The sequence below is a fragment of the Bacteroides uniformis genome (assembly GCF_025147485.1).
In the GTDB taxonomy this organism is placed as follows: domain Bacteria; phylum Bacteroidota; class Bacteroidia; order Bacteroidales; family Bacteroidaceae; genus Bacteroides; species Bacteroides uniformis.
In genome coordinates, this window is the sequence record NZ_CP102263.1 from 735,858 (window position 1) to 966,543 (window position 230,686).

The 230,686-nt window shown below is 47.7% G+C and carries 157 protein-coding genes, 3 tRNA genes and 4 pseudogenes (2 of these 164 only partly in view); 82 read left to right on the forward strand and 82 right to left on the reverse strand.

Going from position 1 to position 230,686, the window contains the following annotated elements; translation table 11 throughout:
- The 11 genes from NQ510_RS02870 to NQ510_RS02920 form a co-directional block, all read left to right on the forward strand.
- On the forward strand, positions 1–25 hold the end of the coding sequence (locus NQ510_RS02870; protein WP_005830320.1) for a helix-turn-helix and ligand-binding sensor domain-containing protein. 2,840 nt of this gene lie to the left of the window's left edge; the window shows 25 of its 2,865 coding nt (coding positions 2,841–2,865); its start codon lies beyond the left edge, outside the window; it ends in the stop codon at positions 23–25.
- A gap of 178 nt (positions 26–203) precedes the next feature.
- Entirely contained in the window at positions 204–3,227 is a 3,024-nt protein-coding gene (locus NQ510_RS02875) for a SusC/RagA family TonB-linked outer membrane protein (RefSeq protein WP_005830322.1), read from the forward strand.
- 18 nt (positions 3,228–3,245) lie between these two features.
- Positions 3,246–4,796, forward strand: coding sequence for a RagB/SusD family nutrient uptake outer membrane protein (locus NQ510_RS02880; RefSeq protein ID WP_005830324.1), 1,551 nt, complete (start codon positions 3,246–3,248; stop codon positions 4,794–4,796).
- A 12-nt stretch (positions 4,797–4,808) separates the two neighbouring features.
- Positions 4,809–6,908, forward strand: coding sequence for a family 43 glycosylhydrolase (locus NQ510_RS02885; RefSeq protein ID WP_005830326.1), 2,100 nt, complete (start codon positions 4,809–4,811; stop codon positions 6,906–6,908).
- A 17-nt stretch (positions 6,909–6,925) separates the two neighbouring features.
- On the forward strand, positions 6,926–8,317 hold the full coding sequence (locus tag NQ510_RS02890) for a glucoamylase family protein (protein WP_034525906.1): 1,392 nt from the start codon (positions 6,926–6,928) through the stop codon (positions 8,315–8,317).
- A 119-nt stretch (positions 8,318–8,436) separates the two neighbouring features.
- The gene (bglX, locus tag NQ510_RS02895; RefSeq protein ID WP_005830329.1) at positions 8,437–10,728 is read left to right on the forward strand and encodes a beta-glucosidase BglX; all 2,292 of its coding nucleotides are present in this window, start codon (positions 8,437–8,439) and stop codon (positions 10,726–10,728) included.
- A 137-nt stretch (positions 10,729–10,865) separates the two neighbouring features.
- Positions 10,866–13,901: a SusC/RagA family TonB-linked outer membrane protein gene (locus tag NQ510_RS02900; protein WP_005830331.1), complete on the forward strand. Its 3,036-nt coding sequence runs from the start codon at positions 10,866–10,868 to the stop codon at positions 13,899–13,901.
- A gap of 80 nt (positions 13,902–13,981) precedes the next feature.
- A complete protein-coding gene (locus NQ510_RS02905) occupies positions 13,982–15,502 on the forward strand; it encodes a RagB/SusD family nutrient uptake outer membrane protein (RefSeq protein ID WP_005830332.1) in 1,521 nt (506 codons plus the stop codon).
- Positions 15,503–15,817: 315 nt separating this feature from the next.
- Entirely contained in the window at positions 15,818–18,154 is a 2,337-nt protein-coding gene (bglX, locus tag NQ510_RS02910) for a beta-glucosidase BglX (protein WP_034525957.1), read from the forward strand.
- Positions 18,155–18,193: 39 nt separating this feature from the next.
- Positions 18,194–19,057, forward strand: coding sequence for an endonuclease/exonuclease/phosphatase family protein (locus tag NQ510_RS02915; RefSeq protein WP_008662722.1), 864 nt, complete (start codon positions 18,194–18,196; stop codon positions 19,055–19,057).
- 44 nt (positions 19,058–19,101) lie between these two features.
- A complete protein-coding gene (locus tag NQ510_RS02920; protein WP_034525907.1) occupies positions 19,102–20,436 on the forward strand; it encodes a glucoamylase family protein in 1,335 nt (444 codons plus the stop codon).
- A gap of 87 nt (positions 20,437–20,523) precedes the next feature.
- Here NQ510_RS02920 and NQ510_RS02925 read toward each other — a convergent pair whose 3' ends face one another.
- From NQ510_RS02925 to NQ510_RS02985, 13 genes are all read right to left on the reverse strand, one after another.
- Positions 20,524–23,055, reverse strand: a complete 2,532-nt coding sequence (locus NQ510_RS02925; RefSeq protein WP_005830342.1) for a TonB-dependent receptor domain-containing protein — start codon at positions 23,053–23,055, stop codon at positions 20,524–20,526.
- 150 nt (positions 23,056–23,205) lie between these two features.
- Entirely contained in the window at positions 23,206–24,501 is a 1,296-nt protein-coding gene (locus tag NQ510_RS02930; RefSeq protein ID WP_005830344.1) for an MgtC/SapB family protein, read from the reverse strand.
- A gap of 34 nt (positions 24,502–24,535) precedes the next feature.
- Positions 24,536–25,003 (reverse strand): CYTH domain-containing protein, encoded by a 468-nt coding sequence (locus NQ510_RS02935; protein WP_005830347.1) that lies wholly within the window; start codon positions 25,001–25,003, stop codon positions 24,536–24,538.
- Between the two features lie 19 nt (positions 25,004–25,022).
- On the reverse strand, positions 25,023–25,157 hold the full coding sequence (locus NQ510_RS02940; RefSeq protein WP_005830349.1) for a hypothetical protein: 135 nt from the start codon (positions 25,155–25,157) through the stop codon (positions 25,023–25,025).
- 80 nt (positions 25,158–25,237) lie between these two features.
- Complete coding sequence (gene prfB / locus NQ510_RS02945) at positions 25,238–26,353, reverse strand: peptide chain release factor 2 (protein WP_005830350.1); 1,116 nt, start codon at positions 26,351–26,353, stop codon at positions 25,238–25,240.
- A gap of 114 nt (positions 26,354–26,467) precedes the next feature.
- Positions 26,468–27,220 carry a carbohydrate-binding family 9-like protein gene (locus tag NQ510_RS02950; protein WP_005830351.1) on the reverse strand — a complete coding sequence of 251 codons (753 nt, stop codon included), beginning with the start codon at positions 27,218–27,220 and terminating at the stop codon, positions 26,468–26,470.
- A complete protein-coding gene (locus NQ510_RS02955; RefSeq protein WP_005830352.1) occupies positions 27,217–28,620 on the reverse strand; it encodes a family 10 glycosylhydrolase in 1,404 nt (467 codons plus the stop codon). The genes NQ510_RS02950 and NQ510_RS02955 overlap by 4 nt, the downstream gene beginning before the upstream one ends.
- A 5-nt stretch (positions 28,621–28,625) precedes the next feature.
- Positions 28,626–29,852, reverse strand: coding sequence for a DUF5009 domain-containing protein (locus tag NQ510_RS02960; protein WP_034525909.1), 1,227 nt, complete (start codon positions 29,850–29,852; stop codon positions 28,626–28,628).
- An 11-nt stretch (positions 29,853–29,863) separates the two neighbouring features.
- Positions 29,864–32,314, reverse strand: coding sequence for a glycoside hydrolase family 9 protein (locus tag NQ510_RS02965; RefSeq protein ID WP_034525961.1), 2,451 nt, complete (start codon positions 32,312–32,314; stop codon positions 29,864–29,866).
- An 85-nt stretch (positions 32,315–32,399) separates the two neighbouring features.
- On the reverse strand, positions 32,400–33,485 hold the full coding sequence (locus NQ510_RS02970; protein WP_008662714.1) for a M57 family metalloprotease: 1,086 nt from the start codon (positions 33,483–33,485) through the stop codon (positions 32,400–32,402).
- 128 nt (positions 33,486–33,613) lie between these two features.
- Positions 33,614–35,215 (reverse strand): SusD/RagB family nutrient-binding outer membrane lipoprotein, encoded by a 1,602-nt coding sequence (locus NQ510_RS02975; RefSeq protein ID WP_005834583.1) that lies wholly within the window; start codon positions 35,213–35,215, stop codon positions 33,614–33,616.
- A gap of 15 nt (positions 35,216–35,230) precedes the next feature.
- Positions 35,231–38,320 (reverse strand): SusC/RagA family TonB-linked outer membrane protein, encoded by a 3,090-nt coding sequence (locus tag NQ510_RS02980; RefSeq protein WP_005830357.1) that lies wholly within the window; start codon positions 38,318–38,320, stop codon positions 35,231–35,233.
- A gap of 717 nt (positions 38,321–39,037) precedes the next feature.
- Positions 39,038–40,843 carry an AMP-dependent synthetase/ligase gene (locus NQ510_RS02985; RefSeq protein WP_005830361.1) on the reverse strand — a complete coding sequence of 602 codons (1,806 nt, stop codon included), beginning with the start codon at positions 40,841–40,843 and terminating at the stop codon, positions 39,038–39,040.
- 217 nt (positions 40,844–41,060) lie between these two features.
- Here NQ510_RS02985 and NQ510_RS02990 point away from each other — a divergent pair, with 217 nt between their 5' ends.
- Together NQ510_RS02990 and NQ510_RS02995 are read left to right on the forward strand one after the other, a co-directional pair.
- Entirely contained in the window at positions 41,061–41,678 is a 618-nt protein-coding gene (locus NQ510_RS02990; protein WP_005834577.1) for a porin family protein, read from the forward strand.
- A gap of 90 nt (positions 41,679–41,768) precedes the next feature.
- Positions 41,769–42,839, forward strand: coding sequence for a M20 family metallo-hydrolase (locus NQ510_RS02995; RefSeq protein WP_005830364.1), 1,071 nt, complete (start codon positions 41,769–41,771; stop codon positions 42,837–42,839).
- A 7-nt stretch (positions 42,840–42,846) separates the two neighbouring features.
- On the opposite strand, the gene NQ510_RS03000 is transcribed toward NQ510_RS02995, so the two are convergent.
- Genes NQ510_RS03000 through dut form a run of 4 tightly spaced genes read right to left on the reverse strand, consistent with a single transcriptional unit; the run spans position 42,847 to position 47,094 of the window.
- Entirely contained in the window at positions 42,847–44,148 is a 1,302-nt protein-coding gene (locus NQ510_RS03000; RefSeq protein ID WP_005830365.1) for a murein hydrolase activator EnvC family protein, read from the reverse strand.
- 49 nt (positions 44,149–44,197) lie between these two features.
- Positions 44,198–44,785, reverse strand: a complete 588-nt coding sequence (locus NQ510_RS03005) for a DUF4292 domain-containing protein (RefSeq protein WP_005830366.1) — start codon at positions 44,783–44,785, stop codon at positions 44,198–44,200.
- Positions 44,763–46,613, reverse strand: coding sequence for a tetratricopeptide repeat protein (locus tag NQ510_RS03010; RefSeq protein ID WP_005830367.1), 1,851 nt, complete (start codon positions 46,611–46,613; stop codon positions 44,763–44,765). The genes NQ510_RS03005 and NQ510_RS03010 overlap by 23 nt, the downstream gene beginning before the upstream one ends.
- Before the next feature lie 46 nt (positions 46,614–46,659).
- Complete coding sequence (gene dut, locus NQ510_RS03015; RefSeq protein ID WP_025831605.1) at positions 46,660–47,094, reverse strand: dUTP diphosphatase; 435 nt, start codon at positions 47,092–47,094, stop codon at positions 46,660–46,662.
- A gap of 212 nt (positions 47,095–47,306) precedes the next feature.
- Here dut and NQ510_RS03020 point away from each other — a divergent pair, with 212 nt between their 5' ends.
- Complete coding sequence (locus NQ510_RS03020; RefSeq protein ID WP_005830369.1) at positions 47,307–48,635, forward strand: deoxyguanosinetriphosphate triphosphohydrolase; 1,329 nt, start codon at positions 47,307–47,309, stop codon at positions 48,633–48,635.
- 28 nt (positions 48,636–48,663) lie between these two features.
- On the opposite strand, the gene NQ510_RS03025 is transcribed toward NQ510_RS03020, so the two are convergent.
- A complete protein-coding gene (locus NQ510_RS03025; RefSeq protein WP_005830370.1) occupies positions 48,664–49,641 on the reverse strand; it encodes a GNAT family N-acetyltransferase in 978 nt (325 codons plus the stop codon).
- A 43-nt stretch (positions 49,642–49,684) separates the two neighbouring features.
- Positions 49,685–50,503: a 1-acyl-sn-glycerol-3-phosphate acyltransferase gene (locus tag NQ510_RS03030; protein ID WP_005830371.1), complete on the reverse strand. Its 819-nt coding sequence runs from the start codon at positions 50,501–50,503 to the stop codon at positions 49,685–49,687.
- 215 nt (positions 50,504–50,718) lie between these two features.
- On the opposite strand from NQ510_RS03030, the gene NQ510_RS03035 reads away from it, so the two are divergent.
- The 17 genes from NQ510_RS03035 (at position 50,719) to NQ510_RS03115 (ending at position 70,881) form a co-directional block, all read left to right on the forward strand.
- Entirely contained in the window at positions 50,719–51,222 is a 504-nt protein-coding gene (locus NQ510_RS03035; RefSeq protein WP_008662699.1) for an RNA polymerase sigma factor, read from the forward strand.
- A gap of 376 nt (positions 51,223–51,598) precedes the next feature.
- Positions 51,599–52,102 (forward strand): RNA polymerase sigma factor, encoded by a 504-nt coding sequence (locus NQ510_RS03040; protein ID WP_005830374.1) that lies wholly within the window; start codon positions 51,599–51,601, stop codon positions 52,100–52,102.
- 168 nt (positions 52,103–52,270) lie between these two features.
- Entirely contained in the window at positions 52,271–53,692 is a 1,422-nt protein-coding gene (locus NQ510_RS03045) for a glycoside hydrolase family 125 protein (protein ID WP_085931089.1), read from the forward strand.
- A gap of 521 nt (positions 53,693–54,213) precedes the next feature.
- Positions 54,214–54,690, forward strand: coding sequence for a division/cell wall cluster transcriptional repressor MraZ (mraZ, locus tag NQ510_RS03050; RefSeq protein ID WP_005830382.1), 477 nt, complete (start codon positions 54,214–54,216; stop codon positions 54,688–54,690).
- A 10-nt stretch (positions 54,691–54,700) separates the two neighbouring features.
- A complete protein-coding gene (gene rsmH / locus NQ510_RS03055) occupies positions 54,701–55,621 on the forward strand; it encodes a 16S rRNA (cytosine(1402)-N(4))-methyltransferase RsmH (protein ID WP_008662693.1) in 921 nt (306 codons plus the stop codon).
- Between the two features lie 9 nt (positions 55,622–55,630).
- Complete coding sequence (locus NQ510_RS03060) at positions 55,631–55,981, forward strand: FtsL-like putative cell division protein (protein WP_005830386.1); 351 nt, start codon at positions 55,631–55,633, stop codon at positions 55,979–55,981.
- 87 nt (positions 55,982–56,068) lie between these two features.
- Complete coding sequence (locus tag NQ510_RS03065; RefSeq protein WP_005830388.1) at positions 56,069–58,207, forward strand: penicillin-binding protein; 2,139 nt, start codon at positions 56,069–56,071, stop codon at positions 58,205–58,207.
- A 45-nt stretch (positions 58,208–58,252) separates the two neighbouring features.
- Positions 58,253–59,701: a UDP-N-acetylmuramoyl-L-alanyl-D-glutamate--2,6-diaminopimelate ligase gene (locus NQ510_RS03070; RefSeq protein ID WP_016272445.1), complete on the forward strand. Its 1,449-nt coding sequence runs from the start codon at positions 58,253–58,255 to the stop codon at positions 59,699–59,701.
- A 122-nt stretch (positions 59,702–59,823) separates the two neighbouring features.
- Positions 59,824–61,092 (forward strand): phospho-N-acetylmuramoyl-pentapeptide-transferase, encoded by a 1,269-nt coding sequence (gene mraY / locus NQ510_RS03075; RefSeq protein ID WP_005830392.1) that lies wholly within the window; start codon positions 59,824–59,826, stop codon positions 61,090–61,092.
- A 95-nt stretch (positions 61,093–61,187) separates the two neighbouring features.
- Positions 61,188–62,522, forward strand: coding sequence for a UDP-N-acetylmuramoyl-L-alanine--D-glutamate ligase (murD, locus tag NQ510_RS03080; protein ID WP_034525910.1), 1,335 nt, complete (start codon positions 61,188–61,190; stop codon positions 62,520–62,522).
- A gap of 91 nt (positions 62,523–62,613) precedes the next feature.
- Positions 62,614–63,930, forward strand: coding sequence for an FtsW/RodA/SpoVE family cell cycle protein (locus tag NQ510_RS03085; protein ID WP_005830397.1), 1,317 nt, complete (start codon positions 62,614–62,616; stop codon positions 63,928–63,930).
- A 99-nt stretch (positions 63,931–64,029) separates the two neighbouring features.
- Complete coding sequence (murG, locus tag NQ510_RS03090; RefSeq protein WP_008662690.1) at positions 64,030–65,253, forward strand: undecaprenyldiphospho-muramoylpentapeptide beta-N-acetylglucosaminyltransferase; 1,224 nt, start codon at positions 64,030–64,032, stop codon at positions 65,251–65,253.
- A gap of 69 nt (positions 65,254–65,322) precedes the next feature.
- Positions 65,323–66,768 carry a UDP-N-acetylmuramate--L-alanine ligase gene (gene murC, locus NQ510_RS03095; RefSeq protein ID WP_005830401.1) on the forward strand — a complete coding sequence of 482 codons (1,446 nt, stop codon included), beginning with the start codon at positions 65,323–65,325 and terminating at the stop codon, positions 66,766–66,768.
- Positions 66,761–67,498, forward strand: coding sequence for a cell division protein FtsQ/DivIB (locus NQ510_RS03100; RefSeq protein ID WP_005830403.1), 738 nt, complete (start codon positions 66,761–66,763; stop codon positions 67,496–67,498). The genes murC and NQ510_RS03100 overlap by 8 nt, the downstream gene beginning before the upstream one ends.
- 83 nt (positions 67,499–67,581) lie before the next feature.
- Entirely contained in the window at positions 67,582–69,015 is a 1,434-nt protein-coding gene (gene ftsA / locus NQ510_RS03105; protein ID WP_005830405.1) for a cell division protein FtsA, read from the forward strand.
- Positions 69,016–69,048: 33 nt separating this feature from the next.
- Positions 69,049–70,362 (forward strand): cell division protein FtsZ, encoded by a 1,314-nt coding sequence (gene ftsZ / locus NQ510_RS03110; RefSeq protein ID WP_005830408.1) that lies wholly within the window; start codon positions 69,049–69,051, stop codon positions 70,360–70,362.
- A 69-nt stretch (positions 70,363–70,431) separates the two neighbouring features.
- The gene (locus NQ510_RS03115) at positions 70,432–70,881 is read left to right on the forward strand and encodes a GatB/YqeY domain-containing protein (protein WP_005830410.1); all 450 of its coding nucleotides are present in this window, start codon (positions 70,432–70,434) and stop codon (positions 70,879–70,881) included.
- Between the two features lie 337 nt (positions 70,882–71,218).
- Here NQ510_RS03115 and recO read toward each other — a convergent pair whose 3' ends face one another.
- Entirely contained in the window at positions 71,219–71,947 is a 729-nt protein-coding gene (gene recO / locus NQ510_RS03120) for a DNA repair protein RecO (protein ID WP_005830412.1), read from the reverse strand.
- Positions 71,948–72,236: 289 nt separating this feature from the next.
- On the opposite strand from recO, the gene NQ510_RS03125 reads away from it, so the two are divergent.
- From NQ510_RS03125 to gyrB, 3 genes are all read left to right on the forward strand, one after another.
- Positions 72,237–72,308, forward strand: a tRNA-Glu gene (locus NQ510_RS03125).
- 40 nt (positions 72,309–72,348) lie between these two features.
- On the forward strand, positions 72,349–72,603 hold the full coding sequence (gene rpsT, locus NQ510_RS03130) for a 30S ribosomal protein S20 (protein WP_005830420.1): 255 nt from the start codon (positions 72,349–72,351) through the stop codon (positions 72,601–72,603).
- Positions 72,604–72,808: 205 nt separating this feature from the next.
- Positions 72,809–74,770, forward strand: a complete 1,962-nt coding sequence (gene gyrB / locus NQ510_RS03135) for a DNA topoisomerase (ATP-hydrolyzing) subunit B (protein ID WP_005830422.1) — start codon at positions 72,809–72,811, stop codon at positions 74,768–74,770.
- Positions 74,771–74,894: 124 nt separating this feature from the next.
- On the opposite strand, the gene NQ510_RS03140 is transcribed toward gyrB, so the two are convergent.
- A complete protein-coding gene (locus tag NQ510_RS03140; RefSeq protein WP_005830425.1) occupies positions 74,895–75,476 on the reverse strand; it encodes a DUF3109 family protein in 582 nt (193 codons plus the stop codon).
- A gap of 112 nt (positions 75,477–75,588) precedes the next feature.
- Entirely contained in the window at positions 75,589–77,103 is a 1,515-nt protein-coding gene (gene gpmI, locus NQ510_RS03145) for a 2,3-bisphosphoglycerate-independent phosphoglycerate mutase (protein WP_005830427.1), read from the reverse strand.
- A 211-nt stretch (positions 77,104–77,314) separates the two neighbouring features.
- On the opposite strand from gpmI, the gene NQ510_RS03150 reads away from it, so the two are divergent.
- Positions 77,315–78,241: a magnesium transporter CorA family protein gene (locus tag NQ510_RS03150; protein WP_005834540.1), complete on the forward strand. Its 927-nt coding sequence runs from the start codon at positions 77,315–77,317 to the stop codon at positions 78,239–78,241.
- Positions 78,242–78,350: 109 nt separating this feature from the next.
- Here NQ510_RS03150 and NQ510_RS03155 read toward each other — a convergent pair whose 3' ends face one another.
- From NQ510_RS03155 to NQ510_RS03190, 8 genes are all read right to left on the reverse strand, one after another.
- Positions 78,351–78,716 carry a transposase gene (locus NQ510_RS03155; RefSeq protein ID WP_005830433.1) on the reverse strand — a complete coding sequence of 122 codons (366 nt, stop codon included), beginning with the start codon at positions 78,714–78,716 and terminating at the stop codon, positions 78,351–78,353.
- On the reverse strand, positions 78,713–79,045 hold the full coding sequence (locus NQ510_RS03160) for a DUF4372 domain-containing protein (RefSeq protein ID WP_005830435.1): 333 nt from the start codon (positions 79,043–79,045) through the stop codon (positions 78,713–78,715). The genes NQ510_RS03155 and NQ510_RS03160 overlap by 4 nt, the downstream gene beginning before the upstream one ends.
- Before the next feature lie 442 nt (positions 79,046–79,487).
- On the reverse strand, positions 79,488–83,207 hold the full coding sequence (locus tag NQ510_RS03165) for a glycosyl hydrolase 2 galactose-binding domain-containing protein (RefSeq protein WP_005830440.1): 3,720 nt from the start codon (positions 83,205–83,207) through the stop codon (positions 79,488–79,490).
- A gap of 12 nt (positions 83,208–83,219) precedes the next feature.
- The gene (locus NQ510_RS03170; protein ID WP_229031906.1) at positions 83,220–84,398 is read right to left on the reverse strand and encodes a glycoside hydrolase family 26 protein; all 1,179 of its coding nucleotides are present in this window, start codon (positions 84,396–84,398) and stop codon (positions 83,220–83,222) included.
- Between the two features lie 24 nt (positions 84,399–84,422).
- Positions 84,423–84,803 carry an IPT/TIG domain-containing protein gene (locus NQ510_RS03175; protein WP_005830444.1) on the reverse strand — a complete coding sequence of 127 codons (381 nt, stop codon included), beginning with the start codon at positions 84,801–84,803 and terminating at the stop codon, positions 84,423–84,425.
- A gap of 16 nt (positions 84,804–84,819) precedes the next feature.
- The gene (locus NQ510_RS03180; protein ID WP_005830446.1) at positions 84,820–86,565 is read right to left on the reverse strand and encodes a RagB/SusD family nutrient uptake outer membrane protein; all 1,746 of its coding nucleotides are present in this window, start codon (positions 86,563–86,565) and stop codon (positions 84,820–84,822) included.
- Between the two features lie 18 nt (positions 86,566–86,583).
- Entirely contained in the window at positions 86,584–89,625 is a 3,042-nt protein-coding gene (locus NQ510_RS03185; RefSeq protein ID WP_229031907.1) for a SusC/RagA family TonB-linked outer membrane protein, read from the reverse strand.
- 159 nt (positions 89,626–89,784) lie between these two features.
- A complete protein-coding gene (locus NQ510_RS03190) occupies positions 89,785–91,005 on the reverse strand; it encodes an AGE family epimerase/isomerase (protein ID WP_005830450.1) in 1,221 nt (406 codons plus the stop codon).
- A 1,246-nt stretch (positions 91,006–92,251) separates the two neighbouring features.
- On the opposite strand from NQ510_RS03190, the pseudogene NQ510_RS03195 reads away from it, so the two are divergent.
- Positions 92,252–93,614, forward strand: a pseudogene (locus NQ510_RS03195) (transposase).
- Positions 93,615–94,041: 427 nt separating this feature from the next.
- Here NQ510_RS03195 and NQ510_RS03200 read toward each other — a convergent pair.
- Positions 94,042–94,252, reverse strand: a pseudogene (locus NQ510_RS03200) (glucuronate isomerase); the annotation flags it as partial.
- A gap of 6 nt (positions 94,253–94,258) precedes the next feature.
- Between NQ510_RS03200 and NQ510_RS03205 the strand changes: the two are divergent.
- Positions 94,259–94,501 (forward strand): annotated as a pseudogene (locus NQ510_RS03205) (AAA family ATPase); the annotation flags it as partial.
- A 2-nt stretch (positions 94,502–94,503) separates the two neighbouring features.
- On the opposite strand, the gene NQ510_RS03210 reads toward NQ510_RS03205, so the two are convergent.
- Entirely contained in the window at positions 94,504–95,112 is a 609-nt protein-coding gene (locus tag NQ510_RS03210; protein ID WP_005830470.1) for a ribonuclease HII, read from the reverse strand.
- A 97-nt stretch (positions 95,113–95,209) separates the two neighbouring features.
- On the opposite strand from NQ510_RS03210, the gene NQ510_RS03215 reads away from it, so the two are divergent.
- From NQ510_RS03215 to NQ510_RS03255, 9 genes are all read left to right on the forward strand, one after another.
- Positions 95,210–96,832, forward strand: coding sequence for a tetratricopeptide repeat protein (locus NQ510_RS03215; protein ID WP_034525970.1), 1,623 nt, complete (start codon positions 95,210–95,212; stop codon positions 96,830–96,832).
- Positions 96,833–97,869: 1,037 nt separating this feature from the next.
- Entirely contained in the window at positions 97,870–100,947 is a 3,078-nt protein-coding gene (locus tag NQ510_RS03220; RefSeq protein ID WP_005830477.1) for a SusC/RagA family TonB-linked outer membrane protein, read from the forward strand.
- A 28-nt stretch (positions 100,948–100,975) separates the two neighbouring features.
- Complete coding sequence (locus NQ510_RS03225; protein WP_005834532.1) at positions 100,976–102,511, forward strand: RagB/SusD family nutrient uptake outer membrane protein; 1,536 nt, start codon at positions 100,976–100,978, stop codon at positions 102,509–102,511.
- Between the two features lie 126 nt (positions 102,512–102,637).
- On the forward strand, positions 102,638–104,647 hold the full coding sequence (locus NQ510_RS03230; protein WP_005830479.1) for an MGH1-like glycoside hydrolase domain-containing protein: 2,010 nt from the start codon (positions 102,638–102,640) through the stop codon (positions 104,645–104,647).
- 69 nt (positions 104,648–104,716) lie between these two features.
- Positions 104,717–107,953: a glycoside hydrolase family 2 TIM barrel-domain containing protein gene (locus NQ510_RS03235; RefSeq protein WP_005830482.1), complete on the forward strand. Its 3,237-nt coding sequence runs from the start codon at positions 104,717–104,719 to the stop codon at positions 107,951–107,953.
- A 101-nt stretch (positions 107,954–108,054) separates the two neighbouring features.
- Positions 108,055–108,333 (forward strand): LysO family transporter, encoded by a 279-nt coding sequence (locus NQ510_RS03240; protein WP_005830484.1) that lies wholly within the window; start codon positions 108,055–108,057, stop codon positions 108,331–108,333.
- Positions 108,330–108,932: a lysine exporter LysO family protein gene (locus NQ510_RS03245; protein WP_005830487.1), complete on the forward strand. Its 603-nt coding sequence runs from the start codon at positions 108,330–108,332 to the stop codon at positions 108,930–108,932. The genes NQ510_RS03240 and NQ510_RS03245 overlap by 4 nt, the downstream gene beginning before the upstream one ends.
- 72 nt (positions 108,933–109,004) lie before the next feature.
- Positions 109,005–112,148 carry a glycoside hydrolase family 2 TIM barrel-domain containing protein gene (locus tag NQ510_RS03250; RefSeq protein ID WP_005830490.1) on the forward strand — a complete coding sequence of 1,048 codons (3,144 nt, stop codon included), beginning with the start codon at positions 109,005–109,007 and terminating at the stop codon, positions 112,146–112,148.
- Positions 112,149–112,168: 20 nt separating this feature from the next.
- On the forward strand, positions 112,169–114,097 hold the full coding sequence (locus NQ510_RS03255) for an MGH1-like glycoside hydrolase domain-containing protein (protein ID WP_034525911.1): 1,929 nt from the start codon (positions 112,169–112,171) through the stop codon (positions 114,095–114,097).
- Positions 114,098–114,251: 154 nt separating this feature from the next.
- On the opposite strand, the gene buk is transcribed toward NQ510_RS03255, so the two are convergent.
- Positions 114,252–115,334 (reverse strand): butyrate kinase, encoded by a 1,083-nt coding sequence (gene buk, locus NQ510_RS03260; protein WP_005830498.1) that lies wholly within the window; start codon positions 115,332–115,334, stop codon positions 114,252–114,254.
- Between the two features lie 44 nt (positions 115,335–115,378).
- Positions 115,379–116,299, reverse strand: a complete 921-nt coding sequence (locus NQ510_RS03265; RefSeq protein ID WP_005830501.1) for a phosphate acyltransferase — start codon at positions 116,297–116,299, stop codon at positions 115,379–115,381.
- Positions 116,300–116,556: 257 nt separating this feature from the next.
- Here NQ510_RS03265 and NQ510_RS03270 point away from each other — a divergent pair, with 257 nt between their 5' ends.
- The 5 genes from NQ510_RS03270 (at position 116,557) to NQ510_RS03290 (ending at position 120,464) form a co-directional block, all read left to right on the forward strand.
- Positions 116,557–117,495: a S66 peptidase family protein gene (locus NQ510_RS03270; RefSeq protein WP_005830507.1), complete on the forward strand. Its 939-nt coding sequence runs from the start codon at positions 116,557–116,559 to the stop codon at positions 117,493–117,495.
- On the forward strand, positions 117,492–118,505 hold the full coding sequence (locus tag NQ510_RS03275) for a M20 family metallopeptidase (RefSeq protein ID WP_005830510.1): 1,014 nt from the start codon (positions 117,492–117,494) through the stop codon (positions 118,503–118,505). The genes NQ510_RS03270 and NQ510_RS03275 overlap by 4 nt, the downstream gene beginning before the upstream one ends.
- A 37-nt stretch (positions 118,506–118,542) precedes the next feature.
- The gene (locus tag NQ510_RS03280; RefSeq protein WP_034525971.1) at positions 118,543–118,965 is read left to right on the forward strand and encodes a SufE family protein; all 423 of its coding nucleotides are present in this window, start codon (positions 118,543–118,545) and stop codon (positions 118,963–118,965) included.
- A gap of 135 nt (positions 118,966–119,100) precedes the next feature.
- Positions 119,101–119,481, forward strand: a complete 381-nt coding sequence (locus NQ510_RS03285; protein ID WP_005828537.1) for a transposase — start codon at positions 119,101–119,103, stop codon at positions 119,479–119,481.
- A gap of 23 nt (positions 119,482–119,504) precedes the next feature.
- A complete protein-coding gene (locus NQ510_RS03290) occupies positions 119,505–120,464 on the forward strand; it encodes an IS3 family transposase (RefSeq protein ID WP_225990577.1) in 960 nt (319 codons plus the stop codon).
- A 395-nt stretch (positions 120,465–120,859) separates the two neighbouring features.
- Here NQ510_RS03290 and NQ510_RS03295 read toward each other — a convergent pair whose 3' ends face one another.
- From NQ510_RS03295 to NQ510_RS03350, 12 genes are all read right to left on the reverse strand, one after another.
- Positions 120,860–121,063 carry a helix-turn-helix domain-containing protein gene (locus NQ510_RS03295; protein WP_005830522.1) on the reverse strand — a complete coding sequence of 68 codons (204 nt, stop codon included), beginning with the start codon at positions 121,061–121,063 and terminating at the stop codon, positions 120,860–120,862.
- Positions 121,064–121,081: 18 nt separating this feature from the next.
- Complete coding sequence (locus NQ510_RS03300) at positions 121,082–121,300, reverse strand: hypothetical protein (protein WP_005830523.1); 219 nt, start codon at positions 121,298–121,300, stop codon at positions 121,082–121,084.
- A 20-nt stretch (positions 121,301–121,320) separates the two neighbouring features.
- Positions 121,321–121,785, reverse strand: a complete 465-nt coding sequence (locus NQ510_RS03305; RefSeq protein WP_034525973.1) for a DUF2975 domain-containing protein — start codon at positions 121,783–121,785, stop codon at positions 121,321–121,323.
- 35 nt (positions 121,786–121,820) lie between these two features.
- Positions 121,821–122,462 (reverse strand): DUF2975 domain-containing protein, encoded by a 642-nt coding sequence (locus tag NQ510_RS03310; RefSeq protein ID WP_005830526.1) that lies wholly within the window; start codon positions 122,460–122,462, stop codon positions 121,821–121,823.
- Between the two features lie 15 nt (positions 122,463–122,477).
- A complete protein-coding gene (locus tag NQ510_RS03315; protein WP_005830530.1) occupies positions 122,478–123,083 on the reverse strand; it encodes a DUF2975 domain-containing protein in 606 nt (201 codons plus the stop codon).
- 23 nt (positions 123,084–123,106) lie between these two features.
- On the reverse strand, positions 123,107–123,775 hold the full coding sequence (locus NQ510_RS03320) for a DUF2975 domain-containing protein (RefSeq protein ID WP_005830532.1): 669 nt from the start codon (positions 123,773–123,775) through the stop codon (positions 123,107–123,109).
- Positions 123,772–124,563 carry a CPBP family intramembrane glutamic endopeptidase gene (locus NQ510_RS03325; protein ID WP_005830534.1) on the reverse strand — a complete coding sequence of 264 codons (792 nt, stop codon included), beginning with the start codon at positions 124,561–124,563 and terminating at the stop codon, positions 123,772–123,774. The genes NQ510_RS03320 and NQ510_RS03325 overlap by 4 nt, the downstream gene beginning before the upstream one ends.
- Before the next feature lie 180 nt (positions 124,564–124,743).
- Positions 124,744–125,229 carry a DUF3836 domain-containing protein gene (locus NQ510_RS03330; RefSeq protein ID WP_005830538.1) on the reverse strand — a complete coding sequence of 162 codons (486 nt, stop codon included), beginning with the start codon at positions 125,227–125,229 and terminating at the stop codon, positions 124,744–124,746.
- Between the two features lie 222 nt (positions 125,230–125,451).
- A complete protein-coding gene (locus tag NQ510_RS03335) occupies positions 125,452–126,393 on the reverse strand; it encodes a bifunctional riboflavin kinase/FAD synthetase (RefSeq protein WP_005830540.1) in 942 nt (313 codons plus the stop codon).
- Positions 126,377–126,997, reverse strand: a complete 621-nt coding sequence (locus tag NQ510_RS03340; protein WP_005830542.1) for an HAD family hydrolase — start codon at positions 126,995–126,997, stop codon at positions 126,377–126,379. Before NQ510_RS03340 ends, NQ510_RS03335 begins: the two co-directional genes overlap by 17 nt.
- 2 nt (positions 126,998–126,999) lie before the next feature.
- Positions 127,000–129,684: a calcium-translocating P-type ATPase, PMCA-type gene (locus NQ510_RS03345; RefSeq protein ID WP_005830544.1), complete on the reverse strand. Its 2,685-nt coding sequence runs from the start codon at positions 129,682–129,684 to the stop codon at positions 127,000–127,002.
- 90 nt (positions 129,685–129,774) lie between these two features.
- Complete coding sequence (locus NQ510_RS03350; RefSeq protein WP_005830546.1) at positions 129,775–130,941, reverse strand: sensor histidine kinase; 1,167 nt, start codon at positions 130,939–130,941, stop codon at positions 129,775–129,777.
- A 107-nt stretch (positions 130,942–131,048) separates the two neighbouring features.
- On the opposite strand from NQ510_RS03350, the gene rd reads away from it, so the two are divergent.
- Positions 131,049–131,210 carry a rubredoxin gene (rd, locus tag NQ510_RS03355; RefSeq protein ID WP_005830549.1) on the forward strand — a complete coding sequence of 54 codons (162 nt, stop codon included), beginning with the start codon at positions 131,049–131,051 and terminating at the stop codon, positions 131,208–131,210.
- On the opposite strand, the gene NQ510_RS03360 is transcribed toward rd, so the two are convergent.
- The gene (locus NQ510_RS03360; protein ID WP_005830551.1) at positions 131,207–132,904 is read right to left on the reverse strand and encodes a Na/Pi cotransporter family protein; all 1,698 of its coding nucleotides are present in this window, start codon (positions 132,902–132,904) and stop codon (positions 131,207–131,209) included. The two genes, rd and NQ510_RS03360, sit on opposite strands and share 4 nt — an antisense overlap.
- A gap of 83 nt (positions 132,905–132,987) precedes the next feature.
- Here NQ510_RS03360 and NQ510_RS03365 point away from each other — a divergent pair, with 83 nt between their 5' ends.
- Positions 132,988–134,661: a nucleoside kinase gene (locus tag NQ510_RS03365; protein WP_005830553.1), complete on the forward strand. Its 1,674-nt coding sequence runs from the start codon at positions 132,988–132,990 to the stop codon at positions 134,659–134,661.
- A 42-nt stretch (positions 134,662–134,703) separates the two neighbouring features.
- Complete coding sequence (locus NQ510_RS03370) at positions 134,704–136,209, forward strand: sensor histidine kinase (protein WP_005830555.1); 1,506 nt, start codon at positions 134,704–134,706, stop codon at positions 136,207–136,209.
- A 101-nt stretch (positions 136,210–136,310) separates the two neighbouring features.
- Here the strand turns inward: NQ510_RS03370 and NQ510_RS03375 are convergent, their stop codons facing one another.
- Complete coding sequence (locus NQ510_RS03375; protein ID WP_005830557.1) at positions 136,311–137,684, reverse strand: aminopeptidase P family protein; 1,374 nt, start codon at positions 137,682–137,684, stop codon at positions 136,311–136,313.
- A gap of 327 nt (positions 137,685–138,011) precedes the next feature.
- On the opposite strand from NQ510_RS03375, the gene rpoN reads away from it, so the two are divergent.
- From rpoN to NQ510_RS03400, 5 genes are all read left to right on the forward strand, one after another.
- Positions 138,012–139,502, forward strand: a complete 1,491-nt coding sequence (gene rpoN, locus NQ510_RS03380) for an RNA polymerase factor sigma-54 (protein ID WP_005830563.1) — start codon at positions 138,012–138,014, stop codon at positions 139,500–139,502.
- Between the two features lie 93 nt (positions 139,503–139,595).
- Positions 139,596–140,258, forward strand: a complete 663-nt coding sequence (locus tag NQ510_RS03385; protein WP_005830565.1) for a membrane protein — start codon at positions 139,596–139,598, stop codon at positions 140,256–140,258.
- Positions 140,259–140,326: 68 nt separating this feature from the next.
- On the forward strand, positions 140,327–140,707 hold the full coding sequence (gene gcvH / locus NQ510_RS03390) for a glycine cleavage system protein GcvH (RefSeq protein ID WP_034525976.1): 381 nt from the start codon (positions 140,327–140,329) through the stop codon (positions 140,705–140,707).
- 116 nt (positions 140,708–140,823) lie between these two features.
- Positions 140,824–141,333 carry a 5-(carboxyamino)imidazole ribonucleotide mutase gene (gene purE, locus NQ510_RS03395; protein ID WP_005830568.1) on the forward strand — a complete coding sequence of 170 codons (510 nt, stop codon included), beginning with the start codon at positions 140,824–140,826 and terminating at the stop codon, positions 141,331–141,333.
- Positions 141,334–141,431: 98 nt separating this feature from the next.
- Positions 141,432–143,300 (forward strand): 4-hydroxy-3-methylbut-2-en-1-yl diphosphate synthase, encoded by a 1,869-nt coding sequence (locus NQ510_RS03400; RefSeq protein ID WP_074668604.1) that lies wholly within the window; start codon positions 141,432–141,434, stop codon positions 143,298–143,300.
- A 3-nt stretch (positions 143,301–143,303) separates the two neighbouring features.
- Here the strand turns inward: NQ510_RS03400 and NQ510_RS03405 are convergent, their stop codons facing one another.
- From NQ510_RS03405 to NQ510_RS03510, 22 genes are all read right to left on the reverse strand, one after another.
- On the reverse strand, positions 143,304–144,305 hold the full coding sequence (locus tag NQ510_RS03405; protein WP_005830571.1) for a metallophosphoesterase: 1,002 nt from the start codon (positions 144,303–144,305) through the stop codon (positions 143,304–143,306).
- Positions 144,302–145,045 (reverse strand): carboxylesterase family protein, encoded by a 744-nt coding sequence (locus NQ510_RS03410; protein WP_369738710.1) that lies wholly within the window; start codon positions 145,043–145,045, stop codon positions 144,302–144,304. Before NQ510_RS03410 ends, NQ510_RS03405 begins: the two co-directional genes overlap by 4 nt.
- A 190-nt stretch (positions 145,046–145,235) precedes the next feature.
- Positions 145,236–146,753, reverse strand: a complete 1,518-nt coding sequence (locus tag NQ510_RS03415) for a sulfatase family protein (RefSeq protein ID WP_005830577.1) — start codon at positions 146,751–146,753, stop codon at positions 145,236–145,238.
- Positions 146,754–146,772: 19 nt separating this feature from the next.
- Positions 146,773–148,509 (reverse strand): family 43 glycosylhydrolase, encoded by a 1,737-nt coding sequence (locus tag NQ510_RS03420; RefSeq protein ID WP_005830579.1) that lies wholly within the window; start codon positions 148,507–148,509, stop codon positions 146,773–146,775.
- 84 nt (positions 148,510–148,593) lie between these two features.
- The gene (locus NQ510_RS03425; protein ID WP_005830581.1) at positions 148,594–150,327 is read right to left on the reverse strand and encodes a family 43 glycosylhydrolase; all 1,734 of its coding nucleotides are present in this window, start codon (positions 150,325–150,327) and stop codon (positions 148,594–148,596) included.
- Between the two features lie 56 nt (positions 150,328–150,383).
- On the reverse strand, positions 150,384–151,949 hold the full coding sequence (locus NQ510_RS03430; protein WP_034525981.1) for a sulfatase family protein: 1,566 nt from the start codon (positions 151,947–151,949) through the stop codon (positions 150,384–150,386).
- A gap of 33 nt (positions 151,950–151,982) precedes the next feature.
- Complete coding sequence (locus NQ510_RS03435; RefSeq protein ID WP_005830586.1) at positions 151,983–154,253, reverse strand: glycoside hydrolase family 3 N-terminal domain-containing protein; 2,271 nt, start codon at positions 154,251–154,253, stop codon at positions 151,983–151,985.
- A gap of 11 nt (positions 154,254–154,264) precedes the next feature.
- The gene (locus NQ510_RS03440) at positions 154,265–155,116 is read right to left on the reverse strand and encodes an endonuclease/exonuclease/phosphatase family protein (RefSeq protein WP_005830588.1); all 852 of its coding nucleotides are present in this window, start codon (positions 155,114–155,116) and stop codon (positions 154,265–154,267) included.
- A 62-nt stretch (positions 155,117–155,178) separates the two neighbouring features.
- Positions 155,179–156,510 carry a glucoamylase family protein gene (locus tag NQ510_RS03445; protein ID WP_034525916.1) on the reverse strand — a complete coding sequence of 444 codons (1,332 nt, stop codon included), beginning with the start codon at positions 156,508–156,510 and terminating at the stop codon, positions 155,179–155,181.
- 67 nt (positions 156,511–156,577) lie between these two features.
- Complete coding sequence (locus NQ510_RS03450) at positions 156,578–158,086, reverse strand: RagB/SusD family nutrient uptake outer membrane protein (RefSeq protein ID WP_227239046.1); 1,509 nt, start codon at positions 158,084–158,086, stop codon at positions 156,578–156,580.
- A gap of 25 nt (positions 158,087–158,111) precedes the next feature.
- Positions 158,112–161,117, reverse strand: a complete 3,006-nt coding sequence (locus NQ510_RS03455; RefSeq protein ID WP_005830593.1) for a SusC/RagA family TonB-linked outer membrane protein — start codon at positions 161,115–161,117, stop codon at positions 158,112–158,114.
- A gap of 174 nt (positions 161,118–161,291) precedes the next feature.
- On the reverse strand, positions 161,292–162,443 hold the full coding sequence (locus NQ510_RS03460; protein ID WP_005830596.1) for a glycoside hydrolase family 172 protein: 1,152 nt from the start codon (positions 162,441–162,443) through the stop codon (positions 161,292–161,294).
- Positions 162,444–162,467: 24 nt separating this feature from the next.
- Positions 162,468–164,045 (reverse strand): sulfatase-like hydrolase/transferase, encoded by a 1,578-nt coding sequence (locus tag NQ510_RS03465; RefSeq protein ID WP_005830598.1) that lies wholly within the window; start codon positions 164,043–164,045, stop codon positions 162,468–162,470.
- A gap of 12 nt (positions 164,046–164,057) precedes the next feature.
- Positions 164,058–165,404 carry a sulfatase family protein gene (locus NQ510_RS03470; protein ID WP_005830600.1) on the reverse strand — a complete coding sequence of 449 codons (1,347 nt, stop codon included), beginning with the start codon at positions 165,402–165,404 and terminating at the stop codon, positions 164,058–164,060.
- An 18-nt stretch (positions 165,405–165,422) separates the two neighbouring features.
- On the reverse strand, positions 165,423–166,619 hold the full coding sequence (locus NQ510_RS03475) for a glycoside hydrolase family 172 protein (protein WP_005830602.1): 1,197 nt from the start codon (positions 166,617–166,619) through the stop codon (positions 165,423–165,425).
- Positions 166,620–166,654: 35 nt separating this feature from the next.
- Positions 166,655–168,220 (reverse strand): sulfatase family protein, encoded by a 1,566-nt coding sequence (locus tag NQ510_RS03480; RefSeq protein WP_005830603.1) that lies wholly within the window; start codon positions 168,218–168,220, stop codon positions 166,655–166,657.
- A 47-nt stretch (positions 168,221–168,267) separates the two neighbouring features.
- The gene (locus NQ510_RS03485; protein WP_005830604.1) at positions 168,268–170,919 is read right to left on the reverse strand and encodes a glycoside hydrolase family 2 TIM barrel-domain containing protein; all 2,652 of its coding nucleotides are present in this window, start codon (positions 170,917–170,919) and stop codon (positions 168,268–168,270) included.
- 152 nt (positions 170,920–171,071) lie between these two features.
- The gene (gene bglX, locus NQ510_RS03490; RefSeq protein ID WP_008662605.1) at positions 171,072–173,363 is read right to left on the reverse strand and encodes a beta-glucosidase BglX; all 2,292 of its coding nucleotides are present in this window, start codon (positions 173,361–173,363) and stop codon (positions 171,072–171,074) included.
- Positions 173,364–173,530: 167 nt separating this feature from the next.
- On the reverse strand, positions 173,531–176,368 hold the full coding sequence (locus NQ510_RS03495; protein ID WP_080545844.1) for a hypothetical protein: 2,838 nt from the start codon (positions 176,366–176,368) through the stop codon (positions 173,531–173,533).
- A gap of 121 nt (positions 176,369–176,489) precedes the next feature.
- The gene (locus NQ510_RS03500; RefSeq protein WP_057254077.1) at positions 176,490–177,887 is read right to left on the reverse strand and encodes a DUF5723 family protein; all 1,398 of its coding nucleotides are present in this window, start codon (positions 177,885–177,887) and stop codon (positions 176,490–176,492) included.
- Between the two features lie 154 nt (positions 177,888–178,041).
- Complete coding sequence (locus NQ510_RS03505) at positions 178,042–179,808, reverse strand: S41 family peptidase (protein WP_005830610.1); 1,767 nt, start codon at positions 179,806–179,808, stop codon at positions 178,042–178,044.
- 108 nt (positions 179,809–179,916) lie between these two features.
- Positions 179,917–180,900, reverse strand: coding sequence for an adenosine kinase (locus NQ510_RS03510; RefSeq protein ID WP_005834458.1), 984 nt, complete (start codon positions 180,898–180,900; stop codon positions 179,917–179,919).
- 81 nt (positions 180,901–180,981) lie between these two features.
- Between NQ510_RS03510 and NQ510_RS03515 the strand changes: the two genes are divergently transcribed.
- The 3 genes from NQ510_RS03515 to NQ510_RS03525 all read left to right on the forward strand — a co-directional run bounded on the left by NQ510_RS03515 (position 180,982) and on the right by NQ510_RS03525 (position 181,942).
- Positions 180,982–181,055, forward strand: a tRNA-Asn gene (locus NQ510_RS03515).
- 21 nt (positions 181,056–181,076) lie between these two features.
- Positions 181,077–181,150 (forward strand) — tRNA-Asn (locus NQ510_RS03520).
- Between the two features lie 186 nt (positions 181,151–181,336).
- Positions 181,337–181,942 carry an outer membrane beta-barrel protein gene (locus tag NQ510_RS03525; RefSeq protein ID WP_005830614.1) on the forward strand — a complete coding sequence of 202 codons (606 nt, stop codon included), beginning with the start codon at positions 181,337–181,339 and terminating at the stop codon, positions 181,940–181,942.
- 1 nt (position 181,943) lies between these two features.
- Here NQ510_RS03525 and NQ510_RS03530 read toward each other — a convergent pair whose 3' ends face one another.
- The 4 genes from NQ510_RS03530 to NQ510_RS03545 form a co-directional block, all read right to left on the reverse strand.
- The gene (locus NQ510_RS03530) at positions 181,944–182,648 is read right to left on the reverse strand and encodes a ComF family protein (protein WP_005830616.1); all 705 of its coding nucleotides are present in this window, start codon (positions 182,646–182,648) and stop codon (positions 181,944–181,946) included.
- 31 nt (positions 182,649–182,679) lie between these two features.
- Complete coding sequence (locus NQ510_RS03535) at positions 182,680–183,477, reverse strand: inositol monophosphatase family protein (protein ID WP_005830618.1); 798 nt, start codon at positions 183,475–183,477, stop codon at positions 182,680–182,682.
- A 9-nt stretch (positions 183,478–183,486) separates the two neighbouring features.
- Positions 183,487–183,954: a hypothetical protein gene (locus tag NQ510_RS03540; RefSeq protein WP_005830620.1), complete on the reverse strand. Its 468-nt coding sequence runs from the start codon at positions 183,952–183,954 to the stop codon at positions 183,487–183,489.
- Positions 183,955–184,195: 241 nt separating this feature from the next.
- Positions 184,196–184,798 (reverse strand): HU family DNA-binding protein, encoded by a 603-nt coding sequence (locus tag NQ510_RS03545; protein WP_005830624.1) that lies wholly within the window; start codon positions 184,796–184,798, stop codon positions 184,196–184,198.
- A 304-nt stretch (positions 184,799–185,102) separates the two neighbouring features.
- Here NQ510_RS03545 and NQ510_RS03550 point away from each other — a divergent pair, with 304 nt between their 5' ends.
- The 3 genes from NQ510_RS03550 (at position 185,103) to NQ510_RS03560 (ending at position 188,994) form a co-directional block, all read left to right on the forward strand.
- Positions 185,103–186,215, forward strand: a complete 1,113-nt coding sequence (locus NQ510_RS03550; protein ID WP_005834454.1) for a CHAT domain-containing protein — start codon at positions 185,103–185,105, stop codon at positions 186,213–186,215.
- Positions 186,216–186,225: 10 nt separating this feature from the next.
- Entirely contained in the window at positions 186,226–188,295 is a 2,070-nt protein-coding gene (locus tag NQ510_RS03555; protein WP_005830630.1) for a tetratricopeptide repeat protein, read from the forward strand.
- Between the two features lie 219 nt (positions 188,296–188,514).
- Positions 188,515–188,994, forward strand: a complete 480-nt coding sequence (locus tag NQ510_RS03560) for an HU family DNA-binding protein (RefSeq protein WP_005830632.1) — start codon at positions 188,515–188,517, stop codon at positions 188,992–188,994.
- Between the two features lie 71 nt (positions 188,995–189,065).
- On the opposite strand, the gene NQ510_RS03565 is transcribed toward NQ510_RS03560, so the two are convergent.
- Complete coding sequence (locus tag NQ510_RS03565; RefSeq protein ID WP_005830635.1) at positions 189,066–189,557, reverse strand: 3'-5' exonuclease; 492 nt, start codon at positions 189,555–189,557, stop codon at positions 189,066–189,068.
- Between the two features lie 106 nt (positions 189,558–189,663).
- Between NQ510_RS03565 and NQ510_RS03570 the strand changes: the two genes are divergently transcribed.
- From NQ510_RS03570 to topA, 4 genes are all read left to right on the forward strand, one after another.
- Complete coding sequence (locus NQ510_RS03570; RefSeq protein WP_005830636.1) at positions 189,664–190,203, forward strand: NUDIX domain-containing protein; 540 nt, start codon at positions 189,664–189,666, stop codon at positions 190,201–190,203.
- A gap of 104 nt (positions 190,204–190,307) precedes the next feature.
- Entirely contained in the window at positions 190,308–193,352 is a 3,045-nt protein-coding gene (locus NQ510_RS03575; protein WP_005830637.1) for a tetratricopeptide repeat protein, read from the forward strand.
- A gap of 15 nt (positions 193,353–193,367) precedes the next feature.
- Positions 193,368–194,999, forward strand: coding sequence for a TonB-dependent receptor (locus NQ510_RS03580; RefSeq protein ID WP_005830638.1), 1,632 nt, complete (start codon positions 193,368–193,370; stop codon positions 194,997–194,999).
- 145 nt (positions 195,000–195,144) lie between these two features.
- Positions 195,145–197,547, forward strand: a complete 2,403-nt coding sequence (gene topA / locus NQ510_RS03585) for a type I DNA topoisomerase (RefSeq protein ID WP_034525921.1) — start codon at positions 195,145–195,147, stop codon at positions 197,545–197,547.
- 141 nt (positions 197,548–197,688) lie between these two features.
- On the opposite strand, the gene argS is transcribed toward topA, so the two are convergent.
- Both argS and NQ510_RS03595 read right to left on the reverse strand, forming a co-directional pair.
- On the reverse strand, positions 197,689–199,506 hold the full coding sequence (argS, locus tag NQ510_RS03590) for an arginine--tRNA ligase (protein ID WP_005830641.1): 1,818 nt from the start codon (positions 199,504–199,506) through the stop codon (positions 197,689–197,691).
- 155 nt (positions 199,507–199,661) lie between these two features.
- Positions 199,662–199,928, reverse strand: a complete 267-nt coding sequence (locus NQ510_RS03595) for an HU family DNA-binding protein (RefSeq protein WP_005830643.1) — start codon at positions 199,926–199,928, stop codon at positions 199,662–199,664.
- Between the two features lie 246 nt (positions 199,929–200,174).
- Here NQ510_RS03595 and NQ510_RS03600 point away from each other — a divergent pair, with 246 nt between their 5' ends.
- The 6 genes and pseudogenes from NQ510_RS03600 to NQ510_RS03625 form a co-directional block, all read left to right on the forward strand.
- On the forward strand, positions 200,175–200,858 hold the full coding sequence (locus NQ510_RS03600; RefSeq protein ID WP_005830648.1) for a rhomboid family intramembrane serine protease: 684 nt from the start codon (positions 200,175–200,177) through the stop codon (positions 200,856–200,858).
- Positions 200,839–201,729 carry a rhomboid family intramembrane serine protease gene (locus NQ510_RS03605; RefSeq protein ID WP_005830650.1) on the forward strand — a complete coding sequence of 297 codons (891 nt, stop codon included), beginning with the start codon at positions 200,839–200,841 and terminating at the stop codon, positions 201,727–201,729. Before NQ510_RS03600 ends, NQ510_RS03605 begins: the two co-directional genes overlap by 20 nt.
- 92 nt (positions 201,730–201,821) lie before the next feature.
- On the forward strand, positions 201,822–202,922 hold the full coding sequence (locus NQ510_RS03610) for an endonuclease/exonuclease/phosphatase family protein (RefSeq protein ID WP_005830652.1): 1,101 nt from the start codon (positions 201,822–201,824) through the stop codon (positions 202,920–202,922).
- A 35-nt stretch (positions 202,923–202,957) separates the two neighbouring features.
- Positions 202,958–205,042, forward strand: coding sequence for a M3 family metallopeptidase (locus tag NQ510_RS03615; protein WP_005830654.1), 2,085 nt, complete (start codon positions 202,958–202,960; stop codon positions 205,040–205,042).
- Positions 205,043–205,125: 83 nt separating this feature from the next.
- Positions 205,126–208,125 carry a protein translocase subunit SecDF gene (gene secDF, locus NQ510_RS03620; protein ID WP_005830657.1) on the forward strand — a complete coding sequence of 1,000 codons (3,000 nt, stop codon included), beginning with the start codon at positions 205,126–205,128 and terminating at the stop codon, positions 208,123–208,125.
- Between the two features lie 111 nt (positions 208,126–208,236).
- A pseudogene (locus NQ510_RS03625) lies at positions 208,237–208,417 on the forward strand (DDE transposase); the annotation flags it as partial.
- 166 nt (positions 208,418–208,583) lie between these two features.
- On the opposite strand, the gene NQ510_RS03630 reads toward NQ510_RS03625, so the two are convergent.
- From NQ510_RS03630 to NQ510_RS03645, 4 genes are read right to left on the reverse strand one after another with little or no spacing between them, the layout of a single operon-like run.
- A complete protein-coding gene (locus NQ510_RS03630) occupies positions 208,584–209,846 on the reverse strand; it encodes a TolC family protein (protein WP_034525923.1) in 1,263 nt (420 codons plus the stop codon).
- A 40-nt stretch (positions 209,847–209,886) separates the two neighbouring features.
- Positions 209,887–211,305 (reverse strand): DUF1593 domain-containing protein, encoded by a 1,419-nt coding sequence (locus NQ510_RS03635; protein ID WP_005830666.1) that lies wholly within the window; start codon positions 211,303–211,305, stop codon positions 209,887–209,889.
- Complete coding sequence (locus NQ510_RS03640; RefSeq protein ID WP_005830668.1) at positions 211,302–214,457, reverse strand: efflux RND transporter permease subunit; 3,156 nt, start codon at positions 214,455–214,457, stop codon at positions 211,302–211,304. Before NQ510_RS03640 ends, NQ510_RS03635 begins: the two co-directional genes overlap by 4 nt.
- Positions 214,457–215,518 (reverse strand): efflux RND transporter periplasmic adaptor subunit, encoded by a 1,062-nt coding sequence (locus NQ510_RS03645; RefSeq protein WP_158560251.1) that lies wholly within the window; start codon positions 215,516–215,518, stop codon positions 214,457–214,459. Before NQ510_RS03645 ends, NQ510_RS03640 begins: the two co-directional genes overlap by 1 nt.
- A gap of 148 nt (positions 215,519–215,666) precedes the next feature.
- Here NQ510_RS03645 and NQ510_RS03650 point away from each other — a divergent pair, with 148 nt between their 5' ends.
- Positions 215,667–216,548 (forward strand): helix-turn-helix domain-containing protein, encoded by an 882-nt coding sequence (locus NQ510_RS03650; RefSeq protein ID WP_005830672.1) that lies wholly within the window; start codon positions 215,667–215,669, stop codon positions 216,546–216,548.
- An 18-nt stretch (positions 216,549–216,566) separates the two neighbouring features.
- Here NQ510_RS03650 and NQ510_RS03655 read toward each other — a convergent pair whose 3' ends face one another.
- On the reverse strand, positions 216,567–218,279 hold the full coding sequence (locus NQ510_RS03655) for a DUF6377 domain-containing protein (RefSeq protein WP_034525926.1): 1,713 nt from the start codon (positions 218,277–218,279) through the stop codon (positions 216,567–216,569).
- Between the two features lie 777 nt (positions 218,280–219,056).
- Here NQ510_RS03655 and NQ510_RS03660 point away from each other — a divergent pair.
- The 6 genes from NQ510_RS03660 to NQ510_RS03685 all read left to right on the forward strand — a co-directional run.
- Entirely contained in the window at positions 219,057–222,284 is a 3,228-nt protein-coding gene (locus NQ510_RS03660) for a SusC/RagA family TonB-linked outer membrane protein (protein ID WP_005830680.1), read from the forward strand.
- A gap of 31 nt (positions 222,285–222,315) precedes the next feature.
- Complete coding sequence (locus NQ510_RS03665; protein WP_005830682.1) at positions 222,316–224,088, forward strand: RagB/SusD family nutrient uptake outer membrane protein; 1,773 nt, start codon at positions 222,316–222,318, stop codon at positions 224,086–224,088.
- Positions 224,089–224,123: 35 nt separating this feature from the next.
- Complete coding sequence (locus tag NQ510_RS03670; RefSeq protein WP_005830684.1) at positions 224,124–225,278, forward strand: hypothetical protein; 1,155 nt, start codon at positions 224,124–224,126, stop codon at positions 225,276–225,278.
- A gap of 199 nt (positions 225,279–225,477) precedes the next feature.
- Positions 225,478–227,868 (forward strand): glycoside hydrolase family 3 N-terminal domain-containing protein, encoded by a 2,391-nt coding sequence (locus tag NQ510_RS03675; protein WP_005830686.1) that lies wholly within the window; start codon positions 225,478–225,480, stop codon positions 227,866–227,868.
- 86 nt (positions 227,869–227,954) lie between these two features.
- Positions 227,955–230,276 carry a beta-glucosidase BglX gene (gene bglX / locus NQ510_RS03680; protein WP_005830688.1) on the forward strand — a complete coding sequence of 774 codons (2,322 nt, stop codon included), beginning with the start codon at positions 227,955–227,957 and terminating at the stop codon, positions 230,274–230,276.
- Between the two features lie 25 nt (positions 230,277–230,301).
- On the forward strand, positions 230,302–230,686 hold the 5' portion of the coding sequence (locus NQ510_RS03685) for a glycoside hydrolase family 5 protein (RefSeq protein ID WP_005830690.1). 1,028 nt of this gene lie beyond the right edge of the window; only the first 385 of its 1,413 coding nucleotides appear in the window; its start codon is at positions 230,302–230,304; the stop codon falls past the right edge of the window.

Genomic DNA, 230,686 nt, shown 5'->3' on the forward strand with positions numbered 1-230,686 from the left:
GGATTTTCTCATCGACTTGAAATAAAGCGGCTACAAATCATTCAATCATAATAAACTGATTATTAGAAACAAGTAACACGAAAACGTAGTAAAACGGTACCCATTTTTACCCTAAACGTATTATCGTGGTAGTGATTTTTTTTGCCTTACTTACCGTAATTACTTCCTTTGCCGGCAGAATTATTAACTCTTAAATTTAGTTTATGAGAAGGCAAACTTTATTTCTTCTATTCATGATTTTGTTCTCATTGCCACTGACAGTTTTGGCACAAGGAACAAAGACAGTTAAAGGAACTGTTGTTGATCAGAACAACGAACCGATTATTGGAGCCACGGTTGTAGTAAAAGGCTCTACTATTGGAGCAGCTACCGACCTCGACGGTAACTATGTACTGAACGGCGTCCCTGAAGACGCAACTCTCGTATTCAACTATTTGGGCATGTTGCCGCAGGAAATAAGCGCTGCGGGACAATCCGTCATTAATGTAAAGCTACGTGAAGATGCACAACTACTGGAAGAAGTTGTTGTTATCGGTTACGGTTCGGCCAAGGCGAAAGACCTGACGGCCCCGATTGACGTTGTCAAAGAGAAAGAACTTATCAATGTTCCTACCTCCTCCCCGATGGCAGCATTGCAGGGAAAGGTACCGGGTGTTAACATCATCAATTCGGGAACGCCGGGCGAAGGTCCTAAAGTGACCATCCGTGGTATGGGTTCCTTCGGTGACACCTCTCCTCTCTATGTAGTGGACGGAATGTTCTACGACAACATCAACTTCCTGAACAATTCCGACATTCAGGACATGACCATCTTGAAAGACGCATCCGCATCTGCCATCTACGGTGTACGCGCCGCCAACGGTGTTGTAATCATCACCACCAAGAAAGGAAGCCGCAACCAGGATGCCAAGATTACCTATAACGGTTATGTAGGTATTCAGAAAGCCACCAACCTGCTGGAGATGTGTAACTCTCACGAGTATGCCACCATGATGTTGGAAGCCAACCCGGAAGCTTACCGGTCGATTTTCGAAAAGTCAGTAGCCGAATTCGGAGGCAATATGGAAAACCTGCAATTCAATGCCGATACCAACTGGTATGACGAACTGTTGCGCACAGCCATGATGACCAATCACAGCTTGAATATCTCCGGTGGTACGGAAAAAGCGACCTACTCTGCCGGCATGAGCTATCTGGCACAAGACGGTATCATGGACGTGGAAAACTACTACCGCCGCTTGAACTTCCGTGCCGCCCTTGACTACGAAGCCCGCAAATGGCTGAAAGTAGGCTTCAACGGCGTATTCAGCAACTCGCAGCAGCAGCTTCCCAAGAATGCCGCATGGCAACAGGCATACAACACACCGTCTATCATCCCGGTGTATGATGACCGCCGCGACGATGCCGTGTTCCCTAAGAAGTACACATCGCCCGAGCAGGTGGGCTTGACCAACAACTTCAACAATCCGGTAGCCACTGCCAACTATTACGACAACCGGAACGAGACCTACCAAGTGCTGACCAACTTCTATGCACAGCTCAACCTCATCCCCGACAAGCTGAATATACGCAGTAGCTACAGCTACGACTACTCAATGATTCGCGGTTCTGAGTTCACTCCTACCTACTATGTAGGCACCAACCAGAAGAAAGAGGTTACCGAACTCACTAAAAAGAACACTAACTACTACAAATATATATGGGACAACGTGGCCACTTATACTGACAAGTGGGGCAAACACTCCTTTACCGGTATGCTGGGTGCATCCATGCGTCAAGAGCAATACCGCCTGCTCGAAGGTACCGCCACCAACGTGCCCGAAGGTGAGGACGTGTGGAAATACATCGCACTGGGCAACAAGGAAGGCGCTACGGTGAAAGACGACGGCTGGAAATACCGCGGTCTCTCCTATTTCACCCGACTGAATTACAACTACAACGACAAGTACATGTTGATGTTCACCTTCCGTGCCGACGGCTCGTCCAAGTACAACGACAAATGGGGCTACTTCCCCTCCATCGGTGCCGCATGGGTCATCTCCCAAGAACCGTTTATGAAGAACCAGAATATCTTCGACTACATGAAGCTGCGTGCCAGCTGGGGTAAGCTGGGTAACGACAAGATTGCTGCCAGTGCAGGCTTCGCAAGCATACAGAACGTACAGTCCGTATTCGGTCCCAATACCGCCATCGACGGATTCATCAACACCACCAACTTCAGCTGGCTGGGTTGGGAAGTAGTGAACGAAACCAACGTGGGCGTCAACTTCAGTACACTGAAGAACCGCTTGAACGCCGACATCGACTGGTACTACCGTCTGACTGACAACGCCGTGATTTCACCCAAGCTCCCGATGAGTGGCGAGCTGCTGGCCGGCAACAACGGACAGATTCTGAATACCGGTATCGACCTCTCCTTGAACTGGAACGACAAGATTGGCCAGGACTTCAATTACAACATCGGCGTCAATCTCTCTTATCTGCATAACGAAGTGAAAAGCCTAAAAGGAAACATGAAAATCATCAAAGGCGGAAAGACCGTGAATATGGTGGGCGAGACGATGAACTCATTCTATGGCTACAAGGTCATCGGCATCTACCAGACTCCTGAACAATGTGCTGCCGACCCCATCGCCGTGGCCAACGGACTGGAACCCGGCGACTTCATCTACGAGGACGTGAACGGCGACCATGTGATAGACGGAAACGACAAGCAGGTGTTGGGCTCATACGTGCCCAGCTTTACTTATGGCTTCAATGCCGGATTCTCTTATAAGAACTTCGACTTCAGCCTCACTACCTACGGACAAGCAGGCGGCGAACTGTGGAACCGTAAGCGTGCCCTGCGCTATGCAGCCGACTACTATAACTTTGACCGTGCACAGTATGAGAACCGCTGGACGGGTGCAGGCTCTACCAACGAACATCCGTCGGCCAAGGCTCTTCTCAAAACCTGGAACAAATCAGACAGTAACAACGCTTCCTATTTCGTAGAAAGCTCCGATTACTTCCGCATCCAGAACATCACGCTGGGCTACTCGTTCAAGAACTTGAAGATAGGCAGCTACGTGATGCCGGGACTCCGCCTCTCATTGACGGCCGACCGCCCCTTCACTACCTTCAAGGCCAACAGCTTCACACCTGAAGTGTCGGATGCCGAAGGTTGGGATACCGAAGTATACCCTCTGACTTCAACCTATACTTTCGGAGTGCAAATAGATTTCTAAACCCTAAAACGTAAAACAATGAAATTCTTAAAGAAAACATTCGCATATATACTTCCGGCCATGATGGTACTGGGAGGAGCTACCGCTTGCACCGATTTCATAGAAATCGATCCGGAGAACAAAGTTCCCGAACAAGGCGTGGACTTTACCAACAAGAACAATATGTACCAACCCGTAGTGGGTGCCTACTCCAAAGTACGCACACAGGGCATGCACTGGTGCAACGCGCTATTGATGTTCACCCGCGACGGTGACGTGTGGTCGGGCCGTACCGATGACCAGGGCGATGCCGTGGCCTTCGGACGCAAGTTCAACTACAACAACTCATTCTGGGCACTGAACCAGGTATGGATGAACTTCTACGACATCATCCGCATCACCAATGCCGCCCTGCAAAGCCTCGACGGTTATGCCGAATATCTTGCTGCAGGAAGCGAAGATTACAAAACCTACGAATCCTATTGCGGCGAAGTACGTACCATCCGTGCATGGGCCTACTATTGTCTGGTGACCAATTTCGGTCCCACCGTCATCTACCGTGACAACCTGCAGACCGATTTTCGCCGTTCTACCGTAGAGGCCGTATATAATTATATGCTGGAAGATTTGAACTACGCCATCGACAAACTGCCCCGCATGCGTCCCAACCAGATGGAACACAAGGGAGCCGTGACAGCCTTCACCGCCCAAGCATTGGCCGCCCGCATCTATCTGCTGAAAGGAGACTATGCACAAGTGGAGACACTGACCGATGACATCATCAAGAACGGTGGATTCCGTCTCTACGACGACTTCTACCAGCTGTTCAAAATTCCCGGAAAGTTGTGTGACGAATCTTTGTTCGAATGCCAGGTAACAGACTACGGCAATGGTTCCGGCGATTACCTGGGCGTAGACCAATGGTTCAATTTCCAGGGTCCGAACATGGCAGAGAGGTATGATGAAGTAGTGAACGCAGACGGTACCATCAGCTACAAGCAAGCCGAAGGCACCAAGTCCATAGGCGGCTGGAATTTCATAGGCTATGAACCCGAGTTCGTGGCATGGGCCGAAGCCCGTGGCGAAGGTGTGCGTGCCGAAACTTCTTTCCTGAAAGCCCTGAGCAAGACGCGCGAGGGTTGGCAGGTAGGTCCCACATCGGCCACCAAGACCGACTGTTGGAACGGCAAAGGTTACCTTCCCTACAATCAGATGACTCTTCCACGTACAACCTACGGAGCCAACAATAATGTGCGTATCATCCGCTATGCCGAAGTACTGCTGATGAACTCCGAAGCCAAAGTCAGACTGGGCAAGGATGGAGACGCAGGCTACAACGAAGTGCGCCGGCGTGCAGGCATGAGCACCAAAACCGGTGTTACCCTGAAAGACGTGATGGACGAACGCCGGATGGAACTTTGCGGCGAATGGTGTGCCCGTTATGTGGACTTGGTGCGTACCGGCGATGCCGCCACCGTACTCGGTCCCAAAGGATGGACAGCAGAAAAGACTTATTGGCCCATACCGGCCAACCAGTTGGACGACCTTCCTGATTTGAAGCTGGAACCCATTGACGGAATTGCCGAATAAATCCGTTCCAATATGGTAAAAAGATTCCTAATCAGTTGTGGAATAGCCTTTGCCGCTCTGGCGGCAAAGGCAACCCCTGACGATTCCATCAAAGTGGTGAAGGGGCAAGTCAGTGACTATTACATCACTGTAACCCAAGACCGTATCGTAAAAGGACACGTACTGGACACCAACCGCCAGCCACTCGCAGGCGCCACAGTCATGTTCTTCGCAAGTCCCATGCACAATACCACTGCCCACGACGGCAGCTTTGCCATCAAAGGAGCGAAGAACGACGTGCACCTGTATGTCTACTATCCCGGGAAAAAGATAGTGAACAGAATCCTGGCACTGGATGAAACCGATATTGAGGTAGTGATGGAAAAAGAGGTACACAAGGCAACCGCAATCTGCCGCCCCGCCCAGGCGACCCGGTGGTATGACCCACAGGCGCCTCTGTCGCGCACCTTCTGCAATCCGATGAACATCAGTTACAACTTCGAGCCTTTCAACAACAATGTGCGTCCCAACGGTTCGTTCCGTTCCTCTGCCGACCCGATGGCTGTGGAATACAAAGGAGAATATTTTCTGTTCTCCACCAACCAGGGCGGTTTTCATTATTCCAAGAACCTGGTGGATTGGGATTTCGTTCCTGCCAGCTTCCAGCGCAAGCCTACGGACGATGACCAGTGTGCGCCGGCCGCCTATGTAAGCGGCGACACGCTGTTCTATACCGGCTCCACCTACGAAGGTCTGGCCGTGTGGTACAGCACGCATCCCAAAACGGGACGTTTCAAACGTGCCATCGAAAAGAACGTACTTCCTTCATGGGATCCTTGTCTGTTTCTGGACGACGACGGCAGATTGTATCTGTACTATGGCTCCAGCAATGAATATCCCTTGAAAGCGGTAGAACTGGACCGGAATGATTTCTACCCCATCAGCAAGATTCACGATGTCATGATGCTCCGCCCCGAAGAACACGGCTGGGAACGTTTCGGCATGAACAATGACGATGAAGTGACACTCCGCCCATTCACAGAGGGCGCTTACATGACCAAACACAATGACAAATATTATTTCCAATATGGTGCTCCGGGCACTGAATTCAAAGTCTATGCCGATGGCGTATATGTTTCGGATTCCCCGCTGGGCCCGTTTGTCTACCAGAAGCATAACCCGATGTGCTACAAGCCGGGCGGTTATGTGCAAGGTGCCGGTCATGGAGGCACGTTCTGCGACGTGAAAGGCAATTACTGGCACGTGGCCACCTGCATGCTCTCCCTGAAGTACAAGTTCGAACGCCGCATCGGTCTTTATCCGGTGGCTTTCGACAAGGATGGTGTCATGTATTCGTCCACTGCCTTCGGCGATTATCCCAACTGGGCAGAACCGATGGACGTAAAGAACCCTGCAGAGCGTTTCACGGGATGGATGCTTCTGTCCTACGGCAAACCGGTGGAGGTATCATCTACGGATAGCATCCATGCAGCTTCCAACCTGACGGACGAAAGTATGCGCACCTACTGGGCAGCCCGTTCCGGCAACCCCGGCGAATGGGCCGGGATAGACCTGGGCAGTACAAAGAATGTACGTGCCGTGCAGTTGAACTTCTACGACCATAAAGCGGTTCAATACAACCGTGCCATGGATATTTATCACCAATACCGTATTTTTGCTTCCGAAGACGGAAAAGAATGGACATTGGTCATAGACAAGAGCGACAGTGACAAGGATTGTCCGCACGACTACATCGAGCTCAACGAGCCGTTGCGTGCCCGTTATCTGAAATACGAGAATGTGCACATGCCTACGGGAAATGTCGCCTTGTCCGGCTTCCGCGTCTTCGGGAACGGTGACGGCGATGTCCCGCAAGCCGTGAAAGGACTGACTGTGAAACGTGACAGGAAAGACCGCCGGAATGCCCTTATCTCCTGGCAACCCGAAGCAAGCGCCTATGGCTACAACATCTACTACGGCACCGCCGAAGGCAAGATGTACAATGCCATCACGGTACTGGGACAGACGGAATATGACTTCCGCGGACTGGATGCGGACACGGACTATTACTTCACTATCGAGGCGCTGAACGAAAACGGCCGCTCGCCATTGTGCAAGACGACAAAAAATTAAACACAAGAAATAAAGATATGAAAAAACCAATAATGATACATGTGCTGGCTTTGTTCCTGATTTCCACATTGGCGGGCTGTGCATCCTGCTCTTCCGACTTGAAGGAAAACGGGAAAGAGAACGGAAAAGAGGAAAAGCCCGACACAGAGGAAGTACGTCCCGAATCATTCGCTTCGGATGACGAAATGCTTGATTACATCCAGAAGGTACATTTGAACTACATGTGGGACGGTGCGGAACCGACCTCCGGACTGGCACGCGAACGCATCCACCTGGATGGGGATTATCCCGAAAAGGACCAGAATGTTGTCACCACCGGCGGCAGCGGATTTGGTATAGCCGGACTGCTGGTAGGCATCGAACGCGGCTTCATCCCCAGGGAAGAAGGCGTGAAGCGCCTGACCAAGATTGCCGATTACCTGAAACGCGCCGACCGCTTCCACGGCGTATGGCCCCATTGGTTGTACGGCCCTACCGGCAAGGTGAAACCTTTCGGACAAAAAGATAACGGCGGAGACTTGGTGGAAAGCTGCTTCCTGATGCAAAGCTTGCTTTGCGTACGCCAATACTTCCGCGACGGCAACGAGCAGGAAAAGGCGCTGGCAGAGAAGATTGACCAATTGTGGAAAGAGATGGAGTTCAGCTGGTATCAGAATGGCAAGGATGTCATCTACTGGCACTGGTCTCCCGAATACAACTGGGAAATGAACTTCCCGCTGGAAGGCTACAACGAAGCATTGATTGTGTATGTGCTCGCAGCCTCCTCCCCCACTTATCCCGTTCCGGCTTCAGCCTACCACAACGGCTGGGCACGCGGCGGCGGCATCAAGTCCGACTCTGCCCCCTACGGCCTGCCTTTGGAATTGAAACACAACGGAGCCGAGAAACTGGGCGGTCCCTTGTTCTGGGCACAATACTCGCACATCGGTCTGGACCCGCGCAACCTGAGCGACCGCTATGCCAACTACTGGAACGTGGTGCGCAACCATGCCCTCTCCAACTACCGCTACTGCGTGGAGAATCCCAAACAATACAAAGGTTACGGCGAGGACTGCTGGGGACTGACCGCCAGCTACTCTACCAAAGGCTATGCAGCCCACTGCCCGGGCGACAACGACCATGGTGTCATCACACCGACAGCAGCCTTGTCCAGTTTTCCCTACACACCGGAGGAATCCATGCGTGCACTGAAGTATTTCTATTCCAAAGGCGACTGGATTTGGGGCAAGTACGGATTCTACGATGCCTTCTCCGAGGGAAGTGACTGGACGGTGCCCCGCTATCTTGCCATCGACCAATGCACCATTGCCCCGATGATTGAGAACTATCGTTCCGGCTTGTTGTGGAAACTCTTCATGAGCTGTCCCGAGGTTCAGGAAGGATTGCAGAAGCTGGGATTTAAGGCTTAGGGATTTACGATTGAAGTTAGTATGCGACATGATGGAGCAGCTAAGCTTAAGTTGAATTTCTATATCACTATTCCCCTCCCCCTTCAGGGGGCCGGAGGGGATAATCAAAATTATATCATATGAAGAAATACACATTATTAGCAGCCTTGGCTTTCTCTGCCCTCACCGTGACGGCAACGCCCAAAGAAAACACATCCCAAGGCAATCCGCAGGAGATGGATAAATTCATTACGGAGCTGATGGGCAAAATGACGCTGCACGAGAAAATCGGTCAGCTCAACCTGCCGGTAACGGGAAACATCGTCACCGGACAAGCCAAGAGCAGCGACGTTGCCGGTAAAATCCGCAACGGTGAAGTCGGAGGTCTGTTCAACCTGAAAGGCGTGAAGAACATCCGCGAAGTGCAGAAACTTGCCGTAGAGAACAGCCGCCTGGGCATCCCCTTGCTGTTCGGTATGGACGTGATTCACGGTTACGAAACGGTATTCCCCATCCCCTTGGCACTCTCGTGCAGTTGGGACATGGAGGCTATAGAGAAATCGGCCCGTATCGCCGCCATTGAGTCGAGTGCAGACGGTATCTGCTGGACGTTCAGCCCGATGGTGGACATCTGCCGCGATGCCCGTTGGGGACGTGTATCAGAAGGCAACGGTGAAGACCCCTTCCTGGGTTCAGCCATTGCACAAGCCATGATTCGCGGTTATCAGGGCAAGGATATGAGTGCCAACAACGAGATAATGGCTTGCGTAAAGCACTTCGCACTGTATGGCGCCGGAGAAGCCGGCCGCGACTACAACACGGTGGATATGAGCCGCAACCGTATGTTCAACGAATACTTCCCTCCCTACAAGGCTGCCGTAGAAGCCGGTGTGGGTAGCGCAATGACCTCCTTCAATGAAATTGACGGCGTACCCGCCACTGCCAACCACTGGCTACTGACCGACGTTCTGCGCAACCAATGGGGCTTTGATGGCTTCGTGGTGACAGACTATACAGCCATCTCCGAAATGATAGACCACGGAATCGGTGACCTGCAGGAAGTATCCGCACGTGCCCTGACCGCCGGAACAGACATGGATATGGTAGCCGACGGATTTATCGGCACACTGGAAAAGTCTCTGAAAGAAGGCAAAGTGACCGAGGCCGACATTGACAAAGCCTGCCGACGCATCCTAGAAGCCAAATACAAGCTGGGACTGTTTGCCAATCCGTATAAATACTGCGACGTGAAGCGTGCCGAAAAAGAAGTGTTCACTCCCGAACACCGTTCCATCGCCCGCCAGATTGCCACAGAGACATTCGTACTGCTGAAGAACCAGGACAATCTGCTGCCCTTGCAACGCAAAGGCAATATCGCCTTGATTGGCCCGCTTGCCAACACCCGTGCCAACATGCCGGGCACTTGGAGTGTGGCAGCCACAGCAGACAAATACAGCACCCTGCTGGAAGGTTTCAAGAATTCTGTCGGCTCCAAGGCCAACATTCTCTATGCACAAGGCAGCAACCTGATGTACGATGCCGACTACCAGACACGCGCCACGATGTTCGGCCGTGAACTGCCCCGTGGCAATGACCAAGAACTGCTGGACGAAGCCCTGAAAGTAGCCGCACAAGCCGATGTCATTGTAGCCGCCCTCGGCGAGTCCTCCGAGATGAGTGGTGAGAGCAGTAGCCGTTCCGAACTGGAAATGCCGGACGCACAGCGCCACCTGCTGGAAGCATTGCTGAAAACGGGCAAACCCGTAGTATTGGTATTGTTCTCCGGACGTCCCGTAGTGCTGACTTGGGAGAATGAAAATGTTCCTGCCATCCTGAATGTATGGTTCGGAGGTAGTGAAGCTGCAGACGCCATTGCCGACGTAGTGTTCGGAGACGTTTGCCCCAGCGGTAAGCTGACCACCACTTTCCCGCAGAATGTGGGCCAGTTGCCTATGGCATACAACCACAAGAATACCGGCCGTCCTCTGAAAGAAGGCAAATGGTTCGAGAAGTTCCGCAGCAACTACCTGGATGTGAGCAACGACCCGCTGTATCCTTTCGGCTATGGCTTGAGCTACACCACCTTCCAGTACAGTGACATCACGCTCAGCTCCAAGCAACTGAATGCGGACGGCAAGCTGACCGCTTCCGTAACCGTAACCAATACGGGTAACTACGATGCAGATGAAATCGTACAGCTCTATATCCGCGACTTGGTGGGCAGCATTACCCGCCCCGTGAAAGAGCTGAAAGGCTTCGAGCGCATCCACCTGAAAAAAGGCGAAAGCAAGCAGGTGACCTTCACCATTACCCCCGAATTGCTGAAGTTCTACAACTACGACATACAGTATGTATACGAACCCGGCGAGTTCCATGTAATGATTGGACCCAACAGCCGCGATGTAAAGACTACGAGTTTTGAGTTGAAATAGGTATAGTTTTGCTTTTAGGTAAGAGGGCAGTCCGCGAAAACCGGGCTGCCCTTTTTTAACACCGTCACCAAATCTTTTTTGCATTTTGATTGTTCAGAGGAGAAACTGAATGATTTATCCACTAAAAAATCAATGTAATGAAGAAGAACCTAAACCTTCCCAAGAAGAAAACCGGAAGACTGAGAAACCTATTTCTGACGGTGTGCCTGCTGGCAAGTGTCGCCGCATCGGCGCAGGAGAAAACAGTAACCGGTACCGTGACCGATGCCCTGGGTGACCCGCTGATTGGTGCCACCGTATTGGTGCAGGGAACCTCCAATGGCGTGATTACCGACATAGACGGCCGGTACTCCATCCAGGCCACCCCGGAGAACACATTGGATTTTTCCTATGTAGGCATGGTGAAGCAAGCTGTCAAGGTAGGCAGCCAGTCGGTAATCAACGTCCAGATGAAAGACGACTCGCAGATGCTGGCCGAAACCGTTGTCATCGGTTATGGCAGCGCCAAGAAGCGAGACCTTACGGGCTCCATCACCAACATTAAAGGCGACGAAATCGCCAACAAGCCGGTGGTCAACCCCGTATCCGCACTGCAAGGAAAGATTGCCGGCGTGCAGGTGATAAACTCCGGCAAGGCAGGCTCCGACCCGGAAATCCGTGTACGCGGAACAAACTCCATCAACGGCTACAAGCCACTCTATGTGGTGGACGGACTGTTCAACGACAACATCAACTTCCTGAATCCGCAGGACATCGAATCCATGGAGATACTGAAAGACCCGTCGTCGCTCGCCATCTTCGGTGTGCGCGGTGCCAACGGCGTGATTATCATCACCACCAAGAAGGCGAAAGAGGGACAGACACGCGTCAATATCAACGGCTCGTTCGGTTTCAAGTCCATCACCGACAAAATTGCACTGACGGATGCCGAAGGCTTCAAACTGCTGTACAACGAACAGTTGAGGAATGAAGGCAACCCGGAATACAACTTCTCGGACTGGACGGGAAACACCAACTGGCAGGATGAAATCTTCCAGACTGGGTTCATCACCAACAACAACATCAGCATCACGGGTGCCTCGGACAAGAACAGCTTCTATCTCGGTGCGGGCTATGCTTACGAGCAAGGCAACATCAAGCACGAGAAGTACAGCAAAATCACGCTGAACATCAGCAACGACTATAAAATGACGGACAACCTCAAGGTAGGTTTCCAATTCAACGGGGCACGCATGCTGCCCGCCGACACGAAGAGTGTGGCTACAGCCCTGCGCGCAGCTCCGGTGGCGCATGTATTCAACTCCGAGTACGGCCTCTACACCTCACTGCCCGGATTCCAGAAGGCACAGATGAACAACCCGATGGTGGACGTAGACCTGAAGGCGAATACCACGAAAGCCGAGAACTACCGTGGCTCGGGCAACGTGTACGGGCAATGGGATTTCCTGAAACACTTCCAGTTCAAGGCCATGTTCTCCCTGGACTATGCCTCGAACAGCACACGGACATACACCCCGGTTATCCAGGTATATGACGCAAGCGTCGAGGGAGACATAGCCACGCTGGGCAACGGCAAGACCGGAGTGTCCCAAGCCAAAGAAACGGAAATGAAGGTACAGAGCGACTATCTGCTGACCTACACCAACTCCTGGGGAGACCACAGCGTGACGGCCACAGCCGGTTTCACCACCTACTACAACAAGCTCGAGAATCTGAACGGCGCCCGTACCCAAGGGGTAGGCCTGGTCATTCCGGACAATCCCGACAAATGGTACGTAAGTATCGGCGACGCAGCCACCGCCACCAACGGCAGTACGCAGTGGGAGCGCTCCACCGTGTCCGTGCTGGCACGCGTGCTCTACAACTACAAGGGCAAGTACCTGTTCAACGGCTCCTACCGCCGCGACGGTTCTTCCGCCTTCTCCTACACCGGCAACCAGTGGCAGAACTTCTACTCCGTCGGCCTGGGCTGGCTGATGAGCGAGGAAGCATGGATGAAGGACATCACCTGGCTGGATATGCTGAAACTGAAAGGCTCATGGGGCACACTGGGCAACCAGAACCTGGACCGCGCCTATCCCGCCGAACCGTTGCTGACGAATGCCTACTCCGCCGTGTTCGGCACCCCGTCTGCCATCTATCCGGGCTACCAGCTTGCCTACCTGCCCAACCCCAAACTGCGCTGGGAGAAGGTGGAAGCCTGGGAAGCCGGTGCAGAAGCCAACTTCCTCCGCAACCGCCTGCACTTTGAAGGGGTGTACTACAAGAAGAAAACCAAAGACCTGCTGGCCGAAGTGCCGGGCATCTCGGGCACCGTACCGGGTATCGGAAACCTTGGCTCCATCGAGAATTCGGGCGTAGAGCTTGCCTTGAGCTGGCGCGACCGGATAGGCGACTGGAACTACAACATCGGAATGAACCTTGCCACCATCAAGAACAAGGTACTGAGCCTCGTGCAGGAAGGCTACTCCATCATAGCCGGAGACAAGCAGCAGAGCTACACAATGGCAGGATACCCCATCGGCTACTTCTACGGCTACAAGGTGGAAGGCGTCTACCAGACCCAGGAGGAGATTGAGCACTCTCCCAAGAACACACTGGCAACCGTCACCCCGGGCGACCTGAAATTCCGCGACGTGAACGGTGACGGTGAAATCACCACGGCAGACCGTACGATGATTGGTAATCCTACACCCGATGTCACCTACGGCTTCACGCTCGGCCTGGGCTACAAGAACTGGGAGCTTGCCGTTGACATGATGGGACAAGGCGGCAATCAGATTTACCGTACCTGGGACAACTACAACTGGAGCCAGTTCAACTTTATGGAGCAACGCATGGACCGCTGGCACGGTGAAGGGACCAGCAACACCCAGCCGCTGCTGAACACCAAGCATACCATCAACAATCTGAACTCCGAGTATTACATAGAGGACGGCTCGTTCTTCCGCATCCGTAACGTGTCGCTGGCATACAACTTCGACAAGGCGCTGATTTCGAAGATAGGCATGCAGGCGCTGAAGCTCTACGTGAACATACAGAACCTGAAGACGTGGAAGCACAACACCGGATATACCCCGGAACTGGGCGGAAGTGCCATCGCCTTCGGGGTGGACGACGGCAGTTATCCGATGCCGGCGATTTATACGTTCGGATTTAATCTGACGTTCTAAAAGCCTCTCCCCTAAAAAAGAGTAACTTCAAACCTCCCCCGACTCCTTCAAAGGGAACGGGGAATGAAAAATATAAATTTATGAAACTGATAAAATACATATTTACATTGCTGGTGGGTGCAACAGCCCTCTCACTGACATCCTGCAACGACTTCCTGGACCGCGATCCGCTGGGGCAGTTCACGGAAGATGACTCTCCCAACGCCCTTGTAGGCGGGAAGATATTCAACGTCTACTACCTGATGCGCTCGTACGACATCACTGCCGGTATTCCTGCTTTTATGGTGCACATGGTGCGCAGCGAGGACTCCGAGAAAGGCAGTGACGCCGGCGACGGCAGCAACGAGGCCGCCATGTGGGACGACTTCGAATACACTGCCTCCAACGGGCCGCTCAGCGCCTATTGGGGACAGAACTACAAAATCATCTACCAGTGCAACGAAATCCTGGACGACATTGAGAAGAGCGGACACAAGGACGACACCGAAGCCATCCGCAACCGCGGCGAAGCGCTCTTCTTCCGTGCCTGGTGCTACTTCAACCTGGTACGCGCCTTTGGCGAAGTGCCGCTGGTCACCATCAAGGTAGTGGAAGCCTCCGATGCCAACGTGCCCAAGACCACGGCGGAAAAGATATACGAACAGATTGACAAAGACCTGACCGAAGCCGAAGAATGCCTGCCCCTGCGGTGGGACAGCGACTATACGGGACGGCTGACCTGGGGCGCCGCACGCTCCCTGCACGCACGCACCTATATGATGCGGAACGATTGGGACAATATGTACACAGCCTCCACCGAAGTGATAAAGTCGGGCATCTACAACCTGAATACACCGGTCGACAAAGTCTTCACCGTAGAAGGGGAAAACTGCGGCGAGAGCATCTTCGAACTGCAATGCGAAGCCACCGATGCCATGAAAGAGGATGCCAGCATCGGCAGCCAGTTCTGCCAGGTGCAAGGGGTGCGCGGAGCCGGCGAGTGGGACCTGGGATGGGGCTGGCACATGGCCACCAAACTGATGGGAGAAGCCTTTGAGCCGGGCGACCCGCGCCGGAACGCCACATTGCTCTACTTCCGCCGCAGCACGGACGAGCCCATCACACCGGAGAATACCAACCAGCCTTATGGCGAGTCACCCGTATCCACCGCCATGGGTGCCTACTTCAACAAGAAGGCCTACACGGACCCGACACTGCGCCGCAAGTACAGCCGTATGGGTTTCTGGGTAAACATCCGCCTCATCCGCTATCCGGACGTGCTGCTGATGGCTGCCGAAGCCGCCAACGAGAAAGGGCTGACGGGCGAAGCCGCCGGGTATCTGGAACAAGTACGCGCCCATGCCCGCGGCACACTGGCAGACGTGCTTCCGAAGGTAGAATCTGCCAGCCAGTCTGTGCTGCGTGACGCCATTCGCCACGAACGCCGCGTAGAGCTGGCACTGGAACCCGACCGCTTCTACGACCTCGTGCGCTGGGGCATTGCCAAAGAAGTGCTGCAAGCTGCCGGAAAGAATTACCAGGACAAGAATGCGCTGCTGCCTCTGCCCCAGACAGAGATAGACAAATCGAACGGAGTACTGGTACAGAACCCCGACTATTGATACCCGGCCAAAGGAAACAGCCGACCCAATCAATGGCAAAAGGTCTGTTTTATAACTTGCTATCAATCAAAGCATTGCTACTGCAAAGAGCTGCAAACTTTTTGCAGTGGCACTGCAAAAGTGTTGCAGTAGCACTGCACAACAGTTGCAGTGTCGCTGCAAAGCAGTTGCAGTAGCGCTGCAAATCGTTTGCAGTATCACTGCAGAGAAATTGCAGCACCGTTGCAAAGAAGTCATAGCGCCACTGCAATAGAGTGACGGCAATCTAAAAACAATGAAGGGAACATACTTACAAACAATTAATTCAATATGAATATGAAGAAAATTTTCAAGAGAACAAGTCTGCTGCTCGCGACCGCTTTAATAGGTGTCACCGCCACCGTGCAGGCGCAGAAATCTCCGCAGGACATGGACCGCTTCATCGACGCACTGATGCGCCGGATGACTGTGGAAGAGAAAATCGGCCAGCTCAACCTGCCCGTGACCGGAGAGATCACTACCGGTCAGGCAAAGAGCAGCGACGTGGCCAAGAAGATTGAGCAGGGGCTCGTGGGAGGGCTTTTCAATCTGAAAGGAGTGGCCAAGATACGCGACGTACAGAAACTGGCCGTAGAGAATTCCCGCCTGGGCATCCCCCTACTGTTCGGCATGGATGTGATACATGGCTATGAGACCATCTTCCCCATCCCCCTCGGCCTCTCCTGCACGTGGGATATGGCAGCCATCGAGCAGTCTGCCCGCATAGCCGCTACAGAAGCCAGTGCCGACGGTATCTCATGGACATTCAGTCCGATGGTAGACATCAGCCGTGACCCACGCTGGGGACGTGTATCCGAAGGGTCGGGAGAAGACCCGTTCCTCGGAGGTGCCATCGCCCGCGCCATGGTGTTGGGGTATCAGGGAAAAGACCCGGACGACCAACTGAAACGGAACGACGAAATCATGGCATGCGTCAAGCACTTCGCACTGTACGGTGCCGGAGAAGCCGGACGCGACTACAACACGGTAGACATGAGCCGCAACCGCATGTTCAACGAATACATGTACCCCTATGAAGCAGCCGTCCGCGCCGGAGTGGGTAGTGCGATGGCCTCCTTCAACGAAGTGGACGGCGTGCCCGCCACCGCCAACCACTGGCTGATGACAGATGTACTGCGCAAACAATGGGGCTTCAACGGTTTTGTGGTGACCGACTTTACCGGTATCTCCGAAATGGTGGAACACGGAATCGGCAACCTGCAGACCGTTTCCACCCGTGCGCTCAACGCCGGTGTGGACATGGATATGGTGAGCGAAGGTTTCGTAGGCACGTTGAAAAAGTCGCTCACCGAAGGCAAAATAACCATGAAGACGCTGGATGCAGCCTGCCGCCGCATCCTTGAAGCGAAATACAAGTTAGGGCTGTTCGATGACCCTTACAAATACTGCGACCTCAGCCGTCCCGCACGCGACATCTTCACCCGCGAGCACCGCGCCGCTGCCCGCCGGATTGCCGCCGAAAGCTTTGTGCTGCTGAAAAACGAACCTTTTGAGGGACAAGGCAAGAAGTCTTCTCGTCCCGTCCTTCCCTTAGAGAAGCAAGGCACCGTCGCCGTCATCGGCCCCCTGGGCAATACCCGCAGCAACATGCCCGGTACCTGGAGTGTTGCCGCACGCCTGGACGACTATCCCTCTCTGTACGAAGGATTGAAGGAGATGACAGCCAGCCGGGTGAACATCACCTACGCCAAAGGTAGCAACCTCATCAGTGATGCAGCCTACGAGGAACGCGCCACCCTATTCGGCCGTTCGCTGAACCGGGACAACCGTACGGATAAGAAACTGTTGGACGAAGCTTTGAAGGTGGCCTCCGGTGCCGACGTGATTGTAGCCGCCCTGGGCGAGTCTTCCGAAATGAGCGGTGAAAGCTCGAGCCGTACCGACCTCGGCATCCCCGACGTGCAACGCACCCTGCTGGAGGCCTTGCTGAAGACCGGCAAGCCCGTTGTACTAACCCTCTTCACCGGCCGGCCGCTGACGCTCACCTGGGAGCAGGAACATGTGCCCGCCATCTTGAACGTATGGTTCGGTGGCAGCGAAGCGGCCTATGCCATTGGCGACGTGCTGTTCGGCGACGTGAACCCAAGCGGTAAGCTGACCATGACTTTCCCGAAAAACGTGGGGCAGATACCCTTGTTCTACAACCATAAGAATACCGGACGACCGCTGGCAGAAGGCAAATGGTTCGAGAAGTTTCGCAGCAACTATCTGGATGTGGACAATGAGCCGCTGTATCCCTTCGGCTACGGTCTCTCGTACACCACTTTCCGGTACAGCGACATCGCCCTCAGTACCCCGGTCATGGGACAAAATGGCTCCACCACTGCCGTAGTCACCGTGACCAATACCGGCAAGCGTGACGGCGCAGAAGTCGTGCAGCTCTATATCCGCGACCTCGTAGGCAGCATTACCCGCCCCGTACGCGAGCTGAAAGGCTTTGAAAAGGTGTTCCTGAAAGCGGGCGAAAGCAAGACCGTATCCTTCAAGATTACCCCTGAGCTGCTCCGCTTCTACGACTACGACCTCAACCACGTGGCCGAGCCGGGAGATTTCGATGTGATGATAGGTGGCAGCAGCCAGGCAGAAAAGACAGCCCGACTGACACTGAAATAAAATAAAATATTTAATATTGCACTCTAAAAACAAGAAAACATGAGATATACTACTTTACTCCTTTGTTTTTGCAGCATTCTGCTCCTTGGCAGCTGCAAGAGCCAGCCCTCCGCACAGAACGGACAGCCGCTGGAAGTGATGACGTTCAATGTCCGCCTGGATATTCCTTCGGACAGTGTAAACAACTGGAATTACCGCAAGGGTGACGCCTGCCGTATGATAGCCTACTACAGCCCCGACTTGCTGGGCATGCAGGAAGTGCTTCACAACCAAATGGAAGACCTAAAACGCGGGCTGCCGCAATACACAGCACTCGGTGTGGGGCGCGACGACGGCAAGGAAGCAGGCGAATACTGCCCGATATTCTTCCGGACCGACCGGTTTACACTGGTGGAATACGGCAATTTCTCCCTCAGCGAGCAACCCGAAACTATCGGCATCAAGGGCTGGGACGCTTCCTACAACCGTGTCACCACCTGGGCGATACTGCAGGAAAAGAACAACGGACAAAAGTTTGTATATTTCAACACCCATCTGGACAACGACGGAAAGACAGCCCGCAAAGAGGGCGTGCAACTCATTCTCGACAAAATCAAGGAGATAGCACCGGACATGCCCGCCATCATCACCGGTGACTTTAACTGTACGCCCGGTGAAGAACCTCTGCAAACGCTGGAAAAGGGAGGAATGGAAAATGCCGCAAAGACAGCTGCCGTCACCTACGGTCCGTCCTGGTCTTTCCATGACTTCGGCCGTCTGCCGGTGGAGGAACGCGTACTGCTGGACTATGTCTTCGTGACCAAAGGCGCAAAGATAGACCGCTACCGCGTTATCCAAGACAAACCGGAGAACAGCTACCTTTCCGACCACTGTCCTATACTTGTTGAATTGACCGTGCAATGAATATAGATAAGTAAATGATAAAAAAACAAGTAAGCATTGGTACAATGAAAATACAATACAGTTTATTATTGTTCCTGCTGTTGCTCGGTTTCACGCAATGCAAAAGCCCCGCCGCCAAAGAAGACCGGCTGAGCGACGATGCCCTGATGGACACCGTACAGCGCCGTACCTTCAACTACTTCTGGGAAGGTGCCGAGCCCAACAGCGGACTGGCACGCGAACGCATCCACATGGACGGTGTCTATCCGGAGAACGACCAGAACGTAATCACGTCCGGTGGAAGCGGCTTCGGCATCATGGCTATACTTGCCGGTATAGACCGCGGCTATGTCACCCGCCAGGAAGGGCTGGAACGAATGGAGAAAATCGTCTCCTTCCTCGAAACCGCTGACCGTTTCCACGGTGCCTACCCACACTGGTGGTATGGCGATACGGGCAAGGTGAAACCCTTCGGGCAGAAAGACAATGGCGGCGACCTGGTAGAAACAGCCTTCATCATGCAGGCGCTGCTCTCCGTCCACCAGTACTACATCGACGGTTCGCCCGCCGAGCAAGCCCTCGCCGCCCGCATCGACAAGCTGTGGCGCGAAGTGGACTGGAACTTCTACCGCCAGAACGGCCAGAACGTGCTCTATTGGCACTGGAGTTCGGAATACGGTTGGGAAATGAACTTTCCCGTACACGGTTACAACGAATGCCTCATCATGTATATCCTTGCCGCCGCCTCGCCTACCCACGGCGTGCCTGCAGCAGTCTATCACGAGGGCTGGGCGCAGAACGGGGCCATTGTAGACCCTCATAAAGTGGAGAATATCGAGTTGCATCTGCGCTATCAAGGCACAGAAGCCGGACCGCTCTTCTGGGCACAATACTCGTTTCTCGGCCTCGACCCCATCGGGCTGAAGGATGAATACTGCGCCAACTACTTCGACGAGATGCGTAACCTGACGCTTGTGAACCGTGCCTACTGTGTCCGCAACCCCAAGCACTACAAAGGTTTCGGGCCCGACTGCTGGGGACTGACAGCCAGCTACTCCGTCAACGGATATGCCGCCCACGCTCCCAACGAACGCGACGACCAGGGAGTCATCTCTCCAACTGCCGCCTTGTCATCCATCGTCTATACCCCGGAACAGTCGTTGCAAGTGATGCGCCACCTCTACGAGATGGGAGATAAGGTCTTCGGCCCCTATGGCTTCTACGATGCTTTCAGCGAAACGGACAACTGGTATCCGCAGCGCTACCTCGCCATTGACCAGGGCCCGATAGCCGTCATGCTCGAGAATTATCGGTCGGGACTGCTGTGGAAGCTCTTCATGAGTCATCCGGATGTGCAGAAAGGGTTGAAGGAGTTGGGGTTCTCAACAGTCAGCAAGTAACTTACTATCATAAAAAATCCCCTTCTGAAACTTGTATTCTCTGATGAATAGCGAGGTACAAGTTTCAGAAGGGGATGTATTTACAACCTATTCACCGCCGCCACCGGAACCACTGCCACCGCTCTTCACATCATCATTGCTGATAGTGCGCGCAGCCTTTTTCACGCTTGCCTTCAACTCACCGATACGGTAGCTGACGCTTATGCCAAAGCGTTGGCGGCTGTACTTATAATTGCTTTCCCGTATAAAACCGCTGCCTTCGGTGGTGGAGCTTTGGTCCATATACTTCTTGAAGAAGTTGCTGGCAAAGGCAGACAAGGTGAGGCGCTTGTCCAAGAAGGACTTGTTGACGCTCAAGCCATAATCAAAGAAGCTGCTGCCCTTACCTTGCAGCATAATCCACGGCGTCTGTCCGAAGACATTCAGACTGATGCGCCAGTCATGGGGCAGCGTCTGCTGTGCACCGCCGTAGGCAAAGAGGCTCCAGCCATCGTTACGCATGCCTTCACTGCCCTCCAGATAAGAGTAATTGCCGCTCATGTTCATGTAGATACGTGTACGTGGAGTGGCATTCCAGTTGACGTAACCGTTCACACTGGCATAACGGGTCTTGCCGATGTTGGCATAGGTAGAATAAAGCACATCCTTGCCCGTGGGGTTCTTCAATCCCTCAATCTCCGTATCGGGCATGAGCCTTGTCACATTCTCAATACTGTTGTTGGTAAACGAGTAGCGGGCCGAGATATTGATATTGAACTTCTGTGTGAAGTTACTGTAACTCAAGTTGAAAGCATGGCTCTTCTCACTGTCCAGCTTCGGATTACCCTGGCTGATATAGGAGGGGTCCGTATCATTCAGATAAGGATTCAGAGACCAGATTCCCGGACGATAGATACGCATGTTGTACCCCAAACGCAGATTGGACATATCCGTCAGCTTGTAGCCGATAGAAGCGGAAGGCACTACGTCGTCGAAGTTCTTTGTGAAATCCTCACCGCGGCCCACCAGATACTTCACATCTTGGATGGTATGCTCGTAGCGTAATCCCAAACGGCCCGAAAGTCTCTTCACCTTCAGTCCATATCCCAGATAGGCGGCGATAATATCGTTCAAATGCTTGTAGTGTGAGCTCTGGTCCTTGTTGTATTCATACTTTCCGGTATCGTCCGCATCAAAACGGTCGTCTTCGGAGGAGTTGTTGCGCAGAATGTACTTGGCACCTGCCTCCAATGTATGCAGCTTGCCGATAGGCGTGGTATAGTCGGCCTGGAACGTATGCTCCGTGGTATTCTGCTCACCGTCGTTATGCTGGTTCTTCAAACGGTTCAGATAGTCTGCCCAATCGGGGTTATAGCCATTGTCTATTTCATATTCCGTATAGGAATCCGACGTTTGCGGACGGGTGTTTATCTTGTAGGAGAACGTCAGCATGCGGTCCTTGACCTTGAACAGACGCTGGTAGTCGATACCTCCGTCGATGGAATACCAGGAAGACTTGCTGCGGTTGAAGGCAGAGTAGCTGTAAATGGGAGCAGCGTTTATGTTCTCCGGAAAAGTAGCGATGTAGTCCGTAGAGCCGTTACTCTTGTTCCCGCCGCCCCAAAGTCCGAAAGACATGGTGACCAGGCGTAATGTATCTATTTCGTAGCTGGCCTCCATGCTGCCCGACTGGAAAGAACCGTGTCCCTTGTTGCTGCCGTCATAGTCCAGATTGGAAGAATTCTCCGTAACAGCTTCCGGTGTCACATGCTGGCTACCACTGCTGTAGTTGCGGGGCTGGTCGTTGTAATTGTAATTGTAGCGGGCGCCGACGGTCAGCTTTCCGCTCTTTATGGTACCGAATGCCCCGCCGCCTGCACCGCGGTTGCTGACGTTGGCACTGAACGTAGCCGTATAGCCTTCGAGTCCGCTGCCCACGGTGACGATGTTCAGAATACCGCCCACACCCTCGGCGTCATACTTGGGGCCGGGATTGGTTATCACTTCAATATGCTTGATACTGTTTGCAGGCATACTTTTCAGCACTTCCGTCGGGTTGTTGCTCATCATGTTGTTGGGCTTTCCGTTGACATATACCTTAAAGCTGCTACTCCCGTTCACCTGAATATTGTCCTCGCCATCCACCGTTACCAACGGTACCTTGCGAAGCATTTCCAGCACGGAGTTCGACTGGGCGTCAGGGTCATCCTGCACATTGTACTCTATCTTGTCGATATCTGCCTTCACCAGAGGCTTCTGTGCCACTATTTCCACCTGCCCCAGCTCATTGGAGGCATCTACGATATACAGCGTGCCGAAGTCCACCAGCTTCTCCCCTGCCTTCACAGAAAAGTCCTTCACGATGGGAGTACGTCCCACGGAAGTGATGGTCATCACGAAGTTGCCCGTACCGGGTACTTTCTCCTGGAACTGGCCTTTCATGTCCGTTACCAGCATTTTCAGCGCCTTTGCAGGGGCCTCTTTCTTCACGATTTTAATGGTAGCATAAGGTTCACCCTCCTGGGTGAGTGAGTCGAGCAAAATTCCTTTAACCTGGAAAGAAGTGTTTGCCGTGTTTTGCGCTGCAAGCAGTCCCGAAATCATCAGCATCCATAGCAGCACAGTCCATTTTGTTCTCATTGCGTTTTTATATTTAGTGACTATTCATGTTTATTGTCTTGGTATTAGACGTTTCCCGTTCGAGTTTTGTCACAATGAATTCGGCAAAAATAGCCCCTTTTTCATGCATTTACGAGACTTTCGGAGTTAAAAAAGCAAAAAGAAAGCAATTTAGAGAAAATAGAAGAAAAGTAACAGACAGATATTTGCGGCAATAACAGAGCCGAATCCCCCCAATATCCACGGCCGCAAAGGGCTTTTTCCACCGGCAAAGAATAACGCGTAGCACATGTTTACCGCTATATTGCTGACAATAGCCTGCATGCTGCAAGCCGTAATCACCAGCACCGCCACACTGCCCGTTCCTTGAAGCAGGTTCAGGATGAAAGGAGTAATGTCACTGAACCCCGAAATGAAAGAGAGCAAGTTCAGTCCACCCGTGCCGGCATACACCAGCGTATAGTGGGTCAAGATAGTGAACACCACAAACAGCATGGCAAAAATCAGCGCTACCTTGAACTCCAACGGATTACTGCTGTCCTCGTCCTCCGTGGTCTGCGTGCCGTCGTCCACCCGTTTCCGCTTGGAATGCAGATACCATGCCACGGCTGCCGTTACCACCGACATTATCAGCAGGTAGGGATAAATGGCCAGTAGCGTCTCCCGGCTGAAAATACCTATCAATATCAAGAAACGGAGGAACATCATGCTGACCGCCAACAACATGGCTGCCACATATTCGGGAGCATCCTGCACAGAAGCCTTACGGCTCTTTCGCGCCAGTACGGAAATGGTAGCCGTGCTGCTGTACAAGCCTCCCACGATGCCCGAAACCAGAATGCCCGACTCATGGAAGACGTAGCGCTTCAACAGATAAGAAAGGTAGGAAATGCCCGATACAACCACCGTGGCCAGCCAAATACTGTATGGCGTCAGGTTGATGCCGGGAATAAGGTTCTCATTGGGCAGCATCGGCAGGATAATGCCGCTGATGGCAAGGAACTTGGCAAGCGTAATCATCTCGTCGTTCTTCATGCGCTGGGCCAGTTCCGTGAAGGTGTGTTTCAGCTCGGTGAAGAGCAGGACGGTCACTATGACCATGACGTAGAACCACGACGGCTGCGTGGCCACAATGGGAGCAATGCAGTAGGTGATGAGTGCAATAATGATGGTGGTTACTCCGAACACATGGTACTGTGACTGCTTCACATAATAGTTCAGTCCGAGCAGCAGTCCCAGAATGGCTCCTCCTCCCATGAACAGACGATAGCCCGTAGGGTCGAGGATATAGAGCAGATAGCCCAGAATGCCTATAAAAGTGAAGGTGCGGTCGGTACCGAAAAGCGTAGTTTCCCCTTCGCGCTTCAAGCTGATTTTACGCTGTGAAAGCCCGATGAGTAAAGAGAATACAGTGACCAAAAGGAAGGTGACCAGTTCTCTTGGCAGGTAGTCGTAAAGTTTCTCCATGACGATTAAACAAGTACGGCATACAATTGGTTTGCTACCATGTGGTGAAAGGGTGTTTCATCAGTTGCGAGTTATAGTAGCGGACATCTCCCGTCACCTCCCGTCCGATGAATGCAGGTTTCACGAAAGGCTCGTCTTCCGAGGAGAGTTCCACCTCGGCCACAGTCAGTCCCTCATTCTCGCCATAGAATTCATCCACCTCAAAGACGTGCTGTCCGCTGCGCACCAGGTAACGGGTCTTGTCGATGACACCCGGTTCGCACAGCTTCAGCAATTCCCGCGCTTCGCACAGCGGAATTTCCTTTTCCCACTCGTAGCGGCTGGTTCCCGATTCATTGGATGCACCCTTGATGGTGAGAAATCCCCGTTCATCGCGGATGCGCACCCGTACTGTCCGTCCACGTACACTGCTGATGTATCCTTGTACGATACGGCTGTGTGCATACGCTTGTGGCTTGTATTCTCCCGTCACGAGGAATTTCCGTTCTATCTCCTGCGGCATGTCGTTTCCAGTGATTTTATCAGCCCCAGTAAGAGTAAGCCACAAACATGGCGATGACCAATACAATGGCTATTACTCCCATCGTCATCATCACTTTCTTGGCTTGTTGCTCTTCCTTCTGGCTGTGCATTGCTTTCTTTTTACTTTTTCCCATGGTGTGTTTTATAGTTTAAAGTTCAACGATGAACAAAGTAAGAAGAAATTCGGGAAGAATGCAAATGAAAGGGAGAAAATTTATTCGCCACTTCCTGCAAACTCCATCAGGTAAGCTTTGATAAAGCCGTCTATCTTTCCATCCATCACACCATTCACATCACTGGTCTGGAAGTTGGTACGGTGGTCCTTCACGCGGCGGTCGTCGAAGACGTAGCTACGAATCTGGCTACCCCATTCGATTTTCTTCTTACCGGCTTCCACCTTTGCCTGCTCGGCCATGCGGTGTTGGAGTTCCTTGTCGTAAAGCATGGAACGGAGAAGACGGAGAGCGTTCTCGCGGTTCTTGGGCTGGTCTCGTGTCTCGGTATTTTCAATCAGGATTTCTTCCTCTTCGCCCGTATATGGATCCTTATACTGATAGCGCAGACGGACACCGGACTCTACCTTATTGACGTTCTGTCCACCGGCGCCACCACTTCGGAAGGTATCCCATGACATGCGGGCAGGTTCGATGTTCACCTCGATGGTATCATCTACCAAGGGAGTGACAAACACGGATGCAAAAGAAGTCATACGCTTGCCCTGGGCATTGTAGGGCGAAACACGCACCAAGCGGTGTACACCGTTCTCACCTTTCAAGTAGCCGTAGGCATAATCACCGGAAATCTCGATGGTACAAGTCTTGATACCTGCCTCGTCTCCTTCCTGCAGGTTGGCGATGGTGGCCTTATAGCCGTGAGTCTCGGCATAGCGCAGATACATACGCATCAGCATGCTTGCCCAGTCCTGGCTCTCCGTACCACCGGCACCAGAGTTAATTTTCAGCACACAGTCCATCTGATCGGCTTCCTCGCGAAGCATATTCTTGAGTTCGAGGGCCTCGACAGCAGTGATTGCCTTGGCATAGGCATCGTCCACTTCCTCTTCAGTCACCAGTTCGTCTTTGTAAAAGTCGAAAGCCAGTTGTACCTCGTCAGTCAAGGTCTTTACCTCATTGTAGCCGGAAATCCATTGCTGCAAGCCTTTCACTTTCTTCATCTGAGCCTCGGCAGCCTTCTGGTCGTCCCAGAAACCGGGAGCCTGGGTGCGGAGCTGCTCTTCTTCCACCTGTATCTTCTTTCCTTCAATGTCCAGATAGCGGTTCAACGCCTCGGTACGTTCTTTGATATCTTTCAGTTGTTCTGCGGTAATCATATATGCATTTACAATTTAGGAAGTGCAAAGGTATAAAAAAACACATAATTCCGCAATTGTCAATCCAATAAGTAATGCTAACGGCAAATGATTCCACCAGAACACCCTAAAGATTTATTCAAAAGACAAGGTGCCGAAAAAGGCCGGACAGTGGAACATGGGGCGTTCCAGCCCGATAGGACTCCAAGAAAGGAAGTGGGGAGTCTGGAGTTTGTCACCACACTTGTAGAAATTCCCTTTCATTGTTTTTCCGTCCAGAGAACCGACGGAATGCTGGAAGAAAGCGGAAACGGGAATAACCATGACCAGTTCCCAGCTGCACTCGCCCAAACGTTCCTCGAAAGGTTCGCCGGCCAACGAGCTCCAACGTTTCACCATGCCCAGCACCTCCTGACTCGCCGTAGGACGGCGCTCATTGACTGCACCTCCCTGAATCAGCAGCCTGCCGGCGCAGTTACATTCGAAATTGTAATAGCGGTCGTCACCTTCGGGAGATACGAAGAATTCCACACAAGCATCTTCCCATACCCGGCCATTGTCTCCGGAGGCCACTGCACGCACACTGGCTTCCTTCACTTTGTAGTGAAGCAGGATTTCGCGCCCCGTATGGGCTATGCGGAAACTCACTTCCGGCTTGTAGGGATAATCTTTCCAGTTGACCACATCAAGGGGCTGAAACTCTATCCCGTTCCCGTCCAGCAAGGACGGCACAGCCTCACCTTCCGGTGAAGCCGTACACATTACTTTCTTTACGGACAAGCTCTTTCCACTCTGGGCATTGCAACAAACCATGCCTACCATTGAAAACACCAAGAGCAGAAGGAGTTTGCTCCCGTAATCTCTCACTATCATAAAACGTCCTTTCATTTCTTATTAGTAGAAGCCTTGTCTGCTACTGCTACATCCCAACCGGAAACAACGTCGCCGTAAAGATAGAATGTCACGTCAAAAGTAGTCTTGCTATTCTCATCCACCACTTGGTAGCAGCGTGTCGCGTCATAGGAATCCACCTCCTTGTACTCGCCCAATGCCAGCGGAGCCGGCTCTTCCTTGCCGGCAGCCTTGGCTATGATTTGCTGCATGCGTTCCTGCATCAGCTTCATAATGCCTTCATGCTTGAAGGGGTCGGGATCCGCCACTTCGGGATGGGTAGCCTTTATCACCCCGCCATTGGCGGCACGCACGGCTCTGACACTGTCCGTATAAGCCTTGAACTGCCTCTTCACCTCCGGAGAACGCAGTCCATGAATGGTAAATACGGCAATTCCCTGGGCGCCGTTGTTGAGAGCGGCATCCATGCATTCGAACATCATCGGGCCGTCGGTGGCGGTCATGCCGCAGTACAGTGTAGTCATATCGTTCTTGTCGCGTACATTCTCAACCGTACAGTCGGAAATGAAGCTGGCATCGCCCGTATAGAAGGTATGGTAAACCATCGGGAACACGATGTCGAGATTCCATTTGCCCCAGTCCTGGCGCACCATGCGTGAAGCCATCTTCGGGGTGGGGAACGGGGAGGCAGCCATTGTCTTGCCGTAGGAGTGCACCACTTCGGCAATCATATTGGCCACTTCGGTTATCTGGTCGCAACGGAACTGGCGCCACTTCACATCGAGGGAAGGGTCTTCCTGCTCGCGGGGGTCATAACCGTACTGCTCCTTGAACAACCTGAGCATTTCCGGATGGTAACCGTAATCCCACGCAGCGTATTCACGGTCCTGCACAATGCCATAATGGGGCCACAAGGTGGTGGGAAGCACCACATCCACAAAACGATGATAGTCGATGGCAATGCCATTCAAGCCTTCCACTTCGCAGTAGGCCTTGATTTTTTCCTTGATGAACTCGCGGACTTCGGGCAATGCCGGGCAGAGAAACTTGTAATAGCCTACATAGGCGGTAGTGTCTGCCAGGCTCTTGCCGTTACGATTCACGCTGAACCATTCGGGATGCTCCTTCAATATCTTGTCACGGTCGTGTTCCAGATTCATGGTCCATAACCAGGCATACACTTCGATTCCGTGTTTATGGGCAACCGGTATGGCAGCCCGGTAATCGTCGGGAGTCGGCGCATTCAGCATAATTCCATCCATGCCGATGTCGTTCATCACTTGGCAGATGGAGTCGAAGTTCATGCCGGGACGATAGTCCAGCCACGTCCAGAACATGGGATATTCCTTGGTTGTTTCCTTAGCTCCCTGCTGGCACGAGAACATGCCCAGCGCAAGGAACAGCAGCAAGAATGCAGGTAAAAAGCTCTTTTTCATTCTATCTAAATTTTAAGTTTAACATGCAGTTTTTCCATCACCCACGTAACGCCGATTACCACAAAGGCAAAACAAAGGCAGTTGACCAGCCCCATGAATCCATGTGTGAACCAGTCCGGCAGGACAACACCGGTCACATCAGCAAAGCCATAGAAGACATAAGGCACCAGATAAGTGGTCAGCGTAGCCGTTCCGGCAGGGCGTATCAGGTTGAACCAACCTGTGACCTGATGGCTGACCAGATAGCTGAGCAGTGTGTAGAGCCCCACGGAAATGGCAGTCACATAGAACACCCAGGGAGGAGTGCCACCCATCTTGGCCACAATCCAGAAATGGTGTGTCCCAATTCCGACCAGCAGAAGCAGAACGGCAACCGTCAGCCCATTGCGGAGTTTCCAGCCGTCACCCTTGCCGGCATAGCGGGCGCTGAGAATGGAAAGGATGACACCTCCCATTGTAAATGCGGGCAAAGCCCCGTTGCCGATATGCAGGATGGACAACATGCCCTGATAGAAGTTGCGTTCGGGAAAGGCAAGGATAGCCTCACCGCCAAAGCCCTCGCGCAAAGGCGTACCCAGCAGGCATATCAGGATAAAGGCACCCCAGGCAGGCAGCAGATACTGCAACCGGTCACGGCTGAAGATATAGATTACGGCACATACCAGATAGGTCCAGCCGATGGAGCCCAATATTCCCCAATAGGCACCGAATACACCTCCCTGCGGATTGCGGAACGTGAAGGCAAGGTAAAGGAGAACCAATACTCCGATTATTTTAAAAGCACGGAAAAGGTTCTTCTGAGTGCCGGAAGCCGGTTTCGGATATTGGTTCCACACACCGATAAAGCCTATGGCCATCAGGAACCAGTATACTCCTATCGGATAGGGAGCTTCCGGTAAAAGCCGGAACTCCGAGTTCGTTATAAACGCCCCCATCACCAGCAAGGCAAAGGTGCGGGAAAGGATATGTCCTAAGGTGGATTCTGCCGAAAAGCCTTTGGCATATCTGCGTTCGATGGCGTATGGTATGGACATTCCCACTGCAAACAAGAAGCAGGGGAATACAATATCCGCCAGTCCCATAAAGTCTTCACCATAAACGGCATGTTCCAGCCAATGGGGTACGTCATGCACTTTCCAGAAGTCATTGACGAAAATCATGGTGAACATGGTCAACGCCCTCAGCATGTCAATGGCCGGATTGCGCCGTGAATAAACAGTCTTGTCACTCATATCATCTTGCTTTAGAATTCGGAAACCAACATCAGCCATCTGGCAGCCGAAGAGCCCCAGACTTCCTTATAAGTAGCCGTATTGAACTGCGGCCAGTAGGGAGCATCTTCATTGAAATAAGACTGCATACCTACGGGTATCTCTCCTACCGTTTCTCCGGGCAGTGCCGTATAGAGCTGCGGATAGTTGCTGCCCTCCCCATAAATCATGGACTGTCCGAAAGGATTCCTGCCTACAACCCAGAAGAGCTGCTGTTCGGCAATGTCTTTCAGTTCCTTGTCCTTCAACACTCTGGCGCAAATGGCTGCGGCTTTTCCGGTAGACAAATGTACGGCAATATTTCCTTTGAACGAGAACCAGACGGGGAATATACGCAAGTAATGCTCCTTATCCAGACGGATACCGTTCTCGAGCTGTTCTTTGAAATCCTTCGCAGCACCACTGCGAATGCCTACCTGGACGGCGTAGAAGTTGACGGAGTCCTTCACTTCATCCTTGTGATAGATGCCGCTGGGCACCATTCCATAAGGATATACATACTTCATGATGTTCTTCAGATAACCGCCATAGAGTTTCATGGCACGAATCCACTGCTCATACTCGGCATGACGGGGCTGCGTTTCGCAGAGGGCGGCAAGGGCTTCCATGTAGGCATAATCGCGAGACTGATGAGTATAGTGTACAATGGACTTCTTTGCCAAATCGCGATAGAAGAAGCCGCAGGTCTTGTCTTTGTCTTTCAACGGTTCGGTGCGCTGGCACTGCAAGGTGTAGCGGATGGCTTTTACAGCCTCATCGGCATACTGCTGTTCGCCGGTCAGCTTATAGAGCATGCTGGCCGCCCATGAGATGTTGGCGTGATACTGGCTCTCGGATGCCATGGCGGCATGTCCCCCACCCTTCTTTATCAGCTCGGCAAAGCCAAGTTCGTTGAAGCGCTTCATGGCATAGCCGAAGTCTTCCTTTGCAATCTTCTTCAGATTACCCTTAAGCGACTCGTCATTTTCAATCCTCATGGAGGCATACGCTTCAATTCCTGCAAGCAGGAAATTCTCCAAAGCTCCGTTATGGACAAGCAGTTCGCGGCGACCGGCATCATCGTCGGTGCCCACCTTACCGTCGGTCCATAGGTTGGTGCCCCATGTCTGTGCACGGTAGCCATCGCCCAGACGGGTCTTCATCACATAGTCCATTCCCCACAAAGCCTCTTCCATCAGGCGGTTGTACAAGTCTATATTGCCTTTTTCTTTGGCACGTTCGGCCATCAAGAGCAAGGAATAGGCTATCTCTCCCGTCTGTAAGGTCTGTTGGGACATATCGGCGGCATCGTGCCATCCTCCGTTTATATGAATGATATGTCCGTTGTAAGTGGCATGCAGGTCATTATGACAAGCCCCGTGCTTTCCGGGAACGGGATAACCGCAACGCTCGCAGAACAGGAAGTTCACCATACGCCAGGCAGAATCATCCCACACATCCTGATGGATATAGAAAGGCAAGGTGGTGACATCCCCTACCTGAATGACGTAACGGCCTTGTGTCTTGAAGTCCGAGAAGTCTATTGTCTCGAACTCTCCCAGGCCGGTCTTTTCCTTACGAACGGGACCGGTATAAACAATGGCCTGCGTAGCGGCATCCTTCAACTGGAACTGTCCGCCGTACTTTTCCACATTGACAATGGCGCTTTTGGGGCTCTCTATACTATAACCGGTAGTAGAGAAGATGATGCGATTCTGTGCAGGCATCCAGCCTTTCACGGTTTCCGGGTTCTCCACCTTCTGAAGTTCCACGGCATCTACATCGAAGCGAAGGAAGTCGCCCATAGTACGTTCTTTGCCGAACACTTCGATGGCAAATGAAATCTTGGTTACCTTGTCGCGCGCCAGTCCGGACATCTCGACGAAGCATTCGTTCCATTGGTTATTTTTCAGATTGATTTCGTGGTAGCCTTCCCGACCGTAAATGTCGGGTACTTTTATTTCTCCGTCATTCTCCACATAAAGGTTGAGGTAGATGCTGCGTGCTCCTTCGCACGTGGGATAGATATAGAACTTCAGGCGGTTGTAACCTTCCCAGTTCACACCTCCTATATCATAAGAGGCCATGCAAGTGCCGCGTCCCAAACCCCAGCCAAGAATCTTCTCCGGATGGGCGGGAGCTTCCAGACGCAGACTGTGCTTGCCGGACTTGCTCCGTTCGTCAGTCAAACCAATCTTACCGATGCCCTTATGCGACCATTTGGAGAAATCCTCCATATCACACAGCATCACGGTTTCCAACACTTTCTTTTTCAAGCCGAATGTTTCGAAAGCCTTTGTCTCGTCGAGCGGTAACGGACTGTGCACGTAGCCCGTGCTGACGATGTCGGCTTTCAACTTTTCATCTACCTGGGCATGAAGCAAAACGCAGCAACCGATAACTAAATCAAAAAGCAAAAAGATAAGTTTTATTACATTCTTCATCATATTATAATTATTAAGTTATAAGGTGATTAAAGCATAAAGGAGAAGAAAATTAGTACAAATATATGAGGAACTATGCCTAATCTCAATTTTCAACAAGTCTTTGAATAGTTGTTTGAGTGGCATACTCTCTACTAATACAATAAGTTTCTCCATATACAGTAGTAACATATGCCCTAAGTTCAGAAGTTACAGGACTACCAAAAATAACTTTAGCAGCATCTCCTTCGGAAGCAAGCAAAAACATGCCTGTAGTCCCCCATTCATATTTCAGAATAGGGTGATTGCCGACAACACGTACCATATACACGTCAACTCCAAAGCGCTTTACCTCTGTTGGGTAATTAACAAAATCTCCTTCAAAAAATCGAGGATACAAATAACTTATCGCTGATTTATCTCCCTCACTAAACCCAGACCATTGATATTCGGCAGTTCCTCCATTCATCACAGAATAGGGATCTGAATCAAAAGTTCCAGTAATACCATTGGCCACAGATTCACCCAATGATTTCCAATTTGTATGCCTTAGTCCGAAGCAATGTCCCAACTCATGTACCATATTATATATCTTCTGAAGTCTTGGAATGGTTTTGTTATAATCATAATCCAAATTTATCCAAATAGAGGAACCTGGTTTTCCATTCATAGGCCAAGAGCCTGCCGCAATAGTATTGTTCGGTAAAGGAGCGCTAGCATCACTACGGATGAGTATATCCGGATTGGCAGCTGTAGTATAAGTCATTTTAAGGTTACTAAGAGGATTCCACAGATTGATGGCTTCCTGTATTTCATCTCGCCAATCATCCACACCTGATGCAGGTATCGAGCTATCAACACCAACGGTAATTGCTCTTTGTTTGGGGTGACCAATTAAACCGGTAGTATGATAAGCCTGCCTTGTTTGTGGTTGACTATAAGTGACAAGTTTACTTTTTTCAAGGTATATATCACCTTGAATAAGATAACCTGACTTCAACTCTACCACATCTAAAGTATCGAATCCAAGTGATTGGATTATACACATACCATCTTCTATTGAAACGCTTTGCTGTTCTTCTTGTTCTTCAAAGTCAACAGTTTCCAACTCATTATAACAAGCGCTCATAAACATTAAAAACATAGAATAGCATAATATAAACAAGCCATTCACGAGATATTTTGAATTCATAATAATCAATTATTATATTAAACAAAAAATACATAAAGGGAAATATGAAATATGTTTTTCATACTTCCCCTTAAAAAAACATGCTTCAAAAAGTCCTCATCACTTAATCTCTATGATAATAATGCGGATTAGAAGTTCGGTTTATCTACATCCCAGAAGATGCGAGTACCGCCATTGTCCGGTCCGCCCAACATTTCGACGGCTTTGGCATAACCGGTAGGATTATTGCCTTTTTCATTGATGGTGAAGGGTAAACGGCGTGGGCCAAGATCTGTATCAATCTCACCTTGACTGTAGTTCACCATTACCGGGAATAATTTGGGATAACCAGTGCGACGTATCTCAGCCCAGCCATTCATACCTTCAGGATAAATAGCAATCCAGCGTTGTGTGGCAATCTTAGCAAATTTTTCCTCGTTACTCAAAGACTCGTCCCATTTAGCAGTCACCTTGCTCTGGCCTTCAATGCTGGCAGCGGGAATAACGGGGTCTACATACGCTGCAGCAGTAGTCGTACTGCTTAAATAATCGCCCACAGCGGCTCCCCATTGTTCGAACGATGTCCGTATACCCTTTTCATACAAGCTCTGAGCGGTGCCCTTACCATTTACATCCCAACCACGCAAAGCAGCTTCGGCTTCCAACAAAATGGTTTCGGCAGCAGTTGCCAAAATAGCAGGAGAGGTTTCTGTCAAGTTGGGTCGACTTACAATCGCCTTATAGGCATCCGAAAACCCTTCTTCTTCCAGTCCTTTAATACCAAGACGAATACCAAAATATTCACTCTTGCTGTTCTGTGTAGCATACTTATCAAGACGCGCATCGCCCATACCAGACAAGATAGAAGGAATATTAGCACCTAAAACACCATCTCCATAGTTGAATGCAATACCGTAAAGCGGATTGACATAACCGTTTCCTGCAATGCCGAAATTAGCATCATTGGTTTCAATCAATCCATTACTATCGTTCATGGCAGCTTCCGCCTCACTTTTTGCCCAAGCAGCATCATACTTCACAATACGCATGGCCAAACGCAAACGAATGGTGTTACACAACTGCGCCCATTTGTTCAAGTTACCTCCATAGGCATAATCAAACATCATAAACGAAGCCACATCCTTTTCTTTAGCAGTACGCAGCACGTCTGCAGCTTCTTTCAATTCTTCAAAGAATTTTTTATAAGCATCCTGTCCTGAATCATACTCACCACCAGTAGCCGATTCGCCATAGTGAGAATAGATAATACATCCGTATTGGTCGGCAAGACGCGACATAGCTATTACGCGGCAGATGGTATTGATAGCCTCGAAATGGGCATACGTCTCCATATCGTCTTTGCACTTGTTGGTGATTTTCAAGCTTTCCACCATTACGTTTCTATAAGCATAATCCCAACAGTTGTCATTCCATCCTGCATTCATGGCATAGGTCACATTACTTACATTGCCGGCAAATGCAGTAGCCGTACTGATATAGCCTGACCACAAATCGGCATTCAAATTTTGAATAAGCTGATATTCCCATACATTGACACCTGCATTTTTATTATAATAGATAGACTGCATCATGGGAATGAAGTGCATACCAATGTAGTTGTTATCTTGTTTTAGTTCTTCATCGCTCACTCCCTTCGGATTAGTGTTCATATCCTCGAACGCTCCCGTACATGCCGAGAATAAGGTAGCTGCCAGCAGCGCTACAGCTGTAAGTCTAAATATATTTTTCATAATCATATCTACTGTTTAAAAATTAACTTTCAAGTTGAACCCAATCGAACGGTTGGTAGGCATACCAAACACATCAACTCCTTGCAGACGGTTGCTGGTAGAAAGCATGCCATCAGGATCATATGGAGCATTGTTCTTGAAGAAGAACAGGTTGCGGCCTACAAGTGAAACCTGTGCGTTCTTAATGACACCAGTCTTTGCCAACCAAGCCTGAGGCAGACTATAGCCAATGGAAAGTTCGCGCAAACGTATGTTGGTAGCACTGTACATATAATGCTCGGTCACACCCGCACGGCCACCAACCTGATTATAGAAGCCTTCCACATCTGTAATTTGACGGCCTTCCAGCATCACGTAACCACGGTCACGAGCATCACCCGTTGCCTTGCTTACTCCCTGCTGATCGAGGTCGGCTTCCGTCAAAGACATCACTTCACCTCCAAAACGTCCATCAATCAAGAAGTAAAGAGAGAAGTCCTTCCACGTGATTGTATTGCTCCACCCCAAGTTAAAATCAGGAGTAGAATTACCCAGTTTCACCGGATTTGTCTTGTCCACCAATGGAAGTCTATCACTATCTTTTTGTCCTTCTTTTGCAGGTTCATACTGAATATTGCCTTTTTCGTCACGTACAAAAGTAGTACCGTAAATGTCACCAAACGAACCACCTACTTCTAAACGACTCCATACATTGTTACTTTCGCCACCGCTAAATGTAAAATAACCAAAGTCATCACCAGCCAGTGCCTTTGCTTCGTTCTTATTGGTTGCAAAGTTAACACCGGTTTTCCAGCGGAAATCCTTAGTCATGACAGGAGTTCCATTCAACATAACTTCGACACCGGTATTCTGAATATCACCGGCATTGATGTAATATCGGGCGTATTGTGAACCTGACGGAGCATCCAACGTAAAGAGTTGATTCTTTGTATTAGTCTTATAATAAGTGAAGTCGAACTCCAAGCGGCTATTGAAAAAGCGCCACTCAGTACCAAACTCAATGGAAGTAGTCATTTCCGGTTTCAGTTCTGCAAACGGAGCTGTACTGTTGAAATTGATGCTACCACTCTTTGTAATGGAGTTGAGAGGATTTGAAGTATAAGTATTCAAACCGTTACCCACCTTTGACCATGCACCGCGAATCTTACCTAAATCAATCCAAGAAGGTAATTTCAATGTTTCGTTCAGCAACCATGTCACACCTACTGACGGATAGAAAAAGCCTTTGTTTTTGTATTTGGTAAATGCCAATGTTGAAGTCCAGTCGTTACGTGCTGTCACGTCCACATAAATCTGATCTTTGAAGCCTACCTGACCGGTGAAGAACACACTCTGGCTTTGAGTATGGGTTTTCCAATCGGTCAATGAGCCCTTGTTCAAGGAGCAGTTCTGCATAGTGAATACGTTGGGCACAGAGAGTATACCCGGATAGGAATCGAAACCTGTACCGTTTCCTGTATAATCGTTGATGCTGGCACCTACCGAAGCATTGACACTGAAGTTAGTGAATTGCTGTTGATAAGTAAACAAAACATCCCCATAAGAAGAAAGGCTACTTGATTCACCGTAGATGTAACGACCGTTAGTTCCTGTTCCAGCCGGATTCATACCACACAACACCGGGCTGGTACCTGCATACATACGTGTATTGTTCTTGTCTACAACATAGTCGGCACTACCACGAGCCTGTATACTGAACAGGTCATTGAACTTATACTTCACACTCAGATTCAACAATGTACGATAACGGGTATCCTCATTCGGAACCTTATTAATCAACCAATAGGGATTCTGCTCCATATCAGTACCTTGAGATTTATACCAGTTCTGGTCCATTATGTTACGACCGGCATTAAGAATCTGATAATTATCTTTGTAGTAGTTAAAGTCCTTTCCACCTTCAACACCACCACGCGGGAAGTGATAAAGACCTACCAAAGGATTCATGTAATAACCTCCCGAAGTAGTACGGTTGTTCCCCCTTTGATACATCGCATTGATATTGGCATCAACAGTCAGTTTGTTATTGAGGAAGTTGGCAGTTTCGCGAAAATTGAAATTATGCTTCACCAAGCTATTACCTTCCACCACGCCCTTGCCGTAAGTATTAGCATAGGAAAAGTAAGTTTGCATAGCTTGCGAACCCATGCTCAACGAGAGCGAGTTGATAGTAGTGACACCTGTTTTGAAGAAATCGTCTGTATAGTCGGGACTACCTTTGATATCACTGCCCCAACTGGTTGACACACCCGTATAGTGATTCTGGAATTCGGGAATACCGTATGCAGCTATATCGAAAGTGGTGCTGGTATTGAAACTGATACTGGCGCGTCCTTCCTTGCCCTTCTTAGTGGTAATAATCACCACACCATTGGCAGCCGAACTACCGTAAAGTGCAGCAGCGGCAGGGCCTTTCAATATGTTCATGCTCTCAATATCATCGGGATTCAGATTGGAAATACCGTCGCCACGGTCGTAGTTACCACTGTCGTTGTCTCCGCCGATAGTAGTTGAGGTATTTTCGTTGGTAGATGAACCGAACGGTACACCGTCTATTACATACAACGGCTGGTTACTTCCGCTTACCGAACGGTTACCACGGATAATCACTTTGGAAGAACCTCCCAAACCGGAAGAACTCTTATTAATCTGCACACCTGCCGTCTTACCGGCCAATGCATTCATCATATTGGGGTCTTTCACACGTGCCAGTTCATCACCGTTTACCACCTGGGTAGAGTACGTCAGTGATTTTTCTTTCTTTGCGATACCCAATGCCGTTACCACCACTTCATCCAGCAGCTTGGCATCATTCTTTAATGTGACTCTTATCGTCCCCGGAGTGATGGGAACTTCTTGTGTTATCATACCTACGAAAGACACTTGCAGGATTTTCGCACCTGCGGGCGCATCTGTAATAGTGAATTTGCCGTCTAAGTCTGTTACGGCTCCGGTAGTGCTTCCTTTTACCAATACGGAAGCTCCGATAATCGGTTCATTGTCCTCAGCTGAAATAACGATACCGGTAATGGGGGAATTTTGGGCTGCTACCCAACCGATGGCTGCCAGCAGGCAAACCAAGGTCAGCATAATTCTTTTTTTCATAAGCTGTTTTTCGGAAAATAAATATTAGATTAAATATGTGTTAAGTTAATAAACAGATTCTCGGAAATCTGTTATCCCGATCGGCCAGTTTGATTGGCTGTTCCTCTCATTTCTTCTTTGTATGCTTCATAGGCTATTAGTATGTTACGGTTAATATTTAAGCTTATCCAAATGTCTTTATTCTGCAGATTTCTTTCAAGCTCTCGTATATAAAACCGGGGGCACAACCGCAACCCTATCGGAAAAGGATGATTTATTTGCTAATAAAAGTTAATGAAGAAAAGCTGCTGGCAGAACCGGTGCTTTATTGCATGGTTTTAAGCAGATTACGGCATCACCCTTCTCTCCCTCGCCTAAGAGTGAGGCTTTCATTATCTACAAGAGAACTCTCCCCCGGCACCGCGACAAATTAACCTCTCCACTGCGACAAACTAACTATTTTCTCGCATCTCATTATTCTTATCACAGTCATGTTAGTTTCTTACAACAGCTGTATTCTTTTCTTATAACAGCTGTGTTCTTTTCTTACAACAGCTGTTGTAAGAATAATAAGAAGCATAAAAACTGCCAGTCAGCAGTATACAGATGATTAGTTTCTCGCAGTGCAGGGGGTAGTTTCTTTCTGTTCAGAAGAAGGAGATAAAAAAACAGACCGTCCGGCCCGGAATGAAAAAGATTCACCCCAGGTCGGACGGTTATAAACAAAAAAACAAAGTTTTATTCTTCGTACATCTTATCAATCAGCTCCTTGTAGTTCTTTGCCACAACAGAACGTTTCAGCTTCAGCGTATTCGTCAGTTCCCCACGCTCCATGCTGAATGGTTCCGGCAGAAGCGTGAAACGCTTCACTTGCTCATAATGGGCAAATTGCTGCTGCAAGGTATCGATACGGGCACGGAACAACGCCTGTATCTTGGGATGTTGCAGTAACTCATCCATATTGCTGTATGCAATGCCTTTCTCCTTGGCATAATCCTTCACAAAGCCATAAACGGGAACTATCAAAGCGGAAACAAACTTACGCTCATCAGCAATGACAGCAATCTGGTCAATGTAACGGTCAATAGCCAGCTTCGTTTCCAATGCCTGCGGCGAAATATATTTTCCGTTGGAGGTCTTGAACAAGTCTTTGATACGCTCCGTCAGATACAGATGGCTATCCTTCAAATAACCGGCATCACCCGTGTGGAACCAACCGTCACGGTCAATGGCAGCAGCCGTTGCCTCCGGTTTCTTGTAGTAGCCGGTAGTGATAGTCTTACCACGAAGAAGTATCTCGTTGTTCTCGCCAATCTTCACCTCCACATCAGGCATCACCGTACCTACGGAACCAATCTCATAGCCTTCGTTGAGGAAGCAGGAAACGGTAGCCGTAGATTCCGTCAGACCATAGCCCACCACCATGTTTATACCTACAGAATGCACAAACTCGCAGATTTCATCGGGCACAGCAGCACCTGCCGTAGGAAAGAAATTACCGTTCTCAATACCTATCGTCTTCTTCAGCAGAGCATAAATGGTCTTTTCGTAGAACTTGTATTTCAGATGAAGCATCATCGGAGGAGTCTTTCCTTGGCGCAAATAATCAATGTTATGCGTCCTGCCCACCTTGATGGCATCCAACATCATCGCCTTACGCAGACCGGTTTCCTGGGAAATCTTCTCCTGCACACCGGCATAGACTTTCTCCCAAAAACGGGGTACACTGCACATCAGTGTAGGGCGTATCTCTTTAATAGTAGTTTGGATATCTTGTGGACGGAGATTGATGCAGACCTGCACTCCCCGATGTATACAAAGGTAGGTCCATGCCTTTTCGAATACATGGGTCAGCGGAAGGAAGTTCATGGAAACATCCTGGTCTGTCATGAAAGGCAATCGGATATCATGAATGCGGAAAGCCTCTCTATAATTGAAATGATGGAGCATGACACCTTTCGGCTCACCGGTAGTACCGGAAGTATAAAGGATATTGGCGAGGTCATCATCTGAGGCAGCTGCTGTACGTTCTTCTACAATGGCATTGTGCTGCAACTCTTCATCCATTGCCATAAATTCATCAAAATAGATGGAAGTCATGTCGCGCGGATCTTTCACCACAGCACGGTCGAAGATGATGAGCTGCTGCAGAGACTGGCAAAATCCGAACACGCTGAAAGCGGCATCGTACTGGAACTGCTCGCCTACAAACAGATAACGTATCTGTGCATCGTTGATGATATACTGTGCCTGGGCCGGTGAGCTGGTAGCATACAAAGGTATAGTCACCGCCCGGTTGGCGAATGCACCGAAATCAGTAAAGAGACATTCGGGTTTATTCTGCGAGAAGATACCGATATTCTCTTGTGGCTCTATTCCCAAAGCCACCATTGCATTGGCAGTCCGGCGTACAGTCTGTGAGAACTCTTTCCAAGAGATGGGTATCCATTGTGCAGTTTCATAGTCCCTGTATTTCAGGGCTATTTTGTCTCCATACTTCTCTGCCTGGCGATGCACCAGGACAGATAAATGATGATAAGTCATAACTTTTGATATTGGTAAATACGGTACAAAGGTAGTGGTTTCATTTGAAACTAATTTGATATTAGCGGGTAATTATTCAAACTTTACCTTTAAAGTATCCGACCATCCGTTAGCAAATTATCCACAAAAGATACTTTCTTTACCATTAAAACAATAGAAACATATTAAATATCTATATATTTGTGGTGATATACAAACTAAATCAAATTCAATGAACATGAAAAAAGTATTGCTTTTAATGGCTATGCTGACCATAGGTTTAGCAAGCATCAATGCTCAAGACAACCTCAGATGGGGAGCAACAGTCGGCATGAACTCCAGTAACTTCTCCATTACCGGTTTCGACAGTAAAATAGGCTTTCATGCTGGGGTAAAGGCTGAAGTAGGATTGCCTCAAATTTCAGAAGGAGTCTACCTCGATATGGGTGCATTACTTACGCTGAAAGGAGCCAAAATAGACGGAGGCTCTGCTGCTTCTATCAAGTTCAATCCCTACTACCTGGAAATTCCTGTACACATTGGCTATAAATATGCAGTGAATGAGAACTTTGCCATATTCGGCAATGCCGGTCCTTATTTAGCCATCGGTCTTTTTGGCAAAGCCAAGGCAGAAGGAGATATTCTTGACGAATATGAGTTTGATGATAACTCCACCAATGTATTCGGGGATGATGCCATGAAGCGTTTTGATTTCGGTCTCGGATTAAAAGCCGGAGTCGAATTCAGTCAGAAATATCAGATTTCCATCGGTTATGACTGGGGACTGGTAGAGAACATTAAAGATTCAGGCAACAAAAACCGCAACTTGATGATATCACTCAGTTGCTTCTTCTAAACAATATTGAAAAAACAGAAAGGACGTCGGTTTGGCGTCCTTTTCATTTTTTATCCGTAAGTTTGCGGCCAGATTATTTATTTACCGAATATGATTTACGATATACCGACTTTAACTTCCGAAGCAATCGGATTGCTCAAATCACTGATAGCCATTCCTTCCTTGAGCCGCGACGAGGAGAAGGCGGCAGATTATCTGCAGAACTATATCGAAATGCAAGGCATGGCAACAGGACGTAAAGGCAACAATGTATGGTGCCTCAGCCCGATGTTCGACTTAAAGAAACCGACCTTGCTGCTGAATTCCCATATCGACACCGTAAAACCCGTCAACGGGTGGCGGAAAGATCCTTTCAAACCAACGCTGGAAAGTAATGGAAAGCTCTACGGGCTGGGCAGCAACGATGCCGGAGCCAGTGTAGTCAGCCTGCTGCAAGTATTCCTGACATTGTGCCGCACCACTCAGGCCTACAATCTGATATATCTTGCCTCGTGTGAGGAGGAAGTATCAGGCAAGGGGGGAATAGAATGCGTATTGCCGGAACTCCCTCCCATACAGTTTGCCATTGTAGGCGAGCCGACAGAGATGCAACCTGCCATTGCAGAAAAAGGATTGATGGTGCTGGACGTAACTGCTACCGGAAAATCGGGACATGCTGCCCGAAACGAGGGAGATAATGCTATATATAAGGTATTGGATGATATTGCCTGGTTTCGTGATTACCGTTTCCCAAAAGAATCTTCCCTGCTGGGTCCCGTGAAGATGAGCGTAACCATGGTAAACGCCGGTACACAGCATAACGTCATTCCCGACCGTTGTACTTTTGTCGTAGACATTCGCAGCAACGAGTGTTATAGCAATCAGGAGCTATTCGATGAAATACAGAAACACATCACGTGTGAAGCCAAAGCCCGCTCCTTCCGGCTAAGCTCTTCACACGTAGCTCCGGAGCATCCGGTAGTGCAAAAGGCTATTGCCATGAAACGTACTCCTTTCGGCTCACCGACCTTGTCCGACCAGGCACTGATGCCATTCCCTTCTCTGAAGATGGGACCGGGGAAAAGTGCCCGTTCACACACTGCCGATGAATTTATCTTTGTCAAGGAGATAGAGGAGGCGATAGGGATGTATCTGGAGCTGCTGGAAGGAGTAAAAATTTAAATTATCATTATCTGTTCAGCCACGGCTCCGGATTCAGTTTTTCCTTCTCTTTCCTCAATTGGAAGTGTAGCACCGTACGACCATTGTCGGCCCCATCCGAGAAGATTTGTCCGAGAGTCTGTTTGGTGGCAACATCATCGCCCTGCTTCACCGAGGCCGATGACAAGTTGCAATAGACTGATATATAATTCCCGTGACGGACAAGGATATTGAACAGTCCGTTCAGTTTAAAGACAGCCGCCACTTTACCATTGAAGATGGCACGGGCTTGGGCACCCGGTTTCCCTTGTATATCAATGCCCTTATTGTCCAGCTTGACATTGCGCAAACCTTCCACAGAATACTGGCCGTAATGGCTGGTAATGATATACGCTCCGGTGATGGGCATCGGCAACTTACCGCGATTATTAGCAAAGTTCCCTGATAATTCACGGTCTGCCTTACTCATGGAGTAAGTTTCCAAAGGCTGTGCCTTCGGCTTTGCGGGCGTAGAGGCAGTTGCCGTTTTTTCGGTTTTCTCACCAGCCTTTTTACGTGCGGCTGCCTCACGGCGCGCTTCTTCTGCCGCACGCTTACGCGCTTTCTCTATTTCTTCCGCTATCAGACGGTCAATGCGTGCATTGAGCTGATTGGCTTCACGGCGTTTCTTATTCAGTTCGTTCTGCAATCCCCGCTGTTTCTTTTTCAGATTGGCTACCAACAACTTTTGTTCCTTCTCCTGCGCTTCCAGCTTGACTTTCTCCTCTTCACGTTCTTTCAACAATCCTTCCTTGGCAACCTTCACTTGCTGAAGCTCAGTCTTCTTACGGTTCACCTGCTCCTGCTTTTTCAACACTTCCTCGCCTTGCAGGCGCTGATAAGTAGCATATTCACGTACATAGCGCATGCGTCGATAGGTCTGTGCCAGGCTCTTGGCAGAGAAAATGAACATCAGCTTCTCTTCAATGGAGCGGTTCTTATACAAATATTGAACGGACGATTCGTATTTCTTCTTCTTGTCCCTTAGGTCACGTTGCAGGCGGGTCAACTGACGTTCTAATGAAGACAACTCGCGCTCTATGGATTCCACATCATTATTGATAGTCAGAATATAGCGTTTGCGCTCTTCTATCTGTCCGGTCAGTGCAGCAAGACCGTTCAACTGGCTTCCCACATCCTTCTTGGTGGTTATCAACAGCGTTTCCGACTCTGCTATCTGTTTCTGTAAGGCACCACGCTTGCTTTCCAGTTCCTTAATCAGCTTGTTGGACTGGGCAAGGAGCGGAGAAACCGGCAAAAGGAGGAGAAAGAAGAGAAGGAGAAGCTTCATAAGTTATGAGTTATAAGTTATGAGGGATTATCTGACAATTATCAACTAATCAAAGGTCCATCAGCATTTCCAGCAGTTCTTCCAGCTCCACCTCTTTATATTTCTGTGAGAGCTGGGTAGGAGTCAGTGCAAAAGGCTTATCCGAGAAGTTGGAAAGTTCAATCTTTCCCTTTTCCAGAGAGGGTATCCCGAGTTCCTTGCCGGTAAGCACCTTCTTGCCATTGGGTTTGGAAGCAGCATAAAGCAGTTTCTCCAAATGGGCAAAATCCGCCTTCTTGGGCAGCACATCCTTCAGTTCCTTACGTGTTGCACGGACATAACGTTTTCCCATACGGTCTACCAACAGAATCTCATCCGGGGTGACTTCCATACGTGCCACCTCCGTACGAAGTATCGGCATCAGAAAGGAAATCTGCATGCATTCTTCCTTCTTCAACTTCATCGTACCGTTCACAGTAAGGGTGGCATCTTTATGGGGTACCGTCAGCTGCACTTTGGAGGAAAGGCAGGCAGATTCTCCGGACAGAGAACTTGAGTGACGCGAAGTCTTGCAACCGGCAAGCCCCACAGCCAGCAACAACAGCAAGGACAATAGGCGGCACGTCCTTGCCATATCATTCAGCAGGTTTAGTTTCATCTGATATATATTTCTTTTTTTGTATTTTCTGTTTCAACGTATCAGAGCGATTGCCCTTATCCCAGGCTTGTTTCCAGTATTTCAAGGCACCTTCCGCATCGCCAGTCATGTAATAGATATCTCCGCAATGTTCCAAGACCACGTCACTGCTATCTTTATCATTCTTTATCGCCTCATCTATGTAGAGACGCGCCTCGGCATAATTACCTTTAACAAACAATATCCATGCATATGTATCGAGATAGGTGGAATTGTTCGGCTCGGCTTTCACTGTCTTGTAGCTCATCTCTTCCGCCTTGTCCAAGTCGCGGCGCTCCACGGAAAGATAATATGCGTAGTTATTCAAGGCACCGATGTTTGAAGGATTGTACACCAAAGCGGAATCATAAGCCGCATAAGCTTCCGCATGCAGATTCTTGGTGTGATAAGCATCACCGATAATGGCATAAAAATCTGATACGACCTCCTTCTTGCTGTCGTCCTTGACGTGCGACAAAGCCTTTTGACAGATGGCAAGGGCATCATCCGTCCGTTCCGCCTGGTTGTAGGCAATGGCCAGATAGAAATAGAACTCCAACATATCGGGATTGGACTCCACACCGGCTTCGCACAAATTCATTATTTCCTTGTAATCCTCCTGGCGCACAGCTTCCCCCAGCAATGTCATACGAGCCGCTGTGTTGGTAGGGTCTATCGCCAGAACCTGGCGCAGAACCGGTCCAGCCTCCTTGTTCATTCCTTTGGAAAGAAGATATTGGGCATACAGCAAAGGTAATTGTGCCTCATCGGGCTCCTGCTCCATGATACGGTTGAAGAGCGTAATGACACGTGTGCTGTCCTTGCCTGCCTGCTCGTTCTGCACGATGAACTGCCGCATCACATTCAGTTTGGTGTCCGAAGCCACTTTCTTGTTCAGCAACAGCGTGTCCAATTGCTGTTCATACAGCTCCTTCTGTCCGGTCTCTTCGTAGTAAGAAGCCAATGAGTACATGGCCATTGCATTGTCCGGCTCTTCGGCCAGCACCTTCTTGTAAATCTCATAAGCTTCCTGCTTTTTCCCGTTCTGCATATAGACATCCCCCAGCACAACTTGATAGCGCATATCGTTGGGATACTCTTCTACCAGACTTTCTATTTCATGAAAGGCGCTCTTGTCGTCCTTCTTTTGCAGATAGATGCGGAACTTCTCCATACTGAGCTGTTCATTCTTGCCCATCCGTTCCTCGAGCTTGTTCAGTATACCGATAACTTTGTCATACTCTTCCTGGCGGTTGTAAATCTCCAGCAAGTTGTATAGCGGGTCCAGCTTATCCGAGAAACGTACCGCCATATTTTCCAACAAGGCAGCGGCTTTCTCCGTTTCGTTTTGCTGCATATACAGATTGGCAAGCCCCTGGGCATACCAGTAATTATCGGGAGCATTCTCCACCGCCTTTTCCAAGGCGGCTTGTCCCAACGGTACCTGCTTGAGGTACATATAATACTGGGCCATCTCATACAAAGCCGATGATGCGTTCGGGTTTATCGTCAGGCAATGTTGCAGGACATCGAAAGCCGCATCATAGTCTTTCTGGACTTTCAGACGGGCGGCTTCAAGAAAGAAGTAGTCGTAACGGCGCTGCTGTTCGGGGGTAAGCTCCTTTACGGGCGAAACGTCGGCTTTCTTCGACTTCTTCCGTTTCTTCAATTCCTTCCGTGCCTTTTCAGACCGACCATACCCGCTCATTTTCTCCTTAGAAGCTTGAACGTTGGCAGCCTGCACTCCGTACGTAGTAAAGCAGAAGGTACCTATCAACAACGCAAGTATTATTTTTACTCTGATTCTCATCTATTTAATTATAAATTCTTAACCCGTAAAACGGAACAATATCCATTCATTTTTTACCCGTATGCCCGAAGCCACCGGCACCGCGCTCCGTCTCATCCAGCACTTCCACTTCCTGCCAAAGAGCTTGTTCGTGACGCGCTATCACCATTTGTGCAATCCTCTCCCCATCTTCGATGACGAAGGTTTCTGCAGAAAGGTTGACGAGAATAATACAAACTTCACCACGGTAATCGGCATCAATCGTTCCAGGGGAGTTCAGCACGGTAATCCCCTTCTTAATGGCCAATCCGCTACGCGGACGCACTTGCGCCTCAAATCCTTCAGGAAGAGCGATATAAAGGCCAGTAGGCACCAGACACCGCTGCATCGGAGCCAGCGAAATAGGTTCATTAAGGTTTGCACGGATATCCATTCCTGCAGACAGCTCAGTGGCATAAGCCGGAAGCGGATGCTTTGATTTATTGATGATTTGTACGTTCAACATGATGTTATTTACGATTTGACGATTTACTATTTACGATTGGGGCTACTTCTATTCTTACAATTCGAGTAATTCAAGTTTCGCAATTCATCTTCCTTTTACTATAAACTTGGGCGAAAATACGGCTTTTTATACAAAATAGTGATACATTTGCAGTTAAATAATAGTAACTTCAATCGTAAATAGTAAATCGTCAAATCTCAAATAACATCATGATGAATTGGAATACGCTCATATCTGCCAAACGCTTCGGACTGGAAGAGTTTCACCAGGAACGCCATGAAAACCGCTCGGAATTCCAACGTGACTATGACCGCCTTATCTTCTCTGCCCCCTTCCGCCGTCTGCAGAACAAAACCCAGGTATTCCCTCTTCCCGGTAGTGTATTCGTCCACAACCGATTGACACACAGCTTGGAAGTATCATGCGTAGGCCGCTCATTAGGCAACGATGTATCGAAAGTTCTCATTGCCCGCCACCCGGAACTGCAAGGCAGCTACCTCACCGAAATAGGCTCCATCGTTTCGGCCGCCTGCCTGGCACACGACTTGGGAAATCCTCCTTTCGGACATTCGGGAGAACGAGCTATTTCCACCTTTTTTTCTGAAGGAAAAGGAATGTCCCTGAAGGGCCAACTGACACCTTCCCAATGGGAGGACCTTACCCACTTTGAAGGGAATGCAAATGCGTTCCGCCTGCTTACCCACCAGTTTGAGGGAAGGCGACAGGGAGGATTTGTACTCACCTACTCCACCTTGGCAAGCATCGTGAAATATCCCTTTTCATCGAGTCTTGCAGGCAAAAAGTCAAAATTCGGTTTCTTCATCACAGAGGAAGAAAGTTTTCGCCGCATAGCAGAAGAGTTGGGTATGGAGAAGCAGAACGATGCCCCGTTGAAATATGCCCGCCACCCGCTGGTCTATCTGGTGGAAGCCGCCGATGACATCTGCTACCAGATGATGGATATTGAGGATGCTCACAAACTGAAAATTCTGACTACACAAGAAACCAAAGAGTTGCTTCTTTCTTATTTCTCGAAAGAGCGCCAAGCACACCGGCTCAAAACGATGGAGATAGTAAGTGACACCAATGAACAAATAGCCTATCTGCGTTCCAGCGTTATCGGACTGCTTATCGGCGAATGCGTGCAAGCCTTTGTAGACAATGAAGAAAAGATTCTGAAAGGAGAATTTGAAGGAAGCCTCATCAACCATATATCCGAGGTACCAGCCAATGCCTACAAGCACTGTGCAGACATCTCCCTGAAGAGGATTTACCGTTCACGCGATGTACTGGACATTGAACTTGCCGGTTTCCGCATCATCAGTACCCTGCTCGAACTGATGATTGACGCCGTGCGTTCTCCGGAAAAGGCATATTCGCAACTGCTCATCAATCGCGTATCGGGCCAGTACAACATAAAAGCGCCTGCACTCTACGAAAGAATACAGGCGGTATTGGATTACATCTCCGGAATGACGGATGTATTTGCACTCGATTTATATAGGAAAATAAACGGGAATAGCTTGCCAGCGGTATAACAGACGACAAACATTCCTCCGGATAGTCCTATGATACAACCTTATTTGCTCCCGACGTAAGCTTGCACGCCTCCGGTTCGCTCGCTATGAACGACTCGATGTGGCGAATGCGCTTTTCTGCCAAAATCTCGTCCACGGCAATTAGGATACCCGTTTCCTCCACATCTCCGAAACCGTAATTGATGGCTGTACCGAACATACGCATGGTAGGGCTGAGACTCATATAGGCATTCACCAGCGGGGGAATATTATACCCCGCCTTACGGATTTCACAATTCAAAATCTTATAGTCTTCCTTAAAAGAGTCTTTACAGAAGAGAGCCGCCAATTCATTCTCGTCCGATTCCAGAAGCAACGGCTTCATCGGAGTAATCAGGTTGTCCTTATCCGCAAAGTGTTTCCGAAGAAAATAAAGAATCTTATCACGACTCTGACGATGATAGCTGGGATACATAGTCACCTTTCCGAAGAAATACTTCACATTGGGCATGACTACGGTCAGTGCGCCCAAACCATCCCACAGATTATCCAACGCAAACAGACCTTTACTGTCTGCACGCGTAGACTGATACTCCAACGTAACGAACGAACGTCCTAACTCGATGGTCGTAGGAAGATAGTCCTTCAAAAACTTATCCGAAAAGTTAAACATATGGGCAGTTGCCAGAATAGGGGCACCATGTTCATCAAAACGCACATCCGTACCTAAGATATAACGGTATCCACCCAAAATTTCTTCTGCTTCCGGATTCCAGACAATCAACTGCTTGTACGGGTTGTCCATGATGTCATATTCATCAATATCCATAGACTTGCCCGTTCCTCCTCCCGCAGCACGGAATGCAATCTCGCGCAAACGGCCGATCTCCTTCATTGTATTCGGAGAGTCTTGGGCAGTAATGATATATATCTGATTATGACTTCTATTGGTCATGCGCAGACGCTTTTCCTCAGTCAACTCCGCTTTCAACAGCTCCTTGCTTATCGGTGCAATAACATCTTCCATATTTTTCTGTTAGTAGTTCTTCTTTAATATAAATACGGTCTCTCTACAATTTATATACAATATCCTTCACATATTGCGCCCATCCGGCCGGGCTTTTCGATTTGTCGAAAGTTTGCCAGGGGATAGGCTTCCCTATGGTGATGGTAAATGTTTTATGGCGATTCTTCAGCATTTCATCTGCCAGGTAAAGCATGGCGATATTGAACTTGATGCCCAACATCTTACAAAAATTGGCAAGATTATAAAAGAAGTTGGAGTTCCGCCCCTCGAAGTGGATGGGAACTACATCACGGTGGGCTTCGACACTCTTCACGATAAAGGTCTTTTTCCAATCCAAGTCACGGATGACCCCATTCTGCCTACGCGAACAAAGCCCTGCGGGAAACATGATGAGCTGATTGTCCGAAGCAAATCCCGCCTCCACCATTCTGGGGAAGTCTTTGGCCTGCTTTCCCGTCTTGTTGATGGGGATGCAAAGCGGCGCCAGTCCGTGCAGGTTCATCAGCAGGTCGTTGACCATATATTTCACCTTGCCACCATAAAAGGAGCCCAGGACATAACCCAGTGCCACTCCATCCTGCCCACCCAGGGGATGGTTGGACACAAAAGTATAAAGCCCTTCTTTAGGCAGATTTTCCTCCCCCTTTACCACAATATTGGCATCAAGGAACTCCAGACAAGCTTTCAGGAAATCTACACCGACTTTATCTTTCGACTCCCGCAAAAAGACATTCAATTCCTCTTGATGAACGATGTGCTTCAAATAAGAAACCACGAACTTGGGGATATACTTAGACTGCTTCGGAGCCTTTTCCCGAAGTATCTTGTCTATGTCAATCAAAAATAAAGAGTCGTCAGCCATTCTTCTTTTGATGAAATGAATGCGCAAAATTAACTCATCTTTTTAATTAATCGCAAAAAAATGACAGAAAACTGCACCCGAAATCTATCAAATAGCACCTAAAAACTGTCAATTGATAGTTTTTCCCCTAAAGTGTGTTTGAAATCCGTCTGCCTGAAAGAGAAAACTTCCGTAAACTTGCAATATCAAGATTAACGAAAAAAAACATAGCACATATGAACAATATAACATTTAAAAAAGACCTGCTCGGAGTTCAAGACGATTTATTGCGTTTTGCATACAAACTTACTTCCGACCGTGAAGAAGCCAACGACCTCTTGCAGGAAACATCCCTGAAAGCTCTGGATAACGAAGAGAAGTATACGCCCGATACTAATTTCAAAGGATGGATATACACCATCATGCGCAATATCTTCATCAACAATTACCGCAAAGTGGTGCGTGACCAGACTTTCGTGGATACCACGGACAATCTCTATCACCTGAACCTGCCGCGCGACGCCGCTTTTGAAAGCACAGAAAGCGCATATGACCTGAAAGAGATGCACCGCATTGTCAACGCCCTTCCACGGGAGTACAAGATTCCCTTCTCCATGCATGTCTCCGGCTTCAAATACCGCGAAATTGCAGAGAAGCTAGGGTTGCCCTTAGGCACGGTAAAGAGCCGCATTTACTTCACCCGCCAAAAACTACAACAAGACTTGAAGGATTTTGTTTAAGAACTCAGCATATAAAACCAGTGATTTCCATAAATTAAGAAGAGTACAGATTTTAGTTGTATCAAAAGAGAGAAAGGCAGGCCGGGACAATCCCGCATCTGCCTTTCATGGTCTCGCCCCTTGTATTTCGTACACAAACTCATTCAAGCCGTTACGCTTTGCGATAATATTATTTACAAAAATCAGGATAGCAATCTCTGGCTACATCCCACTTTTCCACCTATCCGAGGCACTGAAAGCTAACCAAAGCCACCCGAAAACTGCCAATTGTTAGATTTTACCCCAAAGAGAGTTTGATTTCCGTCTATCAAAAAGAGAAATCATCCGTAGCTTTGCATCATCAATAAAACGAACAATAATTTAAAAAACATCCATTATGAATAATAGAACATTTACCCAAGACCTACTCGGAGTTCAAAACGACTTATTACGCTTTGCATATAAATTAACCTCCGACCGCGAAGAGGCCAACGACCTGCTTCAAGAGACATCCCTGAAAGCTCTGGACAATGAAGAGAAGTACACACCTGATACCAACTTTAAAGGATGGATATATACCATCATGCGTAATATTTTCATCAACAATTACCGTAAAGTGGTACGTGACCAGACATTTGTAGATACCACAGACAATCTCTATCATCTGAACACGCCGCACGACCTCACACTCGACAGCACAGAAGGCGCCTACGACCTGAAGGAAATGCACCGCATTGTCAATGCCTTGCCACGTGAGTACAAGATACCTTTCTCCATGCATGTCTCCGGTTTCAAGTACCGTGAAATCGCAGAAAAGCTGAACCTCCCACTTGGAACAGTAAAGAGCCGCATCTTCTTTACCCGCCAGAAACTGCAACAGGAACTGAAAGATTTCAGATAAGAGAATACGGCAACCTAAGAATTGTTTATTAATTGGCCGGATAAAAAAGTAAATATGCTTATCTTTGGGCAATCATGGGACACAAACCAAGATACCTAAAGAAAAACCGAGTAATTAATAAACAACATGAAGAAACAGACAATCATTACAGCCTGCACATTTGCAGCAATGACAATGGCTACTCCTGCCATTTTTGCCGTACAGCCGGCCATGAGTAACCACGTATGCGCCTCCGACGCTATCAAGAAAGACAACCGACCGGTAGAATCAAAACGACTGTTCTGTTCCAAAGCCGTAGAAGAACAAATTCAACGGATACAGCAGCTGCTGAAAAATCAGAAGCTGTCATGGATGTTCACTAACTGCTTTCCCAACACGCTGGACACCACCGTCCATTTCCGCAAGGACAAGAAAGACGGGAAGCCCGACACATTTGTCTACACCGGAGATATCCATGCCATGTGGCTCCGCGACTCAGGTGCGCAGGTGTGGCCCTACGTACAGCTGGCCAATGAAGACAAGGAACTGAAGACGATGCTTGCAGGAGTCATCAACCGCCAATTCAAGCTGATTAATGTAGACCCGTTTGCCAACGCCTTCAACGACGGCCCCATCCCCGACGGACACTGGAAAACCGACCTTACCGACATGAACGACGAGGTGCACGAGCGTAAATGGGAAATCGATTCACTGTGTTATCCGCTACGCCTTGCCTACCATTACTGGAAAACGACCGGTGATACAAGCATCTTCGATGCCGAGTGGATAAAAGCAATCCAAAACATCCTGACCACCTTCCGCGACCAACAGCGCCGTGACGGACGCGGTTCCTACCATTTCCAGCGGGTAACTGAACGCGCACTGGACACGATGACCAACGACGGCTGGGGCAATCCGGTGAAACCGGTCGGACTGATTGCATCTTCTTTCCGCCCTTCCGATGACGCCACCACCTTCCAATTCCTGATACCCTCCAACTTCTTCGCCGTATCTTCGCTGCGTAAGGCAGCCGAGATTCTGACTGAAGTCAATAACCGCCCGGAGCTTGCAAAAGAATGTACCGACCTGGCCGGAGAAGTAGAAACCGCCCTACGAAAATACGCTACCTACAACCATCCCAAATACGGCACCATCTATGCCTTCGAGGTAGACGGTTTCGGCAACCACCTTCTGATGGACGACGCCAATGTACCGAGCCTTATCGCACTGCCCTATCTGGGCGATGTGGACATCAACGATCCTATTTACCAGAACACCCGTCGTTTCGTATGGAGCGAGGATAACCCATACTTCTTCAAAGGTACGGCAGGCGAAGGCATTGGAGGTCCGCACATCGGCTACGACATGATTTGGCCGATGAGCATCATGATGAAAGCCTTCACAAGCCAGAACGATGAAGAGATTAAAACTTGCGTGAAGATGTTGATGGATACAGAAGCCGGAACCGGCTTTATGCACGAGTCTTTCCACAAAGACAATCCCGCCAAGTTCACCCGCGCCTGGTTTGCATGGCAAAACACATTGTTTGGCGAACTCATTCTAAAACTGGTGAACGAGGGCAAGCTAGACTTGCTGAACAGCATACAGTAAAAAAACATTTATCCCCCCTGGATTCTGTGGATGAATGTAATAATCAACCACTCCAGGGGGAATATTATCACTCCTCCCTCCCATCATCTTCCGGTAAGTAGTAACGTTCACAAAATAGACGGGAAGTTAACAAAAAAAGTTTCAGAAGTTAATACTAAAACAAGAAAGAGTTAAGAAAGAGCTTTATCCCAAACTTTGGTTTTTCCAAACCAAGCCTGGGGATAGAGAAACCAAGTCTTGGTTTAGATATCCGCAAAGCTGGGAAAGAAGTTTCCCACCCAAGACACCATTCCACCAACAAGCGACTTTCAAACCAAAGACCGTCATCCTCAACCGAATCTTTTCAAAAGAGACTACACGAATCCCCCACCAGCAAAGCGTTTCAAAAGCAGCTTCATTATCAAATGAATAAGCTATCAACAAGGTGTTGAAAACTTCTTCCTAAGATTTTAGTTAAAAGATTGTGGGGAATTGTGGGGAAATGTGTATTTTTACCGTCGCTTATTATAATAAGGTGAGAAATGATACAATTTTTAGGTAATATCGAGGCTAAGGCGGATGCAAAAGGAAGAGTTTTCATCCCGGCCACCTTCCGGAAACAGCTGCAAGCCGCTTCTGAAGAAAGACTCGTGTTGCGTAAGGACGTGTATCAGGATTGCCTGGTGCTCTACCCGGAAAGTGTATGGTTTGCCACTCAAAACCAACTTCGCTGCCGACTGAATAAATGGAACGCCAAACAACAAATGATTTTCCGCCAGTTCGTAAGTGACGCGGAAGTCATGACCCCTGACGGGAACGGACGCATCCTGCTCCCAAAACGTTACCTGCAAATGGCGGGTATACAAAGTGATGTCCGCTTCATTGGTGTGGACAACACAATAGAAATCTGGGCTAAGGAACGTGCCGACCAACCATTCATGAACCCCGACGAGTTCAGCGAGGCTCTTGAAGAACTGCTGGGAGACGAAAATATTTGTTGTAACGAAAATAAGCTATAAACAACAGATGATGAAAGAAGAAACAACATATCACATCCCCGTATTGCTGATGCCGAGCGTAGATGCAATGAACATCCGTCCGGACGGCACGTATGTAGACGTAACGTTTGGTGGAGGAGGACATTCGCGCGAGATACTGTCCCGCCTGGAAGACGGCGGCCGGCTGCTGAGCTTCGACCAGGACGAGGATGCGGAACGTAACATTGTGAACAACCCGCATTTTACATTCGTACGCAGCAACTTCCGCTACCTGCACAACTTCCTACGCTATCACGGCATCGAAAAAGTGGATGCCATACTTGCCGACCTCGGCGTATCTTCCCATCACTTTGATGACAGCGAACGGGGATTCTCCTTCCGCTTCGACGGGGCACTGGATATGCGTATGAACAAGCGTGCCGGCCTAACCGCTGCCGACATCGTGAATACCTACGAAGAAGAAAAGCTGGCCGATATTTTTTATCTGTACGGCGAGCTGAAGAACAGCCGGAAACTGGCATCTGTCATCGTTAAGGCACGGGCTACGCAGAGAATTGCCACCATCGGCGAATTTCTGGAAATCGTCAAACCACTCTTCGGCCGCGAACGCGAGAAGAAAGAACTGGCAAAAGTATTCCAGGCATTGCGCATTGAGGTAAACCAGGAAATGGAAGCACTGAAAGAAATGCTGTATGCGGCAACAGAAGCGCTAAAGCCGGGAGGCCGCCTGGTGGTGATAACCTATCACTCCCTGGAAGACCGTATGGTGAAGAATATCATGAAAACCGGCAACGTGGAAGGCAAGGCCGAAAAAGATTTTTTCGGGAACGTATTGACCCCGTTCCGGCTAGTCAACAACAAAGTGATTGTACCGGACGAGGAAGAGATAGAGCGCAATCCGCGTTCGCGCAGCGCCAAGCTGAGAATTGCAGAAAGAGTAATGAATGATTAGTGACTAGCAATGGAAAAGAAGCAAGAAGAAAAGAATACGGAAAAGGTGAAAAAACGCACCTCACTGAAGAACATCATCGGAGGCGACATTCTGGCCACAGACTTCTTCCGCCGCCAAGCCGGATTGTTGTTCCTTATCATGGTGCTTATCATTATTTACATCAACAACCGTTACGAATGCCAACTGCAACTGATAGAGATAGACAATCTTAAAAAAGAGCTGATAGACATCAAGTACGATGCCCTGACACGCAGTTCGGAATTGATGGAGCGGAGCCGCCAATCACGCATCGAGGAATACATCGCCACCAAAGAAAGCGATTTGCAGACTTCCACTAATCCACCGTACTTACTAAAATAATGGAGAATTGAGGATTAAAGTAATTTCAATAGTACATCGTAAATCGTTAAATCGTAAATAACATTGGCTGTAAATAAAAAAAACATAATGACCCGTTACTTCTTCGTCGTCCTACTCATGGGGCTGGTGGGGATAGCTATTGTTGTAAAAGGTGCCATGATTATGTTTGCCGAGCGACAGTACTGGCACGATGTAGCCGACCGCTTCGTAAAAGAGAATGTAACGGTGAAGCCCAACCGGGGAAATATCCTGTCCTCGGATGGCAAACTGATGGCAAGTTCGCTGCCAGAATATAAAATATATATGGACTTCATGTCCGGCGAAAGGGACGAGAAACGCCGCAAAAAGGACCAGCAGCGCAAGGATTCTATCTGGAAAGCCAATTTCGATTCTATCTGTATCGGGCTTCATCAGATTTTTCCGGACATCAGTGCCGCCACCTTCAAAAGCCATCTGCGCAAGGGGCGGGAGATGAAGAGCCGGAACTACAACATTCTTCCCAACCGCAACCGGCGCATCTCTTACATTCAGTATAAGGAAGCCAAACGGTTACCCGTATTCAAGATGAACAAATACCGAGGCGGTTTCCACGAACAGATATACAACCAGCGTAAAAAGCCGTTCGGTTCTTTGGCAGCCCAAACCCTGGGCCGTCTCTATGCCGATACAGCCATGGGAGCCCGTAACGGCATTGAACTGGCCTTCGACACCCTGCTGAAAGGACGGAACGGTATTACCCACCGTCAGAAGGTGATGAATAAATACCTGAATATCGTAGACCTTCCCCCGGTAGACGGTTGTGACATCATATCCACCCTCGACGTAGGCATGCAGGACATCTGCGAAAAAGCCCTGGTAGACAAGTTGAAGGAAATCAATGCCAATGTCGGGGTAGCCGTACTGATGGAAGTGGCTACCGGAGAAGTAAAGGCCATTGTCAACATGATGAAAGCCGGAGACGGCAATTACTACGAAATGAACAGTAATGCCATCAGCGATATGTTGGAACCGGGCTCCACCTTCAAGACAGCCTCCATTATGGTGGCACTGGAAGATGGCAAGATAACCCCGGATACCGAGGTAGACACGGGCAACGGTATTATGAATATGTACGGCAGCAAGATGAGAGACCACAACTGGCACCGGGGAGGTTATGGAAAGATAGATGTGACACGTATTCTGGAAGTTTCTTCCAATGTGGGCGTCTCCTACCTCATCGACAAGCACTACAAGGATAATCCGCAGAAGTTCGTGGACGGTTTGAAGCGCATGAGCATCGACCAGCCGCTTCATCTGCAAATACCCGGTGAAGGGAAGCCCAACATCAAAGGACCCAAAGAGCGTTATTTTGCCAAAACGACTTTGCCGTGGATGAGTATCGGCTACGAGACTCAGGTACCTCCTATGAACATACTGACCTTCTACAATGCCATAGCCAACAACGGGGTCATGGTACGCCCCAAGTTTGTGAAAGCAGCGGTAAAGGACGGTGAGGTAGTGAAAGAATATCCTACGGAAGTAATCAATCCCAAGATATGTTCCGACCATACCCTGACACAGATCCGCGAAATCCTTCGGAAAGTGGTATCGCAAGGTCTGGCAAAACCCGCCGGCAGCAAGCAATTCTCCGTATCGGGCAAGACGGGTACGGCACAGATTTCACAAGGAGCCGCCGGATATAAGTCGGGACGGGTGAATTACCTTGTAAGTTTCTGCGGATATTTCCCCTCGGAAGCACCCAAATACAGTTGCATCGTTTCCATTCAGAAGCCTGGGTTACCAGCTTCAGGCGGTCTGATGGCAGGTAGTGTCTTTGGGAAAATAGCAGAAAGAGTTTATGCCAAAGACCTGCGTTTTGACATACGCAGTGCCATAGACAGTACCACCAATGTGATTCCTCCCGTGAAAGCCGGAGAGATGAACGAAGCACTCCTTGTACTGAATGATTTGAAAGTGCCCGTTCAGAAACAGTTCGCCGGACAAAAGAAAAAGGAACAGTGGGGGCATACACAAGCTGCTCCGTCGGCAGTCATCCTGCAAGACCAGGAACCGGCCTCGGGCACCGTGCCCAGCGTGGTAGGTATGGGAGCGAAAGATGCTGTCTACCTTTTAGAGAGTAAAGGACTGAAAGTAAGGCTAAACGGCGTAGGACGGGTGAGGAACCAGTCCATAGCAAGCGGTAGCCGGATAGTGAAAGGACAAACCATAGCCCTGACACTACGTTAACATGAGAATAAACAAGATTTGGATATACACTATATATAATAAGGTATGAGATTAAGTGATTTGTTGCAAACAATACAGCCGGTCCGGATTACCGGAAGTACAAGCATGGAGATAACGGGGGTGAATATAGATTCCCGCCTGATAGGAACCGGACATCTGTTCATGGCCATGCGTGGTACGCAGACCGACGGGCATGCCTATATTCCGGCTGCCATCGATAAAGGGGCTGTTGCAGTATTGTGTGAAGAATTGCCGGAAGAGCTTAAGGCCGGCATCACCTACATTCAGGTGAAAGACAGTGAAGATGCCGTAGGGAAAGTGGCTACCACTTTCTATGGCGACCCTACATCCAAGATGGAACTCATCGGCGTGACCGGAACCAACGGAAAAACAACCGTTGCCACCTTATTATATAATACTTTCCGCTATTTCGGCTACAAGGTCGGACTGGTTTCCACTGTATGCAATTACATCGACGACCAGCCCGTACCGACCGAACACACCACCCCGGACCCGATAACCCTGAACCGCCTGCTCGGAGAAATGGCAGATTCCGGCTGCAAGTATGCCTTCATGGAAGTCAGTTCCCATTCCATTGCCCAAAAGCGCATCAGCGGTCTGAAGTTTGCCGGCGGTATTTTCACTAATCTGACCCGCGACCATCTGGATTATCATAAAACGGTGGAGAACTACCTCAAAGCCAAGAAAAAGTTCTTCGACGAACTGCCAAAAGGAGCTTTCAGCCTGACCAACCTGGATGACAAGAACGGACTTGTGATGACGCAGAATACCCGTTCGAAGGTATACACCTACTCTTTGCGTAGTCTTAGCGACTTCAAAGGCAAAGTCTTGGAGTCTCATTTCGAGGGAATGTTGCTCGACTTCAACAATCACGAACTGGCAGTACGTTTCATCGGAAAGTTCAATGCCTACAACCTGCTGGCGGTATTCGGTACTGCCGTATTGCTTGGCAAGAAAGAAGAGGATGTACTGGTTGCCCTCAGCACGCTGCATCCGGTAACCGGCCGCTTCGATGCCATCCGTTCACCGAAAGGCTACACCGCCATTGTGGACTATGCGCATACTCCAGACGCCCTGGTCAATGTATTGAACGCCATTCACGGAGTGCTGGAAGGAAAAGGGAAAGTGATTACCGTTGTGGGCGCCGGCGGCAACCGCGACAAAGGCAAGCGTCCCATCATGGCCAAAGAATCCGCCCGCTTGAGCGACCGGGTCATCATCACCTCCGATAACCCGCGCTTTGAAGAGCCGCAGGACATCATCAACGACATGCTGGCGGGACTGGATAAAGACGACATGCAGAAAACCATCAGCATCACCGACCGCCGCGAAGCCATCAAGACAGCCTGCATGCTGGCACAGCCGGGAGACGTGATTCTCGTTGCAGGCAAGGGGCATGAGAATTATCAGGAGATTAAAGGCGTGAAACACCATTTTGACGACAAAGAGATATTAAATGAGATAATGTGCTAATATGCCAATGTGCTAATCGCCATGCGTCATGTAGGATATTCATTCCTTTACCAGCAGATATACCAGACTATCAATTAGCATATTGGCACATTAGCACATTAAACAATTAAATAATTAACATCATGTTATACTATTTATTTCAATGGTTAGACAAATATGACTTCCCCGGTGCGGGCATGTTTGGCTATACATCCTTCCGTTCGTTGATGGCAATCATTCTGGCATTGCTCATTTCGAGTATCTGGGGAGATAAGTTCATCAATCTACTGAAACGCAAGCAGATTACTGAAACGCAACGTGATGCCAGCATCGACCCGTTCGGCGTAAACAAGGTGGGAGTACCCAGCATGGGCGGTGTCATCATTATTTTTGCCATACTCATTCCTTGCCTACTACTGGGCAAATTGAGCAATATTTATATGATATTGATGCTGATTACCACAATCTGGCTGGGGTCGCTGGGCTTTGCCGACGACTACATCAAGATATTCAAGAAGGACAAGGAAGGCCTGCACGGTAAGTTCAAAATCATCGGTCAGGTAGGCTTGGGACTTATCGTCGGACTGACTCTCTACCTCAGTCCGCAGGTGGTTATCCGCGAGAACATAGAAATAGAGAAACCGGACGGACAGATAGAAGTGGTGCATGCCGCCAAGGAAATCAAGGCAACACAGACCACCATCCCATTCTTCAAGAGCAACAACTTCGACTATGCCGACCTAGTGGGCTTCATGGGTGAACATGCCCAGACAGCAGGTTGGATACTGTTTGTGATTATCACGATTTTCGTAGTTACCGCCGTCAGCAACGGAGCCAACCTAAATGACGGAATGGACGGAATGGCGGCAGGGAACTCTGCCATTATCGGACTGACCTTGGGAATACTCGCCTACGTATCGAGCCACATTGAATATGCCGGCTACCTGAATATCATGTACATTCCCGGCTCGGAAGAACTGGTAATCTTTATCTGTGCCTTCATCGGTGCACTTATCGGCTTCTTGTGGTACAATGCCTATCCGGCCCAGGTATTCATGGGCGATACGGGCAGTCTGACCATTGGAGGAATCATCGCAGTATACGCCATCATTATTCACAAGGAACTGCTGATACCCATCCTTTGCGGTATCTTCCTGGTGGAGAACCTTTCGGTCATCCTGCAACGCCTCTACTACAAGGCAGGCAAGCGGAAAGGCGTGAAACAACGTCTCTTCAAAAGAACACCGATACACGACCACTTCCGCACTTCCATGAGCCTGATAGAGCCGGGATGCAGCGTAGTATTCACCAAACCGGACAAGCTGTTCCACGAATCCAAAATCACCATCCGCTTCTGGATTGTGACGATTGTATTGGCAGCGATAACGATTATAACATTAAAGATTAGATAATAATTATTCAATATGCTAATGTGCCAATGTGCTAATTGCCATGCGGCACGACAGCGCAGCTCATTAGCACATTGGCACATTAATCATATTAGTACATTATGAGAATTGTAGTATTAGGAGCTGGCGAAAGCGGCGCAGGCGCTGCCGTACTGGCCAAAGTGAAAGGATTCGACACGTTCGTCTCCGACATGTCCGCCATCAAAGACAAATACAAGGAACTGCTGGATAAATACGGCATTGCCTGGGAAGAGGGACACCACACAGAAGAGTTGATTCTGAATGCTGACGAAGTGGTGAAAAGTCCCGGTATCCCCAACGACGCACCGCTCATTATGAAATTAAAGGAAAAAGGTACGCCCATCATCTCTGAGATAGAGTTTGCGGGACGGTACACTGACGCAAAGATGGTCTGTATCACCGGCTCGAACGGAAAGACTACAACCACCTCGCTCATTTATCACATCTTCAAGAGCGCAGGCCTGAACGTCGGCCTCGCCGGCAACATCGGCAACAGTCTGGCCTTGCAGGTAGCCACGGAGCAGCATGATTACTATGTCATTGAGCTGAGTTCCTTCCAGCTGGACAATATGTATAACTTCCGTGCCAACATTGCCGTACTGATGAACATCACACCAGACCACTTGGACCGTTACGACCACTGTATGCAGAAATATGTGGACGCCAAATTCCGCATCACCCAAAACCAGACACCGGAAGACGCTTTTATCTTCTGGAACGACGACCCCATCATCAAGCGCGAATTAGACAAGCATGGCCTGCGCGCCCATCTCTACCCGTTCGCTGCCGTGAAGGAAGACGGGGCCATCGCATACGTGGAAGACGGTGAAGTGGAAATCAACGAACCGATAGCCTTCAATATGGAGCAAGAGGAGCTGGCGCTGCACGGCACACACAACCTATACAATTCGTTAGCCGCCGGCATCTCGGCCAATTTGGCCGGCATCCGGAAAGAATATATCCGCAAAGCCTTGTCCGACTTCAAGGGAGTGGAACACCGGTTGGAGAAAGTAGCCACCGTACGCGGCGTGAGCTTCATCAACGATTCCAAGGCTACGAACGTAAACTCCTGCTGGTATGCCCTACAAAGCATGACCGGCAAAACCGTACTTATCCTCGGCGGTAAAGACAAAGGAAACGATTACACGGAAATCGAAGACCTCGTACGCGAAAAGTGCTCTGCCCTGGTCTATTTGGGTTTGCACAACGAAAAGTTGCACGCCTTCTTCGACCGTCTGGGACTGCCCGTAGCCGACGTGCAGACCGGCATGCAGGATGCCGTAGAAGCAGCCTTCAAGCTGGCAAAGAAAGGTGAAACCGTGTTGCTCAGTCCTTGCTGTGCCTCCTTCGACCTCTTCAAGAGCTATGAGGACCGCGGCAATCAGTTCAAAGCATGTGTCAGAACACTATAAGATACGGATGCCGCAACAGTCCTATTACGCATCCCGTAACAAGAATGGCAACTTTTAATTCTTTAATTATTAATTTTTAATTTGCGAAGCATTGGATTTATTAAAGAGCATATTCAAAGGCGATAAAGTGATTTGGATTATTTTCCTTTTCCTTTGCCTCATCTCCATCACAGAGGTATTCAGTGCTGCCAGTACGCTGACCTACAAGAGTGGCGACCACTGGGGACCGATTACGCAGCACAGCATCCTCCTGATGGTAGGCGCCGTCATTGTAGTACTGGTACACAACATCCCCTATAAATGGTTTCAGGTGTTCCCGGTATTCCTGCTTCCGATATCCATCGGACTGCTGGCTTTTGTGATGCTGATGGGATTCATTACCGGCGACCGCGTAAACGGCGCAGCCCGCTGGATGACCTTCATGGGCATTCAGTTCCAGCCGTCGGAAATAGCGAAGATGGCCGTTGTCATCGTTACCGCCTTTATCCTCTCGAAAGGGCAGGATGAAGACGGTGCAAGTCCGAAAGCCTTTAAGCGCATCATGATTATTACCTGCATTGTCTGTGGCCTTATCCTGCCAGAAAACTACTCGACGGGAATGCTGCTCTTCGGAACGGTCTACCTGATGATGTTCATCGGACGGGTATCTGCCAGGAAACTGCTGATACTGGGAGGAGGAATTGTGGCATTCGTAACAGTCTTTGTCGCCTTCCTGCTGGCCACGCCAGACAAGACATTGGAAAATATACCGATGGGGCACCGCTTCACCACTGTAAAATCCCGTATTGCAGACTTTACCAACAAGGAGGAAGTTCCTGCCGCCAAATTCGACATCGACGGCGACGGGCAAGTGGCACATGCCCGTATTGCCGTAGCTACGAGCAACGTTGTAGGCAAGGGTCCGGGAAACTCCGTACAGCGTGACTTTCTGAGCCAGGCATTCTCCGATTTCATCTATGCCATCATCATCGAGGAACTGGGACTGGTAGGCGGAATAGTCGTTGTGTTCCTTTATGTCTGCCTATTGGTGCGAGTGGGCCGTATCGCCAAAAAATGCGACCGCACTTTCCCCGCTTTCCTCATTACCGGAATAGCCTTGCTGCTCGTCACGCAGGCGCTGTTCAACATGATGGTTGCCGTAGGTCTGGCACCCGTCACGGGACAACCGCTTCCACTCATCAGCAAGGGTGGTACATCCACTTTCATCAACTGTGCCTACATCGGCATGATACTGAGTGTCAGCCGCTATACAGCCAAGCTGGAGGAACAGCGGATGCATGATGCGCAAGTGCCGATGCTGATAGATGCCGGAAATGCCGAGCACCCGGAACAACCTGCCGACAGCGAAGCACAGACAGCCGCTGAGCCGACAGCAAAGGTACTGAACAGTGATGCGGAGTTTGAATAACAGCCTCTCCCCCAACCCCTCCCCCGTAGGGAGGGGAGAAAAGAATAATTGAGTAATGGAGGGCATGCCAATAATACAAAAATAAAAAAGAACAAGAATATGAGTAAAGAGGCGAACAACTATACAACCAAAAGTAACTCTACCCCTCTCCCTACGGGGAAGGGGGTGAGGCTTATCATCAGCGGCGGCGGTACCGGAGGACATATCTTTCCGGCCATCTCCATCGCTAACGCCATAAAAGAGTTGTGTCCCGACGCGGAGATTCTCTTCGTAGGTGCCGAAGGAAGAATGGAAATGCAGCGTGTTCCAGATGCCGGTTACCGGATTATAGGTTTACCCGTTGCCGGATTCGACCGCAAACATCTGTGGAAGAACTTCTCCGTACTGCTGAAACTGATACGAAGCCAGTGGAAAGCACGGAGCATCATCAAGGAGTTCCGCCCGCAAGTAGCCGTCGGTGTAGGTGGCTATGCCAGTGGTCCTACGCTGAAAATGGCGGGCATGATGGGTATTCCCACGCTGATACAGGAACAGAATTCCTACGCCGGTGTCACCAACAAGCTGCTGGCACAGAAGGCATGCAAGATTTGCGTGGCCTACGAAGGCATGGAAAAGTTCTTCCCGGCAGAAAAGATAATCATGACAGGTAATCCGGTGCGCCAGAACCTGCTCGGACATTCCATCCTGCACGCAGACGCCGTAAAGTACTTCGGATTGAACCCGGAAAAGAAGACTATCCTCATTCTGGGCGGTAGTCTTGGAGCGCGTACCATCAACCAGACACTGACCGCCGGCCTGGATATCATTCGTACCCACCCCGACGTACAGTTTATCTGGCAGACTGGCAAGATATACATTGACCAAGTCAGAGAAGCCATTACAGCCACTACGGGAGAAGCCGTACGTAACCCGCATATCAGTGCCATTCCGAATCTGTATGTGACGGACTTCATTAAGGATATGGCAAACGCCTATGCCGCTGCCGATCTGGTGATTTCACGTGCCGGAGCCGGTTCCATCTCCGAGTTCTGCCTGCTGCACAAGCCGGTCATCCTGGTTCCCTCACCCAATGTGGCCGAAGACCATCAGACCAAGAATGCGCTGGCGCTGGTGGATAAGGATGCAGCTATCTATGTGAAGGATGTGGAAGCGAAAGAGAAGCTGCTGCCGGTGGCGTTGGAGACAATCGCTAACCCCGAGAAGCTGCAAGACTTGAGCAAGAATATCGCCAAGCTAGCGTTGCCGGACTCGGCGACAATTATTGCGAAGGAGGTATTGAAGAGCCTCTCCCCTTGTCCCTCCCCCGTAGGGAGGGGGGAATAGATAGTACTGCTATCGTTCTTTTTATAATATCATACTTTTGGAAGAAGAGTTTGAAGAAAAAATTTGAATATGAATAAAAATATAAGCAATAGTAACTCATCTCCCCTCCCTACGGGGGAGGGGCAGGGGGTGAGGCTTGAAGCCATTCGCTCCGTTTATTTCGTCGGTGCCGGCGGCATCGGCATGAGCGCTCTGATACGCTATTTCCTCTCTAAAGGAAAGACAGTAGCGGGCTACGACCGTACGTCGAGCGAACTGACAGAACGTCTGATTACGGAAGGAGCACAGATACACTACGAAGAGGATATCAACCTTATTCCGGAGGAGTGCAAAGACAAGGCAAGCACGCTCGTGGTCTATACCCCCGCCGTGCCGCAAGAGCATGCAGAACTGACCTATTTCCGTGAAAACGGTTTCGACATACATAAGCGCTCCCAAGTATTGGGCATCATCACCCGCAGCAGTAAAGGTCTGTGCGTGGCAGGTACGCATGGCAAGACTACCACCAGCACCATGGCTGCCCACCTGCTGCACCAGTCACACGTGGGCTGCACCGCCTTCCTCGGAGGCATTTCGAAGAACTACGGTACGAATCTGCTGCTTTCCGCCACCAGCCCTTATACCGTTATCGAAGCGGATGAGTTCGACCGCTCCTTCCACTGGCTATCGCCCTGGATGAGTGTCATTACTGCCACCGACCCCGACCACCTGGATATATACGGCACCAAAGAAGCCTATCTCGAAAGCTTCCGCCACTACACCACGCTTATCCAGCCGGGCGGCGCCTTGATTCTGCACAAAGGACTGGAAATGCAAGCCGACGTACAACCGGGCGTCACCACCTATACCTACTCGCGCAACGAAGGCGACTTCCATGCCGAGAATATCCGCATCGGAAACGGTGAAATCTTCATCGACTTCGTGGCGCCTGACACCCGCATCAACGATATTCAGTTGGGTGTTCCCGTCAGCATCAACATCGAGAATGGTGTTGCCGCCATGGCACTCGCCCATCTCAGCGGTGCCACCGACGAAGAAATCAAGCAAGGCATGGCAAGCTTCCGCGGAGTGGACCGCCGTTTCGACTTCAAGCTGAAGAATGACCGGATTGTATTTCTCAGCGACTATGCCCACCATCCGGCGGAAATAGCCCAAAGCGTGAAGTCCGTCCGCGAGTTGTACCAAGACAAGAAGATAACCGTCATCTTCCAGCCCCACTTGTACACCCGTACTCGCGACTTCTACCGTGACTTTGCAGACAGCCTTTCCCTATCCGACGAGGTGATTCTGACAGAGATATACCCTGCCCGCGAGCAACCGATTCCCGGCGTGACGAGTCAGCTGATTTATGACAACCTCCGCCCCGGCATCGAGAAATGCATCTGTAGGAAAGAAGACGTCCTCAGCCTCCTCGCCCAAAAGCACACCGAAGTATTGGTAGTGCTGGGAGCCGGAGACCTGGACAACTATGCGCCCCAAATCACCCAACTATTATCAGAAAAATATCATGGTTAAAAGGATTCTACTTTCTATCGTTCTGTTGCTTGTCATTGCTTACCTGGTAGTGGCTGTCACAGCTTTCAACCGCAAGCCCACCTCGCAGGTGTGCCAAGACGTGGAACTGGTGATAAAAGACACGGTATATGCCGGCTTCATCACGAAGAAGGAAGTAGCTACCCTGCTGGAAAAGAAAGGCATCAGCCCCATTGGGAAAGACCTGGAACGCGTGCGTACCAAGACCTTGGAGCGCGAACTTGCCAAGCATCCCCTCATCGACCAGGTGGAGTGCTACAAAACCCCGAGCGGCAAGCTCTGCATCGAAGTGACCCAGCGCACCCCCATCCTGCGCGTGATGAGCGCCAACGGCGAAAACTACTATCTGGACAACAAAGGTACCGTGATGCCCCCCGATGCAAAGTGCGTTGCACACCTCGCCGTTGTAACCGGAAATGTAGAAAAGTCGTTTGCCATGAGGGATTTATATAAGTTTGGTGTATTTTTGCAAAAGAATTCTTTTTGGAATGCACAGATAGAGCAAATTCACGTATTGCCCGGCAAGAACATCGAGTTAGTGCCCCGTGTCGGCGACCATCTTATCTATTTAGGCAAGATTGCCGGATTCGAGAAGAAGCTGAAACGTGTAAAGGCATTCTACGAAAGAGGATTGAACCAGGTGGGTTGGAACAAATACTCCCGTATCAGCGTTGAATTTGATAATCAAATCATCTGCACAAAGAGAGAGTAGAGAAAGGGATTTACTAATAGTCCTTCTTTATCAAAGCGCAGCAAATAGTAAATTGTAAATAGTAAAATAGTAAATAAATAGATATGGCAACAACAGATTTCATCGCCGCTATCGAGTTGAGTTCTTCCAAGATTTCCGGTATCGCAGGAAAGAAGAGCAGTGACGGAAGTATCCAGGTGTTGGCTTATGCACGCGAAGATGCATCCCCGTTTATACACAAAGGGGCCATCTACAACATTGACAAGGCCGCACAAGCGCTGACTTCCATCATCAACAAGCTGGAAGGCCAGTTGAACAACTCCATCGCCAAAGTATATGTAGGCATCGGCGGACAATCATTGCGCACGGTGAGGAATGCGGTAAGCCGTACGCTGGAGGAAGAGAGCATCATTTCGCAAGAACTGGTAGACGAGATTTGCGACGAGAACCGTGATGTACCCTTGGTAGACATGAGTGTGCTGGATGTAGCCCCGCAAGAATACAAGATAGACAACACGCTGCATGTGGAGCCCGTAGGAGTTGCCGGAAGATACATCACCGGGCAGTTCCTCAACATCGTGGCGCGTGCCTCGCTGAAGAAGAACCTCGAACACAGCTTCGAGCAAGCCAAAGTGGAAATTGCCGACGACCTGCTCGTGGCTCCCACTGCGTTGGCCAAAGCCGTGCTGACCGAAAACGAGATGCGTTCAGGCTGTGCACTGGTGGACTTCGGTGCCGACACCACCACCGTGCTGGTCTATAAGAACAATATCCTGCGCTACCTCAGCGTACTGCCGCTGGGTGGAAACAACATTACCCACGACATCACTTCCCTGCAAATGGAAGAGGAAGATGCCGAGAAGCTGAAACTGCAATACGGTGATGCCCTCTACGAGGAGGAAGAAGACGCCGAGACCCCTGCCGTATGCACGTCGGAAGACGGCCGTACCTTCGAACTGGCCCTGCTGAACAATATTATCGGAGCACGTGCAGAAGAAATTCTTGCCAACGTATGGAACCAGTTGCAACTTTCCGGCTACGAGGACAAACTTTTCTCCGGTGTTGTATTCACCGGTGGAGGAGCCAATCTGAAGAATCTTGAGAAAGCCTTCCATAGAGTAAGCAAGATTGAAAAGGTAAAGACCGCCAAGTTCGTACAGACCACCGTCCACACACGCAGCGACGAGCCCAAGAAGGACGGCATGCACAACACACTGCTGGGCCTGCTGGCTGCCGGCAACGAGAATTGCTGCCTGCAAGAGGTGAAGCCGGTGCAGCAGCCTGCCTCCAATGTTCCTCCCAAACCGGTCGACATATTCGTTGACGACGAAGCGCTGAAAGAGCAGGAAGCCGCCGCACGCGCCGCCAAGGCACAGCGCAAGAAGGAAGAGAAAGAACGCAAGGAGCGTGAGCGCAAAGAAAGGGAACTGCGCGAAAAGGAAGAAAAGAAGAAGAAAAAGAAAGAAGGCCCCAGCTGGTTCGAAAAGACTTTCAACAAGCTTTCCAACGAAATCTTCTCGGACGACGATATGAAGTAATAATGTGATAATGTGCCAGAAAATTAAGTTATTATGGAAGATATAGTACAATTCGATTTCCCGACCGATTCACCGAAAATCATTAAAGTAATCGGTGTAGGTGGAGGTGGCGGCAATGCCGTGAACCATATGTACCGGGAAGGTATACACGACGTGACGTTCGTACTGTGCAACACAGACAACCAAGCGTTGAAGGACTCTCCCGTGCCCGTGAAGTTACAGCTTGGAAAAGAAGGCCTGGGAGCCGGAAACCGCCCTGCCCGTGCCCGCAAGGCAGCAGAAGAGAGCATCGAAGACATCAAGAATATGCTGAACGACGGCACCAAGATGGTATTCATCACTGCCGGAATGGGCGGTGGTACCGGTACGGGTGCCGCACCCATCATTGCACAAACCGCCAAGGAAATGGACATCCTGACCATCGGCATCGTCACCATCCCTTTCCGCTGGGAGGGCGACAAGAAGATAGACCAGGCACTGGATGGCGTAGAGGAAATCAGCAAGCACGTAGATGCCCTGCTGGTCATCAACAATGAAAAGCTGAGCGAGATATACAGCGAGCTATCCGTAGACGACGCGTTTGACAAGGCCGACGACACCCTTTCGGTAGCCGCCAAGAGTATTGCCGAAATCATCACCCTGCATGGAAAGGTGAACCTCGACTTCAACGACGTGAAAACAGTGCTGAAGGACGGCGGCGTAGCCATCATGAGTACCGGCTACGGCGAAGGTGACAACCGTGTCAGCGAAGCCATCAAGAACGCGCAGCACTCGCCGTTGCTGAACAACAACGACATCTTCAACTCCAAGAAAGTACTCCTCAACATCTCTTACAGTGCACAATACAAGCTGATGATGAGCGAGATGGACGAGGTGAAGGAGTTCATGAACCGTTTCAGCCGCGACTTCGAAACCAAATTCGGTATGGCCATTGACGACAAGCTGGAACAGAAAGTGAAAATCACCCTGCTTGCCACCGGTTTCGGTATCCAGGACATCCACATGAAGGAGATGGACGACCGCATCACCCAGCGTACCGCCGAAGAACAGCAACGCCTTGCCGAGCTGGAGGAGGAAGAGGAACAGAGACGAAACCGCCGCGAAGTGTACTATGGCAAGGATGCCAATGCCCGTTCCCAGCGCAGCCGCCGTCGCCATATCTATCTCTTCAATCCCGAAGACATGGACAACGCCGACATCATCAGCATGGTAGAGAATTCTCCGACCTATCTGCGTGACAAAAGCACGCTGAACAGCATCAAGATGAAGGCAGAGCAGGAAGGGCAGCTCGCCACCGAAGCCGCGCAAGAGGCAGAAGGCGGTGCAGGGGGAGTCATCACCTTCTGATTTTTCCGTTCCCGATATGTAAAACCATCCTCCTCCCCTTCGGGGGAACAGGAGTAAACCTATAACAATATGGATTTATTTGAAAAAGTCAGCGAAGACATTAAAACAGCCATGAAAGCCAAAGACAAAGTGGCTCTCGAAACATTGAGAAACGTAAAGAAAGTATTCCTTGAAGCCAAAACCGCTCCCGGAGCCAACGATACCCTGAGCGATGCAGATGCTTTGAAGATTATCCAAAAACTGACCAAGCAAGGCAAAGACGCCGCTGAAATCTATGTACAGCAAGGTCGCCAGGACTTGGCAGACGATGAGCTGGCACAAGTAAAGGTGCTTGAAACCTATCTGCCCAAGCAGATGAGCGCCGAAGAACTGGAGGCAGCCTTGAAGGAAATCATAGCCGAAGTCGGCGCCACCAGCGGCAAGGACATGGGCAAGGTGATGGGTGTAGCCAGCAAGAAACTTGCCGGACTTGCCGAAGGCCGCGCCATCTCAGCCAAAGTAAAAGAGTTGCTGGGATAAAGAAATACACTTCCCCTATCATATAAGCCGTGCTTCAACAGAGGGACTCAGCGTCCAAAGTCTGTTGAACACGGCTTTTTACATACCAATCCATATCCTCCCCCACAAGAGATTATACGCTATCTATCAACGCATTATATTTACCGACCGTTTACCATAAGATGTAAAAGCCGTTACCTAATGATGTAACGAAGGTTACCCTATATTGAAACGGTCGTTACCCTATATTGTAACGACCGTTACAGCTTATCGTAACGACCCTTACAGCAGTAAGTAAAACTCCCTACTCCTATAATAAAGGCAGCGCACACTTATTGGGCCGTTACATCGACGATAATCAATCAAAAAGCTCCTTCAATACCTCAAGTGATTTCAATACCGGGAAATCCGGCAGATGCAGACGATAATATTCATTCACAATGTTCAGGCAGCGGGTACGCTCCAACCGGTTCATGGTGAAAAGATGCATCGTTTCATAATTCATGCGCATCAGCTGTGTCAGGCGGGCCGCCTCCTCGGGAGCGATGTAATTGGAATGGAGCTGCGGACGCAAGGGAGTGAAACAAGCATTCTGCAAATCGAAGTAATCTCCGGCATGATAATCCTCCAGGTTGGGATACAAACCGAGAAAACGGGAAAGGCGCATCAGGAAGACCAGATGGAAATTGGCAAACCCCTCCCTGCATTCATCCAGCCAGATGACGGAATGATACAGATAAGCAAACAGCGGACGGTTCTCTGCCTCCTCCCGGACGGCGCGATAAAGGAATTCCGAAAGAAACAAAGCGATGGCAGATTTGTAGGGATCGTAGGGAAGCGTGGCGAAAGGATAAAGAGACTTCGCCTCCTTCACCTTATATATAGTGGCATTAGGACGGAAATCGGCTTCAAGTTCCACCAATGCCAGCGGCTGGAAGAGTACCGGCTTCACCGCCGCCTTGCGCGAACGGGGTATGGACACCATGAAGGAAGCCCTGCCAGCCACCTCCGTATAGATGTCTGCAATGAGAGATGTATCCTTATATTTCAAGGTATGCAGCACAATTCCCAGTGTTTTCTGTAACATTCCCGATTTCTTTATCTGGTTTCAATCTGATAACAAAGCTACAAAAAAAAGCCCGAAAGAAGAGAAACAAAAGGAGAAGAATAAAAAAACAAGGTAAGGAGTGTAAAAAAGCAAAAGCACGTATCGCACTGATTTTCAATAAACAAAACGTTAACCTAGGACAAAAAGCAACAAAAAGCTATATTTTTTTCTTGCGAATGTTTTGGTAATTCAAAAATAGTTTCTACCTTTGCATCCGCAAACGAGAAATAAAGGCTCTTTGCAAGAGCGGAAACGCTCACCAAAGGATGGCCCGTTCGTCTATCGGTTAGGACGCAAGATTTTCATTCTTGAAAGGGGGGTTCGATTCCCCCACGGGCTACAAAATAAAAAAATAAACGAATTAAAAAAGATTAGTCGAGATGGCAAATCATAAATCATCACTGAAGAGAATCAGACAAGAAGAAACAAGAAGACTTCACAACAGATATTATGGCAAGACCATGAGAAACGCTGTTCGTAAGCTTCGTGCTACTACAGACAAGGCTGCAGCAACAGCAATGTATCCGGGTATCACAAAACTGTTGGATAAATTGGCTAAGACTAATGTAATCCACAAGAACAAGGCTAACAACCTGAAGTCAAAATTGGCTATCTATATCAACAAGCTGGCTTAAGTTGACTGTTACACAAAAGATATTACAAGGCTGGACTTTTTAGTCCGGCCTTTCTCATTTATACCTCTCTATTTACCTGCTTCCACACAAGTTTCTTTTCTGTGCTAAAAAGCTGTAAACTACCCGAATTTATCCGTTTGTTTAGCACCATATCCCGAGGATTTTCACTATATTTGCTCTGTTATTACAATAAGGAAAAAAGATTATGACTGAAGAACAGATTCACTCCAATAACGGGAGCTATTCTGCCGAAAACATCCAGGTACTGGAAGGTTTGGAAGCAGTGAGAAAGCGTCCCGCGATGTATATTGGCGACATTAGCAGCAAAGGACTTCACCACCTAGTGTACGAGGTTGTGGACAACTCCATCGACGAGGCACTTGCCGGCTATTGCGACCACATCGAAGTCACCATTAACGAGGACAACTCCATCACCGTACAAGACAACGGACGTGGTATCCCGGTAGACTATCACGAAAAGGAAAAGAAATCCGCACTGGAAGTTGTAATGACCGTACTGCATGCCGGAGGTAAGTTCGACAAAGGTTCCTACAAGGTATCGGGAGGTCTGCATGGTGTAGGTGTATCTTGCGTAAACGCCTTGTCTACACATATGACTACCCAGGTTTTCCGTAACGGAAAAATCTATCAGCAGGAATATTCCTGCGGACATCCGCTCTACTCCGTCAAGGAAGTGGGCACAACAGACATTACCGGTACACGCCAGCAGTTCTGGCCGGACGATACCATCTTTACGGAAACAGTCTACAACTATGATATTCTTGCCACCCGCATGCGCGAGTTGGCTTACCTGAACGCAGGCATCAAGATTTCACTGACCGACCTTCGCGTAAAGGACGAAGAGGGAAATGCCAAGAAGGAAATCTTCTACTCGGAAGAAGGCCTGAAGGAATTTGTGCGCTACGTAGACTCCTCACGCGAGCACTTCATGAACGATGTAATCTACATCAACACCGAGAAGCAAGGCACACCGGTGGAAGTAGCCATCATGTACAACACTTCTTATAACGAAAATGTACACTCTTACGTAAACAACATCAATACCATTGAAGGGGGTACCCACTTGGCAGGTTTCCGCCGTGCACTGACCCGTACATTGAAAAAATACGCCGAAGACAACAAGATGCTGGAGAAAGCCAAGGTAGAGATTGCAGGCGACGACTTCCGCGAAGGATTGACTGCCGTTATCTCCATCAAGGTGGCAGAGCCTCAGTTCGAAGGACAGACCAAGACAAAGCTGGGTAACAACGAAGTGATGGGTGCCGTAGACCAGGCTGTGGGCGAGGCCCTCACCTACTACTTGGAGGAACACCCGAAGGAAGCCAAGCTGATTGTAGACAAGGTGATTCTTGCCGCCCAGGCACGTATCGCCGCACGTAAGGCACGCGAATCCGTACAACGCAAATCGCCGATGTCCGGCGGTGGCATGCCCGGTAAGTTGGCCGACTGCTCCAGCAAGGACCCGGAAGAATGCGAATTGTTCCTCGTCGAGGGTGACTCGGCAGGCGGTTCAGCAAAGCAAGGCCGTAACCGTGCGTTCCAAGCTATCCTGCCGCTTCGCGGTAAGATTCTGAATGTGGAAAAGGCCATGTGGCACAAGGCATTCGAGAGCGACGAAGTAAACAATATCATCCAGGCGCTGGGCATCCGTTTCGGCGTGGACGGTGAAGACAGCAAAGAAGCGAACATTGACAAGCTGCGCTACAAGAAGATTATCATCATGACCGATGCCGACGTCGATGGTTCTCACATCGACACGCTGATTATGACGCTTTTCTTCCGCTACTTCCCGCAAGTCATCCAGCAGGGTTGCTTGTACATCGCCACTCCTCCCCTTTACCTTTGCACCAAAGGCAAGGCGAAAGAGTATTGCTGGACAGACCAGCAGCGCCAGAAGTTCATCGACACTTACGGCGGCGGTTCGGAAAACGCAGTACACACCCAACGCTACAAAGGTTTGGGTGAAATGAACCCGGAACAGTTGTGGGAAACCACCATGAATCCGGAAAACCGCATGCTGAAGCAGGTGCATCTTGAAAATGCAGCCGAAGCCGACTATATCTTCTCCATGCTGATGGGTGAAGACGTGGGCCCGCGCCGCGATTTCATCGAAAAGAATGCAACGTATGCAAATATTGACGCTTAATAAATAACCAACCTCACATCTTACAACGAGGAAGCCCCGGACGGGCAGGATAATCCTGCTGACCGGGGCTTTTCCTTTATCCCTCTTCTCCTCCAAAGAAGAGGTTCGTCTCCGCACGGAAGAACTATAGGATTCCTTGTTTTTTCATCTCTTCCACTACCAATTCCAGCTCTGCATACCAGTCCTCACCAAACTTACGGATAAGCGGCTCTTTCAGAAACTTGTACACGGGCAGATTTTCCTTTTGCCCCAACAGTATAGCGGCTTTGCAGACATCCCAACGATGATAGTTCACTGCCTTATAGAGTCCGTAGTTCCCCACCCTTATCGGATAGAGATGACAGGATATGGGTTTGTAGAAGTTGGTCCTACCCTCACGGTAAGCCTTTTCGATGGCGCAATAACAACAGCCTTTATCATCATAGCAGGTAAAGACACAATCCTTGTTGTTCACAATAGAAGTCACCAGGTCACCTTCACAATCGGTATAGACCACACCTTGCTCCTCTATCACGGTGCGGGCTTCGGGAGAAAGCTCGTCCCAAATCAGCGGAAGCACCTCTTCCAGTTTCTCCACCTCGTCCAGCTCTACGGGAGCACCGGCATCGCCCTCAATGCAGCAAATCCCCTGGCAGGCACCCAAGTCACACAAGAACTTCTCGCGCAAGACATCGAAAGAAACCACAACATCACCAATCTGTATCATAATCGTTCTATTGAAAAAAGACGCGGATTATCCGGATTGCACAGACTCAACTTTAAGAGCATCCGTGGAATCCGTATAATCCGCGTCTAAATATTGTTACGGCTTTGACGCCTTACTTAATCAAATCCTTACCAGTCATTTCGGCCGGCTGCTCCATACCCAAGATATGCAGGATAGAAGGAGCTACGTCAGCCAATACACCGTTCTCAACCTTGGCGTCCTTGTTTGCAGTAACGTAAACGAAAGGAACGGGGTTCAGAGAGTGGGCAGTATTCGGAGTACCATCCTCATTCAGAGCATGGTCGGCATTACCGTGGTCGGCGATGATGATTACTTCATAATCGTTTGCCTTGGCAGCCTCAACGGTGTCTTTCACACATTCGTCGATGGCTTTCACTGCCTTCTCGATAGCTTCGTAGATACCGGTATGTCCCACCATATCACCATTGGCGTAGTTCACCACGATGAAATCGAACTTCTGGGTCTTGATAGCTTCAACCAACTTGTCCTTCACCTCGTACGCACTCATTTCAGGCTTCAAGTCGTAAGTGGCAACCTTCGGAGAAGGAACCAGGATGCGCTCTTCAGCATCGTAGGGAGTCTCGCGGCCACCGTTGAAGAAGAAAGTCACGTGTGCATACTTCTCTGTTTCGGCAATGTGCAGCTGGGTCTTGCCATTGGCAGCAAGATATTCGCCCAATGTGTTCTGTACATTCTCCTTATCAAAAAGGATATGTACACCCTTGAAGCTGGCGTCATACGGAGTCATGCAGTAGAACTGCAGGCCCGGAATGGTTTGCATGCCTTGTTCGGGCATATCTTGCTGGGTGAGGACAACGGTCAATTCCTTGGCACGGTCGTTACGGTAGTTGAAGAAGATTACAACATCACCTTCCTTGATGGTACCGTCGAAGCCACCGTTCACAATCGGCTTGATGAATTCATCCGTAACGCCTTCGTCGTAGGACTCCTGCATAGCCTGGACCATATCCGTAGCGACCTTCCCTTCACCGTTTACCAACAAATCGTAGGCAACCTTCACACGCTCCCAACGTTTGTCACGGTCCATGGCATAGAAACGTCCCACGATGGAAGCAATCTTGCCGGCAGACTTCTCACAATGGGCAGTCAGCTGCTCAATGAAGCCTTTACCGCTCTTCGGGTCGGTATCACGACCGTCCATAAAGCAGTGGATGAAGGTATTCTCGATGCCGTATTCCTTGGAAATATCGCAGAGTTTGAACAAATGGTCAAAAGAGCTGTGCACGCCACCGTTGCTGGTCAGTCCCATAAAGTGGATATTCTTGCCGTTTTCCTTTGCATATGAGAAAGCAGAAACAATTTCCTTGTTCTTCAGGATGCTGCCATCGGCACAAGCACGGTTAATCTTCACCAAATCCTGGTAAACAATGCGTCCGGCACCGATATTGAGGTGACCTACTTCAGAATTACCCATCTGTCCGTCGGGCAAACCAACGTTTTCACCGCTTGCCTGAAGCTCGGAATGCGGATAAGCTGCCAACAGACTGTCCCAATACGGAGTAGGTGTATTGAAAATCACATCATCTTTGCCTTGATCGCCGATGCCCCAGCCATCAAGAATCATTAAAAGGGCTTTCTTACTCATAATATTAATCGAATTTAATTGTATAATCTTTTTGTATAATACAAACGTTCTTTATAGTAGGAACCTGTTTTTGCGCTGCAAAGGTACAAAAAACAGCTGTTAAAGCGTACTGTTTCAAATGATTTATGTATTTTTGATTTGATATTCACCAATAAAACGAACGGAGACGTTGACTGCAATGCCTCTGTTCCAACCTGAAAGGAGGCAAACAATGAGAAAGTATCTCTACAGTGAAAACGGCTTCACTGAAAAGGCCGAATGGCAACCCAACTGCTGGGTCAACGTAGAATGCCCGGACAACGATGATTTCAAATTCCTTACCGAAGAGCTGAAAGTTCCCGAATCATTCTTGGAAGACATAGCCGACGTGGACGAGCGCCCGCGTACGGAAACAGAAGACAACTGGCTGCTGACCATCCTCCGCATCCCGATGCAGAGCAACCAACGCGGCGTGCCGTTCATCACCGTGCCCATCGGCATTATCACCAATGACGGAATCATCGTTTCTGTCTGCTATCACCACACGGAGCTGATACCGGACTTCATCCAGCACACACGCCGGAAGAACATAGTCGTCAACAATAAACTGGATTTGATTCTGCGAATCATCTACTCTTCTGCCGTCTGGTTCCTGAAGTATCTGAAACAGATAAACAACGACGTGGCCACCGCCGAAAAAGAGCTGGAGAAAAGCATCCGCAACGAAGACCTCCTGCAACTGATGAAGCTGCAGAAGACGCTGGTCTACTTCAACACTTCCATCCGTGGCAATGAAGTGATGATAGGACGGCTGAAAAACATCTTTCAGGACACCAATTATCTGGATTTGGAATTATTGGAAGACGTGGTCATCGAGTTGAAGCAGGCATACAATACCGTGAACATCTACAGTGATATCCTGACGGGAACCATGGACGCCTTCGCCTCCATCATCTCCAACAATGTGAATGCCATCATGAAACGTATGACAAGCCTCAGTATTACACTGATGATTCCCACGTTGATAGCCAGTTTCTACGGCATGAATGTGGACATCCACCTGGAGAGTTTTCCGCACGCGTTTATTTTCATCATACTTTTGTCGGCAATATTATCAGCAGTGACATTCGTATGGTTCAGAAGGATTAAGTGGTTCTAAAACTGTTATACACATGAATACACCATTCGTTTATGAGGCCGTAAACCTTATTGTCAAGTCACTGACAACACCAGTTTGTTGATCCACTTCATGTTATCTTTAGCTCTAGTTACATAGAATGCATTACGCTTTTGAAAGTAGTTATAAAGCCGATAGAAACATAACCTTTATCCAAAAGATAATAAGCTTCTGGCTCTACGGAGATTACATCAAGCCCATTCATGTCATAGACTTTTCCTTCTGTAAGCCATATGAAAGTAGGAATAGAACCACGAAGATTTATCAGAGTGTGCATCTTGAAAGTTCCTTTGTTATGATGAAACTTAGCCCAAGGGTAAAGGTTCAAACAAAGTTTCATGGTGCTACTGTCAAAGGCGTATACCTTTTCTTTGAGACCAATTCTGAAATAATCATCCTTATACAAATCGCTTGCTCGCTTGATGAGAACCTGTGCAAAATCTTTATAAATTTTCATTCATCTCTGCAAGAGTGGATTTGTGTATGAGCTTCAATCCCCGAATGATAAAGCTTAGAAGAGAATGCGGTAAGGGTAGCTTCTACTGCTCGAAGACTAGATCTCCTTGTGAACTGAGCATAACTCATAACCATGAACTGGTCACGACAAGTGAACTTCTTGGTTTTGTAGTCTCCGTTATATTTGTCAATACATTTTTCAAGTTCATAATCAGGAACAAGATCTATGATTTGAGCAAAGGCAGTCTTTCCGTTTGGCATGATGAATCTAAATAAGAGGATTACATCTACCAAAAGTATGGATTCTCTATCAAAAATTTGACAAAGCATTATAAATTATTGAATATTAATTAAAAGTGTTTCGGAATCCTATTCCGGACACTAGTGAATTAATTTCTAAAAAAGATAGGGGAACCATATCTTCACAGACACGCTTCCCCAGATATGAATTTAAATCCAGAAAATACAACTGAAATGAATCCATTCATTATATTGTTGGTACAAAATGCAACGAAATGCATTTTTCACACTCAAGAATCATGAATTTCCCCTTCTGTAAGAACATAGCCTTTACAATTTCGAAGGAACAATACAACATAATTCCACATTTTGTATATCTGTTTTGTGTTTGTCAAACAGCGATATTGAATATCGTTGTTTATTTCTGAACTTTCAATCTGCCTTTCATGGCTTCGCTAAAGAATTTCAGACCTTCAGTGGGTTCATATCAATTCTTTATTATTATGGATTGATGGTATATATTCACAGATACTCATAAATTGAACCCTAATACCTCCAATACAGGCTTCTCACCATATGTATCAGCATCATAAAGCCGTATATCCACTTCTTTTACTTCTCCGGGAAGTAATGAGAAATAATTGTCGGAATAGAATACAGGAAGCAGCATCCTACCTGATTTCTCACCTGCCACCTTTAAACGGAGCATCAGAGCCGGTGTCCGGGCTTCATTCTTCAAAACAGCCCTTATGAGCCATTCCTTACCGGTCTTCTTTACGGTAACATTTTTGCATACCGACACTTTTGGAAGCTGTAACAGAGACTTGTAATTACCATCTTCCTTACCCCTCCAATAGAAGTTGTCGGACAACTGTTTACCATCACTGTCCGTCAAGGACAGTTTGATAAAGTAAGTGTCAGATAAAGTTTCAGGTTGTTCAAGGGGGAAACAAGCAACCGTCTGGTCTTCCTTAATGTCTAGTTTTGTTTCCCTTGTCCATTGCAATGTCCCATCCTGATTAAAAAGCGAGGCCGTAGCAGTCAGTCCAGTCCGGTCAAATGCATGATAATTGACAACTTCTATATCGTCACGCAATGGATTCCATTGGATATGGAGCGGCTCAGAGGCCTTCTTGCAACCGAAGTATGCTGCATTCGGATCAAAATAATAATCGTAGGTCTGCCATACCATGGAAGGCCATGCTGAATGACTCATCCACAACAGCATGCCACGGCGGTGCTCACTTCTACCCTCAAAAATTGCACGATAGCCATCATAATTGATCCATTGTGCCCATTCTGCAAACTGCTTTGCATCCCGGGGGCGTCCGAATGCCTTCTCTATCATATCATTAAAAGAGGAAGCCGCTTGGGCAGATGATCCCTTTCCTCCTCCCAATGTATAATCGTGAAGGCCATAAACCGGATTGGGAGTTTCCGATGTATTCACAGGTTCTATTTTATCCGTACCAAAAGTAAGCAGCATACTTTCGTAGTTCATTACATTAGGCATCCCGCGTTCACTGTGGAATTTGTCGTGCCCATAAGACTGGAAATAGGATTTCGGGGACAGTGCTCTATACGGACCTCCACCACTTACCACCCCCATGGCTGAATTTGAGATGTAATACAATCCGGGATGTTCCCTAAACACCAATCCACGCAGATAATCATCTATTCCAGCAGGGGGATTTCCCTCGTTCCGTCCTACATAAATACCTATGGAAGGATGATTCCGGATACGCTTCAGATAATCACAAGCATTGGCATTGAACATCTCTGTATAGTAAGGATTGGGACCATCCACAGGATTGGCAAGCCAAAAATCCTGCCAGACCATAATCCCATGTCGGTCGCACGCTTCGTAGAACTCCTTGTCACCAATCTGTCCTACCCAGTTTCTTATCATGGTAAAGTTCATATCCGCATGATAAGCCACCGCAATATCATATTCCCGTTCCCGGTAATTGAGGTTTGATTCTCCGAACCCCCAATTACCTCCGAACCCTATAAAACGCCGGCCGTTGATAAACAAGCTTAAACGTCGTGGCTCACTTTGCCCGAAAGAGCCGAAGGCCAGCCCTCCACTCGGTTTATATGTATCTTCACTATAGGTCATCTGCCGCACACCGGATTTGAAAGAGGTCCTATCTGTTACCTTGCCATCAACTTCAAAACAAAATTCAACGTCGTAAAGATGAGGCGCCCCATATCCTTTCGGCCACCACAACTTGGGGTTCTCTAAATGGAGCTCCGGTATCCTTGTTGCATCAAGCTTTACCAGATGTTCTTCACAAGGCAAAAGAGTGACAGCTTGCTGAAAAGAAGCTTCTCCATAAGAACCTTTCAACATTCCTTTCACCTCGTTGTCCGAGTGATTCTTGAGGGTCAGGTCAATAAAGACATCGGCAGATGTAGTATCAGGCAATGGAAGCTCAGTACGGACAAAGGGATCTTCAATTGTAACAGCTCCATTGTATGTGAGGAAAACGTCATTCCAGATACCGATATTACGACCACGGATAGTGGGAATCCAGTCCCAGCCGATAGTAGCATGAAAAGTGGGATTGTCCGCTCCCGGAATTCCCCCATTCTGGTCTGTACTGTAAGCCGTCTGTTCCTTGATGGCCCCCGGATGAGCGTTTTTGATAATCTGTATAGCTATGGCATTCTTTCCCTTTACAATCTGCTTCGACACATCGAACTTACCTCGCATGAATGCACCGTCTATTTTTCCGATCTTTTGTCCATTCAAGAATACATTCGCTTTCCAGTTGATACCATCAAAATTCAAAAAAACATAATCTGCAGGATTGGTTACTATGAATTCATTGCGATACCAGAAATCAGAGAGAAAGAAGGATTCTGAAATTTGTAGTTGATTATCTGCAAAATTGGGATCGGGAACGGCACCGATATTCATGTAACTTGCCAACACTGTGCCAGGAACGGTGGCAGGAATCCAGCCGTTATCCGAATAACCAATTCTGGAAATGGTCTCACCCGAACCGTTAACCAGCGATGCGCGTTGCAGTTTCCAATTGCCTCCACTCAGGAACTGTCGGCTGTCTGATTCTATAGGGGCCTGCCGTGGACGTGGGACCAGTCCTCCCCTACCGAAGATCTCCACTTCACTCAGTTGATAGGGGGCTCCGGACTCTGATTCGGTAAGCAGCAAGCGGACGAAGCGGCTCCTGACCGTTTCATCCAGTTCGATAACATCCTTTTTTCCGCTTCCCCCCGGCAGGTCAACGATAGAAGTCCATATTCTGGCATCGTCAGATGCCTGGATTACTCCCTTTATGGCCTTGTTTATCCAATAGAGATTGATCTTGTCATACTCGGCTGGGGCACCCAAATCAACGTATATCCATTCTTCATCGGCAGAAGCACTTTTCCACACACTACAGAAAGAAGTGGAAGGGAGTGCGGGAACCAGACTCCCATCCTTATAAAAGTCCAGTGTATGGAACGCCCAGTCCTTGGCAGCATTCATCTTGAATACAAATCTATATGACTTATATTTCTTGACGGATTTCAGGCTTACTTCATAAGTCAGTGGACGGCCTACGCGTCTGTTGTTGAACGACATCATAGGAGGTTCTTCTGCAGTAGGCTTATAGTCATATTTGAATATTACGGGAGAAGCGCCCGGTTCTGCCTTCACGGCACTGCGTGCACCTCTCCCCCTCATTACGGCAGGTTCTGCACCAAGATAGCCATTGCCTTTAGTATTATTCAGTTCCTCCCACTCCACACCATCAGCGGTTGCATACGCCGCCACTTCATATCCTCCCAACTTTTGGCTATCAACTACCACATCTCCACGTAGCACGATCTTGTCAGTCTCTATATCCATGTTGTCAAAGTCAAACTGCAAGTAGATATCATTACCCTCAACAATATATTTAGAATCGGGCTTGTCATCAAAGAACCATTCGCGCTCATTTTTCTTCAAAGAACCGTTTTGAGTCGAAACGTTGATAATGCCGGGCTCCTCGGTACTTATGACGCCGTCTGTTACCAGTTGTGCCGTAAGGTTATAGTCATAGCTTGAAGAATGCCAGGCCGCCTTGAGAGCAGCCACATTTCTGTATGTTTCATTGTCTTCCACCAGTTCAGGCGCGAATGTCTCATCTGGGTTTCCGGGATAAATACCCACCCCCCGTGAATATTTGTCTGATGGTGCTTCGCCACAGCCGGCCAACAGAAGACCGACTGAAACGAATACCATTATTTTCTCTATTCTCATGTGTTATGGGATTTATTTAATGCTCTGAATATCCTTCAAAAACAAATACCGTTTGTTCGCTTTCATCAATTTAAGTAAGTCCTCATGCTTAGGTTGCTTCAGCCTGTTCTCATAAGCTGCACGCGCATCCGCAGGCAATTGGGCTATCTGTTCGGCCGTAAGTGGTACAAAACGCTTTCTTCCACCCCGTGGAGGAGCATTACGCCATGTAAGTACGTACGAAGTCTTATATTGGGCAAGAATCCTTTGCAAATCAGCACTGATAGGGCCGCACTCGCTCAATGCGTGCAGTTTTTGTTTTTGTTCTGCGATCTGTGTGGTAAATTTCAGCGCATTCTCTATGTTCTTGTTGAATTCATCCCCTTGCCCATACCAGTCTATGGAAAGCATGTCAATATATTCATCACCGGGGTATCCATTCAGATACTCTTCCGCTGAATAAACCTTATCCGTGTTATATGCATAAAGGATATTATGTAGTCCCTTCTCCCGCAAGAAGTTTACAGTATACCGCCACAATGCGGCATATTCTTCGGCATAGCAACGTTCGGTCCCCCACCAGAAGAAACTACCCGAGTGTTCATGGTAGGGACGGAAAATGAATGGAATCAGCACTCCTCGCTCATCACGCCATTGATGGAAATTCTTGGCAAGCCTCTCTAACCAGGAATTGAACATCTCATGATTGCAACCGCCGGGCAATATACTTCTTACCGCATTCATTCTGTCGGCAGAAAGCATCTTGACCTCCCATGCCGAACCGGCACCGTTGGGTTCTTTCACTCCCGGCCACTGTGAAGTGATGGGGTTCACGCAATGCCAGCTGACAGTGATGATACCATTTTGTCCATGGAACCAGCGCACTCTTTCAGCCATATTGGCGAATGCGACCGAGTCGAGGCTCAAAGTCCCTCCCAATTCTATTTCACCCAACTCGAAACCCGCCACAGCAGGATAATCGCCTACAGCCTCTTTGGTATCGGAACGTCCCGGTTCATACCACCAAGTATGCCCCGTCATCAAATCGTCCTGATGCCCGTACATAATTCCTTTGGATTGGATGTTCAGTAAACGTGTGAAAAGCTGTTTGGCTTCCGGAGTTGCGTCCGGATCGGCGGGTTGCCATGTCTGTGCAGGCACCGACAAGCTGACAGCAAATGCCGCCATCAAAATACTAATACTCTTTTTCATATTCATAATTTTATATGTTAAGGATTACTCCAGTATAGGGATGAACTTTTTCTCAAATACAAATTTGCGGTTGTGCAAATTTAGTACGGTCACATCAAGCTCTTCCGATGTTTGGAAACTGGGGGCAATAATTGTAATGCTGGTTGCAGATTGCGACACAATGGTGCAGATTTCCGTACCGATTGTAATACCAGTACTTGAGACAAGGTCGGAGCCCAGGTTCTCGCCCTGAATGGTGATGGCAACTCCCGGTACTGCGCTCAGAGGGCTGACTGCTGTTATCGTGGAGATTTTCCATGGAATGTCATAATTTTCAGAAAACTCGAATTCGTTGTCACTGCATCCCACTACCAATACAGCAAGGGCAAGTAGGAAGATATAGGTGAAATGTTTCATTGTTTGCATATGTCAAAAGATAAAATTAATTGTTATGATTCGGTTCAATGTTCCAGTAGGTGATTTCAGTGTTGGGAATGGCCAGTAAAGGCAAGTAACGTTCACCTCCACCGATTCCAGGCACATTTACCTTAAGGCAATATTGCTGGATGTTGTTACCTATGCCCGGTATGCGGATTTCCATGTCTGCATTGTTGTTGGTATTGACGGGACCTGCACCTCCGGTGCGATATTGGTCTTTTACTTTGCTTAGTCGGTCAAGCAAACGGCCTGTACGAATCAAGTCGTATGTGCGTATATTTTCCATGCCTAGTTCTAGGCGGCGTTCATTCCAGATGGCTTCAAGCAGTGCCTGGCCTGTTACGGAGCTATCAAGGTCTGGGATGTTAGGCGTAATGTCAGGGTAGACGAATTCCCTAGGTGATCCAATCATGAACCCTTGGCAATAAGAAGATTCTCGGGCACGCCTACGCACTTCATTGACTTTTTGCCGAGCTTCATCTTCTCTTTGTAAATAATAGGCAGCTTCGGCATGCATTAGCAGTATGTCGGCATACCTGATAACAAATATGGCTTTGGTTGTACCAGTCAGCAAGGCATCTCGCCCTGATTCACCGTCATAGGTAGCCATTTTGCGACTATAGTAGTTGGTCATCATCTGTCCAGCTCTGTCAGGGAAATTAGAAGGAATACCATACAAGATTCCGTTGTTATAGCCGATGCCGTAAACTGTACAGCTCAGACGTGGGTCGGTTATATCGAAGGCGTCTACCAGATCCTGGGTGGGTTGGTTAAACCCCCAACCGCCGGCTGCGCTTCTATTTCTCTCGAAGAACCAAGAAAGAACCATGCCTGCATTCTGACTTCCGTTTTTACCAGTGTATTCAAACAATGATTCCCTTCGGTAATCGCCGTCAGTGATTTCCTCGAACAAGGTGGCGTAATTAGGCACTAACTGATAACTTCCGGAAGTGATGATGGAGTTTGTGATGTCATATAGGTCTTGCCAAGTGTTCGAACATTCAGCATCTGTACCTAGTCTGTAGAGCATGACACGTGCCAACATACCACGAGCAGCGCCTTTAGAAGCACGTCCCAAATCACTTGAGCCGTATTCTTCCCGGTTGGGCAACAATTCTTCGGCCTCTTTCAACTCGTCAATGATGAACTGCATGGTTTCCGAGTAGGAGGAACGAGGAATGGAACCGAAGTCAGAGGCCGTGACCGAAGAACGGAAGATAGGCATGCCACCATAATGCTGCAACAAATAATAATAGTAGTAAGCTCGGAAGAAGTGTGCTTCACCCATCATGCGTTGTTTTATATTAGCAGGAAAATTGGCATTGGCTATATTGTCCAGGATGAAGTTTGCACGCGAAACACCCCAGAAGCCATGTATGTAGAAGTAGTTGTTCAAGGCTAGTGAAGGCGTGAGCTGGAACATGGTGAGCTGTGTTAGGCCATTGGGATTGTCAGCAGGCTGACTCCCTTTCTCTGAATCGTCTGACATCATGCTGCCAAAGTAACAGTCAAAATGATTGTCCACCCAATCGCCATCCGGACCACTGCCGCGGCTGAATGTAAGCATATTATACAGCCCAACAATAGCAAGTTCTACATTGTCTTGAGTCTGCATGAAAGTGATACTTGATTCTTGTCCTTGTGGCTGTACTTTGTTTAGGAAGTCATTGCAGCCACTATTTATCAGAGCAATGCTCATCAACGCACCAGCTATGATTTTATTATTGCTTAGTCTGATTTTCAATTTCATAATGAAGATATTTTAAGATTATAAGGAAATGTTAAAACCCAATACGAAGGTACGCGGACGCGGATACGAGGCAAGGTCAACTCCGATGCTTAGCGGATTCCCCAGAAGGTCTCCCATCTCAGGATCAAATCCGCTATATTTTGTCAATACGAAGACGTTGTCTATTGAGCCGTAAATACGTAGTTTGCTGACATTGAATTTCTTGGTGAACGTGCTGGGTAACGTATAGCCAAGCTGGAGGTTTTTCATGCGCAGATAAGAACCGTCCTCCACATAGCGATCGGAAAAACGTGCGTTTTCATTCGGGTCAGAGGCAATCAGTCTGGGATAGACGTTGGTGGTTCCTTCGCCATGCCAGCGATTCATCATCTTCTTAGACATGTTCCATTGGCCAAATTCAGAAGAGTATATGTCCATCACGAGGGCATTGGCTATCTCATTGCCCACGCATGACTGCATGAACATAGAGAAATCGAAGCCTTTGTAGTTGGCGGTCAGGTTGAGGCCAAATGTAGCATCTGGCATGCCGCTACCCAAGTAGGTACGATCTTCGGGATTCAGAGGTAGTCCGTCATTGGCTGTCTTCAGAAATTTTACGTCACCAGGTGCTGCGTTGGGTTGAATCAGTTGGCCGTCGGGGGTCTTGTAATTGTTGATTTCATCCCAGTTCTGGAAAATACCGTCGGTCTTATAACCATAGAAATAGGCCATTTCCCGTCCTACTTCCGTACGGGTAAAGTTCTCCGCTTTACGGGCTACGCCGCCACCGTATATTGGGTCTGGTGAACCAAGGGAAAGTACTTTGTTCTTGACGAATGAAGCATTGGCAGAAATAGAGTAGGAAAAGTCTTTGCCTATTTTGTCATTCCAGCGGAGGGTCACTTCCAGACCTTTGTTACGCATAGAGCCAGCATTGGTGTTGGCACGTCCCATTCCAACATACAGAGGGATTGGGGTACGCAGAATCATATCTTTGGTAGTACGTACAAAGTAATCAATTGTACCGGTCAGACGCATGTTTAAGGTTCCGAAATCAATCCCGAAGTTCACCTGTTCAGCTGTTTCCCAAGCCAGCTCGGAGTTGGCGAATGTGCGTTGTATCTCTCCCTGCTGTAATTGATCGCCGATGACAGCCCTGTAGCTGGAATTCATCAGAGAGATGTAACCGAACTGTGCGGCACTAGCTTCATTTCCTACTTGGCCCCAGCCCATTCTCACTTTCAGTTGCTCGAAAGGTGTCTTGTCTTTCAAGAACTCTTCTTCGTGGGCATTCCAGCCCAGAGAGAATGATGGGAAGAATCCCCACTTTTGGGAGTCTGCAAACTTGGACGTACCGTCATAACGACCGGTTACAGTCAACAGGTATTTGGAAGCAAATGTATAGTTGATGCGTCCGAAGTAGGAAGCCATACGCGAGATAGTGGGCATGGAGTTCGACGATGTTTTGGAAGACTGCGTCAGTGAGTTATCTATGTACCATAAGTTAGGATTTTCAGGTACATCGGCAGCCGTACCGCTCAGGGTTGAGTAACGAAAATCCTGAATTTCAGCACCCAATGTAGAATTGATACTGTGCTTGCCTATCACACGGTTGTACATCAAATAGCCATTCCACAACCAGGAAGTGAAGTTGTTGCGTGACATGGTCAGCGAGCTATTGGTGTTGTTCTGGTTAGAGGCTACGTACCAGACGGGCGTATAGCGTTTGCTCTCATTAAAGTTGGCTCGTATACCATATTGGGTACGAAATGACAGGCCTTTAACCTTGGCAATATTGTCCATTTGTAGCGTGAAGTTACCTACGAACATATTGCTGATGGAGTGTCCGTATTTGTCTGAGCCCAAATAAATGGAACGTGCAGGATGGTAAGACGGATCGCTGAATAGAATCTCGCCCCAGTTGTCGTTGTATTCATCCCATGCTGGAATCATCGGATCGGCACGCATCACGGCCGGCCAAATGGAGCCGAAGTAATTTCCGTCACCGTTTCCTCCCTTTGAACTACGATGCGAATAGACCGCATTGATGCCCAGTGTCAGGTCCAAGGGCAATTTGTAGGTGTTGTTGATACGTCCTGTCAAGATGTCCATAGAATTATATTTCAAGACACCTTCTTGCTTAGCGTAAGTAGCACCTATGCTAAAGGTTTGGCGATCCGTACCTCCGTTGATGTCCAGATTGTAATTCTGTGAATAGCCCGTGCGCGACACTTCGTCTTCCCAGTTTGTTCCTTCGTATTTATTGTCGATGACGTAGTTGTACATCGCTTCATCGCGGGCACTTAGCGGTGTATTGCTGTTGGCAGCAAGCTCTTTCTTTAGTGTAGCAAATTCCCAGGCATTTAGTAAATCCATATGCTTGGTCGTTTTGGCCATACTAATATAGGCGGTGGCGTTGATGCTTGTCTTTGAATTATACTGTCCTCCTTTGGTTTTTATCAGTACCACTCCATTAGCACCACGTGATCCATAAATAGCTGTAGCCGATGCATCCTTCAATATTTCAAGGCTTTCAATATCCTGTGGTGATAAATAATCAATGTCAGATACAGGAAACCCATCCACCACATATAGTGGGTCAGAAGAGTTTATAGTTCCATAGCCACGTACTCGGATTTTAGTTCCGGCACCCGGTGCTCCTGAATTGCTGGTTACGTCTACACCTGCTACACGACCGGCAATAGCCTGACCAATATCGGTAGTAGAAAGCTGATTCAGTTCACTGGTAGTGACCTTGCCTACTGAACCTGTCAAATCCGATTTTCTTACTGTACCATAACCTACCACCACCACTTCATCAATCAACATGATGTCATCGCTTAAAGTGACATTTATTATCCGACGTTTGTTTACTGCTATTTCTTGGGAAGTATATCCCACAGAAGAAAAAACCAATGTTCCATTTTCAGGAACGGTCAACTGATATTTACCCTCCACATCAGTAATTGTTCCGGTTGATGTTCCTTTCAATAGGACATTAGCACCGATAACGGCCTCCTTGTTACTGTCTGTTACGGTTCCTGAAATAGTAATACTCTGGGCAATGAGTTCCGTTGGCATTACGAATAAAAGAAGTAAATACCTTAGAAAAAGAAATAGACTTTTCCTCTCTTGAATAAGTACATGTTTCATAAAAAATAATTTAAGTTAAACAATAGGTGTTTGCGAATCCACATAATGATTCCATACTGATCATTATGAGTGTATTTGATTATAGGGTCACTGTTTTTTATGAGTTTCAGGCAAAAAACAATCCATTATTTCCATGTACATACGTCCGTTGTGATACGGACATTTCCAGAATCCCGCCTTGTCATCATCGGTGTTCACCGTGCCGTCGGCACGCACGCTCCAATGCCATTCTCCGTACTTGTAGTCTACCAGATGCTGCTTGATGAAGTCCCAACATCGGAGAGCCTTCTGCATGGCCACTTCGTCATCAAAGTGCTGGTAGAGGTTGGCATGTCCCACTACGTTCTCGGCCTGCACCCACCAGTGGCGGTCAGTATCGGTCTTTCCTTTATCCAGAAAAGTCTCGTATATCATGCTGCCGTCGGGCGTCAATCCTTCATCGGCAGCGGCAGCGATGTATTCTACAAGTGGTTCCACTTTCTCCAGGAGATCCTTATCGCCCAGAACAAGGGCAGCCTCGTGTATCAACCAGGAGGCTTCGATGTCGTGCCCATAGGAGACAATGCGGTATTTACTAACCCAATCATCATTGAAGAACAATTCCAGATGACCGGTCTTGATATTCAGAATCCATTCCGTGAAAAGGCCTATCAAATTGCGCAGTTGCCTCTCCAGACGGGTATCCTTCCACACGCGGAAAAGATTGGTATAAGGTTCCAGAATATGCAGATGGGTATTCATCGTCTTGCGCTCGTTCTCATCCTTGGCGCTGAGGCGCATGTCGGCTATTTCTCCCCATTCGCGGGTCAAGGCTTCGCAATAACCGTTTTTCACGGGGTCGAAGCTATGCTCTTCGATGGTCTCGAACAAGCGGATGGCATATGCCAGCGCTTCATCATCGCCCGTGGCACGGGCATATTCACTCAGCCCGTAGATGGCGAACCCCAAAGCATAAATCTGCTTCTTGGTATCGAGCGGATTGCCTTTATAGTCGAGAGACCAGTAAACTCCACCAAATTCATTGTCATAGAAACGGTCGATAAGAGTACGTTTGGCACGCGTAGCCGTTTCCAGATACTCCGGCCTCTTCAGCAAGCGGTATGCAGCCGAGAAGGTCCACAAGATGCGGGCGTTCAGGATTGCCCCCTTTTCTGCTTCGGGCTTCACCTCCTCCCGGCCCGTGATACGGCCGTAGAAACCGCCGTTCACTTCATCCGTCATTCTATTTATCCAGAAGGGGAGGATATTGGAAACCAGCTCCTCCTCCATCTCTTGTCTCATCCTCATTATAATATCCAATACAGCCATAACTTGATTAAGATTAGAAAATCCATATATAATAACCGTTTTAATATTGTCTGATAAATATGGTTACATATAACAGAAACATAAACTTCATAAAACGATTATTTCAACAATGGATATATATTTCTGATGGAAATATCCGCATTGTTATCGTGTTTTCATTTGTTTTATGCAAAAATAGAAAACAAGTATAAATAATAATAATACTTTATTATCTATATATAATACATAACGTACAGTATCAGCATACAATGCATATAATACTATACATACATAATAATAGCCTATATAAACTAATAATCCTGCTGTGTTAAGATTACCATGTGAATGATATGATATTATTTTATCTATATATAATACTAAAACACCATTTGTGAAAGAATATAGATTCAAGAATTAAAACCACAAAAGATAATAAATCAAGATAAAAAGTAAATAGGAACAATATAGTTACTTCACGACTATAATCGACGGGCAAACCAATGACAGTGCCGGAAAACAAGTGGAGGAAATATAAAACTCTCTCCACATACACCAAGGTACGTCTATCCATTGCCCGTTCATGTCCCCTGCCTTGTGAAGCATTAAGGTATGGAACTGAAGGGATATTATTATTCAGCCGGTAAGGATATAATGAATCTTTGCCATTCTGACCAATACTTGATACAAGGGCTGGTCATAAAGAAACGATGAATATGGGATATGGCTTACTGTCAGTTCATCATCGGCAGAAGGGTTATCTCAGTATCACTATGGGAACTAATCCCACAACTGGACTCTGTATTGGTCTCCCGTTCTATCCATCATTGGCAATTCTGGCTTTGGATGAAGTGTTGGATACATGACTACTTAGGAAATGGAATATAAAATTGGAATAATATAAAATATTTTATATATTCATACTGCACTATACCCGTTCTGTGGGGCATGATAAGTCAGTCTTTTTTCTTATATTATAGGTGGGTAGCGTTTTACACACTCTAGGGATAGATAGTTTTTTACCGGTTAATCAGTTGATATTCAATTTAGAAAGTCGTATCATGTTGTATTTTCCAAGGAGCCGAATTTTGAATGTTTACCACTAGCGGATGATATTTACCCTCCTAAAAAGGGACATTCATTAAATATTATAAAACCATCCAACTAATTCATACACAATGCATTGCGAATTAGTTGTTTTTTGTATCTTTAGGTACCCCCCTCAAATAAGGTCTGGAAGCCAAAACGGGGGAAATTCCCCAGCAAAGATATGGCTAAGATACAACATATTTCGGAAATCCACCCTACTTTGGGCTTTACAGAATTTGATATTCTGGAAAAATATCGCAGGAGTTTTAAGGAGAGTGAACTTGGCAGGCTTCATTCGGTGTTTCCGTTTGAGCATATGGGCAAAGCCGCAGGCTTGTCAGACCGGCGTCTGGGCCGCATGAACATTTTCAGTCATTCCGCAAAGATAGCCCTTATGGTCCTAAAGGCCTACACCGGGTTCTCTGACAGACAGTTGGTGGAACATCTGAACGGGAACATACACTACCAGATGTTCTGCGGAATTATGATAGCCCCATCCTTTCCAATAACTAACTTCAAAATAGTCAGTGCCATCCGTAATGAGATAGCATCCCGTCTTGACATTGATTCCTTCCAGGAGATCCTGGCTTCACACTGGAAACCATACCTTGAGAATCTTCACGTGTGCATGACAGATGCCACATGCTACGAGAGCCACATACGTTTTCCTACGGACATGAAGCTTCTTTGGGAAAGCATCGAATGGCTCTACAGGCATATCTGCAAGCATTGCTGTGAGCCTGGCATAAGGCGTCCGCGTAACAAATACAAGAATGTGACGGAATCCTATCTGTCCTACTGCAAGAAAAGAAAAAGGAAGGCCTCAAGGACAAGGATGCTCAAGCGCCGTATGATTAGGCTTCTTGAAAAGCTCATCAGTCAAAGGGATGGGATTCATAGCCGATACGGCACTTCACTCCGGTATACACAGGATTACCGGAAGCGTCTTTCCATCATCAGAAAGGTTCTTGTACAGGAAAAGGAAATGTTTGAAGGCCGAAAAGTCAGTGATCGCATCGTCAGCATCAACCGCCATTATATACGTCCCATCGTAAGAGGCAAGGAAACCAAACCCATCGAGTTCGGTGCAAAGGTCAATAATATACAGATAGACGGAGTATCGTTCATCGAACACCTCTCGTTCAAGGCTTTCAATGAGGGTATACGCTTGAAGGAATGTATCCGTATCCAGCAGAAGCTGATGAATGTAAGGGTAAGATGTGTGGCTGCCGATTCCATATATGCCAATAATGCCAACAGGAAGTTCTGTACGAAATACGGGGATATCCACTTCCTTTGCACGCAAGGGAAGGGCAGCAAAAGATGAGCCCTTGAGGAAGGTGCTCAGAAGTGAGCTCTCAAAAGAAAGGGCCACCCGGCTTAAAGGAAGCTTCGGTACTCAAAAGCAGCAACATTACTCGCTTTCAAGGATAAAGGCCAGGAACAGGAAGACGGAAATCCTGTGAATTTTCTTCGGAATACATACGGCAAATACCATACTGATGATTGACAAGATCAAAAACAGAACGGTGAAAGCAGCATGATATGAGTTTACTGAACAGACCTGAAGAGGTCATCAGGCTTCTTCCGCAGCATCATGTCTTGATAGATAAGAGTATAGGAGAAAATACAGAAAAATAACAATAAAAATGGTATATGAAGTGATCATGCTCTATCATTTTCATATGCCATTGTATTTTGTAGGGACATTTACTGAATATCCCCTAAATACTACTGGTGCGATAAAATCGCACCAGTAGTAAATTCAAAGAGAAAATAACTATAAAAAGGTAGAGGGTAGACACGTTTCTCGTGACCTTATATACCATGTTCTAAATCAAGACTCTTTTTTTGAAGTTGAAGGTTTTATATTCCATCCGGAAGTCAATATCACTTTCTCAAAATTCTTTTCTACAGTACCCTTTGTATAAGTGAAGTGTTAATTTTTATAATATACTGATAAATAAAGATTTACGTTTGAATATTTCTTGTTGTTTTTAGTTGTTCTACACTTCTAAATACAGTGTTGTAATAGCAAATGTCCTCTGCCATCTTGCAAGTGCGCGGTATCTCACCTATTGGCATCTCACCGTTTTTCACATCATTACTTAAGGGGATAAGAAAGGAATGATCGTGAATCGGTCAGCATTCCAACAAATCGGCTCAACAATCCGAGAAGGGAAAAGATTTCGCCAATCTGATAGATACTCTAACCCCCAAACAAATTAATTTCCTAATGGCTGTTGCTGACGGTGTTACCAATTTTTCATCTAAAGAAGTGCTTACTAAATACCAATTAGGGACATCTGTCAACATAAAAAATCTGAAAAAAGTTGCTACTGAAAAAGACTTAATTGACATACTGCCCGGAAATAAAATTGAACTTCAAGATCCAGTATTCGAATATTGGCTAAAGCACATTTATAGATAATACTATTGTTCGAAGTTCAGCGACAACTGCCCATCCCCCAGAAGATTGAACGTCAAGCGATGATAGGGTGTAGTACCCCGCTCAGCAATGGCGGCACGATGTTTCTTGGTGGGATACCCCTTGTTACGATTCCAGTCATAATACGGATATTCCTCGTGAAGGCGGTTCATGTAGTCATCACGATAGGTCTTTGCCAAAATGGAGGCGGCAGCGATGGAAAGGTACTTCCCGTCTCCTTTCACTACGGTAGTATGCGGCAAGTCCCGATATTTCTTAAAGCGGTTGCCGTCTATCAGCAGATGTTGCGGGCGGACATTCAGTTGGTCAACAGCACGGTGCATGGCAAGAAAGGAGGCATTGAGAATATTGATTTTGTCAATTTCTTCGGGAGAGACGACGCCCACCGCCCACGCCAGAGCCTCTTTCTCAATCACTTCACGCAAGGTATAGCGTTGTTTTTCCGTCAGCTGCTTGGAGTCGTTCAAAAGTTCATTCTTAAAGTCCGTTGGCAGAATAACAGCAGCGGCATAGACCGCACCGGCCAGACAGCCGCGACCGGCCTCATCGCATCCTGCCTCTATCAAATCTTTATTCAAATAAGGTAATAACATATATATCGCTATCTTTGAGGCACAAAGATAAATCTTTTTGGAGGGAAACCGGACTTCTAAGAAGAATTAATTAAATTTGCAGAAACAAGACGATGCCATGAAGAAAAACCTATGTCTACTACTCGTATGTCTTCTGTCAGCAGCTGCCCCACTGCAAGCTCAAGACATGCAGCAAGCACAGAAATTGATTGACCAAGCACAGAAATACCTGTACAACAACCCCAAACAAGCTTCCTACTATGCAGCTCAGGCTTCTGCCTTGTTTCCCGAAGATGAGCCCAGTGAGGTCCGCGCACAAGCCATGATTCTCTACTGTCAAGCCGAACAATTGTTGGGGAACTTCGACCTAAGTATCAAGAATCTTTATGACACCCAAAAATATATCCATCCCACCAACAAAAAACAAATGGCACAACTCTGCTCCTTGATGGGGCGTGTATACAGCAAACTAGGCGATTACAACAAAGCCATTGAACTGAACGACAAAGCAACCTCCATCTTCAAATCCATCGGCGATTCCACCTCTGTGGCCGGATGCTATAACGAACGTGGAGTAATGCACCACTTCATGAGTGAATTTACCGTTGCCGAGCGTTTCTTCCAGCGTGCGCTGGCCATCAACCGTGCCCAACGAAACCTGAAAGAGATTGCAACCAACTTGAACAACCTCTGTCTGTACCGAGGCAATACGGAAGAGAAACTTTCTTTCATCCAGGAAGCCATCACCATCAACAAGAATCTGGATGCCCAATGGTCCCTCGGAGAAAACTACAATAACATGGGAAAACAGTATTACTACGGCAAACAATACTCCAACGCTTTGGAAGCATTGCGCAAAGCCTATGAATATGCCCACAACATCGGAGCCCGCGAACTGATTTGCGACAATTACGAATATTCGTCCATGGTATATGCAGCTATAGGTGACTATGCCCAAGCTTATAAGTATCTGGACAAGAGGTACCACCTGGGCAAGGAACTGCAAAGTAGCAACAAGCTACGCAACATCGAGCAGGAAATTTCCTATAAAAGATACCAAGACCAAAAATATGCTACTGAAATGCAGGAACAAACCTACAAGATAGAGCTACTGAAACGCAATTTGTGGCTTTTGGGCAGCGTACTTATTCTGGGAATAGCTTTCAGCATCTTTCTATATAAATGGTATAAACGCCGAAAAGATTTGCAACTGATAGAAGCACGCTACCAATTGCAACTGTCCGAAAAAGAAGTGGCCGAACTGAAGATGCATCAGCAAGAGCTGGAACTTCAAAATGTACACAATGCCCTGGCTACCAGTCGGCAGGAGGCAACCAGCTTCGCCGTATTCCTGAAAAGCCGCAATGAACTGCTGGACAAAATACGCGGAATGGTGAAAGAAGGATATAAGATGGACGCGCAAGCCATCACGCCCCACCTGAAGAAAATCAACGCATTCATCAGCCAGAGCCAAAGCGGAGACAAAACCAACAGTGCCCTATTGACAAACATCGATGATAAAAGCAATGAATTCCTCCAAAGACTGGTAGCGATTCATCCCAAACTGACACAAGGCGAGAAATATCTTGCCACCCTGCTAAGGGTGAACCTGTCTACCAAAGAAATATCCATGTTGACCGGTACTACCCCTAAAACTATCAACATGAACCGTTACCGCCTGCGCAAATCCCTCAACCTCTCTTCCGAAGAAGACCTGACCGACTATCTACAAAATATATAACCCGGCTCAAGGCTGAAAATATTTATTTTGCATTTCTACCCTCACCGCCCTCACTGCTTACCTAAAAGTCTTTATTCATCGGACTTTCAGAGGTGAGTAAGGGCAATTTCAAAAAGGTGAGGGTAAAGTTTGCTCTCACTTTGTCTCAGTAGAAACAAGGCATCGAACAAGTAAGCATAGGCTCGCAAGTCCGGAAGAAGGGACTACTGTATCAGTATGCAAATGAAAGAACCGTCTACTAATGGCGTTTATAAAGAAAAAAAGTGTCTAGTGAAATCAGGAAAAGACAGGAAAAGACAGCTTTCTTTTTGTTTCCCCCAATATAACCGCTTGTTTCAACACACAGAACGGTTTGTTTCGACGTGTAGAACAATGTGTTTCATTAGGGCGAACACTTTGTTCCATTATAGTGAACACTTTGTTTCATACTATATAAACACCTTGTTTTATGTTGTGCAAACAAAACGTTTTATACTACATGAACGAAGTGTTTTGTACTGCAGAAACAAAGTGTTCATCACTATGAACTAATAAGTTATCCGTATTTTGCAAGAGATAAGATATGAATGTCATCCGTCTTATACTCGACTTCCTCTTTTACAGATGGCTTGCAGATAAAACATCTGCAAACCATCTGCAAGGGACATCATTGATAAACAGTAGTATCTCAACTCTCCTCCGGGGAGGAGAGTTGAGATACTACTGTTTATCAATGATTATAAAAGACCTGCGAAACTTGAGTTGCTTGATATTTCTAAAAGAGTTGGTTTCCTTCTTCATCTAATCACCGTTTACTTGCGCAACTCAATAATTAATGTAAATCGGGAAAAGTTTATGTGGATATAGTTTTGTAGATATAGAATATCTCATTTACTCCTATTTATCAAATACTTACAAAACTATTTGTAGATAATAAAACAAAGAATATCCCTCTCTTGTAGTCTGCTTGTAGATAACATTCATTAGCAATTCCTGTTTATGAAGCTTAATTTAGCATTGTGAAAAACCAATAGTATTAACCTTAAAAACTTATTCAAATGAGTAAAAGTAACTACTACAAAGAAAGAGTCATTCAGCTACTTCTCTTCTTTGCTTTTATGCTGCCTATGGGCGCATTGGCACAGAACATTCAGCTGAACGGTACCGTAACCGATGTTTCCGGTGAATCTGTCATCGGAGCCAGTGTATTAGAGAAAGGAACAACAAATGGAGTAATCACTGACATCGACGGTAACTTTACCCTCAGCGTTTCCCCAAAAGCCACTATTATTATCTCTTACGTGGGCTATGCTCCACAAGAAATCGCCCTCAATGGTCGCAAGGAATTGAAAGTGGTGCTGAAAGAAGACACCGAACTACTGGACGAAGTAGTCGTTATCGGTTATGGCACACAAAAGAAATCGGATGTTTCCGGTTCGGTAAGTTCCGTATCGGGCGATAAACTAAACAACATACCTACCGCTAATGCCGAAACTGCCCTGCAGGGTATGGCTCCCGGTTTGATAGTTAACTTTGGTAGCGGTGCCGCCGGCTCCACTCCCAGCCTGCAGGTGCGCGGTGTAACCACTTATGGAACAGACAACTCTCCGTTGGTAATTATCGATGGCGTTCCGGGTGATATGAGTTTTCTGAACCCCGAAGACATCAAGTCAATGTCTGTATTGAAAGACGCTGCCACCGCCGCTATTTACGGAGCACGCGCCGCCGCAGGCGTTATCCTGATTGAGACTTACCGTGGTACCAAATCCAAACCCAAAATCACGTTCTCAGCTTATTGGGGAGTGGATCAGATAGCCAAGAAACTGGATGTCTGCAATGCCGAAGAATTTATCCACATGGCAAAGATGGCCCGTACAAACGCCGGTCAAAACCCCAAAAACTGGCCTGCTTACATTGCGGCTTATGAGCAAGACCCCACACAGTTTGGCGACACCGATTGGCAGGACGAATACTACCGCAACGGCTTCACACAGAAATACAATGTGGGGTACACTAGTGGCAGTGAGAATGCCAACGTAGCTTTGTCCGTATTCTATTCAAAAAACGAAGCCATCGTGACCGGCACGGGTGACGAGAAATATGGCTTCCGCTTAAACTCAGACATGAAACGCGGCAAGTTCAAAGTGGGCGAATCAGTAAACTACAGCCGTTGGGAATCGGAAATGGAAGCCAACTCAGGTTTTCCCGGCATATACCAAGTGACCAACATGGAACCTATCGCACGTCTGTATGACGAGAATTGTGACGGCGGATACGGTGGTGCCATCCCCGGCATGAACATGAGCGATGCTGCCAACATGGTAGGTTATAATAACCTGATTGAGAACACCCGCGCCACAGATTACATCAAAGGATCGGGCTATCTGCAATATGAGCCCATCAAGGGACTGGTAATCAAGGCACAAGCAAGCCGTAGCCTCCTTTTCCGCGAAACCCGCGTATTCAAACCTACTTACGAACTGGGTGCCATGAAGTGGAACGAAAGCGCCTCACTATCACAGACCCGCACCAGAAGCGTCAACGACCTGCTGGAACTGACTGCCAACTACAACTTCACCATCAAAGACAGTCACGACTTCGCCTTCCTGCTGGGAGCTTCACAAGAAGAAAGCACTTACGACCTATTGGGTGCATCGGGTTCCGAATTCGAGAACAACGACATGGGCATTCTGGGCCAGGCACGCAAAGACTATGGTGTGCAAGGTGAAAAGACCCGTAGCGGCTTGCGTTCCGTATTTGGCCGTGTGAACTATAGTTGGAAAATGCGCTACATGTTAATGGCCTCGTTCCGCTATGACGGTTCTTCACGTTTTGCCGACGGTAACCAGTGGGGGTTCTTCCCCTCTGTATCAGTAGGCTGGAACATTGCCAACGAACCTTTCTGGGAAGATATGAAAGAAACAGTCAGCTCCTTCAAATTGCGTATGAGCTACGGCGCCCTCGGTAACCAATCGGTACCTCTCTATCTCTACATTCCCAAATTGGACTCCAACGCCGACAACATCAACTACCCCTTCGACGGCAAAGTCGTAAACCAGGGATATGCAGTACGTAGCCTCCCCTCAAGGAACATCAAGTGGGAAACTACCTTCTACAAAAACATCGGTGTGGACATGAGCCTATGGAACAACAAACTGGAATTCTCGATTGAAGGTTACATCAAGGACACCAAGGACATGCTTTCCGAAAAGAACATCAGTCTGTCTACCGGTTACGGTGCACTGACGGTGAACGACGGTGAACTGCGCACCACCGGTATGGAAATGCAACTGATTTACCACGGTAATGCAGGTAAGGACTTCAAGTATGACCTTGACTTCAACCTGAGCCACTTCAAGAGTAAACTGAAATCAATGGCAGACCCCAACTATATGTACGAATATGGTGCTTCACGTACCTACGTGGGTGGTTACTTCGGTGAATTCTGGGCTTACGAAACCGCAGGCATCATCCAAAATGAAGCAGAAGCCAAACTTTGGAAAGAATCACACGGACGCAAGGACAGCAAAGGCAACTGGATTCCCATGCAGCCCAACGCAGAACCCGGTGACCTCCGCTTCGTAGACCAAAACGGTGACGGCATGCTGGACAGCGATGACAAGAAGCTTCTGGGCAACGGTTGCCCCAAGGCCTCTATCGGCTTCAACGTAACACTGAATTACAAGAACTTCGATTTGGTAGCCAACTTCTACGGTGACCTCGGTGTAGACCGTTACAACTATACCAAATATCAATTGGAGCGTATGGATACCAAGTTCAACTATGGCAGAAACGCACTGAAAGCATGGACTCCGGAGAACCCCAACACCAACATTCCACGTGCCGTATACGGCGACCCGAACAAGAATGCTCGCACTTCCGACCGTTTCATCGAACGAGGCGACTTCTTCCGCCTGAACAACTTGCAACTGGGCTACAACCTGCCTGCTACAGTTTGTGGTAAGTTGGGCATCAGCAACCTCCGTTTCTATGTAGGTGGTACACGCATCTTTACCATCACCGGTTACAGTGGCTATGACCCCTCTACCAACGGTGGTATTGACCGCATGGGTTACGACTATGCTTCATCACCTCTATGCCGCACTTTCATGGCCGGTATTAAATTCGGATTTTAATTGAACCAAAACTTTAAAAAAGATGATTATGAAATTAAAGAATATATTATTGTGCGCCTCAGTCTTAGGAGGCCTGGCACTCTCTTCATGTACCGGAAATTTCCTGGATGAAGACAGAAACCCCAACTCACTGGACCCCGAAAACTTCTGGAAGAGCGAATCCGACATCCTCAAAGGACTTACCGCAGCCTACGCTGGACTACAGCCTACCATCGAATGGGCGCAACCTTTCGAACGCTACATTGTGATAGACAACTACCGCAGCGACGAGCTGGACTACCGCCCCGACGTGACCGCCTGGATGGAACTGGCCATGTACAACAACGAATCGACCAACTACGTGCCCAACGATGAATGGACCAACCTCTATACCAGTATCAACTATTGCAACCAGTGTCTGGACAACATTCCCAATGTGCCCGACAACGATGACGAAGGCATCAAGCAGACCAAAGCGACCAGTATTGCCGAGGCACGTTTTCTGAGAGCCTTCTACTACTACCGTCTCTTCATCAACTTCGGTGAAAGACTACCAATGTTCGAGCACGAACTCGAAGGTACCGAAGAGGAATTCTATCCTCCTCAGGTAGAAGCCGGCAGACTGAAGACTTTCATCGAGACAGAACTGAGTGAATGTCAAGCCAACCTTCCCGAAAAATGGAATACAAACATGGCCGGACGCGTCACTAAATATACTGCCGCAGCACTCTTAGGCAAATACTATATGTTCATCGGCGAAAAGGCCAAAGCCAAAACAGAATTCTGGAAAGTCATTGACAGTCACAGATATGAACTGATGGAGAACTATGGCGACAACTTCAACGGACTACACGAGAACAATAAGGAATCCATCCTTGAAGTACAGTTCACCGGAAGTCTGGAAGGCGGGCACTACGAATACAATCTCTTTACCTTGCACTTGGGTCCCGACAGTGGCTGTGGCGCATACGAGGAAGCATATCCGTCCAAATGGTTATTCAATACACTGAAGAAAGACCTCACCGAAGATGGGGAATACAGCGACCGATTGTATGAGACTATCATTTTCGACGATCCCAAATCCCGTCCGTTCTATTACGAAGACGGCAAAGGATTCAGTGATTACCACCAAGAAGACAATATCTACTGGCGCAAATATGTGACTTACGACAAGTCATTGGGTGATTACTGGGATTATTCCGGTTTCAACATCCCCCTCATCCGCTATGCGGACATCCTGTTGCTCTATGCCGAGTGTCTGAACGATGAAGGAAACTCTAAAGAAGCCATCAAATACATCAACAAAGTACGTGACCGTGTACACGTAACGCCACTGTCCGACACCCTAAGTAAAGAACAAGTGCTGAAGCACCTGCAGGATGTGGAACGTCCTTGCGAACTGGCCCTCGAAGGCTCACGCTGGTATGATCTCATCCGTTGGGGCATTGTGGAAGACGCACTTAAGAGTCATGAAAAGCCTTTCGCAAGCAATTTCATATCGACCAAGCATATCAGACTCGCTATCCCTCACAAAGAATTCCTGATGAATCCTGATTGGGTGCAAAACGAAGGTTACACAAAATAACCGATAACCCTACAACTCAGTCTCTATCGGAAGCGAAATGCCGGAAACGGGATCCCATCCGATAGAGATTGCTTTTAATAGAACTCTCTGTTTCAAGACTTCATTTCATCATATACTTAATTTACCATGAGACATCCAAATAAAAACATCGCTTTGACTGGCATCGTTGCCTGCATACTGGCCTCGTGCGTCAAAGCTCCCACTTCTTCAGAACCGCTTTTATCCAAGCAAGCGGACTTCTGTAATCTTATCAACATAAAGAACACTCCCGCCGGAGCCGTAGACTGGGATGCCTACGTCTTTGCCGACAAAGGTGCTTGGATGGCATACTCACTGCCCGACAACGAAAACCGTCGCCATGCCGGTGCTTTCATGGGACCTATGGTCATGACCGGACGCGGATGGATAGCTGCCGGACTCGCCGAACCTACGCTGTGGGTGAACGGCGAACAGTATAGGATGGTGTACAATGTACAGACCACCCGATACCTCCCCGGCAAACTGATACAGGAATACAACGATGAGAACTTAAACTTCACTACCGAATTGTGCTACCTCACCTCACGTTCCGTAGCCATACGTTCAATCGTGAAGAATATGAGCCAAAAACCGGTAAAGGTCAGCTTCGACTGGAACGGAGGCGTATACGAGCCTACCTCTGTCGTAAGCAGCATAGATAAAGGTCTCTCTTTCATCCGCCCCAAAGATTCCACGAACACGGTAATCCGATTCCTCACAGCAGACAAGATTCAGGCTGTGGGGAGCGATAGCCTGCACGTCACAGAAAAAAGTGAAATGACCCTGGAACCCGGCAAGACTTATCAGTCGGAGATGACTCAAACCCTGACGCTGCGCGGTGAAGACACAGCCAAAGAACTGGCTGCCATAGCAACGCTGAATATAGACAATTGCTTTGAACTAAACGAACAGCAATGGAACGCACAAATCGCTTCGTTGCTGAGCGGAAACAGCAAGTACCTCAAGGACAACAAATACCGCAAGGTACTCGTAAAAGCAATGATGACCCTAAACAGCAACTACCGCACCCCTGCCGGTGACATCCTGCATGGCGGCAGCAACCCGTCGTACAACGGATTCATCAACGGCATCTGGTCGTGGGACTCCTGGAAGATTGCTTCGGGCAACGTACATTTCAACGAGGAGATAGCCAAAAGCGAAATGATTACCCTCTTCGACTATCAAGCCGACAACGGCATGGTACCCGACTTCATCAGCTACAACAAGAAATACAATAACTGGCGCGATGCCAAACCGCCCGTAGCCGCCTGGGGAGCCATGAACGTGTATAAAGCTACCGGCGACAAGAAATTCCTCGAAACAATGTTCGACAAGCTCTATAAGTTCCATCAGTGGTGGTATGCCGAGCGCGACCACAATCACAACGGCATCTGCGAATACGGTTCCACCGACGGCACTCTCATTGCTGCCTGTTGGGAAAGCGGCATGGACAACGGCGTACGCTTTGACGATGCCGTGATGCAGAAAAACAACGAGAAGGCATGGTCCATGAACCAGGAGAACATCTGCCTGAACTCGTTCCTCTACGTAGACAAGACCATCCTCGCCGAAATGGCAACCCTCCTGAACAAGCCCGAACTGGCGGCACAGCTTAATGCCGAAGCCAAAGTCATCAAAGAATTCGTACAGACAAAGATGTGGGACAAGGAAACCGGATTCTTCTACGACACCCGTATCGATACCGGCGAGCACATCAAAGTGATGGGTGCCGAATGCTGGCTGCCACTCTGGGCAGGCATCGCCACTCCCGAACAGGCCAAACAGGTGATGCAGAAGATGATGGACCCGCAGAAGTTCAACTCCACCCTTCCATTGGGTACCTTGGACATCAGCCATCCTCGCCTGCGTCCCGTGCGCGGCTACTGGCGCGGCCCGGTCTGGGTAGACCAAGTGTACTTCGGTATCACCGGCCTGCGCAACTATGGTTTCGACCGGGAAGCCGACATACTGACTGAGAAGTTCATCAACAACGCCCAAGGACTCACCACCGACGGCCCTATCCACGAGAACTACAACCCGCTGACCGGCGAAGCGCTCAATTCGCCTAACTTCGGCTGGAGTTCGGCATGTATCATCAAGATGCTGCTCGATGAGTAACTCTCACGCAAAACAACTCTCAAAAGTCTGAAAAGACAAACGATTATACATCATTAAAAGCATACGAATATGAATAAGATACATTCAATCTGCACCCTCGCACTGATGCTACCGTTATGCGCATTTGCACAGTACGACGGTACACCCATGAACAAGACGGGCGACACCAAGAAAGCGGAAACCGCCGTAAGAACCGACAAATATCCTCACTCGGACAACGATTGGGAAAACTTTGATGTGTTGCACATCAACCGTCTGCCTTCTGCCGCCACCTTCATGGCCTACACCACCAAAGAGAAAGCAGTGAAGAACGACAAGAGTCAATCGGAATATTTTCAGTCGTTGAACGGTACCTGGAAGTTTCAGTTTGTTCCCCGTTCGGACCAGCGCCCGATGGACTTCTTTGAAAAAGGCCACGATGTAAGCGGATGGGGCAACATCAAAGTGCCTGCCAACTGGGAAATGGAAGGCTATGGCCATCCTTTCTATGTAGGTGCCGGCTACGGCATCAAGCGCAACCCGCCACTCATTGCCGTGGAAAACAGTCCCGTAGGTTCCTACAAACGCACATTCAACGTCCCTGCCAACTGGAAAGGCAAGCAAATCGTCCTCCACTTCGGAGGCGTGGCCTCAGCTTTCTATGTGTGGGTCAACGGTGAAAAGGTGGGTTACTCGCAAGATTCCAAGACCCCCAGTGAGTTCGATATCACCCCCTATGCAGTAACCGGACAGAACGAGATTGCCGTGCAGGTATTCAAGTTCAGCGACGGCTACTACTTAGAGGATCAGGATTACTGGCGCTTTGCCGGTATACAACGTGATGTGTACCTTTATGCCCGTCCCAACATCCACGTGCGCGACTTTGAAGTAGTGACCGACCTCGACAACGAGTATAAGGACGCCGACTTCCACCTCTATGTGGAACTGGACAATGCCCAAAACTCCCAACGTACTCAAACGCCCAAGGTAAAAGGTGCCGAAGTGGAAGTGAGCCTGACGGACAAAGAGGGAAAAGTCATCTACACTGAACGCCAACGCGCCAAAGACAACAAGCTGCACTTCCTGAAACACATCGAAACGCCCCTACTGTGGAGTGCTGAAAAGCCCAACCTATACCAGATGATGATTACACTGCGTGCCAACGGCCAGACACAGTACATCTGCCGCAACATCGGATTCCGCAAATCGGAAATCAAACATGCACAGTTACTCGTCAACGGGCAACCCGTCTACATCAAGGGCGTAAACCGCCACGAACACGACCCTTACCACGGCCATGTAGTGGACGAAGCCTCCATGATACGCGACCTGGAACTGATGAAACAAAACAACATCAACAGCGTGCGCACCTCCCACTACCCCAACGACCCGCGCTGGTATGAACTGTGCGACATCTACGGCATGTATGTAGTGGACGAGGCCAACATCGAAAGCCACGGCATGGGCTACAAACCCGACCAATGCCTCGCCAACCAACCCGAATGGCAGAAGGCTTTCATCGACCGTACAGAACGTATGTTTGAACGCGACAAGAACCACCCCTGCGTCATTATTTGGTCATTGGGCAACGAAACCGGCTCAGGCTGTAACTTCCAAGCCACCTATGCTTGGATTCATGCCCACGACCGTTCCCAACGCCCCGTACACTCCGAGGACTCTGGCAAAAACCGTCCTTTCACCGACATCTTCTGCCCCATGTACAAGAAGATAGACGTGTTGATAAACCATGCTCTCTATCTGCCCACCATGCCCCTCATCCTCTGCGAATACGCTCATGCTATGGGTAATAGTGTGGGCAATCTGCAAGACTACTGGGACATCATCGAGAAGTACCCTTCTCTACAAGGCGGTCACATCTGGGACTGGGTGGACCAGGGTCTTTACAACAAGACCGACGACGGTAAGTTCTACTGGGCCTACGGCGGCGACCTTGCCCCCGAAGGCACTCCAAGCTCGGCCAACTTCTGCATGAACGGCCTGATTGCCGCAGACCGCACATTGAAGCCCCACATACATGAAGTGAAACGGGTGTACCAGAATATGGCTTTCAGATTGCTCGATTATCACGAAGGATTGGTAGAGCTTAGAAACAAGTTCTTCTTCACCAACCTGAATGACTTTGACTTCACTTGGCGTTTGGAAGGCAACGGCGAAGTATTGGCACAAGGACGCATAGATAATGTAGATTTGCCCGCCCAACAGACAGGCGTATTCCGGACACAGTTCCCCACCATACATTCCACCGAAGGAGTAGAATATTACCTGAATTTCTATGCCAGCCAGAAGCGCGACGAGGGTCTGCTGAAGGCCGGTACACAATTGGCTGCCGAACAAGTGAAGCTTCCCTTCTATAAGGCTGTTACCCCCAAAGCTGCCTCAGGCAACGTGACGGCAAGCGACAGCGAAGCCCTACTTGTCCTCACTGCCGGAAATGTCAGTGTAGGATTCGACAAAGCCACCGGAGCACTCTGCTCGTTCAAGGAAGGCAAGGAAGAGATGATTAAGGAAGCACTGCGTCCCAACTTCTGGCGTCCGGTGACGGACAATGACATGGGCAACGACATGAACAAGACCCTGCGCCCGTGGCGTGAAGCCGGACGTGGCGTCAAACTCACCTCATTGGAGAAAACAGCGCTCGACAAAGATGGCTATGAAGTAGTGTCACACTACCGTCTGCCCGAAGAAGTTGCCGGTTCGGAATTCATTGTCCGCTACCGCTTCTCACCGAGAGGCAGCCTCGATGTGAACTGTACTTTCATTCCTGCCAACGACACTTTACCTTTGATGCCCCGCATGGGTGTGAGCATCACCCTGAACAAGCAATACGACCAAATGGCATGGCTAGGTCGAGGTCCGCACGAGAACTATTGCGACCGCAACGGTTCTTCCTTCGTGGGTCTGTACAAAGGTAGCGTAGCCGAACAGTACTTCGCCTACGACCGTCCACAAGAAAACGGCAACAAGACCGATGTACGTTGGATGAGCCTCACCGATTTGAAAGGCAATGGCCTGATGGTTATCGGTGCACCCACAATCAGCGGCAGTGCCTACCTCTTCCCGACAGAAGATCTGGATGAACCCGGCACACGCAAGTCACAACGCCATATCTCAGACATCCAACCCAAAGATATGGTGACTTGGAACATAGACTTCAAGCAGATGGGTGTGGGTGGAGATACCAGTTGGGGAGCCTACCCGCATCAACCATACCTGATTCCTGCCCGTAAGATGGAATTCTCATTCCGCTTATGCCCTGCACAAGAAAAAGGAGTGAAAGAGAACCAAAGATATTTGGAAATGAAGTAATTTTGCAATTGTCAAACCTCAGAAGCGCCTTCCCCTCTTTAAACAGGAGGCGCTTTTGAGGGTAAGACAGCTTTCCATCTATTCACAAAACCATACAGACAATGTTTACAATCATCGGACTAGTGCTCACAGGAATGCTGCTGGGCTACCTCTTACGGAAACGGGACTTAAAGAAGATTCATCCAATCATCACCCTGCTTATCTGGCTGCTACTGTTTATCCTCGGTATTGAGGTAGGAAGTAACGAAGAGATTATCAGAGGACTCCATACCATCGGATATGAAGCCGTTGTCCTCACCCTGGGAGGGACCTTGGGAAGTGTTATCGCTGCTTGGGCACTCTGGAGAGCCTTGTATAAAAGGAAAGGAGGCAGGGCATGAAAGGAAGTCTTATCATTGTGGGCTTTTTTGTATTGGGTACGATTTGTGGTGTGTGCCATCTGCTGCCTTTTGATATTGCAGAAACCAATATCAGCTACTACGCGCTTTGCGCGCTGATGTTCAGTGTAGGGTTGAGCGTAGGCAACGACCCGCAGACCCTGAAGAACTTCCGTTCACTCAATCCGCGACTGGTATTCCTGCCCATCATGACGATACTGGGAACACTGGCAGGTTCGGCAGCCGTCAGTCTGATTCTGACACACCGTTCTATAACGGACTGTCTGGCCGTAGGCTCGGGATTCGGCTATTACTCGCTCTCCAGCATCTTCATTACCGAATACAAGGGAGCCGAGCTGGGCACCATCGCCCTGCTTGCCAATATCAGCCGGGAGATTCTGACACTGCTAGCCGCCCCGTTGCTGGTACGATGGTTCGGAAACCTTGCCCCCATCTCTGCCGGAGGAGCCACGACGATGGACACCACACTACCCATCATCACACGGACAGCCGGACAGCAGTTTGTCGTAGTTTCCATCTTCCACGGGTTTGTGGTCGATTTCAGCGTTCCGTTCCTGGTGACATTGTTCTGCTCGATATAGGGCTTTTACCCTCTTTTGACAGACACCGGTCTCTGACAAGAGCCATTTTTATATCACTAAATCCTATTAATAATGAAAACCAAACTTTATACCTTTCTCCTTTCTTCGCTGCTTTGCACCGGTGCCCTGGCCGACAACGAGCCGTGGCAGAACCCGCAAGTCAACGAAATGAACAGAGAACCGATGCACGCCCACTTCACCCCGTTTACGAATGAAGCCAACGCATTGAAACAACGTGCCTTGCCCGCCGACGTACGGTTCGACGTTAATCCTGCAACGGAACGCCGTATCACTCTGGACGGCACCTGGAAATTTCTTTTTTCAAAGAACAATGACCTCTGCCCCAAAGACTTTCACAAGCCCGGATTCAGTACCCGCAAGTGGAGTAAAATTGAAGTTCCGGGAAGCTGGGAACTGCAAGGCTTCGATGCACCTATCTATACAGATACCCGTTATCCGTTCCCCCCCAATCCGCCCTACGTGCCTACCGACTACAATCCCGTAGGTGCTTATATCCGCGAGTTCACCGTCCCGGCAGGTTGGGAAGGCATGGACGTTTTCCTCGATTTCGAAGGAGTGGAGTCTGCCTACTATGTATGGGTAAACGGCGAATTGGCGGGTTATGCCGAGGACAGCCGCCTGCCGTCGCACTTCAACATCACCAAGCTGCTGAAGAAGGGCAACAACAGACTGGCTGTAAAAGTATTCCGTTATAGCGACGGTTCCTACTTGGAAGGCCAGGACTACTGGAAATACAGCGGCATCGAACGGAGTGTTTATCTCTACGCCCGCCCCCAGAGCCGCGTCAAGGACTTCCGGATGACAGCGGAACTGATAAACAACTACAAGGATGGCGAACTAAAGCTGGATGTATTCCTCCATCGGCCTAAAGCCGGAGAAACGGTGGAAGTGAAGGTAATGGACAGGGATAAGGTTATCTATGACCGGAAGAAGTCCATAGCCTCTGCCACGGACACCTTGTTTACCCAGCAGCAAGTCTTCCCGAATGCACGCACCTGGAATGCCGAAACACCGAACACCTACACGCTGGTAGTCAGCACCTTTGACGCACAAGGGAAACCTCTGGAATCCTTTACACACCTTTTCGGCTTCCGTACCGTGGAAATGATGAACGGCATGCAGATGATTAACGGCCAGGCCGTCCTCTTCAAGGGGGTGAACCGTCACGAGCACGACCCGCACAAGGGACGTACCATCACCGTGGGGTCCATGATACACGACATCCAGCTGATGAAGCAGTTCAACCTGAACGGTGTACGCAACTGCCACTACCCGAACAACTATGCGTGGTACGAGCTTTGCACGGAATTCGGACTCTATATGGTAGACGAAGCCAACATCGAGAGCCATGGCATGATGTTCCACAAAGATGAGACCCTTGCCAACTATCCCGACTGGGAGGTGTCTTTCATGCAGCGGATGAGCCGTATGATTGCACGCGACCGCAACTACTCCGCCATCGTGACTTGGTCTATGGGCAACGAGTCGGGCTACGGCAAGCACTTCGAAACTCTGTATGACTATACCAAGAAGATAGACCCCACCCGTCCCGTACAATATGAAGGGGGTGGCTACAACTCCAAGAGCGACATCTATTGCCCCATGTACGCACGCATCTGGAGGTTGCGCCAACACGTGAACCAGCGTGATGCCCGCCCCATGATTCTCTGCGAATATGCCCATGCCATGGGTAACAGTGTAGGTAACTTCCAGGACTACTGGGACTTGATTTACAAGTACGACCAGCTGCAAGGCGGTTTCATTTGGGACTGGGTGGACCAGACGTTTGCCATCAAGGACGAGAACCAGCGCGACATCTGGGCTTTTGGCGGCGACATGGGATTTGTAGGTGTCGTCAACGACTCCAACTTCTGTGCCAACGGCCTGGTTGCTGCCGACCGCACCCCGCACCCGCACATCTACGAAGTGAAGAAGGTATTGCAATATATCCATTTCGAACCACTCGCCTTCACCCCGAACAAGATAAAGGTCACCAACTGGCACGATTTCATCGGATTGGAAGGATATACCCTCCGCTGGGCAGTGGAATGCGACGGCAAGACCGTTCAGAACGGTGAGATGGATTTCCCCAAGATTGCTCCCAGAAACTCTGCCAACATAGAATTGCCACTGAAAGCGCTGCCTGCCGACGGCAAGGAGTATTTCCTCACACTGCGTGCATTTACCAAGCACGAAGCGCCATTAGTACCGAAAGGACACGAGGTTGCCATCGAACAATGGGAATTGCCTTCTGCACCGTCAGCCAAAACCGTTCAGCCGGTGGAAGGAACGCTGACCGTAGACCGCAACAACGAAACACTGACCGTGAAAGGCAACAACTTCCAGGTAGCTTTCTCTACCCGAAACGGTGAAATGACAGAGTTGAACTACACCGGAAAGAATCTGATTAAAGAAGGGCTACAACCCAACTTCTGGCGCCCGTTGACCGATAATGATATTCCAAATGGGCACCTGATACGCTGCGGCACCTGGAGAAACGCCGGACGCGATGCCAAACTGCAGAACATCGAAGTTGCAGAAGCCGGACAAACGGCTACTGTCACTGCGACCTACCGCATGGAAGAACAAGATGCTGATTTGCAGACTCTCTACAAAATCACTCCCGACGGCAAGGTTCAGGTAACCATGCACTTCACCCCCGGCAAGAAGCCATTGAGCGAGATGCCTCGTCTGGGCATGCGCATGATACTCCCTGCCGAATATGAAATGATGACCTGGTTGGGCCGTGGTCCGCAAGAGACGTACGCCGACCGCAAGACGGGAGCATTGATAGGCCTCTACAACGCCACGGTGTGGGAACAGTTCCATCCGTATGTACGTGCCCAAGAGACGGCCAATCATTGTGACGTACGCTGGGTGGCCCTGCGCAATGCTGCCGGTGAAGGTCTGCTGGTAGTGGGCGAGGAACCGTTGAGCGTAAGCGCCTGGAACTTCCCGATGGAGGACATTGAATACCGTCCCTCACAGATGGAGCGCCGCCACGGTGGAAGCATCCAGAAGAAAGATATGATATGGCTCAACATCGACCACAAGCAGATGGGCGTAGGCGGTGACAATACCTGGGGAGCACAAGTTCATCCCGAGTACACCATCACTCCGCACGAATGGAAATACAGCTTCACGCTCGCCCCTCTCGCACCGGAGGATGATGCAGCGGAACAAGCGCACAAATAACCGTTAAATACCTCATTCATATGAAATACAAATTTATACGCATACTCTGCTTCACATTGTTGGCCGCAGGCATCGCAGCCTGCACCCCCGGCATGAAAAGCACTACGGAGAAACGGTATACCTTCGCCGACATACTGGACATCTCCTATACTCCCGACACCCTGCACCGCTGCTACGGTTGGTTCACCGACGCCGGCTCGTGGATGGGCTTCACGCTGCCCGAACGGCAACAATGGGTCAACGGCTTCTGCGGCCCCTTCAGCCTCGATATGTTCCGCCGCCAGTGGATGGCACAGTCAGCCGCCGTCGTAAGCTTTGCCAAAGATACACAAGAGATTTTTGTTCCGGATTCCACTTGCTATTACCCCGGCGAGCTCTATATGTCGGCACATTCCACCCACGGGAGCATCACGCAACGGCTCAACTTCACAAGTGCCTCGACCGCCTTGCTGCGCATCGAAGCCGACACGGCTGAAGACCTGCTGTTCTCCGGTAGCCAATGGGGCAAAGACATCACCGTCAGCGTAGAACAGAACTCCGTCATCGCCCGTCATCCCAGTGGCGAAACCGTAACCGTGACCTTTACTCCTAATGTAGAGCTGGCCAAGACTGACAATAACTATACAGCCCTCGTCCGCTCTCCGCGCTACCCCGTCAACGTAGCCATCTCTTTCTTCACTTCCGAAAAAGAGATGACTGCCGGCCTGCAAAACCTGCCGGGCTTGCTCAATAATCCCACCCCCGCCCTGCAAGCCAATGCCGAACGTTGGGAAGGTTACCTCACCAAGATACTGCGCAAGGACATGAAGCCCGAATACGACCGCATCGCCGTGAAAGCCGTCACCACGCTCATCTCCAATTGGCGGACACACCGCGGCGGATTGCTTCACGAAGGCATCATCCCGAGCCATGCCGTAGGTTATTTCGTCGGCTTCTGGGCATGGGACAGTTGGCGCTTCAGTGCCGGAACCGCCAAGTTCGACCCCGAACTGGCCAAGAACAACATCCGCGCCATGTTCGACTACCAGCAACCGGACGGCATGATTATCGACTGTATCTATACCGACCCCTCCGAGAACAATGCCCGTGACAGCAAACCTCCCTTGGTATGCTGGGCTGTCGACGAAATCTTCACCCATACGGGTGACACCGCCTTCGTTGCCGAAATGTACCCTCAACTGCTCTCCTATTATAAATGGTGGTACGAAAAACGCGACCACAACCGCAATGGCATGTGCGAATACGGTGCTACCGACGGAACACTGGAAGCTGCCGCCTGGGAAAGCGGTATGGACAACGCCATCCGTTTTGACGGCGCCGTGATGCTGAAAAACGAAGGCTACGAGGATGCCTGGAGTATGGATCAGGAGAGTGTGGACTTGAACGCTTATCTGGCACTGGAATGCAAACTGCTGAAGAAATTCTCCAGCCTGCTGAAGATACCTTTCGACGCACCGGACTACAGTAGCCAGGTAGCCGACTATTTCTTTGACAAGAACATCAACTTCTTCTGCGACCGCCGTCTGAAGGACGGTTCATTCATCGAAGAGCCGGGCTGCGAAGCCTACACTCCGTTGTGGACCCGGATTGCCACACAAGCGCAAGTGGACAGCATGCTGCCCATGCTTCAAGATACGGCAAAGTTCTCCACGTATATCCCCTTCCCGACCATTGCCGCCGACAATCCCAAATACAATCCGCGCGGCTACTGGCGTGGCCCCATCTGGCTGGACCAGACCTACTTTGCCATCCGTGGACTGCGCAACTACGGCTACAACCAGCTGGCAGATGAATATACGCTGCAAGTCTTCGACCGCCTGAGCGGGCTGAAAGAGGGTGCCCCCATCCACGAGAACTACGGAACCCATACCGGCGAACGCCTAAAAGCTCCCCATTTCAGCTGGAGCTCCTCACATCTGTTGATGATGTACGACGATTACGGTAAGTAAACCGGGATTCCATATATGTCATAACTCACCACAGATTACACAGATTCACGCAGATTTTTTTAGTTTATTGATATCTGACATATTTATCTGTGTGAATCTGTGTAATCTGTGGTGAGTTATGACACTTTCATGAAGAACAAAAGCGATATGATTATTATCGGTAAACCTGCACCGGAAGCTCTCCACGCAAAGCTCCCAGCGCATTCATTACCAATGCTTCCAATTCGTCTTCTCCGGGATAGACGTGGACGGGAGCAAGGAAAGACACGCGCTCCTGCAACCGCGAAGTGATGTACTCGGAATGTGCCATACCTCCCGTAAGCAGAATGGCGTCCACCTTGCCATAAAGCACAACAGCAGCACCGCCTATCTCCTTGGCAATGCGGTAAATCATGGCATCAAGCACCAAAGCGGCATGGGTGTCTCCCTCAGCGATGCGCCTCTCTATGGCGGGAATGTCGGTAGTACCCAAATGGGCGGCAAGTCCCGCCTTGCCGGAAATACGTTTCTTCAGTTCTTCGGTAGTGTAACGCCCCGAGTGACAAAGGTCTATCAGTTGCCCGGCGGGCAGGGTACCTGCACGTTCGGGCGAAAAAGGACCGAAACCGTCGAGGGCATTGGGCACGTCCACCGCACGGCCGTGGCGGTGGACTCCTACGGAAACGCCTCCACCCAAGTGACAGACAATCAGATTGAGGTCTTCGTAATGCACGGGAGCTTCGGGCTGCAGGGCACTACGCTCGGCAGCATAGCGCCGGGCGATGGCTCGCTGGTTCAAGGCGTGCCAGATGGTGATGCTGGGCATCAGAGGCGAACCGGTGATGCGTGCCACATCGTCCAGTTCGTCCACCACGCCGGGATCGGCTATGAAAGAGGGGCAGCCGGGCAGCATGGCGGCAAGTTCGTGGGCTATCAGACAACCTAAGTTGCAGGCGTGGGTACGCATGGCGTGGAGCATATCGTCCAACATGGCATCGTTCACGGCATACACACCGCCAGGAATGGGTTTCAACAATCCCCCACGGCCGACGATGGCATCGAACTTAAAGGGAATGTCATTGGCCTCCAGCGCTTCCAGCACCAAGTGCTTGCGGAATTCGAACTGGTCGATGATGCGGGGAAATTGGGAAAGCTCCTCCACCGAATGCCGGATGTTGAGTACCAGACGGGGAGTTTCATCCTCATAGACAGCAATTTTTGTCGAGGTGGAACCGGGATTTACTGCCAGTATTTTCATTGATTACGATTTACAAATTACGAACTACAAATTACTAATTACAATCAAGGCTCTTTCACCCCGCTGGTCAGGCAAGCCATGGCAATGCTGTAATATTTGGACAAACCGGAATCGCTACGCGACGGTAATACCACCGGACATGAGGGTCCTTGCAGCAACCCGGCCATATCGGCATGAGAAAACAGAGATACAGCCTTATAAAAAGCATTGCCCGATTCGATGTTTGGGAATATCAACACATCCGCCTCCCCGTCAATCGGTGATACAATGCCTTTGATGTTACCGCTCGTCTTCTCACAAGAGGTCTTCACATCCAGCGGGCCGTCGATGATGACATTGCCGAACTCTCCGGCTTCCGCCAGTTCCACAATATTCACATAGTCCAATGAATGGGGGAATTTGGCGCTTACCTTCTCCGTGCAATGAATCAGCGCGATACGTGGCTGCTCTATCCCGAAATAGCGGCAAGTATGGATGGCATACCAAATCATTTCAATGCGCTGTTGCAGCGTCGGGCGGGGAATGACCGCAGCATCGGAGAAAAAGAGCAGTTTATCGTAAGTAGGTATTTGCATCACGGCCAGATGGGTCAGAATCTTTCCTTTAGGCAACAAACCATGTTCCTTGTCCAGAATGGCACGTAGCAAATTGTCGGTATTGATGATGCCTTTCATCAGGATGTCCGCTCCACCCTCGCGTACGATACGCACCGCCTCACGTGCAGCCTCATCGGAATCTTCTATATGCAAGGTACTGACATATTGAGGATATTTCTTCAAAGTGGGATATTTTTCCAATATGGCAGAATCGCCAATCATCAGAAATTCCGCAATCCCCTCCTCCAAGGCACGGGATATGGCATATTCTGTATTAGGGTCATTGGCACAGACTACCGCAATACGTTTCCTCTTATTCAAGGTTTTCAGGTGGGCTGTTAACTGGGCAAAGTTCCGTATCGGTTCCATAACGTTAGATTTTTAGCAAATATCTAAAAAAATGTCGAGAAATACAGCATTTGCCCCGTTGAAATTTTATATGTTTAATATCATTTTGATATGTTCACCACAGATTACACAGATTGACACGGATTTGAACAGAATTTGAATTACTCTGTTGATTATATATCATATATAACCTCCCTCTCTTCTGTTAAAAATCCGTGTTAATCTGTGATATCTGTGGTGAATTGTGTACTTTTGCCCAAAATAGATTGATAATATATATGGGTAGTCTTATTTTCCCTCCGTATCTGCAGGAAGGTGACCGTGTCATTGTTCTCTCCCCTTCCAGCAAGATTGACAAATCTTTCCTGAAAGGCGCCTACAAACGTTTGAAGTCCTGGGGGCTGGAAGTCGTATTCGCAAAGCACGCGGGGAGTTCCAACGGAACGTATGCAGGAAATATCCGGCAACGCCTCGAGGACCTGCAGGAAGCCATGGACGATGAAGAAGCCAAAGTCATATTCTGTAGTCGGGGCGGTTACGGAGCCGTGCATCTGATAGGCAAACTGGATTTTACCAAGTTCAGGCAGCATCCCAAATGGCTCATCGGATTCAGTGACATCACCGCCCTCCATAATCTGTTCCAGCAGAATGGCTTCGCGTCGTTGCACGCCCCCATGGCGCGCCATCTCACAGTAGAACCGGAAGACGACTTCTGCACACAAGCACTGAAGGATATACTGTTCGGGCAGGCATTGGGAGGAACCGAAGCATTCAGTTATGTCTGCCCGGGGCACAAACTAAATCATAAGGGAGAGGGAAAAGGCGTGTTGCGCGGCGGCAATTTGTCTGTGTTCTACGGGCTGCGTGGTACTCCTTACGATATTCCCGCCGAAGGCACCATCCTCTTCATCGAAGATGTGGGAGAACGCCCGCATGCGGTGGAACGCATGATGTACAATCTCAAACTGGGAGGTGTCCTCGACAAGCTTTCCGGCCTCATCATCGGACAATTCACCGAATACGAGGAGAACAAGTCCCTGGGAAAAGACCTATATGGCGCATTGGCCGATTTGGTGAAGGAATACGATTACCCGATATGTTTCGATTTTCCCGTCGGACATGTCAGCATGAATGTACCGCTGATAAACGGCGCTGCGGTAACACTGAAAGTTGGAAAGAAAGAAGTGAAACTAAGTTTTAATACAGAAAGAGAATGAAACGGAATTATACATTCATCCCGTTGCTGCTGTTGCTGATTGTAGCGATAGTGGCATGCAGCAACAACAGCAGCAAGTCTGCAGCCGATAATGACAGTGAGGGCGATGCGACCAAAGCGACTGTCCAAGTGCCCCAGTTCAGTGCAGACAGTGCATACCAATACATACAGACCCAAGCGGATTTTGGTCCGCGCGTGCCCAACACCGCCGCCCACAAAGCCTGCGGAGAATTCCTTGCCAAGAAGCTGGAAGAATTCGGCGCCAAAGTATACAACCAGCATGCCGACCTGGTGGCTTACGACAACACCATCCTGAAAGCGCGCAATGTTATCGGCGCCTATAATCCGGAAAGCAAAAGGCGTGTACTGCTCTGTGCCCATTGGGACAGCCGTCCTTATGCCGACCAGGATGCCGACAAGACGAAGCATCACAGCCCCATCCTGGGTGTGAACGATGGAGCCAGCGGTGTGGGCGTATTGCTCGAAGTGGCCCGCCAACTACAGCAGCAGGCTCCAGCCATAGGCATCGACATCATCTTCTTTGACGCCGAAGACTATGGCATCCCCTACTTCTATCAAGGTGCATACAAGAACGACACTTGGTGCCTGGGCTCGCAATATTGGGGACGAGTACCTCATGTAGACGGCTATAATGCCCGCTACGGCATCCTGCTCGACATGGTGGGTGGAAAGAACGCCACCTTCTACAAGGAACAGTTCTCTCAAAGAACCGCCGGTAAGTACGTGAACAAGATATGGAACACAGCCCACCGCCTGGGCTTCGGCAACTTCTTCCCCAAAGAAAAAGGCACCGAAGTGACAGACGACCATATGTATGTATACAACCTGCGGCAGATTCCCTGCGTAGACATCATCAACTATGACCCGAACTGCGACACCGGCTTCGGTGACTTCTGGCACACGATAGACGACACCATGGACATCATCGACAAGGGCACTCTCAACGCAGTGGGACAGACCTTGCTCGAAGTCATCTACAATGAGAAATAGACAATCAAATAGTAAATCGTAAATAGTAAATTCCATGATAAGTATCAACGAAGTACAAGATGAAGTAATTGCCGAATTCAATGATTTCGACGATTGGATGGACCGGTACCAACTTCTTATTGATTTAGGAAACGAGCAGGAACCGCTCGACGAAAAATACAAGACGGAACAAAACCTGATTGAAGGTTGCCAGAGCCGCGTATGGCTGCAGGCAGACGAAGTGGACGGAAAAATTATTTTCCAGGCCGAAAGCGACGCACTGATTGTGAAAGGAATCATTTCACTGCTTATCAAAGTACTCTCCGGGCACACACCGGATGAGATACTGAACGCCGACCTCTATTTCATTGATAAAATAGGACTGAAGGAACACTTGTCGCCCACCCGTAGCAACGGACTGCTGTCTATGGTAAAGCAGATGCGAATGTATGCGCTGGCCTTCAAAGCGAAAGACATCTAAAGGTTACGACCGACAATATATAAGCTAATAATCAGCAGATTATATTTACCGGATGTTTACCCTATAATGTAAAAGCCGTTTGTCTTATCCTGATATAGGTAGACACATTTACAAACTAATAAATGTGTTACTATTATGACTTCAAAACGAAAGCTTTATCGTGAAGATGAAAAACTGTTTTTTCTTCACTCTTACTACCAATCAGGTATGAGTAAGCATGCCTTTTGCCGGGCACATGGCATTTGTTGCCCTGCCTTGCTAAATAGTTGGATTAAAAAGTATTCAAATTTAGCAGAAGAGCTATCTTTGCCTTCTGAACAAGAATCACCAGATATGTCCAATCGCAGCAAGGAAGCCTACAAAGATGAAAATACCCAATTAAAAAAGCGCATTAAAGAGCTGGAGAAAGCTCTGTCTTTCTCCAAGCTGGAAACAGAAGCCCGTGAGTTGATGATTACGCGTGCTGAAGAACTCTTCAACATCCCTATCAGAAAAAAATCTGGGGCCAAATCGTAACGGAACTGGTCAGTCAGCGCAACCTGAAAGTTGCGTTGGCCTGCCGTCTGTTTGGCCATTGTCGTCAAGCCTACTACCAGTCAAAGGCTGACATTGAGAGTCAGATACATAGGGAACGTCTCATGCTGGATGCTGTCCGTGATATCCGTATCGAAGATCCGGGTATAGGCTGTTACAAACTGTGGATTATGCTCACCGTGCTTTTTGGAGCCGGGTTCATGCCTGGGCGGGACAGCTTTTATGCATTGCTCCGGCAACACCGCTTGATGCTTCCTGCCCGCAAGACCCGGCATACGACGAACTCCAACCATCGCTACCACAAGTGGAAGAACCTAATCAAAGGACTGACCTTGACTTCAGCCAACCAGTTGTGGGTCAGCGACATTACTTATATACCACTTGCCAATGGTGAAGTCTGTTATCTGCATCTGATTACGGATGCCTACTCCCATAAGATAGTGGGATGGGTGCTTGCCGACACCTTACGGGTATCGGCAACCATCAATGCATTGCAACAGGCTATAGAGCAGGCTGTTGAAATGACAGGAGATGAAAATCTTACGGGCCTGATACATCACTCGGACCGTGGCGTACAATACTGTTGCGACCCATACGTGGCACTTCTTCAGAAACATGGCATTGCCATCAGTATGACGGAAGACTACAAACCCACCGACAATGCCGTTGCGGAACGTATCAACGGGATTATTAAGGCGGAAAGCAGCCATCCTCGAGGCCGGTTCAACGAAATCGGGCATGCAAGAAATGTCATAGCTCGCTACATACATTTCTATAACCATCGCAGACCGCATATGAGTATCGGGTATAAAATACCTGCTGTGGCGCATCTGGAGAAGGGAATACAGAAGAAAATGTGGAAGAAGAAAAAATATCCTTCCACAAGTAGCAATAAAAAGAAGGATGCAATATCTTTGCAAAGCCGGACAGCAAGTCCGGGCGAAGGCGCAGGACAGCGCACCTGACAAAGACAGAATGCCTCTTTTAGGGGCACCCAGTCTTGCCGGACAAGCAAGCACGGGCTCTGCAAATGCAGCAGGATGACTGTCAACAGAATCAGGACAACTCACTTTGCTGTGTCTACTATATCAGCAGGGCTTGGGAAGAAGTGACTACTGAACCAGTACAACATTCCAAGAACCGTCTACTGATATCGGTTATAAAAAGAAAAAGCGTCTAGCTAAATCAGGAAAAGACATTACTCCAGAATGTAACGGTTTTTACATTATGAAGTAACGACGTTTACCATAGTATGTAAAGGCGTTTACCGTAGTATGTAAAGGTGTTTACTGTAGTACGTAAACGGAGTTTCTTAAGGCGGTAAGCATTTCAACCTCTACTTGCGCCTTCTTCTCCCTATTTATCCCTCCTTAAACTCCAGTATATCCCCCGGCTGGCAATCAAGTTCCTTACAGATTGCTTCCAGTGTAGAGAAACGGATGGCCTTAGCCTTTCCGGTTTTGAGAATAGAGAGATTGGCAGGCGTAATATCAATCTTCTCCGCCAGTTCGCCCAAAGATATCTTTCTTCGGGCCATCATTATGTCAAGGTTTACTATAATCATATAATTGTGTTCTATTTATCAATTATTCTTTTCCCACTCACACCACCAGTCAGTGTACCGTTTCGTCAACCGGTAATAACCATATATGCACAGATACATCCACGGCATTACAATATAGACTTTCCACTTCCCGTCAAAGGCCGGAAACAAGAGGAGAAAATAGACAATACTTGCCAACAATAAAACCGCCACAAGTCCGACAACGAAATACAGACCATATTTCACACTTTTCTTCATATCGCGCTCTTCACTTTTATTTAAATCGTCAACTCTTGTTCCTCACGCATACGAACTCCCATCTTAAAAAGATAGCCCATAAAGATGATGAAAACTCCCAATAACACGAATATCCGATAAGAAGTATCAGTCGGTACTCCTTCGGGAGTAACCCAGGAGAGAGTTACCTGAAAAAGCCCATTCAATGCTATCAGCACCCCAATGGTTTGTATCAAAGATGAATTCTGATAAACAAACACTTCCTCTTTCTTCACATTGCGGAGAATGAGAAAAATACACAAGCCACATATTGTCATCACCAGCATTGTTACTGATTCGGGTAATATGTGCCAGATAAAATTAGCAGTATCATCCTTTCCCAACTCATAGCACAATGTCAGATTACGAACAATGCCGCCACCAATACATAGTCCACAGAAATAAAACAGCACATTCATAATAAGCGCTATCCGTCTCTTTGGTTCCTTTGGTTCCTTTTGTTTCATAAGTGTCATAAGTGTCATAATCCCTCCTCTCACTTTTAAATAGTCAAGTCCTGTTCTTCCTTTATCTTCACCCCGGCGGCAAATATCTCGGTGAAAAGAATTATAATAACCAGGGATGTGAAATCCGTATCATGCGATGCAACCACTTCATAGCCCAGCAGAGCCACTTGCTTCACTGCTTCAAGATGATTCAGCCAATCGTGCAAAGTCATCAAGCCGTACAATGCAGCAAACGAATAAGTAAAGAAACGCAACCGGGCTACATTATCCGAAGTAAACACTTCCCGCTTTGAGATGGATACCAGCAAACGTATCAGACAATAGATTCCTACAAAGAAAGGAATGATGGCAAACATGGCAAAGAAGTTCACTATGGAACTCCAGACAGTGGGGACAATCACAGTGCCTATTCTCTTTACCTGATAAGGTACTGACTTATCGGCAAAACGATTCGTCAAGGAATCGACTGCTGTCGTTTCCAAAGGTCTAACATCCACATATACCTTATCAAATAAACCGGAATACTCCGGCTGTGGAGTTCCCGAATGCACATTTACACTATTGTAACCCTCAAGAAAACTATTCTTCATATCCACCCAGCCTGCTATCATCGCATAGGTAAACTCTGCAACAATGACCAATATAGCCAGGATACCCAATATACTTATCTTTTTCATAATCCTCCCCCCACATTAAACCGTTAAATCCTGCTCTTCCTTTATCTTCACGCCGATGGCGAATATCTCGGTGAACAATGCCAACAGCATATAATTGAACCAAGCATACTTGAAAGAATAAGGCAACACCTCGTATCCCTCCAGCCGCACTTGAGAAGCCAAGTCATGATAGATGCCCCATTGCTGCAACTCGAATAAAAGACTCACCGAAATCAGCGCATAGACAAAGATGCGCATCCGACGCACATTCTTGTGCACAAACACCTCGCCTTTCGTGGCAGTAAGCACCAGCCGCGCCACACTATAGAACCCGTAAAGCGCAAACAGTCCCGCAGGAAACAGCAAGAACGATACCCACCGCCACTTCGTACTACGGAAACCTTGCACCGATACCTCACTTGTATTGCAATACATGGGCGTATCCTGTGCCGCACTAATCAAAGTATCAGCAGGCAGCGTATCATCTGCCCGCACCAAAAGTGACACAGAGGGTAAGGCATGAAAATCCTTCTGGTCGCCCGCCTCATTCCAGCCGTCCATAAATCCACTAAACATATCCGTTACAACACTACCAATAAACACTACCAAAGCCAGGAAGGCACATACTCTGATTTTATTCATATCTCTGTCCGTTCTTCTTATTATTAAATCGTCAAATCCTGCTCTTCCTTCATTTTCAATCCAATGGCAAACACTTCACCTACAATCAGCGAACAAAGCCCAAGTACCAGCGTGGTAGTGCTCACCAATTCTGAGAGGCTCAGCTCGTAACCATGCAGCGAGAATACGGTATCGATACCTATAAAATCAAGATATGATGACGCAAAGGTACAGCAGAAGCTGACAACCAGTGCCATTCCCAATCGACGCAGCCGACGTACATTCCGCCAGTTGAAGATGTCGGACTTGTTGATAGAGATTATCAAGCGGATAAACAATACTACCGCCCAAAGGGAAAAGCCCAAATGCAGATATATCAGCAAATACTTTGCCACCACTTTCCCGACAGAATCATGAGAATCTACGCTGACCATCAACGAAGAGTAGGCTGCAGGCACATAACTCCTGCTTTTCTCATTGTAGACGGAATCCCTGAAGAAATCAAACGACTCCATGGAAGAAGGTATCAGGTTGACAACCTTTAGGTTCATCAGTTCCTTGTAGGCAGCAATGTCACTCCCTTTCTTTCCCAGCTCCAGTCCGGTCTGCGCCCCCATCTTGGCTCCCAGAAAGATATAGTACCCCTGCTCCAATACCGAGTAACTCAGTACAAGCATTACCACCAGGCAGAGAATGTTCAATCTTCTTTTCATAATTCAGTTGTTGTATTAGTATCAGATATATTATATTTATTCAGTTGTTTCAAGGAGAGTAGAAGCAACAATATGAAAACCACTGCCCAAACCAGTACATACGGGTTACTCAGCAGATGTGTCACATCCTCCATTTCAGGATGTTTCAGGCTCAGATAGACAGACAAGCCGTTATTCATGATATGTATCAGAATACATGCCATAAGACTCCGTGTCTTATAATAAAGCCAGGCAAGCAAGAAACCGATGAGGCAAGCACCTATTATCTGAACCGGATTCAGATGAAAGATACCAAATATCAACCCGGAAAACAAGATAGCCTTTGCCGGGCTATATCTGCGAAGCAGCTCCTTGGTAATGGCACCACGGAAAAGCAGTTCTTCCAGTACGGGTCCCAAAACAGAAATACAGAGAATACCCAGCCAACCGGATTGCAGTATATCAAATGTCTGGTCCAACAAATTGGGCAAAAAAGTAAGTTCGGACATCAGAAGACCTATTATACATATGGAAGTCATTCCGGCAAGCAGGCTCCATGCCAGATAAGGGACTGACACCGGAGAATACAGATGCTTGTCTCCCGTCAGGTAGTTCTTGCGCCACAAGTACAGTCCCATGAAAACAAAGCCCAGCAGCATGGTAGGCGCCACAGCAATCTGACCAGCCTTGTCCATGTCGAAAGTTCCATAAGCGAAATACGTATACAGCAGACAGAAAGGTCCTGCAAACAGTGCTCCTACAATCTGCATCAAAAAGTAAATCAATACTAGTTTTATTGCCGTTTTCATTGTTCTATTCGTCTAAAAGTTCGCAAAGATACACATTTTCTCTGTCAATCTGTCAAGCTGTGGCAACAAGTCCCATCAGCAGCACCATCACTGTAGAAAGTGACAATACCAATAGTGTAATACTCATGAATGCTCTTCTCATAACCTAAACCCCTCCCTCATTTCTATATTGTTCTTCATTTATTTTACTGCCAGGAGCAATACGTCTTCCTCCGCAGTGGCATGTTCCACCAACAGATTCCAGTCGTTGTCCTTCTTACTCCATTTGTAACTCAAGTAGTTGATGTCATCTCCCGCCTGCAGATAAACAGCTTTTTCCTTCACATCGGAGTAGGCATGCGTCTTGTTGTCCCACAAGGCATATTCCACATCCGTACCGGCTTCTGTATAATTGTAGTTCAAGCAATAGAAGCGTTCAAACGCCTGCTCAATCTCGTTCCATCTCAACGCCTCCTTCTGTATCGTACGCCCTTGGGCATCATAGGTGAAATTGTATTTCAAATGGTTCTGCAGAAACTTACCGTTCTCTACTTTATATACAATTTGGGACTCCACCTGATTTCCGTTCATCACTTCATTATAGGCAAAGTTTTCCTGGATATTACCACCAAAAGCATTTATCACTACTGTCACTACAAAGATTGTTGTCATTACTAAAGTTTTCATACCGTTATTGTTTTATTAGTTCTTTATTTTGTTTTTCGATAATCATTTATCGTTTTTCGATATGCAAATAAAAGGCCTTTTTTTGATATGACAAAGAAAAACAGAAAATATTTATCGAAAAACAATAAAAAAAACGCGTTTTACGATAAATATACAGAAAACAAACACTTCAAACGGGAAAATACATAGAACTGCAAGGGGATAAATGACCTCGCCTTATGTTTATAAAGAAAGAATGGATTTAATCTCCACCTCGTCACGGTGAAGCTGGGCAATAAGTTCTTCTATACTGTCGAATTTCAGTTCAGGACGGGTGCGGCGCACAAAGGAAAGACGCATCGGCTGCTGATAAATATCAGCATCAAACCGGAATATATGGACCTCAATACTGCGATCGGGTCCGTTCTCCAACGTAGGCCGGTAGCCAATGCTTAGCATACCGCCGTACTCCTTGCCTTCAACACAGACACGGACGGCATACACACCATCGCAGGGAATCAGCTTGTCAGGATCGGAAACACGGAGATTAGCCGTAGGGAAACCTATCTTACGCCCCACCTGATAGCCACCGACAACCGTACCGTCCAAAAAGAAATCATATCCCAGATACTCGGCAGCTTCCGAAACGTTTCCCTCCAGCAACAGACCGCGAATAGCCGAGGAGCTGACAGTAACCTCCGTTACCGATGTCTCCTTACTATAAGAATACGCGCGCGCAAGAAGCACCTCCATACCCAATTCGCGACCATAGTGCACATAGTCTTCAAAACCCTCGCTGCGGTTATGCCCGAAACGATGGTCGTACCCCACTACCAAAGCTTGTATCTGATAGCGATCCTTCAGTATGGACATGAATTCCCGTGCCGAAAGCCGGGCTATTTCAGGAGTAAAATCAAGCATCATGCAATAATCCACCCCAGTCTTGGCAAGCAGGGAAACTTTCTCATCACAAGTGGTCAATAACTTCGGATGATAATCGGCCTGCATCACTTTACGCGGATGTACCGGAAAAGTCACGACCGACGAAGCAAGCCCACGCCCGGCAGCTACCGCACACACTTGCTCTATCAGGTAGCGGTGTCCCCGATGTACTCCGTCAAAGAAACCGATAGTGGCTACACTTGGACGGGAACCAATGTCCGATGTTTCACAAAACAACTGCATGTCTCCAATCCTCGTGGGCCTTTGGCGTATAGGTAGAAATACCCAACGCCTCCGCTGTCCGGCAATTGGCCTCAGAATCGTCAATGAAAAGAGTCTCGTTGGGAAGAATACCGGTCTCATCCAGTACTTTCTGAAATATATCGGCATCCGGTTTTGCCATCTTCATCTCATAAGAGAGATAGATATGCTCAAAAAAGTCCTCCGCACGGAAAGCCTTGTAGCGAAACGCGTGCAGACACGACCATTGCCAATGGATTTCATTGGTGTTGCTCAGCAGATAGACCACATATTTTTTGCGCAGTTCCAACAGTAAATCCAATTTAAAAGTAGGAATACTCACTAGGAAACTGTTCCAGGCGTCATCTATCTGGGCATCAGTCACCGGTTTCCCTATCTTTCCACGAATCACTTCCCGGAACTCCGCACTGGTAATCAACCCTTTTTCATATTTCTGGAAGAAATCCTGCTGGTGATAGAGGTCCAACATGACTTCCACGTCCGGCAATCCCAGCTTTCTGAAATTCTCTAAACAGCGCTGGCGGTCCAAATCAATCAGAACTCCGCCAAAATCAATAATAAGGTTCTTGATTCCTCTTCTTTTCATCACTATTTCTGTGTTAAACGTCGGATAAGGCGAACCAGTTCACCTATCCACAAAACAAACGAAGTAGAAACGACAATCGTCATCCAAGTCATAAAATCGAGCGGCACTGTGCGGAATACAGCTCCACCAAACTGTACAATCAGTATCTGTCCGCCCAAAATGGCAAGTATAATCAGCTCCATGCCATAAGATTTAGAAATGCCCTTGAACGCCGAGTCCGAAGTGCCGAACACACGTGCATTGAACAAGTTCCAGAACTGAAGCATAACAAAGAACGTGAAGAACACAGTCAACCGATAGGTAGTCATCCCCCCCTCTTCACTGTTAAACCAGAAGAGCATTCCCATAAGTAACACCAGGAAGGCAGACCCCATTCCCAGAATGTAATACCTCATGGACTTGGTTATAATGAAATCCGTACTCTTACGCGGTTTTTCCTTCATCACGCTCTCACTGGGTGGAATGGACGCCAGGGCCAGGGCCGCAAACGTATCCATAATCAGGTTCACCCACAACATCTGCGTGACGGTCAAAGGAAGCGTCGTACCCACCAGTGAACCCAGGAGAACGATAAACAAAGCCACAAAATTGATAGTCAGTTGAAAAACAATGAAACGCTGTATATTCTTATATAGAGAACGTCCCCACATCACGGCCGTACCTATACTGTTGAAGGAGTCATCCAGCAGCGTGATGTCGCTGGCCTCCTTGGCAACGGAGGTCCCGGTACCCATCGAAAGTCCCACTTGCGCATGGTTCAGCGCAGGAGCATCATTCGTGCCGTCACCCGTCACAGCCACTACCGCACCTTTCTGCTGCAACAGTTGCACCAGACGCTGTTTGTCTGTGGGGCGTGCACGCGACATTATCTTCAAGTCCATCACACGGTCCAATGCCTCCTCATCCGTCAATTCGGCAAATGCAGCTCCCGTAATGCGGTTCTTTTCCGTATCCTCCGGTTTCCACAGACCAATCTGACGTGCTATCTCGGTAGCTGTACCCGGTGTATCTCCCGTCACAATCTTCACTCCGATACCTGCCGACTGGCATTTGGCAACGGCCGCAGGCACATCCGGACGGATAGGATCACTGATGGCAACCACACCCAGGAACGACAAGTCATTTTCAGCAACCAATGACACACAATCAGACGCTTCCGCATCATCCACAATCTTGAATGCAAAGCCAAGTGTGCGCATGGCCATATTCTGGTAGTTGAGCAACTGAGCCTCCACTGTAGAACGGTATTCCACCGCATCCACACGCTTGCCGTCCAACATGACATCCTTGCATTTACCCAAAACAATCTCGGGAGCTCCCTTCACATACAGCACCTTCTTCCCAATCAGGGGGGATTGCACCAGGGTAGCCATGAATTTCCTTTCCGTAGAGAAAGTCAGCTGGTCGATAACCGTAGCTTTCTCACGCAGCGCCAGATAGTCGCATCCTTGGCTGTTCAGCCAAAGCAGCAGTGCCACCTCCGTGGGGTTACCCACCCCTTTCGGCTTCTCGCCAGTCACCTCTTCTTCCAGAAAAGCAGTAGAGTTAGCACTGATACCTTCCATTACCAGCTTGCTGAGGTCATCATTCCCCAGCTGCCCGTTATTCTTCAAACCATAGAAATTGGGTTCATGCACCTGCATCAGATTTTGGGTCAATGTACCGGTCTTGTCGGTACAAATCACTGTAATGGCTCCCATCGTCTCGCATGCATGCATCTTGCGCACCAGGTTGTTGGTGGAGAGCATGCGACGCATATTCAACGCCAGACTGAGTGTCACGCTCATCGGCAAGCCTTCGGGCACAGCCACCACAATCAGGGTAACCGCCATCATAAAGTATTGCAAAGTAGCCTGCAAGGCCGGCAGCCAATCACGGAAGGTATGAAATGAAGAAAAGTCATAGACCAGTACCACATCCTTTACAAAGAAAATGAGAAAAGCCAGACCCGCTACGGAAAAGCCAATCTTTCCAATCAGATTGGCCAATTTGGTCAACTGAATATTCAGCGGAGTAGGTTCCGTATTCTGTTCGGTACTTTGACGTGCCACTTTACCGATTTCCGTAGCATCGCCCACAGCCTCCACACGCATGGTGCCATGTCCGTCCACCACCGTTGTACCGCGCAAAATGCGGTTGGAAGCATACGTAGCCTCTTCGTCAAAGTCAGCTTCTACGGTAGTTTTCGTCACTACCGGCTCACCGGTCAGATTCGATTCGTTCACTTGCAGGGAAATGGCTTCCAGCAATTCACCGTCCGCCGGAACCTCTTCACCGGTTTCCAGCACCACTATATCACCCACCACTACATCTTTACGGGGAATCTCCTGCACATGTCCGTTACGAATTACTTTCACCAAAGTTTCTTCGTTCACTGCATTCAGCAGGTCAAACTTCTTTCCGGCATCATACTCAAAGAAGAAACCGATACCGGTAGCCAGCAGAATGGCTACTATAATGCCGATAGTCTCGGCATATTCATTCTCTACAATGGAAATAATCAAAGAAAACAGAGCGGCAACCAGCAATACCCTTACTACGGGGTCCTCAAACTTCTCCAGATACAATTTCCATAAGGAAGGCCGTTTAGGAGGCGTCAATAAATTTACTCCATGTTCGTCGCGGCTCTTCCGCACTTGTTCGTCGGTCAGTCCGACATGATAATAATCATCCTTTATTGCAGTCATGCAAGTCTTTAGGTTTAATTTTGGAACGCAAAAATACAATAATAATCCGGGAAAACAATACCTATATAATGATTAGTGATTAATTGACTGTCATTGATTCTCTTTTTCCCTCACCAGTTTCGGTCTGGTTGCAGGCTCCCACGGCAATGTGAACCAGAAAGTCGAACCTGCCCCTTCTTCCGATTCCACGCCTATTTCGCCCCCCAATTTGCGGACAATGGTCTGGCAAATGGAGAGTCCCAGTCCGGTACCGTTCTTTTCCTGCTTCAGCTTGACGAAACGTTCAAAAACATGTGGCAACTTTTCCTGGGGAATACCGGTTCCCGTGTCTTTTACGTAGAAATAGAGACCTTCCTCATAGGGTCTGAATCCGAGGGTAATACTGCCTTCCTGGGTGAACTTCAGGGCATTCGTCATAAAATTGGATACCACTTGTGCAAGCCGGTTTCTGTCTGTATGCATGGTATATTCCTTCTCAGAAGCCTCCCGGACAATCTGCACTCCACTACCCAACTCGGCCACCCGCATACGGAACTGTTGTTCCAAATCGAACATCATCTGGTTGATGTCCACATCCGAGAACACAAATTCCAATGTTCCGGCTTCTATCTTCGAGAGGTCCAGAATATCAGCAATCAGCTGTTGCAGCATTTCATTGTTACTTTGCACAATTTCCAGGAACTGTGTCTTCTCCTCGTCTGTCGATGCAGAGGCCAGCAATTCCGAGAATCCGACAATTGCGTTCAGCGGGGTACGGATTTCATGGCTCATATTCGCCAGGAACACCGATTTGGAGCGGTCGGCATTCTCTGCCTTCTCACGTGCCAGTTTCAATTCAGCTTCCACTTGTTTCAGTCGGGTAATGTCATGCACGGTAATCACCATGCAGTCGCGGTCCTCAATCTCCATATACTCGCCGGAAACATAAGCATTGCATTCCGTAGTTCTGCCTTCGCTATCCCTAAGATTCAGAATAGCTGCCAAATCCGTGAAGTTCTTCTGCACCACAAAGGCATTCTCTATGGCATTCCGCACGGGGCAGTGCTCACACAAATCGTGAGTGCCGCAACCTCCTGCTGCCGACAAGGCATTGTTACAGCGCAGAATATCTCCCACCCGTCTGGTTTCGGCAGGCTTTACAACTCCGGTAATATCGTAGTAATTGGTGTAAAATACAGTGAAGTCGCGGTTTATCAGCAGTACGTAGGCATGCAGATTCCGCATAATCGCCCTGAACAGCTTGTCGGTCATTTTCATAAAATGTTGTTTTAATAGAGAACAAAAATAAACTATTTTTGTTCAACAATAGAACAAAAAGGGCTTTTAAACGTTATTATAGGAGAATAAACCTAAAAAGGAAATTTATGGAAAAGTACATTTGCACTGTATGCGATTATGTCTATGACCCTGAATTGGGCGACCCTGAAAATGGAATAGAACCGGGAACATCTTTCGAAGACCTTCCCGAAGATTGGGTTTGCCCCTTGTGTGGAGTAGGCAAAGAAGAATTTGAGAAAGCGTCCTAAGACGCTTTCTTTTCTTTTATATCGCTGCTGGCTTCCACTACATTCACCACATAGTCGCCCAGCTTTTCACATTCCGCAATGATGTCCATATAGTAAACACCCATCTGGTAATCATATTCCTTGTTGTTCACATCCAAGATATTCTGATTCTTCAGCTGATTGCGGTAATTATTGATTTCGTTCTCCAAATTAAAGGACTTGTTCACATCCGCGCCTGCATGCTCCGGATGTTCCACCACGACAATCATCTGCTCCAAGGCATCATCCGTCAGCTTCATCATGAAATGGATATGCTCGTACTGCTTCTCGGTGAAATCCTGATTGGTCTGGCGCTTGCGGTTGATGGTACGTGCCAGGTTATAGCAGCTGTCGCCGATGCTCTCTATCTCCGTCACTTCACGCAGCATGGCACGTATTTGCAACTTACTTTCCGAACTCAGGCGCCCTTCGGACACTTGATTCAGATAATTGGCAATCTCCAGCTCCATGCTGTCACTGATATTCTCGTACTTCTCCACACGGCTGAACACTTTGTTGAAATCATCATCCTTCTCCGTATGCAGCAAGTCCTGCACCATTCCGAACATACGGCGGGTACGTTCGGCAAAAAGATGTATTTCCTTGCTTGCCTGCAGGATGGACAGCTCTGCCGTAGAAAGCATACCGCCCGAGATAAAACGCAAGCGATATTCCTCGTCCTGCTCCTTCATTGGAATAATGGCACAGACCGTACGTTCGATAAACTTCACGAACCATATCAATATCAGCACGTTGCAGATATTGAAGCAAGTATGGAATGCCGAAAGCTTGAAGGATACGGCCACAGCCGGATCTTTAGTACCCATCACGTTCTCTACGAACCATGACACAGCCTCGGTAAAGGGGGTGAAAAGACACAACACCCATATCACACCAAACACATTGAACACCAAGTGGGCCAAAGCAGCCCGCCTTGCCTGCGTATTACCGGTCAGTGCCGCAAGGTTTGCCGTGATGGTTGTACCGATATTCTCTCCCAAAACCAGTGCTGCCCCCAATTCGAAACTAATCCAGCCGTTGGCGCACATAATAAGCGTAATGGCCATAGTTGCCGCAGATGCCTGCACAATCATGGTCAACACCGTACCGATACCCACAAAAAGAAGTATGGAGATAAAGCCCATGTCGGTATAGTCCTGCACAAATGACAGCATATCAGGATTTTGGCTCAAGTCAGGAGCATTGTTTTTCAAATAGGAAAGCCCCATGAACAAGAATGAGAAACCGAAAATAAATTCACCGACAGACTTGCGGTTACTTTTTTGAGAGAAGAGGAGAGGAATGCCGAAAGCAAGAAGAGGAAGAGCAAAGGCGGCAATGTCCACCTTGAAACCTAAAGCTGAAATAATCCATGCCGTAACAGTCGTACCGATATTAGCACCCATTATGACACCTATGGACTGTGAAAGCGTTAACAACCCCGCATTGACAAAACTTACAACCATCACCGTGGTTGCAGAGGAAGATTGTACAAGTGCTGTAATCAGCACACCCGTCAACATACCGGTCACTCTGTTGGTTGTCATTGCGGTCAATATCTTCCGCAGTCTGTCACCGGCAAATTTTTGAAGCCCCTCACTCATAATCTTCATTCCGTAAAGAAACAGTGCCAATGAGCCGAGTAGCTTTAAAAAATCATAAAAAGAATATTCCATCTTTAATTATTTAAGGTGTTTCATTCCTTCACGTGTTATAATGTCCTATATTTAACGTGTCAACCCACTAAAAACGAGACATCATGAAACACATGTTACAAATTTGTTGCAAAAATAATAATATTTCTAAAGAATTCCCTATAGGGAGCTCACTTTTGGATATTTATTACGGTTTTAATCTAAATTTCCCCTATCAGGTAGTCAGTGCAAAGGTCAACAACCGTTCCGAAGGGCTGAATTTCCGTGTATACAACAATAAGGATGTAGAGTTTCTCGACATACGCGACTCCTCAGGTATGCGCACCTATGTCCGTTCCCTCTGCTTCATTCTTTACAAAGCTGTCAGCGAGCTGTTTCCGGAAGGAAAACTGTTCGTAGAGCATCCGGTATCCAAAGGTTACTTCTGCAACCTGCGCATCGGCCGCCCCATAGAGCTGGAAGATGTGGCAGCCATCAAGAAGCGGATGCAGGAAATCATTGCCGAGAACATCCCCTACCACCGTGTAGAATGCCACACCACCGAGGCTGTACGCATCTTCAACGAACGGGGCATGAACGACAAAGTGAAGCTGCTGGAAACTTCCGGCTCGCTATATACCTATTACTACACACTGGGCGACACCGTAGACTACTACTACGGCAACCTGTTGCCCAGTACCGGATACATCTGGCTGTTCGATATCGTGAAGTATTACGACGGCCTGCTGCTACGCATCCCCAACCGGGCAAACCCCGATGTCCTGGAAGAAGTGGTGAAACAAGAGAAAATGCTCGACGTATTCAAGGAACACCTGCGCTGGAACTACATTATGGGACTGGGCAACGTAGGCGACTTCAACATGGCTTGCGAGGAAGGCCATGCCACCGACCTCATCAACGTGGCCGAAGCCCTGCAGGAAAAAAAGATAGCCCAGATTGCCGATGACATCTACCACCGCGGCGAAAACGGAAACCGGGTGAAGCTCGTGCTCATCTCCGGCCCCTCGTCTTCCGGAAAAACCACTTTCAGCAAACGCCTCAGCGTGCAGCTGATGACCAACGGCCTGCGTCCTTACCCCATCTCGCTGGACAACTACTTCGTAGACCGTGAAGACACCCCGCGCGATGAGAACGGCAATTACGATTACGAATCGCTCTATGCCCTCGACCTTGAGCTCTTCAACACCCAATTACAAGCATTGCTCCGGGGCGAAGAAGTGGAGCTGCCCCGCTTCAACTTCAACCTCGGGAAGAAAGAGTACAAGGGAGACAAGCTGCGCATCGACGAGCATACCATCCTCATCCTGGAAGGAATCCATGCCCTGAACCCTGAACTGACACCACAGATTCCCGCCGCCAGCAAATACAAGATTTATGTATCTGCCCTGACCACCATCTCGCTGGACGACCACAACTGGATTCCCACCACGGACAACCGCCTGCTGCGCCGCATCATCCGCGACTTCAACTACCGCGGCTACTCGGCACAAGAGACCATTTCACGCTGGCCCAGTGTACGTGCCGGCGAGGACAAATGGATATTCCCCTACCAGGAAAATGCCGACGTTATGTTCAACTCCGCCCTCTTGTTCGAATTCGCCGTGCTCCGCTGCCACGCAGAGCCCATCCTTACCAGTGTTCCACGGAACTGTCCGGAATACGCAGAAGCCTACCGGTTGCTGAAATTCATCAAATATTTCACCCCCGTGCAGGACAAAGAAATTCCACCGACATCCTTATTGAGAGAATTTTTAGGAGGCAGTAGCTTCAAATACTAAGTTTTTATTCTAACTTTGTGAGCAAATAAAACAAACGTACACATGAAAAAAATTATTTCGATACTTCTCTTAGCGACTTTCTGCATCTTTACTCAACTCCATGCGCAAAACCGTGCAGACGAATTGATGAAACAAGCACAAGAAAATCTTACGAAAAAAGAATATATCAAAGCCCGCTATCTATTCCTGCAAGCCTACAATGCCTTTGCCACGCAAGACAAGTATGCCCAGGCAGTGGAATGCGGCGTCAATGCCAGCGCCCTCTACCATCGGGAGAATTACTATAAAGAAGCTTTTGAACTGCTGCGCGGTGCCGAGCAAGTGGTGGCAACCGGCGAACAGAAAACGGGCAAGGCCATGCCCAACCTACGTTTCCGCATCAACAAGGAACGCCTGCAGATGTACATCAACCTGAAAAATCCCGCACGTGCCAAGGAACAGCTGACCAAACTGGAAGAGACCGCCAAAGCCTCTCACAACGACTCTCTGAGCAACGACCTGCTTTATACGCAGGCCAACTATTACTACACCTTCGGCATGAACACACAAGGTGATGCGGCTACCAACCGCCTGATAGGGCAATATAAGGAACAGAAGAACTACGCCAAAGTAGACGAATGCTACAAGACTCTTATCAGTATCGCCCGCAAAGCAAACAATGCCGGACTGGTGGCACGCACCTACGACAAGTACATCCTATGGACCGACTCCGTAAAGGCGCTTACCGCCCAAGAGGAACTGAACGCCCTGAAGAAGAAATATGATGAAAGCCTGGCCACTATCCAGGAGAAAGATGATTCCCTAAGCGCCAAGCAGTACATCATCATCGGGCTTTGCATACTCGCCGCCATCCTTGCCGCCGCACTGGTATTCGGCGCCATCGTATTGCTGCGTTTCATCATCCTCACCCGTAAACAGAAGAAGGCCATCAGCATTGCTAATGAGCACAATGAGCTGAAAACCAAATTTATCCAGAACATTTCCGCCCAAATGGAACCGACACTGGACACGCTCGACGCCTCACTGCCGGGCGTAAAAGCCCTGCATGCATTCTCCAACCATATCCAGGAACTGTCCGAATTGGAAACCACCTTGTCCGAACCCTACGAAGTGCAGGAGAAGAATATCTCCACTTTCTGTGAAGGCATCATGGACAAAATCAAAGGAATGACACAAGAAGATGTCACCCTGACCGTGAATGCCCCCAAATTGAATGTGAAAATCAACCCTGAGCAACTGGAACGCGTCTTGCTGCATTTGTTGGAAAACGCCGCCGAGTACACCCCTGCTGGAGGAAAAATATGGCTGGACTTCAAGAAACGTGGTGCGCACACCCACCAGTTCATCATCAGCGACACCGGTTGCGGTATCCCCGAGGAGCAACGCGAAAACATCTTCAAGCCTTTCACCGAAGTGAAAGACCTGACGCAAGGCGACGGCCTGGGACTCCCCATCTGCTCACTGATTGCCACCAAGATGAACGGCAGCTTGACACTAGACAGCAGCTACAACAAGGGAGCACGGTTCGTACTGGAACTGCACGCATAAACCATACATAATACAATCTGTATGACCCCTAAATTTGAGAGCCGCTTGCCACCGGCATTATCGGGACAAACGGCTCTCTGTGTATATTAAGGATGTGGTTGTCAACGCAACGCTTCCACCTCTTCCGGTGTCAGTGGAATTTTCTTGCCCAAGCGACGTGCTCCCGTTTCGGTAATCAGATAATCCTCCTCATTACGGATGCCGCCGAAATTGCGGTATTCTTCCACCTTATCGTAGTTGATGAAGTCCATGAACTTCTTCTCTCCTTTCCATAAGTCAATCAGCTCGGGGATGAAGTAGATGCCCGGCTCAACCGTATGCACAAAGCCCGGTTCCAGAGGGATGGCAAGACGCTGGCTCTTGCGGCCGAACTGCGTACTCTTGGGCTGACCGTCATAGCCTACCCAGAGCTCACCCAGGTTCTCCATATCGTGCACATCCAACCCCATCATATGGCCCAGTCCATGGGGATAAAACAAGGCATGCGCCCCTTCGCGCACGGCATCTTCGGCATTGCCCTTCATCAACCCCAGCTCTTTCAGCCCCTCCACCATCACTTGGGCGGAAAGCTCGTACACCTTCATATAGGGAATGCCCGGGCGAAGCGCTTTAACAGACTCCAGATGCATGGCGTTCTGGATTTCGTAAACGGCACGCTGGCGTGGAGTAAAAGTCTTGTCCGCCGGCACGGTAGACGACATGTCACCACAGTAACCCGAAGGCAGCTCGGCGCCGGCATCAATCAAGAAGAGGTCTCCCGGTTGCACCCGGTTGCCGTGATAGTGGTTATGCAGGGTCTGGCCGTTGACAGTAGCAATCGTGGCAAAAGACAGCTCGCAGTTGTTCATCTCGGCGATACGGTTCATTTCGGCCACAACCTCGTATTCGTACATGCCCGGACGAAGCACCTTCATTGCGGTGATGTGCATGTCAGCAGTCACGTCGCATGCCTTTTCTATTTCCGCTATTTCTTCTGCCGACTTGTAGTTGCGCTGTGCCACCACCGCACGGATAAACGGCACAGACCCTTCCTGACGTGCCGGAGGAACACCCAGCCAGTCCATCAGTTTCAACTTATGCTCGGCACGATAAGGGGGCAAATAATGGATGGTCTGTCCCTTCTGTACAGCCTTGTGCAGATAACCGACGATGTCGGCAAAAGGACGGGTTTCGGAAATTCCCACAGCAGAAGCCTTTTCGTGAAGGGTGGGCTGGGTACCCATCCAGACAATATGGTCGATGGTCAGCTCATCGCCAAAAATGATTTCTTTATCTTCATCTATGTCGATGAGAGCTGACAGCCCGGCAAACGACAAGCCAAAATAGTAGAGAAAAGTGGAATCCTGGCGGTAACGAAAAGTATTGTCCTCATAGTTCAAACCTTGTTCATCGTTACCCAAAAACAGTAACACTCCGGAGCCTATCGTTTTTTTCAGCTGGGCCCTGCGCTGCACATACGTTTCTTTAGCAAACATAACATTCCTTGTTTTAGTAGTTATAGGACAAAGATATAGATAATCTTTGAAAGAAGATAATACAAAAAGGAGATTAATCTATATAGTTCATAATCAGAAGACTATTTTGCCAACGTTTTTCAAGCCTTTGGCAAAGTTTTGCCACCGCGTTGGCAAAGTCTTGCCATAGGCATGGCAAAAGTTTGCCAAGCTATTGGCAAAAGCTTGTTTTCTCTTTTCTTGTTAAATATCATCAGAGAGGTTTCGTGTTATCGAACTATTCACTATTTTTGCGGTAAATATCTGAAAGAAGATGCACAATGAGTGCATTGAATAATTTATAAAAATATGGCACAAGGCTCCCGACAAGTACAGACCCAAGCGCAACAGCAGATACAAACGCTGTCGCCGCAACAAATTCTGGTGGTAAAGCTGCTGGAACTTCCCGCCGTGGAACTAGAGGACCGCGTACGTGCCGAACTTCTGGAAAATCCGGCACTGGAAGAGGGTAAGGAGGATACTCCCGGCGACGAATACCCCGACACACCCGATGCGGAAACCGGCTCAGAAGATGGTGGAGACACTAGCTATGATTCTTTAAGCGATTATCTGAACGAAGACGATATCCCCGACTACAAGCTGCAGGAGAACAACCGCAGCAAAGGGGAGCAGGCAGAAGAAATTCCTTTCTCCGACGCCACCTCCTTCTATGAAACCTTGCGCCAGCAGCTCGGCGAGCAGGACTTGACTCCGCACCAGCGCGAACTGGCCGAATATCTCATCGGCTCGCTGGACGACGATGGCCTGCTGCGCAAATCATTGGACAGCATCAGCGACGAACTCGCCATCTACGCCGGTATCGACGCTTCTCCCGAAGAGCTGGAAGAAGTATTGAAGATTATACAAGACTTCGACCCCGCCGGTCTGGGCGCCCGCACCCTACAAGAGTGCCTGCTCATCCAGATTCGACGTAAGGAAGCGCAACGGCCCATGCCCTCGCCTCCACAATACTATATAGAAGAAGATATTCTTACCCAGTGCTACGAAGAGTTCACCCGCAAGCATTGGGACAAGATTATGCAGAAATTAGGTATCAGCGAAGATACCCTGCAACAAGCCGTTAAGGAAATCTGCAAGCTGAATCCCCGTCCCGGTGCCTCGCTCGGCGAAGCCATCGGCAAGAACATGCAGCAGATTGTGCCCGACTTCCTGGTAGACACTTATGACGACGGTACCATCAACGTGACACTGAACAACCGCAACGTGCCGGAACTGCGCATGAGCCGCGACTTCACCGAGATGGTGGAAGAACACACCAAGAACCGGGCCAACCAGTCTAAGGAATCCCGTGAAGCCATGATGTTCCTCAAACAAAAAATGGATGCCGCACAAGGTTTCATCGATGCCGTGAAGCAACGCCAGAATACGCTGATGACTACCATGCAGGCCATCATAGACCTGCAACGTCCTTTCTTCCTCGAAGGAGACGAGTCATTGCTCCGCCCCATGATTCTGAAAGATGTTGCCGAACGTACCGGGTTGGACATCTCGACCATCTCCCGTGTGAGCAACAGCAAGTATGTACAGACCAACTACGGCATCTACCCGCTGAAGTTCTTCTTCAACGACGGCTACACAACCGAAGACGGCGAAGAGATGTCTGTACGCGAAATACGCAAGATACTCAAAGAGTGCATTGACAACGAGGACAAGAAAAAGCCTCTGACCGATGACGAACTGACCGAGCTGCTGAAGGAGAAAGGCTATCCCATAGCCCGCCGCACGGTGGCAAAGTATCGCCAACAGATGAATATCCCCGTGGCAAGACTGAGAAGATGAGAGAAAAGGATGAGCGATTAGGGATTAAGGTTTAAAGATTAGTGCATTCAAATAGTAAATTGTAAATAGTCAAATCGTAAATAAAATTAGGTTGTGGAAGAGCATATTATAGCAGATAAAACTTTAATCAGAACAGCGAAAGTGATTTCGGCGGTATTCACACCGTTCTCCATCCCTTTTCTGGCTTTTCTGGTTCTGTTTATATTCTCGTACCTGCGCATCATGCCGTTGCAGTACAAGTTGATAGTATTGGGCGTGGTGTATTGCTTCACCATCCTGATGCCTACACTGACTATCTTCATCTTCCGCAAAATCAACGGTTTCAGTCCGGAAGAACTGGTGGAACGAAAAAGGAGATACATTCCCTTTATTCTGACCATCACTTCTTATGTATTCTGCCTGCTCATGATGCACCGGCTCAATATCCCGTGGTACATGACCGGTATCATACTCTCCGCCCTGGTAGTGATGATAATCTGCGTCATTGTCAACTTAAAATGGAAACTGAGCGAACACATGGCAGGCGCCGGAGCCGTAATTGGTGGACTGGTAGCTTTCAGCGCCTTGTTCAGCTACAATCCCGTATGGTGGCTATGCCTCTTTATACTGGTGGCTGGCGTGCTGGGCACCGCCCGCATCATCCTGCGACACCACACACTGGGCGAAGTTATGGGAGGCTTTGCCGTAGGGCTTATCTGCTCGTTGCTGGTACTCCACCCGCTGAGCAACATACTGTTCCGAATCTTCCTCTTTTAAGAGCCTTGTTTAATTTTTAATTTTCAACTTTTAATTTACATAGTATCAACCCTTAAAAACTAATGATCATGAATTTCCCGACTAATGTAAAGTACACCAAAGAACACGAATGGATTCGCCTGGAAGGTGATGTAGCCTATGTAGGTATTACCGATTATGCACAAGAGCAACTGGGCGACATTGTGTTTGTCGACATCCCGACCGAAGGTGAGACATTGGCTGCCGACGAAGTGTTCGGCACCATCGAAGTAGTAAAAACCATATCAGACCTCTTCCTGCCCGTAACCGGTGAGATTCTGGAGCAAAACGAAGCCCTTGCCGACCAGCCGGAACTGGTAAACCAGGACCCATACGGCGAAGGCTGGCTCATCAAAATCAAACCCACCGCTGATGCCGACTTCGACAGCCTGCTGGATGCCGAAGCCTACAAAGCGCTGATAAACGAATGAAATGAAAGGATTAGGGGTTAGCGATTAGCACCGGACGGAATGATAGCGCAGTCCCTAACCCCTAATCGTTAATCCCTAACCCTTATAAAATTAACCCTTTAATAATTTAATGATTCATGTCTCCAATCGTTAGCATCATCATGGGCAGCACTTCCGACCTCCCCGTTATGGAGAAGGCCGCGCAATTGCTCAATGACCTGCATGTACCGTTCGAAATGAACGCTCTCTCTGCTCACCGCACACCGGAAGCAGTGGAGGAATTTGCCAAGAATGCTCGCCAACGCGGCATTAAAGTGATTATTGCCGCTGCCGGTATGGCTGCCGCCCTGCCCGGCGTCATTGCTGCCAACACCACACTGCCGGTAATCGGGGTTCCCGTAAAAGGGTCCGCACTCGATGGCGTAGACGCCCTCTACTCCATCATCCAGATGCCTCCGGGCATACCAGTAGCCACCGTTGCCATTAATGGTGCCATGAACGCTGCCATCCTTGCCGTACAGATGCTGGCATTGAGCGATTCCTCATTGGCTGAAACATTCGCCGCCTATAAAGAAGGGCTGAAAAAGAAAATAGTCAAGGCAAATGAGGACTTGAAGGAGGTGAAGTACGAATACAAGACTAATTGAGGGATTAGGGATTAAGGATAAGGGATTAGTAAGATGAGATATAGTCACTTATCCCTTATCACTAATCACTTATCACTAAACGCTAATCACTTATTACCGTGGATTTATTCAACTATTCCCGACGGGAAACATCAGAAGTAAACATCGGAGCCACCCCTATGGGCGGCTCCAATCCTATCCGCATACAAAGTATGACGAACACCGCTACGCAGGACACAGAAGCCAGTGTGGCGCAAGCCAAACGTATTGTCGACGCCGGAGGAGAGTATGTACGCCTCACGGCCCAAGGCATCAAAGAGGCTGAAAACCTGATGAATATCAACATAGGCCTACGCCAGGACGGATATATGGTGCCGCTTGTGGCCGACATTCACTTCAACCCGAAGGTAGCGGACGTGGCAGCACAGTATGTAGAAAAAGTACGCATCAATCCGGGAAACTATGTGGATGCAGCACGTACTTTCAAACATTTGGAGTATACCGATGAAGAGTATGCTCAGGAGTTGCAGAAGATACACGACCGCTTTGTCCCCTTCCTTAATATCTGCAAGGAGAACCATACTGCCATCCGCATCGGCGTGAACCACGGTTCATTATCCGACCGCATCATGTCGCGCTATGGCGATACACCGGAAGGCATGGTGGAATCTTGTATGGAGTTTCTGCGCATCTGCGTGCAAGAGAATTTCACGGATGTAGTCATTTCCATCAAGGCATCCAATACAGTGGTCATGGTAAAGACAGTACGCCTGCTGGCAACCGTCATGGAGCAGGAAGGTATGCGATTCCCGCTGCATCTCGGTGTAACGGAAGCCGGAGACGGAGAAGACGGACGCATCAAATCGGCCTTGGGCATCGGCGCCCTGCTGGCAGACGGCTTGGGTGACACCATCCGGGTTTCCCTGAGCGAAGCTCCGGAGGCGGAAATCCCCGTAGCCCGCAAATTGGTGGACTATATCGTGCAGCGCCACGACCATCCTTATATCCCCGGAGCAGATGTGCCGGAATTCAATTATCTCTCTCCCACCCGCCGCGAGACTGCCGCCGTACACAATATCGGTGGAGACAATCTGCCCGTGGTCATTGCCGCACGCTTAAACGGGGACATGGACTTCAATCCGCAATTCATGCCGGACTATATCTATACGGGACGTTCCATCCCTGAACAACTTCCGGAAGGCATGCAATGCATCATCGATGCCGATGTCTGGATGGAACAAAGCAACAGCGAGACAAAACCGGACAATGCCTGGCCCGCCTTTAAAGGAGACCAGCTTCCTTTCCTAAGCAGCTGCGGCGCTTCCTTGAAATTCCTCTTCATCACGTATATGGGGCTGAATGACGAAGCCATCGCCTGCCTGAAGTATCATCCGGAAGTCGTATTGATTTCGCAAAGCAATCATCCCAACCGGTTGGGCGAACAACGCGCTCTAGTACACCAGATGATGAAGGAAGGCCTAAAAAACCCGGTAGTCTTCTTTGAGCACTACGCAGAGAGCGAACTGGAAAATCTGCAAATCAAAGCGGCTGCAGATATGGGAGCACTCATCTTCGACGGTCTGTGTGACGGTATCCTTCTCTTCAACCAAGGAGAAACCATAAGCGGCAAAGTAGTGGATGCCACTGCTTTCGGTATCCTGCAAGCCGGACGTGTACGTACCAGCAAGACCGAATACATCTCTTGTCCCGGCTGCGGACGCACCCTCTACGACCTGGAAAGTACCATTGCCCGTATCAAGGCAGCCACCGGCCATCTGAAAGGACTCAAGATAGGAATCATGGGCTGCATTGTCAACGGCCCCGGAGAAATGGCCGATGCTGATTATGGCTATGTAGGCGCCGGACGAGGCAAAATCAGCCTCTACAAAAAGAAGGAGTGCATCGAAAAGAACATTCCCGAAGAAGAGGCGGTAGAAAAGCTGATAGAACTGATAAAAAGTAACGGAGATTACGCTGAAAGGACTTAAGTCTCAGCGCAGATATTCGTCAAAGTCCACCTCTCTGAACTTAAAGTTATGATGTTCGGAGGGGTGGTAGGCTTTATTCCAAGTCGAATAGGTCTTCACATCTATCTCCCTTGTCTTCCGGTTAAAAGTTACAATGCGTAAGTAGCCCTCACCTCCCAATCTACTGCCTTCCACACCACGCTGATAGTTTGCCAGCATCTGATACACTTTATTTCCCTCTTTCCCTATAGAGACCAGCGTGCCGACTCCGCTTTTCAAGACATGCCCACAAAAGACAGCTATCACATTGCGATGTTTGAGAAGCAATTTCTCCCAGATTCCAGCACCATCGTTCACTGTGCGCCCAGACTCTTTGCCGATGCCATATCCTTGAGGGCGCCACCAGTCTTTCCCGTCATGCAACGTACTGTCACAATACAAATAGGCGTGTGTATTCAATATGACAAGCTTATCCGGATGAATACCCACTATGGAATCGGCCCATTGCAGAGCCTCATCAGAAGGCCCGAATTCCAGATTCAAGACCAGCCAATCGGTATCGCCCGACCTAAGGTTTATGTAATAGTTATCCAATGTCTTTCCATCCGCACTGCCTCCCCAATAACTCTTCTGCTTATAGTCAGAAAGAGGGAAATACTTGTTGGCCATTGCAGTGTTATGCACGTCCGAAAACTTACCGGGCTTACTGCCAATATCGTGATTTCCCCATACGACAGAATAAGGTATTCCTGCTTGGCTAATACGATGAAAGGCTTTCTGCATATACGCCCATTCCACCGGAGAATTATCTTGTGTCAAATCTCCCACTTGGAACACGGCATCTATTTTCTTACGATTGGCAACCAACCAGTCCACTTGCGAATCAAAGACCTCCGGACATTGTTCCAGATAAGTCTGCGTATCCGGCAATACCACAAAAGTACTTACCCGACCAGAAGTGATGCAAGAAGTAAAAAAAGCGCCCCCTAAAAAGAGAATTCCGATAACAGACAATACTCTCATCATTTTTTCTTCTGATTAAACAGCCAACCCATAAACTCAGAATCATTGAACGCCGGTGTCCAACTGCCATGATTGACTCCAGGGAATTCGATATACTCAACATCGGCACCGGCAGCCTTCAAGGCCTTGTAAGCCTGACGCGAACCTTCTACCGGAACAATGTTATCGGCATCTCCGTGATAAATACGGAACTTCACGTCTTTGGCGGCAGAAAGCCTTGCCGGATTCACAATACCACAGATGGGAACGGCTGCGGCAAAAACTTCGGGATAACGTATCGCCAAATCAAACGTCCCCATACCGCCCATGGAAAGTCCCATCACATAAATCCGGTCTTTATCCACCTGGGGCATAGCCAAATAGGTATCCAGCAACTCCTTCAATGTGCGGAATATACGCGTAGGCTCCTGTACCTCGGGCATTTCTCCAGGTACAAACGACTTGGGACGACCCACATAAGCCCAATAATCTTCCTTAGGACACTGGGGAGCCAATACAAAAGCCGGATATTCCTCTCTGTTCACCGGATTGAGCCACATCTGCCCACCATGCACCAATTGCTTCTGATTATCATCTCCTCGTTCGCCCGCACCATGCAGAAAAAGCACCAACGGATATTTCTTCCCTGCCTTTTCTGCTTCGGGACGCAGCAAACGGTACTTCAACGAATCTCCCTGCGAAGAGACATACACTTTCTTTTCATACTCTCCATACAACTCCTGCGCATACATACACACAGACATCAACAGCATCAAGGCTGTACAAACTGTATTCTTCATATCCTACAAAATTAATGTTCAATTAAAAAGTCTACTATCTCACTCTTCTTATATCCCACCCGGAAAGCCTGCACTGCCACCCGGTCTCCCTTATGGACAACAAACGGCTCAACATATAGATTCCAATGTTTCTCTCCATTCCGTCCCCGACCATTCAACTGATAGGCATAAGAGACTCCAGGAGTGGAACACTCCAGCTTAACCTGCCCCCCTTTTGTACAATCTGCGGAGCTGACACGAGCGGCTGTACACCGTCCGGCCACATAGTTTGTACTATTTCCGGTTCTGTCAGCGGACGACATTGCCAATATTTCCTTTCCCACTGCCGATACACCTTCCGCAAACGGTTAATGTCTTTCCGGTAAGCCGGATCATTAATCAGATTGCAGATCTCATGAGGGTCTTTCTCCAAATCATAGAACTCTTCACGCGGACGGGGCCAAACAAACCAGCTTTCCTGATTCTCATCGAGCGCGCCTTCTTCATGGAGTTGAAGCATACGGCGCATCATCGGCATGTTCAGACGAAATCCTACCGGCTGATAGCCGGGCTGATTGGGAGTATAATTACAGATATAACGATAACGGCGGTCACGTACGCCCCCCTGCTGGTCATAACACTTATCCATACGGTCACGTGCGGCAAAAACATAGCGCCGCGATGGCGAAGCATATTTCCCAGCAAATGCCTTGCCATCCATATAGGCAGGAGGCTTGATACCCGCCAATGAAAGAATCGTTGGTGGAATGTCAATGACACTGCGAAGTCCATCATCAATACTGCCGGCCAACCGTCCGTCCGGATAACGGATAATGAGAGGAATATGGGTACCAACCTCTGTTATTTCACGTTTCTGCCGAGGAAGCGGTCCACCATTATCCGAATAAAAGATAAGAATGGTATTATCCCACTCGCCTGCCGCCCTCAATTCATCAATCATCTGGCGGACAAAACAATCCATGCGGTAAATATTGCTGTACATGACAGCAATATCGCGGCGCACAATGCTGTCCTCAGGATAATAGGGTGGCAACACCACATCGTCGGGAGAGACGTAAAGCGTATCCTTCGCACTTTCCCACACCTTTTGCTCATGCGAGGCAAGGGTATTGAATATAGCGAAAAAAGGCATCCCTTTAGGACGGTTGCGCCAATGCGCCTGCCTGCCACATTCGTCCCAAGCGGTCAAAGGCGGTAGAAACTGATAGTCGGTTTTCGGGTTGTTCGTACAATAATAGCCAGCGGCACGCAACAGCTCGGTATAGCACTTTATTCCCTCGGGTAACACAATATCGTAACCGGTTACCGCCGGTGGACGTGCAATCTGCCCCCCTTGCGTACGCATATAGTTGGCATTGATATGCGTGGGATACATTCCCGTAATAAGTGCCGCACGCGAAGGAGCACTAACACCCACTGTCCCATAAATGCTGGTATAGCGTATACCCTCTGCCGCAAGGGCGTCAATAGTCGGAGTCACTGCCACACTGTCACCGAAACAGTGCAGCCAAGGACCGATGTCTTCACATACCACACAAACAATGTTTGGGCTAACAGCATCTCCATCCTCTGTGGTAGAGACAGGGATCCCACCGGCCTTGACCTCCTGCGATACAGTACAAGCAGCCCAAACGGTACTACCATATAAAAAAGAGTGTATTATCTGTTTCATTACTGTTCATTTTACACAATCAGTGCGCCTCTCGAAGAAAAACACGTTGCGAAATACCATTTTCATTGAATGCCTCGATGGCAAAATAATATTTTTGTCCTACCGTGAGGGCACGTAAGTCTAATGAATTATCGCCATATACCATCCACGAACTATACAATTTATCAGGAGCAACACCCCACAATACATTATAGCCTTGCGCACCCTTCACCGCTTTCCAAGAAATGCGGACATTACGTTCGTCCGCTTCACGCACTACCGTAAAACCTTTTACCGTAGCCGGTTTTTTCCCACGTCCCAAACCGAACACGCGAATATTCCCCATTGCCAGATTCTTGCCCGGCACGTAATGGTGGCGATAACGAATATAGCGTGCTTCTATCGGTTGATCCAGTTCTATGTAATTATGAGGGGCATCACGGAAACTGTTGCGATAGTCCACCAATACCCGCCAACGGGCACCATCCACCGAAGCTTCTACAAGATAGCGTTGCCGGAGGTTTGGCATACGTCCCCAAAATCCGGTTTCCTCATAGTCAAAGAAATTCAGTTGCAAGGCATACACGTCACTCACTTCTTCAAGGTCTATCTCCACCCATTGCTTATCGTCATTTTTTCCGGCCACCCAGAAGGTTTTCAAGTTCTCGTCCGTCACATTTTCCACCGGATAACTTTCCAATTGCGAAGAAGCCTTCACGGGTTTGCCATAAGAAAGCAACATCCAGCCCCGGAAACCACCGCTTGTCGTCTGTCGCGAAACCTGGTCGGGAGAATAGTGAGGATAGTCACCGAAGTAAGTATCAGAGTACATCACACCGTCTTCATCAAAAAATGTAGGAAACATACATAACCTACGCTCAAACTTATAATTAATGGACAGATGGATTGTACCGAAATGCCAGTATATTCCTCCCGGACCACAAACCGTACTTCCATGCCCGGCACCGGTAGCAAATCCTCCCGGCTTGTAGCAGAACGGATTATGAGCCGCGTACTGAAAGGGACCCAAAGGAGATTTTCCTACATAAACACCGTCACCATACACATTGAACTGAGTGCCCGGAGCGGCATATTGCAAATAATATTTCCCATTGTGTTTCGTCATCCACGCACCCTCGATGAATGGCTTGATGTCACTGGTATGATTTTCGCCAAAACGTTCCCACCCATGAATGTCAGGACGGAGAAAGAGCAGTGAATCCGGCTTTTTCGCTATCGGCAGGAATTTATTCTTCATATCAAGTTCCTTACCACGGATAGGCCAACGGTTGGAAGACCCCCAATACATATAAGCACGTTCATCATCATCAATGAAAAGGGCAGGATCCTGAAGGTCGTGGAGTACCGATGGCACTGCCTTCCAGTCCCCCCGTTTGGGATTATCGGTATAAAGTATGCTCATGGCTCCGGATGGATTCCCACAAACATAGAGTATGGAATCTTTATAATTATGGGCAGCAGGAGCATTGCAACCTTCGAAATACCATTTTTCGGGAGTAATAAAGTCCCAATTCAGCAAGTCCTTGGAATGCCAGTAACCCCAGGAACGGGTAACGAACATATAATACTCCCCCCGAAACTCCACTACAGCAGGGTCGGCACCCGAACGATAAGACTTGCCCAAATGGGAATTGTGAAAAGGATAAGTATAGTCCAGATTAAGAGGGTTACAGTAGGTAGTAGTACGATATTGTGCATGTAATGAACCGACGAACAACAACATCAACCAAGCGATGCAATACGACTTTTTATCCATAGCTGACAATAAACAAAATACACATAAAACGACAAATAAGGGTGTGTCAAAACGGTTGATGGCACACCCTCATTTTACAACACATTATTTCACTTCTTTAACGACAGAAATTTGAGATACACCGTTTTCATTGAAAGCTTCGATAGCAAAATAATATTTCTGGTCGGTAGAAAGACATTTCATCAGATGCCTACACTCGTCACCATACACCATCCAAGAACTGTAAAGCTTGTCCGGCGCAATACCCCAAAGGATGTTGTATCCTTGTGCACCTTTCACCGGTTTCCAAGTCAGCGTGATGTCACGGCGATCTTCGTGACGGCGAGGGTCAAATGTCTTCACTTGAGCAGGCGCCTTACCTTCGCCCAGACCGAAAATACGGATGGCAGAAATGGAAAGGTGCGGTGTGGGAACATGGATGTTTTTGTAACGTACATAACGTACCCGGGCAGGGATTTCCAGTTCCACATAATCGTGCGGAGTGTCTTTGAAACTGTTGCTACGGTTGACAAGACGTATCCAGTTGACGCCATCTACGGAACCTTCGATAGTGTAACGGTGGCGCAAATCGGGATAACGACCATACATATCACTCTTATAATCGTTGTAATTCACCTGAATAGCGTTTACAGTGGCAGGTGCCTGAAGGTCTATCTCCACCCACTGCGTTTCATCGTTGGAAGAAGCCAGCCAATAGGTCTTGCAATTCTCGTCCGTCAATCCGGCAGCTGTATGACCCTCTACAGCCGAAGAACCTCTGGCAGGCTTGTTGTAAGAAAGAAGCATCCAGCCGCGGAACTCCCCTTTCTTTCCCGGCATAGTAGGTGCATAACGGGGATAATCTCCAAAACGGGTGTCACAATACATGATGCCGTCTTCGTCAAAATAAGTAGGGAACATGCAGAGACGGCGTTCCCAGTGCATATTAATGGGCAGAGCCATAGAACCGAAATGCCAATATTGCCTACCTGGTCCGAGCACCGTACTTCCATGACCGGCACCGTTGATATAACCGCCAGGCTTATAGGAAATGGGGTTATGTTTCTGATAGGTATAAGGTCCCATCGGATGGTCGGCCACATATACACCATCGGCATATACATTGAACTGAGTGCCCGGAGCAGCATATTGCATGTAATACCTCCCGTTGTGCTTTGTCAACCACGGTCCTTCGATATAGCCGCCCAGCACGGTATCGGCATGATTTTCTCCAAAACGTTCCCAACCATGTTTCTCTGGGTCGAGATTGAAAAGTTCCAGCTTCTCGCCTTCTTGTATGAAACGATGGTTCTTGTTGAGCTTCATGCCGCGAATGGGCCACTTGTTGGAAGAGCCCCAGAACATGTAAGCACTGCCGTCATCATCAAGAAAAAGGTCAGGGTCTTGCAAGTTGGTGATGATGGCAGGAGTGGCTTTCCAGTTACCCGACTTGGGGTTGTCGGTATAAAGCACACTCATCACACCCGAAGGATCGCCACAGACATAAAGTACTGAATCCTTGTAGTTATGTGCCGCCGGAGCGTTACAACCTTGTGGATACCAGTTTTCCCCCGGATTGATAAAATTCCAGTTTTGCAAATCCGTAGAATGCCAGTAGCCGTGCGTACGGGTAACGAACATATAATATTCTCCACGAAACTCTACTACGGCAGGGTCGGCACCCGAGCGGTAGGAGATATCTTTCGAAGAATTGTATATCATATAGGTATAGTCTACATTCAGCGGATTACAATAAGTATCCATGCGCATGTCCTGCGCCAAAAGGGGAGACGCCAAGCATAATAATGCCAGCAGCAGATTAGTAATCAGTCTTCTCATTATTTTTTATCTTTATTATCAGGTTATTAATGTTCAATATGTCTTCCGGTAGCTTTTCAGCGGCATAACTCCTGCGGCACATCGTATTCTTTTTGCAAGCGTGCCAGTTCAGCCTTCAGTTCGGTGGTAATCTTCTCCATTCCCTTCTTCCCATAAAGATTGTGCATCTCTTCAGGGTCTGTCTTGAGATCATAAAGTTCCCAATTGTCATCCACGTAGAAGTGCATCAGCTTGTAGCGTTCCATCTTCACACCGTAATGGGCACGCACGCTGTGGAAGCCGGGAAACTCATAATAGTGATAGTACAAGGACTTACGCCAGTCGCGCGGTGTCTTGCCTTTTTCCACCAGTTCCTTGAACGAAACGCCCTGCATGTCCTGCGGAATGGAGATGCCGCACATATCAAGGAAAGTAGGAGCAAAGTCGATGTTCTGGGTCAGACCTGTAACTTGCGTACCCGGTTTGATATGTCCCGGCCAGCGCATCACCATCGGCATACCAAAAGACTCTTCGTACATGAAACGCTTGTCAAACCAGCCATGTTCGCCCAAGTAGAAGCCTTGATCGGTGGTATAGACTACAATCGTATTCTTGTCCAACCCCGTACGTTTGAGATAGTCCAGTATCTCGCCCACACTCTCGTCCACACTTGCTACACAAGCCATGTAGTCTTGCAGGTAACGTTGGTATTTCCATTCAGCCACTTCCTTAAATGAACGTGGCTTGGAATAGAACTCATTATTTCGATCGCGGTAAGCATCAAGGAAACGGCGGCGTTCTTCCGGTGTCATTGTTCCCATGAAAGCGTGCGGCCAAGGGTCAAAGAGCAGGCTGTCGCTATCGATACCCGCAACCATCTTCAAATCGTGACCTTCGTACATGTCACGGTATATATTCATCTTCTGCATCTGTGCTGCGTAACGTCCCTCATAGGCATCGTAATAATTATCGGGAAGCGGAAACTTGGCGTGTTCATACAAACGATAATGCCGTTCGGCAGGTACCCAATTGCGGTGAATGGCTTTGTGGTGCATCATCAGGAAGAACGGCTTGTTCTTGTCACGACCGTTGTCCATCCATTCCTCACAATATTGAGTAATGAGGTCGGTCACATATCCTTTATGAATAGTAGTGTCCCCCTCGGTAATGAACTGTGGGTTACAGTATTCGCCTTGGTCATTGAGAATCATCCAATGGTCAAATCCCGTCGGCTTGGAAATAAGATGCCATTTACCGATGACGGCAGTCTCATAGCCGCCTTGTTGCAACAGTTTAGGCAACGTCTGCTGAGAGCCGTCGAAACCTAGTGCCCAATTCTTCATGAAGCCGTTCTTATGGCTATGCTTACCAGTAAGTATCGCGGCGCGACTGGGGCCTGAAATAGAATTACAGCAATAATTATTCCAGAACACAGCTCCTTCCTGCCCGATACGGTCAATATTAGGAGTAGGTGCCACTTTACCTATAGGATGACCATAGATACTCATAGCCTGCTGTGCATGGTCATCACTCATGATAAAAATAATGTTAGGACGTTCACCGTCTTGCCTGCCTTGTTCCTGAGCCTGAACAGCAGGAACCAATGGAAGCATGGCAAGTCCTAAAGATAGTTTATGATCCATCATCTTCAATGATTTATAAGATTTTTCAATTTATCATATCAACGTAAAAACAGATTCATTCCGCTCATCTGCCGACGATGTTCCTACCCAGAGCCGGAATTCCCCCGGTTCCACCTGCATCTTCATATCAGCACCACAAAAGGCAAGGTCTTCTTCAGTCAGCACAAATGTCAGCGACTTCTTCTCGCCAGCCTTGAGATACAGCTTTTGAAAACCCTTCAATTCTTTCACCGGACGAGTCACACTTCCCACAAGGTCGCGAATATAAAGCTGTACCACCTCTTCACCACCGACTTTACCGATATTGGCTACATCCACTGTAACGGTAAGTGTTTCCCCCTTTTTCAGCTCCTCCTTGTCCAACTTCAAGTTATCCACCTCAAAGCTAGTATAACTTAAGCCATATCCAAAAGGATAAAGCGGAGAATTGGGACAGTCAATATAAGAAGACTTGTAATCCATCTTCGGATTGTCCGGAGGAAGCGGTCGTCCGGTGTTCTTGTGGTTATAGTAAAGCGGGAGCTGCCCCACCGAACGTGGAAAACTCATTGTCAGCTTTCCGGCAGGATTATAGTCGCCTGCGATGACATCGGCAATGGCATGACCACCCATCGTGCCCGGATACCAGGCTTCGAGAATAGCATCCATATTCTCGTCCTCCCAAGTAAGTTCCAGCGGACGACCGTTCATCAATACCAATCCGATGGGCTTACCCGTTTTCTTAAGTTCCTTCAGCAAGTCGCGCTGCGAAGCAGGCAGGGTGATGTCCGTGCGGCAAGCAGCCTCGGCACTCCAGTTCTGGTCTTCACCGGCAGCAACCAGAATGACATCTGCCTGACGAGCCACGGACACAGCTTGTGCAAATCCTGCAGTTCCAGGCTTACGAAGATCGCAGCCTTCGGCATAAAGAAAACGTACGTTCGAGTTTCCGTACTTTTTTTCCAACCCTTCAAAAAGAGTGACACTCCGTTGACGGTCTCCCCGTCCACCCCAACCACCGTTCACACTGTTACGTTCTTTCACCATAGGGCCTATCAAAGCTACAGTCTTACGTTCGGAGGGTTGTATCGGGAAAAAGTCATTCTCATTCTTCAACAATACTACCGACTTACGAGCAGCATCGCGCGCTGCTTCCAAGAACTCGGGTTTCATGATAGTAGCCTTCTCACGCTCCTCATTCAGATAGCGGTAAGGATCGTCCATAATGCCTAAAAGGAATTTCATCTCCAGAATGCGGCGTACGGCATTATCAATGGTTTCTTCGTTCACCTTGCCCTCTTTCACGGCTTGCAGCAGATGTGCATGAAACACACCTCCGGTCATATCCATCTCGATGCCCGCATTGGCAGCCAACTCGGCGGCATGAGCCTCGTCGCGTGCCACGCCGTGGGGAACAAGCTCATTGATAGCCGTATAATCCGTCACTACAAAACCGTTGAACCTCCACTCATCGCGAAGCACATCCTGATAAAGGAACTTACTGGAAGTGCAAGGCACACCGGAAATCTCATTGAAGGCAGTCATGAAAGTAGCCACACCCGCATCTTTGGCAGCCTTGAAAGGTGGGAAATAAATATCGCGCAAAGAGCGCTCGGACACATCAGTCGTATTATAATCACGACCAGCTTCAGCAGCACCATATGCACAGAAGTGTTTGGCGCAAGCCAGCATCTTGTCCAGCCGCATCAAGTCTTCGGGCTTCTCACCCTGGAAACCGCGTACACGTGCGGCAGAGAGCAATGAACCCAGATAAGGATCCTCACCAGAGCCTTCCATTACCCGTCCCCAACGTGCATCACGTGAAATGTCCACCATGGGGGCAAAAGTCCAGTTAACACCCACTGCCGAAGCTTCGGCAGCGGCAATGGACGCACTTCTTTCTGCCAGTTCAGCGTCCCAGGCACACGACTCGGCCAAAGGAATAGGGAATATCGTTTTAAAACCGTGTATCACATCGAAAGCAAAAAGCACTGGAATCTTCAACCGGGATTCCGCTAGTGCCGTCTCTTGTGTCTTGCGGATGGCGGCAGAAGAAGTGGCATGGAAAAGACTGCCTATGTATCCTTTCTTCAATAGAGGTTCAATGTCCGTATTTACTTGCGGACCGGTCACAATATCGCTCTTGGCAGAATATTGGGTCATCTGACCTATTTTCTCTTCAAGTGTCATCAAGGCAAGTACAGAATCGACACGCTCTTCTATCCGTTTGTCACCGCTGTAACTCTGCCAATCACCGGCTCCTGAAGTACATGCCATACCCACAGAAAGTATCAGGGCAGCTCCAATCAATAATTTCTTTTTCATAGTAAATGCTTTTATAGTTTTAAGATAGCCATTACGGGAGCATGATCGGAGAGATAGCCGTTGTCCGGCTTATCATCAATGGTTCGGTAACGCTCCACCTCTACAGCACCTTTTATAAAAATAAAATCTATCAACCTACGTTTCTCTACCGGGATGCGCCCGAAGTCATGGAAACTCCATGTCGGTCCGTAAGCGACTTTCGCCGTAACGCAAGCATTCTTCATTCCACCTTCCGTCAATACAGTGACCGGCTCGGAATCTACCGTTCCATTAAAGTCTCTGGTAACAATTACCGGAAGGTCACCCGCCATTTGTTTTATCTTCTCAAGTATCAGCACGGCACTTTCGCGACGTGCCACTTTACCTACATGATCGAAATGAGTATTGAAAGCAGCTATTTCCCTACCACTCACCTTGTCTTTCAGTACCGCCCAAGTCACAATACGCTCGCAAGCCGCATCCCAGCCTTTCTTTCCGATGGAATCAGGAGTTTCACTCAGCCCAAAATTTCCACTCTTCAATAGTTCGAAACGGTCTGTCTTATAGAAAAGAGAGCAATACTCACCTTTCTCTTCTCCATCTGCACGACCTACACCGAGAGCGGTATATTGCGGAAGACGCTCCTTCAAGTCATCGAGTTGGTTCTTCACCACCTCTTGCATGCCTATAATGTCCGGAGCATAATAAGCAATCATTTGTGCCGCATGGTCCTTGCGGTATTTCCAATTGTTCATACTGTCCGCCACATGATCCAGACGGATGTTGAACGACATCACCTCTACTTTGGCTTCCGGTTGCCTGCCGCACGAGGCGACAAGCAATGCGAAAACAACCAATACACTATTGATAAACACGTTTTTCATGGTTACAAACCTTTTTAATCTATGTAAAACCTAATCAAAATCAAAGAATCCTATCAAACAACCTAATCGACCTTGTTCAAATAAGGAGAAGTAAAGCCTAATCTCCTCAAACCCTTCTGGACATCGGGATGACTCATGAAAAGTTTCCAAATCAAACCGGTACGATAGTTCTCTATCATCACAATAATCGGCCCTTGGTCAATGGCAAGATACGAAGGTGCAAACCAATTCTCCGTCAAATTGAACGCATCCTTGAAACCATATTCACCCCAAAGACGGTCACCCAACTCTTCATAGAAATAACGCATGGCTTCCAAAGAATATTCAGGTGCATATGGAATAGAGGAAAGAGCAGCGGTAGGCGTAATCACACCACGGTCATTACCGGGACTATGGGCAGAATAACCTTTGTCACCGTCACTGGCAGTCAATCCCCAACATTTTTCGCCGTAACCCTTGTAACCCTTCGGATTGTCAATGCAGTAGGCACGGTTAATCAAGGTATGAGCCTTCATCTGTTCCTCGTAATCGGCATAACGATCTTTCAAGCCACGTGGGTCAAGCCCCATGTAAGAATAATGAGTGAAGAAGAGAGGACCTCCCTTTCCGTGGTTGTTTCCAAGAGGAAGCTTGATGCCGTAATACTCCCGACCGTTCAGAAAAGTATTCGCATTGGCCCAGCCTTTATGATAAACGCTCTCGGCAATCGGATAAGTAGGGGAAGACGCGCCCAAAATGTAAACAATGTGACACTCGTTATGACCTTTAATCTGATGATTCATCGCCCATCCGTTGTTTGGCGACCAATGCCAATACATCACATCTTGTCCCTGAGTAAAAAAGTTCCATTCTGCTTGACGCCACAGATTATTGATTATCCCGCGGATACGGTTTTCCGTTGGATTATCCTTTGTAAAATACTGATGGGCAGCCAACAAGCCTTCGAACATGAAAGCGGATTCTACAATATCCGCTCCATCGTCCTTACGACTGAAAGGAATGGTCTTGCCGGTTTTACCGTTCATCCAATGTGCCCACATGCCGTGATAGCTGTCGGTATTCTTGTCGCTCAGAAAGCGGACTATCTTCAACATACGTTCAGCGCCCTGTTCGCGAGTGACAAAACCACGCTCTATACCGACAATGATAGCCATCACTCCGAAACCCGAGCCACCGATGGTAGCTGTCTCGGCACCTCCGTTGCTCCGTTCATGCGCCAATCCTGATTCGGGATGGGCAAAATCCCAAAAGTAACGGAAAGTTTGCTTCTGGACAAGGGTCATGAGTTCATCATCGGAGAGTTGCTTTTCTGTCACACCAGATGGTGGATTTATGGCATTTACCGAGCACGAACAAACCCCCAAAAACAAGAAAAAAAGAAATATATTTTTCATAATACCTATTTTAAACATTTTAATCACATAAGAAGTAGGAGTAGCCTTAGGCTACTCCTCACACACCTTATTTATTTTGCTTCAATATTCCTTGAGAAATATCAATCTGCTTCTGTGGAATGTAGAATGTGGAATGCTGGCTCATATTGAAGTTTGTCTTTCCATGGGCCTTCAGCATCTTTTCTGCATATCCGGGAACAACTTTATCAGCCCGAATCAAATCAAAGAAACGGTGTCCTTCCATTGCTAATTCAATGCGACGCTCATTCCATATGATTTCACGCAACTTTGCCTTATCCCTCTCTGTTATTTTAGGTAATACAGTGGGATCATCACCGGACTTACGAGCACGGTCTCTGACCAATTCCAATTTAGCCAGGGCGTCATCTACTAATGGGTCGCTTTCACCATTTGCCAACTCATTGCAGGCCTCAGCATACATTAACAGTACATCCGCATAACGCAGAAAATACAAGTGGCAATTTTGTTTAGCAAAATTATTGGCATTCCAATAAGTTGTAGGCCACATTGTCTTTTTATTGGCACGCGGTTGTACTCCCGGTTCGTCCTTGAAGTTTATAACCCCAACTCCTTCCATATTTTCGCCATCGTAAATGATAGTAGCCTCCCGTCTCGGATCACCTGATTCATAAGCCTTATCCAAAGATTCTGACGGAGAACAGAATCCCCAACCTTTGAAACCTCTGACACCTTGCCACTTCACATATTCGGAAGCCTTATCTCTCGTCTTGTCTGATCCCCACAAATACTGGTCGGCCAGCATCACTTCATCAGAATAATAAGAATCCGGGCTAAACAAATCACGGTAATTGTGATGCAGGTTATATTCTCCCCTACTTATTACCTGCCCTGCATATTGTTTTACACTTGCATAATCTTGACGGAACAAATAAACTTTAGCCAACAAGCCTTCTGCAGTTCCTTTCGTAACTCTTCCTCTCTCAGCAATCCCCCATTCATCACGGGTTGGCAAATTCATTGCCGCATAGGATAAGTCATCAATAATCTGCTGATAAATAGCTTCTTCAGAAGCGCATGGCTGATCATATTCATCGGGATTCTGAACTTTAGTAACCAAAGGTACGCCACCGTAAGTTCTCACCAAGTTAAAGTAAAAGAAACCACGGAAAAAACGTGCCTGTGCAATGCTTCTAATCTTTAACTGCTCATCTTTCAACACATCCAAGTTATCCAATGCTACGTTACAGAATCCGATTCCTTTATAATTTCCGGTCCACCAGCCGTTCAATTCAGAAGTATAAACATCATAAGTAAAATCATTCAATGAATTCACGCGAGCATAACTACCATCTGCCGGTGAACTTCCTGTATCAGAATTGTCACTCGGCACCTCCATAATGCCAAACCAAGAAAAGCCGATCAAGTCCCAACTTTTCATTTGAGAATATATAGCATTAATTCCCATCAAAGCACCTTCTTCTTCCCCGAAGAAAATATCTTGCGTCAATTTCCCTTGCGGCTTTGTATCCAAAAAATCAGAACAAGAGGTAAAAACCAATGCTGAAGCTAATAAAAGTGAATATATCTTTTTCATAATCATTTCCTATTTTTATTTTCCATTAGAATGTAAGATTCAAGCCAAAACGGCAGGTAGCGGTAATCGGATAAATATCACGGTCAAGCCCCCCTAAGATTTCAGGAGTAAATCCGTTATAATTCGTAAAATAAAGCAGGTTATTACCTGAGAAGTACAATCTCAAATTCTGGATATGCACTTTTTGCATCAAGTTTTTTGGGAATGTATATCCTAATTCCACAGTCTGTAACTTCACATAGTTGCCACTCTCAACATAACGGTCGGAAACAAAATAATTGTTACCCTCAAATGTCATGCGCGGAATGGAAGTATTCCTATTGTTTTCAGTCCATCTATCCAAGAACGAACGATCCCAGTTATCAACACCAGCATTTCTTTCAGCTTGTTTGGCATTATAAATCTTATTACCAAAATTACCCTGCAAATCAATTGACAAATCAAAGCCTTTCCAAGCGGCAGTTATACCCAAACCACCGATAAACTTCGGAGTAGGAGAGCCTAAATCCGTACGGTCTTCAGCAGTTATATATCCATTGCCATCCGTATCTGCATAAATCAGATCACCCGGAGCTACATTTGCCTGATACTTCTTCTTCGCATCACCGGAAGCAGCCGCAGCCATCGCATTATACTGCTCAATCTCCTCATTACTTTGGAAAATACCAATAGTCTTGTAACCATAAAAATACTTGATTGGCATTCCTTCTTCTGTCATATGAACACTTTTTCCGGAACCTATATCCCCACTGGTGATACGTTTACCTCCCAAATTAGTCACCTCATTCTTAATTGTAGTTCCAGTCAAGCGGATGCCATAACGAAAATCCTTAAACGAGTCTTCCCATTTCACCGTAAAATCAAGTCCAGAGTTACGTACTGAGCCCACGTTTGTTTCTACAGAGGCAAGTCCTACAGAAGCAGGAACATCCACATTTACCAACATTTCTTTTGTATCTCTTCTGTAATAGTCAAACTCTAAAGAAAAGCGATTATTGAACAAGCCTAAATCAAAACCAAGATCCAACTGCTCTGAACGTTCCCAATGGATTTGTGTATTATAAAGAGAAGTTACAGTACCACCAGAATAATAATCACCACCAAATACAGCATCATAAGTAGGGGCTACATTAGCCAATGCATAATATTTGTCATTACCAATCTTATCATTACCAATTTGCCCCCAGCTACCTCTAATCTTCAAGTTACTCAACCATTCAACATTATCTTTAATAAAAGCTTCTTCAGAAATCCTCCATCCGGCAGCTACTGACGGAAAATATCCCCAACGGTTATCCGGTCCAAACTTCGAAGAGCCATCGGCACGTATAGAAGCCGTCAACAAATATCTGTCCATTAAAGCATAGTTGGCACGGAACAAGTAAGACATCATGGCTTCATGTTTTCCATTATTCTCAAGTCCACGTGTATCGCTTGAAGACTGATCCAAATACCAATAGTCTTCCACTTCTGAGAAGAAATTACGTCCTGACCCGCCTAACTTTTCATTAGTGTATTTTTGAGCAGTAATACCACCCAAAAGATTCAGACGATTTTTATCATTGATTTGCCAATCATAAGTCAAGATATTCTCCCACAGCCAAGTAAAATCTCTAGTCCATGTTTTAGACAAGCTGTTCTCATCTACCTTTTGATACTCCGAGATATAATACTTAGGAGTAAAATTACGACTTCTACCATTAATATAATCAATGCCCAAGCTGGTCTTAAAATTCAACCCTTTAATAACTTCCCAATTCAAGAATGCACTACCCACAATTCTATCTTTCCAATTATCACTATTCATATAATGGAGGGTAGCAAGCGGATTAGCAGTAGATGCCACCTGAGGATCGGAGAAATTACCATTCTCATCATAAGGAGTAATGATAGGACTCAGTTTATAAGCAGATTTTACAACTCCCTTATTTTCATTTTTTGTATGACTGAAAGAAGCCGATAAGTTATGCCCGATAGTCAAATGTTTGTTTATTTTATATGAATTATTGGCACGCAAAGTAAAACGGTCATAAGAATTTTCCTTTATGATACCATCCTGTTGGAAATATCCGGCACTCAAATTATAACGTACCTTTTCTGTTCCGCCACTAACAGCAACTTGATAATCACGGACAGACGCTACTCGGAAAATCTCATCGAACCAATTGGTCCCTTTTCCGAAAGAAGCCGGGTCATCATAAACAAGACCGCCATCTGGATTAATATTCAAGTTAGCTTCATTTTGCAGCATAGCATATTCAGAAGCCGTACACATCTCAAACTTACCGCTATTTTGGAACTGAAATCCTTCACTGGCAGTAATGTTCACCTGTGCTTTACCTTCAGCACCTTGCTTGGTGGTAACAATGATTACACCGTTAGCACCGCGAGAACCATACATGGCAGTAGCAGAAGCATCCTTCAATACCTCCATGGACTCAATATCATGGTTACTCAGGAATGATATATCGTCCATAAACATTCCATCAACCACATAGAGCGGATTGCTATTATTAGTAGTACCGATACCACGAATGCGCACTTCAGGAGAGCTACCCGGAGCACCGCTTGCAGAGATAAATACACCGGACACACGACCTTGCAACGCGTTAGCCACATTAGGTGTAGAAATCTTTTTCAAATCATCGCTCTTGATAGAACCAACAGCACCGGTCAAGTCTGATTTACGCTGTACACCATAGCCTACAACTACAACTTCATCGATCAACATATTGTCTTCTTGCATTACTACATTAATAGTAGTACGACCATTCACTGCTATTTCTTGGTCTTTCATACCAATATAGCTATAAAGCAAGACAGCGTTACTGGGAACATTGGTAATCTTATAATCACCATCAAGTCCAGTAACGACTCCTTGCTGAGGAGCCCCCTTTACCGAAACTGTAGCACCAATAACAGTCATTCCCGTCTTGTCGGAAACGACACCCGAAACCGTAATTTTGTTCTGCGCCATCGAAACAACGGCAAACAGCAACATCACACATGTAATTAATAAATTTTTCTTCATTTTGTATTGATTTAAAATTCTTTTGCAAAAGTATAGGAGCAATTGATGTATGTCAAAAAACAAACTACCACAAGATTACCACAACCTACTCAAGCACTACAACGTAACTACTACAGCATTGTATAAAATACTAATTCCCAATAATATACACTAGGAAGTTATTTAAAAAATTATTCAGACTGCAGGCCTATCCAAATAGAAATATGCTGTTGAAGTTACATGATCTTGGCGGTAGAAATTAACAAATCCTGGCGGAAAGTCTTTATCCGTGATATGTAGGTCTGAATTTTCATCTAATAAACGATAGAATTTCAGTTTACCGCTTCTATCTATAGTAACCGGTACAAGAGGAACCTTCGCCTTGTACAGTTCGAGTACCTTTTGATATGGAGCACCTCCAATCTGCTGCAATGTAACTCTTATATCATGATGAAAATAAATCGGGTCCTGCACGTGGAAACGATACATACTCCACCAACAACTGTCCGCATTTGCAATCGGACAACCTTGATAACGGTGGGAATACTCGCCCTGCCCCCAAGCCGTACCAATATAGTCTTCAACTCCCGTACCACTCAATGTGGGAAATTCCTTATCTCCGTCAATGTAGAACTTGATTTCACCTTCTCCCCACCAAGTAGTTTCATAGGCCTTATTGGCAAAGATACCCAAGCTTACCCCCAAAAAGCGCCCCCTGCCCGATAGTTGGGGAAGAACAGTATAATCCACTCCCAACTTGGTGGATTTGTCTTCACGCCAGACAGCATGAAAATAGCTCATCTCCGAATCCCATTCCGGCAATTTAGTAAAGTTAATATCATAAAACAAGTGTGTCAGGTCCTCATCCGAGGTATTCACAAACACCACTTTGGCACCGGTGCGGTAAGGCATCGGAATACAACAGTTAAAAGAACGCTTCTCCGGATTAGAAAAGAAACAGTTCTCAAAACGAGATGTACGTGACAGCGGATTCCCAAAAAAATCTCCCAAAGGGACATCCACTGCCGGAACAACAGAGTTATCCCAATAAAACTTGATACGCAACGCACGAAGCATCTTAGGGTTACGTTTGCTGACTGTCAGCCAAATACGGTTAATGATCCCGGGTCCTTGCTGAGACAACAATACACAGCTGTCTCCCGCCATGATTCTGCCGAAAGCACTTCCTTTTGCACCTTTATTGGCTTGAGCTGCCGTTCCCTTGGCACCGGTAGGATTTTCAAAACTTGTCCACCGCGTTTCATGGCCTTCAGGCACTTTCCATATTTGGGCATGGCTCAAAAAAACAAACGAAAACAAGACTGATATAAGAACTATTCTTTTCATTTTTTTATATTTATGGCATTTATACTATTTCCCTTTATAAGGCAACTTAAAACTCTCACCGATAACGCTCCTCCTATACTTCGCATCGTAAATGCGACGATTATGCTCGGACACTTTACGCCTATAACCTTCTTTATACCTAAAATTACGGCTGACAGGCTGTGGTTCCTTCGGCTCCACTACTACGCGTCCGTTCCAAGTAGTCTGATTTGTACAAGGAGGCAAGGCAGCATCCCAAGCATCAAATTCGGCCAAAAGGCTGTCTGCCAACTCCGGATATTCACCACTCAAATCATAAACCTCTTCCTTATCGTCCTTCATATCAAAGAGCTGGATTTTTCTTGTACTTCCCTGATCGTTATAAACTAACTTCCAATCTCCTTTACGGATGGCAAAATCCTCATCCCTACGCCAGTAAAGCGTAGAATGCGGACGCTTGTCTATAGGCCACTCACTTTTCAGATAGGGTAAAAGGCTGACTCCATCCAAAGAATATTTCTGTCTGGAAGTTCCACCGACAGCCTGCATAACTGTAGGAAATATATCAAGACTGATTACCGGATTATCATAAACCATACCTTGAGGCAACTCCGAGGGCCACGACATTATATAAGGAACTCGAATTCCACCTTCATAAGTATCAGCTTTATATCCTCTGAAAGGTCCAGGACTTGACATGGTCGTATTACCTCTGTCTTTATATTCATAACCGGTGCTACACTCTATTCCCTGCCCACGAGGAGAACCATTATCACTGATAAGAATAAAAAGAGTATTCTCTTCCAAACCATTTTTTCTCAAACTTTCCATGACACGACCTATACCATCATCCAAAGCCAACACCATAGCTGCAAAAACTTTCCGGTCTTCATGATGGAATCGCCTCCCCTCAAGCCGATTCACATAGTGTTCGGGAACTTGCCAAGGCGAATGAACGGCATTATACGAAAGGCAAAGCAGAAAAGGAGAGGAAGCATGCTTGTCTATAAACTCCACAGCTTCACGTGTAAAACAGTCCGTAATATATTCACCACTTTCGTGCAAAGGGGGTTGAATCTCGCCATTCCGATACAAAGGGCAAAAGTCATAAAGTTCCACTCCCGGTTTATCTGTAGAACGATAATAATCATGGGTATCAGACCAAAAACCATAGAATTGGTCAAATCCCCTACGATTAGGAGATTGTTCGGGAGAGTCAGCCATATGCCATTTTCCGACAAATCCCGTAGCGTAGCCACAATCGCGGACCATTTCACCCAAAGTAGATTGCCCTTCGGGAATCTTTGCCCAAGGATGCAGATTGTTATAGAAACCAAAGCGTTGTTGATAAACTCCCGTCAAGATACCTGCACGAGACGGTCCACTTATGGAACAAGACACATACCCTTGGCTGAATTGTACTCCCCTGCGGGCAAGTGCATCAATATTCGGTGTCGATACGTCTACCGCCCCCTGATAACCTACATCCCCCCAACCCATATCATCGGCAATGACCAACACAATATTGGGACGTTGGGATTTATCTCTTTGCACATTGCCTGCATTACTCCCGCTGAAGGGGAGTAATGCAGCAACAGACACTAATGTACATGAAACTTTCATATTGCTATCAGCTTAACGTCCAAAGTCGCATACAGAAGCTTTAATCTTCATTTCCGCCTTATGCTTCTCTGCAAGTTCCACAAGCTCTTTCACTATTTCAGGATGTTTTTCCGAAACCTCATATTGTTCAGAAAAATCTTCTTCCACATTATATAAGAAAGGAATTTCCGGGCGTTCCCAAACAGCATGCCGGGTATAAGGATCGGTAAGGGTACTGAAATGAATCTTCCAAGGACCTTTACGAACTGCCAGTAAATGGCTGCCACGCCAATAATACATCTCATCACGTGAAGACTCCCTCTGTTCCCACAACATGGGAGTCTGATCCATTCCGTCAAGTGTCACTCCCTCAGGTAGAGGAATACCTGCCATATTTAAGAATGTCGGCAAAATATCCATTGTTGCCATCATGCCTTGCTGCGTACACGGCGCTATTCGGCCCGGCATACGGAAAACAGCCGGAACGCGGAGACCTCCTTCCCAACAGGTAGACTTCCCTTGACGTAAAGCACCGGCAGAACCTCCATTCAGGCGCTGTACCAACCATGGTCCGTTGTCACTGGTAAAAATGACCAATGTGTTTTCATCCAGACCATTTTCCTTCAAGGCTTTCAATACTTCACCCACACTCCAGTCCAGCTCCTCGACCACATCGCCATACAGCCCCCGGTTACTCCTGCCTTCGAAACGCTCGTTCGTATGCAACGGCGTATGGGGGAAAGTATGTGCCAAGTAAAGGAAGAATGGACGATTCTTATTCTTTTTGATATAGTCTACAGCATATTCGGTATAACGCCGTGTCAATTCTCCCTGCTCAGGCTTGATTTCAAGAACAGAATCCCCCCGCATCAATGAGGCAGGGCGCATATCGTTCGAATAAGGTATTCCGAAAAAATCATCAAAACCATGGTCAGTAGGCAAATAAGGAGAAAAATGCCCCAAATGCCATTTACCTACACAAGCGGTAGCGTATCCATTCTGCTGCAACAGTTTGGCAACAGTCACTTCATCTTGTCCCAATCCTGCTTTGGAATCCGGGAAAAGAACATCCCGTTTATCGCCATACAGTCCATTACGAACCGGTAACCTGCCGGTCATCAGTGCACTGCGGCTAGGCGTAGAAACAGAAGCGCCCACATAAAACTGTGTGAACTTCATCCCTTCCGAGGCCATACGGTCAATGTTCGGGGTATGTATGGTAGGGTTTCCATAGCACCCCAAATCTCCATATCCCATATCATCACAGAAAATCAATACAAAATTCGGCTGCTCCTTCTCCTGCTCCGAACTACAAGACGAAAACATCATTTGAGAAACCGTAGTAGCAGCCAATAATGGAAATAAACTAATTTTTTTCATTTCATGTCCTCCAACTATTTATTCGTCCCCCCAAAGGTCCGCTTTGTTCCCCTTGTTCTTTCTCCATTCATGACGCCATTTGTGTATCATCACATTGTTTACCATCGGCTTCAGCTTACGGCCCGCCTTGTCGGGAATGGCCGGGACAGCCGTCGCCTTGTCCTGATACCAGTAAGCAACGGTAGCCAGGTCGAGCGTCAGGCAATTGTTGTGTCCATGCTCGATGGTGGCTTTCAGCCCTTTCTCGAAGAAGACGGGATCTTGAATAAAGAACCGATAGACATGTGTACGCCCCAAGAATCCGACATCATTATTCACACGTGGATAGCCGAAGTAGATATGCTGGTAGGGCTCTTTCGGGCACCAGGCGGTGTTGAACAAATCTTCCGTACCGGTTCCTATCAAGGAAGACTGTTTTTCACCGTCGATGAACCACATGTCATCGCCTTCACCATACCACATGGGGGTAGGGCACTGTACATAATAGTTCAATCCCACAAAATGGCCCTTTCCCTTGATATCGGCAAACACATAATTGTCGGCTCCGTCCTTATTCTCCGTCTGCTTACCCACGGAACCCCACTCGGTCTCCCCTTCGGGAAGCGCTTCGGTAATCTCACGGTTAAACCACGCATGGAAACGTCCCATGTCCTTGGGCAGTTCCTTCATCTCCACATAGTCTATGTAGTAGTAGAAGGCGCCGATGTTGACATCCGTCTGATTCTCTATCTCAATGCGCGCACCTTTGGCAAAAGGCATGGCGAAATAGCTGCACAAACCCGTACCACCGTTGGGACCGGAAGAAAGGGCAAAAGAAGCATAGTTATACTGTTCGTTCCATCCCTGGCCGAAAAAGGGACCGATGGGGGACACGACAGAAGGCTCGTCGCTGCCGTCCCAGTACATCCGAAGGATGATGTCGTTACGGGAAAGCTGGCGCGGTCCCGGAGACATCGTTATCCAGATATGGTTGATTACGCCTGCCCCCTTGATGTCGGCCAAGACAGCCGTTTCGCCCGGCTTGATGGCCTTCAGGTGGTCACGGTTGTTGCCCGTACGGTCATAACTGCTGACACGGCGGTTGCGCAAGCCTTCCTTCATCTTGGCAAGGTCATACATTTCACTAGACATATTGGTCTGCGCAAAAGCGCTGCCTACTCCCATCAAAAGGGAGAATAAACCTACAAAAAACTTTTTCATCATGGTATTCTTCATTTTTCAAATTATGTTTTTCATCAATCTATCGGTTGTCACTTTCTTGTGGCATCCGACTTCCTTATCTTCTCCTCCAGTATCCGCGCCAGCCTGCGTGCCACTTTGGGATGCTGTTCATACACATTTGTGGTCTGGTATGGGTCTTCCTCCAAATTATAAAGCTGCACAGAGGGTGCATCCGGCTTTATCCGGGCATTTTCTATATCGCTGTTCACCCGATGGGTGAGCTGGAAAGCGGATGCCCCGCCCAAGTCATGGTCACCGACATTCTTTCCGGTAAATCCACCGCTGTTTTGCGCCGGAATATAGACCCACTTCCCTTTGCGAATGGAAAGATGGCTCTTTTGGGAAGGACAGATAATAATATGGTCCCGAATCATTTTCCCGGGATTTCCGATAAGGGCAGGAAGCATATTGAAACTGTCCGGCCCGTCCTGCTCCTGCAATTCATATCCTGTGAGGGCAGCCAAAGTGGCAAGCATGTCAACATTGGACATCAACTGGTTGGATACGCTGCCCGCAGGAATCCTGCCCGGCCAGCGGACAATCATAGGAATGCGATGCCCGCCTTCCCAAGCTCCGAACTTGAAACCAAGAAGCTTGCCGTTGATATGGTGTCCTGCCTTCCAAGCTCTCTGCCCTCCATGATTCAGCATTCCTCCGTTGTCACTGGTGAAGATGAGCAGAGTATTTCCCGCCAGCCCTTCCTCATCGAGGGTACGCATAATCTCGCCTACCACCCAGTCCAATTCATGGATTGAATCACCGTAAGGTCCTGCCTCACTGGTACCTACAAAGCGTTCGGCCGGTGTAAAAGGATGATGGATGTTGGTGGTAGCATAATACAAGAAGAAAGGTGAATCCTTATGTTCCTTTATCCACTGCACGGCCCGGTCTTTCAAAGTAGTGGCTACAGCCCTGTCTTTGTACAAACGGTGCGCAGCCGTGGCTCCACCAATAGAGTTGATACCGAATTTTTCATCGAACTCCTCCGTTTCTGCCCTCTTGCCTCTTACAAACGGGTCGTTGGGATCATAACCCACCACATGATGGTTCTCCACATAAACAAAAGGTGGATGACTGTTGAGAATAGGCACACCGAAGTAATAATCGAATCCCAATTCAAGTGGTCCGGGAGCCAGTTCCTTGTTCCAGTCCATCTTTTCGTCCGTACGGAATCCAAGATGCCACTTCCCCACGATGGCAGTGGAATAGCCGGAACGTTTCATCACATCCGCAATTGTGGTGCGTGCCGTATCAATTTGCAGAGTCTGATTCAGGAAGATTGCCCCCCAAATATCCTCACGGCAAGGATATTGACCGGTCATCAGTCCATAACGTGAAGGCGTGGAAACAGCCGAGGATGAATGAGCGTCCATAAAGCTACGGCCCTGCGATGCCAGACGGTCTATATTGGGAGTCTTGACCTTGGTGGCACCGTAACAACCAATGTCGCCATAGCCCAAGTCATCAACGTTGATAATGATTACATTGGGCTTGACCTCAGTGGAAGCCGGAGATTGCTGCGCGACGGCAGGCAAAACGCTGAATCCCATCCCTACTGTGAAGGAGAGAGACCCGGTAAGTAATTTGTGTTTCATATTTCACTCAATTTATCGGTTAATACAACATTATTAAGAATAGAACATCAATGAATCCTGAATATCTTTATCCCATTCAAGAACGTCATCCCTTTCACCGCCTCAAAGTTCACCGTAAGGTTTCCACCGGTTACGGCAACATGCAGTTTCTTGGATATGCAACGGTTCCCGCCTACTTCTATCGCCGGAGAGAAATGATTCAGCCAAGGTCGGTTGTTGACAGAAACATTGAAGACACTGCCGCGGAAATCGGCATTGTCTAGGGTAGCGACAGCTCCCAAATCGTAAGTCACCCGCTCGGAACGTGCGTTCAGGTCAGCAAAAAGAAGTTCTACTTCATAGTCGCCGTCGGGCAAGTCGAAGCGATAGGCCCTGATGTCCTTGCGTTTGGTCTGGAGCAAAGGAACATTACGGGTGTCTTTCACCTCGGCAGTGGTTCCGATACGTCCCGGAGAACGGCGGAAAATCTCTCCACCTATGTAGCCCCAACTTCCAGGAGTATAAGCTTGGTCGGGAAGCCAGCAAAGATCACTCTTGTCATCCGTAAAGAAACAGTTGCTGCCCACGTTCACTGCAAGTTCCAGCTGTCCGGAGCCGACTGCCGCGATATGGCGAGGCTGCATCTTCACAAAAATGTCCGAAACCTGCTCCACCTTCTTCCCATGGCAGATACCTGAAGCCACAAGCGTGTTTCGCCCCGCAACGAGAGGCACTTGCCACACTGCATGGCAATTCTCGATGCCTTGCACGGAGAGCTTCGTGCCGTTGACAGACAACTCCACCTTATCCAGATTGGAATACACTTTCACCGGATGTTCCACCGCTTCACCGTCCGAAACCACAGTCCGATGCTTCCAGTCATCCACAGCAATGTGCAGCACCGGAATATCCTTGCGCAGGAATGCCTGGAAATAATAGAACACATCTTTAGGACGGCGGTCATTGTACATCAGTCCTTTATTATTGATATGCGGCGTAGCCTCCTGGCGACTGGCAGAACTGAAATCAATGAAGTTCCACTCCGTGGCGCCCACTATGAACGGTCGCTTCATGATAGCGGGCAGATAGTATTCGAGGTACAACTGCTGCCATTGCATGGAGAAATCGAATATCTGCGGATCGAGCGACTGCAAGCGCGGGTCGGAACCGGCACCGAACTCACTGATTATTAACGGACGGTGCGGGTATTTACGATGCTCTTCGTCCACAAAGCGGTCGAAAGACTTGAAGTCGTTCTCATACCAGCCCTGATAAAGGTTCCAACCGGAAATGTCGGTGATATTGCTGAGACCGATTTTATTGTAAATCTGATTGCCGTGGTAGGCCATCGTACTCAGACGGTAGGGGTCTTCCCTCTTCAGAGTTTCCTCCAGATGCCGGGCAAGCGCCAAGGTATTCTCGTAGAAACCGTTGAGCCGTTGTTTCTTCACCCGATACTGCAGCTGGATAACAGCCTCGTTCATATACCCCCACATAATGACGGACGGATGGTTGTAATGCTGGCGAATCATTTCGCGCAAGGCGCTTGTGGCATTCGCGCGGAACTCGTCACCCAAAGCTATCAAATCTACTACCGGAATCTCCTCCCATACCAGCATGCCGAGTTCGTCGCAAGCACGCAACACGGCATCGTCCTGTGGGTAATGTGCCAGACGGACAAAGTTCACACCCATGTCTTTCAGCAACTGCATATCCCTGCGGTGCATCTCATCCGAAAGCGCTATGCCCATCGGCATCTGGTCCTGATGACGGCAAGCTCCCATAAGTTTCAGGGGTTCCCCATTCAACTTGAAGCCTTCCTGCGCATCCACGCTGAACCAGCGGACCCCCAAAGGGACACGTGTCTCATCTTTCAACACCTTGCCACGCACATCTTTCAAAGAAACTTTCACGCTGTACAGATAAGGGGAATCGGGCGACCACAACTGTGGCTTTTCCAACTGTAACCGTTCCTTGAAGGCGAACGCCCCGTCGGCATCTATCCGGACGCTGCGCAAAGATTGGGCTACGGTCTTCCCATCTGTATCCAGCACCTCGACGTCCAACTTCAACACCGCACGCCGCACATCACGGTTCACCAAAGTCCCACGCACACTGATTTCTGCCCTATCCTCACTCACGGAAGGCAAATCGACATAAATGCCCGTAGAGGCATAGTCGGTAAGGCTGATGTGCTGCTTTGCAGCACTGATGAGCCACACATTGCGGTAGATGCCGCCAAAGATGGTGAAGTCGCCGGACAAAGGAGGTATCCGGTCGTTCTGATTATTGACGTGCACCATCAGCAGATTCGGGGCATCGGTCCTTACTTTATCCGTAATGTCTACGGTAAAGGCAGAGTAACCTCCTTTGTGGGTAGTGAGCAGCTCGCCGTTGAGGTACACATCTGCCAGAGAATTGACACCATCAAATTTCAGGTAAAGCTGTTTATCCCGCATCTGCGCGGCATCCGTACGGAACTCTTTCTTATACCAGGAAGAAGCCCTGCGGTAGTTACGGGTAGAATAGGCATCCGCATTCCAGGTATGCGGCAGATGTACCTGCTGCCAACCTTCTTCATGGCGTTGCACTTCCTGCAACCGATTGTCATCACATGCGGCATAATACCAGCCGTCATTAAAACTCTGAACCACCCGCCCAGCATTGACAACCGGGTACATGGTGGACAGACACAATATTAATAAAAATATTTTCTTCATGTTTTTCAATAGATCATATTATCTTACACAAGTCAAGCAAATACTGCAAGAATACTGCATATAGTTTGCAGTGAAAATGCAGACAATATGCAGCAACAATGCCATTTCAACGCAGTGACTCGAATGCTGCATATTGCCGCCTTGGGAATCAGTTAGAGTAACTTGAACGCTGCTTTTTTTACGTCCCGGCAACTTCTGCCAATCATCACCTCAAAGTCACCCGGCTCGCATACAAAATCAAGATTGTAGTTGTAGAACTTCAGCAATTCGGGGGTAATCTTGAAAGATACTTTTTTAGATTCGCCGGCTTTCAGGAAAATCTTTTCAAAGCCTTTCAACTCTTTCACCGGACGGGTTACACTTCCCACAAGGTCACGAATATAAAGCTGGACCACTTCGGCACCGTCTCTCTTGCCGGTATTGGTCACAGTCACGGTAGCAGTCAGTTCGCCCTTATCCGTCATGCTAGTCTTGTCCAAAGCCACGTCGCTATAAGAGAATGTTGTATAGCTCAAACCGAAACCGAAGGGATAAAGCGGTTCATTGTCTATGTCTATATAGTTGCTGCGGAATTTCTGGAACCATGCACCGTCGGCAAGAGGGCGACCCGTGTTCTTGTGGTTGTAGAACAAAGGAATCTGTCCCACGCTCTTCGGGAAAGTCGTAGTCAGCTTTCCGCTCGGGTTCACATCACCAAACAGTACATCGCCGATGGCAAAACCTGCCTCACTGCCCGCAAACCATACATTCAGAATGGCCGGCACGTTTGCCTGCTCCCAGTTCAGTACCAGCGGACGACCGGTAAACAGCACCAGTACCACAGGTTTTCCCGTTTTCAATAATTCCTGTAACAGTATGCGTTGGGTGTCCGTCATTTCAAGATTCGTGCGGCAACTGCTCTCTCCACTCATTTCCGAAGACTCACCGAGCGCAGCCACAATAACATCCGATTTGGCAGCCACGGCAAGAGCCTCGTCCAGCAACTCCTTGTCCGAACGATTGTCACGGTGTAAAGAACGTCCGAACATAGTGGCACGTTTCTCATATTCGGCATCACTCATCAAATTACAGCCTTTCGCAGTCAGTATTTCGGCTTTACCGCCTGCTACCGCCTTCAAACCTTCAGCCAAAGAAGTAGCATTCTTCAATACGGCAGCCACACTCCAAGTACCCGGCATATTACTGCGGCTGTCTGCCAACGGACCTACCACAGCAATAGTGCCCTTCTTGGCCAGCGGAAGCACATTACCCTCGTTCTTCAGCAACACCAAGCTCTCCGAAGCAATCTTACGCGCAACGGCACGATGCTCTTTGGTAAAGATTTGCTTCTTGGCACGCTTCACATCACAGTATTTATAAGGATTATCGAACAAGCCTAACTTGTACTTAGCTTCCAAAATACGGCGACAAGCCGCATTAATAGCTTCTTCTGTCACTTTTCCTTCTGTCAATGACTTCTTGAGCGTACCTACAAATGCATCGCTCACCATATCCATATCGACACCAGCATTCAACGCCAACGCGGCAACAGTCTGCGTATCGCCCATGCCATGGTCGGTCATTTCTGTAATTCCGGTATAATCTGTCACTACAAAACCGTCAAACCCCCACTGCTTACGCAATACATCCGTCATCAACCACTTGTTTCCAGTAGCTGGAATACCATCGACCTCATTGAAAGAAGCCATCGCACTGCCCACACCGGCATCAACCGCCGCCTGATAGGGCAACATGTATTCATTGAACATGCGCTGATGACTCATATCTACTGTATTATAGTCACGTCCTGCCTCGCCGGCACCATACAAGGCAAAATGCTTTACACAAGCCATAATCTCATCATTACGGCTCATATCCTTTCCCTGATAACCACGTACCATGGCTTGCGCAATGGCTGCTCCCAGAAACGGGTCTTCACCGTTGCCCTCGGACACACGCCCCCAACGGGCATCACGGCAAATATCCACCATCGGACTGAATGTCCAGCAAATACCGTCGGCGCTGGACTCAATGGCTGCAATACGCGCCGATTCTTCAACCGCCTTCATATCCCATGTACACGATAATCCTAAAGGAATGGGAAACACCGTTTCATATCCATGAATAACATCCATACCAAATAAGAGAGGAATACCCAAACGACTTTCTTCAACCGCCTGCTTCTGTACATCGCGGATACGTTCCACGCCTTTCAGATTGAAAAGCCCGCCCACTTCACCGGCACGAATACGTTTGGCCACATTACTACTTTTAGCCTGACCGGTCGTAATCTCACCGGTAACCGGCAGATTCAACTGACCTATTTTCTCTTCCAGGGTCATCTTCTTCATTAAATCGTCGATGAAACGATCCATATCAACCGGAGATTTCTGTGCATACGTACTAACGGCAGTAAACACCAACAAGACTAAAAATAATTGTAACTTGAAAAGTAAATGCTTCATGTTTTTCATGCTTTTAATTGATAGAAATATTATTTTACTGCAAATAAAAGAAAAGCATGCGACAATCTCCACATCCCGTACTACAACAAAAGTACAACCATCACTAAAAAACAAAAGAGGAAGTACAATATTAGTACTTCCCCCATTAATATTTCACTGTAAAGCAGCTATTTAAAGTTTATAAGAAAATCAGTCAGACTTTCTTCCGGAAGCAGATTGAATTTCTTGCGCAACCGGTATCTTGCAGCATCAACCCCACGCGTGGAAATGTTGAGCAACTTCGCTATCTCCTTTGTCGGCATATTCAAGCGAAGCAATGCGCAAAAGCGCAAATCTCCTGAAGTTAAATCTGTATATTGAAGTTTCAGATTACGGAAGAAATTCTCGTGTATACGGTCAAAATTAGCCTGAAACATAGTCCAATTCTCTTCATCGGACACTATATTGCTATTAACTAAAGTGAGCAGCTTATCCAAGTTCTTACGGCTATACTGTCCTAACAACTTTTGCCGCTGTATCTCTTCTTTCAAGGAACTCAGAAATTCCTGATGGGCGATATTTGTCATTACCACACTGGACAACTCCTTGCTTTTAAAACGCAAATCGGCCTCAAGCTGTTCCTTTTCCAACTCAACAATCTTCTTCTCTTGCCGCTCGAGTTCTGCCTGATGGGCTACGCGCTGCCGTTCAATCACACGGTCTTTCTTTTTCTTCACGAAACGGTAGACCAGATATTGCAATAAAGCCAACAGACACAATCCTGCCAAGATATAACTTCCCACAGCCCAATAAGACAAATACCACGGACGCAAAATCTCAAAAGGAAGCTCTACCGATGCCAAAACTCTATCGGTATCATATATCTCTGCCTGAAAAACATAACTTCCATAGGAGAGCCGAGAATACTTCTTCTGCAAATAGCGTCCACCCGGCATCCATTGGTCAGAATATCCTTCCAACCGATACCTTACCTTATAAGTATAATTACTATAAACCGGATAACACAATGTAAAATTCACCGTATTAAACTCAGGCTCCACCTTGGCTCCCGGCTGCACGACCAATGTTTTCCGCTTACCACTGAATTCATCAATGACCCGCATTCCCGAAATCCATAAAGAGCGTCTGACCCGAGATTTATATAACGAGGAACTGTCCGTCTCAATACGGGCAATGGCATTGTTCAGGCAAAGATAGGAACAGCCATTCCTCACGTCATAAGCCACGCTTCCCCGTTCTTCCACCGTCAGACCGTCAAACAAAGAATATGGAATCCGGAGTTCGATATTGAAAGTATTTATCGCACACTTCACTAAATACACTATCCTATCACCCACAAACCAATAGTAATCTCCGTTCGCACGACTCACTGTCTTGATTCCCTTCAATTCCATCAATTGTTCATTCATTGTTTCATAGGGAACAATCGAATCAGTCATATCTTCGTAAGTATAGAAATATTCCCCATTAGAAAAAACTACCCGACCATTGATTTTGAACAAAGTAAAACTCCCACCTTTCACTTCTCCCAGGCCCTCATACTTCCGTACATCCTTTACCTGCTTCATATCCGGATCAATCCGAAAACGATACAAACCATTCCTTAAGTGTTTCGCCCAGATATTCCCTTGATGGTCCACCTCTATGTGACGGACCATATGACTGAATCCACGCAGAGACCGGATAAAACCATATGCTCCCGAAGTATCTTCCGTATATAGATTTAAAAGCGCATAAGTTCCTTCCAATAAAAAAGATTCTTCCTTCGATTCAATCTTTTCCATACACATCCCTCCCTTTACATCAGATACCAACTTTGACTTCAACCCCGATATAAGGAAAGTTCCTTTGTTATGCCCGCAAAAAATCTGTTTTCCCCATTCATCGACGAACCACGCTTGTTCTTCCAAACCCGGAACTAATTCAGTCTTTCCATCCTTAAGCCAATAAAGTCCCTGATTAGAAGCAATATAAGCTTCATTTTCCCTTACCAGAACATCATATACCATGCCTATTTTACGAAATGGAGGTTCATAATAATAGATTAAAGAATTGTTGTGTATATAGGCAATACCTTCATCCAAAGCTGTCCATATATTGTTGTCATCATCACAATATAATCTCAAAACAGTATTGTTCTGTAGTTTATTATCCGTATTGACCTTCCAAATCAGCTTTCCCTTTTTATCCAACGCATATATGCCATCGGATATTGTGCCAACAACGTAACAACTGTCCTTGGTTATCACCGCACGATTAATGGTATGCTTCCTGAATATATCATCACATTCGGTTTTCCATTTTTCTACCCTCCCATCTCGATAGAGGAGAAAACCTCCCTGATTACGAGTAAGCATTAAAACGGCATCATCATAAGGAAGCCCAGCCAAGACATCGCTATTCCCAAATACCTTTCTGGGAATAAGTTCTTCCATTTTCCTGCCGGAGAAGACACAAAGTCCACCATTTATTCTTTGAGAATAAAAAGTATTTCCAACCTGAAATAAGTTCAGCGGAAGGCTCTTCACCCGAATACCTTCCACAGAATTTCCATTATAAAAAAAGAGAGAACCAAACGATTGAAATACAATTTCCCCTTGAACGCAAACAATGTTCCAGATTTCGTCGTTATGAAAAGTAAAGTCCTTCACCTCATCTTTTAGCGAGTGATATTCAAGGGTATTATAAGGAGTATGAACAAAATAACCGAATTCTTCGTAAGAGCCTACATAAATTTTTCCATCTTCACTGATATATATAGCACGCACAATTCCTTTTGTCGGTAATTCATACAGCCGCCAAGCACTTCCATCAAATTCCAGCAGCCCACTGTTATTACCGAAATACATCACCCCTCTTTCGTCCTGAGCAATGGCCCAATTCTGAATACCGACATTATAATCCGACACCGAATAGCTCCTCACTATAGGAGAAAAAGGTATGGGTGAAGCTTGCAGCAAACTACTGAAAACCAAAGACAAGAAAAACGTTATTGCAATTCTCATGAGTACTGTTTATAGGTATTTAGCAGCAAAGATAAAGCTTTTTGCGTTTTCGTAAAAACAAAATCGCAGATTATCCTCTTTTATAGAAAGATAATCCGCGATAATATCCAAATCCAATTTATTAATTTTCAGCAGTTTTCTGTTTTCCCAAAGGAATAGAAACACCCAAGTAAGCATTGACATTCTTCGTATTCTTACCAAAGAACATATAATCTGTTCCTGCAAAGAAGGAACCCAGTTTCAGTGCCAGACCGAAGGTTTTACCGGCTCCTTGAAGTACGGAATAGCTGGCAGCTACATTGAAAGCATTCGTCGGACGGATGCAGGCAGAGAAAGTCAGCTCATTCAAAGTTTTCGGTTTGGCAAAACGACCGGTATACAAGGCACCCACTACCAGCCAATCATTCAGTAAGGCATATTCAGCGCCAAGAACCATTGTAGAAGTCAATCCACGGGTACGGCTCTTCTCAGAAGCCTCCTCCGTCTTGAGCTGCAACATGTCATAGTTAAGAATCTCGCCGCTGTTCACAATATCCATGAACTCCTGCTGCGAGGCCGGGTCAAGAAGATCATAAGTCTGCTCTGTATTGGCTCGCGCTATACTGGTATTCGATTTAGACCATTTGATAAAGCCCAAATCAAGAACTGAAGCAGAAAGTGTCAATTTATCCAGTAACTTGTAAGATACTCCCAAATCAATAGCCCCACCATATCCGGCAAAACCAAAACTGCCAAAATCGATTTCATCGATATAATCACCATTCTCATTCTCGGGAAGTTCTAACAGCTTTGACGAGTTCTCCAAAGTTGCATCCACTTGAATGGAAGCTTTACTCGTCACTCCTGAAGAGCCGACAGAAGGAGTTTCCACATGAATCTGGTTGATGTTCAGCTTTAAGTTACCGATACCCAGCAGCATCTTCACCTTACCACCCACAGCCAGTCGGTCTGTGATATTCCTTGCAAAGCCAAGGCCGACTTCCGCATAGGAATTTATCTCAAGCTTCTGTCCATTAATGGTTTCGTTAATACCCAAATAGTCAGAAATATTGTCACCGAACTCCCGGCTGCTCATGTTATTCATAAACTGGAACATGGTTTTCGGTATGGCGGCACCGATATCATTACGCAACCCCACATTGACTGACCAGAAGTTCTTTCCTTTATACCACCCGGCAGACAGAATGTCGGTACTCAAATTCACATTCAAGTTATTGGTAGCATCCAGTCGGTTCATAAAGTCATTGCTCATGAAATAGTCGCTATCATCACTGTTCTCAATAATGTCCATAATATCCCTATACCCCAGGGAACTGGAGTTGACGGTAGCATTCAACGAACCTATCACGGGAATATTCAGATAACCGCGTCCCGGCATCAAGGCCGGATTGAGCTGCATACGCTGGTTACTTCCTTCCATAAAGTAGGAAGTGCGCAGGAACTGGGCTTGTCCGGAAAGAGAGAAGCAAAGCAACAATACCACAAACAGCCATACTCTCAGAGAATTCAATTGTTTCATAACCTTGTCAATATTTTCATTATCACCTGCAAAAATATAAAACAAGTTAATACCCTACAAACAACTTAACCGGATAGTCGTGTATAAAAGGCTTATACAGAGACTATCCGGTATAAATTAAGGAGCAAATAAAAGAATCCTCTTAAGAGTGTCCTTATACTATTTCATCATAAACATGTTCATTTGCTCTCGTAGCGGTACTCAGAAAAACCGGGGCTGTCTCCTTTCTTTGTTGCAGAGACATTGACGTCACTGCCGGAGCACTCAACATTTCCTTATATTTTTCCGGAGCAGTGAGTATCTTTACAGCCTCTTTCAAATCATCATCATCTTTCAACTGCTGGATAATGCTTCCACGCTGGAAATAATAACGTTTGATGATTTCTACCGCAATCATGCTCTTGATGTCCTTGGAGAAATGGTCAAGGTCACGGTCCAGATTATGCGACAATTTTTTCTCCAGCGCTTCAAACTCTTTCGAAGCATCAGTCAGATAGCCCTCAAATTCGGCCATCTCCTTCAGGTTCTTCAGCATCTTCTCTGTCTGCTGGTCGTATTTGAAGTCCGCCTTTTTCACCATCGCCTTGAAGTCCGCATAATCGGCATCTGTAATTTCAAACTTCTCTGCTGAAGGGATGGTAGGATGTTTCAGGCAATAGTCCGTGGCATAATTGAAAATAAGATTGTCATTGACAAGATAGAACAGAATGTTGGGCAGCTTCTCCTGCTTCACCGCAATGTCCGGAGTCACGCCTCCACCATCCCGCACTTCACGTCCGGCAGCCGTATGGAACACGGTAGTAAGGCTGTCCGGAATACGTCCCACACTGCCGTCCTCATTCCGGTGCTTGTAGTCGATAGCCTGCACACAACGGCCGCTGGGAATATAATATTTGGAAGTCGTCAGCTTCATGGTACCACCGTATGGCAACGGACGGGTGGTCTGCACCAATCCCTTACCGAAAGTACGGTTACCGATAATGACCGCACGGTCAAGGTCCTGCAAAGAGCCCGCAAGGATTTCTGACGAAGAAGCCGTTCCGCCATTGACCAGAACAGCCAAAGGAATTTCCAGATCCAACGGTTCACGCAATGTCTTGTAGGTATTGCTGGCTTGCTTAATCTTACCCTTTGTCGTCACAAGTGTTTTTCCGCGAGGCAGAAAGAAGTTGGCTATCTCTATAGACTCATCCAGCAAGCCACCCCCATTGTTCCGCAAGTCAATCACCAACGAAGTCATCCCCCGCTTCTTCAAGTCCAGAAAAGCCTGCTTGAACTCCTTGGAAGGATTCCCCGAGAAGGTGCTGAGATTGATATAACCTATATTATTATCCAGCACCGTATAATAAGGTATGAACGGCAATTGGATGGAACGGCGCACAATGTCGAAATCCAACGGTTTCTCTGTACCGGGACGTTGCACTTTCAGCTTGAAGCTGGTACCCACTTGTCCGCGAAGCATCTCGCTGACTTCCTGGTTGTTCTTTCCGGCAAGGTCTTTTCCGTCAATTTCCATCAAAATATCTCCGGCTTTCAGGCCTACATCGGCAGCAGGCATATTCTCGTATGGCTCAGATATCATGGAACGTTTCAGTTTCGGATTCCAAGTAATCACAGAACCTATACCACCATAGGAATTCTTCAGCATCTGCTCCAATTCGCTTTGGTCATCTTCCGGATAATACTCCGTGTAGGGATCCAGCGAGTAGAGCATGGCATCAATGCCTTCACGGATAGTCTTGTTCGGATCAATCGTATCCACGTAGAACATATCCAACTCTTTCACAATGGAATTGAATATATCCAGATTCTTTGCTATTTGGAAACTGCGGCTATCACCACTCTTAAACCCCCAAAAACAAACGGCTCCCGCTACAATCAGCAAGGTAACCATCCAGCGTATCTTTAAAATTCTTCTCATAATTATGATAATGTGCTAATATGCCAATGTGCCAATGTGCTAATAACCTGCAGCGTAATAGCGAAACAAATATTGCGCAGCCAATTAGCACATTGGCACATCAGCACATTAATTAATTAATAAAATTTCTTCCTTGATTTTTTCCCATTGTGCAGCCTGAAGCTCTGTACCCACCACTTGTATCACATCTTTGGAGAGAAGGGAGCCTATCTTGCCACATTTCTCCAGCGAGTAGCCACACGTCAGTCCATACAAGAAACCTGCCGCAAAATAGTCGCCAGCTCCTGTAGTGTCCACCACTTTCTCTACCGGAGCCGCTTGTACCTGCACCATCTCTGTACCTTTGCGAATCAGAGAACCACGGGCACCCACCTTTACAATGGCTATGCTACACATTTTGGCAATGATATCCAATGCTTCCTCCGGTTCCTTACCCGTAAAAGCCTTTGCCTCTTCCTCATTGGCAAAAACAATATCCACATATTTGTTGACCAACAGAGAGAAAAATTCAAGGTCTCCTTCTACTATATTGTAGCTCGCCATGTCCAAACATACTTGTAAGCCGGCCTCTTTAGCCAGCTCAATGGCACGGAGAATCATATCATGGTCTTGCACCAGATACCCCTCTATAAATAGGTAAGCATATCCTTTGAACATATCCAGCGAAAGATCTTCCGCCTTCAATGTAGAAGCCGCCCCCAAATAAGTGCCGAAAGTGCGCTCTCCATCAGGAGAAATGAAAGTAGAGGCTACACCGGACGGAAGGGTAGTGGAAAGCAATAAATCCGCCTCTGTCCCATGCTCCAGCAGACTATCCCGGAAAAAGTTACCGTAAAAGTCATTGCTTACTTTTCCGATGAATCCCGTACCCGCACCAAGGCATGCCATTGCCCGAATTGCGTTTCCGGCAGAACCTCCGTTAGCCAGATGCGTCTCCATCCGGCTGAAATACTCACTAATTTTCAAGAACTTATCTTCATCAATCAGAGTCATACTTCCTTTCGGGAGCTGCATCTCCGTCAAAATATTATCATCCTCAATGATTGCCAGTGCATCAACCAAAGCATTGCCCAACCCAATTATTTTATCCATCTTCGATATTTTTTTTGCAAAGATATTGCATATTTCAAAATATCCTATTACTTTTGCAGCGCATTTGAGAAAAAACAACATTCTTCCTTAGCTCAGTCGGTTAGAGCATCTGACTGTTAATCAGAGGGTCCTTGGTTCAAGTCCAAGAGGAAGAGCGAAAAAACTTGAATGCATATTCTTCCTTAGCTCAGTCGGTTAGAGCATCTGACTGTTAATCAGAGGGTCCTTGGTTCAAGTCCAAGAGGAAGAGCGAAAAGGTTCGTCAATTAGGCGAACCTTTTTTGTTTTCCCACATTATCCCACACAAAAGACAAACATTTCTATTTCATATTCAAAGATTTAACATACATTTGCCAAATGTAAAGTAAGGAGTTTCATAAAAGCACCTGTCTTTATTTATTAGAAAAACATATTTTAATCCAAACACCAAACTACAATGAAAACTCTTTTATTCTTTTTAGTCATAGGATTCAGCCTATGTACCGCTGGTAAAGCACAAACCTCTCTTGTTTCTACGCGAGAAAAATTCCGCCACCATGAAATATCCGTCAGTTACGGCTTCCTCCCCATTACCGACGCCAATAGTATAGCCGAAGAGTTTATTGCTCCGACAGCAAGTTTTGGAATCTATACACGCGAGAAGACCAGCTATTACGGCGCTCTGAATATCAGTTATATTTATAGAATCAACCGTAAAATCAGCCTAGGCGTAACCGGAGGAATAACCGGTAATAGAGGGACGGCCAGTAGCCTTTATGAAGTTTTGGATGAGAATAAGAACGATGACCGGCGCTATCTGTATATCCTCCCCACCTTCCGGTGGCATTGGTTCACCCGCCCCCAATTCTCCCTATATTCCTCTGCAGGGCTCGGCGCCTATTTCCTCCGGAACAGCTTTGGAGGAGACACTTATCACAAAAAGGAATTTGCCTATCAGTTCAGTTTTCTGGGTATCGAATATGGAAATCAGTTTGCCTTCTTCACCGAATTCGGCGTAGGATATACGGGAACAATCGTGGCAGGCGGACGTTTCCGCTTCTGATTCACGAACCCGCCACTGCCAGCGTCAGGATACTAACATGTACGCCTCCCACATCTTTAAGCGCATCGGCACATGCAGTTGTAGTGGCTCCGGTGGTCAGTACATCATCCACAATAAGGATATGTTTCCCCACAAAGCGTTCCGGATAGCGGAGAAGGAAAATACCGTCTACATTTTCCCAACGCTCGTAAGCAGACTTTCGGGTCTGCGTTTCCGTATGTCTTCTGCGCAGCACGGAGGACACATCAATAGGAATACCCGTTACGGCAGAAACGCCGCGCGCTATACATTCACTCTGATTGTATCCGCGCAACTTTTGTTTGCGGGGATGTAGAGGAACGGGGATAATTACGTCTATACCACGGAAAAAACCGGTAGCCGCCAGCTCCGCTGCCATAAAACGCCCCATTATTTCTCCCAAATCTTTCCGGCCTCCATACTTCAGTTGATGCAGGATGTGGCGGAAATCACTTCCTTTGTGATAATAAAAGAAGGAAGTGCCGCGTTCCAGAGGTATCTTCCCCCAAAACATACGCTCCACGGAGTTGTCTTCGCGAAGATGATAGTTTGTCCGTGGCATATTCATATTACACCTGATGCAAATGCCCTCTTCTCCCTCTTGCAAAGAGCTCCCGCATACAGCACACTGACGCGGGAAGAAGAGATGGACAAAGGACAAGAACCAGGCTTTAAATGTGTTTTCCATAAAAAAGTGTAATAAGGCAATAAGAACCGTATCAGAATGGCAGCGCCTCCCGTACCAACCGCAAAAACAACGGATGCAGCGGCCCGTTGGTGGCTATGATATGATGCCCTTCTATAAAGTTCTCGTTTCCCAAAAAGTCTGTTACCTTACCGCCGGCTTCCAACACCATGAGTGCAGCCGCAGAGAAATCCCACTTACCGATAAAAGCTTCCAGCCAAGCGTCAAAACGTCCGGCAGCCACATAGCAGAGGGCAAGCGCCGCCGAACCATTCATGCGAATGCCTGCAACCTTACCGTAAAGTTCGTGTATCAAATGTTCGCCCGTACGGGCATACTGCTCGAAATTGTAGGGTAACTCTGTCACCACAAAAGCGTCTTTCAGTTCACTGACAAGCGAAACACGCAACCGTTCTCCGTTCACATAGGCTCCTCCTCCTTTCCAAGCATAAAAACACTCGTCTCGGCAGGGTTCATAAACCACACCCAGCAAAAGCGACTGCTTGTCACGCAAGGCAATACTTACACAATAGGGAGCATTGTCGTGAATATAGTTCGTTGTCCCATCCAAAGGATCCACTACCCAGCAATACGTTTCGTCACTATAGGCAGCAGACCCTTCTTCGGCAATGAATCCGGCTTCGGGAAGCAATTTCCTAAGGGCAGATACAACCTTTTTCTCGGAAGCCTTGTCCACATAAGATACATAATCGTGCGCATGTTTTTCCTGCACCACCTCCCGACGGAAACTTTTCCGCTCTTCCTTCAAAAAATGCCCGGCTTCACGGGCTACACAGCAGACAGCCTCTGTCAACGCCTTCAAATTTTCCATATTCTTATATTATTTACCATTCGCATCTTCCTGATAAATGAGCCTCCCCCGTTGGCTGACCGTCCACTCACCGTCTTCCAGACGTACGTTTTTCGTATCATCATCTTCCACATTCCAGGCATATCCACCGGCAGGCAGACCTCGACGGTCCAGAATTTCGTTCGAAACACCTTCCTCCGAGAAAAACAACTCCACTTGCGTAGAGTCCGGACTGAACACCAAGAACAAAGTCTTCCCGGCATCATCCACTGCATTCATGCGGACACCTTTCTCCCACAAATGGATGCAATCTTTCTGCACCTCGCTCCACGTATATCCGGCAGAAGCAATACAACCATGTTCGTCTTTATCACTACCAACCACGGCCTCTTTTTCCTTTCTCTCCGAAGTTTCCGCTTCCTTTTTACCGCCGTTTCCACAACCGGTCAACAAAGCTCCGGCACATATCAGGCACATAGATACAACCTTCATATTCATACGCTTGTTTTTATTAGTTTTCAATTGACAAAGTTAAAAACAAATCGGCAGTACTAAAAGTTTCTTCCCTTTTTATACGCACGGCTCTTTCGTTTAAAGGAGTTATCGGGAGTCAGAAGGAGTCATCAGCCGGCAAGTCGGCTTAGGAGTTAAAGCCGATAGTTCTGTGAATACATACACAAGAGTATCGGCTGTAACCCCTAGCGGAGCAAAGTGATAACTCCTCTAACTCTCTTGCTTGTCATGGCTTGAGATATACCACTGTTTTTCCACTACCATATTTGCGAATAATACCTTCTTCCAGAAATAGGTTCAAATCGGCCACCGCCTGATGTTTCGCCTTTCCGGTCAGCTGTTCATAATCAGTACGCGTAATGCAGCCATACTTATTCAAATGCTGCAACAGTTTTTTTCTCCGCTCCTCCAATGTCAATTTGGAATGAGAGATATAGGGAGATGCTTTCCGTTCCAGCTCCATTGTCTGAAAGCGGTTGCGGAATCTACTGCTGATACGTAAGTTCACATTCTGAAAATGTACGGACGGAGAGCGAATATCCTTTTTATTCGCCACGGCCTTGTCGCACTTCAATGACAACGAAAAGAATCCCAATTCGCCCACTTCAACTATCCATCCGTCTGCCAGCCAACTGTGCAACTCATCCGTTATAGCCTGCAACGTGCCATCGAGAATGGCAGGGCTGAAACCGGTAGCCTTGTGAACCAGTTCGCGGAATTTATCGGCAGGAATGGTTCCTTTGGGAAGAATACGGGCGTGAAGCAGCTTTTCTTCACCGTCCTCCGGAGAAGGATTGGGGGTCTGGTATAAATCGTAATAAGCACTCATATAATTTAGAATATCAGTTGGGCAATATTATTCATTCAATGCTGCAAGAACAAGTCCTGATGCACCGAGTTTAATTCGTTAGACAATTGTTGCTGTTTCGTTAAACGTCCATCTTACGAAAGAACAACAATTGTCTAACGGAAAGAAGACATCTGTCTAACGAATTAAAAACAACGCCCAAAAGTATTAATAAAAAGGGAAGTAGGGATTAAAAAAGGGGAAAAATCGCTCTAATAATAGGTTCATTGGCGTAATAAAAGCTTTTATTCAGTTGGTTTTTAAACAGACTCTTAAATGAGCAAAGTTGAGAATAAAAAGTTGCCGTTCCAAACAAAGAAAGAATGTTTATTTTGCTCCTGCTGGGCAACTCCATAACATCGCCATAGAACACCTTCCAAGCAGCGACTCTACTTTTATAGCGGAACAAATAAATTTCTATCGGTTGTCGTCTACGCGACAATTGGTTATGATAAAAGACAAAAGCCATATTAAAGAAGCTGTTCTCTATGGAGGTCTTAAATATGATGCTGATACAACAGCTTTAGTAGTCGAAAACAAAAAATATACTGATATTCCTCGAGACTTGAATATTCAACATACCTTCTATCCGGATTCCCTAAACCTGCGTGACGGAGCCAAATACCTTCCCGCCACTAAGATAGAAGCTGAACAAATTAAACAAGCACTAGAGAATACGAGACTTCAGCCAGCCTTATATATGGATTTACGAGGTACAGAAGAATCTTTTAAAGCTTTATCAGGTAAGAATATCAGTATGCTACATATCGCCACTCATGGTTTCTATTGGACAGAAACAGAAGCCAGACAGACAAAGGATCTTGATTTCTTGATGATGGGAGACAATAACCAATCACGCTACGTAGAAGACAAAGCATTGACTCGATCAGGACTGCTATTGTCAGGAGCAAATATTGCACTGAAAGGAAATCCTTTGCCGGAAGGATTAGAAGACGGCATACTCACCGCCAAAGAGCTTGCCGGTTTAGATTTACGAGGGTTAGACCTGGTAGTACTTTCTGCCTGCCAAACCGGACTGGGAGAAATAACCGGTGACGGAGTATTCGGCTTGCAACGCGGTTTCAAAAAAGCGGGAGCCAACACATTATTAATGAGTCTCTGGAAAGTGGACGATAATGCTACTCAACTCTTGATGACACAGTTTTACAAGAATCTGCTCGCAGGAAAGAGCAAATTTGAATCTTTGCGCGAGGCCCAGAAGTATGTACGTGACTACGAAGTTGAAATTGAAACAACTCCCGACAAGCGCTGGCAGTCAGAAGCCAGGCAAAAAGAAAAACAGAGCAAAAAGCCTATGCCCAAAGAGTTCAAGAAAATAAAAAAATATAAGGATCCCTTTTACTGGGCTGCATTCATTTTATTGGATGCAATTGATTAACTCTTAATTTATGAAAAACATGAAAAATTACTTATTGTGCATATTCCTTGCAGTATTTACCATCAGTATTTATGGGCAAAACCACAAGAATGCTGCGGACTATAGGACAGATGCAATAAATGGAAACGCGATTGCACAATTCTATCTCGGACAGAGCTACTTTAGGGGATGGGGTATAAAACCTGATACCATACAAGCCGTTTATTGGTGGCGAAAGTCGGCTGAGCAAGGAAATCCTGCTGCACAAAACAATATGGGTGCAGCCTATAGTAATGGCTGGGGGAATTTAACTCAAAATAAAGAAACGGCCATCTATTGGTATAAAAAAGCAGCTGAAAAAAATGGGGCTTTTCCACAAAAGAACCTTGGACGCATATATGAAGACAAAGAAAACTATGAAGAGGCTTTTATCTGGTATAAAAAAGCCGCCGAACACAATAATAGCCCGGAATCTTATTATGCACAAAGCCGCTTAGCCTATTTACTGAAAAACGGGTTAGGAGTCACAAAGAATTACCCCGCCGGAATGGCATGGACAAAACGAGCAGCTAAAAACGGGAATGCAAGCGGACAGATTTCGCTTGCAATCTCTTATGAATACGGCATAGACAACATCTTGAGAAAAGATGGGAATTCAGCGTTATATTGGTACAAAAAGGCTGCTCTCAACAAAGACATTGGAGAACTCCAGAAGTCTATAGCAGAAGCTGCCATAGAAAGATTGGAAGAAGCGGGATTCAACGGACAGAATACTCTCCTCAAAATGATACCGGACTATAAACCATTCTACACTGCACCTTCGGAAAGTGAACAGAAAAGCATGCATGAATCTGTTCGCAATAGCACGGTAGAGTGGGGAAAAACAATAGAAGGAGAGGCTTCTCTAGGACAAACCCAAAATGATGAAATAAATGGATTCAGGGTAGAATTCAAAGAAGATAATATTAAAATTGGCTTTACTAAAAACTCAGAATTCACTTTATTCATCCATATTCAAGAAGATGACATAATAGTTAAAAATGGCTCTGAAAATGGTGTAGAATACAACCGAAACACCGGAAAACCGTATATGCTGCTCCGCCCCTACAGTTATGAAATAGAAGCCAAAGAATATCCCGGACAAATATTTGAACGGACAAACTACACAAACGGGAATAAATATTGGGGAGAAACCTATAATGGACAACGCCACGGATACGGCATTCATATCTGGGAAAATGGGAATATGTGGTTCGGCCCTTGGAAGGATGGTGAAAGAAATGGATACGGCGCTTACTTTGATATTACGGCACACACCATTCAGTCAGGAAAATGGATTGGAAATGAATTGATAGCCGGTACTTCTTATATCTGTAAAGAAAAAGCGGAACCGGTTCTTCCAGCCAGAACCAGAACCGTTTCAAAACCATTTTCCTATAGCGGTACTGTTCGCTATATAAATTTACCGACCAGCTCATACATGTCATACATCACAGAAGCCATCAACAAATGGGGGAAATGCCGTACCGGAGCAATCACTATGTATGGAGCAGGAGTAGGAGTGTATGGGAATAGTGGATATGCCTACACCGGCAGTACTCCCAGCAAGCTTAAGAAACGTATAGAAGAAGCCAACAGCAGCAATGCTGAAATAACAGACATCAACATCACTGAAAATGGCAACTATGTAATTATCTTAGGCGGTTCAGGGTATTGGACTCTTGGTTATCCGGATGCATTCCTCAAAAAACTGGAACAATATCGTACAGGAGATTTAAGAGACGACAATATTCTTTCGGCCTGCTTCAATGATAGAGGAGAATGGGTAGTTATCACGGACAAGCATTACAGCTATTCAAATGAAACCATCAAAAATTTCATACTGAAAGCCGAAGAACTATACGAAGAGGTTTACTATGCCTATATTACCAATTACGGGATGATAGCTTGCTGCAAAAACGGAGTATATTACAAAAACATTCCATCCAATTTGGCAGAGGCATTGAAGAAACTCACATTCAAACCCAAAGTCATCAAGTTTACAGACAATGGATTGTACTTGATTACAGATGGAGAATCACAAAATTATTATTTTATGTAATCACTCATTTTTTTTAAATATAGGCAATAGGTTATAGCATAGGACTTTCCATGTCGTCAAATGGCTAAATACAACGTTAAAAAAAGTCGTTCAGTCCCGTTAAAGCACCATGCCGTTTTTAAGTGTTGTAACTTCGCACCGTGGTCACAAAGAAACAGGTCTCGCTAACTGACGAGTGAACGAAACCGCAAGTAACAACCATTAAAAACAAAAAACATTATGGCATTTCGTTATGTAGTAAAAAAGAGAATGGTAGGCATTGGTACCAAAACCGAGAAGTATGTAGCTGCTTCTTATTCCGTAGCAAATATTGATTTTGATAGATTATGCGACCAGGTGACCAGTCAAGGGATGGTGCCAAGAGGTATCGTAAAAGCCGTATTGGACGGTATGATTGACGCACTCTGCACCTATGCCAGCATCGGTGCAACCGTACGGCTGGGAGACTTCGGAAGCCTCCGACCGGGATTGAACGGCAAAAGCCAGGAGGATGCAAAGTCTGTAACGGCTGATGTCGTTTACCGCCAGAAACTGATTTTCGTGCCGGGACAACGTTTGAAGAACATGATGAAACAATCGGGCATCACACGATTGGTAACCGGCTCTGAAATCGTGCCGGACAATGAAGAAAATCCCGGAGGAAACGAAAGCGGAGGCGGCGGCAATGATGGTGACCAAGGTGAAAATCCATTAGGATAAACTGATAGAGTTTTATCAAGGAAACAAACAATTCCACAGAGGAGGCTTCATGACAAGTCTCCTCTGTTTATTTATATGACCTGTTTCGCTATCCATGCACAAGCCTCAGCATCAGCCAACGCATGATGATGATGTTCCAACTGATAGCCACAGCAAACAGCCACTGTATGCAACTGATAGTTAGGCAATCCCTTTATAGCACGACGTGATGCCTGCAAAGTACAATAAAACTCATAATCCGGATAATCCATGCAGTAAGTACGGAAAACAGCTTTCAGGCAGCTTTCATCAAAGGCCTTGTTGTGCGCTACCAATGGCAAGCCTTCAATGCGTGGAGCTATTTCCTGCCACACAACGGGAAAGATAGGAGCATCCTGGGTATCTGCCAACGTCAGACCATGCACGCGGGTATTCCAATAAGTGTAATACTCCGGTTCGGGACGGATGAGGCTATAATAATGGTCCACAATCTCTCCATCACGTACGATAACCACTCCTACACTACAAACGCTGGTACGCTGTTCGTTGGCCGTTTCAAAATCAATGGCAGCAAAATCTTTCATCCGATATGGTTTTATAGTCGCCAAAGATACGAAAAATTCACTCTGTTCCTTTCATTCTACACCTGGTTTCCATTATCTTTGTCCCCCGGACAAAGGTTAAAATATCATGGAACATCCACTTTCGCAATTCAAATATTGTCCGAAATGCGGTTCAGCCCATTTCGAAGTTCATAACGAGAAGTCGAAGCAGTGCGCCGACTGCGGTTTCGTCTACTACTTCAACCCCTCTTCCGCCACCGTCGCCTTGATACTGAACGAGCGCGACGAGCTGTTGGTGTGCCGCCGCGCCAAAGAGCCTGCCAAAGGGACGCTGGACCTCCCCGGAGGCTTCATCGACATGACCGAGACCGGTGAGGAAGGCGTTGCCCGCGAAGTAAGAGAAGAAACCGGCATGAAGGTGGCAAAGGCCGAATATCTCTTCTCCCTGCCCAACATTTACATCTATTCCGGCTTCCCCGTACACACACTGGATATGTTTTTCCGTTGTACGGTGGAGGACACCTTGCACTTCAAGGCGATGGACGACGCGGCAGACCTCTTCTTCCTCCCCTTGAAAGATATCCGTACGGAAGAGTTCGGGCTCGGCTCCATCCGCAAAGGAGTGGGTATCTTCCTGGAAGACATGCAGAAGAACAAAAGCGAATGATTATTCGTTCCTATTATGGTATATATCCTAAAAAAGCCAAACAAGTGTAACATTTCCGGGTTAAAACCCGTATTTTTGTAAAATACCTATTCTAACAAAAGAAGATGAAACATAAAATCTCCCGAATATTGTGCACAGCACTCTGTTGCGCACCTTTACTCGCCTCAGCACAAACAAGCGAGAAGAGTACTTCTCCCAAGCGACTCTACAAGGAAGGACAAACGCTGTTCCAGCAAAAGGCCTATGCTGCCGCCATCTCCCCGTTGCAAGCTTATGTACACCAGATGAATGCAGACGGCAAGCCTCTGCCCGCTACCGGCGAGCGGCAAGAAGCGGAATACATGCTGGTATGCGCCGCATACGAGCTCAGAGACCCCAAAAGCATAGACTTGCTCCGCGCCTTCCTGGACGAATATCCTGATACTCCCCATGCCAACCGCATCTATGCATTAATCGCCTCCTCCTATTTCTTCGAAGGCAATTATGACGATGCCCTCGCCATGTTCAACTCCGCCCGCCTCGACCTTCTGGGTACCGAGGAGCGTGACGACATGACCTACCGCCTTGCCACCTGCTATCTGAAGACGGGCAATGTAAAGGAAGCAGCCATCTGGTTCGAGACCCTGCGCAGCACCAGCAGGAAATATGCAGCGGACTGTGCTTACTACATCTCTTATATCCGATATACCCAAGGACGGTATGACGAAGCGCTCAGCGGTTTCCTGCCTCTGCAGGACAATGCCAAGTACAAGAACCTGGTCCCCTATTACATCGCCGAAATCTACTTGCTGAAGAAACAATACGACAAGGCGGAAATTGTAGCGCAAAATGCTTTGTCGGCCCACCCCGACGGTCTGAGCTACACGCACACGGCGGAGCTGAACCGCATCCTCGGTACAGCCGAATACCATTTCGGGAAATATCACGAAGCCATAAAGTCCTTCGAGCAATACCTGGAGCACAATGCCGAATCTGCCACTCATAGAAGAGATGCCCTCTACATGCTGGGTATGTCCTATTATCAATGCGGCGTGTATTCCCAAGTTCCTGCCATCCTTGGCGAAGTGACTACCGAGAACGACGCTCTCTCCCAAAATGCCTACCTGCACATGGGACTGGCTTACCTGCAACTGGCCGACAAGACCAAGGCACGTATGGCCTTCGAGCAGGCTGCCGCTTCCAATGCCGACCCGAAAATCAAGGAACAAGCCGCCTATAACTACGCCTTATGCATTCACGAGACCTCCTATTCCGCTTTCGGCGAATCGGTGACCGTCTTTGAGAAATTCCTAAACGAATTTCCAAACTCTCCTTATGCCGAGAAAGTCAGCAACTACCTGGTGGAAGTGTACATGAATACACGCAGCTACGATGCCGCACTCAAATCCATCGACCGCATCTCCCATCCCAGCAAAGCCATTCTGGAAGCCAAGCAGAAGATTCTGTTCCAACTCGGGACCCAGTCTTTTGCCAACACGCAGTTCGAGCAAGCCATCGGTTACTTCAACCAAAGCGTCACGCTGGGACAATACAACCTCCAGACCAAGGCAGACGCCCTCTACTGGCTCGGCGAGTCTTATTACCGCCTGAACCGGATGAGAGAAGCCGCCCGCAATTTCAACGAATATCTGTCACTCACCCGGCAGAGGGATACGGAAATGTTTGCCCTTGCCTACTATAACCTGGGCTACATCGCTTTCCACCAGAAAGACTATTCGACGGCAGAGAACCGTTTCCGCAACTTTGTCCAACTGGAGAAAGGTGAAAACCCGACCGCATTGGCAGATGCCTACAACCGTATCGGTGACTGCAACCTGCACGTCCGCCGCTTCGACGAGGCCAAGCAATACTATACAAAAGCAGAAAGTCTGGGAACACCTGCCGGAGACTACTCTTACTATCAGCTGGCCCTTGTAGCCGGCCTGCAAAAAGACTATTCCGGAAAGGTTACTTTACTGGACCGCCTTGCCGTCAAATATCCCAATTCGCCTTATGCCATCAATGCCCTTTACGAAAAAGGGCGCTCCTACGTACAGAGCAACAACAGCCCCCAAGCTATCGCCGCCTTCCGCGAATTGCTCGGCAAGTATCCCGAGAGTCCCGTCAGCCGTAAAGCCGCCGCCGAAATCGGTCTGCTTTACTACCAGAACGACGACTATGACCGTGCCATAGAAGCCTACAAACATGTAGTCACCCAATATCCCGGAAGCGAGGAAGCCCGCCTTGCCATGCGCGACTTGAAGTCCATCTACGTAGATGCCAACCGCGTGGATGAGTTTGCCGCCCTTGCCGCCCAAATGCCGGGAGAAATCCGCTTCGAACCCAGTGAGCAAGACTCGCTGACTTACATCGCTGCCGAAAAAGTGTATATGAAAGGCGAAGCCGCACCTGCCAAAGAGAGCTTCACCCGCTATCTGCAAAGTTATCCGGGAGGCGCTTTCAGCCTGAATGCACACTACTACCTCTGCGTCATAGGCAAAGAGCAGAAAGATGACGAGGCGGTATTGGAACATGCCGGAAAACTGCTGGAATACCCCGACAACCCATATTCTGAAGAGGCTTTGCTGATGCATGGAGAAATTCTGTTCAACCGCCAGCAATATGACCTGGCATTGGCCGACTACAAGAAATTGCAGGCCAAAGCCACCACGGCAGAGCGCCGCCAGCTTGGCGCTATCGGTGTACTGCGCTGTGGAGCACTGATGCATGATGATGCGGAAGTCATCAACGCCGCCACAGCCTTGCTTGCCGAAGCCAAGCTGTCTCCGGAGCTCCGGAACGAGGCATTGTACTACCGTGCCAAGGCATACCTCAACCAGAAAGCCGACAAGAAGGCAATGGATGACCTTCAGCTGCTGGCCAAAGACACCCGTACCCTTTATGGAGCCGAAGCCAAATATCTGGTGGCATTACAATGGTACAACGCCGGTAATTATGCCTCTGCAGAAAAGGAAATCCTTAATTTCATCGACCAGAGCACACCGCATGCCTACTGGCTGGCACGCAGTTTCATCCTTCTGTCTGATGTATATGTAGCCATGGACAAGAAGCTCGATGCACGCCAATACCTATTGAGCCTGCAGCAGAACTACCAGGCCGACGACGATATAGCAAGCATGATTAACGAAAGACTGGAGAAATTGAAGTAAGAAATATAGCACATTATGAAAAAGATACAATATATCCTCGCAGGAACTATGCTTGTCTCCCTCTCTTTGGGAGCACAAGCCCAGACACAACCCCAAGACACCACCATGAACCGTACGGTAGTCGTGGAACAAGAATATAATCCGGACATCATGGACGCCTCCAAAGTGAACGTGCTTCCCAAGGTGGAACCTCCTACCGTCAGCAAAAAGGCGGTGGAATATGACGCCACCCTGATGCCGGCAACCCATATCCCGGCAGGTATCATGCAAGCCTATACCGGAAAAGAGACGCAGGCGAAAGCGCTGCCCGGATATGTACGCTTGGGATACGGTAACTACGGTAACCTCGATGTACGCGCCAACTACCTCTTCTCCTTATCCCCCAAAGACCGCCTCAACCTGACATTCACAATGGATGGCATGGATGGCAAACTGGACTTGCCGGATAATGGCGGGAAGTGGAATTCATTCTACTACCGTACCCATGCTGCCATGGATTATGTACATGCCTTCAGCAAAGTCGATTTGAATATTGCCGGAAAGTTCAACCAAAGCAATTTCAACTTCCTGCCCGACTTCGTCAGCAACAAGCAGAAATTCGTTTCGGGCGATGTACATTTCGGGGTAAGTTCCACGAGCGACGATATGCCTCTCCAATTCCGCGCCGAAACCAATTTGCTGGTCTACCAGCGCCAACACGACCTCATGGTGAGCAATATCAAAGAAAATATCGTGCGCACCAAAGCCGATGTCACCGGTTCCATCTCCGATGAGCAGACCATCGGTATGGCTTTTGCCATGGACAATACATTCTACAGCGACGGACGTTTCGAGAATCACACCGACGTAGACTTCAATCCATACTATCTCTTTCAGAATGACGACTGGAAAATACGTCTCGGCGCACACGTCGACCTGGCTTTCGGCTTCGGCAAGAAGTTCCGCGCCGCTCCCGACGTAGAAATACAATACATCTTCTCGGACAGCTACATCCTCTACGCACAAGGTAAGGGAGGACGGCTACAGAACGATTTCCGCCGTCTGGAAACCATTACGCCTTATGGCATTACAAACCAGCAGCTTGACAATACCTACGAACAGCTCAACGCAGCCATCGGCTTCAAGGCAAGCCCGGTCAGCGGATTGTGGTTCAACCTATACGGTGGGTATCAAGATTTGAAAAACGACCTGATTGACACTCCGACTGTCAAGTCCGACGGGATAAGCAATGTTTTCCTCACAGAAGACACCAAGAACCTCTACGCCGGAGCCGACCTGAGCTACAACTACAAGGATGTTTTTTATCTCGCCGCCAATGCCGTCTATCGCCATTGGACAACGGACTCAGACGGTTCTGATGTCGTAGTAAGTTTCAAACCGGCCGTAGAAGGCAATCTCAATCTCAAGGTACGCCCCATCTCCCCACTGCTTGTCGGCATCGGCTATCAGCACATCTCACGCCAAGGCGTGGAGGGCAACAAGGCAGACCCCGTCAGCAATCTCTATCTAAACGGCAGTTACGAACTCTTCAAAGGAATCTCCGTGTATGCGCGCGTGAACAACTTGCTGAACAAAGATTACCAGTACTACTGGGGATACCCTTCAGAAGGTCTCAGTTTCTTAGGTGGAGTAAGCTTCCTCTTTTAATAGAGGTAGCACAAGCCGAAGCTCTAATTTGAACAAAAAAGGTCATTTTTGCTAAATTCTCCTTATATTATAAGGTGGGAAGAATCTTTTTTTCCTACTTTTGCGGGCGAATTCAGTGGCGGGAGTCACTAAAAAACAGAAATTTATGCAGAAAAACCTTGTCATAGTCGAGTCTCCGGCGAAAGCAAAAACCATCGAGAAATTCCTTGGAAAAGATTTCAAAGTCCTTTCCAGCTACGGCCATATACGTGATTTGAAGAAAAAAGAATTCAGTATTGACGTAGACAAAGACTTCAAACCGCATTACGAGATACCGGCGGATAAAAAGAAACTCGTAACCCAGCTGAAAGAAGAAGCCGAGCAGGCAGAAACCGTATGGCTGGCTTCCGATGAGGACCGCGAAGGGGAAGCCATCGCATGGCACTTGTACGAAGTGCTGAAACTGAAACCGGAACACACCAGACGTATCGTCTTCCATGAAATCACCAAAGGTGCCATCCTGAAAGCGATAGAAAATCCCCGTGACATTGACATCAACCTGGTCGATGCCCAGCAAGCCCGACGTATCCTGGACCGTATCGTAGGTTTTGAACTTTCACCGGTATTGTGGAAGAAAGTGAAACCTGCCCTTTCTGCAGGCCGTGTACAGTCCGTAGCCGTCCGTCTCATTGTAGAGCGCGAACGCGAGATACATGCATTCCAAACCGAAGCATCTTACCGTGTTACCGCCGTATTCCTCGTTCCGGACACTGACGGCAAAACAGTGGAAATGAAAGCCGAACTGGCGCACCGGCTCAAGACAAAGGCAGAAGCCCGGAAATTGCTGGAGAGCTGTAAAGCAGCTACGTTTACCATCAGCGACATCACTACCCGTCCGCTGAAGAAAACTCCCGCCGCCCCGTTCACCACCTCTACCTTGCAGCAGGAGGCTGCCCGCAAACTGGGATTCACCGTGGCACAGACCATGATGGTGGCGCAACGTCTGTACGAATCCGGATTGATAACCTACATGCGTACCGACTCCGTCAACCTTTCCGAACTTGCCGTCAACGCCAGCCGTGAAACCATCTCCAACCTGATGGGCGAACGTTACGTACACAACCGCCACTTCGCCACCAAGACCAAAGGAGCGCAAGAAGCCCACGAAGCTATCCGCCCCACCTATATGGAGAATGCCAAGATAGAAGGTACCCCGCAGGAAAGAAAGCTGTACGACCTCATCTGGAAACGTACCATCGCCTCGCAGATGGCAGATGCCGAAGTGGAAAAGACAACCGTAACCATTGCTATCAGCAACGAGACGGAGACTTTCACTGCAACCGGCGAAGTGGTGAAATTCGACGGTTTCCTCCGTGTCTACCGCGAATCATACGATGATGACGTAGAAACCCAGGAAGATGAGGCACGCCTACTGCCCCCTCTGAAAAAAGGACAGAAGCTCGAACATGAAGGTATCACCGCTACCGAACGTTTCACCCAACACCCTCCCCGCTACACGGAAGCAAGCCTTGTGCGCAAATTGGAGGAACTGGGTATCGGACGTCCGTCTACCTATGCTCCGACCATTTCCACCATCCAGCAACGTGAATACGTGATAAAAGGAGAAAAAGCAGGTGAAGAACGCACCTACAATGTGCTTAACCTGCAGGGTAATGAAATAACGGACAACAACCATACAGAAATCACCGGAACTGAAAAGTCAAAACTGATGCCGACAGACACCGGTATTGTGGTCAATGACTTCCTGATAGAGTACTTCCCGGACATCCTTGACTACAACTTCACTGCGAGCGTCGAAAAGCAATTCGACGAAATAGCCGAAGGTGACAAGCAATGGACCGCCATTCTGAAAACATTCTATAAGAAATTCCATCCTTCGGTGGAGAACACGCTTGCCGCGAAAACCGCCCACAAGGCAGGCGAACGGATTCTAGGAACAGACCCCGTCAGCGGAAAACAAGTGTCTGTAAAAATCGGACGTTTCGGCCCAGTAGCACAGATAGGTACTGCCGAAGATGAGGAAAAGCCCCGTTTCGCCCAGGTAAAAAAAGAAATGTCCATCGAGACCATTACGCTGGAAGAAGCGCTGGAGCTGTTCAAACTTCCCCGTACTCTCGGAGAGTACGAAGGCAAGAATGTAGTCGTAGGTGCGGGACGTTTCGGACCTTATATCCAGAACAACGGCTTGTATGCCTCGTTACCCAAGACAATGGACCCGATGACTGTTACGCTGGAAGAAGCTATTGAACTTTTGCAAAAGAAACAAGAAGCAGAAGCCCAGAAACATATCAAGAAGTTTGAGGAAGAACCGGAACTGGAAATCCTGAATGGACGCTATGGCCCTTACATCGCTTATAAAGGCAGCAACTACAAGATTCCTAAAGACATCATCCCTCAAGACCTGAACCTTCAGGCTTGTCTGGAAATTGTGAAACTGCAAAGCGACAAGGATACGGGCAAGTCTAAGCGGACTGCAAAGGCGGTGAAAGCAACGAAAACGACTAAAACAACCGCCAAGGCAACTGCCAAAACAAGCAAGACAAAATAGGACTTAGTCTACACGTATAAAATGGGAGAAAGGAGACGATAATTTAAACTTCTATTATTTCTACCACAAGAATAAATATTGCACTATAAAAAAATAAGCCCGAAGAAGTATCCTCGGGCTTATTCTTTTATAGTACAATGTTTACATCCTATCCGGCACCTCAATTCCCAGCAATCCCATACCTAAGCGTACCACCTTGGCTACATTCTCGGACAATGCAAGGCGGAATACCTTCACTGCTTCGTTCTCCTCACGCAAAATGCTGAAGTCATGGTAGAACTGGTTATATTCCTTCACAAGGTCATACGTATAGTTTGCAATGATGGACGGACTGTAATCCTCACCTGCCTGCTTCACAATAGCGGCAAAGTCGGCAACCATCTGTATCAGTCCCTCTTCCTTCTCACTCAGTTCAATGCCGGCAGGCAACTGGGCAGGGATTTCGATACCGGCCTCTTTTGCCTTGCGGAGAACAGACTGGATACGTGCATAAGTATATTGGATGAACGGTCCCGTATTACCATTAAAGTCGATGGACTCTTTTGGATTGAATGTCATGTTCTTGCGGGCATCCACTTTCAGGATGAAGTACTTTAAGGCACCCAGACCAACGATACGGGCGATATTGTCTGCTTCTTCCTTTGTCAGACCATCCAGCTTGCCCAGTTCATTGCTGGTTTCCTTGGCTGTATCAATCATCTCCGCCATCAGGTCGTCAGCATCAACCACGGTACCTTCGCGGCTCTTCATCTTGCCCTCGGGAAGTTCCACCATACCGTAAGAGAAGTGCACCAACCCTTTACCCCATTCGAAGCCCAGTTTGTCGAGCAGGATGGACAATACCTGGAAATGGTAATTCTGTTCGTTGCCTACCACATAAATCATCTTGTCGATGGGATAATCTGCAAAGCGGAGTTTAGCAGTACCTATATCCTGCGTCATGTAGACGGATGTACCGTCCGCACGCAACAGCAGCTTGTGGTCCAACCCCTCACCCGTGAGGTCTGCCCATACAGAGCCATCTTCTTTCCGGTAGAAGAAGCCTTTCTCCAGGCCCTCCATTACCTTCTCCTTACCTTCGAGGTACGTGTTTGATTCGTAATATATCTTATCAAAAGTTACACCCATCATACGGTAAGTCTCGTCAAAACCTGCATACACCCAGTCGTTCATTTTCTTCCAGAGCGCACGTACTTCCGGGTCATTGGCCTCCCACTTTACCAGCATTTCACGAGCCTCCTTCATCAAAGGAGATTCAGTTTCCGCCTTGGCTTTGGCTTCTTCCTCATTCATGCCTTCGCTTTGGAACTTGGCCATCAGTTCTTTCACTTCCGCTTTATAATGCTTGTCGAAGGAAACATAGTAATCGCCAATCAAGTGGTCTCCCTTCTTGCCGGATGATTCGGGAGTTTCACCATTCCCGTACTTCTGCCATGCCAACATGGACTTGCAGATATGAATTCCACGGTCATTGACAATATTTGTCTTTACTACCTTATTACCGTTAGCAGCCACTATATTAGCCAGCGCATTTCCCAAAAGATTATTGCGTACATGTCCCAAATGAAGCGGTTTGTTGGTGTTGGGAGAAGAATACTCAATCATCACCAATGGAGAGTTGTCAGTAGCAGCCACGATACCGTACTGCTTGTCCGCATGAATGCCATTCAACAATTCTATCCACGCAGAGGAGGCAATGGTCAGGTTCAGGAAGCCCTTGATGACATTAAATGCTGCAACCGAAGGCTCGTTTGCCTGCAAGTATTCACCGATTTCCTGGGCCGTCTGCTCCGGTCCTTTCTTGGACATACGGAGGAAAGGGAATACAACCAGCGTGAGGTGTCCCTCAAATTCTTTCTTGGTTTTCTGCAACTGCACTTGTGCGGCAGGAACATCCTGTCCGTAAAGCGCTTTCAGTCCGCCGATGACGGACGATACCAGTTTCTGTTCTATATTCATGATTCAAATGTATTTTCCTGCGTGCAAAGATAGCGTAAACCGAAATCAGTACAAAACAAGCAGGCTTGTTTTTATGGCCTCACAAGATATTCAACATACAAAGAGGGGACGCTCTTTGTAAAACGTCCCCTCTTTGTATGTTGAGTATACTGTTCTTATTCAGCTGTCAATTCCGTACCTGGTTTGAATTTAACAACTTTCTTTGCAGCAATCTCGATAGGCTTTTTAGTAGAGGGGTTGATACCCATACGCGCTCCTCTTTCCACCACACTGAAAGTTCCAAAACCAACCAATGATACTTTATCACCGGCCTTCATTGCCTTAGTGACTGATGCGATAAATGCATCCAATGCTTTCTTTGAATCAGTCTTTGACAAACCAGACTCCGCTGCCATAGCGCTAATAAGTTCCGCCTTATTCATAATGCTTAAAATTAATTAATATGTTACACAAAAGATATTTTTACTTTTCATCACAAACCTCCACAAAAATAGAGCAATATTTCTGAATATCAAATAAAAACATTAAAAAAATATTGGAAAACAACGAAAAAGAAGGAATAGAATCTGCTTTTTCTGTTATAGAACAGAATTTATTCGTATTTTTGCCGGAGAAAGCAAAAACAGACAACTGTTTTTGAACTGTAAAATGAATTGAAACAACAGATTATGAATACTATACCTACTGTAACCAAAAACCTTTTAATCATTAATGTGCTGATGTTTTTGGGCACCATTGTCGCCCAAAGCTACGGCATCGACCTCGCCCAATATCTGGGATTGCATTTTTTCCTTGCCGAAGATTTCAATGCAGCACAATTGATAACATATATGTTCATGCACGCCGGATTCGCGCACATATTTTTCAACATGTTTGCTGTATGGATGTTCGGACGTATTTTAGAGCAGGTATGGGGGCCAAAACGATTTCTGTTCTACTATCTGGTGTGCGGTATAGGAGCCGGAATTATCCAGGAGGTGGTACAGTATATTCATTATGAGACAGTACTTTCCGCCTATGACAGCGTAAATACTGGCATGGCCATCATCCCGATGGAGGAATATCTCAATATGATGACTACCGTGGGAGCTTCGGGAGCAGTATACGCCATTCTGCTGGCATTCGGCATGTTGTTCCCCAACCAGCAAATGTTCATCTTCCCGTTACCGGTTCCCATCAAGGCCAAATATTTTGTTATCGGATATGCCTTGATTGAACTTTATGCCGGATTTGCAAACAGTGCAGGAGACAATGTGGCTCACTTCGCACATCTGGGTGGTATGGTATTCGGCTTTATCCTAATTATGTACTGGAGAAAAAAGAACAGAGGAAATGGCTACTATTATAACTGATTTGAAAGAAACCTTCCGTAGGGGGAACATTTATATCCAACTGATTTACATCAATGTAGCGGTATTCATACTTACTACGCTAACCGAAGTCATGTTCCAGTTGTTCAACCGGAGCATAGCAGGCGTATTCGAATGGCTGGAACTGCCGGCATCAGTCCTACGCTTCATCCTGCAACCATGGTCACTACTGACATATATGTTCATGCATGCAGGATTCATGCACATTCTTTTCAATATGCTGTGGCTTTACTGGTTCGGTGCACTGTTCCTGAGTTTCTTCTCTGCAAAGCATCTGCGGGGTGTATACATTCTGGGAGGAATTTGCGGCGGTCTGCTCTATATGGCCGCCTATAACATTTTTCCGTATTTCCGTCCCATGACAGACTATTCTTTCATGCTGGGCGCCTCTGCCTCTGTACTTGCCATTGTAGCCGCCACCGCCTATCGCGAGCCCAACTATCCGATAAGGCTGCTGCTGTTCGGAACCATCCGGCTGAAATACCTGGCACTCATCGTTATAGGCACCGATTTACTGTTCATCACCTCCAGCAATGCCGGTGGACACATCGCACATTTAGGAGGTGCGCTGGCAGGGGTATGGTTTGCCGCCAGCCTCAGCAAAGGCAGTGACCTGACCTCATGGATAAACAAATGTCTGGATGCCTTAGTTTCCATCGTCAGCTTCAAACCCCGAAAACCGAAAATGAAAGTACACTACGGTACTGGCAAACAAAAAGATTATGATTACAACGCACGGAAAAAAGCCCAATCCGACGAGATAGACCGCATTCTCGACAAATTAAAGAAATCGGGATACGAAAGCCTTACTACAGAGGAAAAGAAAAGCTTGTTCGACGCGAGTAAACGTTAAACCAATGGAAAACGGAAAATGAAAAATGAGAAATGAGAATATAACCGCCACTCTTATTTTCAGTTTTCACCTTTCAATTTTCAACTATTATAATGAAGCATCTCGGTAATTTTGTCGCTCTTCTGATTTTAGCGGTCAATGCCTTGTTTACGGGCCTATTACTGTTCACCGCCTATAGTCCGCACATCCAGCCGGTCACACATCCGGTGCAATCGTGCCTGGGGCTGACATTTCCCGTGTTCCTGATGATAAATGCCGGCTTCCTCATTTTCTGGCTGGTCATCCAGCGCTATAGGTCGGCTTTGCTGCCCCTGATAGGGATGTTGCTCTGCTATTCGCAGATACGCACCTATCTGCCCATCAACTTCCATACAGACCACTTACCGGAAACAAGTATCAAACTGCTCTCCTACAACATTATGGGATTTGACGGTGCCGCTAAGCAAGATGGCAAAAACCCGATATTGACCTATTTGAAGGAAAGTGGCGCCGATATCCTCTGTCTGCAGGAATATTCCACAGTACAATCCTCAAAGCATCTTTCGCAAAAAGACGTAGAGCGGGAACTCAAGGCATATCCATACCACCGCATCAACACAGTGGGTAGCGGAAAGGGACATACCAACAAGATAGCATGTTACTCTAAATTTCCGATTCTCTCGTCACGCATATTGGATTATCCCAGCGAATACAACGGTTCGGTACTCTATGAAATCAAGATTGAGGAAGACACGGTTACCCTCATCAACAATCATCTGGAGTCCAACAAACTGACCAAAGCCGATAAAGTCGTGTACGAAGACATGCTGAAATCTCCCGAAAAGGAAAAAGTGAAAAGCGGTGCACGCCTGCTCATACGCAAGCTGGCAGAAGCATCGGCCATCCGTGCCCCGCAGGCTGACACTATTGCACATGAAATAGCCGCTTCACCGCATCCTTACATTATTGTGTGCGGCGATTTCAACGACACCCCCATCTCCTATGCCCACCGCACCATCGCCCAGGATTTGGACGACGCATTCACCCAATCAGGACGGGGGCTGGGCATCTCCTACAACCAGAACAGATTCTATTTCCGGATAGACAACATACTGACAAGCAAGAACCTGAGAGCCTACAATTGTACAGTAGACCGCTCCATCAAAGAGTCAGACCACTATCCGATATGGTGCTATATCACTAAGAGATATTGAAAATTAATACTTAAACATTTAATACTTAGAAAACAATGTTCAAAAAATGTATTCTAATTTTAGCAGCAAGTTGTATGATGTACTCCTGTGCCACCCAGACGGAAAGCAATCCGTTCCTTACTGAGTTTCAAACACCCAATGGCGTGCCTCCATTCGATAAAATCAAGTTGGAGCACTATGAACCCGCATTCCAGAAAGGTATAGAAGAGCAGAACGCCAATATCCAAGCCATCATTGACAATACGGAAGCCCCTACTTTCGAAAATGTCATTGTCGCCCTCGACAACAGCTCTCCCACCCTGGACCGTGTAGGCGGTGTATTTTTCAACCTGACGGAGGCCGAAACTACCGATGAACTGACAGCCCTTTCCATGAAACTGGCTCCGACATTGGCCGAACACGAAGACAACATCTCCCTCAACCAGGAGCTTTTCAAGAAAGTGGATGCTGTCTACAGCCAGAAAGATGCTCTCGGCCTGACCCGCGAACAACAAAGGCTGCTGGAAAAGACCCATAAGAAATTTATCCGTTCCGGCGCCAATCTTCCGACCGACAAGCAAGCCCGTCTGCGTGAAATCAACAAGCAGCTTTCCACACTCGGAATCACGTTCAGCAACAACATCCTGAACGAAAACAACGACTTCAAGCTTTATGTAGGAAAAGAGGAAGACCTCGCCGGACTTCCCCAATGGTTCCGCGAAAGCGCCATGGCTGAAGCCCGTGCCACCGGACAAGAAGGCAAATGGCTGTTTACCCTCCATAATGCAAGCCGCCTGCCTTTCCTCCAATACTCCGCCAACCGGCCGCTACGCGAACAGATGTACAAGGCCTACATCAACCGCGGCAATAACAATGACAAGAACGACAACAAGAAAATCATTGCCAACATCGTAAGCCTGAGACTTGAAAAGGCACAACTGCTGGGTTTCGACTGTTACTCCAACTTTGTATTGGACAATACAATGGCAAAGAATTCCACCGCCGTGATGGACTTCCTCAACAACTTGTGGAGTTATGCACTCCCCAAAGCAAAAGCCGAAGCAGCCGAACTGCAAAAGCTGATGGACAAGGAAGGCAAAGGAGAGAAACTTGAAGCATGGGATTGGTGGTACTACACCGAAAAACTCCGTAAGGAGAAATATAACCTCGAAGAAGAAGAGATTAAGCCCTACTTCAAGCTGGAAAACGTACGTGAAGGCGCCTTTGCCGTTGCCAATAAGCTTTATGGCATCACGCTGACAAAGCTCGAAGGTATCCCCGTCTATCATCCCGATGTAGAAGTGTTTGAAGTGAAAGCCGCAGACGGCTCACAAGTAGGTATCTTCTATGTAGATTACTTCCCCCGTCCCGGCAAAAGCGGTGGTGCCTGGATGAGCAATTACCGCGAACAACAAGGCAGTATACGTCCATTGGTATGCAACGTATGCAGCTTCACCAAGCCCGTAGGCGACACTCCTTCCCTGCTGACCATCGACGAAGTGGAAACTTTGTTCCATGAATTCGGCCATGCCCTGCACGGATTATTGACCCAATGCCAATATAAAGGTACTTCAGGCACCAATGTCGTACGCGACTTCGTGGAACTCCCCTCTCAAATCAACGAGCATTGGGCCACCGAACCCGAAGTGTTGAAAATGTATGCCAAGCATTACAAGACCGGCGAGGTCATTCCCGACAGCCTGATTGAAAAGATACTGAACCAGAAAACGTTCAACCAGGGTTTCATGACTACCGAGTTGCTGGCCGCCGCCATCCTCGACATGAACCTGCATAACCTGACTGATACCGGAGGTCTTGATGTCGTTGCATACGAAAAAGAAGCAATGGACCAACTGGGGCTGATTCCGGAAATAGCTCCCCGCTACCGTACCACATACTTCAACCACATCATCGGCGGTTATGCTGCAGGCTACTACAGCTATCTCTGGGCCAATGTTTTGGACAACGATGCCTTCGAAGCTTTCAAGGAACACGGTATCTTCGACAAGCAGACAGCCGACCTCTTCCGCCAGAATGTTCTGGAAAAAGGAGACAGCGAAGACCCGATGACTCTCTATAAAAACTTCAGAGGAACTGAGCCTCAATTAGACCCGATGTTAAAAAATCGCGGTATGAAGTAAGATTTGTGAAAAAAAAGCTATATTTGCAGCCTTGTATGCAACAGAATTTAATTAAAAAGTAATCATAATAAACTAAAAGTAACATGCAAAACAAAGGATTTGTAAGGGTTTTTGCGATATTGCTCACACTGGTGTGTGTGTTCTATCTCTCCTTCTCTTTTGTAACTCGCCATTACACAAGTAAGGCCAAAGAGTTTGCAAAAGGCGATGTGAAAGTAGAGCAGGACTACCTCGATTCTCTGGCTAATGAGAAAGTGTATTTCGGCAATTGGACGCTGAAACAATGTCGTGAGATGGAAATCAGTTTAGGTTTGGACTTGAAGGGTGGTATGAACGTCATCCTTGAAGTTTCCGTACCCGATGTCATCAAAGTATTGGCTGACAACAAGACTGACGAAGCATTCAACCAAGCATTGGCCACTGCCGCCAAACAAGCTACCACAAGCCAGGATGACGTGATCACCCTATTCGTCAGAGAGTATCACAAGCTTGCTCCGGGTGCTCCTCTTTCACAACTGTTCGCAACCCAACAATTAAAAGACAAGGTAACTCAGAAATCTACCGACGCGGAAGTTGAGAAAGTATTGCGCGAAGAAGTAAAGGCAGCTGTTGACAACTCCTACAATGTACTTCGTACCCGTATCGACCGTTTCGGTGTAGTTCAGCCCAATATCCAGAGTCTGGAAGACAAAATGGGCCGTATCATGGTAGAACTTCCGGGTATCAAAGAACCTGAACGTGTAAGAAAATTATTACAAGGTTCCGCCAATCTGGAATTCTGGGAAACATACACAGCAAAAGACGTTACTCCCTATCTGCAAGCTGCCGACACCAAGTTGCGCGCCATCGTTGCAAGCGAAACTCCGGCAGAAGAGGCAGACAGCGCAGCTACCGAAGCTCCTGCCGTAGCCCAAGCTACCAGCACAGCCGACAGTCTTGCCGCTGCTTTAAAGGGTGAAAACAAGACACAAACCGCTGACCTTGCACAAATAAAGAAAGAACACCCGCTGTTCGCAATCTTGCAAGTCAACCCCAGCGGACAAGGTCCTGTTGTAGCCTATGCCAACTACAAGGATACAGCTGAAATCAACAGATACCTTTCCATGCCGGAAGTTCAGGCCGAAATGCCGAAAGACTTGCGTCTGAAGTGGGGAGTATCTCCTTATGAATATGATCCGAAAGCTCAGACTTTCGAACTTTATGCCATCCGTTCCACAGAACGTAGCGGTAAAGCGCCTCTGGAAGGTGATGTAGTGGTTAGCGCCAAGGACGAATACGACCATTATGGCAAGCCCGCTGTAAGTATGTCCATGAACACTGACGGTGCACGCCGCTGGGCTCAGCTCACCAAGCAGAATATCGGCAAGAGCATCGCTATCGTGCTGGACGGTTACGTTTACTCCGCACCGAACGTAAACAATGAAATCACTGGCGGTAATTCACAGATTACCGGTCACTTTACTCCGGAACAAGCAAAAGACTTGGCAAACGTATTGAGATCAGGTAAGATGCCGGCTCCCGCACATATCGTACAAGAAGACATTGTAGGTCCTTCACTGGGACAAGCTTCCATCAACGCCGGTATCATGTCATTCATCGTGGCATTAATCCTGCTGATGGTTTACATGTGTACTATGTACGGATTCATTCCGGGTATGGTTGCCAACGGCGCTCTCGTACTGAACATGTTCTTTACATTGGGTATCCTCTCTTCCTTCCAGGCTGCATTGACAATGTCCGGTATTGCCGGTATGGTGTTGGCACTGGGTATGGCTGTGGATGCCAACGTATTGATTTACGAACGTACCAAAGAAGAGCTTCGCGCAGGCAAGGGTGTAAAGAAAGCACTGGCTGACGGTTACTCCAACGCCTTCTCTGCTATCTTCGACTCCAACTTGACGTCTATCATCACCGGTATTATCTTGTTCAACTTCGGTACAGGCCCTATCCGTGGTTTTGCCACTACATTGATTATCGGTATCTTGATTTCGTTCTTTACTGCCGTATTCATGACGCGTCTGTTCTATGACCATTTCATGAGCAAGGACAAACTGCTGAATCTGACATTCTCTTCCAAGATTTCAAAGAACTTGATGGCGAATGTACACTTCGACTTCATGGGTAGAAACAAATTGTGGCTGACCACTACGGGAGCTATCATAGTGATATGTATCGCTTTCCTCGCTACCCGTGGATTGAGCCAGAGTATCGACTTCACTGGTGGACGTAACTTCAAAGTACAGTTTGAGAATAAGGTAGAGCCGGAACAAGTTCGCGAGCTTATCTCCAGCAAGTTCGGCGATGCCAATGTCAGCGTTATCGCCATCGGTACGGACGGTAAGACCGTACGTATCAGTACCAACTACCGTATCGAAGAAGAAGGTAACAACATCGACTCTGAAATCGAAGCATACTTATACGAAACATTGAAACCGTTGCTGACTCAGAACATCACTTTAGAAACCTTCATCGACCGCGAAAACCATACGGGCGGAAGTATCATCAGTTCCCAGAAGGTAGGTCCGAGTATCGCAGACGATATCAAGGTTTCAGCCATCTGGTCCGTTGTACTTGCATTGATTGCCATCGGTATTTATATCCTGATCCGTTTCCGCAATATTGCATACAGTATCGGTTCAGTAGCCGCATTGGCTTGTGATACCATCATCATCCTGGGTGCCTACTCCATCTGTTGGGGCTGGATGCCGTTCTCTCTGGAAATCGACCAGACCTTTATCGGTGCCATCCTGACAGCTATCGGTTATTCTATCAATGACAAGGTGGTAATCTTCGACCGTGTACGCGAATTCTTCGGCCTCTATCCGAAGCGTGACAGATTCCAGTTGTTCAATGACTCATTGAACACAACTCTGGCACGTACCATCAATACTTCACTGAGTACCTTGATTGTGTTACTGTGTATCTTCATCCTCGGTGGTGATTCCATCCGCAGCTTCGCATTCGCCATGATTCTGGGTGTTGTATTTGGTACACTGTCTTCTCTGTTCGTTGCATCTCCTATCGCATATCTGCTGATGAAGAACAAAAAAGGTACCGAACCAGCTGTAGAAGTAGCCAAATAAGAATTTAGACAAAAACTATAAACTAAAAAAGGAGGAAATCCGAAATGGATTTCCTCCTTTTTTGTAGTCTCGCCGGAGAACAGAACGGAAAGGAGAATGATGATTCTTACCACATACTATGAAAGTCATATGCGTTTTCCTACGGACATGAAGCTCCTTTGGGAGAGCATCGAATAGGCTCTACCGGCACATCTGCATGCATTGCAGGAAGCTCGGCATAAGGCGTCCCCGTAACAAATATACGGATGTTGCGGCATTTTATCTGTCCTATTACAAGAAAAGAAAGAGGAAGCGGACTATAAAACTATCCGCTGCCACGGTTTTATACTTTCAATTCGAAAGAAGAGCGAGAACAGATTCTCTACAGGAACTTTGTGGAGGTTGGGCTGGAGGCGAAAGCGATGATTGGGGATGTACTTAATAAGAAGGGGGCATCTAAGGTTTTCTGTCATTAAAAATCACTCCAACTGTCCAATCGCCCTAAGGTATTCTATTTCTCGTATTTTGTAATTTGTACGGGCTTCAATATTGTTGCTGTAAGCCTCCTGCCATTGTGTCTGCGCTTCCATAACATCAAGGATCGTGGCCATTCCCATTTCATAATTGTTTTGGGTCTGAGAAAGATTATGTTCTGATTCTTCAAGGCCATGCTCTGCTGTACGAATAAGTAGCAATGCACTTTCATAAGCGGATTTGGATTGCTGTGCTTCTATATCCATCAATGAACGATTTTTGTTGAGTTCCACTGTGCTGATTTCGTGTGCCAGTCGTGCGCTCCTTATTTTTTTACGTCCTTCCCCGAAATTGAATATAGGAATGCTTATACTGGCCATTACCATCGGTATTTTCATATCGAGAGATGAACCGGCTAATTTCATGCCCCCCATATATTGATAACCAGCACTAATCCCCACTGTAGGGAGAAAATCGGCACGGGTATTTTTTATCTCCAAATCTTTCAATTCCACTTGCATTTCCTGTATACGGTATTCCGGGCGATTGACAATATCGTGTGATAATTGATTGTTGTAGTTTTGAGTTAAAATAAGTGTGTCGGTGGCAATTATTTGAGCATCCAACTCCAGTCCGATCAGATGGCACAGGGACATACGAGTCAGTTCCCGTCCGCTTTCCGCCCGTTGGAGTTCGTATGTCACATTGCTTCGCCGGGTGCGTACTTTATGCAAATCCTGAGCAGTAGCCATTTTGAGTTCAAAAAAACTGTTGACCTGCTGATGCAACGAATCCAACAATTGAGTATATTGTGTAAGCAGTTTTACCTTTTCCGCTACCGAAACATACATCCAATACGTCTGCTCCACCTCTACCAGTGTATTGATTCGGGTAAGCCTTTTGTTTTCTTCCGAGATTGCTACGCCGGTTTTTGCCATTTTGTTTGCGTTGACAATTTTCCCTCCTGCATATACAGGCTGTTGCAGGGTAATACCTGCCATATACATACCTTTCATACTCATTTCCATACCCACCATACCCATATCGATGTTTTCGAAAATATAGGCATAGGTTGCCGATCCTGATATTTTCGGGAAATAGGCTGTTTTTGCTGCTTGTCGATCTGATACCGCCTTGCCTACCTTGCGGGATGATATTTTTATATCGTCGCTGTTCTCAAGTGCCATTCTCCGGCAATCTTCGATTGATAAACGGGTTTGGGCTTGTACAGCATTGATGCCCAACCATAAAAAGATGGCAGGAATCATAAGTATCGTTTTTCTTAACATGACATTTTCTTATTGGTTCTTATTTATCTGTGGGGAAGATAGTAACAATAACGCGGGCGAAGGTGGTCAACGCCGGAATCCCCGTATCGGTCACTTCAAGGATGAGGTGCAGGGTTTCGGGTTTGTCGACTTTGGGAGCAACAAAGGTAGATTTGCCTGAGTCAACGGCGACAATGTCGATATAGCCATTGTATGTTCCTGCTTCTTTATATTGCCACCAGTAAGCGTTATATTTGGGATAACGTTGCGGAGCTATTTCGACAAAACTTTCTTTATTAAAGCCGAGCTGCTCATAAAGGGCAGAGTATTTCGCCCAGATTCCGTCAATATCAAGGGAATCTGGTTCTGTGATATCGGCATTTAGGGTTACGGTTTCACCGGATTTCACTGTTTTTTCCAGCCCGCCGGGTATGGCGATTACCGGTTTGTGGTTAGCATCTTCATATTTGCCAGCTACACACCACCGGAGTCTGGATTCAAAATCACGGTTGGCTACTTCTACCCACCGCAGGTAACTACCACGGTCTACATCACGATATACGTTTTTTAGTCCTTCTATTTTATAGAACTGTCCGCCCCAACCACCGTAAGTAGGGTCTTCATAACCACGTAATCCGCTACCAAGCGTATAAAGGAACGCAGGTGAATCGCCTTCGCTGATGTAATCCTGTGGATAAAGGGCTGCCAATGGACCGTGATCGTTGTGCAGATAGTTTTTGGCAAAACCGTCGGTATAACGTTGGCTACCGTAATCCCAAGTTCCACTAAAGTAGTAAGACACCAGCAGAGTGACGTCGGGGTGGTAAGTTTCAATGTAGTTTCCAGCGCCATCCTGATACCAGATGTTGTACATAACTGCTTTCTTCACAGCACGCTCGTACTCGGAAGGGTATTGGGTTTTTAACTTTTGGAAAGCTTTGGCTGCGGTGTTACCACCTCCCCAAGCCTGTATATAGACTTTGCGAGGATCGTTTTCCAAAAGAGTTTCAACAATCTTATCGGAACCGGGTGTATCAGCCCAATGCGTGGGGTCTATCATGGATTCAGTTCCGGGTACACGACGGATGACATCTGTATCGACCACAATATGTGTTGAATCTTGGTCACCAAGGAAGAGTTTGCTTCTTAGTTCGTTGGCAGTAGGATAAGCAGGATCGTGTACGATGAGGTTGGGATATACCTGTTCGTAAGCATCAAGTTGCTTTTCTATCCATCCGGCATTACTCCATCCACCCCGTTGAAAAATGGAATTGGTTTGGATAATAGCTACAACTTCCATATCGTTAGCATGGAGCAGGAAGCGGATCATAGAACATTGGTCATCTATCTCTCCGTCAGTCATTGCAATGACACGAGGCTTTTCTGACATTTGAGCATTGGTGTTCACTCCCAAAAGCATAAGTGCCAGAGTTACAAGGATGATTGTTTTCTTTTTCATTCGTAAATATTTATTAGCGAAGTTTTTTTAATTTTGAAAAATAATGAATAAAAAATAGGCAGCAGAATCAGCGTAATTATGGTGCCTGCTGTCAAACCGGCAACTACCACAACTGCCAGACTGGAATACATAGGGTCGAACAGAAGCGGGAGCATGCCAAGTATGGTCGTGGCCGAAGCCATTATTACCGGACGGGTACGATTTACTGTCGAATTAATGACCGCATCATAGGGAACCATTCCTTCTTTTGTAAGGCGCGTAATCTCGTCTACCAATACGATAGAGTTCTTAATCAGCATTCCCATCAATCCCATCGCTCCGATTATACCCATAAATGTGAATGGTGTACCTGTTACAAGCAAAAGGGGGGTGATTCCTATGAATGCGAAAGGCAGACACAGAATAACCAGCAGAACCTTGCGCATATCATTGAACAACCATACAAGAATCAGCACAATCAACACAAGGGCTATCGGCACGAATCCGAAAATATTTTCAAATGCGCTGTTCTGTAATTTCTGTTCTCCTAACCATTTGAGTGAATACCCGGCAGGGAGTTCTATTTGTTCAAACCGATCCTGGATTTCCGACAGTATCTCGCCGGGAGCTTCGCCGGCAAGAGGGTCACACTGTACTTTTATCGCCCGTTTACCGTCGTAACGCGCCACGCTTGTTTCTTCCCACTTAACGCGTTCGTTATTCGTTATCTGACTTAAAGGGATTGTGCGGAACATATTGTCAGTTATATCGTCGGGTGTCGCCGTACCCTGCAATACTCTACCTGTATTTACTTCTTCAAGGCTGGTATTTGGAATCATCCCCCATACCGGTATGTCATTCTGGTCTGTAATGCGACTGTCATCCGAATTCTGGACTTTCAGATTAATAATAACCGATTTGTCATTTTCGTAAATAAGACCTACGGGCAAGCCTTCTGCTGAGGCCAATAAAGCGTTCGCAATATCGCTGCGGTTCATTCCGCTACGTTTGGCGGATTGTTCGGAATAATCCCTGTATATGGATTTTCCCTGAGGTTGCCAGTTGTCGGTAACCGAATAAGCATCCACTATTGCACAATCGCGCATAATTTCTTTGCCTTGCCCGGCCAGCTCTCTTAATATCTGCGGATCGGGACCGGAGAATATGGCCTCAACCGTGTGGCTCGTACTGACTGCGAAATTGTATTTCCGTACCCGAACATACGCATCGGGATATTCTTCCCGCAGTCGTGTCTGGATTTCCGGAAGAAGTCTGTATGCATCGCGGTAATCCTCGAAGTCGATAATCAATTCTCCGTAATTGTCGCCCACCGCATTGATGGAACGCACAAGGCAATATCGGGCGGGGGTTTGCGCCTGACTTGCCGTTATCTTGTTTATCTCGTCATAGTCCGAGAGTTTTTCCGATATTTCCAGCAAATCATGTTTTACCCTGTCAGGGTGCGTTTGCGGTGGCAGGGTATATTCTACATATAACTGGTTATAATCGAAGTCGGGGAAGAATATCGACTTAACCGAAAAGAATCCAACGAAAGCCAGAACCAAACATCCGAAACTTACCAAAAAAGTTGATATTTTATGGTTCATAAAAAAATGAAGCGCCTTTCGGATAACCTTATGAAGGGGTGTGTTGAGTTGATCTTTTATCTTCTCTGGTTTTTTACCGCCGTTTGCACGTGCCGATAAGAATAGTTTTGCAAAGACAGGTATCTGTGTCATGGCAAGCACCCAACTTACCAACAATGATATGGCCAGCACAAAAAACAGATCACGTGCATATTCTCCAGCGGTATCGTTGGATAATCCGACAGGAAGGAAAGTCATTATGGCGATTAAAGTTGCACCCATTAAAGGCCACGCTGTGTTTTCCGCTGTCCGGAACAATGCTTTCTTTGGCGGCAGACCATTTCCCCTGTCTACAAGTATACCGTCGAGAACCACAACCGCGTTATCAACCAGCATACCCATTGCCACAATGAATGCCCCCAATGATATGCGTTGTAATGTTCCTCCTGTCATCAGTAATACGGGAAAAGTCATCAATACGGTCAAAATCAGTCCTGCACCGATAATTAGCCCACCTCTGATGCCCATTGTAAGAATCAGTACAAGCACTACGATGACTACCGATATTACGAGGTTCCAGTTGAAAGAGCCTATTGCGTTCGATACCCTGTCCGGTTGGAAATATATCTTTTCATACTCAAATCCGGCAGGCAACCGCTCTTGGAGCTCCGTCATTCGCGCCTCGACCAGCTTACCTACATCCGTAACCACAACGCCTGGCTCCATCGAAACGCAAAGAGCGATTGCCGGATGACCGTTCACCCAAAAGCCCCTGGTCTGCGGATCGGCATACTCCTTTGCAACTTCGGCAATATCGCCTAACTTTACCTGCCCGCCGGAAGGCGTTTGCATAATAAGGTCTTTCACATCTTCAGCGCTCCTTAGTTTGCCACCGACCTCATTACGCAGCAATTGACCATCCGAATAGTAATGCCCGGCATTGACTGGCTGATTGCGGGCATCGATAGTAGTCATAATTTGCACAGGGTAGATGCTGTTGCGTGCAATCATTTCTTTGGGGAGCTTTATATTTACATTTTCATTCCTTGTGCCAAAGAATGAAATCCGCCTTACTCCTTTCAATTCAAGGAGTTCACGTTTAATAAGCCCGGCATATTCTTCCATTTCCGCAAGCGTATAGCCTTCGGCGGAAAGGGCATAGAACATTCCGTAGATATCACTTACATCGTCTACCACCACTGGAGGATAAGCCCCTGACGGCAACCGTTGCGCGGCTGACTCCACCTTTCTACGAAGAATATCCCAACGTTGTTCGAGACCCTCAACCGGAACAGCCATGTCGATATTGATAGTGATAGTTGACATATTTTCCGAAGAGACCGATTCCATATCGGAAATATTACTGAGTGTCCGTAGTTCATCTTCGAGTACCGATGTAACTTCGAGTTCGACTTCGTGTGCAGAAGCCCCCGGATAGTAAGTTACCACCATTGCTTGCTTGACAGACAATTCAGGGTCTTCCAGTTTCGGCATAATAATGTAGGCGTATATACCGCTGAACACGATCATTACCACGCACGTCCAAAAGAACGTGGCGTTTTTGAAGAAAAAATCAGTCAGTTTCATTATAGTATCCCTCCTACATTTGTTTTGGCGGGTTGTGCGATTACCCGTACTACATCACCTTCATCGAGGGCACTCAACCCCGATTCAACAATATTGTCTGTTTCGTTCAGGCCAGACAGGATGATGATTCGCCCTTTGCTGTCGAGACCGGATATCTCCACGGGTTTTAACTTCACTTCGGAACGGTCATTCACGACCCATACATAACTTTTACCGTTCTGCATAAATACAGATCTGGGCCAAAGGGTATAACCACCTGAATGTTCTCCATTGCGAATTTCCACCGTTACCTCTACATTCATTCCTATCGAAAGAGCGTTCTTCGCATCTGTTTCGGGAAACAGGCGCATCCTGTATAACTGATTGCTGTTAGATTTGGGATTTATCGAGGCTAATTTCAAAGAAAAGTTATTATCTGCCAATAACCGAGAATGACATGAATAACTTATAAAGTTATCTTTTTGCAGGTAAACAGATGCAGGGAGTTCGCTCTCTATTTCTATGTTATTTACATCGACCAATGTAACAACGGCTGTTCCCGTATTGACCATTTCTGCTTTTTCAAAATGAATAGCCTGGATATAGCCCGATATAGGAGAATGAAGTTGGGTGTAGTTGACGGTGTTCCGGTTCGATTCCAGTTGTACTTTCAACTGCTCCAATCCGGCTACGGCTTTTTCATAATCATTGTCGGTTATATTATTTCGACGGTGTAGTTCTTCCAGTCTTGTCATTTCCGTACTCAACTGTCGGTACTGGCTTTCGGTAGCTGCCAGTTGCAGTTGGTAATCCGTATCGTCCAACCTGGCAATGAGCTGTCCTTCACGGATATAGTCACCCTCATCAACGCACAATTGCTTGATTTGTCCGGCTATTTTAAAACCGAGATCAATCTGCTGCGCTGCTTTGACCACTCCGGGGAACGACCGGAATGTATTTCCTGCGATAGGCTCGGCATGTACGATATACACGTTTTTTACAATCGGTTTTTCTTTGACGCCATGGTTCCCACAAGAACAGAGTAGCGCAAAACAAAGGAGAGACAAGCTGAATAGTTTCATTGTTATTACTGTTATTATTATTTTTGTGTAAAGGTGAAGAATTCTCACATGCCATTTAGGCATTATAGTCGTCATTATTGACCAAAAAGTCGGAATCGAGTCATACAAAAGAAAAAATGATTATTTTTGTTGACCAAATTAGACGTTCATGAAAGACAAAGCACAGAATATTGGTTTACGAATGGTGCAGGAGTTCGCCTCTACAGAAGCGTTATCAGACAAGTTCCTTATTTTTGATAACTATACGTCTCCGATGGAACATCTGGGAACTTTTGCCATTACCGGACACCCTGTCAAATTAGATAGCCTCTTAATTGTAATATGCTCGGAGGGGTATGCCCGGTTAATAGTCGGTTTTGAAGAGATTACAGTGCTGGAAAACCACTTTTTGATAGTGATGGAAGGCAAACCTTTCGAGGTGTTGGAATTAAGCAAGAACTTCAAGGCAGAATTGATGTGCTTAAAAGAAAGCCTCTTCGAGTTGCAGGGAAGTCATATACTAAGATTCCTCCACTTAATCAGAGAAAATCCCTGTCAACCGGTATTGGCTTCCAAAAAGCAGGAGTTTGAAGTCCTATTGAAATGTTTGAAACAAACGATGACAGATACCGGAAATATATTTCGTCAACAGATCATTCAATACTATTTATATATCTTGGCTTGTAATATCTTTAATTTGCTTTTAACCAACTACGCTCCGGCAGTTTTATCCCGAAGCGAATCCATTTTTCAGGAGTTCATAAAGAATGTAGAAAAATACTTTCGCAAGGAAAGGAGTGTCGGTTTTTATGCAGACAAACTGAATCTGACCCCGAAATATCTTTCTACTGTGATTCAACAACAAACGGGAAAACATGCAACGGATTGGATTGACAAATATACTATTTTAGAAGCCAAGACCTTGCTTAAATCGTCCACTCTCTCCATCCAACAAATAGCCTATGACTTGAATTTCTCGACTCAATCCCATTTTGGTCGATATTTCAGAAATCATACAGGAATGTCGCCAAAGCTATACAGAAATTCGTAAGTAGATGCTGCTTCCTTTCTATTTTCCCAGCTTGCGCACTTGATCATTGAAGGTTTCACGGTCAATAGCCTTCTGACGGATGTACACCCGTTTGTTATAGACCGTCTGGGTTGACCAGTGGAAGAAATCTGCAATTTTGCTGGAATCCGTAACGCCGAGATGCATTAGTGCGAATATGCGCAATTCCGTGTTTAGCCGCCCCTCTTCCTTGGGGATGATACGGTATTCGGGTTGAAGTAAAGAGTTGAAGTCGCTCACGAAAGAAGGATAGACATGTAAGAAAATAGCATCGAAAGTCCGATAAAACTCCTTTAATTCAGATTCTATCATGATGGGAGAATCCGTAAATTTCAGTAGGTCTTTATACTGCTGGGTTTTCACCTTGTTGTTGATGTTTTTTCGGTATTGGTCAAGCTTACTGATGTAGTCAGAACAGAGGGTGAGCACAAATCCTATATATTCTTCTTTGATGATATTCTGGTCATAGAGTTTTTCATTGGCTTCTTTCAGCAGGTTGTTGGTTTCTGTAATCTGCTGGTGAAGTACGGTGATTTCATGCAGGCTGTTCTTCAACCGTTCATTGGCCGACTCCAACTCTGTATTCGAAGCAGAAAGCAGTCCATTCAGATTCTTCAGTTCTATCCGTTGCCGGCTACGGTGTTTCAAAATTCTGTACGTATATATCAGAGTAAGGGTGAGCAGGCAAGAAACGAATCCGATAACCCATAGCGACCAGCTTAACTGTCTGTTTTTAGCTTTCTTAATTTGCAGACTTGTCTTCTGTATGGCATCAAATGTAGAGAGACAAGAAACCATACGGACCCGATTGTTCATGATATGGGCCATTTCCAGACATAGGGAGATATATTTGTAAGCGCGCTCATTATCCCCTTTTTCATTGAGTAGCGTAGCCAAGTCATGCAATGTAACGTTATCGTTGTTGGCCAGTGTCATATCCATGATGGCGGCTTCTGCCAAACACTCCAGCCTCAGATCCGGTTGATTGTTGTCCCGATATAGTGTGGATAGCATATATAGCAATTTGCTGTTAGCGATGCTGATTGTCTTTGATGTTTCCAAATATACTTTTATTGCAACGATGGAACCGGAATAGTTCCCGGCTCGTAAGTCTTTTAATCCTTTATAAAGAATGTAATAGGGATTTTCATGAGGTAGTACATTCAAGGTAGAATCTATATAAAAGTGTTCTCTCTCGTAATAATAATCTCGCTTATCGCTACCACCGTCTGTATATTCGGCAAATCGGGAGTAGAGCAGAGACATCTGTCCCAAATATTCTATAAGCATACCTCCTGTTAGTTTGTCGTGGTCTATTTGTCGCATCTCTTCAACAGATTCATGCAGTTGTCCAATAATGGCATAAATATATGACCTCTGTATACGACATAGGTTCATCATGTTGTCATCACCCGTCTGTTGGGCAATGACAATATTGGCATTGACATATACGAGTGCCGAATCTATATTGAAATATTGATATTCCTGAAACAAACGTTTGTTGTGTTCATAGCGCGCCTGTAGCGTATTGGGCATAGGTTTACTAGCTATCCGGTTGATAGCCGATTGGCGCTGTTCGATGACTTGAGGGTAGTTCTCTATCAGTGAATCCAGTGTGTTCAACAGGTTTGCAGCCTTGTCGCTATAGAATGCTGCTTTACCTTGTAGGCTACATAGGAAAAGTAACAAAAAGGTTCTGGCAACTGTTTTCATACTTATATTCTTATTTTGCCCTAAAGATACTAAGATATTTGGAAACACTACAGTTTTCATTATCCTATGACGTAAAAAGCAGAATTTTTCACTACACTTTTTCATCCGGATAAGGAAATTAGCCTCATCAAATCGTCTATAAAATCTACTTTTTTATCGTCCAACACAAAGCATAAATCATTGATTATAAAATAAATATATTGAATTAGAATCTACCGTCACCAGCTACCCGCAGTTAGGTTATCTATATTAATATCGTAATTTAGCAGCAGAAACGGAAATTCATTAGAGGAAATTACAATGAATAAGGCAAGAGTTTCGGATTTAGAATCAGAAGTTAGGATTGAAACCTCTTTACATGGTGAAAAGGGAAAATCACCCATCTTCCGTGCCTATGCAGAGTGTATCTCGTGCCTGCGCAAAATGTCTTTTGTGCCTATGAAATCTTAGAATAAAGGATTTGTTCGCAAAAATAAAGCCTTTGTTTCTATAACTAAAGCCTTTATTCATAGAAATAAATCCTTTATTCTAAGATTGCGTCGCATCGAAACGGACTTTGCACCCCATATCGTTTATGTTTGCGTAGGGAGCAGGTTGCAAAGTGTCATCCGAAGCTTTGTGGGCACAGTTGCAGAAGTGTGGTAAGAATGAACATACGGTGTCGCAGAAGATAATGGATATCATAATTCACATATCTATTACAAACTAATAAACCTAAATCCGAAACTTGAGATAAGGTAACTTTATACTAATTACTAATACTTAAAAAACAGAACAATGAATCGTAAATTTAGTTTTAACAAGTCTATGCTATTTGCAGGATTATTGTCTGCCATGACACTGGGAGCAACCTCTCAGGTCTATGCAGTTCAGAGTCCTGATGTGCAGAAGATGCAGCAACAGACGGTAAAGTTGACAGGCAATGTATCCGATGCAATGGGTGCCATTATCGGCGCCAGTGTGATAGAACAAGGTACAACCAACGGTGTGATTACCGATATTGAAGGTAATTTCACGCTAACGGTCAACCGGGGAGCCAAACTCGAAATCTCCTATGTAGGCTATAAGACCCGCGTTATAGAAGTAACAGATGTCACTCATCTCCAGATTACGTTGGAAGAAGACTATCGGGAACTGGAAGAAGTGGTAGTAGTGGGCTACGGTGTACAGAAGAAGAAACTCGTTACCGGCGCCACCGTACAAGTGAAGGGTGATGATGTGACAAAACTCAATACCACCAGTGCACTGGGTGCATTACAGAACCAGACGCCCGGCATCAACATTACAGCCAACAACGGTCTGCCCGGCGAAGGTTTCAAGGTGAATATTCGCGGTATCGGTACCGTGGGCGACTCTGCACCGCTGTATGTGATTGACGGTGTGGCCGGTAGCGACATCAATACGCTCAACCCGGCAGATATTGAGTCTATCGATGTGCTCAAAGATGCTGCTTCGGCTGCTATTTATGGTTCGCGTGCCGCTAATGGTGTTATCCTGGTTACGACCAAACAAGGTAAGACGGGCAAGATACAGCTCAGTTACGACATGTATTACGGTTGGCAGAACGTATATAAGATGCCCAACACGCTCAATGCGCAGCAATTCATGGCAATTACTGATGAAACCAACTTCAATAACGGTGTTCCGGCGCTGAACTGGCAGACACAATTGGGCGAATACACTTGGAATATGCTTCAGAACGGTTGGCAAGGTACTAACTGGCTCGACGAGATGCGCAACGAGAATGCAGCGATGCAGAACCATGCCATCAATCTGACAGGTGGTAACGAGATGAGCAAGTTCTCAGCCGGTTTCAGTTTTACCTCGCAAGACGGTATTATAGGCAAGGGTACTGTGCCCAACTATACGCGTTATACCGCCCGTATTAACTCCGATCATGTGCTCCTCAAGGGAAGCGATCGGGACATCATCAAGATTGGCGAGAATTTACTGTTCTACTACTCAAACCAGAGCACGATAGCACAGACATCTACTCTCTATAACGATGTCTATAATTCCATAAAGACTACTCCGCTATTGCCTATGCACAATGCCGAAGGAGAACTGTTCGACTACCACGACATGCAGCAAACGGGCTGGGTGTATGACGATAAACAGGGCAATCCTATTCTGATGATGCAGAAGGCGCATGGGCTGAACAAGAACCGCACATACGGCCTCAACGCGACTGCCTATCTGGAGGTAGAACCCATTAAGAATCTGAAGTGGCGCAGTTCGTTCAGTTACCGTATGACCAACAGCTCCTACCGTTCACTTACCGCTCCCTATCAGGCTGCTACAAACGAGGGAAGTGCCTCATATATTGTGGCCCAGAGCTCAGCATTGGGACATAACATTTCGCAGGAGAATACAATCTCTTACATCCTTCCCAATTGGAACGGTCACCTCTTTGATGTACTGGTAGGCCAGTCGTTTGAGAAGACCATACCGGGCGAAAACCTTTCTATAATCAACAGCGTGACGGAAGGGCAACAATTGCCCACGATGAAACCCGATATGGATCATGCGTGGATATCCAACACCATCGGAAACGCCGCCACCGACATCGAGGGCTATCCGTTTGACGAATGGGCGCTGGCCTCGTTCTTCGGTCGTATCAACTACAATTACAAAGACAAGTACATGGCTACGCTGATTATTCGTGCCGATGGCTCTAGTAACTTTGCCCGTGGAAATCGCTGGGGCATCTTCCCCTCTGTATCGGCCGGATGGCTTATCAGCGAGGAAAAGTTTATGGAAAGCACCCGTGGCTGGCTCGACTTCCTGAAACTGCGTGCCAGTTGGGGACAGAATGGTAATCAGTCGATACCTAACTTTCAGTATGTGTCGCCCATTGCTTTCGACCTCTCGCATGGCTACCAGTTTGGACAGACACACATCGCAACGGGGAAGCTTCCTACCACCGGTGCCTATGCCACCACATTGGCCAATGAAAATGTGACGTGGGAGAAGTCCGAACAAATCAACTTGGGTATTGATGCCGTATTCTTGGGCAACCGCTTGCGGGTAAGCGCCGACTGGTACAACAAGAAGACCAAGGACTGGCTCGTACAGGCTCCGGTACTCTCCACAGCAGGTACCCAGGCCCCCTACATCAATGGTGGCGACGTGAGCAACAAGGGTGTGGAACTCTCCCTCGCCTGGAACGACCGTGTGGGTAAGGACTTCACATACGGATTGAGCCTAAATGCCTCGTATAACAAGAATGAAGTCACCCGTATTGCCAATTCAGAGGGCATCATCCACGGCAATGAAGGAGCTATTGCTTCCGTCAACGCCGCCGAGTTCTACCGGGCACAGGTTGGTTATCCCATCGGTTACTTCTGGGGCTATCAGACAGCCGGTGTTTTCCAAAACCAAAAGCAGATTGATGATTGGAAGGCAGCAGGCAACGGTGTGGCACAGGCCAACCCTCAACCCGGCGACCTGATTTATGTGGATCGCCACCACGATGGAGTTATCGACGAAAAAGACAAGACCATGATTGGCAATCCACACCCCGACTGGCGTCTGGGCTTCTCGGTCAATCTCGGATGGAAGGGCTTCGACTTCTCGGTCACCACTTCCGGAGCCTTTGGGCAACAACTCTACTATGGCACGCGCCAGCACACCATCGAGGCATTTGACCGCTGGCATGGCGAAGGTACATCCAACCGCTACCCGCGTCTGGGCAACAGTGCCATGATTGCAGAACATGTGACTGATATTGACATAGAGAACGGCGACTATCTCCGCATTCAGAACATGACATTGGGATATGACTTCAAGCGCCTCTGGAAGAATTGCCCACTGTCGCAACTGCGCCTCTATGTAAGTGTACAGAATCTCTACACCTTCACCGGCTATAAAGGAATGGATCCGGAGGTAGGTTTCGGCGGTACCGACCGTTATGGCGAAAACGCCACTTCGTGGGTGAGCGGCATAGATATGGGATCTTATCCGATCGCCCGTACCTGGCTGATTGGCGCCAATCTGAAGTTCTAAGACACTGTTAACTCTAAATTAAAATAAAACAATGAAAACAAAAAAAGTAACGAAATATATGGGGATAGTCGCGCTGGCCGCGATGACGCTCTGCTCGTGCGAGGATCTGCTCGATACCAAGAACTATACACAGTCCAACACGCAAAATTTCCCCACATCGATGGATGATGTGGAAATGCTTGTGACATCTATGTACGCCAACCTGAATCATCAGGCGGCAAAGCCCGAATCCTCCTATTTGCTCACCAACCTCTATGCCAGCGACGATATGTTTGCCGGAAGTCAAGATGCGGAACTCGACCATCTGATGTATAAGAGTGATTCACAGTTTGACTTCTGCTGGGATATTCACTATAAGGGCATCTATGCCGCCAATACCTGCCTGGAGGGTCTTGACCTGATGGAGGCTGCCGACAACGTGCCCGATGCCGGACTCTTCAGCCAACGTAAGGGCGAAGCCTGTTTCATGCGTGCCTTCCAGTACTACGAACTGGCTGAACTGTTTGGCGGCGTACCCCTGATACTCAGCACTACGCAAGAGACTAACACGCCCCGTGCTACTGCCGACGAGGTGTGGGCGCAGATAGCTACCGATTTGCAGCAAGCTATCAGCCTTATGAGCGATAAGAAGTATCACGAAATAGAGTCCGGACACGCCACCAAATGGGCAGCCCAGGCGCTGATGGCCCGCTGCTTCCTCTTCTATACCGGCTACTACCAGAAAGAGGCTATGCCCACGGCCGACGGCGGCAGCATAACCAAGCAACAAGTGGTAACCTGGCTGGAAGACTGCATCGCTAACTCCGGACACCAGTTGGTGGGCGATTTCCGCAACCTATGGGCATACACCAACGAATATACGGTAGACGACTACGCATATACGGCCGGTGTAACAGGAGTAGATGGCCAGCCCCTCCGCTGGGCAGGCAACGGCAATGCCGAGGCTGTGTTTGCCGTGAAGTTCGGCAACTTTGCCGGTTATTCCTACGAAAATCAGGGCGGCTACTGCAATCTCTATCTGAGTTTCTTCGGCATCATGAGCAAAAGCGACAATGGGGCTGCTTTCCCCTTTGGCAACACCAACTCCTTTGGAACGGTTCCTACCAGTCTCTGGGACTCCTGGGAAGCAGCCGAGCCTGATGATATCCGTCGCAGAGCATCTGTTATCGTAGACGAAGATGAATTCGATATGGCCAATTATGAAAGTGGCGAGGTGCGCCAACAGTGGGAAGAGACCGGTCTGTGGAACAAGAAATTACAGCCCATTCTCTCCAAGCAAGCATACGACAAGATGGGTTCCTGGGGCAACTCGCTCTTTTGGATAGCCCATCCTGAATTTGCGGGTATGAACGATCCCTACATTCAGCCCCGTTGGGCAGCCATGTTCGAGGACCTTTACATCATCCGCTTTGCCGACGTGCTGCTTATGCACAGTGAATTAACCGGCAATGCCGACAACATGAACCGGGTGCGCGCCCGCGCTGGCCTGCCCGCCATCGGCTATTCGCTGGAGGCATTGCAGCAGGAGCGTCGCCACGAACTTGCCTTCGAGGGACAGCGCTTTCAGGACATTCGTCGCTGGCACATTGCAGAGACTGAACTCAACAAACAGAACAATACCACGCTAAAGAATCTGGGCGTAAGTACCGTGATGCGCGATGGCAAGTATGCCGCACGTTATCAAGCCACCGGCGGATTCTGGCCTATTCCGCCCGCGCAAATTCAGTTGTCCGACGGTGTACTCACGCAAAATCCCGGCTGGGACACTCCGGACGCGCGCTACACCACTTGGAATTTCGATTAAGTAATTTGTAGCTCTAAATTATTAAAAATATCATCATGAAAAACTTTTGCAAATACATCAGTATAATCGCTGTGATGGGAGCATTCGCATCTTGCGACCCTATCACCGACACATATACCATAGACGATAGCACCATCCCCGCTGATGAGCTCCAACTCAGTGTGGCTCCGAAGGTGGTCGATGGCAAAAATGGTAACATCATTGTTGTAGAAAACAATTCTCCGATACTCTCTGAATGGAGTGTAGGCGAGTCTGTCGCACGCAAGGCGTATGCCGAACTTTCGGTATCTTTCACCGGGCAGCATACCGTCAACTTCCGTGGATTGAATTCGGGTGGAAAGGCATTCACCGAGACCTCGTTTACCGTAAAGGTAGATACCATCTCGACGATTCCGGCCAATATAGCCACCCGGCTGTGCATCGGTCAGGAGGGGGCCCCCACCTACTTTGGCACAACTATCGACCTGGGAAAGATTGAGTTCTCCAATGAAGAAGATCTCCTCACCGTGAAGAACGGCAACCCCGTATTGACCGTGTGGAGCTGCGGCGGTGTCACTTCAGACAAGAATGTGGCTCAGATGCGACTGACGGGTGCGGGTGAGTTTCCCCTTTCGGCAACCTTTACCCTTGCCAACGGCGAGCAGGTGACAGAAGAACTGGGTACAGTCATTGTCAAGGACTTCAATCTACCGCAAATAGTGCTCGACCTGATAGGCGAGGATGGCGAGAAGACATGGACCTGGGCCGACCAAAGTTTCTTTGGCTTAGGCGGTTACGAGGCCGACCCCGGCCCCGCGTGGTTTGCCGCCAGTGTAGAGATTATGGACATGTTTACTCTGTATATGCCCACCATCAATCACCTGACGGGTGAGTCCACCGGCAGCATGACGCTCGATATAGACGGCAATTTCTCTGTCGCTCCCACAGGTCGCACCGGCACCTTCACGTACGACTTCGACGACATCGTGCCCAACTGGTCGGTAGGCAAGCTTAAGGTAACGGCCCCCATCCTTTATGGTACGGCCATAGCCCTGGTTGGCGAGGGTGCCGCGCCTACGTACCTGCCCACTGAGTTCTTCATTGTGAAGTGTGATGCCAATAATCTTGTATTGGCTGCGCCTGCCGAAGAAGGGCAAGCACTTTATCCATGGGCAGCTTGTTCCTTCTGGTGCTTCAAACCAAAACCATGAAGCCAAGTCGGAAGTACCCGATAGTACATAATCTACAGTATATAAAATAGATGGGAGTTATCGCTCGCTCAAGCAGAAATGGATTCATTAATCTGAAATAAAGGCATTTAGGTATTAGGAATTAGGCATAAACAGTAAGTGAGCCATTCTAAAGCCTGATGCGGAGCGATAACCCCTCCAAAACATTTTTGACAATAGAATGAAATACAATAAATTGATTGCTTTAGCATGTGGAGCGTTGATTCTGGCTGGTTGTGCCTCTGATAATAAATCGGCATCCGTTTTCTTTCGACACAAAGCACAGGAAATACCGTTGTCAAATGAGTTTACCGAGAAGATAATCGATAACATATATCAACGCATGAGTATGGATGAGCGTGCAGCTCAACTTCAGAGCATGTATCTATCGGAACTTTTCGACAAAAACAATCAGCTTGATACAATCCGATGCTATGAACTTATTCCTAACGGAATAGGACATTTTGCTCAGTATGCCAGCAATTCGTTAGATGGACCCGAAGAGCTTCGCGATATGGTAAAACAAGTGCAGGAGTGGCTGGTGAAGAATACACCAACTGGAATACCGGCCTTATTTCATGAAGAAGTCATAACAGGTATTGCTGCAAAAGAAGCAACGGTTTACCCACAGCAAATTGGTTTGGCATGTTCGTTCAATACTGACCTGGCTGCAGAAAAAACTCGTCAAACTGCTATCAGCATGCGAAAAATCGGAGGCATGCTTTCGTTGTCACCTATGGTGGATGTGATTCGGAATCCATATTTCAACCGTTTGGAGGAATCGTATGGCGAAGATGCTTATCTAAGTGCTGCTATGGGTTCTGCTTTTGTTGAAGGTTTGCAGGACGGAGGGATGAAAAGTGGAGTGGCGGCATGTTCAAAACATTTTTTGGGCTATGGGGGCGGATGCAATACCGATAGGAGAAAAGAACTTTTTGAAGAAATACTCTTGCCTCACGAAACAATGATTCGAACTAAGGGTAGTAAAGTGATAATGACCGGTTATCACTACTTCCATGGTGTGAAAGCCGTTGCCAATAAATATCTTATGCAGGATATTTTGCGTAATTATCTCGGATTTGACGGCATAACAGTAAGTGACTATGGTTCGATTAACCAGATTGACACAGAAGAAGATGCGTTGCATCGTGGAGTGGCTGCCATAAATGCTGGGAACGATGTGGAATTTCAAAACCGTGACAATTATCAATACCTTCCCGAAGCAATAAAGCAAGGACTTGTTAGTGAGGCGACATTCGAGGGCGCTGTCAAACGAGTTTTGAGGCTAAAAGCTGCAGTGGGTCTGTTTGATAAAAATCCGACATTCTGTGCAGAAGGCGATATAGAATTCGACACCGCCGAGGAACGTCAAACCGCTTATGAACTTGCTACACAATCAGTAGTACTTCTTAAGAATGATAACATCCTCCCTATCGAACATCCTAGGAAGATAGCTCTTGTGGGACCTAATGCCAACACAATGTGGGCTATGCTTGGCGATTACACATATCAAGGCTTGCACTATTTTTGGCGAGGCATTAATACCGGAAACACAAATAATCAGATTATAACTTTGAAAGAAGGTCTGGAAAAAAAACTACCAGATGGATGCACTTTGAACTATTCCTGTGGTGTGGATTGGGTTGACAAAACTGAGACATCCATTTCAAAAGGCGGGGATGATCGTGCAATATGGCTCGATAAGAATCGCCATATAGCCCGCGATGAGAAAATAGATGCTAAAGAAGCGCTTTCGTTAGCTGCCAATAGCGACATAATCATTGCTGCAATGGGGGAGAATACTTTACTGTGTGGAGAAAATCGAGACCGTGGAAGTTTACGGTTACCAGGAAAACAAGAGGAATTTGTCAGACAATTAATAGTTACAGGTAAGCCTGTTGTATTGGTTATGTTCGGTGGGCGTGCACAAGTTATTGGCGACCTTGCGGATAAATGTGCAGCTGTGATTCAGGCGTGGTACCCCGGTGAAGAAGGGGGTAATGCTCTAGCCGATATTATTTACGGTAATGTTGCGCCATCAGGAAAGTTGAGTGTGAGTTATCCAAAAGTAGAACTTAACGAAAACATCTGCTATAATTATTCCAGTACTCCTGATGAGCGTATTCAATATCACTTCGGGTACGGACTGAATTACACTACTTTTGATTATTCAGACCTAGTAGTTGACAAATCAGTTTTCACGACTGATGAGTTATTCAATATTTCCTTCAATGTGACTAATACCGGGTCGCGCGAAGGTGACGAAATCGTACAGATATATATATCACCTACTTCAGCAAGTCAACCATTGAAACCCATTAAACTCGCCGGGTTTGGTCGAGTATCACTTAAGCCGGGCGAAACTAAAAAAATAGACTTTATCATGTCACCGCAACAATTGGGTTATTATAATGATGGAATATGGGCTATAGAAAAGGGTGATTTCATTATAAAAGTTGGTGCAGCATCCAACGATATTCGCCTTACTGATAGTATCTGTCTCATCGGTGATGCTCACACTATGCCATTGCGCACAGTTTACTTTTCAGAGATGAAAACTATTGATAATTAATAATCTTAAGAGTTGTTAATAAAGCCTAATGTGGAGTGGTGAATCCTCTACAATTTTAGAACTCTAAATAATAAATTTAAGTGAATATGATGAAATATAGCAAATTGATTGCTTTAGCATGTGGAGTATTGACTCTGACCAGTTATACTCCCCCTCCCTCTGCTAATGGAGAGATGGATGCGTTTATCGATGACCTGATGGCAAAGATGACGCTCACAGAAAAGGTAGGACAGTTGAATCTTCTGGCGGTGCCTTCGTTTGTATCGGGCAACGCATCTGACGATAACGACAGCCGCGAACAACTCATAGTCGATGGCAAACTTGGCGCCATGTATGGCAGCTATGTGGCAGAAGATCTGCTGGCAGCACAGAAACTGGCAGTAGAGAAGAGTCGCCTGGGCATTCCACTGATGTTCGGCTACGATGTTATTCATGGTTTGCAAACGGTGCAGCCTATACCGCTAGCTATGTCCACCTCATGGAATCCGGAACTGATAGAGCGGGGAGCCCGCGCTGCTTCCCTTGAGGCTACGGCTTCCGGCATCAACTGGGTCTATTCGCCGATGCTGGATATCTGCCGGGATGCCCGTTGGGGACGCATTGCTGAAACATTTGGAGAAGACCCTTTTCTGTGCGGTGAACTTGGTAAGGCAATGGTACGCGGTTATCAGGGTACTGACCTTGCCGACAACACTACGGTAATGGCTTGCGTGAAACACTATGCGCTCTATGGAGCGGTAGAGGGTGGCCGCGACTACAACATTGTGAACATGGGACGCCAGGAGGCTCTTAACGGATTCCTTCCACCTTATCGTGAATCTGCCTACGAGGGTGCCGGCAGTTTTATGGCTTCTTTCAACGATTTCGAGGGTATCCCTGCACACATCAACCGCTATCTGCTCAACGACCTGTTGCGCGAAGAATGGGGATTCAAGGGATTCATCACCTCCGACTATGAAGGCATCAACGAATGTGTGAACCACGGCATAGGCGATATTGAGGAGGTTACTGCACTGGCCATAGAGGCTTCGGTAGATATGGACCTCAACGGAAGTGCCTATATGGACAATCTAGAGAACCTCGTCAAGCAGGGACGTTTATCGGAAAAAGATATTGAGGTGGCTTGTCGCCGGGTGTTGGAAGCCAAATACAAGCTGGGACTCTTTGAAGACCCCTATCGCTACCTGAATCTACAGCGTTACCAGCGCGAGATTCACACCGATGAGGCGCGTCAGCTCAGCCGTGAGATAGCCAGAGAATGCCAGGTGTTGCTCAAGAATGAAGCTAGTGTGCTGCCTCTCTCCAAATCGGCCAAGATTGCCCTGGTGGGTCCGTTTGCGGTGGCAGCCAAAGAGATGCAGGGCAGTTGGTCCTTCTCCAGGTTTGCCGATGGCTGTGTAACTTTTTTGGAAGGTATGCAAGAAGCTGTAACAGGTCATGGCGGTTCGGTTACATACGCCGAAGGCTGTTGGGTGCTTGAAGACAAGCAACTGGAACAAGATATGGTCAACCAATATCTGGGCGCCTACAAGCCGGGACAGGTCATCAAACCTGTACATACTCGTCCAAACGAGCAACTCGTGGCAGAGGCTGTGGCCCTGGCCCGCCGGAGCGATGTGGTGGTGGCTGCCTTGGGTGAGCTGAACAACATGAACGGCGAAGGCGTGTCACGTTCCGACATTACCCTGGGGCTCCCGCAGGTAGAACTTCTCAAAGCGCTGAAGGCTACCGGCAAGCCGGTAATTCTCATCTTGACCGCCGGCCGACCGCTGGCGCTCACCGAGACCGAACCGCTGGCCGATGCCATACTTTATACATGGTCGTTGGGCGACCAGGCAGGTCGTGCCATGGCCGATGTGGTCTTTGGCGATGTCAATCCGAGTGCCCGTCTGTCCACCTCTTTCCCGCGCAACGTGGGTCAGTGCCCTATCTACTACAACCACAAGAACACGGGACGTCCGCATCAGGATGGTGCAGCCTATTCTCGCTTCAACAGCAACTATCTCGACTGCATCCACGGGCCACTCTATGCTTTTGGGCACGGATTGAGCTACACGACCTTCGAATACAGCGACGTCACACTATCAAACAATGAGATGACTGCCGACGGTCAGGTGAAGGCATCGGTGACGGTGACCAACACCGGCAAACGGGATGGCAAGGAGGTGGTACAACTCTATGTAAGGGACATCTATGCCACCAGTTCACGCCCGGTGAAGGAGCTGAAAGGTTTCGAGAAAATCAGTCTCAAAGCCGGCGAGAGCAAGACCGTATCGTTTGAGATTGGCCGCAAGCAACTGGAGTACTACAACCATGCGTTGCAACTGACCGTTGAGCCAGGCGACTTCGAGATAATGATTGGACATGATAGTCAGCATGTAAACAAAGCAAAACTGACTGTAAATTGAAAATTAACACTGAAAAAATATAATCATGAAAAAAATACTTTTCTTACTCCTCTCGATAGCGTTGCTGGTTGGCTGCACCACCGGCAAAACCCAAAAACCATCGTTTACCGGCACTTGGTATGCCTCGCAGTACGGTTGTCGCAGCGTAGTCCACTTCAACGAAGACAGCACCATCACCATCAGCAGCGAGGCCAACTCCGCTGCCAACATGACCGTGGGCTATGTAGTTTCCCCCCAGGCCGATGGCTATCATTTCGACCTTAAGATGGGTATGGAGAATCGCGGTATCGCCCTCTTCGATGGCGCAGACCATCTGCAGATTGGTATCGTGTTCGGTCCGGAACAGTATGCTCCCCGTCCGCAGAAGTATGAAGATGCCAATTCGACACATGGAAATCTGATGCTGGACC

Excerpts from the sequence above, each read along its gene's own strand:
- NQ510_RS02875 (WP_005830322.1), top strand. The coding sequence starts at position 204 with ATGAGAAGGCAAACTTTATTTCTTCTATTCATGATTTTGTTCTCATTG.
- NQ510_RS02880 (WP_005830324.1), top strand. The coding sequence starts at position 3,246 with ATGAAATTCTTAAAGAAAACATTCGCATATATACTTCCGGCCATGATG.
- NQ510_RS02885 (WP_005830326.1), top strand. The coding sequence starts at position 4,809 with ATGGTAAAAAGATTCCTAATCAGTTGTGGAATAGCCTTTGCCGCTCTG.
- NQ510_RS02890 (WP_034525906.1), top strand. The coding sequence starts at position 6,926 with ATGAAAAAACCAATAATGATACATGTGCTGGCTTTGTTCCTGATTTCC.
- bglX (WP_005830329.1), top strand. The coding sequence starts at position 8,437 with ATGAAGAAATACACATTATTAGCAGCCTTGGCTTTCTCTGCCCTCACC.
- NQ510_RS02900 (WP_005830331.1), top strand. The coding sequence starts at position 10,866 with ATGAAGAAGAACCTAAACCTTCCCAAGAAGAAAACCGGAAGACTGAGA.
- NQ510_RS02905 (WP_005830332.1), top strand. The coding sequence starts at position 13,982 with ATGAAACTGATAAAATACATATTTACATTGCTGGTGGGTGCAACAGCC.
- bglX (WP_034525957.1), top strand. The coding sequence starts at position 15,818 with ATGAAGAAAATTTTCAAGAGAACAAGTCTGCTGCTCGCGACCGCTTTA.
- NQ510_RS02915 (WP_008662722.1), top strand. The coding sequence starts at position 18,194 with ATGAGATATACTACTTTACTCCTTTGTTTTTGCAGCATTCTGCTCCTT.
- NQ510_RS02920 (WP_034525907.1), top strand. The coding sequence starts at position 19,102 with ATGAAAATACAATACAGTTTATTATTGTTCCTGCTGTTGCTCGGTTTC.
- NQ510_RS02925 (WP_005830342.1), bottom strand. The coding sequence starts at position 23,055 with ATGAGAACAAAATGGACTGTGCTGCTATGGATGCTGATGATTTCGGGA.
- NQ510_RS02930 (WP_005830344.1), bottom strand. The coding sequence starts at position 24,501 with ATGGAGAAACTTTACGACTACCTGCCAAGAGAACTGGTCACCTTCCTT.
- NQ510_RS02935 (WP_005830347.1), bottom strand. The coding sequence starts at position 25,003 with ATGCCGCAGGAGATAGAACGGAAATTCCTCGTGACGGGAGAATACAAG.
- NQ510_RS02940 (WP_005830349.1), bottom strand. The coding sequence starts at position 25,157 with ATGGGAAAAAGTAAAAAGAAAGCAATGCACAGCCAGAAGGAAGAGCAA.
- prfB (WP_005830350.1), bottom strand. The coding sequence starts at position 26,353 with ATGATTACCGCAGAACAACTGAAAGATATCAAAGAACGTACCGAGGCG.
- NQ510_RS02950 (WP_005830351.1), bottom strand. The coding sequence starts at position 27,220 with ATGAAAGGACGTTTTATGATAGTGAGAGATTACGGGAGCAAACTCCTT.
- NQ510_RS02955 (WP_005830352.1), bottom strand. The coding sequence starts at position 28,620 with ATGAAAAAGAGCTTTTTACCTGCATTCTTGCTGCTGTTCCTTGCGCTG.
- NQ510_RS02960 (WP_034525909.1), bottom strand. The coding sequence starts at position 29,852 with ATGAGTGACAAGACTGTTTATTCACGGCGCAATCCGGCCATTGACATG.
- NQ510_RS02965 (WP_034525961.1), bottom strand. The coding sequence starts at position 32,314 with ATGAAGAATGTAATAAAACTTATCTTTTTGCTTTTTGATTTAGTTATC.
- NQ510_RS02970 (WP_008662714.1), bottom strand. The coding sequence starts at position 33,485 with ATGAATTCAAAATATCTCGTGAATGGCTTGTTTATATTATGCTATTCT.
- NQ510_RS02975 (WP_005834583.1), bottom strand. The coding sequence starts at position 35,215 with ATGAAAAATATATTTAGACTTACAGCTGTAGCGCTGCTGGCAGCTACC.
- NQ510_RS02980 (WP_005830357.1), bottom strand. The coding sequence starts at position 38,320 with ATGAAAAAAAGAATTATGCTGACCTTGGTTTGCCTGCTGGCAGCCATC.
- NQ510_RS02985 (WP_005830361.1), bottom strand. The coding sequence starts at position 40,843 with ATGACTTATCATCATTTATCTGTCCTGGTGCATCGCCAGGCAGAGAAG.
- NQ510_RS02990 (WP_005834577.1), top strand. The coding sequence starts at position 41,061 with ATGAAAAAAGTATTGCTTTTAATGGCTATGCTGACCATAGGTTTAGCA.
- NQ510_RS02995 (WP_005830364.1), top strand. The coding sequence starts at position 41,769 with ATGATTTACGATATACCGACTTTAACTTCCGAAGCAATCGGATTGCTC.
- NQ510_RS03000 (WP_005830365.1), bottom strand. The coding sequence starts at position 44,148 with ATGAAGCTTCTCCTTCTCTTCTTTCTCCTCCTTTTGCCGGTTTCTCCG.
- NQ510_RS03005 (WP_005830366.1), bottom strand. The coding sequence starts at position 44,785 with ATGAAACTAAACCTGCTGAATGATATGGCAAGGACGTGCCGCCTATTG.
- NQ510_RS03010 (WP_005830367.1), bottom strand. The coding sequence starts at position 46,613 with ATGAGAATCAGAGTAAAAATAATACTTGCGTTGTTGATAGGTACCTTC.
- NQ510_RS03020 (WP_005830369.1), top strand. The coding sequence starts at position 47,307 with ATGATGAATTGGAATACGCTCATATCTGCCAAACGCTTCGGACTGGAA.
- NQ510_RS03025 (WP_005830370.1), bottom strand. The coding sequence starts at position 49,641 with ATGGAAGATGTTATTGCACCGATAAGCAAGGAGCTGTTGAAAGCGGAG.
- NQ510_RS03030 (WP_005830371.1), bottom strand. The coding sequence starts at position 50,503 with ATGGCTGACGACTCTTTATTTTTGATTGACATAGACAAGATACTTCGG.
- NQ510_RS03035 (WP_008662699.1), top strand. The coding sequence starts at position 50,719 with ATGAACAATATAACATTTAAAAAAGACCTGCTCGGAGTTCAAGACGAT.
- NQ510_RS03040 (WP_005830374.1), top strand. The coding sequence starts at position 51,599 with ATGAATAATAGAACATTTACCCAAGACCTACTCGGAGTTCAAAACGAC.
- NQ510_RS03045 (WP_085931089.1), top strand. The coding sequence starts at position 52,271 with ATGACAATGGCTACTCCTGCCATTTTTGCCGTACAGCCGGCCATGAGT.
- mraZ (WP_005830382.1), top strand. The coding sequence starts at position 54,214 with ATGATACAATTTTTAGGTAATATCGAGGCTAAGGCGGATGCAAAAGGA.
- rsmH (WP_008662693.1), top strand. The coding sequence starts at position 54,701 with ATGAAAGAAGAAACAACATATCACATCCCCGTATTGCTGATGCCGAGC.
- NQ510_RS03060 (WP_005830386.1), top strand. The coding sequence starts at position 55,631 with ATGGAAAAGAAGCAAGAAGAAAAGAATACGGAAAAGGTGAAAAAACGC.
- NQ510_RS03065 (WP_005830388.1), top strand. The coding sequence starts at position 56,069 with ATGACCCGTTACTTCTTCGTCGTCCTACTCATGGGGCTGGTGGGGATA.
- NQ510_RS03070 (WP_016272445.1), top strand. The coding sequence starts at position 58,253 with ATGAGATTAAGTGATTTGTTGCAAACAATACAGCCGGTCCGGATTACC.
- mraY (WP_005830392.1), top strand. The coding sequence starts at position 59,824 with ATGTTATACTATTTATTTCAATGGTTAGACAAATATGACTTCCCCGGT.
- murG (WP_008662690.1), top strand. The coding sequence starts at position 64,030 with ATGAGTAAAGAGGCGAACAACTATACAACCAAAAGTAACTCTACCCCT.
- murC (WP_005830401.1), top strand. The coding sequence starts at position 65,323 with ATGAATAAAAATATAAGCAATAGTAACTCATCTCCCCTCCCTACGGGG.
- NQ510_RS03100 (WP_005830403.1), top strand. The coding sequence starts at position 66,761 with ATGGTTAAAAGGATTCTACTTTCTATCGTTCTGTTGCTTGTCATTGCT.
- ftsA (WP_005830405.1), top strand. The coding sequence starts at position 67,582 with ATGGCAACAACAGATTTCATCGCCGCTATCGAGTTGAGTTCTTCCAAG.
- ftsZ (WP_005830408.1), top strand. The coding sequence starts at position 69,049 with ATGGAAGATATAGTACAATTCGATTTCCCGACCGATTCACCGAAAATC.
- NQ510_RS03115 (WP_005830410.1), top strand. The coding sequence starts at position 70,432 with ATGGATTTATTTGAAAAAGTCAGCGAAGACATTAAAACAGCCATGAAA.
- recO (WP_005830412.1), bottom strand. The coding sequence starts at position 71,947 with ATGTTACAGAAAACACTGGGAATTGTGCTGCATACCTTGAAATATAAG.
- rpsT (WP_005830420.1), top strand. The coding sequence starts at position 72,349 with ATGGCAAATCATAAATCATCACTGAAGAGAATCAGACAAGAAGAAACA.
- gyrB (WP_005830422.1), top strand. The coding sequence starts at position 72,809 with ATGACTGAAGAACAGATTCACTCCAATAACGGGAGCTATTCTGCCGAA.
- NQ510_RS03140 (WP_005830425.1), bottom strand. The coding sequence starts at position 75,476 with ATGATACAGATTGGTGATGTTGTGGTTTCTTTCGATGTCTTGCGCGAG.
- gpmI (WP_005830427.1), bottom strand. The coding sequence starts at position 77,103 with ATGAGTAAGAAAGCCCTTTTAATGATTCTTGATGGCTGGGGCATCGGC.
- NQ510_RS03150 (WP_005834540.1), top strand. The coding sequence starts at position 77,315 with ATGAGAAAGTATCTCTACAGTGAAAACGGCTTCACTGAAAAGGCCGAA.
- NQ510_RS03155 (WP_005830433.1), bottom strand. The coding sequence starts at position 78,716 with ATGAAAATTTATAAAGATTTTGCACAGGTTCTCATCAAGCGAGCAAGC.
- NQ510_RS03160 (WP_005830435.1), bottom strand. The coding sequence starts at position 79,045 with ATGCTTTGTCAAATTTTTGATAGAGAATCCATACTTTTGGTAGATGTA.
- NQ510_RS03165 (WP_005830440.1), bottom strand. The coding sequence starts at position 83,207 with ATGAGAATAGAGAAAATAATGGTATTCGTTTCAGTCGGTCTTCTGTTG.
- NQ510_RS03170 (WP_229031906.1), bottom strand. The coding sequence starts at position 84,398 with ATGAAAAAGAGTATTAGTATTTTGATGGCGGCATTTGCTGTCAGCTTG.
- NQ510_RS03175 (WP_005830444.1), bottom strand. The coding sequence starts at position 84,803 with ATGCAAACAATGAAACATTTCACCTATATCTTCCTACTTGCCCTTGCT.
- NQ510_RS03180 (WP_005830446.1), bottom strand. The coding sequence starts at position 86,565 with ATGAAATTGAAAATCAGACTAAGCAATAATAAAATCATAGCTGGTGCG.
- NQ510_RS03185 (WP_229031907.1), bottom strand. The coding sequence starts at position 89,625 with ATGCCAACGGAACTCATTGCCCAGAGTATTACTATTTCAGGAACCGTA.
- NQ510_RS03190 (WP_005830450.1), bottom strand. The coding sequence starts at position 91,005 with ATGGCTGTATTGGATATTATAATGAGGATGAGACAAGAGATGGAGGAG.
- NQ510_RS03210 (WP_005830470.1), bottom strand. The coding sequence starts at position 95,112 with ATGTTATTACCTTATTTGAATAAAGATTTGATAGAGGCAGGATGCGAT.
- NQ510_RS03215 (WP_034525970.1), top strand. The coding sequence starts at position 95,210 with ATGAAGAAAAACCTATGTCTACTACTCGTATGTCTTCTGTCAGCAGCT.
- NQ510_RS03220 (WP_005830477.1), top strand. The coding sequence starts at position 97,870 with ATGAGTAAAAGTAACTACTACAAAGAAAGAGTCATTCAGCTACTTCTC.
- NQ510_RS03225 (WP_005834532.1), top strand. The coding sequence starts at position 100,976 with ATGAAATTAAAGAATATATTATTGTGCGCCTCAGTCTTAGGAGGCCTG.
- NQ510_RS03230 (WP_005830479.1), top strand. The coding sequence starts at position 102,638 with ATGAGACATCCAAATAAAAACATCGCTTTGACTGGCATCGTTGCCTGC.
- NQ510_RS03235 (WP_005830482.1), top strand. The coding sequence starts at position 104,717 with ATGAATAAGATACATTCAATCTGCACCCTCGCACTGATGCTACCGTTA.
- NQ510_RS03240 (WP_005830484.1), top strand. The coding sequence starts at position 108,055 with ATGTTTACAATCATCGGACTAGTGCTCACAGGAATGCTGCTGGGCTAC.
- NQ510_RS03245 (WP_005830487.1), top strand. The coding sequence starts at position 108,330 with ATGAAAGGAAGTCTTATCATTGTGGGCTTTTTTGTATTGGGTACGATT.
- NQ510_RS03250 (WP_005830490.1), top strand. The coding sequence starts at position 109,005 with ATGAAAACCAAACTTTATACCTTTCTCCTTTCTTCGCTGCTTTGCACC.
- NQ510_RS03255 (WP_034525911.1), top strand. The coding sequence starts at position 112,169 with ATGAAATACAAATTTATACGCATACTCTGCTTCACATTGTTGGCCGCA.
- buk (WP_005830498.1), bottom strand. The coding sequence starts at position 115,334 with ATGAAAATACTGGCAGTAAATCCCGGTTCCACCTCGACAAAAATTGCT.
- NQ510_RS03265 (WP_005830501.1), bottom strand. The coding sequence starts at position 116,299 with ATGGAACCGATACGGAACTTTGCCCAGTTAACAGCCCACCTGAAAACC.
- NQ510_RS03270 (WP_005830507.1), top strand. The coding sequence starts at position 116,557 with ATGGGTAGTCTTATTTTCCCTCCGTATCTGCAGGAAGGTGACCGTGTC.
- NQ510_RS03275 (WP_005830510.1), top strand. The coding sequence starts at position 117,492 with ATGAAACGGAATTATACATTCATCCCGTTGCTGCTGTTGCTGATTGTA.
- NQ510_RS03285 (WP_005828537.1), top strand. The coding sequence starts at position 119,101 with ATGACTTCAAAACGAAAGCTTTATCGTGAAGATGAAAAACTGTTTTTT.
- NQ510_RS03295 (WP_005830522.1), bottom strand. The coding sequence starts at position 121,063 with ATGATTATAGTAAACCTTGACATAATGATGGCCCGAAGAAAGATATCT.
- NQ510_RS03300 (WP_005830523.1), bottom strand. The coding sequence starts at position 121,300 with ATGAAGAAAAGTGTGAAATATGGTCTGTATTTCGTTGTCGGACTTGTG.
- NQ510_RS03305 (WP_034525973.1), bottom strand. The coding sequence starts at position 121,785 with ATGAAACAAAAGGAACCAAAGGAACCAAAGAGACGGATAGCGCTTATT.
- NQ510_RS03310 (WP_005830526.1), bottom strand. The coding sequence starts at position 122,462 with ATGAAAAAGATAAGTATATTGGGTATCCTGGCTATATTGGTCATTGTT.
- NQ510_RS03315 (WP_005830530.1), bottom strand. The coding sequence starts at position 123,083 with ATGAATAAAATCAGAGTATGTGCCTTCCTGGCTTTGGTAGTGTTTATT.
- NQ510_RS03320 (WP_005830532.1), bottom strand. The coding sequence starts at position 123,775 with ATGAAAAGAAGATTGAACATTCTCTGCCTGGTGGTAATGCTTGTACTG.
- NQ510_RS03325 (WP_005830534.1), bottom strand. The coding sequence starts at position 124,563 with ATGAAAACGGCAATAAAACTAGTATTGATTTACTTTTTGATGCAGATT.
- NQ510_RS03330 (WP_005830538.1), bottom strand. The coding sequence starts at position 125,229 with ATGAAAACTTTAGTAATGACAACAATCTTTGTAGTGACAGTAGTGATA.
- NQ510_RS03335 (WP_005830540.1), bottom strand. The coding sequence starts at position 126,393 with ATGCAGTTGTTTTGTGAAACATCGGACATTGGTTCCCGTCCAAGTGTA.
- NQ510_RS03340 (WP_005830542.1), bottom strand. The coding sequence starts at position 126,997 with ATGAAAAGAAGAGGAATCAAGAACCTTATTATTGATTTTGGCGGAGTT.
- NQ510_RS03345 (WP_005830544.1), bottom strand. The coding sequence starts at position 129,684 with ATGACTGCAATAAAGGATGATTATTATCATGTCGGACTGACCGACGAA.
- NQ510_RS03350 (WP_005830546.1), bottom strand. The coding sequence starts at position 130,941 with ATGAAAATGACCGACAAGCTGTTCAGGGCGATTATGCGGAATCTGCAT.
- rd (WP_005830549.1), top strand. The coding sequence starts at position 131,049 with ATGGAAAAGTACATTTGCACTGTATGCGATTATGTCTATGACCCTGAA.
- NQ510_RS03360 (WP_005830551.1), bottom strand. The coding sequence starts at position 132,904 with ATGGAATATTCTTTTTATGATTTTTTAAAGCTACTCGGCTCATTGGCA.
- NQ510_RS03365 (WP_005830553.1), top strand. The coding sequence starts at position 132,988 with ATGAAACACATGTTACAAATTTGTTGCAAAAATAATAATATTTCTAAA.
- NQ510_RS03370 (WP_005830555.1), top strand. The coding sequence starts at position 134,704 with ATGAAAAAAATTATTTCGATACTTCTCTTAGCGACTTTCTGCATCTTT.
- NQ510_RS03375 (WP_005830557.1), bottom strand. The coding sequence starts at position 137,684 with ATGTTTGCTAAAGAAACGTATGTGCAGCGCAGGGCCCAGCTGAAAAAA.
- rpoN (WP_005830563.1), top strand. The coding sequence starts at position 138,012 with ATGGCACAAGGCTCCCGACAAGTACAGACCCAAGCGCAACAGCAGATA.
- gcvH (WP_034525976.1), top strand. The coding sequence starts at position 140,327 with ATGAATTTCCCGACTAATGTAAAGTACACCAAAGAACACGAATGGATT.
- purE (WP_005830568.1), top strand. The coding sequence starts at position 140,824 with ATGTCTCCAATCGTTAGCATCATCATGGGCAGCACTTCCGACCTCCCC.
- NQ510_RS03405 (WP_005830571.1), bottom strand. The coding sequence starts at position 144,305 with ATGATGAGAGTATTGTCTGTTATCGGAATTCTCTTTTTAGGGGGCGCT.
- NQ510_RS03410 (WP_369738710.1), bottom strand. The coding sequence starts at position 145,045 with ATGTCTGTGTGTATGTATGCGCAGGAGTTGTATGGAGAGTATGAAAAG.
- NQ510_RS03415 (WP_005830577.1), bottom strand. The coding sequence starts at position 146,753 with ATGAAACAGATAATACACTCTTTTTTATATGGTAGTACCGTTTGGGCT.
- NQ510_RS03420 (WP_005830579.1), bottom strand. The coding sequence starts at position 148,509 with ATGGATAAAAAGTCGTATTGCATCGCTTGGTTGATGTTGTTGTTCGTC.
- NQ510_RS03425 (WP_005830581.1), bottom strand. The coding sequence starts at position 150,327 with ATGAGAAGACTGATTACTAATCTGCTGCTGGCATTATTATGCTTGGCG.
- NQ510_RS03430 (WP_034525981.1), bottom strand. The coding sequence starts at position 151,949 with ATGGATCATAAACTATCTTTAGGACTTGCCATGCTTCCATTGGTTCCT.
- NQ510_RS03435 (WP_005830586.1), bottom strand. The coding sequence starts at position 154,253 with ATGAAAAAGAAATTATTGATTGGAGCTGCCCTGATACTTTCTGTGGGT.
- NQ510_RS03440 (WP_005830588.1), bottom strand. The coding sequence starts at position 155,116 with ATGAAAAACGTGTTTATCAATAGTGTATTGGTTGTTTTCGCATTGCTT.
- NQ510_RS03445 (WP_034525916.1), bottom strand. The coding sequence starts at position 156,510 with ATGAAAAATATATTTCTTTTTTTCTTGTTTTTGGGGGTTTGTTCGTGC.
- NQ510_RS03450 (WP_227239046.1), bottom strand. The coding sequence starts at position 158,086 with ATGAAAAAGATATATTCACTTTTATTAGCTTCAGCATTGGTTTTTACC.
- NQ510_RS03455 (WP_005830593.1), bottom strand. The coding sequence starts at position 161,117 with ATGAAGAAAAATTTATTAATTACATGTGTGATGTTGCTGTTTGCCGTT.
- NQ510_RS03460 (WP_005830596.1), bottom strand. The coding sequence starts at position 162,443 with ATGAAAAGAATAGTTCTTATATCAGTCTTGTTTTCGTTTGTTTTTTTG.
- NQ510_RS03465 (WP_005830598.1), bottom strand. The coding sequence starts at position 164,045 with ATGAAAGTTTCATGTACATTAGTGTCTGTTGCTGCATTACTCCCCTTC.
- NQ510_RS03470 (WP_005830600.1), bottom strand. The coding sequence starts at position 165,404 with ATGAAAAAAATTAGTTTATTTCCATTATTGGCTGCTACTACGGTTTCT.
- NQ510_RS03475 (WP_005830602.1), bottom strand. The coding sequence starts at position 166,619 with ATGAAGAATACCATGATGAAAAAGTTTTTTGTAGGTTTATTCTCCCTT.
- NQ510_RS03480 (WP_005830603.1), bottom strand. The coding sequence starts at position 168,220 with ATGAAACACAAATTACTTACCGGGTCTCTCTCCTTCACAGTAGGGATG.
- NQ510_RS03485 (WP_005830604.1), bottom strand. The coding sequence starts at position 170,919 with ATGAAGAAAATATTTTTATTAATATTGTGTCTGTCCACCATGTACCCG.
- bglX (WP_008662605.1), bottom strand. The coding sequence starts at position 173,363 with ATGAAGCATTTACTTTTCAAGTTACAATTATTTTTAGTCTTGTTGGTG.
- NQ510_RS03495 (WP_080545844.1), bottom strand. The coding sequence starts at position 176,368 with ATGAGAATTGCAATAACGTTTTTCTTGTCTTTGGTTTTCAGTAGTTTG.
- NQ510_RS03500 (WP_057254077.1), bottom strand. The coding sequence starts at position 177,887 with ATGAAACAATTGAATTCTCTGAGAGTATGGCTGTTTGTGGTATTGTTG.
- NQ510_RS03505 (WP_005830610.1), bottom strand. The coding sequence starts at position 179,808 with ATGAGAAGAATTTTAAAGATACGCTGGATGGTTACCTTGCTGATTGTA.
- NQ510_RS03510 (WP_005834458.1), bottom strand. The coding sequence starts at position 180,900 with ATGGATAAAATAATTGGGTTGGGCAATGCTTTGGTTGATGCACTGGCA.
- NQ510_RS03525 (WP_005830614.1), top strand. The coding sequence starts at position 181,337 with ATGAAAACTCTTTTATTCTTTTTAGTCATAGGATTCAGCCTATGTACC.
- NQ510_RS03530 (WP_005830616.1), bottom strand. The coding sequence starts at position 182,648 with ATGGAAAACACATTTAAAGCCTGGTTCTTGTCCTTTGTCCATCTCTTC.
- NQ510_RS03535 (WP_005830618.1), bottom strand. The coding sequence starts at position 183,477 with ATGGAAAATTTGAAGGCGTTGACAGAGGCTGTCTGCTGTGTAGCCCGT.
- NQ510_RS03540 (WP_005830620.1), bottom strand. The coding sequence starts at position 183,954 with ATGAATATGAAGGTTGTATCTATGTGCCTGATATGTGCCGGAGCTTTG.
- NQ510_RS03545 (WP_005830624.1), bottom strand. The coding sequence starts at position 184,798 with ATGAGTGCTTATTACGATTTATACCAGACCCCCAATCCTTCTCCGGAG.
- NQ510_RS03555 (WP_005830630.1), top strand. The coding sequence starts at position 186,226 with ATGAAAAACATGAAAAATTACTTATTGTGCATATTCCTTGCAGTATTT.
- NQ510_RS03560 (WP_005830632.1), top strand. The coding sequence starts at position 188,515 with ATGGCATTTCGTTATGTAGTAAAAAAGAGAATGGTAGGCATTGGTACC.
- NQ510_RS03565 (WP_005830635.1), bottom strand. The coding sequence starts at position 189,557 with ATGAAAGATTTTGCTGCCATTGATTTTGAAACGGCCAACGAACAGCGT.
- NQ510_RS03570 (WP_005830636.1), top strand. The coding sequence starts at position 189,664 with ATGGAACATCCACTTTCGCAATTCAAATATTGTCCGAAATGCGGTTCA.
- NQ510_RS03575 (WP_005830637.1), top strand. The coding sequence starts at position 190,308 with ATGAAACATAAAATCTCCCGAATATTGTGCACAGCACTCTGTTGCGCA.
- NQ510_RS03580 (WP_005830638.1), top strand. The coding sequence starts at position 193,368 with ATGAAAAAGATACAATATATCCTCGCAGGAACTATGCTTGTCTCCCTC.
- topA (WP_034525921.1), top strand. The coding sequence starts at position 195,145 with ATGCAGAAAAACCTTGTCATAGTCGAGTCTCCGGCGAAAGCAAAAACC.
- argS (WP_005830641.1), bottom strand. The coding sequence starts at position 199,506 with ATGAATATAGAACAGAAACTGGTATCGTCCGTCATCGGCGGACTGAAA.
- NQ510_RS03595 (WP_005830643.1), bottom strand. The coding sequence starts at position 199,928 with ATGAATAAGGCGGAACTTATTAGCGCTATGGCAGCGGAGTCTGGTTTG.
- NQ510_RS03600 (WP_005830648.1), top strand. The coding sequence starts at position 200,175 with ATGAATACTATACCTACTGTAACCAAAAACCTTTTAATCATTAATGTG.
- NQ510_RS03605 (WP_005830650.1), top strand. The coding sequence starts at position 200,839 with ATGGCTACTATTATAACTGATTTGAAAGAAACCTTCCGTAGGGGGAAC.
- NQ510_RS03610 (WP_005830652.1), top strand. The coding sequence starts at position 201,822 with ATGAAGCATCTCGGTAATTTTGTCGCTCTTCTGATTTTAGCGGTCAAT.
- NQ510_RS03615 (WP_005830654.1), top strand. The coding sequence starts at position 202,958 with ATGTTCAAAAAATGTATTCTAATTTTAGCAGCAAGTTGTATGATGTAC.
- secDF (WP_005830657.1), top strand. The coding sequence starts at position 205,126 with ATGCAAAACAAAGGATTTGTAAGGGTTTTTGCGATATTGCTCACACTG.
- NQ510_RS03630 (WP_034525923.1), bottom strand. The coding sequence starts at position 209,846 with ATGATTCCTGCCATCTTTTTATGGTTGGGCATCAATGCTGTACAAGCC.
- NQ510_RS03635 (WP_005830666.1), bottom strand. The coding sequence starts at position 211,305 with ATGAAAAAGAAAACAATCATCCTTGTAACTCTGGCACTTATGCTTTTG.
- NQ510_RS03640 (WP_005830668.1), bottom strand. The coding sequence starts at position 214,457 with ATGAAACTGACTGATTTTTTCTTCAAAAACGCCACGTTCTTTTGGACG.
- NQ510_RS03645 (WP_158560251.1), bottom strand. The coding sequence starts at position 215,518 with ATGAAACTATTCAGCTTGTCTCTCCTTTGTTTTGCGCTACTCTGTTCT.
- NQ510_RS03650 (WP_005830672.1), top strand. The coding sequence starts at position 215,667 with ATGAAAGACAAAGCACAGAATATTGGTTTACGAATGGTGCAGGAGTTC.
- NQ510_RS03655 (WP_034525926.1), bottom strand. The coding sequence starts at position 218,279 with ATGAAAACAGTTGCCAGAACCTTTTTGTTACTTTTCCTATGTAGCCTA.
- NQ510_RS03660 (WP_005830680.1), top strand. The coding sequence starts at position 219,057 with ATGAATCGTAAATTTAGTTTTAACAAGTCTATGCTATTTGCAGGATTA.
- NQ510_RS03665 (WP_005830682.1), top strand. The coding sequence starts at position 222,316 with ATGAAAACAAAAAAAGTAACGAAATATATGGGGATAGTCGCGCTGGCC.
- NQ510_RS03670 (WP_005830684.1), top strand. The coding sequence starts at position 224,124 with ATGAAAAACTTTTGCAAATACATCAGTATAATCGCTGTGATGGGAGCA.
- NQ510_RS03675 (WP_005830686.1), top strand. The coding sequence starts at position 225,478 with ATGAAATACAATAAATTGATTGCTTTAGCATGTGGAGCGTTGATTCTG.
- bglX (WP_005830688.1), top strand. The coding sequence starts at position 227,955 with ATGATGAAATATAGCAAATTGATTGCTTTAGCATGTGGAGTATTGACT.